Below are 230,686 nucleotides of genomic sequence, written 5' to 3'. Positions count from 1 at the left end.
ATCCGCACCTTCGCGGCGGTGCTGCTGGTCCCGTATCTCGCCTGGATCGCGTTCGCAGGCTTTCTTCTCTATCAGATCCACGAGCTCAACCCGAATGCCGGAAGCCTTGTATCCGCGCGTCCGACTGACGAAATACAGATCAAGTGATCGCGTAAGGAACACGAATATGCAGACCGACAACCGCCTGTTCGACGATTTCGTGAAGTTCGTGAACGGCGCGGCCGGCACGCTGGCCGGCGTCGCCCGTGAGACCGAAGGCGCCGCGCGCGAGCGTGCCCGCGAGTGGATCGGCGGGATGGACTTCGTTTCGCGCGAAGAATTCGAAGCCGTGAAGGCAATCGCGGTGGCCGCCCGAGACGAGAACGAATCCCTCGCCGCACGCCTGGCGGCCCTGGAATCGCAGCTCGCGGCCGCTCCCAAGGCGGCGAAATCGCCTAAAAAGACTGAGGGACAGGCATAAACACCTTGTCCACAGCTTTTGCGCAGGGTTGCGAACCCTGCGCTTGTGCGGGCCCGGTGCGATTGGCAGATTCTGGCCAAGCAATCCGGCCCCAGTGGAGAAACTGATGCTCGACGAAGCGGAATTCGACCGCGACGACGCAGCCCCTATCGACATGCTCGAAAGCTATTTCGCCGCCCATGGCTGGACCCACAGCCGCGAGGACGACGAGATCGTGGCGAAGGTCAAAGGCAGCTGGACGGAGTATGAACTTCGCGCGATCTGGCGCGAGGACGACGGCGTGCTCCAGTTCCTGGCATTCCCGGATATCCGGGTGCCGGACGAGCGCCGCATGGCGCTGTACGAGACGGTGGGCCTGGTCAACGAGCAGCTGTGGATCGGTCATTTCGAGCTCTGGTCGCAGAGCGGCATCCTGCTGTTCCGCCACGCCGCGATGATCGACGGCGACGAGCCGACGCTCAGCCTGCCCCAGGCCGAGCTGCTGGTCGAAAGCGCCGTTGACGAGTGCGAGCGCTTCTACCCCGTCTTCCAGTTCGTGCTGTGGGGCGGCAAGACCCCGGCCGAGGCACTGGCCGCCGCCCTGATCGAAACGCAGGGCGAAGCGTGAGCGCCGCTCCGCCGGCCCGCCTGTGGCTGGTCGGCTGCGGCAACATGGCCGGCGCGATGCTGCGCCGCTGGATCGAAACGGGGACGATCGACCCCACCAATGTCTTCGTCGTCAACCGCCAGGACCGCGAACTGCCCGAAGGTGTCCGCCAGGGCCGCGCATTTCCCGAAGGCCCGCTGCCCGACGCCGTGATGCTCGGCATGAAGCCGCAGCAGCTCGACCTGATCGCCGAAGCGCACGGCGCCCGTATCGCCGGCGTGCCGCTGCTGCTTTCCATCCTTGCCGGCGTCGAAGTCGCCACGCTCGCATCGCGTTTCGATGCGGGAGCGATCATCCGCGTCATGCCCAATCTGCCGGTCGCGATCGGCAAGGGCGTGGTCGCGCTGCACGGGCCCGCCAACGGGTCGGTCGAGGCGCTGATGCGGCCGCTCGGGCTGGTCGAATGGATCGCCGACGAGAAGCTGTTCGACGTGGTCACTGCGCTCGAGGGTTGCGGACCCGGCTTCGTCTATCGCTTCATCGACGCGCTGGCCTCGGCCGGCGCCGCGCTCGGGCTTCCCGAGGATCAGGCCCAGCGGCTCGCCATCGCAACGGTGGAGGGCTCGGGCCTGCTCGCGGGCGCTGCCGACGTCTCGCCGGCGGTGCTGGCGGACCGGGTGGCCAGCCCGGGCGGATCCACCCGCAAGGGGCTCGATGTGCTCGATGCCGACGATGCGCTGAAGAGGCTGCTGCTCGCCACGCTCACCGCTTCCGCCCGGCGTAACGCCGAAATGGCGGCAGAAGCCCGCGGCTAGGCTGGAACGCCGGCCGCATTCCTCCGTTGTTGCGCTGATAGCGAAACATTGGAGGCGTAGCCATGACGACCACCACCGCGACCCGCGACAGCAAGGGCCGTTTCACCGGTTCGAAGCGCACGAGCACGACGCACAATCTCGGCGTGATCGCCGGCGCCGCCGCCGGCGGCATGGCGCTGGGCATGCTGGCGCTGCTCGGCCGCAAGGCGGTGGTCCAGGCACCCACGGCGCTGGCCGGCAATTGGGACGAAGCGCTTGCCACCGAGCATGAGGCGGTCCGCAAGGTGTTCGACCAGATCGAGGCCACCGACGAGCATTCGACGACGAAGCGCAACCTGCTGCTCGCGCACCTCAAGCACGCGCTGATGAAGCATGCGGTAGAGGAGGAGAATGTCATCTACCCGGCGCTGCGCGAGGCTGGCCAGAAGCAGGCCGCCGACGAGCTGACCAAGGAACATGGCTATGTGAAGCAGTATCTCTACGAGTTGGAGAACATGCCCACCGCCTCGCCCGACTGGATCGCGAAAATCCGCCAGTTCCGCGGCGAGATCGAGGAGCATATGGCCGAAGAGGAAATGCGCCTTTTCCCGATGCTCCGCGCCCAGCTGAGCGACGAGAAGAACAAGGCACTGACGCTGACGATGAACAAGGAGGGGTTCAAGGTGGCGTGAGAGGCCTCTCGCTCCGCAGGGGCGAGGAAAGGGGCGCCACCCGGCCATACTCGTGTCGGCGCCCCAGGCGGTCATTCAGCCGATAACGAGTTGACCCGCGTCCGGCACCGGCTCACCGCACGGGCCCGCGCAACCGATGTCGCCTCTTGCAATCCTGTGAGGCGAATTTTGTGCCAACAGATTGAATTTGATGCGATTTTCTCGTCTTTTCTCGAGCGGTTCCTACGATCTTGCGATTGACCTCGGCACGGTAAACACAGTCATCTATCTGAGGGACCGCGGGATCGTCCTCAGCGAGCCCTCGGTGGTTGCGATGGAAACCACAGCTGGCATCTCGCGTGTCCGGGCGGTCGGCGCGGAAGCGAAGCTGATGCTGGGGAAGACGCCCGACAACGTCCGCACGATCCGCCCGATGCGCGATGGCGTGATCGCCGATGTCGACGTGGCCGAGCAGATGATCAAATATTTCATCGACAAGGTCCGCGGCCGTTCGGTGCGGATCGGGCGCCGACCGGAGATCGCGATCAGCATCCCGAGCAGCGCCACCCAGGTGGAACGGCGTGCCATCCAGCAAGCGGCCACCAATGCAGGCGCCGGCAAGGTCTATCTGATCGAGGAATCCATGGCAGCGGCGATCGGCGCCGGCTTGCCGATCACCGAACCGCTCGGCGCCATGGTCGTGGACATTGGTGGGGGCACGACCGAGGTTGCCGTCCTGTCCCTGAAGGGCCTGGCCTATAGCGCATCCATTCGTGTCGGCGGAGACCGGATGGACGATGCGATCGCCTCCGCGATCCGCCGCAAGCACAATCTCATGGTCGGCGAAGCGACCGCCGAGCGGATCAAGGTCGAGATCGGCACTGCCCGGCTTCCGGAGGACGGCATCGGCCAGACCACGAAAGTCAGGGGCCGGGATCTGGTTAAGGGCATGCCTTCCGAAGTGGAGGTGAACCAGGGCGAGATCGCAAATGCCCTTGCGGACCTGACCGCCCAGATCGTCGAGGCGGTGCATTCCGCACTGGAGAAAACCGAGCCGGAACTGGCCTCCGACATCTTCGATCAGGGTATCGTGATGACGGGTGGCGGCAGCCTCCTCGCGCATCTTGACGATGTGCTGTCCAAGGCAACCGGATTGCCAGTCGTGGTTGCGGAGAATGCCCTGATGTGCGTGGCTATGGGTGCGGGGCGTGCGCTTGAGGATCCGGTCTATCGGGGCGCAATGTCATCCACCTGATTGGTTGTCCCGGCCCTGTGCGGCCGGGATGCCCGTAGCCAGCCCTTCCACATAGCCGCACAGCATGTCCGCCAGCGCGTCCGACCAGCCCGCGATCTCCGCCTCCGTGCGCGGGGTCTGTGAGAAGCGCTCGCCGACGCCGCTCAGCGTCATCTTGATCAGGCCACACGCCAGCTTCCGTTCCTCCTCGGCCGTACCGGGCAGCGCCTCGCGCAGGAAGGCGTCGTAGATGCCGGCATTCTCCGCCCGGGCGTGGATCGCCTCGGGCGCGTCGCGATACAGGGGGGCGGCGTCGGTCAGCGCGGTACGGATCGCCGCTTCCTCGCATTCGGACTGGATGAAGGTGTGGACCAGCCGGCGCAGGCGGCCGAGCGGCGGGGTGCTTGCATCCTCCAGGATCGCGCGCAGCATCGCCGAGGTCTGCTGCCATTCGTCGCTCTGCAGGCGGAACAGGATCGCCGCCTTGTTGGGGAAATACTGGTAGAGCGAGCCGACGCTCACGCCCGCCCGTTCGGCGACTCGCGCGGTGGTGAAACGCTGTGCGCCTTCCTTCGTCAAAACCTGAACAGCGGCATCCAGCACGGCCTCGACCAGCTGGTTCGAGCGGGCCTGTCTAGGCTCTTTCCGCGAGGCGACGCGGGTGGTGCGGGCAGGGGGCATGCGGTGTTCCAGCCAATGCGAATAGTCAAACCTGACGAACTAGTCGTATTTTCCGGACCGGCAGGCAAGCCCCTGCCTGCACATGGAGAATCCCAAGATGACGACGCTTTCCAGCGCCCCTGTGGCGCCCCTGCTCGCGCGCCTGTTTGCCGAGGTCGATGCCAACCCGCCGGCGGCGAGCCCGCTCTTCGCCGGCACGACCAGCGAGGATCACCGCGCGATGATGCGCAGCAAGACCGAGTATCGCGATTTCTACGCGAAGCTCGCCGATTTCGCCCTGCCGGTCTCGCCTGAAGTAGGCGGGCTTCTCTACATGCTGGCGCGCGCGACGCGGGCCACCTCGATCGTCGAGTTCGGTACCTCGTTCGGCCTGTCTACCCTCCATCTCGCCGCGGCACTGCGCGACAATGGCGGCGGCCGGCTGATCACCACCGAGTTCGAACCTGCCAAGCTCGCCCGTGCCAAGGCGCATCTCGCCGAGGCCGGCCTGTCCGACCTGGTCGAGTTTCGCGAAGGCGACGCGCTGGAGACGCTCTCGACCGAGCTGCCCGAACATATCGACCTGCTGCTGCTCGACGGCGCCAAGGCGCTCTATTCGGACATTCTCGACGGGGTGGAGAGCCGGTTGCGCCGCGGTGCTATCCTGGTGGCCGACAATGCCGATTACTGCCCGGAATATCTGGAGCGCGTCGGTGATGTTGCGAGCGGATACATGTCGATGCCGTTCAGCGATGAGGTCGAGCTGTCGATCCGGCTTTGATGGCGCTCCTAAGCCCCTCCCCTTCAGGGGAGGGGTTTGGGGTGGGGCAGTATCTCATCGAGACCGAAAGTGCGCGGGCAGGCCCCACCCCAACCCCTCCCCCGAGGGGGAGGGGCTTAGCGTGTGACTACCGCCCCAGCGCCGCCACCACTGCGCGTTCCTCGTCGGGCACCAGTCCCTCGAGCACCGCCCAGAAGCCGCCCACCGCGCCCGGGCCGGCACTCGAATAGGCGGCCGCCATCTTGCCGCGCAGCGCGTCGAACAGCTCAGCTTCGAGTTTCGCCCCGGCCGGGGTCAGCCGCAACAGCCGCTGGCGGCGGTCCTTCTCGCCGGTGCGTGTCTCGACGAAGCCGCGGTCACCCAGCTCGGTCAACACGCGGCCGAGCGACTGCTTAGTGATCGAGAGGATTGCGAGCAGCTCGCTCACCGTCAGGTCCGGCTTGCGAGCGATGAAATAGAGCGCGCGGTGATGCGCGCGGCCCAGGCCCTGTTCGGCGAGGCCGGCATCGATCGAGCGGGTCAGATGAGCGTACCCGAAATAGAGCAGTTCCACGCCGCGCCGGATCTCGGGCTCGCGCAGGAACAGCGGGGAGGCAGGAATTGGGGCAGCCATGTTGACGCTTTCTGCCACCGCGCCTAACCCGCTGCAAGCCGCTCAAGGCAGAGTCGGGAAGAGTATGATGAACACCACCACCAATCTGGATTTCGAGTTCGAAGCGCACACCAACCCGGTCAGCGATGCCGACCGCGCCGTGCTCCTCGCCAATCCGGGCTTCGGCAAGGTGTTCACCGATCACATGGTGGTGATCAAATATTCGGTGGAGAAGGGCTGGCACGACGCGAAGGTCCAGCCGCGCGGGCCGATCCAGGTCGATCCGGCGATGGCCGTGCTGCATTATGCGCAGGAGATCTTCGAGGGTCTCAAGGCCTATCGCACGCCCGATGGCGCGGTCACGCTGTTCCGCGCCGACGAGAATGCCCGCCGCTTCCGCGAGTCCGCCGAGCGGATGGCGATGGCGCCGCTGCCGGAAGAGCTGTTCCTCCAGTCGATCCGCGAACTGGTGAAGATCGACGAGAAGTGGATCCCCGAGATCGAGGGCGGCTCGCTCTATCTGCGCCCCTTCATGTTCGCGAGCGAGGTGTTCCTCGGCGTGAAGCCGGCCAGCGAATATCTCTACATGGTGATCGCCTCGCCGGCGGGCGCCTATTTCAAGGGCGGCGCGCCGTCGGTCACGCTGTGGGTCTCGGAGCATTACACCCGCGCCGCGCCGGGCGGCACCGGTGCAGCCAAGTGCGGCGGCAACTATGCCGCGAGCCTGGTCGCGCAGAAGGAAGCCATCGGCCATGGCTGCGACCAGGTCGTGTTCCTCGATGCGGTGGAGAACCGCTATGTCGAGGAGCTGGGCGGCATGAACGTGATGTTCGTGATGGACGACGGCTCGATCATCACCCCGCCGCTCGGCGGCACGATCCTGCCGGGCATTACCCGCGCCTCGCTGCTCACCCTGGCGCGCGAGCAGGGGATCGAAGTGCGTGAGGAGCGCTATTCGATCGACCAGTGGAAGGCCGATGCCCAGAGCGGCAAGCTGCGCGAGGCCTTCGCCTGCGGTACCGCGGCAGTGCTCACCCCGATCGGCCAGGTGCGCGGCAACGGCTATGAATTCATGATCGGCAATGGCGGCCCGGGCATCGTCACGGAGAAGCTCCGCGCCGAGCTCGGCGGCATCCAGCGCGGCACCGTGCCGGACACGCATGGCTGGGTTGAACGGCTGGGCTAAGGCCCTATAAGCCGCCGCTCTGCTGGGGCGTCGCCAAGTGGTAAGGCAACGGTTTTTGGTACCGTCATTCGCAGGTTCGAATCCTGCCGCCCCAGCCATCCGAATCCTCGTGATTCGGTCTCAAGACTATGAAACGAATGCAGATTTCGGGATTGAGGACTGCGGTCCGTTGGACCGGATTCGCTTGCCTTCTCCTTCTTGTTTCATCGCTCAACCAGGCTCTTCACCATCCAAGCGCGCAAGTCGTTCGAGGGTGCCGCGGGGGCGATGCCACCCAGATGCCGTTGGAACATGGACTCGGCGAGGAATAGGTAGGCGCGCATCGCCATAGGATCCGAAGGCGCATGTGGCTGGTTGCGGGCGATAATGATCCCGGCAGGCGCGCCAAGCAGCTTCAGGTGCGCGGCATAGTCGATGACGCTGCGGATCGGCACGCGCTCGTCCCGGCCCGAGGCGATCAGCAGCAGGGGGGTCCGCATCGCTGCAACGCGTGCAAGCGGCGATTGCCGATGGAGTCGCTCAGCGATTGCCCGGTCGTCGGGGTTCAGCGCGAGCAGGCGCAAGCTGCGGTCGAGCGCCATGCCCTGGGTTCTGCCCAGATTGCCATGGATCGCGGCCCAGCGCGAGGTCCAGCCGAAATCGGGCGGCGGAACGATCGCGATGCCGGCGCGGTACAGCCGCGATCCGTTCGACAACGCCTGGAGCGTCGAATAGCCACCGAACGAGGCGCCCATGATCGCGGTGCGCGTGCGGTCGCCAACGCCGCGCGCGAGCAGGTAGCGCGTTCCCTCCTCAATGTCGCGCTGGACACGGCCATCGCCATAATCGCCTTGCGCCGCGAACATATAGGCGCGGCCATAACCGGTCGATCCGCGGAACTGCGGACGGAACACGGCATAGCCGCGATTGACCAGCAGCTGGGTGAGGGCGCTGTAGTCAGTGTCGTCATGCGACCAGGGGCCACCATGGACGATCGTGACCAGGGGCACGTGCGCCGGATCCAGGCCTGATGGCACGCTCAACAGCCCATGAATTGTCATGCCGTCCGAGGCCGGCCAGGTGAAGGCGGTCACCCGGGCAAGGGCATCCGGCGGAAGCCGTTTCACCCGGTCGTCGAGCAACAGGCGCATGGCGCCGCTCGCCGGATCGAGCAGGTACCAGCGATTGCCCTGCAGACGCGCATCGCGCTCGCGGACCAGCCAAGTGGCGCTGGAGGTCTCGACCATTGCGTCCGGCGCAAGCGACAGCCGGGCGAGGATCGCGGCGGTTCCAGGCAGCAGCCCGTACCGCGCCGGCCGCGTACCGCGATAGCTGGCGATCTGCGGAACGCCGCGCATGCGGTCGAGCACGATCCCGTCGATATCGACCTCGCTGGCCGGATCGGCATGGATGAGGGTTCGTTTCCCGTCGGCATCCAGCCGCAGGAGCGCGCGGCGCTCGCCGAGCAAGTCGCCCGACACGTAGACGCTTGCGTTGTCCGGCGTGACGCCGAGCAGGTCACAACGCTCCATCGCGACACAGGCGGTGATGCCATGGAAGCCGCCCTTTGGCGAACGTGCGACGATGAGGTGCCGTTCTCCGTCTACCAACTTGACGAATGCAGCTCGCCCATCGCGTCCGATCGCGGCATCGACGATCTCGCGCGCGCTATGCGCGAGCAGCCGCCGCGCCCCGCCTGGGCCGGCATGCCATAGCCGCCATCGCGCGCCTGCGCGATCGACCAGCAAGACACCGGGATGCCAGGGATTCAGGCCCAGCAGCCGCAATTCCGTTGCGCCGCCCAGGGTCGCGGCGATACCCGAGCCCGGGTCGCCGGCGGGGGAGAGCATCTGGACCTTGTCGGGCGCAATCATCACCAGCCAGCGTGAATCCCGGCTCCAGGCGATCTCGCGCGCATCGGTGCGCTGGAGGAGACGGCGCGCAGGGGCGCCCGCCGCGCTGGGCTGGAGCCAAAGGCTGTACTGGCCACCGGTGATGCGCAGGAATGCCACGCCCGAACCATCGGGGGCGAGCGTGACTGAAGTGATCAGGGGCTCGGAGACAAAGGCATCCCGGGGGAACCGGGGTGCGACCGGACGCGCCCGTTCGGCGGCGAGCATCGCCGCGAGCGGATCGGCGAGGGCCGGCATGGCGCAGGCGAGCGTCAGGAAGGCGGCTGCGGCATAGCCGAGCCGGCGAGTGCGGACGGGCATTGCAGAACTCCTGTCAGGCGGTGCGGTTTGGCCGGATCAGCCAGAAGGCGAACAGCATCGGCGGGCCAAGTGCGAGCGTCGCCAGCATCCAGGCGGCACTCGCGCGCAGGCCGAGCCGCCAGCGCCGTGCCAGCAAGGCGACGACGGCGGCCGAGAGCGCGGCGAGCAGCCCGGCGGCGATCCAGATGGAAAGGGGGATCTTCACCGGCGTACGCTGGGCCATCGGCACCGGTCCACTTCCGGCATGCTCCGCCAGGTCTCGCGCGACCTTCAGCGCGGGGGAAATCCAATAGGGCGCGAAGCGCGTGACGAAGGGAAAGTCCGGCGTGAGCGTTCGTCGCGCGACCGGACGGCTCGTGCCTGCACCCGTCACGTGCACGATCTGCTGCCAGGCATCCGCGGGGCCATCAACGCCGTCCCGCGCATAGGTGAACGAGACCAGATAGCCATCGAGCAGCTCGATCAGGTCGAGGCGCATCAGGCTCCCGACCGGCCCCGGCAGCGGCACCGTGGCGAGCGGAGCGTCGCTTCCCGCGCTCTCGTCGAGCACGCGTACATCGTATAGGCGCAGCGCGCGGTCGCTCATCACCGCGAGCGCGGTGCCCGCCGTCGAGGGGCGGGCAACGATCGTCTCGCCTGCGGGCAGGCGGATGCTGCGATGGATCATGCCGTCGTCCGCGTCGAAGCCGAGCAGGCTGCCGCCGGCGATCAGGTGGCCGCCCTCGATCGGCAGCGGCGGCGCGTCGAACCCACCGGGAACGTCCAGCGTGCCCAACGCGGCGCCATCGCTCAGCCGCACCCCGTGGAAGCGCATATCGTCGTGGCTGAAGGTCCAGCGCGTGCCGCGGCGTTCGTCGTCGAACTCCATCGGTGCGACATTGGTCAGCTCGCCGCGTACCGGGAGCCATTTCATCGTCGGGGGAACCTCGAATATCTCCGACAAGCGCACCTGCTCGCGCCAGAGGCGCGCCCGATTGTCCTGCCGGCCGGCGAGGCCGGCCTCGATCAGCGCGGCGCCATCGGCGCGGGTCGCCTCGGTCACGCCGCCGCGCGGCGGTACACCGTTGAGCGGATGGGTGCCGGTCGTGATCCACAGCGTCTGGAAGACGAGGTCACCGGCGACGACGAGCAGCAGATATGCTCCCATTGCCGCGGTGAGCGCAGTGCCCGCCAATCCCGTGATGGTGCGTGGTGGCTCGGCGAGATCCGGCTTGAAGGCGCTCGTCACCAGTAGCGCGAGTGCGACGAGGACACCGGTCTGCACCACGATCGCGGCCCATCCCACGGCCATGCTCGCCGTCGGGAGCAATGCCGGGATCAGCACCAGCCAGCCATAGCGCCGCGGGCTGAGCGCCGCATAGATGCCGCCCATCAGGCCGGTCAGCGCGATCAGCATGCCCGACAGGCCGAGCAGCCAGTGCCGTGCGTCGACGAAGCGGCTGCCGATCAGGCCGTGGCCAATGAGCAGCAGCAGGATCGGGACGAGCACAGCAGCTGCGAGCATTGTCGCGCTTCCGCCGGCGACCGCGATTAGCACGCGGCGTGGCGAGAGTGGCCGGTGGAGCAGCGCCATCCACTGGTTGATCCGGGCATAGCTGCCCGCCTGGAAGAGCCCGAGCAGGACGCCCGCTCCGGCATAGATGGCGGCGACCAGTTCATAGATCATCGCCGGCTGCTGCAGCGGATCGACCATGCGGTCGAAGAACAGGAGGATGCCGGCATGCAGCGCGCCGGCACCCAGCGCCCACCAGCGAAAACGCCGGCATTCGGCCTTGTAGAGTTCGAACATCGTGGATCCCTTCAGGCCGCGGGGCCGGCGTGATTGCGCGTCAGGAAGGCGTCGACCGCGCGGTCGAGCGGGACGGGCATGGTCTGGACCGAAGTTGCGCCATGACCACGCAGGAAATCGGCAAAGCCGGGCTCGGCGTCGAGCATCATATAGTGATGGACGCCATCGATCTTCCGGTGCTGGAGCAGTCCCGGCATCGCATCGGGTGGAGGTCCCTTGAAGGGCACGTTGGCGACCCATTGGGTGATCCGCTCGCGGAAATCGTCCGGCGCGGAAAAATTGCGCAGGCTGCCGCGCTCGAGCACCACCAGAGTGTCGGCGAGCCGCTCGACTTCCTCGATCTGGTGCGAGCAATAGATGACCGTGCGGTCCTCGGCACTGGCCCCCTCGATCAGTGCGTCGAGCAATCGCCGCCGCGCGACCACGTCGAGCCCGAGCGTCGGTTCGTCGAGGATCAGCAGTTCCGGCGCCTGGCCGAGCGCGAGTGCAAGGTTGAATCCCGCGCGCTCGCCGCGTGACAGCTGGCCGATGCGCTGGGCTGGCGAGAGGTCGAAGCTGGCGATGACGGTATCGAAGGCGCGCGCGTCCCAGCGGTCGGCATAGAGGCGGCGCTGCATCGCGAGCACGGCCGCCACGGTCGCCCATCCGGGTAGCGTATGCTCTTCATTGACGAAGCCGATCCGGCGGCGATCGTCCGGCGTGAGCGCGGCCGAGGGTCGGCCCAGCACGAACACTTCGCCGCCGCTGGGTGAAAGGAAGCCGAGCAGGATGCGGAACAGGGTCGACTTGCCCGCGCCATTGGCGCCGACGATCGCATGGATGCCGCCGCGTGGCAGTGCGAGATCGAGATTGTCGAGCGCGTGCTTGCGGCCGTGACGCCGGGTCAGCCCGCGCGTTTCGATGGCGAGACCGGACATCCTGGTCACGCCGACCTGACGAGGGTCAGTGCATCGAACGCATCAGCCACTGCGGCGACTGCTTCATCCGCCGGATAGCGGATGGCAATCACTTCGCCGACGAACCGGTCGACGGCTTCGCCCAGGCGCCGTTCGCGCTCGGCGGCGCTTAGCTGATCGCGGCGGGCCGCGACGAACAGGCCGAGGCCGGCGCGCGATTCGAGCCAGCCCTCGGCAGTGAGCTGGGCATAGGATTTGCTGACCGTGTTCGGATTGATGGCGAGCTGTTGCGCCAGTCCACGCACGCTGGGCAGCTTGTCGCCGACCGAGAGATCGCCGGTCGAGATCTGGCGCCGGATCGCATCGATGATCTGGCGTACGATCGGCCGGGAATCCCCGGTGGCGATCGTAATGGCAAGGGGCGCTGTGCGACTCATTGAACCTCCACTGAACTACTACACATAGTACAGTTGGATCAGTGTTGGTCAAGCCCGATGCTCTCTCGCCGGCGTGCCGGCGCTTGAGAGCGCCGCGAAGGCTGGTTGGGGAGCGATCGCGCTAGCCGGGAAGACCGGGCAGGCTGGATGGATAGGGCCGCGCCCGCCGCGCGCGGGATTGTCCGACCGAGGCCAATCAGCGCCGCAAGTCTGCGATCAGGGGTGCCTTGGCGGTAACGGGATCGAGATGAAGCATGGCCATCGTGACGCGTCGAACGTCGAAGCCTACTCGCGGCCCCACGTCGCGCATCAGTTGCGCGAGTCTTGCGGCGGCGGCGTCGGTTGAACAATTCCCGGCCGGATCGACCAGCAGCAACTCAAGGCGATCCCCACCCTGTTCTCCCTGCCGCAGCTGAATTTGGAATGCCTCCGCGCCGGCGGCAAGCGGTGCGAACAGAGGAAGGTCAAAATGCTGCTCGGCGAGCAGGAACGAGCGTGCATTGCGGCCGCGCAACTCGAGAAGGCGCGTGCCTTCCCCTTCGACAAGGCGACCCACGTCGCCGACGAGGTAGCGGAATACCGGAAAGCGCCTTCGATAACCGTTGGTGACCGCGAGTTCGCCAAACCCCTCGGAATCCGGGGACATCACCTCGACGACGACCTGCGGCAGGATGCGAAACAGGCCGGGCTTGCGGCTCGCGTCGGACCACGCCCAGATGCCGGTCTCGGCGCCACCGTATAGCGACCAGAAGTCACGCGTGCCGAAGCTTTGGGCGAAGCGCTCGACGGCGTTCGCGGGAAGTGGCTCGCCGGCATAGAGCAGCTGGGGAATCTCCAGGCGCGCTCCGGTGGTGCTCAGGAATTCGGCGAAGAGTTGAAGCTTTGAGGGGGTGCCGAGCAGATGGGTCGGCATGAAACGCCGCGCTGCCGCCAGGATGTCTTCGTAGCGAGCATGCGCACTCATTGGCAGCGAGGTCGCGGTGCACCGCTCTAGCAGGTCATCGAGGATCGCCGCGGTGCGATATAGATCGGCATAGCCGAACAGATTGAGCGCCACCGTCCGTGCATCGAATAGCCCTTCGGCGAGCAAGGTGCTGGCCAGTGCATGACGCTGGGCATGATTTTCGCCGATATCGACTGGAAACACCAGCGGCGTGCTCGTGCTCCCGCCCGAGCGCACCAGATAGACGCCGCGGGGCTCGGAGCCGGGTGCGAACCGGTCGAGATGCGGCTTCAGCACAGCCTTGTCGGTTGCCGGGGCTGTGCGGTGGTCGTCTACCCCGGCGAAATGATCGCGGTAGAAGGCATGCGCACGAGCCCGGGCAAAGCTGTCGTGCAGCAGCGCCTCGTCACCAGGATGAGTCACGAGACAGCCGCTTCGAAAAGGTTGCGATAATGCGCCAGGAACAATGGCCTCTGTTCCTCGGGGATGGTCGCAAGCGCATAGTCGTGCCAGCGCGCGAGGAGCATCGCCGCCATCCTGTGGTCGCAGGGATCCGCGCTGTCGCGATAGCGCAGCACCGTCGGGGGAATCTCGAGCGTGCGCCAATCATCGCGACGGCGGCGCGACAGGCTATCGGGGACGACACGGAAGTGGATCAGCGGCGCCGCGATCAGCCCGACGCGCGCGTCGGCGGCGACGACGTCCTTCAGCACGCGGTACCAGAGATCGACGCCCTCATTGAGCCGAGCGCCCGCATAGCGGTGCGCGCCAAGCCAGCGACGCCGAACGATGACGTTGCTGGCACGGCCCATCATGAACTCGGGATGCGCAACGGCTCGCGGAGGATCGACGAGAAGGAAGAGTTCATCCTCTATCGGCCTGAGCTCATCGGCGAACAGCTCAAGCTCCGGGAAAACCTCACCGGCGGGTTCGCTCGCAAAACCGACTACCGCCATTGCCAGCGCATGACGGTCCATGGCGCCGCGCATGCGCCGCAGCGCATCAGGGCGCAGCATATCGTCGGCGTCGAGGCAGAGGAGCAGCTCGCAATCGGCGCGCTCGATGCCACTGTTGCGGGCCGCGCCAGGGCCGCCATTCGTCGACCGCCGCACCAGCTCGACCCGTGTGCCGCCGAGTGCGGCGGCGTGGAGGGAAAGTGCCTGCTCCGCGGCTTCCGCGCTACCATCCGTGCTCGCGTCATCGACGATGATCAACACGTCGGGCGGAATTTCCTGGCCGGCAAGCGACGCGATTGATTCGCCGATGAACGCCCGCTTGTCGAACAGCGGGATGACGACCGCGAGGCTGGTCATTGCGCGATCACCGGGACGTAGAGCAGACCACGGTCTCCGTGGAGGTTAATCACCGACGCGCTTGAGCCTCGGAATATGCCCGGGCCGTAACTGGTTGCGTCACGACATAGCTGTAACCCGATCAGATGCGTCGCGCGGGCATCACCAGGCGCGCCGAAGTCGCGCTGCGGAAGATAGTGCTGATACATGTCCTTCGACCAGTCGCGCTCGACGCGCCTGCGCCATGTCGCCTCGCTGCACTCGCGGCGCACCAGCGCGTCGATTCCGCGACCGCCGCTGCTCCGTTTGGCGATCATGTCCTCCCCGCGCGAAAGCAGGGCTTCGCAGTCACCGGCATCGGCAATCGTCCAGGAGGGGATCAGGAAGGCACGCAACGCCTTCGCCTCGTCCGCCGGCAAGAGGTCCCGTCGGATCGCATCGTCCCACAGCACGGCGAGCACGCGCTTGTCATGCACCAGGATCAGCGTGCGGACATCGTTGAAATAATTCCCGTTGTCGATCAGGTGGCGCAGCACGTCATCGGGGATGGACGCCAGCTCGCTTCGGTCCATCTCGAGAATGACGTGGTCGATCGTTTGACCGGACCCGCGCAACCCGCCGTCTTCCAGCGCGATCGCCTCCGGCGCGAGGGACTTGAAGCCGATGCCGCGTTCGCGAAGTGCGTCGGCGAGGAGAAATATCTCCGTTCCGGCTTCCGCCGCATGCAGCATCGCCACGGTTTCGCCCGGACGATATCGGCTGCACAGCGCATCGACAAAGCCGTGCCCGGTCACCTCGCCCAGTCCTGTCGCGGCTGCGTGTGGTGCAAGTGCTTCGGCTGCCCGTTCGCTCACCATCCAGCCGTTTAGTGGATAACGGGCCCCGATCTCGCAGACTCGCGGCTGGCCATCCGCATCGTGGACAAGGTCAGGGCGGTACCAACCGACGCGGTAGGGCCTTGTGCTGGCCAGCCGCAGGATCGCTTCCATCGATTCGGGCAGCGCGTAGATGGAGCGGATCCGCGGATCGTCGAAATAATGTTCGACGATCGCGCGCAGGGCCTTGTCGAGCAACTGGTTCAGCCGATCGAGCCGGGCCAGATAGGCGGGCTTGATCAGTACCGGCATCGCCGCGAGCTGTTCGCTATTGATGATCGGCGGATCACCGAGCTGCGCCGCCAGTGCTAGGCGCGGGGCCTCGGCGAAGCTGCGCTCGGCGATCCGTAGCAGCGGCGCGCCGGCGCCCGCGTTGCTCAATGGACCGCCTCGACCTCGATCGCATCGCGCAGGCAGACATGGTCGAGCACTGCGGCCTTCTTTGCGAGATAGGTAGAGACAATTTCGTCGAGCGAATAGTCGGCGATGGTGACGCCCGTCGCCTCGGTAAAATGCTGCAGCGCGTTCAGCGCATGGAAGAAATGGTTCTTCTCGGTTGGCCCGGTGTGGACGCTGATCCAGGCGAGCGTCTGGCGGATCGCTGCGTCGGCGAAGCCATATTCCTCGGCCAGCCAGCGCCGGAACAGTGGAAGGATGAACTCGACCTCGCCGTGCGTGTAAATCTCGTGCGCCAGCGTGGTGAGCAGCGCGACCACATGGTCGCGCTCTCGCAGCGAATTATGATCCTTCCAATCCTTGAAGTCCTTCGCCGCGGGATGAAGGTAGCGTCGCGACAGCCACCGGTCATCGCCGACGATGTCGGTTGCCATACGGTAGAACATATCCGCGTGGAGTACCCTGTGTGTGACCGCGAGATCCTCATCGATGATGCGGTCGAGGCTGGTGAGCGTGCGCAGCAGCGCGCCCTCATCGCCGACATGTTGCCCGCGATGGAGCATGAGCGTCAGGCGATTGCCTATCCCCGCAACAGTCACCGCGCTGTTGTTGGTCTGTGACCAGCTGTGGAAGAAGGCGGATAGCGCTTCGGGGTCCTGCCGCTGTCGGGTCAGAACGCGAAATCCCTGCTCGATAGTGTGGAAATAATGGGAGTGTTCGGAAAAGCACCGCACCAGATCGTTCTTGATATGCGAGTCCGGTACCGTTTCAAATACAGGCAATATGATACTCTGCAGAGAACTCACCATATTCCACCCCCCTTAGCTTGCAGATACCTATCCGAAGTATGATAATTCGAATAGTTCAACATGCGCCAAAATGGATAGTTATGGCTTCGTGCTCACTGTGCTGAATAAATCGTTATCCAACCAATTAATGAAAATAGCGGATCGTGGATTTATATAATTGTCATGAATTGTTCGCAATTATCACCGTCTGAGCGAAAGGCGGCTTTCGGGATATCCGCAGGGGCAGGTGGGAGCCCAAGTCGAAAGCGGCCAACTCCGATGTCCGGCGCAGATGGGCGAGGTCGCCAGATCGCACCCCTGGGAAGCCGGACTGCAGGTGTCTTCCCAAGGGGGCGAGGTTCGAGGAGATCGAACCCGTGGACTCTCCGGCCACCGCCTCTATGGGCAGCTCACCACTGAAAGCGTAGTGAGCCGATCACCGTCCGCCCGGCGCCGTAGTAGCAGCTGTTGCTGAACGGGCAGGCGGAGATGTAGGTTTTGTCGAAGAGATTCGAAACGTTGAGGGCGAGCGAGAACCCGCGCAGTTCCGGCGTCGCTTTTCCGAGGTCATAGCCGAGCATCGCGTCGACCAGCGTGAAGTTCTCGGTCGTAAAGCGTTCGAAGGTCGTGACGTTGCTGACCACCTTGTAGGCGGTAGTGCCGTCCGAGCCCGCGACATAGCGCACGCCGAAACCGCCGCGCAGCCCGCCGAGCGGACCCGCCACCCGGCCGCTCTTGCCGAAATCATAGGACAGGAAGGTCGAGGCGGTCCATTCGGGCGTGCCGAGCTGACGCGTCCCCGTGGTGGTCGGCGTGCCGCTGTTGGTCGCGGTCGGCGCGACGGCCGGAGCCCCCTGGGTGATGATCGCGTCGGTATAGGCGGCGGCGACCACGATATCGAAGCCCGGCGTCACTTCCCCGCGGCCCTCGAACTCCACGCCCCGCACGCGGACCTCGCCGATCTGGATCTGCGCGGTCGAGGGAATGCCGTTCGTACCGGCGCGCGGATCGCCCACCGGCACCTTCTGGCGGCGCAGGTCATAGGCCGAGACGGTGAACAGCGCATTGGTGCCGTGCGGCTGGTACTTGATGCCCGCCTCATACTGGCGCCCGCTGACCGGATCGAACGGCACACCGTCCCAGGTAGCGCCCGTCTGCGGCTCGAACGATTCCGAATAGCTGACATAGGGCGAGACGCCGAAGGGCAGCTCGTACAGCGCGCCGAGCCGGCCGGTGAACGCGGTCTGGCTGAACGGCGTCATCGTACCGTTGCGCTTGTTGAGCGTCGTCTGGTCGTACCAGTCATAGCGCCCGCTCGCGATCAGCTGGAGCCGGCCGATCGCGATCTGGTCCTGCAGATAGACGCCGACCTGGTCACGCTTGCTGTAGCTGTTGGTATAGGCGCTCGACAGCTTGGTCAGGTCGAAGCTCGGCAGCGTGCCGCCATAGACCGGGTTGAACAGGCTCAGATTGGGAATGCTGGTGAGCGGGTTGCTCGACACGCCCGTGTTGAACTGCTGGAAATTCTCGCCGGCGATGTGCTGATAGTCGATGCCGGCCAGCACATTGTGCTTGAGCGGCCCGGTCTCGAACTTGGCGTTGAAGCTGTTGTCGAGCGTCAGCGTGTCGAAATCCTCGTCCGCGCCGCCGCCGCCGCGGATGATCGTCGAATAGTCGGTGTTGCGGTTCGCGCCGGTGCCCGTCGTCGCGAAGCCGGCCACATAGAGCTGGCGGTAGCTCAGCCAGTTGTTCTGGAAGCGCGCGCTCGAGCGGAACGAGAGATGCTCGTTGAAATCGTGGCGGAACAGCGCCTCGATCGACTTGGCGCGGTGATCGTAGCGCTCATAGCCGGGATCGCCGGTGTTGATGTCGCGCGGCAGCTTGCCGCCCGGATTGGGCAGGACCGAGCCATAGGCCGACACGCCCGAATAGCCGCCACCGCTCGGCGAGCGCTGATAGGAGGCGATCAGCGTCAGGCTGGTCGCGTCGTCGGGCGCGAAGGTCAGCATCGGGCTGATGTGATAGCGTTCGGAGAAGGTGCCGCGGGTAAGGCCGTCGCCCTTCTGCCAGCCGCCGACGATGCGGGCGAGCCAGCGGCCGTCGGCGTCGAGCGGCTGGTTGACATCGGCCACCGCGCGGATCGTGTCGTAGTTGCCGAGCTGCAGCTCGAAGCGGCCGGAGGCGACCTTCTCGGGCATCTTGCTGGTCAGGTTGACCAGGCCACCCGGCGTCGAGTTGCCGTAGAGCACCGATGCCGGGCCCTTGACCACGTCGATATGGTCGATGCGGTTGAAGTCGATCTGCGGGGTCGAATAGGGGCCGGCGAGCAGCCGCATGCCGTCGAGATAGACGCCTGGCGCGAAGCCGCGCAGGACGAGCTGGTCGTAGCGTGTGACCATGCCGCCGCGCTGATTGGCCGCGACACCCGCGACATAGCCGAGCGCCTGGTTGATCGACAGCGCGTTGCGGCGAACCAGCTCGTCATTGTCGATCACCGTGATGGTCTGCGGGGTTTCCATCAGCGGGGTCTCGGTCTTGGTGCCCGAGCCCGCCTGCTTCTCGCGCAGGCCGGTTACCAGGATCGTCGAATCCTGGGCCTTGTCGTCATCCGGTCCATCTTTGGCATGAGCGGGTGCCGGCAGGAGCGCCAGTGCCGGCACCAGGGCCGAATGCATCAGGAAACCACGGAACAGCGAGCGACGGAAACTACCGGTCACAAAACCCCCTTTTTGTTATTGCTAACGATTTGCAATTGCCGCTAGAGCCGATCGGCAGCAGATGCAAGACGGGAAAGGGGCAGGAATGGCGAGCGCCCAGCTTGGCGGGCAGGGATGGTCGATGGCCGGGCGCTGTCTGACTGCGCTGGTTGGCGGCTATGCCGCCGCGGCGGGGCTGGCGACGCTGCTGGCCCGGCTGTTGCCGGTCGCCCGGGTCGAGGCGACCGCCTGGGGGATGATCCTTTCCTTCCTGTTCTACGCAGCGTTCGGGCTCTGGGCATTCCATGAGCCGCGATTGGTGCGGGTTGGCGGCGTGATCTGGGGCACCGCCATCGTCGCGGGTGGCGCGGCGCTGCTGCTGGGAGTTCGTCCGTGAAGGGCAACGGCGTGCGCCAGTCGATGGCCTGGATCCATGGCTGGGTCGGCCTGCTGGCCGGCTGGATTCTCTTTGCGATGTTCCTCACCGGCACCGCGAGCTATTTCCGTCCCGAGATCACGCGGTGGATGCAGCCGGAGTACCGGCCGCATCCGGTCAGCCAGGCCGAAGCAGCCCGCAGTGCGGTCGCCTGGCTCCAGCAGAACGCGCCGCACGACGAGCAGTGGACGATCTACCTTCCCACGGAGCGCACGCTCTCGACCCGGGCCTTCACCCGCGCCCGGCCCAATCCCGATCCCAAGGCGCCGCGCCCGCCGCGGCGTCCCGAGGTCAGGCTGGATCCCGCCACCGGCGTCCCCGTCGAAGCGCGCGATACAAGGGGCGGCGAGTTCTTCTATCGCTTCCATTTCCAGCTGCAGCTGCCGCACCCCTGGGGCCGGTGGCTCGCCGGGCTGTGCGCGATGTTCATGCTCGGCGCGATCCTGTCGGGCGTGATCACCCACAAGCGCATCTTCGCCGATTTCTTCACGTTGCGCTGGAGCAAGGGGCAACGCAGCTGGCTCGACGCGCACAATGTCTCGGCGGTGCTCGCGCTGCCCTATCACGCGATGATCACCTATACCGGGCTGATCACGCTGGTCGTGATGTACATGCCCTGGCCGATCGTCGCCAACTACCCCAAGCCCACCGCCTTTGCCGAGAGCCTCTATGGCGACACCGCCAGCCAGAAGGCATCGGGCCAGCCGGGTCGGCTCGCCGATATGGGTCCGTTCGTCGAGGCCGCGTCGGCTGAATGGCAGGGCGCCAGGATTTCACGCATCATCGTGAGCAATCCCGATGATGCGTCCTCCACCGTCACGCTGCTCCGCACGGGCGAGGACAGGCTCAATGCGCGTGGCACGTCGATCACCTATGCCGGCGTGTCCGGCGAGCGGCTGGGCGCTTCGCCCGCACCGGGGCCGGCGGTGGAGACCGCGGGCGTGATGCTCGGCCTGCATCTGGGGTGGTTCGCCGGACCGTTGCTGCGCTGGGTCTGCTTCCTCCTTGGCCTCACTGGCAGCGCAATGGTCGCGACCGGGCTGGTGCTGTGGACGGTGAAGCGGCAGCGACCCGGCGCGCAGCCATTCTTGGGCCTGTCACTGGTCGAGCGTCTCAACATTGGCGCGGTCGCGTGCCTGCCTGCTGGGATGGCCGCTTTCCTGCTCGCCAACCGGCTGCTGCCGCCGATGCTGGCCGGCCGCGCCGATCTCGAAGTCTCCACGATGTTCTGGACCTGGTTCGGGTTGGCCGCACTCTCGCTCCTGCGCCCGGTCCGCCGGGCCTGGATCGAGGCGCTGGCAATCAGCGCGCTGTTGTTCGCGGCGGTGCCGATTGTCGATCTGGCCACCACGGGAACACGGGTGTTCGACGGCCTCTTCCTGGCGTTTGACGCCACCATGATTCTGGTGGCAGCGACGCTGGGCTTCGCGGCCTGGCGAATGGCGGTTGGGCCCGCCCGTGCGACCCGGCCGCGCCGACGCGCCCCCGTCGCCATGCCCGAAGTCCGGGAGGCTGTGGATGTCGCTTGAAGTTGCTCTGTTCGGCTATGCCGGTTTCGCCAATCTCGCGCGGGGAAGGGGGCGATCTGGAACGGCCCGTCCCGACCGGCTGCGTGCGCGGATATTCGGCTGGCTTCTGATCCTCTGCTCCTTCCTTGCGGCGATACACCGGTTCGGTCCCTATCAGGCAGTTCCGGCGTGGCTCGCGATCCTCTCGGTAAGTGGAGTTATCCTGGTCCTCATCCTGTCGCGCTGGCAGGCGATAGCCACGGCGCCCTGGATCGCCATAACGGCAATTGCGCTGTTGCTCTGCCTGCTCTGAACCTTGGACTGGTGGTTCGGTATGAACCGAGCCGATGTTTGGCAGGGGCCAGCAGGGCCGGGCTTCGACCCGCCACGATCGACGGCCGTGCCGCCACCCCTGGGTGGTATTCATTGTACAACTGTTTAAAATATACCGCTTGAATGGTGTGGGCGATCCGCGGCCTCCTTCTCGAAGGAGTGCTGCTGGTGTGGTGCCGCGCATCGTTGGAGCGGCGCGAAGACTGGCGCCCTTGTAGCGCTGAGGAATATGGTTTGGTGATGCCGAAGAACGTTGGATCGAGCGACCGCTTGGCGACCGACGGGGCGGTGCGAGAGCGACGACGGCCGGGATCCCCCGCGCGCGCGGCAAGGACCAAAGCCCGGATAGCCGACGCCGTCATAACCTTGCTCGCCGAATCGGGTTCGAGCCGCGTGACGCATCGCCTGGTTGCCGCGGCTGCCGGTGTGTCGCTTGCCGCGACGACCTATCACTATGCCACCAAGGGCGAGATGATCGCCGATGCTTCACGGCGCCTGCTCGATGGCTATGTCGAATCGTTCCGTCGTGCGGCCCGCCGGCAGCGCCGTGGCAAGGGCAGGGCGCCCGATCTCGCGGGCTTCGTCACCAAGCTGCTGACCAACGCTTCCGGTCGATATCGGCGGCTGGCGCTCGCGTGGTGCGAGATCATCCTTGAGGCTGCGCGCACCGCCGAAGGCCATGCGATCGCGGACGAATGGTTCGGCAAGCTGTTCGAAGCGTGGAGTGATCTGGCGCGCGCCATGTACGGCGAGTTGAGCGATGAGGCGGTCGTGTCCGGCATCGATACCGCCATCGGCCTGTTGTTCATCACGCTGCCGCTCGAGCTCAAGCCCGAGCAGGTCGCCGCGGTTTTCGCCGCGGGCGCCGATCCCGTCATCCATTGGGCGCCGCGTGTTTCGGTGCCCGAGGCCGCGCCGTCCGCGCCTGCGCGGCGAACGCCCAAGGCGCGTGAAACGCGTGAGCGCATCCTGGAAGGCGCGATTGCGCTGCTCGTGGCCAATGGCGCAGGCGCCGTCACCTACAAGGCCGTGGCGCAGGAATGCGGGCTTACCATTGCGGCGCCGGCATATCATTTCGGGTCGATCGACGGCCTGCTGAAGGCCGCGGAAGCCGAGTTGTTCGCGCGCTCCAAACACCGCTACCGCGACATGGTCGGTTCGGCTGGTGGGGCGGGGCTGACGCTCGACGGACTCGCCGACCTGACCACCGCCGTATTCGTCCGCGAAGTGACTCAGCACGGTCGCGCCGCGATCGCGATCTATTCGATCGGCGTCGAATCGGCGCGGCGGCTGGACCTGCGCTCGGCGGTGTGGAGCGTGATCGCCGACCAGGCGAAGGCATGGCGTCGCCAGCTTGAGCAGCTCAACCAGGATGTCGCCGCTTTCGACGCGATGCGGATGCAGGCGGTGTTCATCGGCAAGCAGATCCGTGCGCTGTCGACAGGCTGCCCGATCGCGCAACTCTCCGCCGCACGAAGCGCATTTCGCGACGAGATCGCCGCCGCCGGCAAAATGCCAACTCATTAACAGTACATATTTTTAAAAATATTGACGCATCGGCCCGGAGGTCGTAACCCTGAATAGTGCACACCGCCTCAAAGAAGCGGGGCACGACCGGGGTGGCGCCTTGCGCCTCTCCAACCGAAACGAGCCGGGAATCCGGCCATCGGGGAGGATGGGATGAACGGAGAAGTTGCGGGCCGCGGCACCGCGGGATTTCATTTGTTGCGCCTCGGCGTCTCGGCGGCGGCGATCGCCTGGGTGCTGGGCGCGGGCAACGTCGCATATGCGCAGGACAGCGCGCCTCCAGCGGAGCCTGTCGCACAGGCCGGCAAGCCGCAGGACGCCGCGGCGGACGGTAGCGGGGGCGGCGACATCGTGGTCACCGGGACGCTGATCCGCGGTGTTGCGCCGGTCGGGACCAATGTCATCGGCGTCGATCGCGAGGCCGTGGTGGCGACGGGCGCCGTCTCGACCAACGATCTGCTCGCGCAGATCCCGCAGGTGGGCAATTTCGGAACGGTACCGATCGGCACCGGCAGCTATGCCCTGCCGATCGTGCGCCCCAACATCCGGAATCTCGGCGCGTCGGGAGGGTCGACCACGCTGGTGCTGATGAACGGCCACCGGCTGGTAGGCGCGGGCGTACTCCAGACGTCGGTGGATCCCTCGATCATTCCGCCCGATGCGATCGAGCGGGTCGAGATCATCCCCGATGGCGGCTCGTCGATCTATGGATCGGACGCGATCGGGGGCGTGATCAATTTCATCACGCGCAAGCGCTACAACGGCATCGGCATCAATGCGCGCTACGGGATGGCGGACGACTACAAGTCGTTCGACGGCAGCGTGATCGCGGGCAAGGACTGGGGATCGGGATCGATCTTCGTCTCCTATGCCTATGCCTGGCACGACAATATCCTGGGCATCGACCGCGACTATGTGACGGCGGACAATCGCGCGGGTGGCGGCAATGACAACCGGGGCACGGCCTGCACGCCCGCCAACGTCCTGATCGGCGGCATTCCCTATGCGCTGCCGGGCAAGGTGCCGGGCACGATCAACCGCTGCGACCAGACCGACTATGCCGACATCGTCCCGCGCGAGAAGCGGCACAGCGTGTTCGCCGGGCTGACGCAGGAATTGAGCGATACGGTCCATTTCTCGCTCACCGGCTACTGGTCGCAGCGCGATACCGTGACGCGCAGCGCGCAATCGACGCAGAGCGATACGATCACGATCCTCAACCCCTATTTCTCGCGGATCGGCACCGAGCTCTCCCAGACCGTGGCGATCTCGTTCGATTCGGTGTTCGGGCCGAGCAACGTCAGCCCGGCGCGCTTCTCCTCCTATGGCATTACGCCTTCGATGGAGTTCGATCTCGGCGGGGGCTGGCAGCTGCGTACGCGCGCCAATCTGGGGCGTAGCGAGAACAAGACGACCGAGGATACGATCAATGCGAGCGCGGTGACCGCGGCGCTGGGCGGGACGAGCACGGCGACAGCGCTGAATCCCTATAATCTGTCCGCCACGTCGCCGAGCCTGCTCGCGAGGATCAACGACTTCGTCAATTACGGCGAGGCGACGCAGGAGCTCGCCGAAGGCCGGGCCGTGGTCGATGGCCCGTTGTTCGCGCTGGCGGGCGGCGAAGTCCGCCTCGCGGCGGGTGCCGAATATCATTATGAGAACATCCGGTCCTTCACCGGAAGCGGCCCCGCCACCGCGATCACGGGCGGCAGTTCCTTTGCCGAGCGCAACGTCAAGTCGGTGTTCGGCGAGTTGCTCGTGCCGCTCGTCGGCGAAGGCAATCGGTCGCCGGGACTCTACAGCCTCGAGATCTCCGGATCGGCGCGCTATGACGACTATAGCGACGTGGGTGGGACGACCAATCCCAAGATCGGCATCACCTATCGTCCGGTCCGTTCGCTGACCCTGCGCGGCAACTATGGAACCTCGTTCCATGCGCCGAGCCTTGCCGATCTCGGCAATTCGGTCGACTCGCGCGTGCAGGTGATTCCGTTCAGCCCGTTCCGTGCGGCGAACAGCTCGCCGTTCGACATCCTGCGTCCCACGATCGCGATTGCGGGCGGCAACGCCAACCTGAAGCCCGAGAAAGCCGACACCTGGTCGCTCGGCTTCGACTTCAAGCCCGACTTCGCTCCCGGGCTGGTGCTCAGCGCGACATACTTCAACGTCCGCTTCACCGATGCGATCGCAGTGCCGCCGTTCACGTCGCCGGTGCTCTTCGCCGACCCCAATTATTCAAGCTTCTACATCCTCAACCCCACGCTTGCGCAGGCGACGGCTGCGGCGGGCAGCTTGCGTATCGACGGGGTGCCGAGCCTTGCCGCGCTCTACGCCGCCAGCTCTCCCTATGTGCTGTTCCTGGCGACGCGCGCCAACCTGGGCGCGGTGCATACCGACGGGATCGACTTCAACCTCGCCTATGTCCATGCGACGTCGTTCGGTTCGCTGAACGCGAGTTTCGCGGGGACCTACACGCTCGGCCGCAAGACCCAGACGATCAAGGGCGGCCCGTTCAGCGACGATCTGAAGAATGGCACCGGACGCCTGGCCTTCACGGCGGGGCTGGGCGGCAAGGTCGGCGGATTTACCGGTCAGGCGACGCTTAACCATCGCAGCGGCTTCCCGCTGGGCGGCGTGCTTCCGCAGACGCGCGTCTCGGCGTTCGACACCGTTGACCTGTTCTTCTCTTATGATCTCGGCAACTTGATCAAGAACACGTCGCTGACGCTGAACGTCGATAATGTGTTCGATCAGGATCCGCCGTTCCTGAACAGTGCGCCGGGCTACACCAATGGTGGCACGCTGGGGCGGCTATTCGCCTTCGGCATCCGGACGAAGTTCTAGGGAGCGGAAGTTGTCGTCGATGCGCGTATCGAGTGGGGGACGTGAAGGCAGTGCGCGGTGGTGCCGCCGTCTCCTGCCGTTGCTGGCGGGACTGGTGCTCGCGATGCCGGCAACGGCGGGTCTCGGTCGCCAGGGCCCTGATCCGTGGAAGCTGAAAGTCGAATATGCCGAGGCGCCGCTGGGGCTCGACGCACCGGCGCCCCGGCTCGCCTGGCATTCGCCGGTGGCGCGCCAGACTGGCTATCGCATCCAGGTGGCAGCGTCTCCCGCCGCGCTGAAGACCGGCCCGTATGTGTGGGACAGCGGCAAGGTCGCTTCCGACGCCAATGTCCAGATCGCCTATGCCGGTCCGGGGCTCGAGGCGCGCCGGCGCTATTGGTGGCAGGTGCAGGTCTGGGACGGCAATGGCCGCGCGACGGAGTGGAGCACGCCCGGCTGGTGGGAGATGGGGCTGCTCGCCCCGGCGGACTGGAGCGCGCGCTGGATTTCCGGGCCCCATCGTCGCGACCATGACTGGAGCGACGTCACCCTCGAAGCCGACCTGACGCTCACCGGCAGCGCCGTCGACGTGCTGTTCCGCGCGCTGCCGCACGGCAAGACCTTCGGTGATGCCTATGTCTGGACCTTGCGCGAGGGCAAGGACGGGCCCGAGCTGATCGAGAGCCTGCGTACCTATCCCGGCGGAACCAGCTCGGCCGTGAAGACCGTACAGCTGAAGCGCGTGCCGCTGGCGAAGCCGCTCAAGGGTGTGCGGCACCGGCTGCGCATCCAGGCGGCGGGCACGCGCATCGTCACCAGCCTGGACGGCGTGGTCGCCGATACGCTCGACGATGCGACGCATAGCCACGGCACGATCGGGTTCAGCGCGAAGGAAGCGCGGGCCGCCGTGATCCATACCGTTGCGGTATCGGGGAGCGGCAGCCCCGCGATCTCGGCCGATTTCGCACGCAACGACAATCCCTTCACCGGCGGCGGCGTCTCGTCGCAGGGCCTGGTGGTTGCAAGCGGCGTCCCGAACATCGATCTGGTGCTGCCGATCGAAGCGCCGGCGCCCCTGGTGCGGCGTGTGTTCCGGCTGAATCCCGGCAAGAAGGCGATCCGCGCCCGGCTCTATTATGCCGCGGGCGGGATGCCGCGGATCACGCTCAACGGCGCTGCGGTGGGTTCGCCGCTGGGCGTCGGGTTTACGGCCTATGACAAGCGCGTGCTGGCGTACACCGCCGACGTCACCAGCCTCCTGCGTGCCGGGCAGAATGTGATCGGGGCCGAGCTGGGCCGTGGATGGTATGGGCTCTCCGATCCCAACGAATGGTATTTCCACGCGGCACCCTGGCATGCCGAGCCCGCGCTCAAGGCCCAACTCGAGATCGACTATGCCGATGGCTCCCGCCAGACGGTCGCCAGCGGCCCCGGCTGGCAGACGCGCTCGGGGCCGACGCTGGGCGATTCGATCCATCGCGGCGAGCGCTACGATGCGCGGTTGTTGCCTGACGGCTGGGATCGCGCCGGCACCGGGCCGGGCTGGCAGGCCGCGCGCTTGGTCGCCGGACCGGCGGGCAAGCTGGTGGCTGCGAATTCCGAGCCGATCGCGCCGGTCGAGACGATCGCACCGGTCGCGGCCACGCAGCCGACGCCGGGCGTGTGGGTCTATGACTTCGGTCGGATCGTCGCGGGCTGGCCGGTGCTCGAGGTGCGGGGCGGGCGGGGCGCAACCGTCTCGATGGTGGCGAGCGAGCGGCTCGGCGACGACGGTCAGGTGGTGCCTGCATCGGGGCTGATCGATGCCCAGCTCCAGACCGATCGTTATACGCTGGCGGGCAGGGGGCTCGAGCGTTGGGAGCCTAGTTTCGGCTATCGCGGCTTCCGGTACGTCCAGGTCGAGGGCTATCCGGGCACCCCGGGCGAAGGGGCACTCCGTGCACGCGTGGTGCATTCGAACGTCGCGCGGATCGGCAGCTTCGCCAGCGCCGACCCGTTGCTGGGCAAGATCGACGCCGCCGCCACCGCGACGATCCTCAACAATCTCCACGGCTTCCAGACCGACACGCCGACCTATGAGAAGAATGGCTGGACGGGTGACGCCCAGGCATCGGCGGGGGCCGCGGCGCGCAGCTTCGACATTGCGCGCGTGTGGACCAAATGGCTCGACGATTTCGGTGATGCCCAGTCGGACAAAGGCGAGATCCCCGAGATCGTGCCGGCCACGCCCTATTATGGCTATGAGGACACGCCGGGCTGGAACCTGATGTGGGGACCGACCACGCCCTGGGACGCCGCGGCACTGATCCTCCCCTGGGAACTCTACATCACCGACGGGGACACGCGCATCCTGGCGCGCAGCCATGCGATGCAGCGGCGGCTGGTCGATTACACCGCGACCTTCATCAAGGCGCCCGATTTCTACCGCGCCAAGGGGCTCAGCGAATGGCTGCCGCCGGGAAGCCTGGACTTCTTCAACGCGCGCGGCGGCGGCGTCGATGCGGTGACCACGGCCTATTTCTTCCATGAGGCCGACCTGCTCGCCAGGTCCTCGGTTGTGATCGGTGCCGAGGCGGATGCGGCTCGATATCGCGCGCTCGCCGATGCCATCCGGATGGCCTATAATGCCCGCTACTGGGATGCCGCGAACGGCTGGTACCGCACCATCGACGCCAAGGGTGTCGCGGGGCCGCCGCTCCAGGTGCAGAATGTGCTTGCGCTCGCCTTCGGCATGGCGCCCGAGGGGCGCGCGCAGAGCGTCGCCGATGCGATCGCCCGCGATGTCGAGAAACAGGGGCTGCGCACCGGCGTATACGGCACGCGCCACCTGCTCGACGTGCTGAGCGACCATGGCCACGCCGATCTCGCCTACCGGGTGGCGACGCGTACCGACGAGCCGAGCTGGGGTTGGTGGATCGTCAACGGCCATTCGACGATGTTCGAGAGCTGGGGGCTCGGCAGTCGTTCGCGCGACCATCATTATTTCGCGTCGATCGGTGATTGGATGCGCCAGCGGCTCGCGGGGCTGCGGCCGGGCGCACCGGGCTACAAGACGGTGCTGGTGAAGCCTGCGATCCCCGCTGGGCTGGCGAGTGCCGAGGCAGTGATGGAGACCGTTCAGGGCCGCGCAGCGTCACGCTGGCGCGTGGAGGCGGGGCGGCTGACGCTGGCCGCGGAGGTTCCCGCCAATGCGCTTGGCGAGATCTGGGTGCCGCTCGGCTTCGGCGCGATCACGGCGCCGGCGGGTGCCGAGCCGGTGCGGGATGAGAGCGGCTATGCCGTCTATCGCACCGGCGCCGGCAGCTTCGTATTTCAGACGGGAGGCAGGCGATGATCCGGATATTGGCCGCCGCGGGCGGGTTGCTGCTCGCCGCGATGCCCGCCGCGGCGCAGCAGGTGCGGACCGAGGCCGGGCCGGTGCGCGGCTTCAGCGCCGAGGGGAGCACGGCGTTTCTCGGGATCCCCTATGCCGCGCCGCCGGTCGGCGACCTGCGCTGGCGTCCGCCCGTGCCGCCCGCGCATTGGACTGCGCCCCGCGATGCGAGCCGGGCCGGCAATGATTGCATGCAGAACGCCATGCCCGGCGTCACGACTAGCGGCCAGCCGACCAGCGAGGACTGCCTGTTCCTCAACGTCTGGACGCCGAACGCCTCGGCTGGGGTGAAGCTGCCGGTGATGGTGTGGATCCATGGCGGCGGCTTCGTCAGCGGATCGGGTTCGCTTGCCGAGACTGATGGTGCACGGCTGGCGGCGCGCGGCGTCGTGGTGGTGAGCTTCAACTACCGGCTTGGCCGCTTCGGCTTCTTCGCGCACCCTGCGCTCGCCGCCGAGGGCAACGGCGGCAATTACGGCCTGATGGACCAGATCGCGGCGCTTGCATGGGTCAAGCGCAACATAGCGGGCTTTGGCGGCGACCCCGCGAAAGTCACGATCTTTGGCGAATCGGCGGGCGGGGAATCGGTGCTGCGGCTGATGGCGGCACCGGCGGCACGCGGGTTGTTCGCCCGGGCGATCAGTGCCTCGGGCGGCGGCCGCGATCATTGGCCGGTCGCGCCCGAGGCGGAGGCGAAGGGCAGCGCCTTCGCAGCGGCCGCGGGCGCCGGCGATGCGGCAAGCCTGCGCGCGTTGCCCGCATCGGTCGTGCTTGGCGGCATCAACATGCTCAACAAGGAAGATGCGCGTTATTCGGGGCCAATCACCGATGGCACTATCGTGCCCGAAGACGTCGCGCGCGTCTTTGCAGCGGGGCGTGAGGCCAGGGTGCCGCTCATCATCGGCAATAACGATGATGAGCTGGGCTTCGTCCCCACAGCATTGCTGCCGATGGTCAATGGCCCGGTGCTCGCCGCGCTCGGCAAAGGCGCCGATGCTGTCAAGGCGAGCTATGCCTCGCCCGAGAAGGCCACGCGCTATCTGGCGGGCGACGCGATGTTCACCGAGCCTGCCTTCTCGATGGCGCGTTGGCACGCGGCGACGGGCGCGCCGACCTGGCTTTATCGCTTCGGCTATGTCGCCGAGGCCAAGCGCAAGGAAGGCATCGGCGCGGGCCATGCGACCGACGTGATCTTCCAGTTCGACAATCTCGCGAAGGGCGATGCGAAGCCGAGCGCCGTCGACGCGGCGGTGGCGGCGCGGATCGCGGACTATTGGGCCGGCTTCGCGGCTAGCGGCGATCCCAACCGCAAGGGACTGCCGCGCTGGGATCGCCTGAACGGCGCCGCGCCGCGTCTGCTCGCGATCGGTGCGTCCGCGGCGATGACGGAGGCCGGCGGCCCGTCGCTCGCCGCGATCACCACCGCACGGGAGGCGAGGCAATGACCATGGCGAAGAAGTTGCGATGGGGCGCTGTGCTCGCCCTGCTGACGATGGGTTGTGCCCCGCATGTGCTGCCGCAGGACCCGGGTGCCCGGCGCATCTGGTCTGCGCCGCCGCCGCAGGCGCCGGCCCATCCCGAAGTGACCGAGACGCGTTTTCCGTTTGGAACGATCGTTCGCAATGTCAGCGATGCGACGCTCACGGTCTATCGCCCCGATCCTGCAATCGCGAACGGCACCGCAGTGATCGTCGCGCCGGGCGGTGGCTTCCACATGCTTTCGATCGAGAACGAAGGCACCGCGGTGGCGAAGTGGCTCAACGGCCTGGGCGTGACTGCCTTCGTGCTGCGCTATCGCCTGTTGCAGACCAACGATGATTTCACCGGCCAGTTCATCCGCCGATTGACGAATCTGCCCGAGCTTGCCGACGCCATCGTACCTTTGCGGCCGCTGGCGACGGCGGACGGCGAGCAGGCCGTGCGCTTCGTGCGCGCGCATGCCGCGCAATATGGCATCAAGCCGGATCGGGTCGGGCTGATGGGCTTCTCCGCCGGCGGGGCGGTGACGGTGTGGACGCTTGCCGCCGGGCACCGCGACAGCCGCCCCGATTTTGCCGCGGCGATCTACCCGGGGCTGCTCCCCGATCCGATCGCAGTGCCGGCGCACGCGCCGCCGCTCTTCGTGCTCGTCGCCGATGACGACAAGCTCTCGCGGGGCGACAGTGCCAGGCTGGACGCCGCCTGGCGTGCGGCGGGGGCCAGGTCGGAGTTCGTGACCTATCCCGATGGCAGCCATGGCTTCGGCATGGAGCGCAAGGGCAAGTCTGTCGACCAATGGACCGTGCGGATGCGCGGCTGGCTCGAATCATTGGGGGTGCTGCGCAAATGAAGCCGATCCATCTGCTCTCCGCCGGCGCGCTGGCGCTGGCCGTCACGGGCGCCGCCGAAGGCAGGAGACTGTCTCCCGCGCCCGCCCACCCGGGCGAGGGCTGCGCGGGGCTCGCCGGGCTGGCGCTGGGCAACGGCAGTGTTGTTTCCGCGACTCCCGTCGCCAAGGGGACGACGATCGATACCGAGCCCGGGAAGCCCGGGCTTCCCGCCGCAGCGCCCTTCTGCCGTGTGCAGGCGGTGCTCACGCCTGTTCCCGGCTCGTCGATCAAGGTGGAAGTGTGGCTGCCCGAGCTTGCGGCGTGGAACGGCAAGCTGCTCGGCGCGGGCAATGGCGGTTTTGGCGGCAGCCTGATGATCCCCGCGCTCACGATGCGGGGCGGTGTCGCGCGCGGCTATGCCACGGTCGGCACCGACATGGGGCATGTCGGTAGCGGCGACGTCGACGGAAAATGGGCTCTGAATGCGCCCGAGAAGATCCGCGATTTCGGCTGGCGCGCGAACCATCTGGGCGCCGAGGCGGCGAAGCGCCTGATTGCGGCCTATTACCCCCGGCCGTTGGCGGCGAGCTATTTCCACGGTTGCTCCGATGGCGGCCGGGAAGCGCTGATGGAAGCGCAGCGCTTTCCGACGGATTATGACGCGATCGTCGCCGGCGCGCCGGCGATCCCATGGACCCGGATGACGAGCGCGTTCGCCGCAGACGACCGCGTCGCCTTCGCGCGGCCCGAAGCGGTGATCCCCAACGCCAAGCTCAAGCTGCTCCAGAATGCGGCACTCGCGCAGTGCGACGCGAAGGACGGCGTGGCCGACGGAGTGATCGACGATCCGCGCACGTGCCGCTTCGATCCGGGCGCTCTGCTCTGCAAGGCCGGCGACGCACCGAGCTGCCTCACCGCACCGCAGGTCGAGACGGCGCGCGCACTCTATCGCGGCGTGCGGACGGCGGACGGCAAGCCCTTCTACCCGGGCTATATGCCCGGTGCCGAGGCGGTGCCGGGCACCTGGGATCTCTGGCTCACCGGGCCGAACGCGCAGCATGGCCGCTTCGCGACCGACTTCATGCGCTACATGGCCCATTCGGATCCGGCCTGGGACCTGACGCGCTTCGATCTGGCGCGCGATTACGCGCTGGCGAAGCGGCTTCAGGGCGCCAACCTCGATGCGGATAATCCGGATCTCCGGAGCTTCTTCGGCCGGGGCGGCAAGCTGCTGATGTATCATGGCTGGCAGGACGCGGCGATCGCTCCCGAGAATACGATCGACTATTTCACACGCGTGCAGCGGACGAACCGGGCGGCCGGCGATTCCGCGCGGCTGTTCATGATGCCGGGCGTGTCGCATTGCCTTGCCGGGCCGGGGCCCAATGTGTTCGACGCGCTCGGCACGATCGATACCTGGCGCCAGGGCGGCGCAGCCCCCGAGCGGATCGTGGCGACCAAGTTCGAAAACGACCTGTTCGGCTATCTCGGCTTCCCCGCCAAGCCGGTGCGTACCCGCCCGCTATGCGCCTATCCCAAGGTCGCGCGCTGGAACGGCACGGGATCCACCGACGACGCGGCCAACTTCATCTGCACCGCGCCGGGCAAGCCATGACCGCGCACGCGCTCAGCCATGTCACTGGGGCGGCAGCACCCGCGCTGCTCGACATCACCATCGGTGAGGCGCTGGTGCGCGCCGCGGATCGTTGGGGCGCGCGGGATGCGCTCGTGTCGGTCGCGCAGGGCGTTCGCTGGAGCTTCGCCGAGCTGCTTGCGCGCGCGGATTCACTCGCGGCGGGGCTGCTCGGGCTGGGGCTCGCGCCGGGGGACCGGATCGGCATCTGGTCCCCCAATTGCGCCGAATGGACCCTGACGCAGTTCGCTGCTGCGCGCGCGGGGCTGATCCTCGTCACGATCAACCCGGCCTATCAGCTTTCCGAAGCCGAGTTCACGATCAACCTCGTCGGGCTCAAGGCGCTGGTGGCGGCCGAGCGCTTCAAGACCAGCGCCTATCTCGAGATGATCGAGGCGCTGGCGCCCGAACTCGTGGAGAGCGAGCCGGGCCGGCTGGTCGCGGCGCGGCTGCCGACGCTGCGCGCGGCGATCCGGATCGGTGGCAGTCCGCGCCCCGGTTGGCTGGCGTTCGACGACATCGCCGCGATCCGCCCCGGGGCGCGTGCCGAGCTTGATCGGCTCGCCGCCACGCTTGATCCGGGCGATCCGATCAACATCCAGTTCACCAGCGGCACCACCGGCCTGCCCAAGGGCGCGACGCTCTCGCATCGCAACATCCTGAACAACGGCTATTTCGTCGGGCGCGGCATGGCGCTGGCGCCTGACGACCGCATCTGCATCCCGGTGCCGCTCTACCATTGTTTCGGCATGGTGATGGGCAATCTGGCCAGCATCACGCACGGCGCGGCGATGGTCTATCCCGCGGCGGCGTTCGATCCCGGCGCAGTGCTTGCCGCCGTCGAAGCCGAACGCTGCACCGCGTTGTACGGCGTGCCGACGATGTTCATCGCGGTACTCGCGCATCCCGAATTCGCCCGCTTCGACCTGACCTCGCTGCGTACCGGATGCATGGCGGGCGCGGTATGCCCCGAGCCGCTGATGCGCGACGTGATCGCGCGGCTGCACATGCGCGACGTCACGATCGGCTATGGCATGACCGAGACGAGCCCGGTGAGCTTCCAGACCGGGCTGGGCGACAGCCTCGATCGGCGCGTGGATTCGATCGGGCGCGTGTTGCCGCATCTCGAATGCAAGGTGATCGATGGCGAGGGCGCGACGCTGCCCGCCGGCCAGCCCGGCGAATTGTGCACCCGCGGCTATTCGGTGATGCTCGGTTACTGGAACGATCGTGAGCGCACCGCCGATGCGATCGACGCGGACGGCTGGATGCACAGCGGCGATCTCGCGACCATCGATGCCGAGGGCTATGGCCGGATCGTCGGCCGTATCAAGGATGTCGTGATCCGTGGTGGCGAGAACATCTATCCGCGCGAGATAGAGGATTTCCTGCTCAGCCACCCCGCGATCGAAGACGTCGCGGTGGTCGGTGTGCCGGATGCGCGGATGGGCGAGGAGCTCTGCGCCTGGATCCGGTTGCGCCTCGGCGCATCGGGCGACGAGGCAGCGGTCCGCGCCTTCTGCAAGGGGCGCATCGCGCACTACAAGATTCCGCGCCACATCCACTTCGTCGATGCCTTTCCGACGACGGTCACGGGCAAGATCCAGAAGTTTATGATCCGCGAGGCGATGGTCGCCGAACTGGGTCTGGAAACGTCGCCGCCGGCTTTCGGCGAATCCCAGGAGATACGATGATGATTATGTTTCTGGCTCTCGCCGCGGCCGCGCTGCCGCAGACTGCGCCCCAGGCCCTGCCACAGACGGCGCCTGCTGCGAGCCCGGCACCGGCTGCCGCGCCGAAATATACGCTCGACACGCCGATCGAGACGCTCGCCGCCAACGAAGCGGCGAAGGCCGTTCTCAATGCCGATCTACCTGGGCTGCTCGAGATTCCGCAATATGAGATGATCAAGGGCCTGAGCCTCACCCAGCTCCAGCCATATTCGGGCGGCAAGCTCACCGACGAGCTGCTCGCAAAGACCGCCGCCGATCTCGCGAAGATCCCCTGATGCGCGGCCTGAGTATCGCTTTCATGATGACGCTGTCGGTTCCTTCCGCCGCCGGCCTCGCGCCCGCGTTGGCGCAGGACGCGGAGCCACCGGTGTATCGCCGCGTATCCGCGCCGCTGAACGCGCGCGTTGACGATCTGATCGCGCGGATGACGCTCGACGAGAAGATCGCGTTGCTGGCCGGCGCTTCCTCGATGATGACGAACGGCGTACCGCGCCTCGGCGTGCCCGGGATCAAGATGACCGACGGGCCGACCGGCGTGCGGTCGCCCGAGGGCAAGCCCGCGACCGTGTTCCCGGTCGGCGCCGCGATCGCCGCGACCTGGAATCCGGCGCTCGCCGCGCGGGTCGGCGGTGCGATCGCCGAGGAGGCGCGCGCCGACGGTGCTTCGGTGCTGCTCGCGCCGACGGTCAACATCGTGCGCACGCCGCGCTGGGGCCGCAATTTCGAGACCTATTCCGAGGACCCTTATCTCACGGCACAGATCGCGCTCGGCTATGTCGGCGGCGTCCAGCGTGAAGGCATCGGAGTGTCGCTCAAGCATTTCGTCGCGAACAACCAGGAGACCAACCGCTTCTTCGTCGATGCCCGGGTTTCGGAGCGCGCGCTGCGCGAGCTCTATTTCCCGGCCTTCGAGACCGTGGTGAAACAGGCCGATCCCTGGTCGGTGATGGCGTCGTACAACAAGGTCAACGGCACCTATGTGTCGCAGAACCGCCTCCTGCTCACCGACGTGTTGAAGAAGGACTGGGGATTCCCCGGTGCGGTCGTTTCCGATTGGGGTGCGACGCATTCGACGGCCCCGGCCGCCAATGCCGGGCTCGATCTCGAAATGCCGGGCCCGCCCGCGCAGTTCGGCGCGAAGCTGCGCAAGGCGGTCGATGCGGGCGAAGTGGGCATTGCCCAGATCGACGACAACGCCCGGCGCGTGCTTCGGATGATCCTGCGCAGCGGCGTACTGGATCGCGCACCCTCGGCGCCGGCTCCGGCCCGCAACCATGCCGATGTCGCGCGTGCGGCGGCGGAGGAAGCGATCGTCCTGCTCAAGAACCAGGCCGTGCTGCCGCTCGGCTCCGACATCCGCACGCTCGCGGTGATCGGTCCCAATGCCGCTTCCGCACGGATGCAGGGTGGCGGGAGCTCCGAAGTCGTGCCGTTCGACGCGATCGCGTCGCCGCTCGCGGCGCTGCGCGCGGCCTATCCGGGCGTACGGATCACTTATGCCCAGGGCGTCGACAATGAGGAAACGCCCCCCGCGGCCGATGCCGCGCTGTTCAGTCCCGATGCCGGCCATGCCGAGCCCGGGCTGCACGCCAGCTATTTCTCCGCCGCCGACTTCGCGGGGGAGCCGGTGCGCAGCACCCGCGAGACCCGCTTCATCAAGCGGATCAGCGGCAATGTCGCGAGCGCCAGCGTCATCGGCTATGCCGCGATCCGCTGGGAGGGCTGGCTGTGGCCGCGCCGCAGCGGACGCCACGAGCTCAGTATCCGCGGCACGGGCTCGGCGACGCTCCTGCTCGACGGCAGGACGATCCTCGACAAGAGCGTGAAAGGTGTGCCGGACGCGCGCGACGTGATCGGCTTCCCGGTGCTCCGCCGCACCGTCGCGCTCGATCTGGAGGCCGGGCGCGGCTACCGCATCCGCCTCGACTATGCGACCGGCCAGACGCCCTATGAGGCGCTCGCCTTCGGGCTCCGCGAGCCTTCGCCGTCGCTCGACGAAGCCGTGGCTACGGCGCGGGCGGCGGACGCCGCGATCGTGCTTGTCGGTTCCTCCTCGACGACCGAGGGCGAAGGCTATGACCGGCCGACGCTCGCGCTCCCGGGCGAGCAGGACAAGCTGGTCGCCGCCGTTGCCGCCGCGAACCCGCGTACGGTGGTGGTGGTAAACAGCGGCGCCGCCGTGACGATGCCGTGGCGCGATCAGGTGCCTGCGATCCTCCAGCTCTGGTTCCCCGGCCAGGAAGGCGCACAGGCGCTTGCCGCTATCCTTGCCGGCCGGGTCAATCCCTCGGGCAAGCTCCCGGTTAGCTTTCCCGCCTCGGATGCCGACGACCGCGCCGATCTCTCCAAGATCAGCAGCGACTATTCCGAGGGGTTGCTCGTCGGCTACCGCAGATTCGACACGACGGGCACCGCGCCGCTGTTCGCGTTCGGTCACGGACTTTCCTATTCGCGCTTCGGCTATTCGGCGCTGAAGGCACCGCGTCGGCTCAAGGGCGGGGTGCCGCTCAAGGTTCAGCTCACGCTACGCAATGAGGCCGGCCCCGGGGGCAAGGAAGTCGTCCAGCTCTACGTTGCGCCCGCCGAGCGGGGCGAGGGCGAGCCGATGCGGCAATTGCGTGCCTTCGCGAAAGTCGCGCTCGCGCCGGGCGAGAGCCGCAGGGTCACGCTGACGATCGATCCGCGCGCCTTCGCGACATGGGACGAAGCCGAGCACCGCTGGCGGGTGCGCCCGGGTGCCTATGCTCTCCAGGTCGGTGGCGGTTCCGACGACATCCAGCTGCGCGGTGAGGTGATGGTCGCGGGTGGGGAGGCGTTCGTGCCCTGAAGCGCGATGGCTCCAGGGCACGAATGCTTCGACCAGGCGAGGCTGAGACATCGGCCACGCCCGGGATTGTGGATGCCAGTGTTTCCAACGCGCCGGGTGGGAAACACTGGCCGCCGCGGGTTCACTCTTTCCCGCGGTGTAACTCGTCAGCGCCCCAGCCGGCAGGCCTTGGGCGCGTTGACCGGGTTGCAGCGCGCTTCGCCACCGCCGGGCAGTCGCACGACATAGCTGGTGGCATAGGCGTTGCCCGGCTTGTAGAAGTCGGTCGAGACGATCTGCGCGCCGCTCGCAAAGGCCTGGTTGGCGCGGGTCGGGTCGTTCACCTTCGCCTCATAGGTTTCGATGTCGGCGCGGGCGCGGACCAGATAGCCCTGCTTCACGCGCTCGGGAATCTCCCTGGCGCGGACATTGGCATTGTCGAGCAGCAGGAAGGCGGCATAGCTCTGCCCCGGCGTGGCGCGCAGGAAGGCCGCGCGGCCCTCCAGATTCTCGTGCCCGGCATGATAGGCAGCCAGCGCCTGGGGATCCATCGCGGTCAGCAGCAGGAAGACGAACTTGCCGCGCGACTTCGCAAGCGTCGGCCAGTTGTGCGCGAGCACGCCGGCCTCGAGCGTGGGATAGGTGCCGCGGACCTGATCCGGTGTCACCAGCTTGTCGCGGCCGATCTCGCGGAAGATCGACTGGTCCATCTCGTCGAACGCGGCCCGATCGAAGGCGAGGGGCGGGGACGAGTTCGGGAACACCGGCAGCGCATCGCTCTTCGCTTCGACCAGGATGAAGATGGGAGCGTGATCCGGATGCGCATCGGACCAGGCGCGAAGCTGCTTCAGGCAGCGCGTGAACAGGTTGCAGCTCGATCGCACGTCGAGATCGGCGACGTGGAAGACCTTGAGGCCGGGCTTCTCCATGTCGGTAGCGTCATAGGGCAGCATCTGGCTGTCGCTGACGCCCTTGGCACGCAGCGCGGCTAGACCTGCCGGATGGGCGTAGCGCCCGCCCTGGGGATCGTTGTTGATGTCGATCTCGAGGCTGCGCATCCCGGCGTCCAGCTGGTCGGTCAGGCCGGTGTAGCGATAGCTCAGGCCTTCGCTCATGCTGGTGAAATTGGGGTGATATTCCTGCCAGTCGGCCTTCATCTTCTCGGGCATCGCCTTGGTGAAGGCGGCCAGCTTCGGGCCGAGCGTGGCATCGACCATCGCCAGCAGTTGCGGGTCGACACCCTGCGAATAGCTGTTGTGGGTCCCGATCACCTGGATCTCGTTGAGCCGCACCTCCTCGGTGCGGGGCGCTTCCTGGGCAATGGCGATCGCGGCGGCGGTGCAGGTGGCGATCAGGCCGAGGCCGATGGCGAGCTTCTTCATGTCGTGCGTCCTTGGTGCGACGGATCGCGCGCCGCCTCTCACCGAATGGCGAAGGCGGCGGCGAAGGCGCGTCAGAAGTTGATCTTGGCGAAGGCGCCGAGCGTCCGGTAGGCGTTCGGCGAGGTATAGTGCAGCAGGCCGAGCGGGCCGTAGATCTGCCAGCCGGTGGAATAATAGGTGTTCAGCAGGTTGCGGGCATAAACGCCGAACTCCACCGCGCCGTCCAGCTTGGCCAGGCTGACGCGCCCGTTGAGCAGGCCATAGCCCGGGATCCGCGAATAGGTCGAATTGGGCGTCTTGGTGCCGTCCGCGTTGCTGACCGCCGGGGCGAGGATGTCGCCGAGCATCGCGCCCGTCACCGTCTGGGTGTCGCTGCGATAGCCATAGTCGAGATGCGCCTTGAAGTTCAGGCCGGCGCCGATCTCGTCGGCATAGTCCATCGTCACGCTCGCCTGCCATTCGGGCGCATTGGTGAGGCGCGTGCCGGTATAGTTGGCGGTCGGGCTCGCGACGTAGTTGGTGAAGATGGCGTCGGTATAGGTCACCGAGCCGCCCAGCGTGATCTGCCGCGCCGGCTTGACCGTGAGCGATGCCTCGATGCCGCGCGAGCGGAGACCCGGCGCGTTGCCGATGGCCGATGCCAGGATGAACCCGCCGATGCCGGTGCTCACCGGCGTCAGGATCGTCGCCTGGAAATCGGTGAACTTCGACGAGAAGGCTGCGAGATTGAACCGCGCGCGGCGATCGAACAGCTCGCTCTTCAGGCCGATTTCCCAGCTCTTCACCGATTCCGGATTGTACGGATCGTAGCGATTGCCGACAAAGGCGACGCCGCCCGGCTTGTACCCGGTGGCGTAGCTTGCATAGACCATCACATCACGGCTGATCGTGAATTGCGGCGCGATGCGATAGGTGAAGCGGCCGCCCTTCTTCGATCCGGTGCGGAACGCTTCGGTCGGTCCCGCGCCGGTGGCGACGAAGATCGGCGAATAGCCGGTGATCGGCCTGGGATCGATATTGACGTAGCTGATCGTCTGGCTGTTCCAGTCGTAGTTGTAGCGCCCGCCAAAGGTCACGCTGAACTGGCGCGCCGGCGTGATCTTGACCTGGCCGAACGCGGCCGCCGCCTCGTTGGTGGCGTCGAACAGCACGGCGTTGCCCAGCATCGCCTTGGTGATCGGATCGAAGGCGCCGGTCACCGCATAGAGCGTCGGCGACGGCACACCGGCAGGTGACAGCAGCGGCGTGCCGAGCGTGCCCCATTGCAGCTGGGTCTGCTTGGCATTCAGCTTGTTGTAGAAGGCGCCGAGCAGATATTCGATCGTGCCGCCGGTGGGCGAGGCGAAGTGGATTTCCTCGCTGAATTTGTTCGTCTTCAGCCGGCCCGAATTGAACGGGATATAGGCATAGACGTTGCGGGGCAGCAGATCGGCAGGCGTGTCGTTGTCGAACGTCGTTTCGCGATAGGCGGTGATCGAGGTCAGCGTGTGCCGGCCCATCTCGTAGTTCACATGGAGCGAGCCGCCCTTGTTGGTCGTGGTGTTGTGGCCCAGCGATCCGTCGGCGCTGTCGGCGTTCTCCGGCCCCGGGATGACGCCAAGCGCGATCTGCGCCGCGGTCAGCGCGGCGGCGGGTGCGAAGGTCGAGCCGGCAGGGCCGCCAACGGGCACGCGGATGGCGGTGTCGATATGGTGGGTATATTCGCCGGCGAGCACCAGCTCGAGCGACGGGGCCGGCTGGAACAGCAGCTTGCCGCGCACGCCCCATTCGCTGACCAGGCCGAGATTGCGGTCGAGCACCACATAGCGGCCCTTGCCGTCCTGCCCCAGTGCGAAAGCGGAGACGCGCAGCGCGGCCTGGTCGCTGATCGGCACGTTCACGGTCGCATTGGTGTTGCGGTCGTTGCGCTCGCCATAGCTGGCATAGGCGGTGCCGGAGAACTGGCCGATCACCGGCTTGTTGGTGGTGATCGCGATCACGCCCGAGGTCGAGTTCTTGCCGAACAGCGTGCCCTGCGGGCCCATCAGCACATCGACGCGCTGGATGTCGGTGAGGCCGATCAGGCCGTTGTCGCGCTGGGCGTCCATCACGACGTCATCGACGACGACATTGACCGATTTGGCGTTGGAGAAGTCGAACGAAGTGCTGCCGACGCCGCGGATCTGGAAGGCGGCGCCCTGGGTGGGGTCATATTGAACGCCGGGCACGACATATTGCAGGTCGGTGAGCGAGGTGAAGCCGCTGTCCTCCAGCGCCTGGCCGCTGACCGAGGTGATCGAGATCGGCACCGACTGCGCCTTTTCCTGGCGGCGCTGCGCAGTGACGACGATATCGGCGAGGCCGGTGTCACCGGACGCCTCGCTCGTCTGCACCGGAGCGACGTCGGCGTTCTGCGCAAACGCTTGTTCAGTAAGGCCAAAGCCGCAGCTGAGCGTCGCTGCGCTGGCCATCAGTCCGCGAAATAGGTCGGTTCTCATCCGAAATACCCCTCGAAGTCCCACCGATTCGGCGGGATACGGGGCACCTCCTATGGCGTGTCCATGACGGCATAATTACACTTGTTCAGTAACTGTCTCGGGGGGCATGCGCATTGCTGAAGGTGCGCCGGCAGGCTCGTCCAGCGGCGAATCCGCCAGAATTATGAGTGAAACCAGCGTGATCAGCGCGGCAGCCGCGCTCGGGACGAGCAGCACCGGCGCGAACGTCTGTTCAGGCCCAAGGGCCGCGCGCGGATCGAAGCCCAGGGTGCGATAGCCGGCGAACAACAGTCCCGAAGCGATGGCGCCACATAGATTGAAGGGCAGGTGGAACCCGGCATAATGCGCGGCTGCGCGCTTCCCCGATGGTGCGCCTCCGGCATCGAGCCGCGCGCCGAGCAGCATCCGCAGGGCCATGAAGTCGATCGCGGAGGTCAGCCCGAACGGCACCGTCCACAGGATCAGCGCGACTGGCGAGCCGGCGGGCAGCAGCGGCAGGGCAAGCGCCAGGCCCAGATTGGCCCAGAGCGTCAGACGCAGCAGCGCATGCGCGCTGAGGCTGGCGCCGATCCGGATCGCCGCGAGGATGCCCATGGCGGCGCAGATGGTCTGGACGAGGATCCCGGTCGGCGCCCAGCCGCGCAGCCCCAGGCCATTGTCGACCATGTAGAAATAGCCGGTGGTGGTGATCGCCGCATGGGCGCCGTTGAGCGCGAACAGCGCCGCCAGCTGGCGGTTGCCGCGATTGGCGAACAGCAGCCGCAACGGATCGAGCAGGGAGGCGAGCCGCCACCTGTCCGGCGCGGGCGCCCGGTCGGGCAACAGGGTGACGAGCGCGGCGTGCAGCACCAGGGCACCAAAGGCGACGGTGATCATGATGACGGTGAAAGGGGAAGGCCAGCCGGCGACCTGCAGCGCGCCGATCGCCGAAAAGCCGATACCGCCAGCGATCCCGAACAGGGTCCGCGTGCCGAATATCCGTCCCCGGGACCGGCTATCGTGCGCGGCCTCGAGTGCCCAGGCGCCATGGGTGACGTTGCACAAGGCCCAGCCGACCACCAGCGCGATCAATGCGATTGCCACCGATGCGATCGATGGCGCGGTGCCCTGTCGCAGCAGTCCGGCGGTGCCGATCAGCACCAGCGCGGTACCCAGGATCATCCATAGTCGCCGTCGTCCGAGCCGGTCCGATCCGTGATCGCCCATCGATCCCGCGAGCAACTCGGCAGGAATCGACGCGAAATTGGCGAGCAGCACCAGCCAGCCGACAACACCGACCTGCAGCGCGAGTTCACCGGAAAGATACGGTGCCAGGAAAACCCGCCGGGCGAGATCATAGCCTGCAAAGGCCAGCGACGGCAGCGACAGCACGACGAGGCGCGTGCCCGACAATATTTCCCGATCCGCCATCCCGCCGCACTCCGGCCCGGCGCCTATCAGCGGGTTGTGCCGTTTCGATGACTCCGTGCGCTCAGCCGGTCGACCGGGTCCGCCAGGTCTCCAGCGCGGCGAGGGCACGGGCAAAGTGGGCGTGATCGGCAGTCTTGCGCGCCATGCCGATCATGCCCATGCCGAAGGCGGCAATCGACAGGACCTGTCCGGCCGCGCGGTCGAAACCCGCGCCGATACCAATCCCCATTGGCGCCATGTCGCTCGCGCGCCAGTTCTCGCCGCGCCTGCGCCGCATGTCGATCGCGTAGGGCAGCAGGCTGGGTTCGCGGGCGCTGGCGAGCGCGATCATCGAGGTTGCCTTGACCAGGTCCTGGATACTGGTGTCGTTGGGGGGCGTGCCATTATGGTCGATGCGGATATCACTCCGCCGGCTATGGAAGCGGGCAATGACCGCATGGAGACCGGCCACCACCAGGGCCGGTCTGGCCCCGAAATGATAGACGACCGTGGAGGCCGGCACGCCCGCCGCGAGCGCGACCGAGCGGTGCGTCACGCTTTCGATGCCTTGCGAGACGATCAGGTCGGCGGCGCTGCCTGTGATCCGCTGGCGCTTCGCATCTTCCTCCTCGGCCGCCGGCGTCACGGCAGCGTCGAGCTGGCTGATCAGCGATGCGATCACGGCGCCCTTGTCGGCATCCGCGCCGGGAAAGATGCCGCTCGCAAAGCGCTGGAGGCACAGCGAGCGCAGCAGCGCATATTTCGGATCCTCGCCGGCGCCGAGCGAGAATCCCGCCTCGTCCAGCACATAGCCAAGCGCCAGCTCGGCCAGCGCCGCGTCTCCGAAGATCAGTTCGGCCCAGAACCGCCCGGCATCGTCGAGCCAATCCTCGAGCACAGGCAGCCGATCGGGCCGTAACGCACGATCATGCACCAGCTCGATCAGGAGGATCGCCTGGCGTCGCTCCCGGGTCACCCATTCGCGCAGTGCCAGTTCCGCGATGGCGGCGCGCGAAGCGCTGTCCCCGGCACCCACATCGTTCGCAAGCGCTCCCCATTTTCCGAAGAACACCAGGTCGCGTGCATGCGCTGCCTGCGTCACGCCCTCAACCAGTTGCTCCTTGCTGCCCATGCGTGTCGAGATGACAGGCACGCTGACGCCAAGGCTGGTCGCGAGTGGCCGCAGCGTCAGCTCGGCGAGTCCCCCGGACGCAATAAGATCCAGGGCCTGGTCGACGATCGCATCGACGGAAATACCAAGGGGAAGCGTTGATCGGTTCACGGGCACGCCGGGGGTCTATCGCAATCCCTTCGCCCGGTCACGATCCGCGAAGCGTCTGCGCGGGTTCCTCTTGGGGATTGCCGCAAGGATGCCAGGTCGGGTGGAAGACGCTGCGCCGGATTGGCCGGATTTTCCCGGGCGCCCCTCCGCCGGACCGTCCAGCTTGAATTTCGTTCTCGAATGTACTAACTGGTACACAGTTGACGTCGCCGCCGCGACGGTTCCGCGATTCGACGCGTCCCATCGCCCAACCGCAGTTCGGCCTTCCCGACGATCGTTACGCAAGAAGGAGGTGCCGCATGTCGGGCACTAGACAATGGGCCAGCCTGCTTACGCGCGGCTGGCTGGTGCTTTTGGGCTTGGTACTGCTCGCGGCGGGCCTGTTCTTTGCCATCGGCGGCGCCAGGCTGATTAGCCTCGGCGGCAGTTTCTATTTCCTGCTCGCGGGTATCGCGCTGGTGGCATCCGGCGTGCTGATCGCGCGCCGTCGCCCGGCCGGCGCACTGGTCTTCGGCGCCACCTTCCTGCTGACGATCCTCTGGGCGCTATGGGAAGTCGGCTTGAGCTTCTGGCCGCTGATCTCCCGTCTGCTCGCGATGGGCGTGGGCGCGACCGTGGTGGCGCTGTCCTATCCGCTGCTCCGCCGTGCCCAGGGGCTGGCTCCGATGTGGCGCCCGGCGCTTGCGGCTGGGGCCGTGCTCGGCATTGCCTCGGCAACCGGCTTCGGCGCGATGTTCGTGCCGCACCCGACCGTGGCCTTTGCCGGCATGCCGGGGGCGCTTGTGCCCGTCGCTCCGGCACAGGTGCAGAAGGACTGGGCCGCCTATGGCAACACGCCGGGCGGCAGCCGCTTCGTCGCGCTCGACCAGATCACCCGCGACAATGTGAAGAACCTCAAGGTCGCCTGGACCTATCGCACTGGCGATGTCGCGGTGAGCGACGGCAATGGCGCCGAGGACCAGGACACGCCGCTGCAGATCGGCGACACCGTCTATATCTGCACCCCGCACAACAACGTCATCGCGCTCGACGCCGATACCGGCCGCGAGAAGTGGAAGGCGCTGATCAACGCCCATGCCTCGGTCTGGATGCGCTGCCGCGGCCTCGCCTATTTCGATGCGCGCGCACCGCTGCAGCAGCCCAACCTGCCCGGCGCAACGCCGGTCCCCTCGGCGATCGTACCGGAAGGCGCCGCCTGCCAGCGCCGCATCCTGATGAACACGATCAACGCCGAGCTGATCGCGCTCGACGCCGATACCGGCAAGTTCTGCACCGATTTCGGCCAGGGCGGCCGGGTCGATCTCAAGGCCGGCCTCGGCAACGCGCCCGACCCGCAATATCAGCTCACCGCCGCGCCGACGCTGGCCGGCACCACGGTCGTGGTCGGCGGCCGCATCGCCGATAATGTCCAGACCGACATGCCGGGCGGCGTCGTCCGCGGCTTCGACGTGATCACCGGCAAGCTGCGCTGGGCGTTCGATCCCGGCAATCCCGCGATCACCGGCACGCCCCCGGCGGGGCAGACCTATACCCGTTCGACCCCGAACGTCTGGTCGTCCATGTCCTATGACGCGGCGTCCAACACCGTGTTCATGCCGGTCGGCAGTGCCTCGGTCGATCTGTACGGCGTGCCGCGCACGGCGCTCGATCACAGATACGGCGCCTCGATCCTCGCGCTCGACGCGACCACCGGCCGCGAGAAGTGGCATTTCCAGACCGTCCACAACGATCTCTGGGACTTCGACGTGCCGATGCAGCCGAGCTTCATCGACTTCCCCATGCCCGGAGGCCCGGCCGTTCCGGCGCTGATCGTCGGCACCAAGGCCGGGCAGGTCTATGTGCTCGACCGCGCCACCGGCAAGCCGTTGACCAGGGTCGTCGAGACGCCGGTCAAGGCAGCGGACATCCCCGGCGAGCCCTATGCGCTTACCCAGCCGCGCTCGGTCGGCATGCCGCAGATCGGGGTAGGGCCGCTTGCCGAGAAGGACATGTGGGGTGCCACCCCGTTCGATCAGCTGCTCTGCCGCATCGCCTTCAAGGGCATGCGCTATGAGGGGCTGTACACCGCGCCCGGCACCGACAAGTCGCTCAGCTTCCCGGGCTCGCTCGGTGGCATGAACTGGGGCGGGGTCTCGACCGATCCCACCACCGGCACCGTCTTCGTCAACGACATGCGCCTCGGCCTGTGGGTGCGGATGGTCCCGCAGACCGCCGCGCAGGCAGGCAAGAGCGGTGCGGCGGGCGAGGCGGTCAATACCGGCATGGGCAGCGTCCCGCTGAAGGGCACGCCCTATTCGGTGGTCAAGGACCGCTTCCTCTCCGCGCTCGGCGTGCCCTGCCAGGCGCCGCCCTATGGCACGCTCACCGCGATCGACCTCAAGACGCGCAGCATCAAATGGCAGGTACCGGTCGGCACGGTGCGCGACACCGGCCCGCTCGGTATCCGCATGGGCCTGCCGATCCCGATCGGCCTGCCGACCCTGGGCGGCACGCTGGCCACGCAGGGCGGGCTGTTGTTCATCGCCGGCACGCAGGATTATTATCTGCGCGCCTTCAATTCGGCGACCGGCGCGGAGGTGTGGAAAGCGCGCCTGCCCGTCGGTAGCCAGGGCGGGCCGATGAGCTACCGCTCGCCGCGCACCGGCAAGCAATACGTCGTGATCACCGCGGGCGGCGCGCGCCAGTCTCCCGACCGGGGCGACTATGTGATCGCCTACGCACTGCCCTGATCCGATGATCGGGAGCGCGGCGCGCCGCTTCGCTCCCGCCCTTGTTCCACCCTTGATGACCCCGTGTCCGGCGACACGGGAGGGAAGGCGTTTTGGCCCGGTTCGTACCTCTGTTCGCAGCAGCATTGCTATCTGCCTCGCCCCTTTCGGCGGCGCACGCCCAGTCGGAGACTCCACCGGTGCCGGCCGAGGCCGGCCTGCTTTCTCCCGACCGGGAAACGCTGACCGGCGATTGGGGCGGCGCGCGCAGCGACCTCCGCGAGGCCGGGATCAGCGTCCGCGCCGATTATGTCTCCGAGACCTTCGCCGCCGTCGATGGCGGCCTGAAGCGCGGTACCGGCTATACCCAGCAGCTGCGCGCCGGCGTCGATGTCGATCTCGACAGGACGCTCGGCTGGTCCGGTGCGCTCTTTCACCTCACGCTCAACGACCGGCGCGGCATCGGGGTCTCGTCGGACATCGTCGGCAACCGCCTTCCGATCCAGGAGGCGGCGGGCGGCAACTTCACCAGGCTCACCGAGTTCAGCATCGAGCAGAATTTCGATCGCGGCCGGCTGAACCTGCGTCTCGGCTATTTCGCGATGGGCAACGACCTGGGCGGCATGGCGATCGGCTGCAACCTGGTGAACGCGGCCTTTTGCGCGCATCCGCTGGCATTCTCGGGCGATACGGGCTGGTACAATTACCCCAATGCCCGCTGGGGTGCCGCGCTGCGCTATCGGTTGCGTCCGGGCGTGACGCTGCGCACCGGCCTCTTCCAGGTCAATCCGCGCCTCAACGACGAGCATAATGCCTTCCGCCCCTTTGCCGGCGGCTCGACGGGCGTGCTGGTGCCGATCGAAGTCGAATATGATCCGGGCATGGGCAAGGACAGCCGCGTGCTGCCGGGCCATTACAAGCTTGGCTTCTACTACGACAGCTCCACCGCCGCGCGGCAGGGCCGGCCGGGCAGCGTCACCGGCCGCTACGGCGCCTATATCCTGGCCGACCAGATGGTGCTGCGTGGCAGCGGGGGCAGGGGGCTCTCGGTCTTCGGCCAGTTCGCCGCCAATCCCCGGGCATCGGCGCCGATCACCCGCTGGGTTGCCGCCGGCCTGGTCAAGACAGGCACGTTCCCGGGCCGCGATGCCGATACGATCGCGCTCGGCGTGATCCAGGCGCGGGTCAATCCGCGGCTGCGCGCGCTGCATGAGGCGTCCTCCGTCATGCCCGACGGCTTCGCCTCGCTGCCGGCCGGCGAGACCGCGATCGAGCTGAGCTACGGCATCCAGCTGCGCCGCTGGCTCAGCATCCGGCCCGACGTCCAGTATATCCTCGATCCGGGCACCTTCGCCTTCCGCCGCACCCGCAACGCGCTGGCCTTCGGCAGCCAGGTAAAGGTCCAGTTTTGATGGCGGCGTCAGCGATCCGCGCGGCAATAGCGCAGGACGGTGTCGATCACCTGCTCGCGCCGCTGCGCGACCGCCGCGTCGCTCTCCATGTCCGCCCCGAAGATCGTGCCGAAGGTGTAGCGATTGGCGACGAAGTAGAAGGCGAGCGCGCTGATCGTCATGTGCAGGTCGGCGGCGTCGATCCCGGCGCGGAAGCTCCCCTCCGCGACGCCGCGATCGAGCAGCGCCTGGGTGCGCGGCAGCACGACTTCGTTGCGCCCTTCCGAGATCGCGCCGACATGCGGTCCGCGCCGCATATTCTCGTCCATCACCAGCCGCACCAGCTCGGGATGGCGAAAGTGGAAATCGAAGCTGTGCGCGGTCAATCGGGCGAGCGCATCGATCGCCGGCAGCGCGTCCAGCCCGGTGTCGAGCTCGGCCGAGCGGAAGCCGCGATAGGCTTCGGTCAGCACGGCGCGGTACAGCCCGTCCTTGCTGCCGAAATGATAGTAGATCATCCGCTTCGAGGTGGCCGTGGCCGCCGCGATCTCGTCGACCCGCGCGCCCGCAAAGCCCTTGTCGGCGAAATGCCGCGTGGCGATCGCGATGATCTCCTGGCGATTGCGTTCAGTGAAATTGTCGTCGGCCACATCCTGCTTTGCGATCCGGCGCGCGGCATTGCAACGTGCAACGCGCCGGATGTGCCTCGAACGACCCAAACCGCGGAGCGAGCATGACAAGCGACAGGAAGATCCAGATCGTGATCGTCGGTGGCGGTGCCGCCGGCCTTGAACTCGCGCGCAAGCTCGGCAGCCGCTACGGTCGCAAGCGGCACGACATCATCCTGATCGATCGCAACCGCACGCATATCTGGAAGCCGTTGCTGCACGAGGTGGCGGCGGGCTCGCTCGATGCCAGCCTCGACGAGGTCGGCTATCGCAGCCACTGCCATCGCTGGGGCTATCGCTATCATTATGGCACGCTGGAGCGGATCGATCGCACCGCGCGCCGCGTGCATCTCGCGCCCGTGCTCGATCCCAAGGGGCGCGAAGTGATCGGCGCGCATACGGTGCGCTATGACTATCTGGTGCTCGCCTATGGCTCGGTCACCAATGACTTCGGCACGCCGGGCGTCGCCGAGAACTGCCTGTTCCTCGACAGCCAGGCACAAGCGGACAGCTTCCGCGACCAACTGCTCGACCATTGCCTGCGCGTATCGCGCGCCATGTCGGAGGATCCGGCATCGGATGCCCGCGTGCGCATCGCCATTGTCGGCGGCGGCGCCACCGGCGTCGAGCTCGCCGCCGAGCTCTACAATGCCGCCGACGGCCTCAGCTATTACGGGCTCGAGGTGTTCGATCGGAAGCGGCTCGACGTGACCCTGCTCGAGGCCGGGCCGCGCATCCTGCCGGCATTGCCCGAGCGCCTGGCCGATGCGGCGCGCGAGGAGCTGGAGGTGCTCGGCGTCAAGGTGATGACCGGCGTCGCCGTCACCGCCTCGACCCCGCTCGGCATGGAGACGCGTGGTGGCATTTTCGTGCCCGCCGATCTCCAGCTCTGGGCCGCCGGCGTGAAGGCCGCGCCGATCCGCGAGGGGCTGGACGGGCTGCGGCTGTCGCGCGGCGACCAGGTCATCGTGCGGCCGACGCTGCAGAGCCTGGACGACGAGCGTATCTTCGCGATCGGCGACTGCGCGTCCTACACGCCCGCCGGAAGCGATCGCCCGATCCCGCCGCGCGCGCAGGCGGCACACCAGATGGCGGACACCGCCTTCGCCAACCTCTCGCGCCTGATGGCCGGCATCCCGCTCAAGACCTTTGTCTACCACGATCACGGCTCGCTGGTGTCGCTCAGCCGCTTCTCCACCGTGGGATCGCTGATGGGCCGGCTGGTCGGCGGACGCATGGCGGTTGAAGGACGGTTGGCGCGGTTCGTCTACATGTCGCTCTACCGCATGCACCTGATGGCGGTGCATGGCAGGATTCGCGGTGCGATGCTAATTTTTGTCAGTTATATCAACAGGTTCGTTCGTCCTAGGCTCAAGCTGCACTAAGGGCTCGGCTCAGGGCGCAAAACCGTCCTTGGCCTGTACTTTGTGTACTTTCGCGGATCGCCGCCCGATCGGTGTAGGCAATCAGCGCCCGAGCAACCGGTCGAGGATCAGCCCTTCCAGCGCCGCCAGCTCGGCGTCGCCGTGGCGGCGCGGGCGGGGCACGGCGATCGGCAGGTCGAGCGCGATCCGGCCGGCTTCCATCACCACGACCCGGTCGGCCAGTGCTACCGCCTCGGCCACGTCATGGGTGACGAGCAGCGCCGAAAAGCCCTCGCTCGCCCACACGGTCTCGACCAGCGCCTGCATCTCGATCCGGGTAAGCGCGTCGAGCGCGCCCAGTGGTTCGTCGAGCGCGAGTAGTCGCGGCTGGCTGATCAGCGCGCGGGCCAGCGCGACGCGCTGGCGCTGGCCGCCCGAAAGCGCGGCGGGCCATTGCTCGGCCTTGTCGGCCAGTCCCACTTCGGCAAGCCGGGCATCGACCAGCCGGTCGCGCTCGGCGGCATCGAGCCCGGCAGGCGCGCCGACCGCGACATTCTCGCGCACGCTCGCCCAGGGCAGCAGCCGCGGCTCCTGGAAGACGAGCCGTGCCGCATCGAGGTCGACGTCGATGCTGCCGCCACCCGGCAGGATCAACCCCATGACCGCGCGCAGCAGGGTGCTCTTGCCGCAGCCCGACCGGCCGACGATCGCGACGAACTCGCCGGGCTCGATGTGCAGGCTCAGCCGGTCGAGCACCTGGTTCTGCCCGAAGGCGACCGACAGCTCGCGGACGGCCACCGGCGCGCCGCTGATCGGGCGGTCGGCCTGTTCGACAAGGCCCAACTCTACAAGGCGAAGTGCGGGAAGGTTCATGGCTCAGGCCCTTGCGTAGGCGGGGTTCCAGCGGAGCAGGCGCTGCTCCAGCGCGCGGGTCAGGCTGTCGGCGAGCTTGCCGAGCCCGGCATAGACGAAGATCGCCAGTACGATGATGTCGGTCTGGCTGAACTCGCGGGCCTGGGTGGCCATGTAGCCGATGCCCGAATTGGCGGCGATCGTCTCGGCGACGATCAGCGTCAGCCACATGATGCCAAGGCCGAAGCGCAACCCGACCAGGATCGAGGGCAGGGCGCCCGGGAAGATGATCCGGCGGAACAACTCCCAGCGCTTCATCCCATAGACTCTGCCCATCTCGATCAGCTGGGGATCGACCGAGACCACGCCGTGATAGGTGTTCAGGTAGATGGGGAAGAAGATGCCCCAGGCGACGAGCAGGATCTTGGCCTGCTCGCCGATGCCGAACCACAGGATGACCAGCGGCAGCAGCGCCAGGTGCGGGATCGTCCGCACCATCTGCAGCGTCGGGTCGAGCAGCCGCCGGGCGAAGGGCGACAGGCCGCAGACCAGCCCCAGCACGAAGCTGATCGATCCGCCCATCACCAGCCCGGTCAATGCCCGGGCGGTGCTCACGGCAAGATGGTGGACCAGCTCGCCGTCGGCGGTCAGCTCGGCCGCTGCCTTCACCACGGCCGTCGGCGCCGGCAGGATCTGCGAGGGCAGCAGTCCCGTGGTCGAGGCGAGCTGCCAGACGACCAGCAATCCCACCGGCACGATCGCCGGGACGAGCGGGCTTTCCTTCCAGCCGGCGCCCCGGGTCATGCCGGCTTCCAGCCGGTCCAGGCGGCCTTGGACGCGTCGACCCGCTTGGGCAACACCCCGGCGTCGAACAGATAGTCGGAGACCTTCTGCTGGTTCTCGATAACCTCCGGCGTCACCGGATCGACCCGGAACAGGAAGTCCTTGTAGCGCGCTAGCATGCCGTCGAGCACCTGCGGCGGCAGCCGCGTCGCCTTGGCGACCTGGTCGCGATAGAAGTTGCGGTTGGCATTGCCCCAGGCGGCCTCGGCGCGCAGCTCGTCGAGCGTGGCGCGCAGCACATCGGTGCGGTTCCGGGTGAAGTCGCCCGAGGCGATGTAGAAGGCGGTGGTGTTGAGCCCCGAAGCGGGCAGCGGCACTTCGCGCGCGCCGCCGCGGATCTGGGCGAGGGTGAAGAAGGGATCCCAGATCACCCAGCCATCGACCGACCCGTTGGCCAGCGCGGTCTGCGCATCGCCGGGGGAGAGATTGGCGGCCTGGATATCCTTGAGGCCGAGCCCGACCTGCTTGAGTCCGGCCGCCAGCGCGAACTCGGCCGCCGAGCCCTTGGTATAGGCGATGCGCTTGCCCTTGAGCTGGGCGAGGCTGGTCACGCTTGATTTGGCCGGCACCAGCAGCCCACTGCCGACCAGCCCGGGGAAGCTCTGCGCGGCGACGAAGTTGAGGTCGGTTCCCGCTGCCTGGGCGTAGGCGACCGGGGTGTCACCGACCAGGCCGATATCGACGGCACCGGCGCGGATCGCCTCGATCAGCGGCGGGCCCGAGGCGAACTCGACCCATTTCACCGGCCCTAGCCCGCGCTTCTCCAGCCGCTTGGCGAATTCGCCGCGCGTCTCGGCGAGGAAGGGTACGCCGTTCTTCTGGGTGGCGAAGATCACGTCCTTGCGCTCGGGGCCGGCCTTGCGGCCGCACCCGGCAAGGGCCAGCCCGGCGGCAGTGCCGCCGAGCAGGATGAGCGACTGGCGGCGCGAGATCATTCCGCTGCCTCCAGCAGCGCTTCGGGTGCGGGCAGGATCGCGCGGCTCGACTGGCCATCGACGCCGATCGGCACATCGCCCGCCAGCGTCACACGGCGGACGACGCGGTGCTGGTCGCCATAATCGTCGATCGCGTAATGCTGGGTGGCGCGATTGTCCCAGATCGCCACGTCGCCTTCGCTCCACCGCCAGCGCACGCTGTTCTCCAGCCGGGTCACATAGCTCTGCAGCCGGTCGTAGAGTGCCTTCGAGTCCGCCTGGGGCAACCCGACGAATTGCTTGACGAAGCCGCCGAGCAGCAGGGTGCGTTCGCCGCTCTCGGGATGGACGCGGACCACCGGATGCTCGGTCTCATAGACCACGCGGGCGAACACCGCCGCGAAGCGCTTGCGCTGCTCCTCGGTCGCGTCGGGGCGCTCGGCGGCATAGTCATAGGCGTTGGTGTGGATCGCCCGCAGCCCGTCGGCCAGCTCGCGCAGCGGCTCGGGCAGGTCCTGATAGGCGGCGACGGTATTCGCCCAGACCGTATCGCCGCCCGCCGGCGGGATCGTCACGCCGCGCAGGATCGAGGCGAAGGGATAGGCGGGCACGAAGGTGATGTCGGTGTGCCAGTGATTGGCGCGGGCGCCGTGGTGCGAGTCCAGCTCGAACAGGAAATTGCCGCGTGACGGCACGGTCGGGTGCTCGAACGGCGTGCCGAATGCCTGGCCGAACGCTTCCTGCCCGGCATCGTCGAGATGATGCTGGCCGCGGAAGAACAGCACCTTGTGGCGGACCAGCGCGGCGCGGATCGCTGCCAGTGTTTCGGGCGGGAGATCGGCGGAGAGCGCGACCCCGCGCACTTCGGCGCCGATGCGCCCGCCGACCGGCACCACGTCGAGGGGGATCCCGGGGTCGGGCGTGTTCAGATAGGCACTGCGGGTAGAGACGGTCATGGCAGGTCTCCTTCGTTGGGTTACTCGGCCGCGGCGGCCAGCGCCGGGGTTTGGGGAAAGGGCAGGCCCAGATGGTCGCGCAATGTCCGGCCGGTATATTCGGTGCGGAAAAGTCCGCGGCGCTGCAGCTCGGGCACGACCATTTCCGCGAACGCCTCGAGCCCCTGCGGCAGGATCGGTGGCATGATGTTGAAGCCGTCCGCCGCGCCGGCCGCGAACCAGTCCTCGAGCAGGTCGGCGATCTCGGTCGGCGTGCCGATCACGGTCTTGTGCCCACGTGCGGTGATGATCCGGGCGATCAGCTGGCGGATGCTCAGCCCCTCGGCCCGCGCGGTATCGACCAGCAGCTTCTGGCGACTCTGCCAGCCCTGGGTGGAGGCGGGCTCGGGCAGCGGGCCGTCGAGCGGATGTTGCGACAGGTCGGTATCCATCAGCCCGGAGACGAAGCCGATGCCGAGCCGCGGATCGACCAGCGCGAGCAGCTCGTCATGCAGCCGCTGCGCTTCCTCGCGTGTCTCGGCGACGAACGGCATGATCCCCGGCAGCACGAGCAGTTCATCCGGGTCGCGGCCATTTGCCGATGCGGCCGCGCGCAGCCGGGTGCGAAAGGCGATCGCGTCCTCGCGCGATTGCTGCGCGGTGAAGACCAGCTCGGCGGTCGCGGCTGCGAGCGCGATGCCGTCGTCGGACGAGCCCGCCTGGACGATCACCGGATGGCCCTGCGGCGTGCGATCGAGCTGGAGCGGTCCGGCGACCTTGAAGAACGGGCCCTCATGGTCGATCCGGTGGATGCGGGTGGGGTCGTAGAAGCGCCGCGCCTGCTGATCGGCGATCAGCGCGCCGTCCTCCCAGCTGTTCCACAGCGCCTTGACCACATCGACATATTCGCCGGCCCGGGCATAGCGATGGGCGTGCTCATATTGGTGATCGAGCCCGAAATTATGCGCCTCGGCATCCGAGCCCGAAGTCACGCAGTTCCAGCCGGCCCGCCCGCCGCTCAGATGATCGAGCGAGGCGAACTTCCGGGCGAGGTGATAGGGCGGGAGATAGGTCGCGGAGGCCGTGGCGACGAGCCCGATCCGCTCGGTCTGCGGCGCGATCGCCGCGAGCAGCGACAGCGGCTCGAAATAATAGGGCAGGGCGGCCAGCGCACCCAGCTCGGAGGGCGGTCCCAGCATCGCGACATTGTCCGCGAAGAAGATCGCGTCGAACTTCGCCGCCTCCGCCACCTGTGCCTGATGCACATAATGGCCGAGCCGGGTGAGCGCGCGCGGATCGACCGAGGGATGCAGCCACGCCGCAGCGTGGTGGCCAACTCCCATCAGGAAGGCGCCGAGCCGCATCTGCCGATCGCGCGCCATCGTCAGAACCGCGCCCGCGCGGTGGTGCCGAAGGTACGCGTCTCGCCGAGCACCTTGATGAACGGCGTGATCGCGGTCGCCTGACCGATGCCGACGGCATAGCGCTTGTCGAACAGGTTGCGGCTCCAGAACTGCAGCGAATAGCGGCCGTCGGCGCTGCGGATGCCGATACCGGCATTGGTGAGGCCATAGCCTTCCTGCTTGCCGTACACGGAAACGGCGCTCAGCAGGTTGGTCTCGCTGCGATAGGTCTGGTTGACATAGCCGAACAGGCCGAGCGTCTCGGAGACGTTGTCGTCATAGTTCAGGCTGAGCTGGCCGCTCCACTTGGACGAGCCCGGAATGCGCGTGCCCGACAGATTGACCGAAGGCGCGACATTGCTCAGCTCCACCGGCGGCGGCGCATTGGTGTAGGAGCGGAAGGTCGCATCGTTGAACGACCCGCTCGCCGAGGCGCTGAACCCGCCGCCGAGCTTGGCCGACGCCTCCAGCTCGACGCCGCGCAGCCGCGCCCGGGCGGCATTGCCGAGGAAATAGCCGAGCGCCACCCGGTTCGGGTCATATTGCGTGGCCTGGAAGTCCTTGATGTCGTTCCAGTAGAAATTGACGTTGAACGTTGCCTTGCCGCCGGCCAGCGTCGTCTTGATGCCGGCTTCGTAAGCGGTCGACTTCTCCGGATCGATGATCACCGGCTTGCCCGGTGTTGCGCCCAGATTGGCCGCGCCCGACTTCTCGCCATAGCTGACCGAGGCATAGAGCAGCACATCGTCCGAGAGCTTGAAGGACGGGTTGACCAGCCAGGACCAACTGCTCGTCGTCTTCTCGTCGGCAACCGCGAAGACCCCGCCGAACGCGTTGACGATCGCCGTGCGTGCCGGGGCAAGGGTGGCCGGCAGTGCGGAACCCCCAAAGACCGTCGCGGTGTTCGACGCCTTCTTGTTCTCGCGGGTGAAGCGCAGGCCGCCGGTCAGCGCCAGCCGGTCGCTCGCATGCCAGGTCAGCTGGCCGAACGCCGCGCCGCTGGTGACCTGGAGCTTGCCATATTGGTCATACTCCACGCCATCGAGGATCGCCGGGAGCAGCGCGGCCGCAGGTAGCGCCCCGGTGAGGAAATACTTCGTCGAGTCCGCCTGGAAGATCGAGCGGTTGTTGCTGACCAGGTCCTCGCGCAGGAAATAGCCGCCGAACTGATATTCGATCGGATTGCCGGTGGCCGAGGCGATCCGGATCTCCTGCGAATATTGATCGACATCCACGTCATAGCCGGCGCGCAGGATCGAGAAGGGCGAGAGATCGCTGTCGTTGTGCGGGCGGAAGCGCAACTGCCGCCAGGCGCTCACCGCGGTCAGGGTGGGGCCGCCCAGGTCGATCGTCAGCTCGTTCGACAGGCCGTTGACCCGGGAGTCGATCCGCTCCTGGGTGTTGAGATTGGCGTTCTGGCCGATCCGGTAGCTGGGCGTGTAGCCGAAGATGGACTTGAGCTTGTTCTCCCAGGCGCCCGAGCGGACCGCGCCATTGGCGAAGGTCGTCGCGTCGGCGAAGCCGGGATAGTAATTGTTGTACTCGCTGGTCTCGTAATGCTCGCCGATCAGGCGGCTGGTAACCGGGCCGCTCTGGAAGAGCAGCTGCCCGCGTGCCGCCCAGCGGTTCACGTCGAGATACTTCTGGCCGTCCTGGGCATTCTTCGCCCAGCCGTCCGAGCGATCGACATAGAAGGTCGCGCGATAGGCGAGGGTGTCGCCGATCAGCGGGCCGGTGGCGTTGGCGCGGATCTGGAAGCGGTTCTGGTTGCCATAGCCCGCCTCGAGATTGAGCTCGGGCGTGAAGCTCGGCCGCTTGGTCGTGACGATCAGCGCGCCGATCGTGGTGTTCTTGCCGAGCAGCGTGCCCTGTGGCCCGCGCACCAGCTCGACATGGTCGAGATCGACGAAATCGAGCCAGCTGAAGCCGACATGGGTGAAGAACACATTGTCGACGATCAGGCCCACGCCCGATTCCGCGCCGTCATTGCTGGCATTGCCGCCAAGCCCGCGGACATAGAGGCCGGATACGCGGGTGTTCTGCTGGACAGCGGCGAAATTGGGCAGCTTCGCCGCGAAATCCCCGACGCGGTAGATATGCTGGTCGGCCAGCTCGCTGCCCGAGACCGCGCTGATCGCGACGGGCACGTCCTGCAGTCTCTCCTCACGCCGCCGCGCGGTCACCAGGATCTCCTGGCCGGTGGCGTGCTGCGCGTCCTCGTCGGCGACGGGATCGTCGGCGGTCGCCGCGATGGGCTTGGGCTTGTCGTCATCGGCAGCCCAGGCCGACGCGGAAGCGACCAGGGTGAGAGCGGTGGCGGCCAGTGCGAGAACCCGGATCTTCCTGTTGTGCATGTTCGTGCCTCCCTTATCTCTATCATTCTAGTAGAGATTAAATGGGGCAACCGGAGTTCGGCTTCACCGCGGTGAGCTAAAACTATCAGGACCGCGTCGCGCTGAGCTGGCTTATTATCCATCAATCTAGTAGGATATAAATCCGGCCCTGAGAAGAGGGAGGCGCGCGTGAGGGCGAGCAGCATTCTCGAGACGATCGGCAACACGCCGCATATCCGTGCGTCGCGGTTGTTCCCGGATGCGAAGGTCTGGATCAAGGCCGAGCGATCGAATCCCGGTGGGTCGATCAAGGACCGCATCGCGCTGGCGATGATCGAGACAGCCGAGCGCAAGGGGCTGCTTCGTCCGGGCGGCACGATCATCGAGCCGACCAGCGGCAATACGGGCATCGGGCTCGCGCTGGTCGCGGCGGTGAAGGGCTACCGGCTGATCCTGGTGATGCCCGAGAGCATGAGCGTGGAGCGCCGCCGGCTGATGCTGGCCTATGGCGCCAGCTTCGATCTCACTCCGCGCGCGCAGGGAATGGCCGGCGCGATCGACCGGGCACATGCGCTGGTGCGCGCGACGCCGGGCGCGTGGATGCCGCAGCAATTCGACAATCCCGCCAATATCGATGCGCATGTCCGCACTACCGCCCAGGAGATACTGGCGGACTTCCGCAGCGATCCGATCGACGCGATCATCACCGGCGTCGGCACCGGCGGGCACATCACTGCGCTGGCGGAGACGCTCAAGATGGAATGGCCGACGCTCCAGGTCTTCGCGGTCGAGCCCGAACTTTCGCCGGTGCTTTCCGGTGGCGCGCCGGGACCGCACCCGATCCAGGGCATCGGTGCCGGGTTCATCCCGGCCAATCTCCATGCCGACATGCTCGATGGCGTGATCCAGGTCAGTGCCGACGAAGCGCGGGGCTTTGCTCGCCGCGCGGCATGCGAGGAGGGGCTGCTCGTCGGCCTCAGCTCCGGCGCGACCCTTGCGGCGATTGCCCGCAAGCTGCCTGCGCTGCCCGGCGCGAACATCCTCGGCTTCGCCTATGACACGGGCGAGCGCTATCTCTCGGTGCCCGATTTCCTTCCGGAAGAAGCGGCGCCGGAATTCACCCTGGCCGGCGTCCGCGCCCATTGACCGGAGAAGTTTCCATGTCGCTCGATCCCGATTTCTTCAACGAGCGCGATGACCAGATGTGGGCCGATTTGTTGTCGCCCGGGCGTCGCGCGCTATTGGGAGGGGGCGCGGCGGCACTGGCCGCAATCGGCCTTGCACGAGGAGCGGCGGCGCAGACGGCACCCGCGCCGGCCAGGCCGCTCGCGCCGCGGGCCACCGGGCGCAGCCCCTGGGGCTATGAGACCTACAAGGAGGCGACACCCCGCCCGAAATCGGTGCGCCCCGGCGAAGCCGTGCTGCCGTCGAGCCCGCGCGCCTATACCGATATCAAGAGCTACCACGCGCACATCTATTTCGACGAGGACAGCTACGAGAAGGCGGCGCTGGTCCGCAAATGGGCGGCCGAGCGATTCTCCGTCGAACTCGGCAACTGGAACCTCGAGCCGCGCGGGCCGCATGTCACGCCGTCCTTCTATTTCGGCTTCACCAACGACCTGCTGCCGGTGATCGTCCCCTGGCTGCAGCTCAACAGCCTCGGCCTGACGATCCTGCTGCATCCGAACACCGAGGATCCCCGCGCGGACCATCTCCATTACGCGCTGTGGGTGAACCGGTCCCAGCCGGTGAACGCGTACGGAATGCATGCGCCCGGGCCCGGCGAGCCGAAGGTGGAGCAGATCTACCCGAACACGCGCCCGAGCGTTCGTCTCGAGGCCTGAACGAAAAAGTGGCCGCGCCCTGCGGGATGGGGCGCGGCCTAGACCTGAGCTTGGGGGGAATGAACCTCGCTCGGGGAAGCGATGAAACCGGACGAGAGCGGCTGCCGGCTTCATCGGCACGGCGATAATTCCTACCGATATGATATGAATTGAAAAGCAAGTTCGGCTTTCGCGGCCTAAAGCTCATCTCTTTTATCTCTACTAATTAAGTAGAGTAACGTCGATTTCCGACTGGAGGGGCCCATGACCATATTCCGCCGTACGCTGTTGCTGTTGTCCGCATCGAGTGTTTCCCTGGCCGCGCCGCTGGCGGCCCAGGCGCAGACCGCGCCAGGTGGAAGCGAGGGATTCACCGGCAGGATCGCGGTGAAGCGGGCGGACTCGGTGCCGGCCTTTCCTCGGCGCCCAGAGGCACCGAAAGGCGCGCCCAATGTCGTGGTGATCCTGCTCGACGATGTCGGTTTCGGCGCGACTTCGACCTTTGGCGGCCTGGCCCGCACGCCCAATCTCGATGCGCTGGCCAGGGACGGGGTGCGCTACAATCGCTTCAACACGACGGCGATCTGCTCGCCCACCCGCGCGGCGCTGCTCACCGGGCGCAACCAGCACCAGGTCGGCTTCGGTAACCTGCAGGACATCGCTGCCGGCTTCCCCGCCTATAACTCGATCTGGAAGAAGGAAACCGCGTCGATCGCGCGGATCCTGCATGACAATGGCTACAGCACAGCGGCGGTCGGCAAGTGGCACAACACGCCGCAATGGGAAATCTCGTCCGCGGGGCCGTTCGATCGCTGGCCGACCGGGCTCGGCTTCGATCATTTCTACGGCTTCATGTCGGGCGAGGACGACCAGTGGGAGCCGCATCTCTACGACAACACCACGCCGGTGGAATCGCCGCAAAAGGCGGCGCCCGGCTATCATCTGACCAGCGACCTGGTCGATCATGCGCTGCGCTGGGTCGACGAGCATGACGCGCTGGCGGCCGCCAAGCCCTATTTCCTCTATTTCGCCACCGGCGCGGCCCACCAGCCGCACAATGCCCCGGCCGACTGGATCACCCGCAACAAGGGGCGGTTCGATGGCGGTTGGGACAAGTATCGCGAGGAGGCCTTCGCGCGGCAGAAGCGGCTCGGCGTCATTCCCGCCAATGCCCAGCTCACTCCGCGCCCCGAGGGCCTGCCCGCCTGGGACAGCCTGAGCGCCGACCAGAAGAAGCTCTATGCCCGCCAGATGGAAGTATATTCGGCCTTCGTCGAGCATACCGATGCCGAGGTCGGCCGGCTGATCAAGGAGATCCGCAGCCGCCCCGGCGGCCAGAACACGCTGATCTTCTACATCGTCGGTGACAATGGCGGCAGCGCCGAGGGCGGGCTCGACGGCTCGATCGCCAACGAGGCTGCCTCGGGCACCGGGGGGCAGGCGAGCGCGGCGACCCAGCTGGCTCAGCTCGACAAGTTTGGCGGCCCCGATGTTGCCAATCACTATGCCGCGGGCTGGGCCTGGGCGACGACCACGCCGTTCCAGTGGATGAAGCAGGTCGCCTCGCATTTCGGCGGGACGCGCAATCCGCTGATTGTCTCCTGGCCCGGGCATACCGATGTGCCCGGTACGGTGCGTGGCCAGTTCGGCCATGTGAACGACATCGCGCCGACCATCCTCGATGCGGCGGGCATCGCCTTTCCCGAAAGCGTCGACGGCGTGAAGCAGATCCCGTTCGAGGGGCGCAGCCTCGTCCCGACCTTCAAGGATCCCAAGGCACCCGAAGCGCATCGCGAGCAGTATTTCGAGATCTTCGGCAACCGTGCCCTCTATCGCGACGGCTGGGTGGCGGCTGCGCGGCGGCCCTATCTGCCCTGGAAGCTGATCGAGTCCGGCCTCAGCGTCTACACCAGCGACCCCGCCACCGATCGTTGGGAGCTGTACCATGTCGACCAGGATTTCAGCGAGGCGAACGACCTGGCGGACAAGGAACCCGCAAAGCTTGCCGAGCTGAAGGCCGAGTTCGAGAAGGAAGGCCTGCGCAACGGCGTCTTCCCGCTGCTGCCGGCGCCTATCGGGGCGCCGAGCCTCTATGACAAGGCGGCTACCCGCTTCGCCTGGCAGGCGGGCATAGGCCAGCTGCCGCGCAACGCGCTGCCCGACCTTTCGGGCCGCGCACACCGCTTCGAAGTGGACATCAGGGGCGATGCCGCGACGGGCAGTGGCGTGCTGCTCGCCGAAGGCGGGCGCCTCGGCGGCTTCGCGCTCTATGTGAAGCAGGGCAGGCTGGTGTTCGAGAACAATGCCTATGGCCAGTCTCACCAGACGGTGATCTCGGGCGAGGTATTGCCTGCGGGGTCGCTTACCGTCGCCTATGAATATGTGCCCGACCAGGCCACCGCCAAGGGCACGCTGTTCAATCCCTCGGTGCCGGGCACGGTCACGCTCTACGTCAACGGCAGGCAGGTCGCCTCGGGGCCGATCGGCAAGTTCCTGACTGCCGTTGGCGCGTATTCGGAAGGCTTCGATATCGGCCTGGACCGCGGCTCGCTGGTCAGTGCCGATCCGGCCGGACAGGCGCATTACACCCAGGCGCTGGGCGAAGTGCGGCTCCTGCTGAAATAGCGCAAGCAAGGGCCGGTTTCGGCCGGCCCCTGCCTTGTTGCGATCAGGCTTCGATGACCACCTGGTGCTGCTCGCCCAGGCCGGCGATCCCGAGCGCGATCCGGTCGCCCTTGTGGAGCCACACATTGGGGTTCTGGCCGAGCCCGACGCCCGGCGGCGTGCCGGTGGTGACGATGTCGCCCGGCTGCAGGCTCATGAAGCGGCTGAGATAGGACAGGATGAAGCCCGGCCGGAAGATCATCGTCGAGGTCGATCCGTCCTGGTAGCGCTTGCCGTTGACCTCGAGCCACATGTGCAGGTCGCTGGTGTCGCCCACCTCGTCCGCGGTCACCAGCCAGGGGCCGATCGGGCCGAAGCTGTCGCAGCCCTTGCCCTTGTCCCAGGTGCCGCCGCGCTCGAGCTGGAAGGCACGCTCGGAAACGTCGTTGCAGACGAAATAGCCGGCGATCGCCGCTTCGGCCTGCGCCTCGTCGACATAGCGGCATTCGGTGCCGACCACGAAGGCCAGCTCGACTTCCCAATCGAGCTTGGTCGAATCGCGCGGCTTCACGATCGGGTCATTGGGCCCGGAAAGCGCGCTCGTCGCCTTCATGAACAGGATCGGCTCGTCCGGGATCGCGGCGCCGGTCTCGGCGGCGTGATCGGCATAATTGAGGCCGATGCAGATGAACTTGCCCGGCCGCGCGACGCAGGCGCCGAGCCGCGGCTCGCCCTCGACCAGCGGCAGGCTCGCCGGATCGATCGCGCGAAGCCGCTCCAGGCTTTCCGGCGTGATCGTGCCGCCGTCGATATCGGCGACCACGCCGGTCAGGTCGCGGATCTTGCCGTCGGCGTCGAGCAGGCCCGGCTTCTCCTGGCCGTTCGGGCCAAAGCGCAGCAATTTCATGTACGGAACTCCTTCAATCGCAGGATCAGTTGGTCCAGCCGCCGTCGATCACATGGATCTGGCCGGTCGTGAATGCAGCGTCGTCGGACGCGAGATAGAGGGCGAGCGCGGCGACTTCGGACGCCTGGCCCAGCCGGCCCATCGGCTGGCGCGCGACGAAGGCGGCGAGCGCGCCTTCATAATCCCCGGTCGCGCGCAGCCGCTCGCGCAGCGACGGCGTCTCGATCGTGCCCGGGCAGATCGCGTTGCAGCGGATGCCCTGGCCGACGAAATCGGCGGCCACCGCCTTGGTCAGCCCGATGACGCCCGCCTTGGTGACGCCATAGGCGAAGCGGTTGGGCACGCCCTTGATCGAGCTGGCGACCGAGGACATGTTGACGATGCTCCCGCCGCCCCGCGCGATCATGTCCGGCAGCGCCGCGCGGATGATCCGGTACATGCTCGTCAGGTTGAGGTCATAGGCGAGCGACCAGTCCTCGGGCGAGCAATCCAGGATCGTCCCGCCCGGCACCGCGCCGGCGCAGTTGAACAGCACGTCGAGCGGCCCGGAAAGCGCCAGCGCCTCCGCGATCGAGGCCTCGTCGCGCACGTCCATCCGCGCGACCTGGCACCCGGCCAGGCCCGACAGCCCGTCCAGGTTGATGTCGGTCGCCCATACGGTTGCGCCTTCCGCGGCGAAGAGCTCGGCGGTCGCCCGCCCGATCCCCTGCGCCGCCGCGGTCACCAGCGCGGTCTTGCCCGCCAGCCGGCCAGCTTTCGTCATCTCATGTCTCCGTCAGGGCTGTTGGTCGGGTGCCGCATCGGCACCGATAAAGGTCATGCGCATCTACCGATCCGTCGGAAGGGGAGCGTCCGGGGCGATCAGTCCCGCATCGCGGAGCCCCTGCCAGAATTCCGCCGGGATCTCGAAGCCGTGCAGCCGGATCGTATCCTCGACCTGTCCTGGCGAGCCCAGGCCGAGCAGCACGCTGGCGACCGCGGGATGGGCAAGCGGGAACTGGAGCGCGGCGGCAGCCAGCGGCACCTGATATTCCCGGCAATGCGCTTCCAGCCGGGCGACGCGCGCCACGATATCGGCCGGTGCCTCGCCATAGTCGTAGCGCGGCGCATGGCCCGGCGCGGTGCCGGTGGCGAGAATGCCCGAATTATAGGCGCCGCCGATGATGACCGAGACTTGCCGCGAGAGGCAGAGCGGCAGGAACTGTTCCAGCGCGCCCTGCTCGAGCAACGTATAGCGGCCGGCGAGCAGCATGACGTCGCAGTCCGCATGCTGCAGCACCTCGACGCCCACCTGCCATTCGTTGGCGCCGACGCCGAAACCGGCAATCGCGCCTTCATCGCGCAGTCGCTCCAGCGCCTTGAGGCCGCCGCCCTGAGTCAGCTGATCGAAATACCGCCCATTGTCCGCGCCGTGCGTGCGCACGCCGATGTCATGGACATAGAGCAGGTCGATCCTGGCCAGGCCCAGCCGCTGCAGGCTGTCCTCATGGGAACGCAGGACGCCGTCATAGCTATAGTCGAAATGCCGCTCGAAGGGCAGCGGCGAGCGAAAGCCCTGCCGCTCGGCATCGCCGCGAAGCGCCGGGTCGGCGCGCAACAGGCGCCCCACCTTGGTCGACAACACGATCCCCTGCCGTTCGCGCAGCCCGTCGCCGACGCGCCGCTCGCTCAGGCCATGGCCGTAGTGCGGGGCGGTATCGACATAGTTCATCCCCGCGGCCAGCGCGCGCTCCAGCGTCGCGCGGGCCTCCATGTCGGTCACGGGCTGATAGAGGTTTCCGAGGGGCGCCGCCCCAAATCCAATCTCGCTGACTTCGATCTTCGCGCGGGGAACCGTACGGAATGGGATCATGATGCGGGATGCTCGTCGAGCGCGAAGATCCGCGTCATCGGCAGCCATTTGGGACCGCCGGCCGCGATCGGGCGCTGATAGGCGTCCATCGTGGCTTCCCATTCGGCAACGACGGTCTCGAGCGCGGGGTCGGAGGGAGCGAGCCCTTCTTCGGGAACCTCGGCCAGCATGACCAGCCGATCGGCGACGCGCCAGATCTCCATCGCGCTAAAGCCGCGCTGGCGGATGTCGTGTAGCACCTCGGGCCACACCGATCCGGGGGCATGGCGCGCCTCATAGGCGGCGATCAGTTCCGGATCGTCTTTCAGGTCGAGCGCAAACAGGGCACGTGTCACTTGGCAGGTCCTTCCCGAAGCCGCAGCACGGCAAAGGCCAGCACGCCGGCAAAGGCAAGCATCGGCACGAGCATCATGTGGTGCACGCCGCCGATCCGCTCGGAAACGATCCCCATCAGCGGGGGGAACACCGCGCCGCCGATGATCGCCATGATCAGGAAGGCCGAACCGCTCTCGGTCTCTTCGCCCAGCCCCTCGACGCCAAGCGCGAAGATCGTCGGGAACATGATCGACATGAAGAAGCTGGTCAGCCAGAGCGCGCCTACCGCCGGCATGCCCGATGCCAGCGCCGCGAAGCCGCAGAGCAGCGCGCCGGCCGCGGCATAGAGGGCGAGCAGCTTCGCCGGGGCGATCCGCCGCTGCAGGAAGGCGCCGCTGAAGCGGCCGATCATCAGCATCGCCAGGCTGGCGGAAAGCAGGAACGCGGTCGTGCGTTCGCTCAGTTGCGGGGCCTGGGACTTGGTGAAGTCGATGAAGAAGCTCCACACGCCGACCTGGGCGCCGACATAGAGGAATTGCGCGATGACCGCCGCGCGCAGCCAGCGATGGCGCAGCACCGCGAACAACGGGCGGCGCGGACCCTCGGCCGCCTTGGCATGCGCGATGACCGGGAAGCGGGTGAAGGCGATGAGCAGGCCGATCAGGCAGACCACCAGGCCGATCGCGATATAAGGGCCCTGCACCGCGGTCGCCGCGGCGGTCCGCCAGGCGGCGCGTTCGGCCGGGGCCATCGCCAGGATCTGCGCCTGGGTGCGCTCGTTCGAGGAGAAGATGAACAGCCCGCCGACGATCGGCCCGAGGATCGCGCCGACGCCATAGAAGGACTGGGCCAGGTTCAGCCGGGCGGACGCCGTCTCGGGCGCGCCGAGGATCGTCACATAGGGGTTCGACGCTGTCTCGAGGAAGGCGAGGCCGATCGCGATCACGTACAGCGCGACCAGGAACAGGCTATATTGTTCCGCTGCCGCCGCCGGATAGAAGAGGAAGGCGCCGCCAGCATAGCAGGCCAGGCCGATCAGGATCGTGTTCTTGTATCCAAGCCGCCGGATCAGCAGGCCGGCCGGGATCGCGGCGCAGAAATAGCCCACATAGAAGGCGAACTGGATCAGGCTCGCTTCGGTGCGGGTCAGGTCCAGCGCCTTCTGGAACTGCCGGATCAGCACATCATTGAGCGCGGCCGCCAATGCCCAGGAGAAGAAGAGCGACGTGACGAGCGCGAAGGCGACCGCATAGCGGCGCTCGACGATCGGCGGTGCGGCAACGGATGCGCGGCTGGCCATTCTCGGATTTCCTCCCCCCGGCGATGCGGGATGTAGTTTTTTATAATTGCGTATTTAAAATACAAGTTCATAGGAAAAAACAATATCTCGGCCCAGTGATTGCGGCCTCCCCTTGGAATTTCCTGTCGTCGTGGGAGCGATTGCTCCGGCCTGATCCTTGTCGCGTGCAGGGCAGGGACGGGTTGATGTTGCAGCGCAACTGGCCCGCTCCGCAAGCCCGGCGATGCGCCAGGCCGCGGACGCAGTTTATCCATGTAGGGCGGAGCAAGGGCCCCGCCGCGCATTCAGGCTGCCTGCCCGCGATCCGGCTGGTGCCGATAGCGGGTAAGCGTCTCCGGCTTCATCTCGATCGAGAAGCCCGGCCGTTCGGGCGGCATATAGGCGGCCGAGCGGATCACGCAGGGATCGAGGAAATGCTCGTGCAGATGGTCGACATATTCGATCACCCGGCCGTCGCGCGTCCCGGCGAAGCAGAGATAGTCGATCATCGCGAGATGCTGGACATATTCGCACAGGCCGACGCCGCCGGCATGCGGCCAGACGGGCAGATCGTATTTCGCGGCCATCAGCAGCACTGCCAGCACTTCGTTGACGCCGCCCAGGCGGCAGGCGTCGATCTGCACGACGTCGATCGCCGAGCCCATGATGAACTGCTTGAACAGGATACGGTTCTGGCACATCTCGCCGGTCGCGACCTTCACCGGCGCGATGCCGGCGCGGATGCTGGCATGGCCCAGCACATCGTCGGGGCTGGTCGGCTCCTCGATGAAGAAGGGCTTGGCGAAGGCGAGGGCGTTGACCCAGTCGATCGCCTGGCCGACTTCCCACACCTGGTTGGCGTCGATCATCAGCGTGCGGTCGGGGCCCAGCACTTCGCGGGCGATCGCGACGCGCCGCTTGTCGTCCTCCAGGTCGACGCCGACCTTGAGCTTGATGTGGCGGAAGCCGGCATCGACGGCTTCCTGGGCCAGGCGGCGCAGCTTGTCGTCGTCATAGCCGAGCCAGCCTGCCGAGGTGGTGTAGCAGGGATAGCCCTCGGCGCGGAGCAGCGCGATCCGCTCTTCCTTGCCGGCGGCACGCGCCTCGAGAAGGGTGAGGGCCTCCTCCGGGGTGATGCAATCGGTGATGTAGCGGAAGTCGATCGCGCGAACGAGTTCGGCCGGCGACATCTCGGCGACCAGGCGCCACACCGGCTTGCCATCGGCCTTTGCCCAGAGGTCCCATACCGCATTCACGATCGCGCCGGTGGCGAGATGGATGGCGCCCTTGTCTGGGCCGATCCAGCGCAGCTGGCTGTCGCCGGTGATGTGGCGCCAGAAAGCTGCAGGCTCGGCGCGGATCGTGTCGAGCGACTGGCCGACGACCAGCGGGCGGAGCGCCTCGATCGCCGCGACGCAAACCTCGTTGCCGCGCCCGATCGTGAAGGTCAGGCCATGGCCGCTGAGACCCGGCGTATCGGTCTCCAGGATCACATAGGCGGCTGAATAGTCCGGATCCGGATTCATTGCATCCGAGCCGTCCAGCGATAGGCTGGTGGGAAATCTGATATCCAGCACGCGCAGGCCGGTGATCACGGTCATTGGCGGTTTTTTCTCTGTGACAGGGGAAAGCAAGTGTCGGGCACTAAACGAGGCCTTCCATATTGCGTTGGCAGTATTTTGTATATGGAAATATTGTTTCCAGATGAAACCTGATACCGTCGAGATGGACACATTTCGCGCATGGCTTCGGTTCCGATCAAGCGTGCTCGATCGGGTTGGGCCGGCGTCGGGAGGGGGTTGTCGTCGGCCGCGCCGTTAGCTGGCCTTGCGGCTCCGGCGTGGACGTTTCGGCTCGGGCACGGAAAGGGTGGGGACCACGGGTGCTTCCTCGCGGTCGTACCAGCCGAGGATCGTCGAGATGTCGAAGGCGGCGACCTTCAGCAGCGCCAGCGTCTCCTCGAGTGACAGATGCGGTGCATCGTCGATCACGGCCAGATACGGGATGGTGAGCGCCGCGACCACCTGGCCGCTGAACCCGAAGATCGGGCAGGAAAGATCGGACACGCCCGCCAGCCGCGAGCTCTCGATCGATTCATAGCCCTGGGCACGCACCTCGGCCAGGCGCTCGGCGAGCGGGCGGGAAGGGGGCGTGCCCAGCACTTCCAGTCGGCGCGCCTCTTCCATGAACGCCAGCAGCACATGGCCCGAGCAGCTGGTCTCCAGCACGATCTCGGTGCCCAGCCGAACGGCGAAGCCGGTGGGGCCGGAGCTCTCCTGGCGCGCGACGATCAGGCCGCGGCTGCCGTTGACCACGGCGAGGTGGCAGGACTGCATCGTTTCCGCGGCCAGGCTGTGCATCCGCGCCGCAGCGACATAGGTGAGCTCCTGCGCCGGTGTCGCGCGGTGCGCGAGCTCGAGCAGCTTGTAGGTCACCCGGTACCGGTCGTTGGTCGCATCCTTGTGCAGCCATCCCCGGCGATCCAGCGCGACCACCACGCGGAAGAGCTCGCTCACCGAGCGGCCCAGCCGCTGCGCGATCTCGGTGATGGTGAGGCCGAACGGCTCGTTGCCGAGCAGCTCGATCACGTCGATGCCCTTCTCCAGGGCGGGCGCGCTGTAGTTGGGCGCGGCGGACTTGTCGTCCGGCTTCGCCTGCTTGCTGGCAGGCTTGTTCTGCGATGCGGGCTTTGGGGGCATCAGGCGACGCTAGCGCAGCAGGATCGCGTTGTCATGCCGGCACTGATGGGAGGTCCGTGAGTTCCGCGACGAAGTCATAGGCGTCGCCGCGATAATAGGATTGGGTATATTCCACCGGCCGTCCGTCGCCGAGGAAGCCGCACCGTTCGATCAGCAGCCCCGGCGTGCCGGCATCGACATCGAGCAGCCGCGCCTGGGCCGCGGTGAAGGGCACCGCGCGCAGGCGCTGCAGCGCGCGGACCGGCCGGTGGTCGGTGCGGGCCAGCGCCGCATAGAGCGATCCCGAGACTTCGTGGATCCCGTCCAGGCAGAAGCTGGGCACGGTCGAGAATTCGAGCGCCATCGGGGCGTCGTCGGCGATGCGGATGCGGTGGAACCGCAGCACCGGCGCGCCGGGGGACAGGTTGAGGTGCATCGCCTCGGCCGGCGTGACCGTCCCCTCCGCGCGCAGGATCCAGCTGCTGCGCGCCAGCTGCCGCCGGGCCGCCACTTCCTCGGAGAAGGAGCTGATCCGCGAGAAATTCTGCTCGATCCGCCGGGTGACCGTGGTGCCGGCGCCCTGCCGCCGCGTGAGCAGCCCGTCTTCCGCCAGCTCCGCGAACGCCTTGCGGATGGTGATCCGCGACACGCAATATTCGGCGGCGAGGTCGCGTTCAGGCGGCAGCGTCGCGCCGGGTTTGAGCCGCCCCTCGGCGATCGCCCTGCGCAGCAGCCGGGCGAACTGGGCGTAGAGCGGCTTGCGATCCCGCAGCACCAGCATGCCCAGCGAGGCCTCGGCGTACTCCGCCGCCGCCGGGGCAAGCACCGCGCGCGGTTGCGGGCCGAGCAGCGGAATGCTCGCGGTCATGCCGCGACTCGCGCGGCGACGAGACCAATTGCATCCCCGGCATAGCCTCTCCGCTGCCCGCGAGGCCGCGCCGCGCCTACGCCCCGATCGTCCATTCCGTCCCCTCATCCGCCGCTGGTTTTCAGGCGCAACATCAAGATCAATCTGACAAATGTCACGCTTAATTTTCATATGCAAAATTAGTTTCCAAAAAACCATTGCGTGATTGGTTCGTTCGTGGTTACACACTGGTCCCTAGGCGCCCCGAAGCTCGGATTCGCAGAATCGGTCGGGAGAGGCGCTGCAGAACAATTCTGTATCCGCAGGAAATGCCGGGCTGGCGGTGCCAGTCCTGCGATGCAAGCGAGGGGGGTTAAACGAATGAATCTACGGCTTAAGTTCCTGGTCGGTACGGCGCTCACCTGCGCCGCGGTTCCGGCCTATGCGCAGGATTCCGTTCCTTCGCGCGACGACGGCGAGATCGTCGTCACCGGCATCCGCAAGAGCCTTCAGGACGCGATCGAGACCAAGAAGCGCGCCAATTCGATCGTCGATGTGATCAGCGCCGAGGATGTCGGCAAGCTCGCCGACAGCAACGTCGCGGAATCGCTGTCGCGCCTGCCCGGCGTCACGGTCGACCACCAGTTCGGCGAGGGCGAGCAGCTCTCGATCGCCGGTGTCGAGCCTGCGCTGAACCGCCTGACCATCGACGGCCACTCGGTCGCCTCGGCCGACTGGGGCGGCAACCCCTCGGATCGCTCGAGCCGTTCGTTCAACTACTCGCTGCTCTCGCCGACGATCATCAGCCAGGCGGTGGTCTACAAGACCCCCGAGGCACGCCTCCAGGAAGGCGCGATCGGCGCGAGCGTCGACATCGTCACCCGCAAGCCGCTCGACCTGAAGCCCAACACCGTCGCGCTCACCGGCGGCGGCGAGTATAACAGCCGTGCCAAGCGCGGCAGCTTCCGCGGTTCGGCGCTGTACAGCTGGCACAATGCCGATGAAACGATCGGCTTCCTCGGCGCGGTCAACTACGACAAGGAACAGCTCAGCCGCGCCGGCTCGGCGGTCTATTGGTATCGTACCGGTGACGCGCTGCTCGATCGCTACCCGAAGGACGCCAACGGCAACATCATCTACGGTGCGGACGGTCGCGTCACCAGCGGCCCGACGCTGAACGGCCAGCTGCCCAACGCGGCGATGATCGCCGAGTTCAGCAAGGCCCGCGTCGCCTCGTTCCTCGCCCGCGAGTTCTTCAAGCAGGAGCGCGAGCGCATCGGCTTCTCGGGCGCGATCCAGGTTCGCCCGGCCGACAACCTCACGCTCACCGGCACCGCGCTGGTGATCCGCGGCAACTACGACAATCTGTCGAACTCCGAATATACCTATGGCTATGAGGGCTCGCTCCTCCAGAGCGCGACCTATGCCGACGGCATGGTCACCTCGGCGACCTTCGCGGGCATCACCAGCGGCAATGGCGCCACCGGGCAGCTCGACACCAACTTCCGTCGCACCCGCGTCAAGAACGACTCGCTCACCTTGATGTTCGACTGGAAGCCGGGCGACTGGGTCGTCACCGGCAACTTCGGCGGCACCCGCGCCTCGGGCGGCAAGGATCCGGAATATCTCCTCGATTTCCGCACCAAGCAGGGCTTCACCTCGGGCACCAACGGCCAGAGCACCTATGTCAACTGGCAGTATCCGGCGAGCGACGCTTCGCGCTGGCTGAGCAACTACACGGCGCTCGGCGGCGAGAACCAGACCGAGGCGGCGGTGCGCGCGGCCAATGGCGGCAACCCGTTCTTCGGGCGCCAGATCGGCGGCATCACCTACGCCGAAAAGACCCGCGACAACGAGCTGTTCGGCCAGGCGGACGTCAGCCGCAAGGTCAATCTCGGCCCGATCACCGAGATCCTGTTCGGTGCGCGCTTCGCCAGCCACACCAACAGCAACACCACCGTTGGCGGCGCGACGTTCACCAACCAGAACTTCACGCTCGCCGATCTCAACCCCTATGTCCTCGACAGCAATCTGTATGATGGCCTGGGTGTGAGCGGCAACGGCACGCCCTATGCCACGCTCGATGCCGATGCGATCCGCGCGACGCTCGAGAAGTACGGCAATATCAGCGTGAGCCGCGGCCTCTCGAAGGATCAGTATTTCCACGTCAAGGAAACGATCGTCTCGGGCTATCTGCAGGCCAATTTCGAGGCCGGCCGGTTCCGCGGTAACGTCGGCGGTCGCTACGTCTTCACCCGCGACCAGTCGCAATTCTACGTGCAGAGCGGCGGCGTCTTCGCACCGACCCAGGTGAACACCGACGACAACCGCTTCCTGCCGGCCGCGAACCTGATCTTCCAGGCGGGCGAGAATGTGGTGCTGCGTGCCTCGGCGGCGAAGGTGATGGCGCGTGCGCGCTACTCCGATCTCGCCGGCTCACTCTCGCTCGACGACACCACCCGCTCGGGCAGCGGCGGCAACCCGGACCTGAAGCCCTATGCGGCGACCAATTTCGGCCTCTCCGCCGAATGGTATTTCGCCCCGGCGAGCTACATCTCGGGTGAAGTCTTCTACCGCGACGTGTCGAACTATATCGGCAACGCGGTGCAGGACGGCGTCAGCCTCACCAACACGGTGACCGGCCGCACGCTGGAATACTCGATCTCGCGCCCGGTGAACGGCGGCAAGGCAAAGGTCACCGGCTTCTCGCTGACGGCCAACGCCAATTTGTTCTGGGGCTTCGGCATCCAGTCCAACTACACCTTCACCGATGCCGACACCGGCTCGCCCACCGGCCTGCCATTCCTGTCGCGCGACACCTTCACGCTCGTGCCCTATTTCGAAAAGGGTCCGTTCCAGGCGCGTGTCAGCTTCAACCGTCGCTCGAAGTATTTCTATCGCTTCGGCCGCCAGCAGTCGCAGGACTATACCGACGGCTACAGCCAGCTCGACGCGTCGATCTCGTACAACCTGACCGACAAGCTGCAGGTCAGCGCCTCGGCGTCGAACCTGCTCGACGAGACCTACTACCAGTACAGCTCGGATCCGAAGTTCCCGACTTCGGTCTACAAGAACGGTCGCGTCTACTCGCTGAGCGCTTCGTTCCGCATGTAAGTGTGCCCCGGGCGCGGCGGCGTTCTCGCCGCGCCCACCCTTCCCAAGTCCCTTTGCGATGCCGGTGTCTCCAAGTCTGGCATCCGACACTAGCCGCCCCTAGCTCTGCTAAGGGCGGCATTTTTCTGTGTGCGGCTCGTGCAGGCGGGGTGGGGGGACCTTCTCGCAGTTCCAGGGTGGGCCGAAGGACCAAAACCTCGTCACCCCGGCCTTGTGCCGGGGTCCACCAGGCGGCGAGGGCAGAATTCGAGAGTTCCGGTTCAGCGCGCGCGGCACCGTGGAACGCGGCACAAGGCCGGGGTGACGGCGGGAGGCAGGCGATGACGATCTTTACATGGCAGAGGCTGGGTGGGAGCTGCCTATCCGCTCCATAGGCACGACTTGGATAGCGGACAGATCGCATGTTACCTTTGGAAATGCTCGCTGTCGTTCTCATCGCTGCATTGCAGACCTTCGAGGCGCCACCGGAGCCGCTGAAGGGCGAACTCCAATCGGCCATTTGGGTGGATCTGCAGAGGAATGCGATGATCGGTAACGGCGCTCGCCTGGCCTCGCTTTGGTATCAGGCGGGAAGTGATACCGCTCCGAACCTCCACATCCAGGCGCTGGCATGTGCGAAGACACGTTCCGGTCAGCGGTGCTCGTTTGCCCTGTATCGTGACGGTGGTGCGGTCAGGGTAATGGATGAGATGGCTCCGGATACCTTGGCTTGTGTCGCTGACTTTGTTCAAGCGGACGGGGCATGGAGTGTCGTTCACACGCGTCCCCCTCGAAGAGGGGGCCACACCAGGACTTCCGTGCGATGTAAGACCTGAACGTCATAAGCGACTGCTTTGGACCCTGTTCAGCTCCAGCGCGGACGATCGACTTTGGGGCGTGAGCTGCCGTTCGAAGATGTCTCGCACCGACGGCAGCTATGGCGTGGTGGCGTCCAAAAGCGGATTGGCAGCTAACGGTCCACTCCGGGCCTGATCTGCACAATGACGGCAATCTCGCCGCTGGCGCACCGGGTCAGGGCACGAATTCGGGTGCCAGCTTCCCGACGACGCCGTTCTCGTCGCCCTTCTCGCGCCGGGCGCTTGTCGGCGTGCCGCTGCAAAGCGGCAGGAGCGCCGCGTAGACGCTGTTGTCCAGCCCGTATTGCGTGCCGGTATTGCCGTCGAAATTGCTGACCTCTTCGCGGATCAACCGGAGGCCGTCGAGGCGCCCTTGTGCGATCGTCACGTCGTAATAGGCGGTGCGATCGGAATTCATGATGTTCTTGCCGCACCGCATCACGGCAGCGGCCTGCAGCATGTCCGCGCCGGAACCGGTCCGCGGGAAGACGAAAATGCCGACGCGGAGCTCATCGCCGCTGCGTTCCAGCGTGTTGAGGTCGGCAACCACCACCGTGCGATACCCCGGCGAGTTCAGCACCACGAAGTCATCGGCGCGCGCCTGCGACGCAGAAAGCAGGGCCACAAACGATGCCGAGACCGCACTCATCGTCCCCAATTTCATCTTGCCTGCCCCTGGTCCCAAGCCCGTCAATCGATCCTGCCAGCGAACGAAAGGCGTCACAAGCGCTCGATATCCGGGCGTGAGCGACCGGTCCGCTTCTATGGGCCTACGTCGTGGTGGGCAGCAGGGCGCCGCCCGCGCGTCATGGCCAGGCGGAAAACCACCCCCACCACCAGCCAGCCGCCCAGCAGCGCATAGGGTCGCCAGTCCGCTTCGAAGCCGACCAGGATCAGCGCCAGCGCGCAGAGCGTACCGGCATAGGAAACCAGCCGCATCGGGCCCGGGGCCAGCTTGAACGCTGCGGCCGCGTATAGTTCGGGATGGCGCTCGGTCACGCGCGCGGCGGACAGGCAGATGCTCGCATATTTGAGCAGGTTCGGGATGTTCACCGCCAGGAACAGGAAGGTCAGCTCCATCGGCAGGAACAGCCCGACACAGCCGATCGCGAACACGGCGATCAGCGCGACATACGGTGTCTTCCAGCGCGGATGGACCCGGGCAAAGGCGGCGGGCAGCATGCCGGCGGTGCCCATCGCATAGAGGCTGCGGCTGAACATCGCGAACATCGCGTTGAGCGACTTGCCGATCGAAAGCACCGCGGCGAGCACGATCAGCGGCGTCGCCACCGGTCCCATGAACTGTTTGGCGGCGTCGAGGATCGGCGCCTGGCTCGCCCCCAATGCCGGCGCGCCGAGCACGCCCAGCGCGACGAAGCCGACCGCGAGATACAGCAGGGTGGCCGATCCGATCGACAGCGCGATGCCCAGCGGAATGGTCCGCCGGCTGTTGGCGACTTCGGCGCCGGCCTCGGTCGCCGCCTCGATGCCGAAGAACAGGCCCATCAGCAGCGGGGTGGCGGCGATCATGCCCTGCCAGCCCTGCGGGAACATCGGCTCGAAATGGTCGAAATTCACCGCGGTCGCGCCGCCCCAGGCCACGAAGATCGCGAACAGGATCAGCATGCCGGTCAGCAGGATCTTCTGCGCGCGGGTGGCGATATGGACGCCGAACAGGTTGAGCAGCAGCGCCAGCAGCAGCGCCAGGAACATGGTCGGCTTCACCGGCAGCGGCACCAGCATCGAAGCGTAGCGGACGAGCACCAGCGACAGCACCACCATCGCGCCCATGTTCGCGATGATCCGCGCCCAGGCGATGTAGAAGCCCCAGCTCGGGCTCAGGAAGCGCGCCGGCCAGGCGAAGGACGCGCCCGACACCGGCAGCGCCGAGCCGAGAAAGGCGTAGCTCACCGCGATCAGGTACATCGGCAGCGCGGCGATCAATGCCGAGAGCAGCATCGCCGGCCCGGCGATCGCGGCGGCCGGGGCGATCGCCGAGAAGATCGACACGCCCACGGCGGTGCCGAGCCCCATGGCGATCACGCCGCCAAGGTCGATGCCCTTGGCCAGCTTCTCGTCGCCCGCGCCCTCGCTCACTGGGCGGCGCCCGCGATCAGGAAGGCGCGGATATCGGCGACCAGCTTCTGCCAGCTCGCGTCATCCGAATAGGCGACATGGCCGGCGGGATAGCGCGCGTTCCTGTAGCGCTCGGCGGGAAGCGCGGACTGGGCGAACAGATAATCGGCCGCGCCCACGGTGGTGGTCAGGTCGAACAGCCCGGTGCCGACGAACAGGCGCATCTTCGGATTGGCGACCATGTTCTTCTCGAGCTGCGCCATGAACGGCCAGTCGTTGAACGGCGAGTCTCCGGCGCCATAGGCCCAGTCGCCGGGGAAGCGCGCGATCACCTTGTAGACCGATGGGTCGGCGACGCCGATGCGCTTGAGCTCGCCCAGCACCGCCTTGCCGTACAGGTCGGAGACCGCCGAGAAAGCATCGGGGCCGACGATCTCGCCGGCATTGGCGGGGCGCGGCGCGGTGTAGCGCGCGTCGTAGCGGCCGAGCACCTTGCCCTCGGCGCGCAGCAGCTCGGTGCGGAACTGCTCCTTGGAGATGCGCAGGTCGTGCGCCAGATAGTAAGCGCTGGGGATGCCTGTCAGCTCTTCCAGCTTCGCGGCAATCTCGGCGCGGGTGGCGGCGTCGAGCGCCGCGCCGCGGAACAGCGCGTTGAGATAGACAGGTCCGAACGCGGTCGCCTCGGCGGCGCTCTTGGCGGGATCGCACGCGGCGGGGCGCTTGTGGTGGTAACAGGCGATCGCCGCCAGCGTCGGCAGCGAGATCGGATAGGTGATGACGTTATCCGGGCGCTGCGACGTCTCGATCATGTTGAGCGCCTGGCCGAGCAGCAGCACGCCGCGCACCTGCAGGGCGGGGTCGCGCAGGCGTAGCGCCTCGACCATCGCCGCGGCGCGGATCGTGCCATAGCTTTCGCCCAGGATGTAGAGCGGCGCGCCGGTGCGGCCGTGCGCGGCCAGCCAGGCCTGGGCGAGCTGCGCTACGGCGTCGGCATCGCCCTTCACCGACTGGTAGACGCCGCGATCGGCATCCTCGGCGAAGCTCGAGAAGCCGGTGCCCGGCGGATCGAGGAAGACGAGATCGGCAAGGTCGAGCAGCGTCGCCGGATTGGCCGAGACACTGGCTTCGGCGGGCAGCGGCGCGGCAGGGTCCTGCGGTACCTGCGCGCGCATCGGGCCGAGCGCGCCCATGTTGAGATAGGCCGAGGCGGCACCCGGGCCGCCGTTGAAGATGAAGATCACCGGCCGGTCGGCGCGGGCTGGTCCGGTATAGGAGATGTATCCGGCGGTCGCGTCCTGCTTGCCCGGCTTGCTGGCGACGGGCACCAGCCCGACCTCGGCCTCGACCTTCACGGTCTTCCCGGCGACCTTCACCGCCTGCTCGCTGCGGGCCTGCACCTGCGCCAGCGCCGCGTTGCTGCCTAGCAGGGCGGTGGCGGCAAGCGCGGTTCCGGCCAGCAGCCGCCTGATATTCCCCCGCATGCTCATCCTCCCTGTTGTTCCCGGTAGCGGATCAGGCCTTCGGTCAGGGCCTGCAGGCCATAGTCCACTTCCGCGGGCGCGCGGGCGAAGCCGATCCGGATATGCCCCGGCGCGCCGAAATACTCGCCAGGTGCTACGATCACGCCGCAGCGGTCCGCCAGCCATTCGGAAAAGGCGATGCTGTCCTCGATGCCGACCAGCCGGGGGAAGGCGATGCAGCCGAAGTCGGGCAGGGCGCCTTCGAACAGCCCCTCTTCGAGCCAGTGGCGGTGATAGGATTCGATGATCGGCCGCGCGCGCGACATGATCCGGCTGCGATAGCCATCGAACATCTTGGGCTGCTCGAGCACCAGCGCGGCGAAGGCGTGGGCGAGGTTGGAGACGCCGAAGTCGATCTCCTCGGCCAGCGCGCGGATCCGCGCCATCCGGCCGGGCTCGCCGACGATCCAGCCGCAGCGCAAGGTGCTTAGCCCGTGCGACTTGGTGAGGCTGCTCACGCTGATCAGCGCGGGCGACAGGCTGGCGGCGGGCAGCGGGCGCAGCGCCGCGTCGACATAGTCGCCATAGACCTCGTCGACGATCACGCTGATCCCCCGCGCCTCGGCGATATTGCCGATCGCGATGAGGGTCTCGCGGTCCAGCGCCATGCCGGAGGGGTTGTGCAGGTCGGACAGCACGATCAGCCTGGTCCGCGGGCCGATCCGCGCGGCGAGCTCGTCGGGATCGATCGTGAACCGGTCCCCGCGCCGCTCGAAGCGGTCGACGCCGAAGCCGTGGGTCTCGGCGATCTTGTGGAACAGGTCGAAGCCGGGATTCTCCACCAGCACCCGGTCGCCCGGGGCCAGCATCGCGCGGTAGATCAGCGACAGCGCACCGGTCGCCCCCGTGGTACACAGCACCTGCTCCGCCGGCACCTGGTAGCGGTGGGCGAGTTGCTCCACCACATAGGGATTCCCGCTGGCGAAGGCGCTGGTGTAGCGCGAGGTGATCGGTTCCGAGAATCCTTCGAGGATGATCTGGCGCAGCAGGTCGAAGGGTTCCGGCACGGAACTGTCGAACAGGCTCACCAGCAAATTGCGCTCCGAACGGACGGCGCGGATCACCCGGCGCACCCAATGCGAATAGGATTCCCCAACCGGCGCCCCGGCGCCAGGGATATCCGCTTCGCCCAGGGCCGCGGGAGAGAGGTCGGTAAATTCCGGCCGGTTCATGTTCTGGTTCGTTTTCCGTCCGTGCCTGGGGTCAAGCCTGTGGGGTGCCGCCCGGCAAGGTGCCGGGCGGCCGAGGGATCACTTGAGCTTGATGGTAGCGCCGACGAAGAAGCGCCGCCCGAGGATGTCGCCATAGGCGATCTGCGGGTAGGACGGTGCCTTGTCGGTGAAGTTGTCCACGCCGGCGCGCAGCGCGAAATTGCCGAGGTCATACTGGGTCGAGATGCTGTGGACCACATTGGCGCTCAGCATCGGCGTCGGCGTCGTCTCGATCGTCGCGTTCGCCGCCGAGCGGGTGCGCCCGCGATAATCGAGCTGATAGGTCAGCCGGAACGGCCCCTTGTCATAGACCGCGTTGAACTGCCCCACCCATTTCGGGCTGAGATAGGTGTCGTCGGTCCGCGTGAAGGTCGTGCCGGTCACCGACCGCGTCAGCAGCGCATTGTGCGTCGCCACCGCGCGCAGCCCGAGCTTGCCGATATCGCCGCCGCCGAACACATCGGCCAGCGCGAAGCGATAGTCGATCATGTAGCTCTCGCCGCGATACTTGATCACGCCGGCGTTGAAGGTGGTGGTGGTGCCGGTCAGCACCGATCCGCCGATCGCCGTCGCGCTCGGATTGGCGATGCGCGAGAAGGCGCTGCACACCGCCGCGTCCGGAGTCGCCTCGTCATAGCAGGCCGCCATGAAGTCCTCGGTCGTGAAGGGCGACAGGCCGTCCTTCAGGTCGATCTGGACGCGGTCGGCGCTCACCGTCAGCCCGGGCACGAAGCGCGGCTGGAACACGAAGCCATAGGTCAGCGTGTCCGAGATCTCGTTGCGCAGGCCGCGATTGCCGCCGCTGGTGATCGTCGCGATGCTGAAATTCTCGGCCGGGTCCTGGAAGCGGGCAAGCCGCTGGGCGGCGCTCAGCCCCGCGCCGGTGCCGTCGGGATCGACGCCATAGCCGGGGTTGGCCGCGAACAGCGCAAGGCAGTTGGCCCGGCGGTTCGCCGGATTGGGCCCGCTGTTGATCCGGTCGGCATCGCACGGGTCGAAGCCCACCGAGCCGAGCCCGCTCGAGGTCGGCGCGAGCAGCTGGGTCAGCGTCGGCGCGCGGAAGTTGCGGCTGCGCGAGCCGCGCAGGGTCAGCCCGCTGGTCACTTCCCAGCGCAGCCCGACGTCCCACACATTCTCGCTGCCGGCGAGCGAGTTGTCGACATAGCGGAACGCGCCCTTGAGCTCGAGCGCCTTGACCAGCGGCAGGGTGAAGTCCTTGCCGACCAGCGGGATCGAAAGCTCGGCCGAAAGCTCGTCGGTGTTATAGCCGCCGGACTGGGCGATCTGGGTCGAACCGTCGCCGAAGGTCCCCTGCAAATTGGCGGCGAGCGGCGAGAAGCGCGCCTTCTCGTCGCGATGCTCATAGGCGGTGCTGAACGCGACATCGCCCATCGGCAGGCTGAACAGCGAGCCGCCCAGCGTCGCGAGCAGGTCGACCTGCTCGTTGGTCCAGTCCATGCCCGCGCGGGTGCTCACATAGTCGCGCGCCGCCTGGCTGACATTGCCGCGGCCGAACGGATTGATCGGGGCGCAGCTCGCATCGTCGTTGGTGGTGACGGCATCGGCGTTGATCGCGCAGACCACCTTGCCGCCGCTCAGCACCGCGTTGATCGCGTTGTTGTAGCGGCTGTTGATCACTTCCCAGGTGCGCTGCTTGCCCTCGACCCGGCCATAGCTGCCCGAGACCGACCAGTAGAAGTTGCGCGCGCCGATATCGAAGTCGCCGTCGAGCGTGACGAGCGCGCGATAGGTATCGGTGGTGGTGGTGCGGGTGGCGTCCGGCACCAGGTCGTAGAAATATTTCGACAGGTACATCGGCGCGCCGGCGGCGAAGGTCGGCGAGATCGCGCTCAGCGCCGCCTTGGCCTGGGCGGTCAGGAAGCCGTTGTTGATCGTGAAGGCGATCGGCCCGGCATAGGTGCCGGCGTTCAGCGTGGTGCGGCTGTTGCCCTGCGGGATCTCGCTGCCGGTGGTGCGTGCGAACAGCAGCTCGGTCGAGATCTTCATGCGATCGGTCAGGTCGTAATGGCCGATCAGGTTGGCGGTATAGCGCTCCACGCCGGTGCGCAGGCCGGCCAGCTCCTGATAGGCGAAGCCGTCGCCGCCCGAGGCGAAGGGAATGCCCTGGATCGTGCCGGTGTTGTAGGCGACGACATTGCCCGCGGAATCGAACTGCAGCGCGCTGCCGCTGGCGTTGCGCGCCAGGAAGTTGGGCGGCGGCGCCGGGCGGGTGAAGATCACGCCATTGCCGTTGAACGGCCAGAAGGCGGCGTTGAAGATCTCCTTCACCGAAGGGATGCCGTCGCTCGGGCCGGTATCGGCCGAGTTGCTCACGGTCAGGCGGCCGAGATTGGAGAGCGGGCGATCCGAGAAGCGCAGGATCGGCGACTTGGACCAGCCCACATCGATCGCGACATTGCCGCGGCCGCCGGCGAAGTTCGTGCCCGCGGTGCCGCGCAGGCTGTAGGTGGCATAGTCGCCGCGGCCGGAGATGCCGGTCTGCCCGTCGAGCACCAGCCCGGTGAAGTCGCTCTTGAGGATATAGTTGACCACGCCCGCGATCGCGTCCGAGCCGTACACGGCGGCGCCGCCGCCCTGATAGACTTCGACGCGCTCGAGCAGGCCGAGCGGGATGATGTTGGAATCGACCTGCGCGTCGCCCACGCCGCCGGGATCGCCGATGCCCGAGCTGCTGGTGACCATGCGGCGGCCATTGACCAGGGTCAGCGTGCGCCCGGCGCCCAGGCCGAACAGGTTCGGCGCCTGGATGCCCGATCCGCTCGCCTCGCCCGATCCGTCGGCCTGGTTGAGCACCGGAACGTTGGAGGGCAGGTCGTTCAGCGCGTCGGCGGCGCTGGTATAGCCGCGATCGATCACGGCCTGCTGGCCGATCACCGATACCGGCGCGGCGTTATCCGATTCCGGGCGGCGGATGCGCGAGCCGGTGACGATGATCGGCTCGCCGGCCTCGTTCGCGCCGGTGTCCTGCGGCGCGGCCTGCTGTGCCAGTGCCGGCATCGCGGCCATGGCGGTGAACAGCGCCGTCGATGCCATCAGCCGGCGCGCGATGCGGGTATGTGTGTTTGTCATGCTACCCCTTGCTCCCTGAAATGCGTTCCGGTGGCCTGTGCGGCTCTTTCCCGGATCGGCATCAGAATAGGCGGGCGGCGCGGAATTTTTTGCCGAAGCCGCGCCCGGGAGCGAAAAATATGAAACAAATTCGCAATGTCTGGGCCAGCGAGCGCAAGATTTATGCTCAGGGTCGCAGGAAGGCCGCGAGATCCTTGCCGAAACGCAGCGTCTCGCGCGGATCCTCATACATCATGTGCCCGCCGGCATAGCAGCGCAGGGTGAAGCGGGCGGAGACGCTCTTCGGCAGTCCGGCCGCCACCGCTTCGTTGCCGGCACAGCTGTTCAGCGAGTCATACAGGCCGGTCGCCACCCAGGCGCGCAGGCGCGGGGCCTTCTCCATTGCGCGCAGCGTCCAGGGCTGGGAGGGGCTGGGCGGCCCTTCGCCGGCACGGGCGCGGGCGAGCGAGTCCGGGGTGATCGGCGCCTGGTCATATTGCCACTGGCTGCCGGCATCGCTCTCCGGCGCATCGATCCCGGCATAGCTGCCGGCGCGATAGTTCAGCGCGGTGCGATAATAATCGAGCACGGTCCGGCCATCGGCGCTCTCGTCCTCGGGCGCGCCGGTCTTGCGCATGTCGAACAGGCCCAGCGTGTCGCCGGCGATCAGCCCGGTGCGGAAGGCGCGGGGCGACACCCAAAGCGTCTTGGCGTCGATCGTCGCGGGATCGAGCCCCTGGAAGCGGGCGAGGCCGGCGATCACCCTGGCGCGGTCATCGGCGGAAAGCGCATCGGGTGCGGCAAGGGCAGGGGCATAGACCTGCTCGGCCCAGCGCCTCGCCTCGGCCAGTGCGCGCGGCTGGTCGGCCTGCAGCTCGGGCGCAAGCTTGCCCAGCGCATGCGCGGTGGCGGTGCGGTTGACCAGCGACAGCGCGCGCAGCCGGTTGCGGTCGGGCAGGTCGCCCAGCGGGATGCCGCCCGAGATCAGCGCGATGCCGGCCACCGGCACCTTGGCGTCGATCAGCCGCTCGGCCACGCCGGCGGCGCGCCACGTCCCGAAGCTCTCGCCCGCCAGATAGAGCGCCGAGCCGGTGCGGCGATAGGCAGTGCGGAAATCGGTGACGAAGCCGGCGACCGAGGCGATGTCGGCATTGGTGCCGTAGAAGTCGGCCGCATGGGCGGGATCGTCCGCCTTGCTGAACCCGGTGCCGACCGGATCGACAAAGACGAGATCGCTCACGCCGAGCGGGCTCGCTGCATTGTCGACCAGCTTGCCCTGCTCGAGGATGCGCGGGCCGACTGCGTGGAACTGCAGTGTGCGCGAATCCGCGCCGGGGCCGCCATTCCAGACGAAGGTGAGCGGGCGCGCCCTGGCGCCGGGCACCAGATAGGCGGTGTAGAAGATCTTGCCGCGCACCTCGCCGCGCAGGTTGCGCACCGGCAGCGTGCCGGCACAGGCGATGTAGCGCAGCGCCTTGCCGCCGATCCGGGCGCTGTGCTGCGTCTCCACCGCGTCGCCGGTACAGGTTCTGGCGCTCGCCGCGATCGGCAACAGCGATCCACCGGCCAGCAGCATCGCGCAAGTCAGTGCTCGAACCTTCATCGGCTTCACTCCCTTTGCCGAACCCACGACGTGGCGGACACACCTGCCGTCATCGCTCTCTTCTTCCGTCATCCCCGCCCCTCCTCCGTCATCCCCGCGAAGGCGGGGATCCAGGGTCACAAGCCCTGTCGCCCTTGGCTCTGGATCCCCGCCTTCGCGGGGATGACGAAGAGAAGTTCGATCCATCCTATCCGGGCTCGCGGGGAATTTTTATGCGCAAGGGACGGGTGCCTTGGAAAGGCGGTGGCGCCGCTGCAGGGCAATCGCCGACGAAAATCGGCAAAAACTATTCGCGCAACCGGCGCTAAGCTGATCGGCAATTCGGATAAGGGAAGGGCGGGGCATGCGATCGGGCGTCACACGGCGCGAAATCCTGGCAGGGGCGGGCGCCGCGCCGCTGGCGTTGCAGGCCGCCTCCGCCACGGTGGCTTCCGTGCCGCTGCCCGACAAGGCGAGCTTCGCGCCGATGCCCGGGCCCTATCTGGATTCGGGGACGATGCACCCGATCCCGCTCGGCGCCCGCGACGCGGTGCGCGCCTATCTCGATCAGCGCGCCACCACCGATGGCCATTATCCCACCGACGCGGTCGAGACCCGGGTCAAGGCCAGCTTCGCCAAGCTGATCAACGCCGCGCCCGAAGAGATCGCCTTCGTCCAGAGCACCACGGCCGGCGAGCAGCTCGTCATCGATGCGCTCGATTTCCCGCGCGCCGGCGGGCGGATCGTCACCGACACGCTGCACTTCTTCGGCTCCTTCTATCTCTATCAGGAGCTGGCGAAGCAGGGCGTCGACGTCGCCTGGGTGAAGCCCATCGACAATCGCATCTCGGTCGAGGCGATGGAAAAGGCGATTACCCCGGGCACGCGGCTGGTCGCGCTGTCGCTGGTGTCGACGTACAATGGCTTCGAGCACGACTTGAAGCGTGTGTGCGAGATCGCCCATGCCCGCGGCGCGCTGGTCTATGCCGACATCATCCACGCCGCCGGCACGATCCCGATCGACGTGCGCGCCACCAATGTCGATTTCGCGTCCACCGCCAGCTACAAATGGCTGATGGGCGATTTCGGGCTGGGCTTCCTCTATGCCCGCGCCGATCTGCACGACCGGCTCAAGCGCACCCGCTATGGCTATTACCAGCTCGCGAAGTTCGCGCCGCACGTCTATCCCTTCGATCCGCCGGGCGAGACGATCGCCGATGTCGCGCCCCGTCCGGACATGGAGGGGCTGTTCGCCGGCGGCACCCATTCGCACACCGTGGTCGCGCAGCTCGACTGGTCGCTCGACTATATCCTCAAGCTCGGCGTCGATCGCATCGCCGCGCATCGTCAGCCGCTGATGGCGCGGCTGCGCAAGGGGCTGGCCGAGCGCGGCTATACGATCGTCACGCCCGCGGGCAGCCGCACCCCGTTGCTCACCTGCGCGCTGGAGGGTGCCTATGCGAAGCTCTCCGATCCGCTGAAGGCGGCGAAGGTGCAGATTACCTTGTCGCGCAACCGTTTCCGTGTCTGCCCGTCCGTCTTCAACGACCTGGACGATATCGAGCGGCTGCTTGCCGCGCTTCCCCGCATTTCCTGAAAGGCCCCCTGATGCGCCGTGCTTTGTCTGTCGCCCTGCTGCTCGCTGCCGTCAGCCCCGTTGCCGTTCATGCGCAGGACGGCAATGCGCCGATGCCGCCGGCCTTCATGCGGGCGATGGAGCCGATGGTCCCGCGCGATGCCGCCAGCGATCGCGTGGTGACCACCCAGCATGTCGCGATGATCGGCGGCAAGAAGCTCTCCTATCGCGCCGTCGTCACCGAGCTGCCGATGCCGGGGCCGGACGGCGCGCCGGTCGCGGTGGCGGTGAGCTATGGCTATCTCGCCGAGGTGAAGGGCGATGCCACGAAGCGGCCGGTGCTGTTCGTGTTCAACGGCGGCCCGGGCGCCTCGTCCTCGCCGCTCCACATGCAGGCGCTGGGCCCGCGCCGGATCGTCGGCAAGGGCGATGCCGCGCATCTCGAGGACAATCGGTTCAGCCTGCTCGACACCGCCGACCTCGTCTTCATCGATCCGGTGGGCACGGGCGCGAGCATGCCGCTCAAGGACAGGGATGCCTCCAGCTATTGGGGCGTCGGGGGCGATGCGCGCGGGGTGGCGCTGATGATCGAGCGCTGGCTGGCGGCGAACGGCCGCACCGGTTCGCCGGTGGTGCTGGTCGGCGAAAGCTATGGAACTTCGCGGGCGCTTGCGGTGTTGAACGAGACCGGCAAGGCGAAGAAGCCCTTGCCGGACGGCGTGGCGCTGTTGTCGCTGGCGATCGGCGACAGTGACGGTCCGGTGATCTCGGACGTGGTCAAGCTGCCGACCCTGGCTGCGGTGGCCTGGTATCACCAGGCGATCGACCGCGGCGGTCGCAGCGTCGAGCAGTTCTATGCGGAGGCGCTGGCCTTCGCGCAGGGGGATTATGCACTGGCCCTCCTCAAGGGTTCGAATCTCTCCCCTGCGGCGCGCCGGCAGGTTTCCGAGCGAATGGCGGCCCTGACGGGCCTGCCGGTTTCGCTGCTGGAGGAGAAGAACCTGAGGCTCGACAATTACGACTTCATGCTGAATTTGCTGGCGTCAAAGGGCCTCCGCACCGGCCAGCTCGACGGCCGCGCCACAAGGGCGATCGCGGAATCCAAGCTCCGCCCCCCCTTCGACGATCCCTCGATGACGCTCGGCGCCAGTTCGGCGCAGCTGATCGAGACCTATCTCAAGACCGAGCTCGGCTACACGCTGCCCAGCCCCTATCGCAGCCTTAACCTGGGCATCAACTTCAAGTGGAACTGGGACAAGGAATATGGCGGCAGCTACCGCGCCATGTCCTTCGCGCCCTATCTGAAGGCAGCAATGGACGCCAAGCCAAGCCTGCGCGGCTTCACTGGCGGCGGCTATTACGACATCACCACCCCGGTCTATGCCGGGCAGTTCGCGCTGGAGCAGGCGGGTGTGGCGATGGACCGCGTCGCGGCGCATCACTATGCCGCCGGGCATTCGGTGTTCGAGGACGAGGAAGGGCTGGCGGCGCTAAGCGCGGACCTGCACGCCTTTGTCGCGCAGGTCGTTGCCGCCAAGCCGTAGTTACCGGGCGGGGAAGTTCGCCTTCCAGCGTTCGTCCAGCTTCGCCGCCGCGTTCTTGCCCTTCGCGGCGGCGATGAAGGAAATGCCGCGCAGCGTTACCGTGTGACCGCCGAGCAGCTTGCCCGAGATCGTGTAGCCGACATCGTAGAGCGCGCTGTCCGAATGCGGCTCGCCATTGACCAGGAACTGGGTGGTGACCAGCACCGGCAGCCGCTCGTCGCCCCGGCTGTTGTCGGGCAACTTCGCCGCGTTGCGCGCCTTCTTCAACGCCTCGTCGAACCATTTCACATCGATCCGCGGCTCGCCGGTGGTCTCGACCGCGGCGATGCCCAGCGGCGAGGGGAAGGAGATCTTCTGGCTCTGCACGGTCTGGTCGGCCGAAGACGGCTTGAGCGCCAGCACACGCTCCCCGGAATCGGCGGCGACCAGCACGAGCGTACCGGCGCGGGCGGAGGCGCGCTCGGCGCTCGCGCTCTCCGCAGCCTTGCTGTCGCTGCGCTCGCTCCAGTTGTTCCACAGGGTCAACGCGGAGATGATGACGGCAACCACCGCCAGCACTTCGCCCAGGGTGATCCAGCGGCGGCGGATCGCGGCGGCCTCCGCCGCGCGTTCCTCACTCTTCTGGTCCACGGGCGCTTCGGGTTCGGGGGAATCGCTACTCACGCCGGCCGTTCGATCATCCCGCGCGCGGGGCGTCAAGCTGCTCCGGTCAGAACAGGAACTCGTCCGCCACGTCATGCGACGGGCCGCTGCCCGCAGCCTTGGGCGCTGCCGCCTGCCGCACGATCTTCGGCGCCTCCGCGAACGGCTTCACCCCGAAGGCCGGGTAGATCTCCGAGGGGAAATAGATCGTCCCGCCCTTCACCACCATCGCGATGCGGTGCAGCTCGCGCAGGTCCTTCGTCGGATCGCCCGGGAGCAGCAGGAAGTCGGCGCGCTTGCCGCGGGCGATCGAGCCCAGTTCCTGGTCGCGGCCCATATAGACTTCGGGCGTCAGCGTGCCGAGGCGCAGCACCTCGGGGATTGGGATGCCCGCTTCGCCATAGATTTCCAGCTCGCGGTGCACCGAAAGCCCGGTCGCGTCGTCGGTGCCCGGCAGCAGCGTGATGCCGCGATCGTGGAGCAGCTTGAGCAACTGCTTCACCTTGACCATCGCGCCGTCATAGGCGGCGGCATCCTCCGGGCCGGCGATCGGCGCGATCGCCTGGCGCCGGCGACGCTGCAGCCCGATCGGCAGGTGATCGATATAGCTGGCGACCGAGGGGCTGGGCGCGCCGTTGCGACTGAGCATCAGCAGCTCGAGCGTTACCGCCGTCGGATCATGCGCGACATGCCCGGCGACCATGGCGTCCACCGTCTTGCTCACCTTGGCCGAGGCAAGGTCGAGCCCTGCGGTTCGCCGCATCGCGGTCAGGCGCAGCGGAGTGCGGGTATCCTCCTTGGGGTCGAGCACCCAGCCGAGCATCAGCTGGTTGATATGGGTGACTTCGTTATAGCCCGCCGCGATCATCGCATCGGCATTGGTGAAGGCGGGGATGTGCCCGGTCACGCCCATGCCTAGCCGATGCGCTTCCTGCGCGATGGCGGGCACCCAGGCGGGGTTCATGCTGTTGTAGATCTTCACCTGCCAATAGCCGCGTGCGGCATACCAGCGCACCGCGTCGATCGCCGCGTTCTCGCTGTCGGCAACCACGCCCAGCCGCGCCGAATAGGGGCTGCGGCCCTCCAGGAAGCCATTGGGGACGATGCGCGGCCCGGCGACTTCGCCCGCGTCGATCTGGCGGATCAGCTGGGGCAGGAAGACATTGTCATTGCCCATGTCGCGCACCGACGTGACCCCGGCGGCGATATAGAGCATCGCCGATTCCAGCCCGATATGCGCATGCATGTCGTGCAGGCCGGGCAGCAGCGTGCCGCCATTGCCCTCGATCGTCGCTTCGCCGGGCGAGGCGGGGGCATCGAGCGGCTGGATGCCGGTGATCCGCCCCTCGGCGAACAGCACCGAGACCGGATCGCCGAGCTTGCCCGAGGCTGGATCGAAGACGCGGACGTTGCGGATGCGGACCGGCGCGTCGATCTTGTGGGCGAAGCGCTGCTGGAGCGCGGCATAGCGCTTCGCGGTCAGCTCGGTCGCGAGCCTGGCCAGCGCGGGCACTTCCGCCTCATGGCCTTCGCGCACCACCGCGCCGCCGGTATCGAGCACCGCGAACAGCCGCTGCTGGCCGTCGAGCAGGATCATCTCGGGCGACAGGTCGATGCCGCTGATCGCATAGGCCTGATAGGTCGCGGTGCCGATCTTCGCCGGCCCAAGTTTCTCGATGCGCAGCTGCCCGCCGGGCATCGCGGCCAGCGTCCCGTCGGCGCGCTTGAGCAGCGCCCGGGCATAAAGGCCCAGCGCCCAGGGGCTGGCATTCTGCCCGATATAGAGGCCCGCGCCGGAGACCGGGGCGCTGCGCTCGCCCATGGAATCGGTCCAGCGCGCGGTGCCGCCCTCGCGCGTGAAGCTTTCATGGACATCGCCGCCAAAGGTCGACTTGCCGTCGAGTGCCCAGCGCACCGGCAGGCCGTCGGCGCCCAGCGCGATCGTCTCCGCCATGGTTGGGCCGCGGCCATTGTTCTTCACGTCATATTTGATCGTGACGTTGCTGCCCTGCTGGTCCGCATCGACGAAGCCGACCTTCTCGCCATTGGCGATCACGCTCAGCCGCTCATGCTGGGCCAGCGCGGGCATGGCGGTGAACAGGGTGGAAGCGAGCAGAGCGGTACGCAGAAGGACGGGCGACATCAGACGAGCGAGCTCCGGTAGAGATGGGCGGCGACGGCCAGGTCCTGCACGGCATGGCCCAGCGACTTGTAGAGGGTGATCTCGGTGTCGTTTTGGCGACCGGGAATGCGGCCGAGCAGCACTTCGCCGATCTCCGCGACGATATGGTCATTCGTCACCAGGCCGGCCTGCTTCGCCACGAGGAACTCAGCGGCGGCGTCGAGCGCGGAGGCGCGGCTGTCGGCGATGTAGCGGCTCATCGCGACCAGCGCATTGTCGGCCTCGACCGGACCGGGGCCGCTTGAGCCGACCAGATTGACATGCGTGCCCGGGCGCAGCCAGGCGCCGAGGATCACCGGCTCGGCCGAAGTGGTGAGCGTGCAGATCACGTCGGCCCGGCTGGTGGCGGCTTCGAGGTCGGAGACCGCTTCGGCGCCGATCGTGGCGAATTCGGAAGCGAGGCTCTGTGCCTTGTCGAACGAGCGACCCCAGATGTGCACGCGGTCGAAGTCGCGGACCAAGGGCAGCGCGCGCAAATGGGTGCGCGCCTGGCCGCCGGTGCCGATAATCAGCAGCGTGCGGGCATCCTTGCGGGCGAGCGCATCGGTGGCGACCGCGGTGGCCGCCGCGGTGCGGATATGGGTGATCTCCTCGGCATCGGCGATCGCGACCGGCTCGCCCTCGTCGGGCTCGAACAACAGCACGACACCGCGATGCCGGCGGAGGCCCGGCGAGCTGGGATCGGCGAAGACGCTTATCATCTTTGCACCGAACATCTCGCGCTCGCCGAGCGCTCCGGGCATTTGGGCAAAGGTGCGACCCGAGCCCAGGGGGATCATCGTGCGGAGGAGCTGGCGGGTGGTGCCCGCGGACAGCGCCTCCATCGCGTCGCGGACGACGCGGATGCAGTCGGGATAGCTCAGGTGATCGCGAACATACTGGCCGTCGAAGATCGCCAGCTGCTCGCGCTTCATCCCTTGCCTCCCGTTGGAACCGTGCAGGCAGGATAAGTCGGCGGCCCCGCAAACGCTTGCCTGTCATCGCAGTGTAATTTAGCGTTCGCGAAAATATGATCCAATTTTCGCCGGGGAGGCGCATAAATATGGCCGACACTCTCGACCGGATGGACATCAAGATCCTCGAGCGGCTGCAGATCGACGCCTCCGAATCCTCCAGCGAGATCGCCGAGCGGGTGGGCCTGTCCCAATCGCCCTGCTGGCGCCGGATCCAGCGGCTGCGCGAGGAAGGCTATATCAAGGCGCAGGTGGCGATCCTCGACCGCGAGAAGTTCGGCGAGAGCATGTATATCTTCGCCCAGCTCAAGATGGGCCGGCTGAGCGACGAGGGTCGCGAGCGCTTCATGCGCGCGGTCGAGGAAATCCCCGAGATAACCGAGGCGTACACGCTGTTTGGTGAGATGGACGTGATGCTGAAGGTGCTGGCGCCGAGCATGGCCTGGTACCAGAATTTCACCTTCCGCACGCTGCTGCGCCTGCCGGGTGTCGAGGACATCCGATCGGTGGCGACGCTATCCGAGATGAAGTGCAGCCACCGCCTACCGCTGCCGTCGCGCTGACAGGGCGAAGCCGGCGCCGACCAGCGCGAAGCCGGTCAGCTCCACCGCGCCGATGCTCTCGTGGAGGAAAGCGGCGGCGAAGATCGTGCCGAACACCGGCATCAGGTAGAAGAACAGCCCCGCCCGCGCCGATCCGACCAGCGCCACGCCGCGATTGAACAGGAAGAAGGCGAGGATCGAGGGACCGAGCGCGAGGTAGAGCAGCGCGGCGAACCCACCCGCGTCCTCGAGGGGCAGCGGCGTCCCCGTCGCAAGCTGGAAGGGCAGCATCAGCAGCGCGGCGCCCGCAAAGGTCAGGAGCAGGAAGCTCGCCGGATGCACGCGCGGGCGCTTGCGGAGCAGCGTCGCGTAGAGCGACTGGGACAGCATCGCCGCGCAGGCGAGCAGGGTGCCCATGTTGAGGCTGCCCGAGGTGCCGGGCTTACCGAGGATTACGCAGAGCACCCCGGCCAGTGCGAACGCCATCGCGCCGAGCTGGCCTGCCGCGGGACGCTCGCCGAAGAACAGCAAGCCCAGGCCGATGATCGCGATCGGAATCGCCGATTGCACCAGCAGCGCTGGGGTCGCCCCGGTCATCCGCACTGCGTAATAGGCCAGCGTGTTGCTGCCGGCGAGGCCCAGCCCGGCGAGTAGCAGCAGCATCGGCCAGCCCCGCCGGATCAGCGGCCAGTCGCGCGCCAGATAGGGGAAGGCGAAGGGCAGGGTGAAGGGCACCGCCAGCGTCCAGCGCCAGAAGGAGATGCTAACCGGCGCCATGCCGTGCGGGATCGCCCGGCCGAGCACGAAGTTGCTCGCCCAGAGCGATGCCGCCAGCGTGAGCAGCAGATAGGGGCTGTTCCATATCGACCAGCGGGTGCCGGACGATTGCGTGCCGGCGCCCGTGGTCAGGTTCGAACTGGTCATGCCACGCCGGCTCGGTCCAATGCACGCAGCGCGTCGCAGAAGCGGGCGATGGTGGAGAGGGTGAAGCCGGCGATGTTGATCCGGCCGGAGCCCGCCAGATAGATCGCATGCTCGTCGCGCAGCCAGTCGATCTGGGTGCGGCTGAGCGGCAGCGTGGCGAACATGCCCTTGCCGCGGGCGATCTGGGTCAGGTCGACCTTGCCGATCCGCCCCTCGGAGGCCAGCGCCCGCCGCAGTCCGGCCAGCCGCTCGCGCACCATATCCAGCTCCTCGCGCCAGATGCGGGTGAGCTCGGCGTCCTCCAGGATCACGCGGACGACGGCAGCGCCGTGATCGGGCGGCATCGACCAGTTGGCGCGGGCGAGCGAGAGCAGGTTGGAATGAGCGATCGCACCCTGCTCGGCATCCGGCGCGGTAACCCACAGTGCGCCGACGCGCTCGCGGTAGAGGCCGAAATTCTTGTCGCAGGAATAGGCGAGCAGGCCGAATGGCGCCGCAGCCAGCAATATGCGGGTGCCGAGCGAGTCTTCGCAGAAACCTTCGCCCAGGCCCTGATAGGCGAGGTCGACCAGCGGCAACAGGCCGCGGCGCACCACGACTTCGGTGATTGCCTGCCAACCGAGCGGGCCGGGATCGATGCCCATCGGGTTGTGGCAGCAGCCGTGCAACAGCACCGCGTCGCCGGGCGTGGCGCCGTCCAGCGCCTCGAGGAAATGGGCCAGGTCGAGATGCTGTGCGGCGATGTTGAAGCACTCGACGAAGCGCGGCTCGATCCCGGCTGCGAGGAACACCGGGGCGTGGTTCGCCCAGCTCGGCGCGGCGACCCAGATGCGGCGCACCCCGGCCTTGGCGAGCAGTTCGGCGGCAAGGCGCAGCGCGCCCGTGCCCCCCGGCGTCTGCAGCCCGTGTCGGCGCTCGACGGGCACGGCATTGCCCAGCACCTTGTCGGCCAGCCGCTCGACGAAGCCGATATCGCCTTCGGGGCCCAGATAGGACTTGCTCTGCTGCTCGCGCAGCAGCTTCTCCTCGGCCAGCTTCACCGCGCGCATCACCGGCGTGTTGCCGTCCTCGTCGCGGAACACGCCGACGCCCAGATCGATCTTGTCGGTGCGGGTATCGCGGCGGAACGCGCCGATGATCTTGAGCAGCGGATCTGCGGGCTGGAGCGCAAGCGTATCGAACGACATGGTGAGACCCCTTTGTTATTGCACTGCAAAATACCGGGGTGACACGCCAAAGTGCGTGCGAAATGGCCGTTCTTTTGGCTGATATTGCATCATCGATGTATAGATATGGCGGTTCGCGCAAATTTGATGCAGGATCGCCGAATGGCGCGCGAACTCGACAGCTTCGATCTCCGTATCCTCGAGCAATGGCAGGTGCAGGGCGATATCGGCCCGGTTGAGATGAGCGAGCGCGTGCATCTCTCCGCCTCGCAATGTTCGCGCCGGATGCATCAGCTGCGCGAGGCCGGATATCTGGCACGGGTGGCGGGCGTGCTCGACGCCGAGAAGCTGGGGATCGGCGTCAGCGCCTATGTGCTGCTGAGCCTGCGCTCGCACGAGGCCGGATGGCTGGAGACCTTCCACCAGCGCATCATCGCGATGGACGAAGTGCTCGAATGCCAGGCGCTGACCGGCGAGGCGGACATCATCCTCAAGGTGGCGACGCGCGACCTGGCGAGCTTCAACAGTTTCCTCGTCAGCGAGCTGCTGGTCGCCCCCGAAGTGGCGACGGCCCGCTCCAGCATCGTGCTGGAAAACCTAAAGAGCAGCACCGCGCTGCCGGTGCGGTTCGCGCGGCAATCGGTCGGGCAGAGCGCCGACCACGCATAAATCATGTGCAAGACCGGTTCTGCGGCGGGAGATCGCAGAAATTTTCGCGGCTCCAGCCGATAGGATCGGGGCAGCGGAGGAGAATGCATGACCAAGCTTGCCCGAAACACTGTCCTGGCCATGGCCATTGCTCTGGTGCCGGTTTCGGCAAGCAATGGCGGAACCGCCGAGCCGGCACCCGAACTGGCGATCACGATCGCGCCCTCGGCGCCCGATGCCGCACACAACATTCCCTATGTCGATGTGACGGTGGTCACGCAGGGCGTGCATCGCAAGGCCGGGGAAGAGCTGTTCAAGCTCGCTTTGGTCGCCAACACCGTGGTGACCAGCGGCAAGGACCTGCAGGGCCTGGCGATCACCGACGCCAGTGGCACGATCGCGGCCACGGTGAAGGATGTCGAGGAAGACGGCTCCAACCGCACGCGCATCTGGCAGGCGCCGCGCGCGATCGATGGCGCGGTCACGATCCGCTACCGCGTGCCGATCGATGCCGCCGCGCCGCCACTCGCGCTGCCGCAATATGAGATGCGCACCGAGCTGGACGGCTTCTCGGCCGCCGCCAACGCGTTCGTGATCCTCCCCGCCGACGAGACCGCGCGCCGTGCGAAGATCCATTGGGACTTCGCCGCCTATGGCCCGGGCGGGGTCGGCGTCTCCAGCTTCGGCGTGGGCGACATCACCAGCAGCGAACCGCTGCCCGCATCGCGTCTCTCCTCGGTCTACTACATGGCCGGCAAGCCCGGCGTGTTCCAGGCGGGCGGCGACGGCTTCTTCGCCGCCTGGCAGGGCACGCCGCCCTTCGCGATGGACCCGCTGATGCACTGGGCGGGCGATCTTCACCGCTTCTACGGCAAGTTCTTCGGCTATATGCCGCCCAGCTTCGGGGTGTTCGGGCGCACCAATGTCCGCAACCCCGGCAGCGGCATCGGCCTGACCGACAGCTTCGCCTTCACCTTCAACCACATCTCCAAGCCCGACGACCTCAAGTCGCTGCTCGCGCACGAGATGCTGCACAGCTGGGTACGCTCGCTCGATGAATCGATGGACTCAGCGGGCGGGCTCGACCGGTCCTGGTTCGGGGAGGGGCTGGCCGTGCACTACCAGCGCATGCTGCCCTATCGCGCCGGCATGATCACCGCCGACGAGTTCCTGGCGGACCTCAACGAGACCGCCGCGCGCTACTATACCAATATCAAGATCAACGTGCCGAACTCGGAGATCCCGGGCGGCTTCTGGAAGGACACCCGCATCCGCGTGCTGCCCTATGATCGCGGCTCGCTCTATTTCGCCGCGCTCGACGCCGCGGTGCGCAAAGCTTCGGCCGGCAAGCACAGCCTCGACGATATGGTCCGGACGATGCTGGCGGCGCGCCAGGCGGGCAAGCCGATGAACGAGGCGCTGTGGCGTTCGCTGCTCAGCCAGCAGCTCGGCGCCAAGGGTGTCGCCGATCTCGACGCGATGCTCGCCGGCGGCACGGTCACCCCGCCGTCCGACGCGTTCGGCCCCGGCTTCCGCCGCGTCTCGCGCCAGCTGCGCCGGTTCGACCTCGGCTTCGATCCCGCATCGCTGACCGTGCGCCCCAAGCTGGTGAAGGGGCTGATCGCCGGCTCGGAAGCGGAGAAGGCCGGGCTGCGGAACGGCGACGAGATCCTCAACACCTTCTCGCAGGACGGCCTGCAGGGCGACCAGACCCGGATGCTGACGCTCGAAGTGAAGCGCGGCACCGAGACGCTGTCGATCCGCTACCTGCCGCGCGGCGAGACCGTCGCCGCCTGGCAATGGGAGCGCGTCGCCGGCAAGTGAGGCCGGCTATTCCCAGCCTCCGCCGAGGCTGAGGAAGATCGCCAACTGGTCGTCGAGCAATTGCGCCCGCGCCGCCGCGCTGGTCACTTCGGCGCCGGCATAGCTGCGCTGGGCATCGAGCAGCGACAGGAAGTCGCCTCGGCCGAAGCGGAACAGCTTGCCCGCCTGCGCCGCCGATTGCGCCGCGCTGCCGCTTGCCCGGGCAAGGGCATCGGCGCGCTGTGCGTCGCGGCGATAGGTCTCGAGCGCGGTCTCGGTCTGGCGCAGCGCTTCGAGCACGGAGCCGTCGAATCCGGCGAGATCGGCCTGCACCTGCGCGTCGGCCTGGGCGATCCGTGCCTTGACCACCGGCCGGTTGGGGAAGGACCAGCTGAGCAGCGGCCCCAGGCTGAACCCGAAGGACGTGCCGCCGCCAATGTCCTTGAGCGGCCCGGACAGGCCCAGCGACCCGCCGATGCTGATCTGCGGATAGAGCGCAGCGGTGGCGACGCCCAGCCGCGCGGTGTCGCCGGCGATCTTGCGCTCGGCCTGGCGGATATCGGGCCGGCGGCGGATCAGCGCGGCGCCATCGCCGGTCGGCAGCGGGCTGCGCAGGCTCGGCAGCACAGCGCAATCGGCGACTTCGCGCGGATAGTCGGCGGGCGGTTTTCCGAGCAGCGTGGCGAGCAGGTAGAGCGCGGACTGGCGCTGCCCTTCGAAGGCGGGGAGTGCCGCTTCGCTGGTCTCCACCGCGACCTGGGCGCGGCTGACGTCGAACGCGGTGCCGCGCCCGCCGCGGAACAGTCGCCGGGTCGCGGTCAGCGTGTCGCGCTGGAGCGCCACGACCTTGCGGTTGACCCCGAGCAGGTAATTGGCGGCGCAGACCCGGCCATAGGCGCGCGCGGTGGCGGCGGCGACGCTGACGCGGACATAGTCGCGCGCCGCGGTCACCGCCTCGACATCGGCCTGGCTCGCCTCGATCGCGCGGCGCAGCCGGCCGTTGAGGTCGATCGGATAGGAGGCGCTGACCCCGAAATTATAGGCGACGTTGCCCGGCAGGTCGGTGCCGGTGCCCGAGGGGCGGGCGAGCGTGGTGCCGCCGCTGATCCCGGTGGTGACGTCGCGGCCGGCATCGGCCTCGCGCAGCACCGCCTCGGCGCGCACCAGATTGGCCTGGGCGACGCGCAGGTCGGTATTGGCGGACAGCGCCTGCTCGATCAGCCCGTCGAGCTGCGGGTCCTGGTAGAGCCGCCACCAGTGATCGGGCAGCGGAGCGCTGCCATCGATCCCCGGGCCGGTGGCCGAGAGGAACGGACCCGTGGCGCCGGGCGCGGTGGCGGCCGAGGTCTCGGGCGGATGATAGTCCGGCCCGGCGGTAGCGCAGCCGGTCAGCGCCAGCGCGATCAGCGATGCGGTGAGCGGCTTACGCATGGTGGCAGGCCACCGGCTGCTTGGCATTGGGGTCGGCGGGCTGGACGGTAACGGTGGCGGTGCGCCCGGCGATCAGCCGCATGTCCGCCGGCACCTTGTCGAGCCGCACCCGCACCGGGATGCGCTGGGCGAGGCGGACCCAGGAGAAGGTCGGCTGGACGGTGGGCAGCAGGTTGCCGCTGTCGCTGCGGGTGGAATCGTTGATGCCATAGGCGATGCTGTCGACATGGCCGGTCAGGTCGGCGCTCTCGCCCATCAGCCGGACATGGACAGGCGCGCCGATGCAGACGAGCGGCAGCTTGGTCTCCTCGAAATAGCCTTCGATCCGCAGGCTGTCGCGGTCGATCAGGGCCATCGCCTGCTTGCCCGCGCCCAGATAGTCGCCCGGGTGGAGGTCGAGATTGGTGACGACGCCGTTGACCGAGGCGTGGACGCGGGTGCGCTTCAGGTCGAGCGCGGCGGCATCGCGGGCACCGATCGCCTGGGCCAGCGCGGCCTCGGCGGTGGCGACGGCGGCGAGGTTCTGCTCATGCGCTTCGGCGGCGACGAGGTCGCCCAGCGCCAGGTCGCGCCGTGCGGTGCGGCGGGCCTGGCCGAGCGTGGCCTGCGCGCTCGCCACCCGGGCATTGGCCTGTTGCAGCGCCAGGGCGTAGCGGGGCGTGTCGATCACGAAGAGCAGGTCGCCGGCCTTTACCGGCTGGTTGTCGTGCACCGCCACCGAGGTGACGAGGCCACCGATATCGGGCGTCACGCGCACGACATCGGCGCGCACCCGCCCGTCGCGCGTCCAGGGGCTGCGCTCATAATGGTTCCACATCCACACCGCCACGGCGATCGCGGCGAGGACGATGACGAGGGTGGCGGCGCTGCGCGCCAGCGGGAGGGCGAGACGTTTCATAGACGCAATCCAAAGAACGGGACGAGGAAGGCGAGCAGGCCGAGGCTCAGCACGAACAGGCTGAGGTCGACCGCCGCGCGATAGGCGACGAAGCGATAGAGGCCGAAGGCACCGATCAGCCGGGTGAGCACGAAGCTCAGCGCCAGTGCGCCGAGCGCGAGGACGAACAGCGTCGGCAGGTAGACGCCGTCCAGCGAGACTTCGCCGATCATGCGGCCCTCCGGTAACTGGCTGCTTCAGGGAAAAGGTTGCGGCGCAGGCTGACCAGACCGAGCGTGCCTTCGCGGCGGAAGGCGGGCTGGGGATAGTCGGCGGTCGCGGCGATGGCGCCGTCGATTCGGTCGAGCAGCGTAGGATCGGAGGGGGGCGGCAGGTCGGGATCGAGGCCGCGATAATAGTCGGCCACGCCCGAGAGCACCTCGGTCAGCGCGTCGCCTTGCCCGGGCGGCAGATCCAGCCGCAGCTGGCGCAGCTCGCCGATCGCCACGCCGGTGCGCAGGTCGCGCAGCGCGTCGTAGAGCGGGCGGCCGCTGTCCTCGCCGATCGCGGCAAGCCGGGGCGCGAGCAGTCCGATCCGGTCGAGCATCCGGTTGATCCAGCCGCGCACGTCCGGCGCGCGCATCAAATTGGCGCGCTGGGCGATATCGGCCCAGCCGGCGCGGATCGTCCGCCGGATCGCATGGTGTGCGCCGGCTGCCTGCATCAGCGCGGTCATCACGATCGCGAACCAGGTGCCGACCAGCTGGGCGATCGAGCCATTGGCATAACTGGCGAAGTCGCTGCTGTAGGTCGCGGCGAGCAGCGCCGGGCTGCCCATGCCCATCATCGCTGGCAGCGCGATGCCGCCATAGCGCGGGGATGACATCAGCGCGCCGCCGACCAGCAGCACCGGGGCGAGCGCCAGCGCGAGCATCCAGAAGCCATCGAGCATGGGGAGGATGGCGAAGCCGTAGATCGCGCCGAGCACGGTTGCGATCAGCGTGCCGATCATGAAGCCCTTGAGCGGTGCCAGTGCGTTGTCGAAGGCGGAGAACAGCGCGAGGAACACGCCGGCGAGCATCACCGCGGTCGATCCGTCCGCCCAGCCGCTGCCGATCCACAGCGCGCAGCCGAGCAGGATGGTGACGAAGGCGCCGAACGCGCCGCGCGCCGCGCCGGCATAGTCGCGGTGCAGCTCGCGGTTGCGACGCCCGCCGAGCAGCTCGGCGACGCGCGGGGTAACGGGCTGGCGGCGATGGGTGATGAGCTGGTCGCGCAGGTCGCGGCAGTCGCGGTGCACCGCGATCAGCGCGCCGAGCCGGGCGAGCAGGCTCAGGCGGAGCATCTCGGTCCAGCTGGTCTCGGGGCCGGCCTCGGGCTCCAGCGCCGTGCAACGTGCGATCAGGGCTTCGGCGCTTGTATGGCGCTCGGCGGGGTCGGCCTCGGGCGCTGCGAGCCAGGCGCGGCAATCGTCGATCAGCGCGGTGACTTCCGGCGAGACGGTGCCGCCTGCGCTCTGGAAGTTCTCGAGCCGGTCCTGCACGGCGGCGCCGAGTGGGAGGAGCATCGAGAGCTGGTCCTGCAGCGCGCGCACGGTACGCACGCGTGGGGCGAGGCGCGAGGGGTCGAAGGGGAGGTGGATCGAGAGCTGGTGGAGCTCGGTCACGTCGAGCGCAAGGCGGCGGCGCTCGGCCTCGAGCTCGGGCACCGGCGTGGTGGCGATCGCGTCGCGCGACCAGCGCTCGGCATCGCCCAGCATCGCATCGACGCGCGACAGCAGCAGCCGGGTGATCGATCCGGGCATCACCACGCCATGCACCAGGCTGCTGCACAATATGCCGATGCCGATCTCCTGCACGCGCAGGATCGCGACGGTGAAGATCTCGCCGGGCGCATCGACGCTCGGCAGCGCGATGATGCAGGCGCTGTAGCCGGCCAGCACGAACATGTATGCGCGCGGCGTGCGGTCGAGCAGCGAGACGAACACGCAGATCGCCAGCCAGCTCGCGATCGCCAGCGTGAGCAGTTCCGGCGCATTGACCAAGGGCGGCACCATCGCGACGGCGGCGACCCCGCCGACAAAGGTGCCGATCAGCCGGAACAGCGCCTTGGAGATCACCGCGCCGGCGAGCGGCTGGGCAACGATGAACGAGGTCAGGAAGGCCCAATAGGGCCGCTCAAGCCCGATGCTCAGCGAAATATACAGCGCGAGCATCGCCGCGACATAGCATTTGACCGCGAACAGCGCGGTGGGAAGCCCGAATCCCTGCCCCATGGCTCAGCCTCGCCGCTCCGCTATCCGGGCGTTGAGCAGCTCGAGGAGATGCAGCATCGTCGCGATCTCCGCCTCGGGCACGCCGTTGAACAGCTCGCGGCGCAGCTGGGCGAAGCGGGCCTCGATCTTGTCGACCAGCGCCGCGCCGGCTTCGGTCAGCACCAGGCGGTTCGATCTTTTGTCCTCGGGGTTGGGCACGCGCTCGACCAGTCCGGCCTGTTCGAGCTGGTTGAGCACCGAGACGGTGGAGGGGCCGGTGATCCCGATCTCCTGCGCCAGGTCGGTCTGGCGCGCCTCGGGTCCGAGCCGGTGGAGGTGGATCAGGCACCAGCCCATCGAATTGGAAACGCGGAGTTCGGCGAGCGCGGCATCGGCGAGCTGGCGCCAGCCACGGCTCACCTGCGGCATGGTGCGCGCAACATCGCGTCGAAGATTGGCTCGAGTCATATTAGATAGATAGCTATCTAATCAAATATACTCAAGAGGCGCCAAAGGATGCGCACTCAGACTTTGGTATGGGGAGGGCTGGCGCGGTCGATCTGCCGCAGGCCGGACCCGACCTAGTCGAGCACGACCTTGTCGGCGTGGCGCGGTTCGAAGCCGCGGGCGCGACGCTCATATTCCTGCGCCATGCCCATATGCGCGCGGAAGCTGGCCATGCCCTTGGCACGCAGCGCAGCGTCGCGTTCCTCGTCGGCACGCTGTGCGAAATAGGCGCTGTCGGTCATTTCTGCTCCGTCATTCATCCATTTCGGAAATATTCAATCATGAAGCGGACCGCATTCCGTACAAACGCGTAGGGTCGGTCGAGCCGTGCCGATCCTGCGTCGGGGCGGTGAACGGCAAACGGCCGGCCGGATGAACCGGGCCGGCCGCCGAGGATTGCCTGAATCGGCGCTTAGCGCAGCTTGTGTCCTTCCGCGTCCCACACCTCGACCGGGCCGAGCTTGAGCGCGCGGACCTTCTCCTCGATCTTCGAAAGATCGCCGACGACGACCCAGGTCATCGCGTCCGGATGGAGCAGCTGCGCGGTATTGGTGATCGTGTCGGTGCGCAGCGCCGCATATTGCGCGGGCAGGGTCGTGATCCAGTCATAGGACCGGCCGAAGCGGTTCACGTACTGGAGATAGCCGACCATCGCATTGTTGGTCTCGAACCGGCCGGGCAGACCGAGCACTTCGCCCTTGGTCAGGAGGTCGAGCTCGGCCTGGGTGGCGGGCTTGTCCTTGCGGATGCCGTGCAGTTCCTTGTCGATCTCCCCCAGCGCTTCCGAAGTCTTGTCGGTCTGCACGCTGGTCGCCACGCCGAACACCTGCGGCCCGCGCGCTTCCGCGACATAGGAACTGGCGCCATAGGTCCAGCCCTTGTCCTCGCGCAGGTTCATGTTGAGCCGCGCGGTGAAGTTGCCGCCGAGCACGTCGTTCATCGCGCCGATCTCGAACCCGCGCGGATCATCGCCCTTCGGCATGATCTGGCCGACCCGGATAACCGACTGGATCGCGCCTGGCTTGTCGACCAGCACGACGCGCGGGGCGGTGATGTCCGCGACGGGCGCGATAGTCTTCTCGCCCTTCGCCTGGACCGGTGCCTTCCAGTCGCCGAACGCCTTTTCGAGCGCGGCGGTCAGCGTTGCGAGATCGGTGCCGCCGGCGGCGTAGATCACCGCATTGTCGGGCCGCAGCCAGGCGTCGTGGAAAGCGACTAAATCCTCGCGGGTGATCGACTTCAGCGTCTCTGCCCGGCCGGCGAGCGGCACGCCATAAGCATGGTCGGCGCCATAGATCAGGTTGGTGAAGGTCCGCTGGGCGATCTCGTCGGGTGAGGCGAGCGACTGGGCCAGGCCCGAGAGGTGGAGCTGGCGGTCGCGTTCGAGGTCGGCGGCGCGGAAGCCGGGGTTGCGGATATAGTCGGCCCAGAGCGCTACCGTCTCAGGCAGCGAACGCGTCATCGACGAGACCATGAAGTCGGTCGTGTCGACGCTCGACGTGGCATAGAGGCGCGCGCCGAGCAGCGCCTGGCGCTCGGCGAACTGGGTGCCGCTGAGCGTGGTGGTGCCTTCGTCCATCATGCCCAGCGTGAAGCCGCCGATGCCGTGCTTGAGCTTCTGCTCGGCAGCCTGGCCGGCATCGAACACCATGGTCATGTCGACGGTCGGCGTGCCCGGGCGCTCGGCCAGCACCACGCGGATGCCATTGCTGAGCTTCGCCTCGCGCAGCTCCGGAAGCTTGAGCGCGGGCGAGGGGCCAAGCGGCGGCAGCTTGGTACGGTCGGCGCCATCGGCGATGACCTTCGGGCTGCCGAAGGGCAGTACGGTCAGCTTGTAGTTGGGCTTGCCGAGCCAGGTGGTGGCGGCACCGCGCACCTGCGCCGCGGTCAGCGCCTGGAAGCGCTTGTCCTCCACCGCATAATTGCCCGGGTTGCCCGCGAAGACCGCACCGTCGGAGAGCGCCATCGCCTTGACGTAGATCGACTCCATCGCGCGGGCATTGTCGGCATAGGCGCTGGCCTTGACCCGGGCGAGTTCGGCCGGGGTCGGGCCCTTTGCGAGGAACTCGTCGAGCACCTGCTTCACCGCCGCTTCGGCCACCGCGCGATCGACGCCCGGCTTCAGCCGCAGATCGACCGAGAAGATGCCGGCGATGGCATAGCCCGCATATTGGGCCGAGGCATAGGTGGCGAGCTGCTTCTCCTGGACCAGCACCTGGTAGAGGCGCGAGGTCTTGCCGCGGCCGAGCGCCTGGGCGGCAAGCTGGAGCGCCGAGGCCTCGGGCGTGCCGCGGCCGGGCACCGCCCAGTTCCAGGCGATCGCGGTCTGCGGCACCGCGTCCTGCATCACTTCGCCCTTGTCGCGCTCCAGCGTCGGCACCCAGGCTGTGGTGCGGCTGACCGGCTGGCCGGCGGGGACGCTGCCGAAATACTTGGTGACCAGCGTCTTGGCCTGTTCGAGCGTGACGTCGCCCGACAGCGTGACCACGGCGTTGGTCGCGCCATAATATTGGGCGAACCAGCCCTTCACGTCGTCGAGCGAAGCCGCGCTCAGGTCCTCCATCGAGCCGATCGTCGGGTGGTGATAGGGGTGGCCCACCGGGAACAGCGCCGCCGCCTCGCGCTGGTCCATCAGCGCATAGGGGGTGTTCTCGCGGGTGCGCTTCTCGTTCTGGACGACCTTGCGCTGCTCATCGAGCTTGGCCTGGCTGATCGCGCCGGCAAGATAGCCCATGCGATCCGATTCCAGCCAGAGCACGCGCTCGAGTCCGCCGGTCGGGACGATCTCGTAATAATAGGTCTGGTCGAGCGAGGTGGCGCCGTTGACGCCCGAGACGCCGATCTCCTGGAGCGGCGGCATATATTCCTTGTCGTGATGCTCCGATCCGTTGAACATCAGGTGCTCGAACAGGTGCGCGAAGCCGGACTTGCCGTCGGGCTCGTTCATTGATCCGACGTGATACCAGACCGCGACCGCCACCTTCGGCGTCTTGTGGTCCTCGTGCACCACGACGCGCAGGCCGTTGGGAAGCGTGAACTGCTGGTACGGAACAAGCTCCTGCGCACTGGCGGGCAGTGCGGCGGCGATGGCGAAGCTCGCCGCGGCTAGGAGCAACCTGGTGGCCTTCATGGGAATATCCTCAAGCAAAAAAGAGCCGGCTCCCTGCGCACAGGGGAGCCGGCAGGTGCGTGCAGTGCCTCAGAAGATCGCGGCGGCGCCGATCTTGAACTTGCGCCCGCCGAGATAGGTCGCGCGGGTGTAGTAACCGGCGATGAGCTGCTGGACGTCGGGCGTCTCGGTGCCCTTGAGCAGGTCCGAACCCTCGACATAGATCCGGTATTTCCGGCCGCGATCGATGTAGTATTCGCCGCGCAGGTCGAGCGTCTGGACGTCCTGGTTGTAGACCGACAGCCCGCGCGGGTAGAAATTGTCGAGCGTCTTCGACTGGAAGCTATAGGCCAGCGTGCCGTCGAAGCCGTACTTCTGATAGGTCAGCGCGAGCGTGCCGCTGTGCTTGGGCTGCTGGTTGAACGGCAGGCCCGAGAACTCATAGACGTTGCTCTGGCCGGCCGGCGCATAGGCCCAGCTATACTGCTGGTAGCGGCTGCTCTTGGTGTAGGTGTAGTTGGCGATCACGCCGAGCCCGGCCAGCGCGCCCGGCAGGAAGTCGAACTGCCGCTCGAACCGGCCTTCCACGCCCCAGATGGTGGCGGGATGCTTGCTGTTGATCGGCGAGCCGCCGTTGATGAAGTAATTCTCCGGATGCGCCGGGTCGAAATAGGGCGCGCCCTGGAAATAGGGGCTGTTGGGCAGCGTGATGTTGGCCAGGTTGGCCGGGCCGTTGGTCTGGTTGGCCTGGAGCAGGTTGTTGATCCGCTTGTAGAAGCCGCTCAGCTTGATGATGCCGATCTTGTGGTAATATTCGGCGCTCAGGTCGAAATTATGCGTGGTCGCCTGCTTCAGGTTCGGGTTGCCCGAATTGATCTGCAGGATCGGCTTGACGCCGTCCGGGCCCGGGATCGGGATGTTGATGAAGCTGATCCGGGTCTGCTGCGACAGGTCGTTGATCTGCGGCCGCGCGACCGACAGGAAATAGCCGCCGCGGAAGATCAGATTATCGCTCTGGCGGAAATTGAACAGCACGCGCGGCAGGAAATCCTCCGACTCCGCCGTCTCGGTCACCAGCTTGCTGAACTGGTTCTGGAAGAGGATGTCGCTGCCGAAGCCGCCGCCATTGGCGGGCAGGATCGGGCCGATATAGGTCGGGAACACCAGGTTCGAGGCCGACAGTTCGGTGCGGTTGTAGCGCACGCCGCCGACGATCTCGAGCTTGCCGAACTGCAGCCGGCTCTGGACATAGGCGGCGTAATTGTCCTCGCGCGTCTTCTGCTTGTCCTGGCCGATGGCCGGCGCGATCGGCGAGAGCACGACCTGCGGATAATTGCCGAGATTGTCGAGGAAGCGGATCACCGTCCCCTCGCTCATCGCGGTGAAGTTGGCGCCGGTCACGCCCACCCGGGTGAGGTCGGTCGGCGAGAAGGGCAGGCCGAGCGACGCGATCGAGGCGTTGCCGGCGAACTGGGTGCGGGTCAGGTCATGCTTGAACTCGGCCCGCTCGAAGCGCCCGCCGACCTGGACGTACTTCAGGAAGCCCCAGTCCATGTCCCAGCGCAGGCTCGCCTCGCCGGTATAGCGGTTGTTGCTGCCGGTGGTCTTGTCGATGCCGCCGGTGCCGTTGGTGATCGTGTAGCGCGAGGAATCGTTGATCAGCGCCCAGCCGGCGGTGCTGAGCAGCGGGATCGGGATTGCGTCGCCGCTGCGCCGGGCGAACGGGGTGATGATGTAGCCGAGCGTGGAGTCGGTCGCGCCGGGTTGGAAATAAGCCGCGGTCGCATCGATGCCGCTCACCCGCATGTCCAGCGTGGTGTTGCGGTCATGCTTCTCGCTGCCATGCGCATAGCCGGCGAGATAGTTGAAGGTCAGCTTGCCCGCGGTGCTCTTGCCCGAAAAGCTGTAGGTATCGGTGATCGTCTTGGCGTCGGGATCGTAGCTGTACGCCTGCTCCCGCCCCAGCGCGGCATTGCCGGGCGTCAGGTCGAGGTGCAGCGCCGAGATCGCCTGGCCGCCGGGCACGTCCGAATATTTGCTGGTAGCGGTGAAGATGTCGGTCATCGCGTAATAGGTGCGGTTGACCTCCGCATGCTGGAAATCGAACTTCCAGTTGCTGTGGTTGCCGATGTTCCACTCGGCCGAGACCGTCGCCGCCAGGGTCGATTGCTTCACATGGTTGAAGCTGGTCTCGAGCTGGGTGATGTAGGCGCCGTCATCCCCGGGCACGAAGGGAAACATCGCGTTCGGGTTGACCGCGTCCCCCGCGGTCAGCGTCGGGGTGCCGTTGGCGGCATTGGGCAGGAACGCGCCGAACTTGGTCACCGTGTTGTACGACACGTTGCGCACCGAGTTGCGGCGATACTGGACCGACGCGCTCAGGCCGAAATTGTCCTGCGCGCCGAAGCGGCCGGCAACGGTGCCGGAGACCAGGAAGTCCTTGCTGAAGTCCTTGCCGCTCAGGCCGCCCTCGACCTGGAGGTTGGCGTAGCGGTGCGGGCGGTTGAGCGGGGACAGCGTCTCGATCTCGATCAGGCCGCCAGTGCCGGCACTGTCCTGGCTGGGGAGCAGGCTCTTGCTGATCGTGATCTTGCCGACCGAGTCCGCGAGCAGGTTGCTCAGGTCGGCCGAGCGGCCGGTGCCGTTGCCGACGGGCAGCTGCAGGCCGTTGAGCTTGACGTTGTTCATGTCCGGATCGAGGCCGCGGACGATCACGTTGGTGCCGTCGCCGGTCACGCTGTCGCGCTGGAACGAGACGCCGGCGGTGCGGCGCAGCGCGTCGGAAAAGGTGGTGCCGGTGAAATTGCCCAGGTCGTCGGCCGAGACGACTTCGGTGTTGTTCTCGGCCGCGCGCTGCAGGTTGAGCGCGTTGGCGCGGGCGCTGCGGGTACCGTAGACGACGATCGGTACGCCCTCCTCAACCCCTTCGTTCATCGCCAGGTCGATGGTCGAGGCGTTTCCCGATCCCACCACGATCGGCTGGGTGCGGGTGCCGAAGCCGAGAAAGGAAATCTCCAGCGTATACTGGCCCGGTGCGACATCGGGAAAGCTGAAGTCGCCATTCTTGTCAGCGGTGGTGCTGTCGCCGGTCTCGGCGATCCGGACCAACGCGCCGGCAAGCGCGCGGCCGCCCTGCTCGCGGGTCAGGTGGCCGGTGATCGCGCCCTTCTCGCCGCTGGTGCGGTTCTGCCCGGCGGGCGCGGAAACGATGTACGAACCGCCCTGGGTCGCGTTGAGCGAGAGCCCCGATCCCTGCAGTAGCGCCTGGAATGCGCCCTGCGCCGTATACTCGCCATGCAGCGCCGGCGCGGTCCGCCCCCGGATTACCGCGCTGTCGAAGATGATGTTCGTCGAAGTGCGCGTCGCCACCGAGCGGAGCGCGGCCTCGAGCGGCTGCGCCGCCATGTCGAAGCTGTAGCGCGTCTGCGCCTGGGCGACCGGAATGACGAAGAGGCAGCAACTTGCAGCGAGCGTGGACAGCGTGAGCTTGGACGGCATGATTTTCCCCCGGGGGAGTGCGACCTTTTCTCACTCCCTCACAGGTCTAGACGATGCTGCGTTGCGAAACCGACATGGCAAAGAAACAAAAATGTCACCGCGCCTGAAATCAGCGCACAATGTGCATAGTCTGGCCGGTCTGCTCGATGCGCAGCCCGTGCAGCGCGGCCACGGCACGGGCGAACTCGCCGGTGTCGTTGGTAGCGAACACACCGGACACGCGCAGGGTGGCAAGCCGGGGATCGTCAACGACGAGGCGCGGGCCGCCATAGCGGTTCAGCTCGGCAACCGCGTCGATCAGCGGCGTGTCCGAGAACATCGCCTGGCCGCGGCGCCAGGCGGTGGCGATCTCAGCTGGCTGCGCATCGACCCGCACGGCGCCTTCGGGCTGCGCGCGCAGCCGTTCGCCAGGGGTGAGATAGGTGGGGGCGATCCGCTTCACCGCTGGGCGGATGTCGGTCACCACCACCTTGCCCTGCAGCAGGATGACGGTCACTTCCTTGTCCTCGCGCCGCACCACGAAGCTGGTGCCGACCGCGCGGACCTGCTTGTCGCCGGCGCGGACGATGAAGGGGCGGGCGGTATTGTGCGCGACTTCGAACATCGCCTCGCCATGTTCGAGCTCGACGAGCCGCTGGGCCGGATCATAGCGCACCTCGACGCTGCTGTCGGTGTTGAGCGCGATGCGGCTGCCATCCTCCAGCGTCGCGACCTTCTGCTCGCCGATCGCGGTGGAATAGATGGAGGGCCGGCTCAGCCAGAGGAAGCTGCCGATGCCGACCGCGATGAGCAGCGATGCCGCGAGTGCCAGCTGGTGGAGCGGCAGCCGCCACCGCGCGCGGGCTTCCGCTATCGGCGTTGGCGCGGTGCTTGCCGCGCGGACCGGTGGCTCGTCGAGCAGCAGCGCGGCGCCGGGCAGGTCCGCCCAGATATCGGTCGCGCGCTCGAACGCGCTTTGATGCGCGGGATCGGCGCGCAGCCAATCCTGGAAGGCGGCCTCGCGCGCGGGCGTGCGAGCGTCGCCCTGGAGACGGGCAAGCCAGGCGGCGGCTTCGGCCGATGCGCGGGAATAGGGCTGGCTCACCACCCCTCCATCCATTGCATCAGCTGGAGCGTCGCCCGCGCCACCTGCTTCTCCACCGCCGCCACGCTCATCCCCTCATCGGCCGCAATTTCGGCATAGCTGGCATTTTCCAGCCTTCGCCGCAGCAGGATACGGCGGGTTCGTTCCGGCAGTGTTTCCAGCCCTGCCTTGGCATGTTCAAGCCGTCGTTGCTGTTCCATGATCTGCGCGGGATCGGGTGTCGAGTCCGCGATATTGTGCAGGTCGGGCGTCTCGGCGAACGGCGCGCGCGCATCGCGACGCTTGCGATCGATCGAGAGATTGACCGCTGCCGTCACCAGCAGCGCCTCGCGCGAGCGGGCGGTCCGGTCGCGCTCGTAGCGCTCGATCCTCAGGAAAGCCTCCTGCACCAGCTCATCCGCATCCTGTTCGGCGACGCCGCGCCGTACTACCGCGCGCTTTGCCTTGGCGAGCATGTTCGCAAGGTCCCGCAACGTCGCTTCCGCTAGCTAGACGAGCGAGCGGCGCAAACCCGACAAGATGGATCGGGAACGGTGCAAGAATCGATCATTGCACAATGTCTGGACTGTCCCGGGTTCCTTGCCAAGTGGTAACGCTATCACCGGCCGGAGATGAGCTGGTGCTCGCGAAGCCAGGCAAGAAACAGCTCTGGCCACTGCGCCACCAGCGTGCCCGGCTTGCCGGCGCCCCAGCTATGGCCGCCCTTCTCGAACACATGCATCTCCACCGGCCGCCCGGCAGCCTTCATTGCGCCGAACATGCGCAGCGTATGCTCGACATTGGCGATCGGATCGTCGGCGGCGTGTGCCAGGAACACCGGCGGAGTCGTCGGCCCCACCTGCGCTTCCACGGAGTAGAAGTCGCGATAGTCGGGCAGCACCGACAGCTTCTTCCGGGTCTGGGTGGTGTCGATCGGCGGCCGCATCGAGACGACCGGGTAGATCATGCCGGCAAAGGCCGGCGCGGCGCTCAGCTTGTCGGCATCGTCGATCGGGGCATAGAAATCATGATCGCTGCGTGTCGCCATCATGCCGGCCAGGTGCCCGCCGGCCGACATGCCGACCACGCCGATCCGCGCCGGATCGAGACCCCAGCGCTTGGCGCCGGCCTTGAGCAGGCGAAGCGTACGCTGCGCGTCCTGGAAGGGAGCATCGGCATTCCAGCCGTCGCCCGGCAGGCGGTAATAGAGGATGATCGGCGTGATGCCGGCGGCGGCGAGCTTCGCCGCCACGTCCTTGGCCGAGCCGATCTGGATGCGGAAGTAACCGCCGCCACCCAGCAGCAGTGCCGCTGCGCCATTGGGGTGGGTGGGGCGGTAGACTTCGTAGCGCGGCTCCGAGATGTTCGACCAGGAGCCGGTCTGCCCTCCCTCGTTGCCCACCTTTTCCGGGCCCGTCGGCTTGCCGTGGCCGGGCGGGTTGCCCGGCCACACGGCATAGACTTCGGGCTTACCCAGCTTGTCCTGGGCGAAGGCGGGGCTGGCCGCGATGAACATCGTGGCCAGGAGGGAGAGGAGAAAGCGCATCAGAACCTCGTACCGAGCGTCACGTACCAATAGCGGCCATAGGGGCTGTAGAGCGAGCCCAGATAGCCGTCGGCGGTGATCGGGGGCTGCTTGTCGAACAGGTTGCGCACGCCGACGCGAAGCCGCGTATCGTCGCCCAGCCCGCCCTTGAAGCGATATTGGGTGTAGAGGTTGAACGTCACCTGGCCCTCGAGCTTGTACGGGTTGCCGTTCGCGTCGAGGAAGTTGGTGTCGTAGACCGTGCCGATATAATTGGCGAAGGCACCGACCTGGAAGCCGCTCTTCGACCAGGTGAGCGAGCCGGTGACTCGCCACTTGGGCTTGCCCCGATCCTGGATCAGGTCGCTCGCATCGGTGAGCGGGGTGGCGGCGTTGATCTGCCCGGCTTCGCGTGCGTCGAACAGCGCCTGCACCGCCGGCGGGGTATCGCGCGAGAACTTGGTCAGCCGTGCGCCGTTGATCGCCAGGTCGAACTTACCGATGCCGGTGCGGACATTGTAGAGCAGCGCGACGTCGATGCCCTGCACCGTCTGCGGCAGCAGGTTGACGAACTGGTCGTTGATCCGGGTCACCGCGCCCGCCGGGGCCAGGCCGGTGCCGGCGAAGACCGGGGTGTCGTCCGCGGTCGGCGCGGCGCGGATCACGTTCGGGTTGCTCGATCCCTGCAGGCGCAGGAGATAATCGAGCACCAGCGCGTTCTGCGCGCCGAACTGGCCGACGATGCCGGTCTGCTTGATCGACCAGAAATCGGCGGTCAGCGTCAGCCGTCCGGCGCTCTCCGGAATGAACTTGGGCTGGAGCACGGTGCCGATGGTCCAGCTGGTGCTGCTCTCCGGCTTCAGGTTCGGATTGCCGCTGACGAAGATCGAGTAGCTGATGCCGCGCGAGCAGGCGCCGTAGCTGGCGATGCGGCCGGCGCGCAAATCGGCCTCGCAGCGATAATAGTCGGTGTTCGAATTGAGGCGTGAATAGGCGACGGTGTTGGTCTGCTCGAGGTTCGGTGCGCGGAAGCCCTGCGACCAGGAACCGCGGATGCGCAGGCCGTCGACCAGGTCCCAGGCCGCGGCGATCTTGGGCTTCGCCACCGATCCGAAGTCGCTGTAATGCTCGTAGCGTCCGGCGAGCTGTACATCGAGGCGATGGATCAGCGGCACGTGCATCTCGGGCGAGACCACCGGCACGGCGAGTTCGGCGAAGGCCGAGAAGACGGTGCGGGCGCCCCTGGTGCTCGGCGTCGGGCTGACGGCGGCGACGTTGGAGAGGTTGGTCTCGCCGGTCACCATGTCGACGAAGCCGATCGAGCCGTTGAGGTTGGGATCGCGGTCGTCGCGCTGCGTCTCGCGGCGGCCCTCGATGCCGAACGCCGCGCCCAGGTTTCCGCCCGGCAGGGCGAGCAGGCGCCCGTTCGACACCTTGAAATCAGCCAGTGCGAGCGTGGTCTTGGACCGGCGCTTCAGGTCGAACTGGAACGAGTCGATCGTGGTGCCCGAGGCGGGCGAGCAGTCGCCGACGCTCGGCGTCGCCGCGCAGCCGCCGCTGAAGGGGTTGTACGCCTCGGGTGTGGAGAGGGCGAGGTTGCGCTGGAGCGCGGTCATGTTGATCGCGTTCGAGACGTCGGTCGCCTCGGCTTCCGAATAGAGGATCGCGCTGTCGAAATCGAAGCTGCCGATCTGGCCCTTCACGCCGCCCAGGAAGCGCGACTGCCAGTTGGTGACATCGACTTCCTGCTGTCCGGCATCGACGAAGCGATAGGTGGACAGGCGCACCGCCAGGCCGGCGGCGGGCACGTTGGTCAGGCCGGCGATGCGGTTCGGGTTGGCGACGCCGTTGAAGGTGGTCGGGCCGAACGGGTTCCAATAGTTGGAAGCCGGGATCACGATCGCGTTGAGGTTGATCGTCGGCGGCTGGATGCGGTGCGTCTCCGCGTAATAGAAACCCGCCTCGCCATAGACGGTGACGCTGTCCGAGATGTCGTAATGCGCGCTGGCGAAGCTGTTATAGCGCTCGATCGTCGGCGAAACCGTGGTCCCCGGCCGCGTATCGAATCGCTCCGAACGCAGCGTCGTAGCCGTGGCACGGGTGCCGGTGCCGAAGCAGGTATCGGCGCTGATCGTCACCAGGCAGCCGGCATTGGCGGTCGACTGGGTGTGGAAGGCGCCGGCCGAGGAGGTCAGCGCCTGGTTGCCCGGGTTGCGGCGGATGGTGCCGGGCCCGTTGACCACGGCGAGATTGGCCCAGGGCGACTGGGTGGCGCGACCGTCGGCGGTCAGGTTGCCGGCATAGGCGGGATCATTGGCGAAATAGGACATGAGGTTGTCCGTCGCCGTATAGGGCTGGTCCTCGGCCAGCTGCGCCGTGCGGTGGGTATAGTCGACATAGAGCGAGATGTTGCCACGCCCTTCCGCGAAGTTGCTGCCGACGGTGCCGGTCACCTGGAATTCGCGGCGATGCGTGCCCTCGGCCCCGCCATAGCGGATGTCGAGCGAGCCGCCGTCGATATTGTTCCTGGTGACCGTGTTGACCACGCCCGCCACCGCGTCCGAGCCATAGATGGCGGCGGCGCCGTCGCGCAGGATCTCGAGCCGCTGGATGCCGGCGACCGGCAGCGAATTGGCGTTGTAGCCGAGCACAGGCACATTGCCGTCGCCGGCCTGGCTGGTCGGGTGGCTCACCAGGCGGCGGCCGTTGAGCAGCACCAGCGTGTTGCCTACGCCCAGGTTGCGCAGGTTGATCGAATTGACGTCGCCGCGCGCCGCGTTGCTGGTCTGCGGGTTGTTCGACTCGTTGAAGCTCACATCGCCGGCCTGCGGGATCGAGCGGAACAGCTCGTCGCCCGAAAGCGCGCCGGTGGCGTCGATCTGGTTGGCGTCGAGCACCGAGACGGGCAGCGCCGCGGTGGTGCTGGCGCCGCGGATCTGGGTGCCGACCACGACGATCTCGTCGGTCTTCTCATTGCCTTCCTGCGCGGCCGGCGCCTCCTGGCTGGCCAGCGCCGCCGCGTCCTGCGCATGCGCCGCCTGTGCGAGCATCAGCACGCCCAGCGCGCTGCCCGCGGTCAAGGCGATACGCCCATATCCCTTCTTCATGCCCTCTCTCCCTGTTCCATTTGTTCTAGGTCTTCTGATTTTGAAATGCTGCGACCCGAGAGGGCGGCGTCGAGCGCCTCCCGATCGAGCTTGTTTTCCCAGCGCGCGACGACGATCGCCGCCACCGCGTTGCCGACGAAATTGGTGAGGCTGCGGCACTCGCTCATGAAGCGGTCCACGCCCAGGATCAGCGTCATGCCCGCCACCGGCACGCTCGGCACGATCGACAGCGTCGCCGCCAGCGTGATGAACCCGGCGCCGGTCACGCCCGCAGCACCCTTCGAGCTGAGCATCGAGACGAGGACCAGCAGGATCTGCTCGCCCCAGCTAAGGTGCACGCCGCAGGCCTGCGCGATGAACAGCGCGGCGAGCGTCATGTAGATGTTGGTGCCGTCGAGGTTGAACGAATAGCCGGTGGGCACGACCAGCCCGACTACGCCCTTCTCGCAGCCCGCACCTTCCAGCTTGGCGATCAGGCTGGGCAGGGCTGCTTCCGACGAGGAGGTACCGAGCACCAGCAGCAGCTCGGCCTTGAGGAAGCGCAGCAGCTTGAAGATCGAGAAGCCGTTGAACCAGCAGACCGCGCCGAGCACGACCAGCACGAAGAACAGCGAGGTCGCGTAGAAGGTGCCGACCAGCCAGGCGAGGTTGCCCAGCGACTCGACGCCGTACTTGCCGATCGTGAAAGCCATCGCGCCGAACGCGCCGAACGGCGCCAGCCGCATCAGCATGCCGACGATGCGGAACACGATCAGCGCGATCCGCTCGACCAGGTCGAGCACCGGCTCGGCCGGCTTGCCGACCAGCACCATCGCGATGCCGAACAGCACCGCGACGAACAGCGTCTGGAGGATCGAGCCTTCGGTCAGCGCCGATGCCAGGGTGGTCGGGATGATCGACATCAGGAAGCCGATCACGGTCGTCTCATGCGCCTGGTGCGCATAGCCGGCGACCGCGCTGCCATCGAGGGTGCGCGGATCGATGTTCATCCCCGCACCGGGCTGGACGACATTGGCGACGACCAGGCCGATGATCAGCGCCAGCGTCGAGAAGAACAGGAAATAGCCGAAAGCCTTGGCCGCGACCCGGCCGACCGAGCCCAGCTCGCGCATGCCGGCGATGCCGCTCACCACGGTGAGGAAGATCACCGGAGCGATCACCATCTTCACCAGCTTGATGAAGCCGTCGCCCAGCGGCTTGAACGATTCGCCCACCGACGGCCAGAAATGGCCGAGCGTCACGCCCAGCGCGATCGCCACCAACACCTGGAAATAGAGGTGATGATAGAATGGCTTGCGAGCAGCCATGGGCTGCCCGTCGGGGATCGACTGGATGATCATACTCTCCTCTGTCCGCGCCTGGATGGCGCGCAGCCTCTTGTGTCGGGGCCTTGGTCGTGCACCTTATCCTTCCCGTTGCGGCTCTCCAGCACTTCGGAATCTGCGGGATAAGTATTTGAATTATCTGGATTCAGCTGTCGGTCACCGTTGTCGCTTTGCACGGAAATGTGCGAAATTCCGCGCGGAGTCCCGCTGAAATGTGCGACAATCCGCACAAATGAGTCCCGCAGCCCTTCTCCGCCGCCGCAACCTGGCGCTTGCCGGCATCACGCTCGCGGCGATCCTGCTGCTCGCCTGGGCGGGCAGCCGCTGGGCGAACGGGCAGGCGCGCGGCTCGGCCGACGCCGTCGCCCAGCAGACCGCACGCGCGCATGTCGGGCTGCTCAATTCCGAGCTGCAGAAGTTCCGCCTCCTGCCGCTGGTGCTCAGCGAGAATCCCGAGATCGCCCCGGCGCTGCGCGGCGGCGATCCCGATGCCGAGCGCCGGCTGAACGAGACGCTCGAGCTGCTTGCGGCGCGCACCGATGCCGCCGCCATCTACGCGATCGATCGCAAGGGGCGCACGGTGGCGGCGAGCAACTGGCGGCTGCCGACCAGCTTTGTCGGCCAGCAATATGGCTTCCGCCCCTATTTCCGCGACGCGATGGAGCGCGGCGCCTCGGAACTGTTCGCGCTCGGCACGATCAGCGGCCGCCCCGGCCTTTACCTCGCGCGCCGGGTAGACCGGAACGGACAGGCGCTCGGCGTAGTGGTGGTCAAGGTCGAGTTCGACGATGTCGAGGCGGCCTGGGCGCGCGCGCCCGGCATCACCGTCGTCACCGACGCGCACGGCGTGATCCTGGTCACTTCGATCCGCGACTGGCGCTTCAAGGCGACCCAGGCGCTCGACGCCGCGACTCTGGCCGATGCGCGTCGCACGCTTCAGTTCGGCGCCGGCCCGCCCCGGCGCGCACCGCTGACGATCGACGGTGCCAATGCGCGCGTCGAGGCCAGCGGCAAGGCACAACGCTATCGCGCCGCCGCCGAGCCGGCGCAGCTTGCCGGGGCGCATCTCGTCCATCTTGCGCCGCTGGATCCGCCGCTCGCCGCCGCGCGCACCCAGGCGCTGCTGATCGCGCTGGCGATCCTGCTCGCCGCCGGCATGCTCGCCGGCTTCGCATTGCGCTCAGCCGAGAAGCGCCGCCTCCAGCGCCACCACCAGGCCCGGCTCGAAGCCGAGGTCGAGCGCCGTACCGTCGAGCTGCGCGAGGCCAATGCGCAGCTGATCGTCGAGTCCGAGGAGCGCGCCGAGGCCGATCGCCGTTATCGTGCCGCGCGGGAGGAACTGGCCCAGGCCAGCCGGCTCGGTTCGCTCGGCCAGATCACCGCCGGCGTGGCGCATGAGATCAACCAGCCGGTAGCGGCGATCCGCAGCTTCGCCGAGAATGCCGAGACCTTCCTCGATCGTTCGGCGGTCGACAAGGCCCGCGCCAATCTCAAGCAGATCGTCTCGCTCACCGAGCGGATCGGCACGATAACCTCGGAACTGCGCGCCTTTGCCCGTCGCAAGACGCCGGTCGAGGGCAGCGCCGAGCTGGGCTCGGTGCTCGACGGCACGCTGCTGCTGCTCGGCGAGCGCGCCCGCGGCGTGGTAACGGTCAAGGTTTCCAAGGCTCAGCGCCAGCTGGCGGTGCGGGGTGACCGCATCCGGCTCGAGCAGATCCTGATCAACTTGCTCCAGAACGCCCTCGATGCCGTGCAGGGGAGCCGCGAAGCCAGGATCCTGGTCGAGGGCGCGCGCGACGGCGATGTCGCCCGGCTTTCGGTGATCGACAACGGTCCAGGGGTCGCGCCGGAGATCGCGGATACGCTGTTCTCCCCCTTCACTTCGGCGAAGGAGGGCGGGCTTGGGCTCGGCCTCGCCATCGCCCGCGATATCGCCCGCGAGTTCGGCGGCGATATCGTCTATGCGCCCGGCCCGGATGGGGGCGCCACTTTCCATCTCCTGCTCAGGGTCCTGTGATGCTCGCGCCCGACAATGCCCTGGTGATGTTCGTCGAGGATGACGAGCCGCTGCGCCTCGCCACGGTGCAGACGCTGGAGCTGGCCGGACTCGAGGTGCTGCCCTTCGATCGTGCTGCCACGGCACTCGCGCAGCTGACGGCGGACTTCCCCGGCGTGGTCGTCTCCGACATCCGCATGCCGGGGATGGACGGGCTCGAGCTGCTGCAGCGGGTGCGGGCGATCGACAGCGACATTCCGGTGGTGCTGGTCACCGGGCATGGCGATGTGCCGATGGCGGTATCTGCGCTGCAGGACGGCGCGTTCGATTTCATTCCCAAGCCCTTCGCCAAGGAAAGGCTGCTCGCGGCAGTGCGCCGCGCGCTCGACCGGCGGGCGCTGATCATGGACAATCGCCGCCTGCGTGCCGCGGCCAGCGCGGCGGCGCAGGAGGAGAGCCCGCTGATTGGTGACAGCCCGGCCATGGCCCGGCTGCGCGCGATGATCGGCCAGCTCGGCGAGACCGATGTCGATATCCTGATCGAGGGCGAGACCGGTACCGGCAAGGAACTGGTCGCGCGGATGCTGCATCGGAGCGGGCGGCGGCGCGGCAAGCCCTTCATCGCTGTCAACTGTGCCGCCCTGCCCGAGGGGATCGCCGAGATCGAACTCTTCGGCCATGCGGCGGACAGCGTATCCCACACCAGGCTTTCGCGCGTCGGGCGGATCGCCTCGTCGAGCGGCGGCACGCTCCTGCTCGACGAGATCGATTCGATGCCGCTTCAGATGCAGGCACGGCTGCTGCGGGTGCTTGAGGAGCGCGAAGTCCAGCCGATCGGCGCCGAGCGGCCCGAGCCGGTCGACCTGCGGGTGATCGCCACGGCGAAGGAGGATGTTGCCGTCGCGGTGGCCGAGGGCCGCTTCCGGGCGGATCTCTATTACCGGCTGGCGGCGATGCGCATCCGCGTGCCGGCGCTGCGCGAGCGGGGCGGGGATGTGTTCCTGCTGTTCGCGGCCTTTTTCGAGGAAGCCAAGCAGAAGCTCGGCGCAAACGACGCGGTGCTGGGCCCGGCGGTGCACGCGCAGCTCGCCCGCCACCAATGGCCGGGCAATGTCCGTGAGTTGCGCAACTTCGCCTTCGAAGTCGCGGCGGGGCGCAGCTTCGCCGAGGTGGAGGAAGTGGATCGCGCCGATCTGCCGACGCGCCTGGCGAAGTTCGAGGAAAGCCTGATCCGTGACGCGCTGGTCCGCAATGGTGGCCGGGTATCGCAAGCGCTGATCGAGCTCGGGGTGCCGCGCAAGACTTTGTACGACAAGATCACCCGGCTGGGCATCGACCTGGCCGAGATCAAGCGGGTCCGGTGAGAAAGACCGGCCGACGCCGGGAGCGCCGGCCGGCAGGTTGTGGATACTCCGTCGGGTCGCAGAAACGGAGTTCCGGTAATCGGGCGATGCCGGTCAGTGCATCGGATAGTCGTTCGAGACCTGGTCGGCGCCGCTGTTGCGGATGCGCAGCGTCACCGGGTTGAGGTCCTTCGATTCCGGGAATAGCAGGCGGAAGCGCGCGGTGTCGCGGCGCTGCATGCCGTTGGTACCCGGATCGCGCTCCAGGCCGGCGGCGGTGCCCGTGACCTTGTCGTCATAGAGATTGCCGTCGTCGCGGATCGACTGGCCGTCGGCATCGATCAGGAACGCATCGATTTCCGAGGCGCGCATGCCGACATGGTCTGTCTCGGCGCGGACGGAGACGATCGCCTGCCAATGGCCGTCCGGCCCCTGGGCCAGCTCGTCCACCTTGAACGACCAGATGCCGTAACGCTGCCAACTGCTCGCACCGGCAGGCACGCCCGGTCCGGCCGAGGCGGTCGGACTGGAGTTCTCCGAACCCTTGGCGCTGGAAGCGAGGTCGATCAGCGTCTCGGCAACGCGCTCGACGGTGCCGTCGCGGCTCTCGCCGCCGATGACGGTGGCAGCGGTGCTCTTCACCAGCTTCTTGAGGAAGGACTGGGCGTGTGCGGGCTCGGCTGCGGTCAGCAGCAGGACCGCGGCAATGACGTACTTCATGGGATGACCTTTTCGTCTGCGGGCTCAGCGCATCGCGAAGTCGCGCGAGACCGGGCGATAGCCGGTGTCGGCGATGCGCAGCCTGGTGGGGTGGAGATCCTTTGATTCTTCGAAGAGCAGGCGGACGCGGATCGTGTCGCCCTTCTGCATCCATTGCGTCCCGATGATCGGCTCGAGAGACTTGGCGGGGCCAGTCACCGAGGGGCGATAGAGGCGGCCGGCCTGGCGGATCACTTCGCCGTCATTGTTGATCAGCGACATCTCGATCTGGGCGGAGGCCATGCCGATGCGATTGGCTTCGGCGCGGACGGAGAGGATCGCCTGCCAGTTGCCGTCTGGGCCCTGCCGGACCTCGTCGACCTTGAAGGACCAGAGGCTGCCATAGAGCTGCCAGTTGCCGGCACCCGCGGGAACGCTTGCGCCACCCGGGCCCGGAGCGGGAACCGGGGTGGGGGCGGGCGACGGCGCGGGTGCCGGCGGTGGCGCCGGAGCTGGTGTCGGGGGGGATGGCTCCGGCGTTGGCTGTGGCGTGGGTTGGGGCTTGGGTTCGGGGGCGGAAAGCGGCGACATCCAGGACGCGATCACGCTGTCGCTGGTGGCGAGCTCAAGCACGCTGGCCGCGAAGGGCACCGATCCGAACGGGATGGTATAGGTCTGGGTCTCGCAGATGTTGATCGCGCGTCGACCGAGCATGGTCTCGCCGCCCGCGCTGCGCGCCCTGGACGCCATCGCCTTCTGGCCATTGGTGCCGCGCAATGTGCCGGTCATCGCCGAGAAGTCGAGCAGTTGCGCCTGGTCGGAAACATTCTGGAACTCGACCACCGCCACGGCACCTTCGCCGTCGCGGGCAAGCGATACGCGGCTACTCCACAGCCAGCCGCCCGAATGGCGCGACATCGGGGTCTTGCCGGTGACGCGGCAGGCGAAATAGGGCGCCGGGGCCAAGCCGGGGCGCGTGATCGTCCCGCGGATGCTGTTGTCGTCGAAGCCGAACTCGGCCGCGCCATTCTCCATCAGGCTGGAGCCCGCATAGGCCTGGAAGGTACCGGCCACGTGCCCGGCACGGTCGAGCTGGCCGCCAATGTCCTGGGTGATCGCGCTGCCGTCGGGCGCAAAGGTCTGGAGCGACAGGGTGATACCGGTGCGGTGCGCCTGGCCCTGGAACCCCTGGTTGGAGCGCCAGGTCGTGTTGTCGATCACGCGCATCGTGTTCAGGTCGGTCGCGCTAGGCGCATAGTCCTGGGCCGCGGCGGGCATGGCGAGGGCGATGCCGGCAAGGGCAATGCCGGCGGATAGCAGGGGCTTGGACATGGTGGCTCTCTCGGAAATCAGGCGGCGAGATGCGCCATGCGGGCGGCGGCGAGCATCGAGGCCCAGCCCTTCACCGTCATCGAGGCGCGATAGGCGTCCTGCATCTCGGCGGTGAGGATCTCGAGCATCAGCGCGTTGTCGACCCAGACCTCGATCACATCGAACACGCCGCCGCGGCTGACCGTCTCGACATGCCAGGATTCGCGCCGGGCGACGGCATGCACCGCCGCTTCGTCGAGCGGGGTGGCGACCGCGGCGTGGAACGGGCTGAACCGGTTGGAGTGGATCGCGAAGCGTTCGCGCACGCCGTTGCCGCTGAAGCTCGGTTCGAGCTGCCAGCCCCGGGCATAGACTTCGATCGCGGTGCCGTTCTCGTCGCCGGCAAAGGCGATCCAGCTATCGTTGCCGATCGGCGGGAAGGGCATGGCAACGCCGCCCATGATTTCTGCGAGCGCAAAGGCGGTGGCCGCCGGCGCGTCTGAGGAGATCGAAATGTGGAACAGCATGGTCTTCACTCATCTGCTTGGGATGAGCATGAACTAGGAGACCGCTGTTTCGCCCTGACCTCGTTCCCGGCCCTATCGGGTTTCAATTGTTTCGCCGGCGGATGCTTCGGCGAGCATCGCCTCGACCGCGGCGCGGATCTCGGCGGGGTCGAAGGGCTTCTCGATCACCGGCCGGCCGATCTCGGCGGCGCGGCGGCTGGTGTCGCCCGCCAGGATGTCGCCGGTAAGGAACAGGAAGCGCGCGCCCTGGCCCGACCGTGCAGCCGTGGCACGCCGCCAGGTCTCGAACCCGTCCATCCCCGCCATGCGGACGTCGCACACCACCACGTCGAACCAGCCGGCGGCGATCTCGGCCAGCGCCGCCTCGCCGCCGTGCACCACCCGGATCGCGGCGCCGAGCGGGCGCAGGCACTCCTCGATCAGCTCGGCGACATCGGCTTCGTCGTCAACGATCAGGATGCGGCCCCGGCTGCCGCCCGTCGCCGGGCGCGGCGCCTGGCGGCTACGCACCGGCGCGACCGGCTCGACCGGCAGGGTGATGCGGAACGCCGCGCCGTCGCCTGCCCCGGATACCAGCTCGAGCGACCCCTCATGCGCCTCGACGATGCCGCGCGACACCGAAAGGCCCATGCCGGTGCCTTCGCCCACCGGCTTGGTGGTGAAGAAGGGCTCGAAGATCCGGCGGCGGACGGCATCGGCGACGCCGGGGCCGGTATCGCGCACCGTCAGCAGGATATGGCCGGCGGCGTCCCGCGCCGTCTCGATCCGCACCTGGCGCGGGGCGCCGTCTGGCAGCGTGGCCAGCGCGTGCTGGGCGTTGATCAGCAGGTTGATCACCACCTGGACGAGCTGGTCGCCATCGGCGCTGGTGCGCGGCAGGCCAGCATCGAGGTCGAGCACCAGCTCGATGCCGGCGGTACGCAGGCCATAGCCAGTGATCTCGAGCGCGTCGTTGACCAGCGCGTTGATGTCGACCGCGCTGCGCTCGGGCGCGCTGCGCCGGGCCATGGCGAGGAAGGTCCGCACGATCCGCCCGCACCGGTCCGCCGCCGAGCGCAGCTTCTGCAACGCGCTTTCGTGCGGCGTGCCGGCGAGCTGCTCGGCCAGCACGGTCGAGCGCCCGAGCACCACCGCCAGCGGGTTGTTGAGCTCATGGCTCACGCCCGCAAGCAGCGAGCCCAGCGCGGTCATCTTCTCGCTCTGGTGCAGCGCCTCGCGCTGGCTGGCGACTTCGGCCTCGATCCGGCGACGCTCGGTGATGTCGCGGATGAACACCACGATCAGCGCGCGGCCGCCCTGCTGCAGCCGGCGTGCCTGCAACTCGGCGGGGAAGCGCCGGCCGCGCACGCTGCGCGCTTCGAAGGGCCAGGCATCGGCCATGCTCTCGCCGTCGAAGCGCAACGCGTCGCCGATCGGCTCGGCTTCCTCGGCCGGCGCGATCAGCTCGGGCAGGGGGCGGCCGATACTGGCGACGCCCGTGGGCGCGAACATCCGGGTAAAGGCCATGTTGGCGCTGACCACTCGCAGATCGGCATCGGCCAGCACCACCGCGTCGAACGCCGCGTCGAGCACCGCCGAGGTGGTGGCATGCGCTTCCTCGAGCCGCGCGACCGCGCCGCGCTGGGCGGCGAAAGCCGCGTCGATCGCGGTCAGCGTCGGGCGCCAAAGCCGCGAGACTTCGGGCGGGGTGCCGGTCCCTGAGCGCTCGATATGCTCGGCCAGGCGGAAGGCGGGGGCGAGCACCCGGCGCAGCACGTACCAGGCGACCAGGCAGAGCAGCGCGTACAGCCCCAGCATCACCGCGAGCAGCGCGCCGAGCCGGAACAGCACCTGGCGGGTGACATTGCCCATGTCGGCGATCGCGATCACCCGCAACGGGGTGTCGCCGATCGCCTGGGCGCGCACCACGCGCTTGCCCGTGAGCACGCCGCGCGGCGGCTCGCCATCGGGATCGAAGCCCAGGAAATCGCGGACCTCGGTCCCGGCGGTTTTCGCCTTGCTGAATGGCCCGGCGGCAAGCGGAATGTCCGCCGCGCGCGAGGTGGCGATCACATGCTCATTGCCATCGACCAGCGTCAGCTCGACACCCGGCACCGGCTGATTGCGCAGGATCTCGCGCAGGTCATTGGCCCATACGTCGATCCCCACCATCATCCGGTACTGGCCATCGACCCAGACCGGGGCGAGCAGCGAGACCAGGCGTCCGTCGCCCCGGATCGCCCGGCCGGCGCGGCTGCGGCCGGTATAATTGTCGCGGTAGACGGCGGTCCATAGCGGCGGCGCCGCCTCCGGCCGGTGCGCGACCGACTGGATGAACTGGTGGGTGGCGGGATCGAACACCTTCTGCGCCATCGCCCGGGCCATGGCGAGATGCTCGGTGTCGGGCAGCCGGGGGTAGTTGGCGGCGAAGCCGGTCCGCGCCGACATCACATAGCTGAGCGCGATGTCGGGCGCGGCGGCATGGACGCCGGCGAGGGTGAGCCACAATTCCTCCACCACCGCGCGATCGGTGGCGAGGTCGGCCGGCGTGCCACTGATCGAGCCGCGATAGCCCAGCGTGTTGCCGCGCACGCCCTGTGTCGGCACCGCGCCGCCGCGCTCGATCGCCTGATAGGCATATTGGGCGCTCGCGCGCAGTGTCAGCACGCGCTGATTGGCGGCGGTCACCAGCGCGGCGATCTGGTTCTCGGTGGCGCGCGCGCCGGTCGCGGCGACGCGCAGCTGGCGATCATATTCGGATTTCACCACCCAGGTCGCCACCGCGACGAGCAGCAGCCCGATCGACACCACCGCGGCGACCAGCGCCTGGGTGGTGCGCCTGCCGCGAGGGGCGGCTTCGCTCATTCGCCTTCGGGCACCAGCATATAGCCTTCGCCGCGCACCGTGCGCAGGATGCGGGGGAAGGCGGGGTCCACTTCGATCTTCTTGCGCAGCCGGGCGACGCGGATGTCGATCGATCGGTCGAACGGATCCCAGCGGCGGTGATGCGCCAGTTCGAGCAGCTGGTCGCGGTTCAGCGCGCGGCGCGCATGGGTGATGAACACATAGAGCAGGTCGAACTCCATGGCGGTGAGCGGCACTTGCTCGCCCTCATCGTCGAACATCTGGCGCGTCTCGACGTCGAGCACGCATTTGCCGATCCGCATCCGCGCCGGCGGACGGCCCTGGCGGTTGACCGGTGCCATCGTCCGCCGCAGCACCGCCTTTACCCGCGAGCGCAGCTCGGCCGGATCGAACGGCTTGGCGAGATAATCGTCCGCGCCCATCTCCAGCCCGACGATCCGGTCGGTGGTCGATCCCATCGCGGTGAGCATCAGCACCGCAGCGCTGCTCTCGGCGCGCAGCCAGCGCGTGAGCGACAGCCCGTCCTCGCCGGGCATGGTGATGTCGCAGACGACCAGGTCGGGGCGGAAACTCGGCACCAGCTTGCGCAGCTCGGCGCCGTTCGCGGCGGACTCCACCTGGTATCCGCACCCGGCCAGGAACTCGCTGACCATGTCGAGCACGTCGGGATCGTCATCGCAAACGATGATCCGCGCCGCCACGCCCGCCTGAGGTTCGCCGTCCTTCACAGGGCCACGATACCCAATTCCGGCAGGAGCCGCACCGGGCAGTTTTGTTTCAATTGTACCGCGTGCGGGCGACCGGTTCCCGGTCGCCCGCCGGTGCGGCGTTCAGTCCTTCAGGTTCCCCGGCGAAGGCCGGGGCCCAGGCTCGGCCAACCATCGACGGCGCCGGAGCCTCACGAACGACATTGCAACTGGGCCCTGGCCTTCGCCGGGGAACAGCTGGCACCACATTCGAGAAGCAGGCTCAGACCAGCTCGCCCAATGCCGAACGGTCAAACCCCTTCAGGCTGCCCGTATCGCCCGTGCGGATCTTCTCCGCCCAGTTCGGGTCGCTGATCAGCGCGCGGCCGACCGCGATCAGGTCGAACTCGTCGCGCTCCATCCGCTTGACCAGCTTCTCGATGCCCGTGCTGGTCGAGGCCTCACCGCCGAACGCGGCAATGAACTCGCCCGACAGGCCGACCGAGCCGACGCTGATCGTGGTGGCGCCGGTGAGCTTCTTGGCCCAGCCCGCGAAGTTCAGCCCTTCCTCGCCGTCGATCTCGGGGAATTCGGGTTCCCAGAAGCGGCGCTGCGAGCAGTGGAGGATGTCGACGCCGGCATCGATCAGCGGCTGCAGCCAGTCTTCCATCAGCTGCGGAGTCTCGGCCAGGCGGGCGGCGAAGTCCTGCTGCTTCCACTGGCTGACGCGCAGCGCGAGCGGATAGTCAGGGCCGACGGCGGCGCGGACGGCGGCGATCACTTCGCCGGCGAAGCGGGCGCGCTCCTTGATCGAGGCGCCGCCATAGCGGTCCTCGCGCTCATTGGTGCCGCCCCAGAAGAACTGGTCGATCAGATAGCCATGCGCGCCGTGCAGTTCGACCAGGTCGAAGCCCAGGCGCTTGGCGTCGGCCGATGCGCTGGCAAAGGCGGCGACGGTGTCGGCGATCGCTTCCTCGGTCATCACGTCGCCGCGCGGCGCGCCGGGTGCGAGCAGGCCCGACGGGCTCTCGACCGGGCTCTCCGGCTCCCAGCCGCCCTGGCTCTTGGTCGATCCGGTGTGCCAGATCTGCGGGCCCATCTTGCCGCCGGCGCCGTGCACCGCGTCGATCACGCCCTTCCAGCCGGCCAGCGCCTGCTCGCCATGGAAGAAGGGGATGCCGCCTTCGTTGCGCGATGCCGGGCGGTTGATCACCGTGCCTTCCGACAGGATCAGGCCGACGCCGCCTTCGGCCCGGCGGCGATAATAGGCCGCGTTCGGCTCGCCCGGAATGCCCTCGGGCGCGAAGCTGCGGGTCATGGGAGCCATGACGATGCGGTTCTTGAGGCTGAGGTTGCCGCGCTCGAAGGATCGGAAGAGGATATCGCTGTCGGGCATAGGGAATGAAATCCGTGTTGGTTGGACGCGACTAGGTATATCATGTAAACTTGGGTGCAAGAACGCACCTGCTGTCGACCAGGTATATCGGAGGAAACCTTGGACCATTGCGACCCCCGGCATTTCTCGGCCGGCTGCCCCAGCCGCGAGCTGATCGACCAGATCGCCGATAAATGGTCGATGATGGTACTGGCCGTGCTCGATGGCGGGCCGCTGCGCTTCAATGCGATCAAGCGGCTTCTGGAAGGGGTGACGCAAAAGGCGCTCACCCAGTGCCTGCGCCGGCTCGAGCGCAACGGCATCATCCTGCGCCGCGTGCTGCCGCTGTCGCCGGTGGCGGTGGAATATGAGATCACCCCGCTCGGCCGCTCGCTCCAGCCGCCGTTCAAGGCGCTGTACCGCTGGACCTTCGAGAATCTCGGGGTCGTCGAGGAAGCGCGCCAGGCATTCGACGCGCGGGCGATGGGCTGACTTCTATCCCATTCAGAATTCCCCTCCCTTGCGGGAAGGCTGTCCTACCCAACCTTCGGCCGTCGGCAGAACGGCACCAGCACCAGCGCCGCCAGGAACAGATAGGCCATCACCCGGAACACGTCGTTGAACGCCAGCGTCATCGCCTGGCGCTGCACGATATGTCCCGCCACGCCCTGCGCCATCAGCAGCGCCTCGGCGCGGTCGGGCGTGTAGCTGCTCGCATAGGCGGCAAGGTTCTCGATCAGTTCGCTGCCGGTGCGCCCGGCCACGCCCAGCGCCTCGCCCAGCCGCAGCATGTGGAGCCGCGCATTGTCCTGCAGCCAGGTGTTGACCAGCGCGATGCCGATCGCCCCGCCCAAATTGCGCATCAGGTTGAACAGGCCGGAGGCGTAGCGCAGTTCGGGGCCCTCGAACCCGGCCAGCGCCAGGTTCACGCTCGGCACGATGCACAGCATGATCGCGAAGCTGCGCACCGCCTGCGGCCATAGCAGCGCGTGGAAGCCCCATTCGGGCGTCATGAAGCTGAACAGCCATAGCCCGGCGGCGAACAGGCTCAGGCCGAAGGTTATCATGATCCGCGGATCAAGGCGTTGGGAGAGGCCGGCCGCGATCGGCACGCCGAGCATCTGGACCACGCCGGCGATGAACACGGTCGTACCGATCTCCGACGCGTTGTAGCCCCGCACCGAGCCGAGGAAGACCGGGACCAGATAGGTCGCCGAATAGATGCCGAAGCCGATCACCAGGTTGAACACGCAGGCGAAGACGAAGGTCGGCTTGCGGAAGGGAGAAAGGTTCACGATCGGGTTCTCGGAGCGGAAGGAGCGCTCGAGGAACAGCAGCAGCGCGACGAAGCTCAGCCAGGCGCCGGTGGCGATGGCGTGATCCTGGAACCAGTCGTTCCGCGGGCCTTCCTCCAGCACATATTCGAGGCCGCCCAGGAAGATGGCCATCGCGATCAAGTGTACCCAATCAATCCGTTTGAGCATCGAAAGATTGGACTGGTCGACCCGGATGAACAGCAGCGAGAGCGTCGCTACCACCGCGCCAGGGAGGATGTTGACGTAGAAGATCCAGCGCCAGCCCATAGCGTCTGTTATCCATCCGCCCAGAGTAGGCCCCAAAGTTGGCGCCAGTACGGAAACCATGCCGAGGATCGCCGGGATCATCGCGCGCTGCTTGCCGGTGAACATCGCGAAACCGGTTGCAAACACCGTGGGGACCATCGCGCCGCCGATGAATCCCTGCAGCGCGCGGAAGGCGATCATCGATTCGATGCTCCAGGCAAGGCCGCACAGCGCGCTCGCCAGGGTGAACAATCCGGCCGAGAGTGCGAACAACCAGCGCGTGGAGACTGCTTGTGCGAGGAACGCGGCGAAGGGGATCATCACCAGCTCGGCCATCAGATAGGCGGTCTGCACCCAGCTGATCTCGTCCGAGCTGGCCGAGAGCCCGGCGCGCACTTCGTTGAGCGATGCGGCGACGATCTGGATGTCGATCAGCGCCATGAACTGGCCGAACGCCATCACGCCGAAGATCAGGAACTTGCGGCGGTCTGGCAGCGCCTGCGGGTCGATCGTCTGCGCCATCCGGGCCTCTTGAACGGGTGCGATGATGATTATATGATGCATGTCATATAAAACAAGGATGGCCCCCGAAATGCGCTATGGGCGTGAACATCGCGAACTTACGCGTCTGAAGATTCTGAAGGAGGCAGCCGCTGCGATCCGGGCCAAGGGGCCGGAGGGCGTCGGCGTGTCGGCCCTGATGAAGCAGGCGGGCCTCACCCATGGCGGCTTCTACGCCCATTTCGCCTCGAAGGACGCGCTCGTCGCCGAGGCGATCGGGGTGATGTTCGAGGAAGCGCGCAGTCGCTTCGACTGGGCGCTGGCCGAGGCCGATCCGCGGGCGGCGCTCGACAAATATGTCGGCTTCTACCTCTCGCCCCTCCACCGCGATGCGCGCGGCCGGGGCTGCCCGGTGGCGGCGCTGTCAGGCGACATGGCACGGCTCGAACCCGCCGCCCGCGAACGCTTCGGCCAGGGCAGCACCGCACTCGCGCACCGGCTGGGCGAGGCGCTGGCGCGGCACGGCATCGCCAATGCTCCGGCAGCGGGCCGCTCGATGCTGGCCGAGCTGGTCGGCGCGCTGCTGCTCTCGCGAACCGTCACCGATCCGGCCGAATCCGACGCGATCCTCGCCGATTCCGCCTCGGCCATCCGCGCGCGCTATCAATTGGAGATACAGGCATGAACGGGCTCGAACAGGTGCAGGCGCTGCTCGCCGCCGGCAAGCAACCGCCGATCGGCGAGACGCTCGCCTTCTCGCTGGTCGAAGTGGCCAGGGGACATGCGGTGTTCGAGGGCGTGCCCGATCGGCGGGCCTATAATCCCCTCGGCACGATCCATGGCGGCTATGCCGCGACCCTGCTCGATTCCGCCTGCGGCATCGCCACGCACAGCGCCCTGCAGGAGGGGCAGAGCTACACCACGCTCGAGCTCAAGGTCGCCTATCACCGGGCGATGACCGAGCAGACCGGGCTGGTCCGCGCGGTCGGCACGGTGATCTCGATCGGCCGCCGCGTCGCGTTCGCCGAGGCGAAGCTGACCGATGCCGAGGGACGGTTGCTCGCCTCGGCAACTTCCACGCTGCTGGTGATCAGCCAGTGAGCGAGCAGATCGAATCCAAGCCGCGGCGCAAGCTGCCCAAGGTCGCCGTGGCCGGAGGTGCCGCAGTGCTGCTGGCCGGTGCCGGGGCGTTGTGGATCGCCAGCCCTGCCTCCAGCGAAACCACCGACAATGCCTATCTCCGGGCCGACAGCACGATCGTGTCGGCACGGATCAACGGGCAGATCGCGCAGGTGCTGGTCCGCGACAACCAGGAAGTGAAGGCCGGCGAGCCGCTCGTCCGGATCGAGGATCACGAGTTCGCCGCCAGGCTCGATTCGGCCCGCGCCGCGGTGCGCGATGCCGACGCCGATGTCGCTGCAGCCCTGGCGGCGATCAAGTCGCATGGGGTCGAGACGCAGCTGGCTGGGGCGAATGTTGCGGTGGTGCGGACCGGTATTGCGTCGGCCAATGCCGAGCTGCAGCGGGCCGAGGCGGATGATTTTCGGTATCAGGCCTTGCTAGCGGAGGGATTCGCAACGCGGAGGGACGCCGAGCGGATCCGGGCCGTCCTGATCGATGCGCGGGCCAAGGCGCGGCAAAGCGGCGCGAGCCTGGCCGCTTCGCAGGACAGCGCCGGCGTGACCCTTGCGCGCAAGGACAGCCTGCTCGCCGAGCTGGAAAAGGCCCGAGCCGGCGCCGAGCGCGCCCGCGCCGCGCTGAGGCTGGCCGAGCAGGACGAAGGCTATACCCTGATCCGCGCGCCGATCGGCGGCGTGATCGGCAACCGCCGCGCCCAGGCCGGCGACCTGGTCCAGCCAGGCACCCGGCTGCTGACCCTGGTGCCGAGCCGCCAGCTCTATGTCGTCGCCAATTTCAAGGAGACCCAGACCGCCCGCATGCTCGCCGGCCAGCCGGCCAAGGTGCATGTCGACGCGCTGGGCGGCGACCCGCTGAGCGGCCGCGTCGAGAGCTTCGCGCCGGGCTCCGGCTCCGAATTCACCCTGCTGCCGTTCGAGCCGGGATCGGGCAACTTCACCAAGATCGTCCAGCGTGTGCCGGTGCGCATCGCGCTCGACCCGGACCAGCCGGCGCTGGCGCGGCTGCGGCCGGGCCTGTCGACCACGGTGACGGTGAAGCTGGCGCGCTGAGGCGTTCCCCACGGACTCAAAGAGCGGCCGGGCACCAGGCCCGGTCGCGAGAGCCAAACAGACGAAACCCTACATTGCAAGCAGACCAGGCGGCGGGGCCGCCCCGGGCAAGCCGACCAGGCGGCGAGACCGCCACAGGGCGCAGGGAGATCGCGCCCTGTGGCGGGCAGCCCTATTTCAGCAGGTACCAGGCGCCGATCGCGGCGGCGACGGTGTTGAACGGCTGAAACAGGTTGTTTCCCCAATCATTGTCGATCGTGCCCGAATTGGTGGCCGTGCTCACGATATACGGATCCTGCCGGGCCGGATTGCCGAAAGAGGGATCGGCGCGGCAGGTACGCATCACATAGCGCCAGAAAATGCCCGAACCCGAACCATAGTCGTTCGAGTCCCTGCTGATCGGCGAGTTTCCCTGGGGATCCAGGTAGGGCCCGACCATATTGGGATGGCCCCAGCTGAACGCCGGCATGTTGTAGAAGACGCCCTGCAGCAGTTCGGAGGGATAGCTGTCGGCGTCCGGCACATTGGCGCCGGGCAGCTGCGCATATTGGGCGAGCGCGCCCATGATGAGCCCTTGATCCCCGCCCCAATAGGCATTGGCGAAATAGCCCTCGACCGGCGGGAGGCCGCCCGCATCGAACGGCGCGTAGGTGGGCGTGCGCTCATGCACCAGCTTGCCATGCGCGAACTCGGTCGCCAGCGAATCGCTGCCGGGCAGGTTCAGCCAGCTCGCCAGGAAGGCGGCCACCTCGTCCGCCTTCTGGCGATAGGCCTCGACCGATTGCAGCCGGTCCCAGGCGCCGCCGCTCAGGCCCTCAGCCGCCTTGCGATTGGCGGCGGCGATCAGGCTGCAGCAGAAGGAGAGGTAGAGCCCCGACATCAGCGTGACCTGGAACACGCCGAGCGTATTGTATGCCGGGTTCGGGTTGCTCGCGTCGGGTCCGTCATCGACCGGGAAGGGCAGGGTGGAGAAATCATATTGCCAGCAGCCGCCCGGGAAGCGCGGCACGGCCCAATCGCCGACGGTCTGGGTGGTGAAGGTCGCATAGTCCGCATTCTGGCGCGGCGTGCCGCCGTCCTGGGCGCCGCGCTCGATCAGCGCCCAGCTGTTGCGCGTGCCGATATGGAGCTCGCCGCGCGCGCTGAGGATTTCCCTGGTGAACTTGACCCGGTTGCTCTGGAGCGCGCTGTTCGCCCAGATCGCGTCCGGGATGCGGTTCGCGATCGTCGTGAAGTCGCCGTCATCGACCAGGCCCCATAGATCGATCGCCGCCGTCTGGAAGAACTCCAGCTTGTCGCCGAAAATCCCGCTGTATTCAGGGTCGAACGCCTTGGACGCCGCGATCCCCCACCAGGACCAGTCGTCATACCAGGCCGCCGTCAGGCCGACGATGCCATATTGATAGCCATGGACAGCCTTGTTCACCAGCGCTTCCATCAGCGTCGCGCTGTCGAGGTCCAGCTCGCCTGCTTCCTTCAGCGCGAGGAAATAGTCGAGGACAGTGTCGAACACGCAGCCGACCTGCCAGAAATTGGGATATTCCAGCTCGGGAACGAACAGGCCGGCCTGGCTCGCGAAGGCATAGGCGAGGCCCTTTTCGTCGTCGAGCGTGCCCATTGCGTTCTTCGCGGAATCGATGAACTGCGAAACTTCGAGTTTCGGATCAGCAAGAACCATGGTCTTTGCTCCCATCAGACGATTGGCTGGAAAATCGACAGGTCGATATTTTCAAATGGTCGCATCGATCATTTGGGCTGTCCATTGACTCATCGGTCCGTAATGACTGGATCGACTGCAGGCTGCTGTATTCAAGGCAAGAAAAAACCCGCACGGCATCGCCGCGCGGGTCTTTTGTTCGGACGGCTGTTGGCCGAAGCGGCTCAGCGTGCCTTTTGCGCGACCTGCACCGCGCACTTGGTGCGCACCGGCAGGGCCGACTTGCCCGCCTGGTGATGGGTCTGGGCCTGGGGGCAGGCCGGCTTGTCGCGCATCCGCCAATGAGTGGCCGTGGACTTGCCCGAGGGCGCCCAGACCAGCTGATGGGTCTCGTGCAGCGACTGGGCCTGGGCGGCCGGCGCGAAGGCGAGGACGGAAGCCGCAACGGCGGCGAGAGCGAGTTTCATGCTATCTCCTTCAGATCTTCGCAGAGATAGCGCCGGCGCCGATACCGTGTTTTGCGCGCCTGTAAGGAAGGTTTTCCCGTACGTTACGAAGCGCTGCCGGTCCGTGACAAAGCATTGCCGTAAAGCCCCCATCTTGAGGAGAAGGGGCATCAGGCCTAGATCGCGTCCATGAATTTTCTCGAGACCATGGCATGAGCGCGCCCGTCATCGTTCTGGTTGAAGACGATCCCGCGCTGCGAACCCTCACCGCACGGGCGCTCCAGGAAAACGGCTATTCGGTGCGCCAGGCGGCAACCGCGCCGGAGATGTGGCTGGCGTTCGACAACGGTCCCGTCGACCTGGTCCTGCTCGACATCATGCTGCCGGGCACCAGCGGCATCGACTTGTGCCGCGAAGTGCGGCGCAAGAGCGACGTGCCGATCATCTTCATCAGCGCCAAGGGCAATGAGCATGATCGCGTGCTCGGGCTCGAGCTGGGCGCCGACGATTATCTCGCCAAGCCGTTCAGCACCCGCGAGCTGATCGCCCGCATCCGCGCGGTGCTTCGCCGCGGCGGGCTGGAGCGCATGGCGGGCGGCGACCGCGAGACCCAGGCGCATTTCGACGGCTGGACGGTCAATTTCCCGCGCCGCGAAGTGAAGTCGCCGAGCGGCGCCGTGGTCGAGCTGACCGGTGCCGAGTTCGACCTGCTCGCCGCGTTCCTCAGCCAGCCCCAGCGCGTGATCGCGCGCGAGCGGCTGGTGGAGCTTTCGCGCGTCCGGCTGGGCGACAGCTCGGATCGCAGCGTCGACGTGCTGGTCAGCCGGTTGCGCCGCAAGATCTCGGCCGCCGGCCATGAGCCGCCGATCGGCACGGTGCGCGGCATCGGCTATATCTTCCGCGCAGAGGTCACCCGGTCCTGAGCCTGCTCCCGCGCCACCCGCTGGGGCTGCTCGGCAGGATCCTGCTCATCCTGCTGCTCACCGTCGCGGTCGAGTTCGGGGCGAGCACCTTCCTCTATGAGCGGTCCTCGCGCTACTCGATCGAGGAAAGCGACGCGCACCGGCTCGCCGAGCATCTGGTGATCGCCGAGAAGCTGCTGTCCGAACGGCCGGTGGCCGAGCGGCCGACCGCCGCGCAGGAACTTACCACCGATCGCTATATCGTCCGCTGGTCGCCGACGATCCCGCAGCGTCCCGCCTTCCCGCCGCGCCAGAAGCGGATGGAAGCGCAGGTGACCAATTGGGAGAAGGACCTGGCGGAATCGCATCTCCAGCTTCGCCTGGTGCCGAGCGCGCACGGCCAGGTGGTGGGCGGCGAGATGCGCATGCCCGACGGCAGCTGGATCGTGTTCAAGACGCGCGAGGCGGTGCAGGTCTGGCAGTTCGCGATCGAGCGCACCCTGGTCGCGCTGGTGCCGGCGCTGCTGCTGCTGACGCTGGGCGCGCTGCTGATCCGCGGCACGCTGCTGCCGCTGCGCAAGCTGATCCACGCGATCGGCCATGTCGGATCGGGCAAGCGGGTGACGGTGGAAGAGGAAGGCACCGCCGAGATCCGCGGGCTGATCCACGCCTTCAACGGCATGCAGCGCCGCATCCACGAGCTGATCGAGAATCGCACCCAGGCGCTGGCCGCGGTGGGGCATGACCTGCGCACGCCGCTCGCCCGGCTGCAGCTGCGGCTGGAAGGGGTGGGCGACGAGGATAGCCGCCGCGCGATGCAGGACGATATCGGCGAGATGGACGACATGATCGCCTCGCTGCTCACCTTCCTCAAGGGCGAGGACGATCCCGAGCCGGCGGTGGCGGTGGACATCGCGGTGATGGCGGCGACGTTGGTGGAGGACGCCACCGATCGCGGACGCGACGCGACCTATTCGGGGCCGCAGCATCTCGACTGGATGGTGCGGCCCTCGATGCTGCGCCGGGCGCTGAGCAACCTGATCGAAAACGCGCTGCACTACGGCAAATCGGTGCAGGTCTCGGTGCGCGAGGAAGAAGGCGAACTGGTGCTGTGCGTGGCCGATGACGGGCCCGGCATCCCGCCCGACAAGATCGAGGAAGCGCTGCAGCCCTTCGTCCGCCTCGATGTCGAGCGGGGCCGCAATACCAAGGGCATGGGGCTTGGCCTTGCCATCGTCCAGCAGGCGGTGGCGCTGGAGAAGGGGCGGCTGATGCTCAGCAATGCAAGCCCCCCGAAGACGGGACTCATCGCGGAAATCCGTCTTCCCGGCTGACGGCAACACTTCTTCACAGTCCCGCTGCGCTGCGGCAAGATTGACTCCTTAGGTTGCACTCCGAGTTAATAGGAGTGTTCAACGTGAACGAGTTGATTGGCCGGGTCTTCAGCTTCGAGAAGACCGTCTTCCCGAACCAGAGCGACCTCTACGGCAAGCTCGCTACCCAGGGCCAGAGCCCCAAGGCACTGATGATCTCCTGCGCCGATTCGCGCGTGGTGCCCGAGCACATCATGCAGGCGCAGCCCGGTGACCTGTTCGTCTGCCGCAACGCCGGCAACATCGTGCCGCCGTTCGCCCAGAAGATCGGCGGCGTTTCCGCCACCGTCGAATATGCCGTGATGGCGCTCGGCGTGCGCGACATCATCGTCTGCGGCCATTCGGACTGCGGCGCGATGAAGGCAGTCGCCCATCCCGAGATGGTTGCGAAGATGCCGAACGTCGCGGTGTGGCTCAACCATTCGGACGCCGCGCAGCAGGTGGTCGCCGATGCCTATCCGGGCCTCGACGACGCAGCCCGCGTCCGCGCCATCAGCCTGGAGAATGTCGTGGCGCAGATCGCGCATCTCCGCACCCACCCCTCGGTCGCATCGGGGATCGCGCGTGGCGAGATCGCGCTGCACGGCTGGTTCGTCGACATCCATGCCGGCCAGATCCTGGCGCTGGACGGCGAGACCGACCGCTTCGTCGTCGTGCGTGACGATACCCCGCTGCCCGTCGCGGTGAAGCCGGCCCGTCGCCGCGCCGCCGACTTCGAGCTGGTGGAAGCCGCCGAATGACCTCCGCGCTTCCCAAGGGCTGGGTCGTCCGTGATTTCACGGGTTCGATCGTGGTCTTCCTCGTCGCGATGCCCCTCTGCATGGGCATCGCGGTCGCATCGGGCATGCCGCCCGAAAAGGGCCTGCTGACCGGCATCATCGGCGGTCTCGTCGTCGGCCTGATCGCCGGTTCGCCGCTCCAGGTGAGCGGCCCGGCGGCCGGCCTCGCGGTCATCGTGTTCGAGCTGCTGCGCGAGCACGGCCTGGCCGCGCTCGGCGCGATCCTCGTGCTGGCGGGCGTCCTCCAGGTGCTGGCCGGCGTCGCCAAGGTCGGCGGCTGGTTCCGCGCGATCTCGCCGGCGGTGGTGCACGGCATGCTCGCCGGCATCGGCGCGCTGATCGTGGTCGGCCAGTTCCACACGCTGTTCGACGCCAAGCCGCTGTCGAGCGGTGTCGACAACCTGGCGGCGCTCCCCGGCCGCCTGCTCGGCATCGATCCGACCAACGTCACCGGCACCGAAATGGCGCTGGGCCTCGGCGTGCTGACGATCGTGCTGATGCTCGGCTGGGACAAGCTCAAGCCCAAGGCGCTGCGCCTGATCCCGGGCGCGCTGGTCGGCGTGGTCGGCGCGACCCTGGTCGCCTTCGGCTTCGGTCTCGAGGTGGTTCGCGTCGCGGTGCCGGATTCGCTGGTCTCGGCGGTGACGCTGCCGGGCGAGGGCTTCCTGAACTCGTTCCTCAGCCCGACGATCATCATCGCCGCGATTGCGGTTGCGTTCATCGCCAGCGCCGAGACGCTGCTTTCGGCCGCCGCGGTCGACCGCATGCATGACGGCGTGCGCACCGACTACAACAAGGAACTGCGCGCGCAGGGCGTGGGCAACCTGCTCTGCGGTCTCGCGGGCGCGCTGCCGATGACCGGCGTGATCGTCCGCAGCTCGGCCAACGTCCAGGCGGGTGCGATCACCCGCATGTCGGCGGTGCTGCACGGCGCCTGGCTGCTCGGCTTCGCCGCGCTGCTGCCCTGGCTGCTGCGCGAGATCCCGATGGCGGCGCTGGGCGGCGTCCTCGTCGTCACCGGCTGGAAGCTGGTGAGCGTCAGCCATGTCCGTCACCTGTTCCAGCATTACGGCCTGCTCCCGGCCGCGATCTGGGCAGTCACCTTCGTGCTGGTCGTTGCAACCGACCTGCTGACCGGCGTGCTGATCGGTCTGGGACTGTCGGTGCTGGAGCTGCTGCCGCACTTCCGGCGCCTGCGCCTGAAGGTGGACGCGGAACATGGCGAGGATGCGCACCGCATCAACCTGGACGGCGCCGCGACCTTCGTGATGCTGCCCCGGCTGAACAGCGCGCTCGACGCGGTGCCGGCCGACCAGCCGGTGCACCTCGACTTCGGCAAGGTGCCGGCGATCGACCACACCAGCGCGGAGACGCTGCGCGACTGGGTGCAGCGCCGCCGGGCGCGGGGCCTGCGGGTGGACCTGAGCGGTCACCCCGACCAGCTCCGCAAGGTGCAGCCGGCCTGAGGCCGTAGCGACCTCGACACGCCACGGGAGGGGCAGGGGAGCGGACCGAGAGGGTCGCTTGCCTGCCCTTTCGGCGTTTCCGGCAAGGGTTCTTCGCGGAGTGTGTGCGAATGGCCACACCCGGCGAGAGCAACAGTTTATTACAATCAGGAAACCCGCGGACATGATTTCCCCGGCATTTTGAAGATCGGATAGCAGCGGCCCCCGTCCCACACCCTTCCGGGATGAGAGGGCCGCGCTTTTCGGCGCAGGCGGGAACATTCTCAGGCTATTGGGGAATGCCCGCATGAAGAAGTATCTGATCGCGGCCGTGCTGAGCTGCACGGCCTTTCCGGCTTACGCGCAGGAAGAAGCGCCGCCCAAGCCGATCACCGTTTCCGGCAATGTCGCGCTCGTATCCGACTATCGCTTCCGCGGCGTCTCGCAGAGCGACAAGGGCGCGGCCATCCAGGGCGGCATCACCGTTTCCCACGAAAGCGGCGTCTATGTCGGCACCTGGGGCTCGAACCTGGCCGGCTGGGGCACCTTCGGCGGCTCGAACATGGAGCTCGACCTGATCGCGGGCTACAAGAAGGACCTGGGCGACGGCCTGGCGCTCGACGTCGGCGTGACCTGGTACATGTACCCCTCGGGCGCCGACAAGACCGACTTCGCCGAGCCCTATGTCAAGCTCAGCAGCTCGCTCGGCCCGGTCTCGGTGCTCGCTGGCGTCGCCTATGCCCCGGCGCAGGAAGCGCTCGGCAACTGGAGCAACACGCCCGAGAGCGCGGCCGGCGACAAGGAGGACAATCTGTACCTCTGGGCCGATGTCAGCGGCGGCATCCCGAACACCCCGATCACGCTCAAGACGCATCTCGGCGGCTCGAAGGGCAATCCCGGCCTGGGCCCGAACGGCACCAGCGTGACGCCGACCGGCTCCTATCTCGACTGGATGCTCGGCGCCGATGCGGCGGTGGGGCCGCTGGTGTTCGGCGTCGCCTATGTCGATACCAACATCAAGAAGTCGGAGACGACCTACATCCAGCCGAACTTCTCGCGGGTGAAGGACGGCTCGTCCATCGCCGACGGGCGGGTGGTGTTCTCGGTCAGCGCGGCTTTCTGAGTTCAGGGGGCGGGGAGCCGGCGGGGGCGCCGGTTCCCCATGCCCTTTGCTAAACTGCGGTCAGTGTTGATATGCCGGGCCATCTATTGATGGAAGGAACCCCGTGTCCGAAGCCGGCGCGCCGCAGATCGGCCCCTATATCCAGACCTATCGCAAGGCGCGTTCGCTCACGCTCGATGATCTCGCCCGGCTCTCCGGCGTGTCGCGATCGATGCTGTCGCAGATCGAGCGGGGCCAGGCCAACCCGTCGCTCGCCACCGTCTGGTCGCTCGCCAACGCGCTCGGCGTCGATATATCGGAATTGATCGCCGGCAAGGTGACCGAGCATGAGGTCCGGATCGAGATCTCGTCGGCCTCGTTCACGCCCGAGATCAAGACCGAGGACGGATCCTGCACGCTCCGCATCCTCAGCCCGCCCGACCATGCCGAGCAATATGAATGGTATGAACTGCTGTTCCAGCAGGGCGGGGCGCTGGTCTCCGATCCCCATCCCAAGGGCACGCGCGAGCATCTGACCGTGCTCGAGGGCGCGGTGGAAGTCGTTGCCGGCGATGACCGGGTGATGGTCCCGGCAGGCGCCACCGCACGCTATCCCGCCGACGTGCCGCACAGCCTGCGGGCACGCGACGGCGCGGCGCGGGCACTGCTCGTCATGACCAGCTGATTTTCTTGTTTCCGGGATACTGGACGGGAATTCCACTATGATGTAGCCCATCGGCCTCACGAGGAGGACCGATGGACTCGCAATTCTATTCCCGCGTCGCCGAGACGCTCACCGGGCTCGAGCGCGACGGCCTGATGAAGCCCGAGCGCGTGCTGGGCTCGGCCCAGGGCGGCGAAGTGACGATCGGCGGCAAGCCGGTCATCAACCTGTGCGCCAACAACTATCTCGGCCTCGCCAGCGATCCGCGCGTCGTCGAGGGCGCGATCGAAGCCACGCGCCGCTGGGGCGCCGGGCTTGCGTCGGTGCGGTTCATCTGCGGCACCCAGGAGATCCACAAGGAACTTGAACGCTCGATCGCCGACTATCTCGGTTTCGAGGATTCGATCCTGTTCGCTGCCGCGTTCGACGCCAATGGCGGCGTGTTCGAGCCGCTGCTCGGCGAGGAGGACGCGATCGTCTCCGACACGCTCAACCACGCCTCGATCATCGACGGCGTCCGCCTCTCCAAGGCCAAGCGCTATCGCTACGCCACCAACGACATGGACGATCTGGAGCGCGTGCTGCAGCAGGCCCGCGCCGACGGCGCGCGCACGATCCTGGTCGTCACCGACGGCGTTTTCTCGATGGACGGCACGATCGCCCAGCTCGACGTGATCGCGCAGCTGGCCGAGAAGTACGAAGCGCTGACCATGGTCGATGACTGTCATGCGACCGGCTTCATCGGCGAGCAGGGTCGCGGCACCCCGGCGCTGCGCGGCGTCGAGGGCAAGATCGACATCGTCACCGGCACGTTCGGCAAGGCACTGGGCGGCGCGATGGGCGGCTTCATCGCCGCGCGCCAGCCCGTGATCGACCTGCTGCGCCAGCGCGCGCGGCCCTATCTGTTCTCCAACGCGCTCACCCCGGCGGTGTGCGGCGCCAGCCTGGCGGCGATCGAGATCGCCCGCTCGGCCGACGGCGATGCCCGCCGCGCGCAGATCCAGGCCAATGCCAGCGTGTTCCGCACCCGCATGGCCGCCGCCGGCTTCGACCTGGTTCCCGGCGAGCACGCGATCATCCCGGTGATGCTCTACGAGGCGGCGCTCGCCCAGCGCTTCTCGGCGCGGCTGCTCGAGGCGGGCGTGCTCGCCACCGGCTTCTCCTTCCCCGTCGTGCCGCAGGGCAAGGCGCGCATCCGCACCCAGATGTCCGCCGCGCTCAGCACCGCCCAGGTCGAGCGGGTTGCCGACATCTTTGCCGAAATCGGCCGTGAACTGAGGATTATCTGATGCTGGACGTGAAGATCGAGACCCGCGCCGAGGCCGCCACCGGCACGATGCAGGCGCTCGCCAAGCTCGAGCCGCGCGAAGGCATCTGGAGCACCACCGCCCCGATCCCCGAGATCGGCCCGGACGAGGTGCTGATCCGCGTGCGCAAGACCGCGATCTGCGGCACCGACATCCATATCTACAACTGGGACGAATGGGCCGCGAAGACGATTCCGGTGCCGATGATCGTCGGGCATGAATTCGCCGGCGAGATCGTCGAGATCGGCAAGGGCGTGACGCGCGACCTGCACATCGGCCAGCGCGTGTCGGGCGAGGGCCATGTCATCGATTTCAACAGCGATGCCGCGCGCGCCGGGCGCTTCCACCTCGATCCCAACACGGTGGGCGTGGGCGTCAATCGCCAGGGCGCCTTCGCCGAATATCTCGCGATCCCGGCGTTCAACGTCGTGCCGCTGCCCGAGGACGTCAGCGACGAAGTCGGCTCGCTGCTCGATCCGTTCGGCAACGCGGTGCACACCGCCCAGCAGTTCGACCTGATGGGCGAGGACGTGCTGGTCACCGGCGCCGGCCCGATCGGGATCATGGCCGCTGCCGTTGCGCGCCGTGCCGGTGCCCGCTCGGTCGTCATCACCGACGTCAACCGCTTCCGGCTCGATCTCGCTGCGCGCATCGCCGATGTCCGCCCGGTCGACGTCAGCCGCGAGGACCTGCGCGACGTGATGGCGCAGGAAGGCATCACCAGCGGCTTCGCCACCGCGCTTGAAGTGTCGGGCGCGATCCCGGCGATTCGCCAGGCGATGGACGTGCTGATGATGGGCGGAAACCTGGCGATGCTCGGCATTCCCGGCCAGTCGATGGACGTCGCCTGGGGCGACATCATCCTCAAGGCGCTCAACATTCGCGGCGTCTATGGCCGCGAGATGTTCGGCACCTGGCGCAAGATGTTCGGCCTGATCCGCAACGGTCTGGACCTTGAGCCGTTGATCACCCACCGCTTCGCCGCCGAGGACTTCCAGCAGGGCTTCGACGCGATGCGATCGGGCCAGTCCGGCAAGGTCGTGCTGAGCTGGTAAAACCGGGCGAGGGGCCTTCGGGCCCCTCGAACCGTTGCGGATATGCGACGGAACGGCGCGGCCGTGCGACTGTTGCTTTCGCGAAACCTTCGCAATTGCTCAACGTTACCTAGAATAACCTGCAGAGGCGGGATCTGGGTCGATGAACAAGCAGCACGACTATTATCAGGCCCGCGCAGCGGGCCAGCGAGAGATTGCGGAGCAGCTCAACGGCGCCGCGCGCCAGCAGCATCTGACCCTGGCCGCCATGTATGAAGCGCTCGCGACGGAGGCGAAGCCCAAGGGCGTCGCGCCTTCGAGCAAGGCCCGCCATCTGCCGGATGAACCCGAGACCGAGCGCGCCTATCTCGAGCGCCGCGCCCGCGAGGAGCGCGCCCGCGCCGCCGACAGCGATGATCCCACCGTCCGCCGCATCCGCTTCGCGATGGCGGACGAGTATCTGCGCCGGGCGGACGAGCAGGACTAGGCGAGAAGCCGAGCGTCATACCTCGTCATTTCCAACTCCATCGTCATCCCCGCGAAGGCGGGGATCCAGAGTCACAGGCAGGGTGCGTGCCGCGAGCTTCCGCAGCTCCGGTGGCCGGGTGCGCTATTGCGCCGACGCTCCGCATTACCCTGGATCCCCGCCTTCGCGGGGATGACGAAGAGGGCAGGGGAGGCGCCAAGACGTAGCGGTTCCTCGGCAAAAGCCGGGGAACCGGGAAGTGATCGCCGAACCGTCAGCTCGTCTTGCGGACGATCAGCCGGGGCGGGAGCAGGCGGATTTCCGCGCTGTGGTTGCCGATCTCGCCGATCAGCGTGTCGACCAGCGCCTCGCCGGCGGCGTTATAGTCCTGCGCGATGGTCGTCAGCGGCGGATGGGTGAGGCTGGCGGCGGGGATGTCGTCGAAGCCGACCACCGATACGTCGCCGGGCACGGACTTGCCGGCTTCCTGCAGCGCCCGCAGCGCGCCGATCGCGATCAGGTCCGATGCGGCGAAGATCGCGTCGAACGGCACCTTGTTGGCGAGCAGCTGGCGTGCCGCCTCGAACCCAGATTCCTCGATCGACAGCGCGCCGATCTGCAGGCGCGGATCGGGCTCGATCCCGGCTTCGAGCTGGGTGTCGCAAAAGCCGTGATAGCGATCACGGAACTCGGGATAATGGCTGCTCGCCTCGCCGATGAACGCCAGGCGGCGCCGGCCCCGGGACAGCAGGTGCTCGGCGGCGAGCCGGCCGCCCAGCATGTTGTCGCAGCCGATCGTGGTGCCGAGCCCGTCGAGTTCGACCGATCCCCAGCGGACGAAATGGGTGCGCTGGCGGACCAGGTCCTGCAGCCGGGCGCGGTAGAGCTCGTAATCGCCATAGCCGAGCAGGATCAGCCCGTCGGCCTTGCGCGTGTCCTCATAATCCTTGTGCCAGTCGGACGAGAGCTGCTGGAACGAGGTCAGCAGGTCATAGCCGCGCTTGGCGCAGGTGCGCAGGATCGAGCCGAGCATCGCCAGGAAGAAAGGGTTGATCGCGGTACCGTCCGGCAGCGGATCCTCGAAGAACAGCAGGGCGAGCGTGCTGCTCTGGCCACGGCGGAGCGACGAGGCGTTCTTGTCGACCTTGTAGCCGATCTGGGTGGCGATCGCCTCGATCCGCTTGCGCGTGCCTTCATTGACGGTGGGATCGCCGCGCAGGGCACGGCTTACCGTCGGCTGCGAGACTCCTGCCAGGGCCGCGATGTCGAATGATGTCGGCTTGTCCGGCGAGGCCATGCCGTTTCCTGCTCCCGAAGCGCGAAGTTGTCGCGCGCCCTATCCAAGTAGCGCGCCCGGGCCGGAATCGGAAGCAGCGCTGAATACGTATGCGTTTGCCTTCACTTGGCGGCCCGCTCGGACGATTGGGGAAGACGTTAGAAAAACCGTCGCCAGTGAAGGCGGCGATGATCTTGGGGAGGAATGAAGATGGCTTTGTCCAATCACGCCGCGATTCTGCGCACGCTTTCGCTGAGCGCCAGCACCCGCACGCTCGGTGCTGCCCTGCTGCTGCTGGGCGCGACCCCGGCCTTCGCACAGGACACCAATCCCGCTCCGGCGCCCGCCGACCAGTCGACCGGCGATGAAGCCGCGCTGGTCGTCACCGGCATCCGCGCCTCGCTGACCTCGTCGGCGAACATCAAGCGCAACAACGTCACGATCGTCGACTCGGTCTCCTCCGAAGACATCGGCAAGCTGCCGGACGTCTCGATCGCCGACTCGCTCGCCCGCATCCCGGGCGTCACCGCGCAGCGCCTTGAGGGCCGCGACCAGCGCCTGTCGATCCGCGGCCTTGGCCCCGACTTCTCGACCACGCTGCTCAACGGCCGCGAGCAGGTCACCGTCGGCGACAATCGCGGCGTCGAGTATGACCAGTATCCCTCGGAATTCTTCAAGAACGTCAACGTCTACAAGTCGGCCGACGCCTCGCTGATCGCGGCCGGCATCGCCGGCACCGTCGACCTGCGCATGCTGCGCCCGCTCGACCAGAAGAAGGACACGTTTGTCGTCTCGGCCCGCGGCCAGATGAACGAGAAGGACAAGCTCAATCCGGACGGTACCCGCTACGGCTACAAGGCGTCGGCCACCTATGTCGGCAAGTTCGCCAACGACACGCTGGGCATCGCGCTGGGCGTCTCGGCGCAGAGCACGCCGACCCAGATCGAGCGCTATGCCGCCTGGGGCTTCCCGAGCGAGCCGGCGGCGGGCGGCAACCTGTTCCTCGGCGGCGCCAAGCCGTACGTCCAGTCGAACCTGCTGAAGCGCTATGGCGGCGTCGCCACGGTGGAATGGGCGCCGAGCGACAATTTCCACTCGACCCTCGACGTGCTCTATTCGAACTTCAAGGAAACCCAGCACCTGCGCGGCATCGAGTTCGGCACCGCGCCGACCTGGGGCTCGAACGGCGTGATCGCGCCGGGCTACAAGGTCGAGAACGGCCTGGTCACCGACGCGACGATCAGCAACCTGGTCAACGTCCAGCGCAACGACCTCAACGAGCGCAAGGCCGAGAACATCTCGATCGGCTGGAACAACGACTTCAAGCTGAGCGACACGATCCATTTCAACGTCGACGCCAGCTGGAGCCGTGCGACCCGCACTGACTTCCTGCTCGAGACCTATTCGGGCACCGGCTACAACTCGACCGGCGCGAAGGACACGGTCCACATCACCCAGAACAGCGACGGCACCTATGACATCGTGCCGACGCTCGACTATTCGAACACCAGCGTGATCCGCCTGACCGATCCGCGCGGCTGGGGCTATAACGGCACCACCGCGGTGGTGCAGGCCGGCTTCCTCAACCGTCCGGACTTCACCGACGACCTCAAGTCGCTGCGCGCCAGCTTCAAGGGCGAGATCGCCGGCAGCGTGCTGAGCGGCTGGGAAGTGGGCGGCAACTACAGCCGCCGCGAGAAGCAGAGCAAGTACACCAGCTACTTCCTCTGCCCCAAGGGCGGCGGCACCAACTGCACCGTCGCCAGCGGCACGCCGACCAGCGTCGCGGTGCCGGCCGATGCGGTGCTCAGCGAGAGCGTGAGCCTCGACTATCTGGGCGTGCCCAAGATGCTGACCGTCGATCCGATGAAGATCTACGGCCTGCTCAACTCGGTGTTCGACAACCGCCCGGACTCGCTGGTGCGCGACAACACGGTCACCGAGGACGTGATCACCGGCTATGCCAAGCTGACCGTCGACGGGGACGTGGGCGGCAAGGCGCTCAAGGGCTCGCTCGGCCTGCAGGTGGTGCACACCAAGCAGGGCGGTGATGGCCAGATCGCCAGCCTGCTGAACGGCGTGGTGACGATATCGCCGGTGAGCGCCTCGACCAGCTACACCAACTTCCTGCCCTCGGCCTCGTTCAGCCTCGAGCTGGAGCCGAACTTCTACATCAAGCTGGGTGCCGCCCAGACCATGGTGCGCCCGCGCCTCGACCAGGAGCGCGTGACCCAGGCGGTGTCGATCGACATCTCGAAGATCGGCATGGGCAGCCTGCCGCAGAACAGCCCGTTCAGCTCGAACGGCGGCAATGCCAACCTGCGCCCGTACCAGTCGACCAACATCGACATCTCGTTCGAGAAGTATCTGGGCAACAGCGGCGGCTATCTGGCGCTGACCGGCTTCTTCAAGCACCTGACCGACTTCGTCGATCCGAACAACTCGGTGCTGTACGACTTCACCCCGCTGCTCGCGGCGCTGACGCCGGCGCAGCAGGCGATCGTCCGCGGCCAGAACGCGCAGTTCGGCCTGGTCAGCTCGCCCGCCAACACCGGCAATGGCGACATCCTGGGTGTCGAGGCGACCGCGTCGCTGCCGTTCACCGTGTTCAGCTCGGCGCTTGACGGCTTCGGCGTCTTCGCCAGCGGCACCTATGTCGACAGCAAGATCCGCTATGGCAACAGCGCCACGCCGATCACGCTGCCCGGCCAGTCCAAGTGGGTCGCCACCGCCACCGCCTATTACGAGAAGGGCGGCTTCCAGGCCCGCGCCACCTATCGCTGGCGCGACAGCTTCCTGGCCGAGCTCGCCGGCCTCTCGGCGAACCCGGAATATCGCCTGGGTCGTGCGGAAGGCGTGCTCGACGCGCAGATCGGCTATGAGTTCAAGAGCGGACCGCTCGCCGGCCTCTCGATCCTCGCCCAGGCGAAGAACATCACCGACCAGCCCTTCGTCACCACCGAGGCGACCGACAAGCGCCTGGTGCGCGAGTATCAGCGCTATGGCCGCGACTATTATCTCGGCCTGACCTACAAGTTCTGATCCCCCCGAGCTGTGGCCCGGCTTCCCCGCCGGGCCACCTGTTTTTTGTCGAGGCGCCGACGTGCAGACTGAGCAGCCGATCCGCATCGTGATCGCCGGTGGCGGCACCGCGGGCTGGATGGCCGCGGCGGCCTTCGCCCGGTTCCTCGACAAGCGTTTCCGCATCATCCTGGTCGAGTCCGAGGCGATCGGCACGATCGGCGTGGGCGAAGCGACGATCCCGCAGATCCGGCTGTTCAACGCCAGCCTGGGGATCGACGAGAACCAGTTCATTGCCGCCACCCAGGCCAGCTTCAAGCTCGCGATCGAGTTCGTCGGCTGGACGAAGGGCGGTCGCTACATGCACGCGTTTGGCGATGTCGGCCGCGAGAATGGCCTGCTCGCCTTCCAGCACAGCTGGCTGCGCGGGAAGGCCGAAGGCGTCGCCAAGCCGCTCGCACCCTATGCGCTCAACAATGCGGCGGCGCTGGCCAACAAGTTCCAGCGCGGACCGGCACGGACGGCGAAGCTGCTGCCCGAAATGCCCTATGCCTTCCATTTCGACGCCGGCCTCTATGCCCGCTTCCTGCGCGGCCTGGCCGAGAGTGGCGGCGTCGAGCGCATCGAAGGCCGGATCGTCTCGGTCGCGCGTGACGGCGAGAATGGCGACGTCACTGCGCTCAAGCTCGACGGCGAGCGCGAGGTGGCGGGCGACCTGTTCCTGGACTGCACCGGTTTCCGCGCGCTGCTGCTCGGCGAGACGCTGGGCGCCGGGTTCGAGGCGTGGAGCGAGCTGCTGCCCTGCGATCGCGCGATGGCGGTGCCGTCCGAGCGCGCCCGCGACTTCACCCCCTATACCCGTGCCACCGCGCACGGTGCCGGCTGGCAGTGGCGCATCCCGCTCCAGCACCGCACCGGCAACGGCATCGTCTATTCGAGCGCGCATCTCTCCGACGACGAGGCAGCAGCGCGGCTGCTCGCCGGGCTGGACGAGAAGCCGCTCGATGATCCCCGGCCGCTGCGCTTCACCGCCGGCAAGCGGACCAGCTTCTGGAAGCATAATGTCATCGCGCTCGGCCTCGCCGGCGGCTTCCTCGAGCCGCTGGAATCGACCAGCATCCACATGATCCAGTCGGCGATCGAGCGGGTGCTCAAGCTGCTGCCGGGCAAGCGGGTCGGCCAGGTCCAGCGCGACGAATATGATCGCCAGACCCACCTGGAATATGACCGCATCCGCGATTTCCTGGTGCTGCACTATTGGGCGAACGACCGTGACGAGCCTTTCTGGATCGACCGGCGGGAGGCGGCGCTGCCCGACAGCCTCCGGCACAAGATCGAGCTATGGCGCGCCTCGGGCCAGATCGTGCGCGGCGAGGCGGACCTGTTCAGCGAAGTCGCCTGGCTCCAGGTGCTGGCGGGGCAGGGGATTGCCGCGACCGGATACCACCCGCTCGCCGATGCGCCCTCGCATGACGAGATCGCCGAATATCTCGAGCTGATCGAGCTGCTCAATGCGCGTGAGGTGGGGCAGATGCAGGATCACGCCGCGTTCGTGGCGCAGCATTGTGCGGGGAAGGCCTGATGCGCGGCATGTTCAACCCGTTCCGCTCCCCGGCGAAAGCCGGGGCTCAGAGTCACAAGCGACACGGCAGAGAAACCCTGGGCCCCGGCTTTCGCCGGGGAGCGGCTATGTTGCTCGCATTTCTGGCTGCCACGCCTGCGCTGGCACAGGACTATCGCGCCCGGCTGCCCCAGGACGAAGTGATCTACTTCGTCCTCCCCGATCGCTTCGCCAATGGCGATCCCGCCAACGACCGCGGCGGCCTCAAGGGCGATCGCAGCACCACCGGTTTCGACCCGGCCGACGCGCGCTATTATCATGGCGGCGACCTCAAGGGGCTCGCGAGCAAGCTTCCCTATCTCCAGAAGCTGGGCATCACCGCGATCTGGGTCGCGCCGATCTTCGTCAACAAGCCCGTCCAGGGTGGGCCGGGCCAGCAAAGCGCGGGCTATCACGGCTATTGGATCACCGACTTCACCCATGTCGATCCGCATTTCGGCACCGATGCCGAGTTCAAGGCACTGATTGATGCGGCTCATGCCCGTGGCATGAAGGTCTATATGGACATCGTCGCCAACCATACGGCCGACGTGATCCAGTATCGCGAGTGCGTCGGCGCCAATGCCTGCCCCTATCGCGGCAAGGCCGACTATCCCTATCAGCGCCGCGGCGGGGTGAACGGAGCGCCGATCAACCCGGGCTTCGTTGGCGATGCGGTCCAGACGGGGGAGAATTTCGCGAAGCTGACCGACCCGGGCTACGCCTATACGCCCTTCGTCCCCGCGGCGGAGAAGAACGCCAAGTTCCCCGCCTGGCTCAACGATCCGATCTACTATCACAACCGGGGTGACTCGACCTTCGCCGGCGAGAGCTCGACCATGGGCGATTTCGTCGGACTCGACGACCTGATGACCGAGAACCCGCGCGTCGTCGCGGGGATGATCGACATCTATGGCAGCTGGATCGACCGGTTCGGCGTCGATGGTTTCCGCATCGATACCGCGCGCCATGTGAACCCGGAATTCTGGCAGGCCTTTGTCCCCGCCATGCTCGACCGCGCGCATGCCAAGGGCATCCCGAACTTCCACATCTTCGGCGAGGTCGCCGATCCCGCCGCCCAGGCCGCGCACACGATCACCGCGAAATTCCCCTCGGTGCTCGACTTCGCTTTCCGGCAGGCGCTGCTCGACAGCGTTGCGGGCACCAAGGGCACCGATGTGTTCGAGAAGCTGTTCGACGGCGACGTGCTCTACGCGCATGGCTTCGACACCGCGATCACGCTGCCGACCTTCAGCGGCAATCACGACAATGGCCGCTTCGCCTGGTTCGTCCGCAAGGCGTTTCCAGAAGCGAGCGAAGCCGAGGTGCTGCAGCGCGTGCTGCTCTCCAACGCCCTGCTGCTCACCCTGCGCGGCGTGCCGACCATCTATGCCGGCGACGAGCAGGGCTTTGCCGGCGGATCGAACGATGTCGATGCGCGCGAGGACCAGTTCGGCTCCAGGGTGGCGCAATATAACGCCCGCAAGCTGGTCGGCAGCGATGGGACCACGGCCACACCCAGCTTCGACGAGACCAGTCCGATCTTCCGCGAGATCGCCGGTCTTGCCCGGCTGCGTATCGCCCATCCGGCGCTCACTCGCGGCCGCCAGTTGCTGCGCGCCCGCGAGGACAAGCCCGGGCTGCTCGCCTTCTCGCGCTTCGATCCCGTAACCGGCGCCGAACTGGTGCTCGCCTTCAACACATCGACTGCCGCGATCACGCGCCAGGTTGAAGTCGAGACTGGTTCGCTGCGCTTCCACCCGCTCGCGGGCAACTGCGCCGCCACGGCCAGTGCCCCGGGCTCCCTGACCATCACCCTGCCGCCGCTCGGGTATGCGGTGTGCGCGGCGGAGACGAAACAGTGACCCAGCTTGCCGCGAAAGCGGAACTTCAACACGCCCAGCCCTGGTGGAAGGGCGCCGTCATCTACCAGATCTATCCGCGCAGCTTCTTCGATTCGAACGGCGACGGCATCGGCGACCTGCCCGGCATCACCGCGCGGCTGGACCATATCGCCAGCCTGGGCGTCGACGCGATCTGGCTGTCGCCCTTCTTCAAGTCGCCCATGGCCGATTTCGGCTATGACGTGGCCGACTATCGCGACGTCGATCCGATCTTCGGCACGCTCGCTGATTTCGACGCGCTGATCGCCCGTGCCCATGCGCTCGGCCTGCGCGTGCTGATCGACCAGGTCTGGGCGCACACTTCGGACGAGCATCCCTGGTTCGTCGAGAGCCGCGCCAGCCGCGACAATCCCAAGGCCAACTGGTACGTCTGGCACGACGCGAAGCCGGAAGGTTCGCCACCGACCAACTGGCAGTCCGTCTTCGGCGGCCCGGCCTGGACCTGGGACGCGCGGCGCGGCCAGTACTACATGCACAATTTCCTGAAGGAGCAGCCCCAGCTCAACTGCCACCTTCCGCAAGTGCAGGAAGAGCTGCTGGCGATCACCCGCTTCTGGCTGGATCGGGGCGTCGACGGCTTCCGCATCGATGCGATCAACTTCTCGATGCACGACCTGGAATTCCGCGACAACCCGCCGGCCCCGGATTCGAACACGCCGCGCACCCGCCCGTTCGACTTCCAGCTCCACATCTACAACCAGAGCCACGCCGACATCCCGCCGTTCCTCGAGCGGCTGCGCGGCGTGTTCGACGAATATCCCGATCGCTTCACCGTCGCCGAAGTCGGCGGTGCGGATGCGGACCGGGAGATGAAGCTGTTCACCGCCGGCAACAACCGGCTCAACACCGCCTATGGCTTCGATTTCCTCTACGCCTCGCAGCTGACCGCATCGGCGGTACGCGAAGCGCTGGAGAACTGGCCGGCGGATAGCAGCTGGCCGAGCTGGGCATTCGAGAACCATGACGCACCCCGCGCCGTCTCGCGCTGGGCCGCGCCCGAGCAGGCCGATGCGTTCGCCCGGATGAAGATGCTGCTGCTCGCCGCGCTGCGCGGCAACATCTTCCTTTACTATGGCGAGGAGCTGGGGCTCGATCAGGTCGAGATCGCGTTCGAGGATCTCCAGGATCCCGAGGCGATCGCCAACTGGCCGCGCACCTTGTCGCGCGACGGCGCGCGTACGCCGATGCCGTGGGAGGCAGCCGCGCCGGAGCTCGGCTTCACCAGCGGCAAGCCCTGGCTGCCGGTCGGCCCCAACCATGCCAGGCTGGCGATCGACGTGCAGAACGCCGATACCGGCTCGCTGCTCGCCTGGACCCGCAAGGTGCTCGCGCTCCGCAATGGATCGCCCGCGCTCCGGACCGGCGGGATCGCCTTCCTCGATGCGCCCAGCGAACTGCTCGCCTTCGAGCGCGAGGCGGAGGGCGAGCGCTTGCTCTGCATCTTCAACCTGGGCGATGCTGCGCAGCAATTCGTGCCCGGCGATGCATCGCGCTGGCGCCCGCTGCTTTCGACCGGCAGCATCGCCGACTGGACCTTTGCCCCCTATTCCGGGTTGATCGCCCGCATCGAAGCCTGAGGAGTATCCATGAAGTTCGTCCCCCTCGCGCTGGCCTTCGCCGCCTTTTCCTTCTCCGCCCCGGCGCTGGCGCAGGACGACCTGTCGCAGAAGACCGACGGCAATGTCGTCGCCCGCGCGGCCTCGCCCGACGGCAAGCTCACCGTGACGATCAGCCTCGATAACGAGGGTCGGGCAAGCTACGCCGTGCAGCGCGCCGGCAAGCCGCTGCTCACCGACAGCCGGCTCGGCTTCCTGTTCACCGACGCGCCCAAGCTCGACCGGGGCATGAGCGTGGTCGAAGTGAAGCGCGACAAGTCGGACACGAGCTGGAACCAGCCCTTCGGCGAATGGTCGACGATCCGCGACAATCACACCGAGATGACGGTGCGCCTGCGCGAGAAGGCCGATCTCAAGCGCGAGATGGACGTCACGTTCCGGATCTTCGATGACGGTATCGGCTTCCGCTACACGCTCCCCACCCAGGCCAATCTCAAGCACGCCAATATCGCCGACGAGCTGACCGAGTTCGCCTTTGCCGGGCCGGGCACTGCCTGGTGGAAGCCGGCCTATCTGTGGAACCGCGAGGAATATCTCTACAACAAGACCCCGCTCGATGCGGTCGGCACCGCGCAGACGGTGATGACGGTCAAGCTCGCCGACGGCACCCATGTCGCGCTGCACGAGGCGGCGCTGGTCGACTATGCCGCGATGAACCTGCAGCGTGCCGAGGGGAACACCTTCAAGGCCTCGCTCACGCCGGGTGCGGGGGCTCCGAAGGTGTCGCGCGACGCCGGCTTCTCGACCCCGTGGCGCACGATCGCGGTCGCCGATGACGCGGCCGGCCTCTACGCCGCCAGCCGGATGACGCTGAACCTCAACGAGCCGAACAAGCTCGGCGACGTCTCCTGGATCAAGCCGGGCAAGTTCGTTGGCGTGTGGTGGAACATGATCAAGGGCGAATGGACCTGGTCGCGCGGGCCGAAGCACGGCGCCACCACCGCGCATGTGAAGCAGTATATCGACTTCGCCGCGGCCAACCATATCCCCGGCGTGCTCGTCGAGGGCTGGAATGTCGGCTGGGACGGCAACTGGTTCGGCAATGGCAAGGACATGAACTTCGACCAGCCGACCGAGGATTTCGACGCCGCCGAGCTGGCGCGCTATGCCAAGGCGAAGGGCGTATACCTGATCGGCCATAACGAGACCGGCGGCTCGGCCAGCCATTATGACAGCCAGCTCGACCGCGCGTTCAAATACGCGCAGGACCACGGCATCCCGGTGGTCAAGACCGGCTATGTCACCGATGCCGGCCAGATCGAGCGCGTCGATCCGGACGGCTCGCAGCACCGCGAATGGCATGAGAGCCAGTGGATGGTGAACCATCATCTCCGTGTCGTGGAGACGGCGGCCAAGTACCACGTCTCGATCGACAGCCATGAGCCGGTCAAGGACACGGGCCTGCGCCGCACCTACCCGAACTGGGTGGCGCGCGAGGGCGGCCGCGGCATGGAATATAACGCCTGGGAAGGTGGCAAGAACCCGCCCGAGCATGAGGCCAACATGGTCTTCACCCAGCTGCTCGGCGGCCCGATGGACTTCACCCCGGGCGTGCTCAGCCTGAGCGGATCGAACGGTTCGGCGATCAAGTCGACCATCGCCAAGCAATTGGCCCTGTACGTCGTGCTCTACTCGCCGGTGGTGATGGCCGCCGACACGCCGGAGAACTACGCCAAGTACCCGCGTGAGATGAAGTTCATCCGCGACGTGCCGACCGACTGGAGCGACACCCGCGTGCTGAACGGCGAGGTCGGCGACTATGCGACGATCGTCCGCAAGGCCAAGGGCAGCGACGACTGGTATCTCGGTGCGGTCGGCGACGAGGAAGCGCGCAGCTCGACCGTGACGCTCGATTTCCTCGATGCCGGCAAGATCTACACCGCCGAGATCTATCGCGACGGCCCGGGTGCCGACTACCGCACCGATGCCCGCCATTCGATCACGATCGAGACGCGCCAGGTGAAGAAGGGCGACACGCTGACCATCGCGCTCGCGCCGGGCGGTGGCGAGGCGATCCGCTTCGTCGCGCCGGGCAAGAAGGCGCGCCGCCGGTGAGCAAGGCAGGGGGGCGGCCGCGCCAGGGATTTGCCGGGCTGTGGAACATCAGCTTCGGCTTCCTGGGCATCCAGATCGGCTTCGCGCTGCAGAACGCGAACATGAGCCGCGTCTTCCAGTCGCTGGGTGAGAGCATCGACAATCTCCCGTTGCTGTGGATCGCCGCCCCCCTGACCGGCCTGCTCGTCCAGCCGGTCATCGGCCATTATTCGGACCGGACCTGGGGTAGGTTCGGCCGCCGTCGTCCTTATTTCCTCGCCGGCGCGGTGCTGGCGACGCTGGCGCTGTTCGGCATGCCCAATGCGCCGGTGCTGCTCGTCGCGGCGCTGCTGCTCTGGGTGCTCGATGCTTCGCTCAACGTGTCGATGGAGCCGTTCCGCGCGTTCGTCGGCGACATGCTCGACAAGGAGCAGCACACCGCCGGCTATGCGATCCAGACCGCCTTCATCGGCGCGGGCGCGGTGATCGGATCGGCGACGCCGTTCCTGCTCGATCATTTCGGCGTGTCGAACGTCGCACCGGGCGGGGGCCTGCCTGATACCGTGCGCTGGAGCTTCTACCTTGGCGGCGCGGCGCTGCTGCTCGCGGTGCTGTGGACGGTGTTCACCACCCGCGAATATTCACCGGAGGAGATCGCGGCGTTCGATGGTCCGGCGCCGGAGCCGCAGGCGCCCCCACCCGCCTCGGCCGGCGCCGGCGTGCCCTGGCTGGCTGCCGGTGCCGCGCTCGGCGTCGCGGTATTCGCGCTCGGGCTGGAGAAGGAGCTGTACCTGCTCGCCGGCCTGCTCGCCGCCTATGGTGCGGCGCGGATCGTCACGGCGGTGACGCGGGGCGGGGGACTGCTCGGCGACCTGATGGCCGATTTCTCCGGGATGCCGCCGGTGATGAAGCGCCTCGCGGTGGTCCAGTTCTTCAGCTGGTCGGCGCTGTTCATCATGTGGATCTACACCACCCCGGTGGTGGCCCAGTACGTCTTCCACGCGCCCGATCCCGCCAGCGAGGGCTATAACGACGCAGGCAACTGGGTCGGCATCCTGTTCGCCGCGTACAATGCCGTCGCCACGCTCGCCGCGCTGTTCCTCCTGCGCCCGCTCGCCCGCCGCTTCGGCAAGACGCGCACGCATGCGATTGCGCTCGGCCTCGGCGCGCTCGGCTATGCGAGCTTCCTGGTGATCCGGGATGCGAACACGCTGCTGCTCGCCGAGATCGGCATCGGCATCGCCTGGGCGTCGATCCTGGCGATGCCCTATGCCATCCTCGCCTCGTCGCTGCCCCAGGCCAAGCTCGGCGTCTATATGGGCCTGTTCAACGTCTTCATCGTCATCCCGCAGCTCCTCGTTGCCACGGTGATCGGCACGGTGATGCGGCACCTGTTCCCCGGCCAGCCGATCTGGACGATGGCGATCGCGGCGGTTGTGATGGGCCTCGCCGCCCTGGCGACGCTGCGGGTGCGGGAGGCCTGAGGCGGCCTCCCTTCCCATCGTCACCCTGAAACAAGTTCAGGGTGACGATGGGAAGGGCAAGGCCTCAGGCCGCCTTCTGCGGATGGGTGAACTGGATCGCCACCGCCACCGCGGCGAACGCAGCGCCGAGCAGCGACACCGCCGTCCAGCCGCCGATCGACCATGCCCAGGTCGCCGCGCCCGATCCGGTCGCACCGCCGACGAACATCGCGCCCATGAAGATCGTGTTGAGCCGTGCCCGTGCCTCGGGCCGCAGCGCGAACACGACATGCTGGTGCGAGACGAGCGCGCCCTGCACGCCGAAATCGAGGAGGATCACGCCGATCACCATGCCCGCGATCGAGGCCCAGAGCCCGGTGAACGCCCAGCCGATCAGCACGCAGACCGCGCCGAGCAGGATCACCGGCCGCGGCCCCTTCCGGTCGGCAATGCGTCCGGCGATCGGGGCGGCAAGCACGCCTACCGCGCCGATCACGCCGAACAGGCCCGCCACTTCCGAGCCCATCCCGAAGGCCGGCTCCTGCAGCCGCAGCGCCAGGATCGTCCAGAAGCCGCTGAACGCCGCGAACAACAGGCCCTGGGTGATGGCGGCATGGCGCAGCGCGCCGAACTCGCGCCACAGCCCACCGAGGGAGCGGAGCAGCTGGGGGTAGCGCAGGTCCGAATCCGGCGCGCTGTGCGGCAAGGCCAGCGCCATCACGCCGCCAGCCGCCAGGGCGAGGGGTACGCCGAGCCAGAACATCTCGCGCCAGCCGGTATGGGCGGCGACGAAGCCCGCCAGCGTCCGGCTGAGCAGGATGCCGCAGAGCAATCCGGCCATGACGGTGCCCACCACCGCGCCGCGCTTCTCGGGCGGTGCCAGGTGCGCGGCGAGCGGCACCACCTGCTGCGCCACCGTGGCCGCAAAGCCCACCGCCACCGACGCTGCGATGATCATCGCAGCGCTCGGCGCGATGGCGGCCAGCGCCAGCGCGCCGGCGAGCACGACGAACTGGATCGCGATCAGTCGCTTGCGCTCGACCAAGTCGCCCAGCGGCACCAGCAGGAACAGCCCGAGCGCATAGCCGATCTGCGTCGCCGTCGGCACCAGCACGGTCAGCGCGCCCGGCAGGTCGCGCTGCATCACGCCCAGCATCGGCTGGCAGTAATAGATATTGGCGACGGCGATGCCCGCCGCGGCGGCCATGGCGAAGATCAGTGGACGGCCGAGCGCGTCCGGTGCCGCGGGAGCGGCCTGGGGGGCGGTGCTGCTCATGATTGTCTCCGAAGGGATCAGTAGAAGCGGGGGATCGGCCCCAGCTGGGGTGTCTGGTCGGGCAGATCAACCTCGATCTCGTCGACATAGCACCAGCCCCAGCCTTCGGGCGGGTCATAGCCTTCGATGATCGGATGGCGGGTCGCGTTGAAATGGGCGCGGGCGTGGCGATGCGGGCTCTGGTCGCAGCAGCCGACATGGCCGCAGGCGCGGCACAGGCGGAGATGCACCCAGGGGCTGCCGATCTTCAGGCATTCCTCGCAGCCGCGCGCGCTGGGCGTGACTTCGTTCACGGTCATCACATGCCGGCATTCCATGGGTGCGCCCTTTCCACTGTTCGGCTCCGCCTCGCATGGAATGGGGCGGCCGGCCAATCATACGAAGATGTTGCCCGGCGGTCGCCCTCTTCCGGGTAGGCCGGGGCCACACCTTGGTTTGGGTTGGCGAGGCAGGGCACGAGGACGATCTGCGCTCCCGTCTGGCGCACCCCCTGCGCCGCGCTCCAGGAGAAACCGATGACGCTCATCATGCCCGCCCAGCGCAAGCTCGGCACACCCACCGACCTCGGCGAAAGCGCCACCCGCGACATTTCGGGCGGCCTCAAGGCGCTGCTCGCCGATGTGTTCGCGCTCTACCTCAAGACCAAGAACTTCCACTGGCACATGAGCGGCCCGAACTTCCGCGACTATCACCTGATGCTCGACGAGCAGGGCGATCAGATCTTCGCGATGACCGATGTGATCGCCGAGCGTGCCCGCAAGATCGGCGGCACCACGATCCGCTCGATCTCGGACATCGCCGGCAAGCAGCGCCTGCTCGACAACAACGAGGACTATGTCGATCCGCAGGACATGCTCGCCGAGCTGCATGGCGACAACAAGCAGCTGGTCGCCGCGCTGCGCCGCGTGCACGAGCTGTGCGACGCCTATTCGGATGTCGCCACTGCCAGCCTGATCGAAGTGTGGATCGACGAAGGCGAGCGCCGTGCCTGGTTCCTCTACGAGGCCTGCCGCACGCCCGAGATGGTGTGATCCCCGCCGCCCGCGATGGGCGGCAACCCGCAAGCCGGAATGGCCGCTGGAGACGGATTGCGCTCCGGCGGCCTTTGGTCCAGCATCGCTGGATGCGGGCAATTCTCTGCCTTGGGCTGATCGCGGCAAGCGTGCCGGCCGGACCCTCCCAGCCGGAGATGCGGGCCTATGGGCCATGGCATGTCGTGAGCATCTCCAGCATGTCCGGCGCGGGCAACGACGATGCTTCCGTGATCCTTGTCCAGGGCGACCAGCCCGATGTCATGCAAGTCAGCTGGGATCAGGGCGGCCCGGTCTGGGTCTCGATCGACATCGACAAATGCGCCGGCGAGGAGGATTTCGAGGCCTCCTATTCCGTTCCCGTCCAGGACTGGATGCGCCAGTCGCGCCGCGAGGTCCAAAGCCGCTTGCGGGGCGACATGGCCGGCTGGCTCCGGCAGGCGCGGGTGAAGTGCGGCAACGCCGCTTCGGTCAAGGCCTTCCGGCTGACGCACCTCGGCGAGGCGGCTGCCGACTTTCACGATCGGCTGCGCTATTATGCGGGCGGCGAAACGGGCCGTTAAGCGCCGGAACCGCTCAGAGCGGCTTGCCGTCCTTATCGAGTATCTCCATCCGATAGGAGCAGCCATAGAGCGTCTTGCCCGGATGGCTGGTCGCGTTGGAGATGCTGCGCGCCACGGTCATGCGGCTGCCGAAGGACTCCGCGTCCGCCGCGGGCTCGGTCTTCTCCGCGACGATCTTCTCGCCCAGGAACTTGCGGAACTTCATCCCAGCCGCGACCTCGGCATAGCTCTTGCCGCTCGAGCGGGCGAGATCGGCGATCATCGGATCGGGGTCCATCGCGTTGGGCACGCCCAGGCCGCGCGCGACTTCCGCCGGATCGGCGACGTCGAGGATCGCCAGCATCGCATTGGCGGAGAAGGCGATCCGGGTAGTGCGGTAGCCGCCGGCCACGGTGATCGGCTGCGACAGCTCATATTCGCTGAGGAAGGGATTGGCGGAATCGATCTTCTTCCACCCCCGCGCCTGGCCGATGCCGTCCGCTTCGCTCACCGACAGGGCGAAGCCGGTATAGTCCGGCACCGACAGCCGGCACTCGATCGCGTCGACTTCGCTGATCCGCGAAGGGTCCGGCGCATTCTGGTGCGGCGCGGCGATCGGGGCGAGGGCGACAAGCGCGAGCAAGCGGTACATGCCGCCGGCATAGCAGCGATCATGGCGCCGGATAAGCAAAAGGGCCCGTCCCGCAGGACGAGCCCTTCCACGTGCAGGCCGGGAGCTCAGGCCTTCACGAATGCCAGCAGATCGGCGTTGATCACATCGCCGTGCGTGGTCAGCATGCCGTGCGGATAGCCTGCATAGATCTTGAGCTCGGCGTTCGGGATCAGCTTTGCCTGAAGCTCGGCCGCTTCCTTGTAGGGCACGACCTGGTCGTCATCGCCCTGCAGCACCAGCGTCGGTACGGTGATCGCCTTGAGGTCCTCGGTCTGGTCGGTCTCGGAGAAGGCCTTGATGCCGAGATAATGGGCCTGCGCGCTGCCCATCATACCCTGGCGCCACCAGTTGCGGATCACGCCTTCCGAGACTTCCGCGCCCGGGCGGTTGAAGCCGTAGAAGGGACCCGAGGCGAAATCGAGGAAGAACTGGGCGCGGTTGGCGGCCAGGCCCGCGCGGATCCCGTCGAACACTTCGATCGGCAGGCCGTTCGGATAGGCTTCGGTCTTGAGCATGATCGGCGGCACGGCGCTGACCAGCACGGCCTTGGCGACGCGGCCCTGGGGCTGGCCGTAGCGGGCGACATAGGCCGCGACTTCGCCACCGCCGGTCGAATGGCCGATATGCACGGCGTTACGCAGGTCGAGATGTTCGGCGACGGCCGAGGCGTCGGCGGCATAATGCGCCATGTCATGGCCTTCGCTCACCTGGGCCGAACGGCCATGGCCGCGGCGATCATGCGCGACGACGCGGAAGCCGTTGTTCAGGAAGAACAGCATCTGGCCGTCCCAGTCGTCCGACGACAGCGGCCAGCCATGGTGGAAGACGATCGGCTGGGCATCCTTGGGCCCCCAGTCCTTGTAGAAGATCTCGGTGCCGTCCTGGGTGGTGATCGTAGCCATGTCGAATACTCCAGCGTCTTGGTTGAGGGCGGCCGGAGCGGGGGAACCCCGGCTGCTGGGATCGATATCGGGCACCCGATTTGTGACCGCCATCATACAGGAGTTTGGGGCGTGCGACCGGCGGATACGAAAGCGCGCCGGAAGCCCATGGGCCGCCGGCGCGCCGTGCGTTCCGCCTGTGCGTCAGGTCACTGGCGCTGGCGGCAATTGTCCTCGCGGCCCGGCTTGCAAGCCGGATAGGCCTTGAGCGGCGCCGGCGCCGGATAGGCCTGGCTGGGGGTGAGTGTCTGCGGCACGAACACCACCTGGGTCGTCGGAGTAACCGGACCGGAGAAGGACGAACTGGCCGGCTGGTAGCCGCCCGGGGTCTCCTCGGCGCGGAAGCCGCTGGCGTCGGTGAAGATGCGGGCATCCTGGGGGACGTCCTGCGCCTGGGCAATGCCGGTTCCGAAGGCGATCAGGGCGGCGGCGATCATCATCTTCTTCATGAGTCATCTCCTTGCGTCGGGGGGTAGTGGCAGGAGCGAAGATAAGGGGGCGGCAGCCCGGGGGTCAGAATACAAAGGTTTGCATAAACCTTGGTATCGCAAGGGCTTCCGGCGTGCCTGCAGCCGTGGCGGGTCATACATGGGTAGGGGTGGGCGCGGCGGCCTGATGCCCCAATTCCCCGGTTCCGGTCGCGCGCGATGCGCGGCCGTTTCGCAGGAGGAAAGACCATGGCCGCATCCCGGCACGTACGTTCGCTGCTCCACGCCGAGCCCGTCTATCAGGGCGAACTCGGCTCGGTGCGCAGGATCACCGCGGACGAGTTTCCGATGCTCCGCCGCATGGCGATCAAGCGGCTGGTGCTCGCCCCCGGCGCGATCCGCGAGCCGCACTGGCACGCCAATGCCGATGAGCTGGCCTATTGCCTGTCGGGCGAGCTGCTCGTCTCGGTGCTCGACACCGCCGATGTCTTCGGCCGCTTCACCATCTCCGCCGGCGAGATGTTCCACATCGCCACCGGCTCGCTCCACACGATCGAGAATGTCGGCGACAGCGACGCCGAGCTGATCATCCTGTTCAGCAACGAGCGGCCCGAGGATTTCACGCTCCAGGCCGCGTTCGGCGCGATGAGCGATGCGGTGCTCGGCAATACCTTCACCCTGCCGGCCGGGGATTTCGCGCCGATCCGCCGCGATACGTCGAGCGCGCGCTATCTGGTGAAGCGCAGCGGCCCGGCCGAAGTGCCAGCATCGGCCGCCTTTCCCGATCCGCACAAGTTCAGCATCGCCGGGCAGACGCCGCCGATCGACTTCCCCTATGGCACTGCCCAGCTCGCTCGCGCGCAGTTCTGGCCGGCGCTGCGGCACCTCTCGATGTACTCGATCGACGTGCGCGAGAACGGCATGCGCGAGCCGCACTGGCATCCCGATACGGCGGAGATGGGCTATGTCCACAAGGGCCGCGCCCGCATGTCGATCCTCGATCCGGACGGCAGCGTCGACACCTATCTGCTCGAGCCGGGCGATACCTATTTCATCCCGCGCTCCTATCCGCACCAGATCGAGGTGCTGAGCGAGGAGGATATCCATTTCCTGGTGTTCTTCGACCAGCCGATGCCCGAGGATGTCGGCTATCGCGCGGCGACGTCATCCTTCTCGAAGGAAGTGCTGGCGGCGACCTTCGGCGTCGCGCCGGATGCGGTGCCGCCGCTGCCGCTGACCCCGGTCGATCCGCTGATCGTACCGCGGGTCAATGATCTCGATCCGGTGAAGTGAGGTTCGGGGCGGGGGCAGCAATGTCCTCGCCCTTATCGCCGGGGCGACGCTATCCGACTTAAGCCGCGCCCTCGATCGCATCCAGCAGCAGGTCCGGATCGATCGGCTTGGTGAGGAACGCCCGGGCGCCGGCGCCGAGCGCCTGGGCCTGCGAGGCGGGGGTGGGGAAGGCAGTCATCACGATCATCGCGCAATCGCAGCCCAGCCGGCCGATTTCGGCCTGCAGCTCGAGCCCGGTCATCCCCGGCATGTGCAGATCGGTGACGATCCAGTCGAAGCGCGCGGGATCGCCCGCGAGCAGCGCCTCGGCGCTGTCGAACAATTCGCTGGCAAGGCCCGCCGAGCGCAGCAGGCTGTTCAGGCTTCCCCGGATGCCGGGGTCGTCATCGACGATCGCGACGCGTGGGGAGGGAGGCAATTCGGTCACTCTGGTTACTCGGATAGCGATCTAGACTACCCATTTGGGCTAGTCGGCCCGCGGGCACCATCATACTCAGATGTTAAACCGGTGCGCGCTCTCGTCGCGCACGCCGAGCTGCTCGGCCATGCGCACCAGGTCGGCGAGCGACTGGGCTTCCATCTTGCGCATCACATTGCCGCGGTGGATCTTCACGGTGATCTCCGAAAGCTCCATCTTCGCCGCGACCTGCTTGTTCATCAGCCCGGCGACGACCAGCCCCAGCACCTCGCGTTCGCGGGGCGTGAGCCGGGCATAGCATTCGTTGAGCCTGGCATCGCTCTCGGCGCCCGCCTGGCGCGCGCGGTCGCGCTCCAGCGCGGTGGCCACGGCGGCGAGCATCTGCTCGTCGCTGAACGGCTTGGGCAGGAAGTCGACCGCGCCCATCTTCATGCCGCGCACCGTCATCGGGATGTCGCCATGCCCGGTGATCAGGATGACCGGGATGCCCATGCCCTGCGCCGCCAGCGTCTCCTGGAAGTCGAGCCCGTTGATCCCCGGCAGGCGCACGTCGAGCACCAGGCAGGCCGGGCCCTTGGGCAGGCCGGCCTTCAGGAACGCATCGGGGCTGTCATGCAGCGCCACCGCCAGCCCGGCCGAGCGGAACAGGCTGCCCAGCGACCCGCGGATCCCGTCATCGTCATCGACCACGCACACGCAGCCACCGTCGAACATCTCACTCATGCCGCACTCTCCATCGCGCCCGCCACCGGCAGGCGGAAGCTGAACACCGCGCCCCCATCGGGGTGATTTTCCGCGCCCAGCGTACCGCCATGGCTCTCGATGATCGAGCGGCAGATCGACAGGCCCATGCCCATGCCTTCGGACTTGGTGGTGAAGAAGGGGCTGAACAGGCTCTCCGGCTCCACCGCGATACCGCCGCCGCTGTCGCGGACATGCACCGCGACGCTGTCCGGCTCGGCCACCACCTCGACGCACATCACCCGGGCGCCCGGCGCCACCTGCGCCATCGCCTGTTCGGCGTTGAGCATCAGGTTCATCAGCACCTGCTGCATCTGTACCCGGTCGCCAACCAGCGGCGGCAAACCCTCGGGCATCGTCACCTCGACCGTGACGTCATGCGTGTTGAGGTCGCGGCGCAGCAGCTCGATCGTCTCGTCGACCAGCGAGGCGAGGTCGATCGCGTCCTGGCGCGGATCGGCACGCCTGGCGAGCGCGCGGATACGGGCGATCACGTCCGCCGCGCGCGTGCCGTTCGAGACGACATGGTCCAGGCAATCCGAAACCTCGGCCGCGTCCGGCGCCTCGCGCGCCAGCCAGCGCTTGCCCGACTTGGCATAGGTGATCAGCGCCGAGAGCGGCTGGTTCACTTCATGCGCGATCGACGCGGCGAGCTGGCCGAGCGTGGTGATCCGCGAGACATGGGTAAGCTGTGCCTGTGCCTGCGCGAGCCGCACATTGGTCTGGTTCCGCTCGGTCACGTCCAGGCCCATGATCAGCACCTGCCGCCATTCCTTCTGCTGGGGCGGGATGGTCACGCGCAGCAGCACGTCGACCGGTTCGCCCCTGGCGTCGATGAAGCGGGTCTCCTCCTCGATCGTGGTCTCGCCGGCGATCATCGCCTGGAGGATGCGGCCCAGCGTTGCCTCGGCGGCCGGCGTGTGGAAGCGGACCAGCGTGCCGCCGACCAGCTCCTCGCGCCGCTCCAGGCCGAACAGCGCGGCCGCGGCGTGGTTGGCGTCGCAGATCGTCGCGGTGCGCGCGGCGATATCGATCGCCTCGGCATCGGGCGCCTGCTTGCCGCGCAGCAGCCTGAACGCCTCGGACCAGTCGCCTTCCCAGATCGGAAAGCCGGCCGCGTTGAAGATCGCCCGGTAGCGCCGGTCGGCAATGCGGCGATGCTCGGCCGCGGCCATGTGGCGCACCGAAAGCAGCGTGGTCACCCCGATCGCGACCAGCGCGACCGACAGCCGCACCGCCGCCGATCCCAGCGCCTCATGGTCATGGCTGATGAAATAGCCTGCGATCGCCAGCAGTGCGCAGACGAAGCCGGCGGTTAGCGTCAGCCCGCGCGCATTAGCCCGCGTCGTCAGCAGCACGACGATCGTGTAGAGCACGGCCACCGCACCCTGCAGCGGGCTCAGCACGTCGAGCGCGAAGATGCCCAGTGCCAGCGCGACCGTCGCCACGCCCTGCACCTGCGCGGCCAGCCTGCGCTTCTTCTCGGCTTCGTGCGCCATCTCACCCTCATGCAATGGTCCGTCGGAATCGGACCAATACAGCAGGCCTAGCGCTTCACGAATGGGTCGCAACATGGGGTTCAGCGGCCACCCACAAAGAGTAGGAAGCGGGTACCCGGTTGAGCGTCGCGATAGCTGCCCTCGGCGCCCAGCCGCGCGGCCATCAGCTCGATCAGCCGGCTGCCGAAGCCGCTGCCCTGGATCACTTCGGCGACCCGGCCCCGGCCGCGATCGGAGACTTCGATCATGTAGCCGCCCAGCGGCAGGTTGCGCAGCATCACCCGCACATTGCCGGGCGCACCCGGGGCATAGGCATATTTGAAGGCGTTGGTGACCAGTTCGGAGACGATGATGCCGATCGCGGTCGCATCCTCCGAACGGACGGAGACCGTCGCCGCATCGACCAGCACCGGCCGTCCGGTCGCGCCGGCCTGCAGATCGGCGGCCAGGCTCTCCAGATAGGCGCGCAGGTCTACGCTGGTGCTCTCATGCGCCTGGTAGAGCTGGCGGTGGACGCTGGCGACGGCGGCGATGCGCCGCTGGGTCACGTCGAGCGCGGCCTGTGCCACCGGATCGGCGATCCCGCGTGCCTCGACCGAGACCATTGCCGAGAGCAGCTGCAGGCTGTTGGCGATGCGGTGGTTCATCTCGTCGGCATCGCTCACCCGCGTGGCGGGCAGGATTTCGATCGTCGTGCCGGTATCGGCAACGGTGTTCGCCATGTCGAGCATCGGGGCCGTCCTTCCTCGGGAACTTCTGTCGGCAGAAATCCCGCATCGGGCGGTCCGGGGGTATCATACGCTGGTTTAGGGTGAGGGCGGACAAGGGTGTCGGGAGGGCGAACGGATATTCGCCCTCCCGATGGGGCAGATAGTTACGGCGCCGGCGTCCAGCCGACATTGCCGTTCCACTGGGCGAACACCTTGGCGCGGGTGTTGAGGCCGGTCAGGTTGGCGGTGCTGCTGCCATAGGTGGTGTTGCGCCCGGTCATCGACAGCGCCGTGCCGGTCGGCGTCAGCGAGCCGCTCTCACGCCAGCCCTCGGTCGCGCTCGGCAGCAGGTTCGGGATCGGGTTGATCCACCAGCCGGCGGCGGCGACGTGGCTGTCCATCTTCACGCCGATGAACGCCAGGTTGTCGCAATATTGCGTGGCGTTGCTCGCCGATGCGCCCAGCACCTGCATCGTGGTGCAGTATCCGCCCGCCTGGTTCACGCCGCCCGAGCGCGCCAGATAGGTCGATCCGCTCGGCACGCCATTGGCATAGGTCAGCGATCCGCCCAGCACGACGAAGCCCGGATAGCCCTTGGCCGAGCGCGCCTGGAAGATATAGCCGCCCGAAGTCGGCGCGGAGGGGTCGGCGACCGTCCGCAGTTCCGAATTCTCGATCGCCATCGCGAAGGGATAGCCCCAGATGAAGTCGACGTCGCCGGCGATCAGGCTGTTGTAGATCCACACCCAGCCCTTCATCTGCAGCGTGTCCTGCGTGCCGATGAAGTTCATGTCGGTGCCGATGAAGCGCGATCCGTTGAGGTTGGCGGAGTTGTAGTAGATCACCTCCGCCTGGCTGTTCTGCGTCGCATCCTTCACATGTGTGTTCTGCATGGTGAAGTTGTTGACCTTGATCTGGTCTCCGCCCTCGATCAGCAGCACCGCGCGGCCGCCGCCGAGCGTCAGCCGGTTGCCCAGTGCCGTGTTGCCGCCGATATTGGTCAACGTGGTGTTCGGCGTCGCGCGGCTGCCGCCCACGCCGGGGTTGAACGCTTCCCAATTGTTGTTCTGGACGACGGTGCCCGCGCGGCTTTCGCCGTTGATCGTCAGGTTGTTGACGTTGCGGAGGAACAGCTGCTCGTCATAGGTGCCGTTCTTGATCGTGATCGTCTTGGCCGCGGTGTTGCCGGCCCCGCACGATGCGCAGCCCACCGTCATCATGTAGTTGAGCGCGCCCTGCACCGAACGGAAATCGGCCGCGCCGTCATCGTCCACGGTCACCGCGGTGGTCGAGGTCGGCGCCGCCTTGGTCTTGAACGTCCAGCCGGTCGTGCCGCTGATGCCGGGGAAGCTGTTGAACCCGGCGATCGGGCCGTTGAACACCGACTGGTCGATCTGGACGTAATAGGACGTGTCATAGGCCAGCACATTGTCGTGCAGCTTGATCGTCGCGGTGTTCCCGCTGATCCGGATCGGGCGGTAATAGGTGAAGCGATACTGGGTCAGGGTGGAGACGCCGCCGCCGATCTTGTCGATCTCGGTATTGCCGTTGCCCAGCGCGGTCTGCGTCTCGCCGCCGGCGACAGTGACGCCGCCCGTGGTATCGATCGTGTCGACCAGCGTGCCGTCGCTCTTGTAGACGCGGATCTGGCCGCTGCCGGTCGCCACCGGCGGTCCGTTGAAGGTCAGCTTGAGCAGCGTGTCCTTATAGGCGGCGGTTTCGCCCGATGCGGGCAGCAATGCGGAAGTGATCGATACCCCAGGCGTCGGTGTCGAGGCGGGTGTCGGGGTGGGCGACACCACCGATCCGCTATCGTTACTGTTGCATCCGGCAAGGATCATGACGAGCGCAAGGCTCGCCGACGCAGCGCGCAGCTTCATATTTGCCTCTCCCCTTTGGGTCGTCAGCTTTTCCAGCTGATCGACTAACCCAGTGTTCATCTTGATACCGGTGTCAGCGATAGTCAAGGCGAAGATTTGCGCGTGTAACTTGGATCAAGTTACTGAGATCAATTGCAAATATGAGTCCCGCTCTTCGTGGCAATGCGGCTCCGGTCCGAGACTCGCCGGTATGGGCTCTATGCCACCGGTATCCCTTCGGCAGCTTTCGAACCGGATCTGTGCGTATTATCTTGCTAACACACAGAGGTTCATGCACAACCTGCCGTCACGGTGCCAGCCAGGTGCCGGAAGGGGGATCAGAGTGTCCACAAGCGAACTCAGCGGGATGCCCGCGCTGGAATTGCGCGCGCTCGGCAAGACCTATGGCCGCGGGGCCGGGGCCAAGCGCGCGGTCGATGATGTGTCGCTCACCGTGCGCGGTGGCGAAGTCTATGGCTTTCTCGGCCCGAACGGCGCCGGCAAGAGCACCACGATCCGCATGGCGCTGGGGCTGATCCGCCCGAGCGACGGCGAGGTCTCGCTGTTCGGCCGCCCGGTCTCGGACCGCGCGGCGCTGCGCCGGGTCGGCTCGCTGGTCGATGGCGGCACCTTCTATCCCTTCCTCTCCGGCCGCGACAATCTGCGCGTCCTCGCCCGCACCCAGGGGCATGACGGGCGCACGTATCGACGCGGTGCTCGAGCGGGTCGAGCTCAGCCGCGACGCGAAGCGCAAGGTGAAGGGCTATTCCACCGGCATGAAGCAGCGCCTCGGCGTTGCCGCCGCGCTGCTCGACGACCCCGACCTGGTGATCCTCGACGAGCCGGCCAACGGCCTCGATGCCGCCGGCATCCAGGACATGCGCACCCTGCTGCGCGGCCTGGCGGCGGAGGGCAAGGCGGTGTTCCTCTCCAGCCATCTCCTCCACGAAGTCGAGCAGATCTGCGACCGGGTGGCGGTGGTCCACAAGGGCAGGCTGCTGCGCGAGGCGACGATCCGCGAACTGCTCGACCAGGGCGAGGCGCTGCGCGTCGAGGCCGAGCCGCTCGACAAGGCAGCGGCCGCGCTCGAAGGCAGCTGGCCGTGCGAGATCGCCGATGGCGGGCTCACCGTCCAGGCCGGCCGCGCCGAGACGCCGGCGATCGTCCGCAAGCTGGTCGAGGCCGGCGCCGATGTGTTCCGCGTGGGGCCTGACGAGCAGAGCCTCGAGGAAATCTTCCTGACCATGACGAGGGATTCCGATGCTTGATGCCGTCCGCGCCGAGGCGCTGAAGCTCCGCCGCCATCGGGCCACCTGGATGATGGTCTGGCTCTATCCGATCGTCACCACGCTGCTCGTGGTCGGCATCCTGATCTACGGCGCCTTCTCGGCGCACACGACCGGCGAGGAGCGCTCCGCCGCCAAGTGGATCGCCGACAGCGCGCTCTTGTGGAAGGTGCCGGGCTCCGGCCCCGGCCGCTTCCTGATCGCCGGCTTCTCGGCGGTGGTGTTCGCCGGCGAATATGGCTGGAACACCTGGAAGCTGATCATCCCGGCGCGGGCGCGCTGGCAACTGATCGCGGCGAAATGGGTGGTCGCCTTCGGCTTCGTGATGATCGCCTTCATCGCCGCCGACCTGATCCTGCTGTTCGGCGAATGGCTGGGCTCGTTCCAGGGCGACAAGATCCCGGCCGGCGTCACCCTGGGCGCTGTCGCCAAGGCGCATTGGCAGGCGGCGGGCAACGCGCTGGTGCCGATCCTCTTCACCATCGCCTTCGCCGCGCTGTTCGCGATCCTCACCCAGTCGATCCTCGCCACAGTGATCCTGTCGATCGCGATCGTGGTGATCGAGGGACTGTTCCCCTTCATCGCGCTCTGGGCGCACCAATATGCGGCGGGACTCGTCACCGCGCTCGTGAAGTTCCTGCCCTTCTACCACATGACCAATCTCGCCAACTGGGCGAAGGGCACAGGGCTTACCCTGCCGCTCGGCCCGGGCGACGTGGTCGCGTTCAACTGGGGTGCTTCGCTCTGGATCGTCACCGCCTGGATCCTCGCGGCGGGTGCGCTTACCCAGTTCCGCTTCCTGCGGCAGGACCTGAACTGACGCCCAGATTTATATCCCGTCATCCCCGCGAAGGCGGGGATCCAGGGTAGTTCGGGTTGCAGAAGCAATTGAGGCCGTATATGCCGGACGCGGCAGGGCGAGCCTCGCGCGCACCGTCCTTGGCTCTGGATCCCCGCCTTCGCGGGGATGACGGGTTCAGGGGGCAAGGCCGGCGGGGCCCGTGTGTTCCCGCCGGCCCGTGGTTCAGTCGATCGTCACGCCGACCACGCGCCAGGCGCCGCCCTCGCGCTCGAGCGTGACCGTCTCCACCGCTTCGGCCTTGTTGGCGAAACTGGTGCGGAACTTGACCACCTCATAGCCATAGGGCGGGGCGGGCAAATTCTCCTGGCCGATCAGGGTGCGCGAGACGACGGCGCCGAGCGGCGTGCGCACCTTCTCCGATACCGTTCGCCAGACCGCCGCGGTGTTCAGCTTGCGGAACGCGGCGCCGGTCGCCTGGTAGCTTTCGTCCCAGCGCCCCTGGTCGCCGAGGACAAGGAACTGCCGCGCCGTGTCGACCACCTCGGGGTTGGGCGCGACCTGCGAAGCCGCGTGCGTCGTGGTAGGGGCGGAGGGGAGCAGGGCCAGCGCCAGCAGGCCAAGGGCAAAGGTCATGAGAAGCACTCCAGGAATGATCCAGGGCCGGCGATATGCCCGCCCGGCGCCGTCGACCGGCGTGGCTTCCTGATCGATCCCGGCCCCCGCCGGGTCTTCCCCGATTCCCGTGTCCCCGAACAATTCGGGGCCGCCTTCGGCTGCCAGCAACAGCCGCGCCGCCTCTCGGCTGCTCGACACCGCCATCTTGCGCCGCGCATCGCGCAGCCGCTCGTTGATCGTGTGGACGGAGAGGTCCAGGCTGCGCGCGATCGACTTGGCGTCATGCCCGCGGACGATCAGGCGCAGCGTCTGCTTCTCCTTCTCGGTCAGCGCCCAGCCCGCTTCTGTCACCCGCATGTCCATAGCTGCCAGGGCCTAGGTCAGCCGCAATGCCGCAGCCACCCCAAAAAATTCGTACTCCCGGCCGGTAGTCCGCTGGCTTGGTCGCATGGCTTCGGTTCCCGGTCGCAAAGCGGTCGCGGTCGCGCGCGTGTCCTCGAGAAATTTGTGGCTCTGGCGGCGCTTAGGCGTCAACAAGCGGCAGGAGAGGTGTATATGCGTGACAAGCGCACAGGTCCTCGCGTGCCTATCGGTGGAGCTTCGTCATGAGCCACAACAATCTTCCGTCCGCTCCGCGCTTTCCGACCCGCTTTTCGCGCCGTCGCGCGCTGGCGATGCTGTCGTCCACCGCAGTGGTCGCAGCCTGCAGCAGCGGCGGCGGCGGCGGTTCACCCGCCCCGTCGCCCACGCCGACTCCGACGCCCACCGCCACGCCCACCCCGGTCTCCGGCCCCGCCTGGTTCGGCTATGGTCGCAATGCCCAGCACACTGCCGTGAGCGCGATCGCCACCCAGGATCTCGGCCGCATCGCCTGGACCACTCCGATGGACCTGGCGCCGCAATATACCGCCTCGGGCGCGCTGCTCACCCATTATGGCTCGCCGGTCGTCACCACCAACAATACGATCGTCCTCCCGGTGAAGACCGCCGCCACCGGCAGCTACCGGATCGAGGGCCGGTCCGGCGCGACCGGTACGCTCCTCTGGTCGGCGACCACCGACTATGTCACGCCGCCGCGCAACTGGCTGCCGCCCTATAATCTGCTCCTAACCGCGCAGGGCCGCCTCTATGCACCGGGCGCCGGCGGCAAGCTGCTGATGCGCGCCGACGCGGACGCCACCACCGGCACGCTCGCGACGCAGATCTTCTATGGCGCGGCCGCCTATAACGCCAATCCGGCTGCCTATGACGGCACGGTCTTCATCAACACTCCGATCACCGCCGATGCGCTGGGCAACCTGTTCTTCGGCTTCGTCGTCACTGGCGCCAACCCGGCCGGGCTGGTCAGCGGCGTGGCGCGGGTCGCGGCCGACGGCACCGGCAGCTGGGTCGGCGTCGCCACGGCGGCGGGCGACACGTCGATCGTCAAGCCCGCGATGAACTGCGCGCCGGCGCTCTCGAATGACGGCGCCACCGTCTATATCGCGGTCAATCGCGGATCGACGACCGCGACCCAGACCGGCTTCCTGCTCGCGCTCGACAGCACCACGCTCGCCACCCGGGGCAAGGCCGCGCTGATCGATCCCAGTGCGCTCACGCCCGCGCGGATCAGCGACGACGGCACGGCTTCGCCCGTGGTCGGGCCGGATGGCCGGGTGTTCTACGGCGTGCTCGAAAGCCAGTTCGGCACGCACAATGCGCGCGGCTGGCTGCTCCAGTTCGACGCCTTGCTCAATCCGGTGGGCGTGCCGGGCAGCTTCGGCTGGGATGTGTCGCCCAGCGTGATTCCGGCGACGATGGTGCCGTCCTACACCGGCATCTCCACCTATCTGCTCGCGCAGAAGTACAACAACTATGCCGGGGTAGGGACCGGCGACGGGCTCAACCGGATCGCCGTGCTCGATCCCAGGACAAGCCAGGCCGATACGATCCTGCCCGCGATCCAGGTGATGCGCGAGGTGATCACCATCGTCGGCCCGACGCGGGACGGCACCACGGCCAATTCGCGGCGCGAATGGTGCATCAACACGATGCTCGCCGATCCGCTGCGCGGCTCGATCCTCGCCAATAACGAGGACGGCATCCTCTATCGCTGGGACCTGGCGACCAACACGCTGTCGCAGAACATCCGCCTCAACACCGGGCTCGGTCAGGCCTATACGCCGACCCTGGCGGGCGCGGACGGCGCGGTCTACGCGATCAGCAACGCCACGCTATACGCGATCCGCGCCTAGGGCCGGATCGCCCCACCTTCTTGTCCCCCGGCGAAGGCCGGGGCCCAGTTTCGGCGCAGCTGGTTGGGGTGGTCTAACCTCTCGGGCGACATTGCAACTGGCCCCGGCCTTCGCCGGGGATCAGGGAAGGTTTGCAGGAAGCATTTCGCCCTCACCGCCGGAACGGATCGCTGAACTTCGGATCGGTCGTCAGCTTCGGGTCGCTCAGCGTCATCAGGAAGGCGACCAGCGCCGCGCGGTCCTGCGCGCTCAGGTTCAGCCGTTGCGGTGTCTTGCCCCGGCGCAGGCGGGGATCGAGCGCGGGCCCGTCCTGTATGCCATGGTCGTAGAAGTCGATCACCTCGGCCAGCGTGGCGAAGCGGCCGTCATGCATATAGGGGCCGGCCAGGGCGACATTGCGTAGCGACGGCGCCTTGAACAGCCGCGTCTCGCCGGCGTCGAGCCCGTTGCTGTGCGCGTCCGCCGACAGCGCGAAGGTCGGCGGCAGATGGCAGGCGGAACAACCCGCGCCGCCCCGGCTCGCATCGGCCATGAACAGATGCCGTCCGCGATTCTCCTGTGGCGTGAAGCCCGGCAGGTCGACATCGAGCGCGCGATCGGGCGCAGCGGCCGAGAAGACCCGGGCATAGCCCGTGTCCCACCGGCTGCTGCTCGCGATCATCGCACGGGTGAACCGGGCCAGCGCCAGCTGGATCCGCGCCTCGCTGATCGCGGGATCGCCGAACGCCCAGGCGAACAGCTCGGGATAATAGCCGATCCCGGCCATCTTCCGGGTCAGTGCGCCGAAGCCGCCCATATTCTCGCCCCAGCCCATCTCGACCAGGCTGTGGAACGGGTGGCTGGCCTGTGCCTCCACGCTCGCCGCGCGACGGTCCCAGAAGGTGGTTCCGGGCTGCCAGTAGCGCAGATTGCCCAGCCGCATCGCGTGGAAATCGGTGGTGCCGGCGGTGCTGATCCCGTTGCTGAACCGCATCGCATCGGTGAAGCCGATCGCCTGCTGGTGGCAGGAAGCGCAGGAAGCGCGGTCGTTGGTGCTGAGCCGCAGGTCGTAGAACAGCACCCGGCCCAGCGTCGCCACCCGGTCGTCGTTCGCATTGGAAGCCGGGCTGTTGTCCAGCGATCGCACCGTGCCGTCGAAATAGGCGGGCAGCTTCGGCCTGGAGTAATTGGCGACCCTGGAGAAATCGATCGTGGTCCGCTCGGCGACGGCGTTCGGCGTGACGGCGCCCGGCGCCTTGCCGAGCCCTCCGCACGCCGCCAATGCCAGCGTCAACGCGCTCGCAACCAGTCCCACCATTCCCCAGCGCATCGCACCTCCTTCGCCCGACGCGACATCGTATCGCGCTTTTCCAAAGGGGGCGATGGCTTTCCCCGCCCGAGTTCAGGGGAGGCTGAACGACGGGATCCGGTTCGCCGGCATGATTGCACCCAGCCGGAGCGTATCGCTTATCGCACTGCCGCCGCGACCGGCGCCTTGCCCGTGGCGGCGGCCACTTCGCGCTCGGCCTGGGTGAAGCCATAGGCGGGAACGATCTCGCCGGTCCGGTCGGTCACCTCCGCCCAGCCGGCGACCACCTGCTCGCCGGCATCGACGGCGCGGCCCAGCTGGATGCCGTCGGTCAGCGTGACATGCGCGGCGGCGAAATGCCCGGCGCCGGCGCACAGGATCGCGCGGGTGGGGGCGTCCTCGCCGACCAGCGCGAGCAGGCCGGGGCTGACCAACTCGGGCGCCAGCATCTCAAGGCTCTTCGCCGAGAGCACGCCCTCGGTCATGCCCGTCGCGGCGGTAGGGGCCAGGCTGTTGACCCGGATGCCGTATTTCTCGCCTTCGATCGCCAGCGTCTGCATCAGGCCCACGAGCGCGAGCTTGGCGGCGCCGTAATTCGCCTGGCCGAAATTGCCGTACAGGCCGGAGGAGGACGTGGTCATCACGATCCGCCCGTAATTCTGCGCGCGCATCGTTTCCCACACTGCCTTGCAGCAGATCGCCGCGCCGATCAGATGGACGTCCACCACCAGGCGGAAATCGTCGATGCTCATCTTGGCGAAGCTCTTGTCGCGCAGGATGCCGGCATTGTTGACCAGGATGTCGACCCTGCCGAACCGCTCGACGGTCTCGGCGACCATCGTCGCGACGCGCAGCTCGTCGGTCACCGATGCGGCGAAGGCGATTGCCTCGCCCCCGGCCGCGCGGATCTCGGCGGCAACGGCGTCGGCGGCGGGCTGGGATAGGTCGTTGACGACGATCTTCGCGCCCCGGCTCGCCAGGTACAGCGCATGCGCACGCCCCAGTCCCCCGCCCGAACCCGTTACAATTGCTACACGACCCGCCAGCGACATCCCGCTCTCCGTTCTGATTTGACGGAGGGCTTCGTAGCGTTGCAATCATTCACTAGCAAGAGAGCGAGTTTGCGGAGTTATTTCCCGCGCTTGCAGATCTCGAGGAAGCCGGCGGCCATGAACGATGCCATCCGCTCCTTCACCGCGGCGAAGTCGTCCGAATGGCACAGGCCGTGCGAGAGCTTGTCGATGCGGCCGGTGCGGGCGAGGGTGAGCATCAGCGCGCCGGTGACGAAGTGATAGCCCCAGAAGATGTCCTCCTCGGCGCAGTCGGGCAGGGCCTGTTTGAGCAGCCCGATCAGGCGGAGCACCACCGGGTCGAAATGCGCGTCCATCAGGTCGGCGCCCCAGGCCGGGGTGTTGGCCACCTGCGCGCCGAGCTTGGCGTAGTTCTTCCAGCCCTCGCCACCCTCGATATAGGTGTCGAGATCGGTATCGAGGAACGCCCGCAGCGCACCCTCGACGGTCGGCTTGCCCTTGGCTTCCGCCTCATAGGCATCGAGCGCCTGCATCCGCCGCTCGCTGGTGACGACGGCGCGCCGGGCGAAGACGGCATCGAACAGCGCCTTCTTGTCGTCGAAATAGTAATTGAGCAGCGTGTGGTGGACGCCGACCTTCTTGGCGACGTCCTTCAGCGTGACGCCATAGAGCCCGTGCTGCGAGAACAGCTCCTCGGCAGCGTCGTAGATCTGCTCCATCGTCTCGGCGCGCTGCTCGGCCTTGCGCGAGCGGCGAACGGGCTTGGCTGTCTCGGTCACCTCCCGTCCATCCGGTCTGGCGCGGCCATCGTCAAGCCCATGCGCAGATATTCACACGCGTGATAGTGTGTGTTGACAGCGTCGCGGCCTTGCCCGCATGATGCGGGAAAGGCGGAGAAAACCGCCACGGGAGAGAGACGCGTGGAAACTCAGGCAGGTGGCAGCCGCCGCTGGATCGTGCTCGTCACGCTCACTTTCGTCTATGTGCTCAATTTCCTCGACCGCCAGCTGCTCGGCATCCTCGCCAAGCCGATCCAGGACTCGCTCCACGTCACCGACAGCCAGCTCGGCCTGATCGGCGGGCTCTATTTCGCGATGTTCTACTGCTTCATCGCGATCCCCGTCGGCTGGCTGGCCGACCGCACCAGCCGCGTCACCATCCTCTCGCTCGCCTGTGCGATCTGGAGCGGCGCGACGATCGCCTGCGGGCTCGCCACCAGCTATACCCAGCTCGTCATCGCCCGGATGACCGTCGGCTTCGGCGAGGCGGGCGGGGTGCCCCCGTCCTACGCCATCATCACCGACACCTTCCGGCCCGGCGAGCGCGGCACCGCCTTCGGCATCTTCAACCTGGGGCCGCCGATCGGCGCGGCGCTCGGCATCGCGTTCGGCGCCTCGATCGCGGCGCTGCTCGACTGGCGGATCGCCTTCATCGCGATCGGCGCGATCGGCGTGGTCACCGCGATCCTCGTGCCGATCCTCGTGCGCGAGCCGAAGCGCGGCGCCACCGACCTCAACCCCGTCGCCACGCCCCCCGCCGCCAAGGCGCCCTTCTGGGGCACTTGCGCGATGTTCTTCCGTCACCCGGTGCTGATGCTCGCCGCGCTCGGAAGCGGCGCGACCCAGTTCGTCACCTATGGCCTCGGCCAGTTCGCGGTGCTGTTCCTGATCCGCGAAAAGGGCATGACCCTGCCCGAGATCGCGATCTGGTACGCGCTGGTCGTCGGTATCGGGATGAGCGCCGCGATGCTGATCTCGGGCCGCATCATCGACCGGCTGAGCCGCCGCGGCCGCATCGTCTATGCGCTCGGCCCGGCGATCTCGCTCGCCATCGCCATGCCCTTCTACGTGGCATTCGTCTGGGCCCCCGCCTGGCCGCTCGCGCTGCTGCTGCTGACCGTCGTCAACTGCTTCAACTATTTCTACCTCTCCGCCTCGGTCGCGCTGGTGCAGGAAGAGGTCCGCCCCGACCAGCGCGTGCTCTCCGGCGCGCTGCTGCTGCTGGTGATGAACTTCATCGGCCTCGGCCTCGGCCCGACCTGGGTCGGCGCCGCCAGCGACTGGTTCAAGGCGCATGGCTGGGACCACGGCCTCCAGCTCGCCCTCTACACCCTCTCGCCCTTCTACCTGATCGCGATCGCGCTCTTCCTCACGCTCGCCCGCGTCCTGCGCGCCGAGCAAGCCGCAAAGGTGCCCGCATGAAGCCGTTCCGCCACGCCGCCATCGCCACCGCGCTGCTGCTCTCGGGTACCGCGCTAGCGCAGGAGCCCGTCGTCAACGCGCCTTCGGGCGGCGTCAGCGGCACGCTCGAGGGGAGCATCCGCAGCTTCAAGGGCATTCCCTATGCGGTGCCCCCGGTCGGCGGCATGCGCTGGCGCCCGCCCGCGCCGATGCAGCCCTGGACCGGTATCCGCGCCGCCAGGGACTTCGGCCCCGCCTGCGTCCAACCCCAGGCCAAGGCACCGACCAACGTCTATGCCCCCGCCCAGCCGATGCCGGTCAGCGAGGACTGCCTGACGCTCAACATCTGGGCGCCGGCCAATGCGAAAAAGGCCCCCGTCTTCTTCTGGATCCATGGCGGCGCGCTGTCGGGCGGCTCCAGCCGCGAGCCGATGTATGACGGCCGCAAGCTCGCCGAGCAGGGCGTCATCGTCGTCTCGATCAACTACCGTCTCGGCGTGCTCGGCTGGCTCGCCCATCCGGCGCTCTCCGCCGAGTCCCCGCAAAAGGTCTCGGGCAATTACGGCCTGCTCGACCAGATGGCCGCGCTCGCCTGGGTGAAGCACAATATCGCGGCGTTCGGCGGCGACCCCGCCAAGGTGACGATAGCGGGCGAATCCGCCGGTGGCCTCAGCGTGATGTTCCTGATGGAATCGCCGCTCGCCCGCGGCACCTTCTCCCAGGCGATCGCCCAGAGCGCCTACATGGTCGCGATGCCCGCGCTGAAGAAACAGGCATATGGCGCGCCCTCGGCCGAGGCGGTCGGCACGATGCTCTCGGCGGGCCTCCAGGCGCCCGACCTCGCCGCGCTGCGCGGCATGGATGCCCAGGCGATCACCGATGGCGCGGCGAAGCTCGGCTTCTTCCCCTTCGGCGTGGTCGACGGGCTCGTCCTGCCGAGCCAGATGGCCGAGGCGTTCGATCAGGGCAGGCAGGCCCCGGTGCCGATACTCACCGGCTTCAACCAGGGCGAGATCCGCTCGCTCCGCGTCCTCGCCCCGAAGGCGCCGGCCACCGCCGAGGAGTATGAGAAGGCCATCCGCGAGAAGTACGGCGAATTCGCCGACGCTTTCCTCAAGCTCTATCCGGCCGCGACCTACAAGGAGAGCATCCTCGCGACCACGCGCGACACGCTCTATGGCTGGACCAGCGAGCGGCTCGCCCGCAAGCAGGCCGCGCTCGGCAAGCCGGCGTATGTCTATCTGTGGGATCACGGCTATCCGGCGATGGACGATAGGGACCTCCACGCTTTCCACGCCAGCGAGTTGCCCTATGTCTTCGGCAACCTGACCCCGCTGCCCCCACTCTGGCCGGCGATCCCCGAGAACGAGCGGCCCTTGTCCGACGCGATGCTCGGCTATTGGGCAAGCTTCACCAGGACCGGCAACCCGGGCACCGCCTGGCCCGCCTTCGGCAAGGCGCGTAACTACCTCCATATCACCGACGCCCCCCGGGCCTCGGCGGACCTGATGCCCGGCATGTACGACCATTATGAGGCGGTCGTCTGCCGCCGCCGCGCGGCCGGGATTGCCTGGAACTGGAATGTCGGCCTGGCCTCGCCCAAGCTCCCGACCAAGGCCAAGGGCTGCGATTGAGCCTCTCCAATTCCCCTCCCTGCAAGGGAGGGGCTAGGGGTGGGTTAGAAAAGGCCGGGCTCGACGCCCGGCCTTTTCTTTCCTTCGCAACGTGTCGCTGAGCTCGCTGCGCTCGCAACCCACCCCCGACCCCTCCCTTGCAGGGAGGGGAGTAGAAGGGGCAGGGAACTACCGCCCCACCTTCCGCCCCGCGATCCGCCCCTCGGCATAGTCATCGCGCAGCCTTTTCTTGTCGATCTTCCCCGAGGCCGCCAGCGGCATCGCCGGCACCTCGGCGACCTCGCCCGGGATCCACCAGTCGGCCACCTTGCCGCGCAGCATCTCGAGCAGCGCGCGCGGGTCCTCGCCCTGGCTGTCGACGATCAGCACCGGCCGCTCGCCCCATTTGGCGTCCGCCCGCGCGATCACCGCGACATGGCGCACCGCCGGGTGCGTGCCAATGATCGCTTCTATTTCGTTCGGATTGATCCACTCGCCGCCCGACTTGATCAGATCCTTGGCCCGCCCGCAGATCGTCAGGTTGCCGGCATTGTCGAGCATCGCCAGGTCACCGGTGTCGAAATAGCCCTCTTCGTCCAGCGCGCTTTCCTGGCTGCGGAAATAGCGCTCGATCACGCTATGCCCCTTCACCTTGAGATGCCCGAGCATGTTCCGCTGCGGCACCAGGGTGTTGCCCTCCGCATCGGTGAGCTTGAGGTCCAGCCCCATGACCGGCCGCCCCGAAGCGGGCGCCGCATCCGCGGGCAGATCCCTTGGCGCAATCGCGCCCACCGGGGAAAGCTCGGTCATCCCCCAGCTCGTCTGCACCCGCGCGCCGAGCTTCTCCTCCAGCCGCCTCAGCAGCGCATCGGGGCAGCTCGATCCGCCGATCAGCACCCGCTCCAGCGTCGGGAAGGCCTCGCCGCTCGCCTCGGCCTGGTCGGCCAGCGTCAACCAGACGGTCTGTACGCCGACAGCCACAGTCACGCCTTCGTCGCGGATCAGCCGCGCCAGGCTCGCCCCGTCGAGCGTCCGCCCGGGCAGCACCAGCCGGGCCCCCACCGCCGGCGCGGCAAAGGGCATGCCCCAGCCATTGGCATGGAACATCGGCACGCCGAGCAGCAGCGTGTCGCGCGCAGTGATCGCCACCGCGTCCGCCTGCAGGGCGCGCAGCGTGTGGAGGTAGTTCGAGCGGTGGGTGTAGACCACGCCCTTGGGGCTGCCCGTCGTCCCGCTGGTATAGCAGAGCCCGGCGGGGGCGTTCTCGTCGAACGCCCCCCAGGTCACCGCGGCGCCATGCGCTTCCAGCAAGGCGTCATGGCGCCAGACCTGCACCCGGTGCGACCCGAGGGTGCCAAGTTCCGCGTCCGATGCGTCCAGAAGGATCACATGCTCGATGCTCGGGCAGTGCGGGATGAGCTCGGCGGCGAGCGGTGCCAGATCCGCCGCCACCGCGAGCACCCGGTTCTCCGCCTCGTTGATCATCGCGGCGAGGTGCGCCGCGGTCAGCCGCGGGTTGAGCGTGTGGCACACCAGCCCCATGCCCATCGCGGCATAATAGATCTCGAAATGGTGGATCGTGTTCCAGCCGAGCGTGCCGACCACCTCGCCCTGGCGCAGCCCGAGCGCGGCGAGCGCGCCCGACAGGCGGTTGCTGCGTTCGCGCAGTGCCGCATAGGTCGAGCGCTTCACAACCGTGCCCGCCTCGGCCTCGACCACCTCGCAGTCCTGGAACCACTTGGCGGCATGATCGAGGAATTTGTCGATGGTCAGACCGTAGGGCTGCATGAAACCTTGGCGCTTTGAGAAAGGAAAGGCCGCCGGAGAGGGAGCGCCGGCGGCCAGGCAGGAAATCAGAACGTCTTCAGCAGCTTGATGCCGTACTGGCGGGGCGGGCCCGCGAAGTAGAGGCCCGAGTTCAGCGCTGCCGGGTAATGCTGGTCGGTCAGGTTGGTGCCGTACAAGGTCACCGTCCAGGTCTTGTGCTGGAAGGCGAGCTGCGCGTTCAGGATGTTGCGCGCCTCCAGGTGATCGCCGCGCGCCGGGTTCTCGAACAACGTCGCCCACTGGTCGCCGACATGGCCGAAATTCACCCGCGGGGTGATCTTGTCCCCGCTCTTCAGTTCCAGCTCATATTGCGCGCCCAGGTTGAAGGTCAGGTTGGGCGCATAGGTCTGGCGGCGGCCTTTCAGCGCGATGCAGCTGGCGCTGGCCGGCCCGGTGTTCGGGTTGCAGGCCACGGTGCTTGCGCCGCGCGGGTCGGTCGCGAAGAAGGTGCCCAGCTCGCTGTGCAGAACGTTGATGCCGGCATCGAGCGTCAGCCCGCCGCTGCGGAACTCGGCCTCGGCCTCGAACCCGTAGATCTTGGTCTTGTCGGGCACGTTCAGCTCGATCCCGAAGGTCGGGAAGGTCGGATAGCCGATGATGACCTGGAAGTTCTTGTAGTCGTTGTAGAAGCCGGTGATCGTCGTGCGCAGCTTGCCGCCGGCCCAATTGCCCTTCCAGCCCGCTTCGTACGAGGTCACTTCCTCGGGCTTGAACGGCGCGGGCAGGCCCAGGCCCACCGGCACGTTCAGCCCGCCCGGGCGGAAACCGGTGGCGACGAAGCCATAGAGATACTGGTCCTTGCTCGCCTTCCAGCCCAGCGTGACCTTGTACGAGAAGTTCTTCGAGCTGGTTTCCTGGTCGGCGATGATCGGGGTGCCGTATTGCCGCACGTCGACATCGTTGATCGATCGGCTCTCGGTATAGCGGCCGCCCGCCTCGATCTTCAGGCTCGGGGTGATGTTGAAGCCGATCTGGCCGAACGCCGCGAGCGAGCGCGTCATGTTGTTGCCCTGCAGCTTGTACGTCGCCGCCGGCAGGTCGAGCGGATAGGCCACGTCGATGATGAACTGGTACGGCCGCTTGAAGTGGTAGTCGTTCCACACGCCGAACGCGCCGAGCAGCCAGGTGAAGCGCTGGTTGTCGGCCGAGATCAGGTTGAACTCCTGAGTGACCTGCTGTTCGTCGACGCTGTCGTAGAAATAGCTGTTGCCGGTGGCGGTGCCGTCCAGGTCCGCCTTGTACATCGTGTTGGCCCATTGGTAGCTCGAGACCGAGCGGAACTTGGTGCCGCCGGCGAACTCATATTCGGCCTTCAGGATCGAGCGGACGAAATTGTCGCGCGCCGCCTGGGGCGCATTGTACTGCACGTCGAACAGGTCGCGGTGGTTCGGGTTGGGCGTGCTCGTGCCCGGCAGCGTCTTGAAATAATTGGCGAAGGGCGAGGCGGGATAGGCGCCGAAGTCGAGCCAGTCGAAATCGGTCTTCGACAGGATCGAGAAATTGTCGCTCGGTTTCCAGAGCAGGCTGATCCGTCCGGCCATCAGCCCCACCTTGCCCTTTTCATAGGGATAGGGTGCGCCGCCGGCGCCGGTGATGTTGTAGAAGCTGTCGCGGCGCTGGGTGAACAGCGCCACCCGGGCGGCAAAGGTGTCGCTCACCGGCAGGTTCACCGCGCCCTGGAAGCCGGCGTCGTTGTAGTTGCCGTAATGGACGTTGAAATAGCCGTGCGTGCCGCCGCCGATGATCGGATCATTGGTGTTGACGAACACCGCGCCGCCGGTGGCGTTCTGGCCGACGATCGTGCCCTGCGGTCCCCTCAGGACCTGGATGTTGGCAACGTCGAAATACGGCTCGCCCTGCACATAGCCGGGGAAGCTCGGAACCCCGTCCCGGTACGTGATCACGCCGGTCGTGGTCTGGGTGTTGTGCTCGGCCTTGCCGATGCCGCGTACGTTGAAGTCATTGCCCTGGCCGAAATTATTGACGACGATCGAGGGCATCGCGAACTGCAGCGCGTCGACATTGGCGACGCCCTTGTTGTCCAGCTGGCTGCCCGAAAGCACCGAGGCAGAGACCGCGGTGGTCATCAGATTCTCGTTGCGGCGCTGCGCGGTGACGACGATCTCGTCCTCTTCCGCGTCCGAAGCGGATGCAGCCGCAACCGGCCTGGCCTGTGTCTCGGGGCTGGTGGTCTGCGCCGCGGCGGTGCCGCTCCAGGTCAGGGCAAGCGCGGACGCGCCGGCCAGCAACGGGCGATAGTTCATTCGGGTCCCTCCCACATCCATCTCCAGACGCGATCTTCGTCGCGATGGCGGGAAAGATGCCGCAAAGCCGATGGGCTTGCAACACTAATTCACTCATGAGTGAATGTTGTGACCGGGAAAGGCCGACCCGCGCAACCTTTGGTCACTTCGGGGAATGGAAGGGGATGGGAGAGGGCGTGCCCCAACTAGCGCGTCACCCCGGCCTTGAGCCGGGGTCCCGGGGCAAGCCCGGGGTGACGCAAGGCTAGAAAATCCGCCGCACCGAAAGCAGCAGTGTCCGCCCTTCGGGATCGAGATAGGCCCCCTGATACGCAAGCGGGGTTGCCCCGCTGGCGTCGGTCACTTTCTGTCGCGTGTTCAGCAGGTTGGCGATCGACAGGCTCACCCTTGTCCCGCGCGCCCAGTCCTTGCCGCGGAAGCGGTTGGCCAGGTTGGCGAAGACCCGAAGCTCGAAAGTCGCCAGCGCCCCGAAGCGCAAATCCCCGGCCGGTGACGTGCCGGTCACCTCGGCCGCGCTCTTCCAGCTCCCCGACAGGCGCACGCCCACGCCATTGTCGATCACACCGGTGTTGAGTTGCACATTGTGCCGCGCCCGCGGGGTGCCGCCCAGCGTCCCGCCGTCCATCAGGTCGATCGGCGCAAGTCCCTCGCGCAGCACGATTTCATCCTTCAGGATCACGCTGTGGTAGAGCGAGAATTGCAGCCGTGCGCCATTGTCGCTGCCTCCGCCGCCAGGCCCTCCCGGCCCACCGCGGAAACCGCCCGGCGGTGGCGGCCCGAACCCGCCCGGTCCGCCCGGGGGAGGCGGTCCGAAGCCTTCGGGCGGCGGACCTCCCGGGGGCGGACCGAATCCGTCCGGCGGCCCGTCGAACCCGCCCGGCCGGCCGGGCCCGCTGGGGTCGCGCAGTTCGCGGCCATTGACCACGATGTCGCCGTCCTCGCCGGGCGGCGGGCCATCGCGATGCTCGGGATCGGTGCCCTCGGGCGGACGGTCGTAGCGGGTTTCCCCGTTCGGCCGTCCGCCCTCGGGCCGGTCGCGCATCCATGGCGGCCGGAAGCCCGGAGGAGGCGTCGGTCGCTTGGGTGCGCGCAGCACCTGGGTGAAGTTGATGCCCCAGCGCAGCTGCTCGCGATCTTCGCGGGCGATGTTGACTGCGCGGGTGTCGATACTGGTCAGCTGGCCGGCGGCATCCCGTTCGAAATGCTCGGGAAATGCCTCTTCCAGCGCCGCCGAGCCGTCGGCGATGCTGAGGATAGCATTCTCGGTACGGCTGTTGTTGTAGTTGGCGGTGAAGGTCAGATTGAGCTTGGTCCAGGGCTTGGCGGTCAGTCCCAGCTTGACCACGTGGCGGTCATCGGCCTTGAGCAGCGGGTTGCCGCCCGAGATCCGGCTGACCGTCACCGTCTGGCCGGTGGCATAGTCATAGGCGCGGACATTGTCGGTGATCACCACCGCGTCGCCGCGCTGGGCGAGGGTGGGGGCCACGCGGTCCTCGTTCACCGCCGCGATCAGGCTCAACCCTGTGACCGGGGTCCAGTTCAGCCCATAGCCGAAGGTACCGAGCGTGCCGTAATCGGAGACCTGCGTGACCCCGCCGTTGAGATTGGCGGTCAGCTTGCCGAGGAACGGCAGCACGCCCTTGGCGCGGCTGGCCAGCGGCAGGTCCAGGCTGATCTGCCCGCCGCCATTGGTCCTGCTGCTGTCGCCCGATGTCGCCGCCCAGCCCAACGTGCTGCGGGTGCTGAGCGTACTGAAATCGCCACCCAATCTCAGGCTGATAGCCGCATCGCCGGCGGGCAGCGCGAGCAGCTTGCCGTTGACCAGCAGGCTGGCATTGCCGCTGTCGGTCAGCGAGCTGGCCCGGTCGGTGCCGATCAGGCCGGCATCAGCGCGGTCGGTATCGCGCCGCGTGTCGGCATGGCTGTAGCTCGCCACCGCCGACAGCCGCCAGCGCTTGTTGAGGTCGTGGTTGAGCGTCACCCCGCCACCCACGGTCGTGGTTCGGCTGTCCTGGCGCAGGGGATCGTCCGAGAGGAAGTTCGAGGTGCCAAGCGGCAGGCCGTTCAGCCCGTCGCTGGTGCTGTAATCCCCGCGCAGGTTCACCGACAGGTTGGTCTTTGTGCCCAGCTGATGCGCAACATTGGCGTTGAGCCCATAGCTCCGCGTCGCCGGCTTGAGCGTGCGATACTCCCGGTCGTCGGCGCCGTTGGCCGCTATGGCCGCCGGCACCAGGTCGCGCTCGCTCTCCAGCAGCGAGGCGGTCGATTTGGCCCGCCCGGCGATGTTGACCCGGTCATTGTCGCGGATGCGGGTATAGGTGAAGTCGCCGCTCCCATTCTCGCCCTGGCTCTCGGTCGCGAGCCCGCCGGCCAGGTTGGCGACGCGCCCTTCGAAGCGGCGGCGCAGGATGATGTTCACCACCTTGCGCTGTGCGTCATAGCCATATTTGAGCGCGACTTCCTCGGGCAGGATATCGACGCGGACGATCGATTCCGTCGGCAGATCCGAGACTTCGTTGACGCCCGAGATACGCTTGCCGTTGACCAGCACCACTGGGCCCTCGTCGTCGCGGCCCTGCGCGCTCGCAGTCTGCTCGGCGATCGCGTCGAGCAACTCGCTCACCGTGCCCACGCCATAGGCGGCGATATCGGCCTGGCCGAGCCGGTTCTCCGGCGGAATGTCGCCGATCACCGATCCCGGCGGGGCCTTGCCGGTGACGACGATGTCGTCCTCGCCCTGCTTGGGAGCGGGGTTGTCCTGCCTGGGCGGTGCCTGGGTCTGGGCGTGCGCCGCCGGGGCGAGCACGGCCAGCGCCGCGCCCGCGAGCAGCTTCATCCTGGTCTGCGTCATGACGGGCTCATTCTTCTCCGCGCGGCGGACGGCCCATCGGGCCGCCAAAACCGCCGGGTCCACCCGGACCGCCCGGTCCGTCACGGTCGCGCGGCTCGAGGCTGCGCAGCTCCTCCATCGTCAGCGCGCCGTCATGATCGGCATCGGCCGCGTCGAACTTCTTGCGCTCATAGGCGAGAAGTTCGTCGAGCGAGACGCCATTGTCGTAATTGGTGTTGGCGTTGACGATCACCATTGCGTTGAGCGGCTCGACCAGCCGGCGCAGCGCCATGTCATCCTCGTCCAGGTCCGGCATGATGCTCTCGGAGACCGGCCCGCCAATCTCGGCGACCGGCTGATGCTCGGCCGAGGCGACCGAGCCCATGTCGTGCTGCCAGGCGAAGAACTCGGCGGCGCTCAGCGATCCGTTATGATCGGTGTCGATCCGCTCGAACCGCGCCTTGATCCGCGCGTCGCGCCGCGCCTCGATCACGGTCTTGAGCTCTTCGAAGGTGAGCAGCCCGTCGCCATTCTTGTCGGCGGTCCTGAACATTTCGGTGACGACCTTGTCGAGCTTCTCGCGCTTGACCGGCTTCATCATTTTGGGACGCCCGCCACCCGGACCACCGCCGGGAGGGCCGCCACGGCCGCCGGGTCCGCCCGGCCCGCCGCCGCCGGGAAAGCCGCCACCGCCGCCGCCGGGGCCCATCTGGGCATAGGCCGGCGCCGCCACGGCCAGCGCCGCACCCAATAGGAGGGTGCGCACCACGCCTTGTTTAGATCCTTGCATCACGTCCCCCGTGCAAACCGTCTCGCAACCGCTTTCGGCCGCCCGGTGCACGCGGGAATTTCGATTTGTTGCAACGCGGAGAAACTGGCGCTGCGTCAGTTCCTGGAAGCTGAACGGATCAGTTTCGCGGCACCTGGTGAGCGGAAGGCATCGGCGACCAGCAGCCTCGCCAGCGGCCTGCTGATCGGCAGCAAGGCCGCCCCGCGCCGCACCCGGCCTGCTCCCGTCGCGGCCATATCGCGGCTTGGTCGCGTCCAAGCGGATGCCGGTCGCAGAATCGTTCCGCGCGGGGGCGGTGGCGCGCACCTCTGCCTGGCGCGGCCCTGCGTGTCCTCCGTCTCCCCTGGTGGCTCCTCGCACGTCCGCCCTGTTCAAGGAGACGATGTGATGAGGAAGATGATCGCGGCCGCGTCCTGCGTGGCGATGCTGCTCGCGGTGCCGGCCCAGGCCGGTATCCAGGACGTGCCCCAGACCCAGCAGGCCGCTCCGGCCGAAGCCGCGCCGGCGGTGCCCGAGTGCAAGCCGAAGAAAAAGAAGAGGGGCCTTGGTCTTGGCGGGCTGCTGCGCGCCGCCCGCAATTCGGGCCTGGTCGGCGGCCTGGCCGGCAAGGTGGGCGGCAATTCCTATATCGCCAATGCGGCGGCCAGCACGGCGATCGACGTTGCGGCCAGCCAGCCGAGCGGTTCGTCCGACGCGGTGGAGACCCCGCAGTGCTGAAGACGGGTTTCCTTCGGGTCGCGCTGGTGCTGCCCTGGCTGCTGGGTGCTTGTGGCGGGCAGGGCGTCGCCAATACCGCCACCGGCGCGGAGCAGCGGGGGCAGGGGGCGACGGGCTCGCTGCGTTCGGGGCTCTACAAGATCGTCCAGACCGGCGACGGCGGGGGCGAGGAAGAGCGCTGCATCACCAATGAGATCATCGCCGCGGGCCAGTATATCGCGGTCAAGGACCTGCAGCCTGGCTGGAAGATCGTGCGCAACCGCGCCTCGGGTGGCACGGTGGATCTTGAGGCAACGGGCCCGTCCAAGGGCAGGATCGTGTACAGCGGCAGCTACACTGCGACGAGCTTCACCGTCGATGCCGTGATGACCTTCGAGCACAATGGCGAGATGATGACGATGAAGAACCGCGAGACGGGCACGTTCGTATCGGCCGATTGCGGGAAGGGCGAAGGGTGAGCTGAGGCTTGCCGATCCTCCCCTTCCGGGGATGCGACACAAAAAAGAGCCGGCGACCCCTGGGGTTGCCGGCTCCTTTTTTGTCCGCTGACCGGATCGATCAGTCGATGTTCTTGGCGAGCTCGCGGTTGAACCAGAGCGCCACCAGGGTGCCGATCGCGCCCGAGAGGAGATAGGCACCGGCGGCGAGCAGGCCGAACTGGGCGCCAAGCCAGAGCGCGATCAGCGGCGCGAAAGCGGCGCCGAACAGCCAGGCGAGGTCCGAGGTGAGCGACGAGCCCGTATAGCGGTGCGACTTGGTGAACATCGACGAGAGCGCGCCCGACGACTGGCCGAACGAGATGCCGAGCAGCGCGAAGCCGAACAGCATGAATACGATCTCGCCGGCTTCACCCGAGGACAGGAGCTGCGGGGCGAAGCCGCTGAACACCGCGATCGCGACGGCCGAGCTGCCGAGCAGGGTACGGCGGCCGACGCGGTCGGCCAGGCTGCCCGAGATGACGATCGCGATGGTGCCGACGATCGCGGCGACTGCTTCGATCACCAGGAAGTCGACCGGGCTGTTCTCGGTGTAGAGGAACACCCAGGAGAGCGGGAACACGGTGACCATGTGGAACATCGCGAAGCTGGCGAGCGGGGCGAAGGCGCCCATCACGATGATCCGCCAGTCGGCGCTGACCGTCTCGGAGATCGGCGCGGGCTCGAGCTCGCGGTCTTCGAACAGGCGGGCATATTCCGGCGTCACCACGATACGCAGGCGGGCGAACAGCGCCACCACGTTGATCGCGAAGGCGACGAAGAAGGGATAGCGCCAGCCCCAGGCCAGGAAGTCCTCGGCGGGCAGGGCGGCGATGAAGAAGGCGAAGAGCAGGCTGGCCACGAACAGGCCGAGCGGCGCGCCGAGCTGCGGGATCATCGCATACCAGCCGCGCTTGTCGCTCGGCGCGTTGATCGCGAGCAGCGAGGCAAGGCCGTCCCAGGTGCCGCCCAGCGCCACGCCCTGGCCCATGCGGAACAGCGCGAGGAGGAGCGGCGCGGCGAGGCCGACCTCGGCATAGCCGGGCAGGAAGGCGATCGAGGCGGTCGAGCCACCGAGCAGGAACAGCGCGATCGTCAGCTTGGCGCCGCGGCCATAGGCGCGGTCGACGGCGGTGAAGATCAGCGTGCCGACCGGGCGGGTGATGAAGGCGAGCGCGAAGATCGCGAACGACCAGAGCGTGCCCTGCAGCGGATCGAGGAACGGGAAGATCAGCTTCGGGAAGACCAGCACCGAGGCGATGGCATAGACGAAGAAATCGAAGAACTCGGACGTGCGGCCGATGATCACGCCGATCGCGATCTCGCCGGGATGAATGGCATGGCCGTCGCTGTGCAGCGCGCGGGCATCCCGCTCGGCGGTAAGGGTGGGGACGGGGTCACCGCTCATCGAGTTCGAACTTTCCTGCAACACGCGCAGCGCAAGCGCGTTTCATAATGCCATCAAGGGGGCTAAGATAGCCCCGGCGCGGCGCTCTTGCGCCATAGCAGACAACGCAGGGATTGGACAAAATGTCCTATGTGCGGTGCAACATCGGGGGCCTAGGCGCCCGCCATGCCTAGATCTCGTCCGCTCTCCGCACGCCTCCGTGCGCTGCTGACCCTGCCGGCTTTCGCGCTGTTGTGCGGATGCGACATGGTCGTGCTCAACCCCGCCGGCGATGTCGCCCGTCAACAGGGTGACCTGGTGATCGTGTCGACGCTGCTGATGCTGCTGATCATCATTCCGGTGATGGCGCTCGTCGTCCTGTTCGCGTGGCGCTACCGCGAGTCGAACAAGGAAGCGCATTACGAGCCGGACTGGGATCACTCGACCGGCCTGGAGCTGGTGATCTGGTCGGCCCCGCTGCTGATCATCATCTGCCTGGGCGCGATCACCTGGGTGAGCACCCACCTGCTCGATCCGTACCGCCCGCTGGCGCGCACGGGCCCGAACCAGCCGGTGGCGGCCAATGTGAAGCCGCTCGAGGTCCAGGTCGTCGCGCTCGACTGGAAGTGGCTGTTCATCTATCCCGAGCAGGGCATCGCCACGGTCAACGAGATGGCCGCTCCGGTGGGCCGCCCGATCCGCTTCCGGATCTCGGCCTCGTCGGTGATGAACTCCTTCTACATCCCCGCGCTGGCCGGCCAGATCTACGCCATGCCGGCGATGGAGACCCCGCTGAACGCCGTGTTCGACAAGACCGGCGTGTTCCAGGGCTTCTCGGCAAACTATAGCGGCCATGGCTTCTCGAAGATGCGCTTCAAGGCGCACAGCGTGGACCAGGCCGGGTTCGACGCCTGGGTGGCCGAGGCCAGGAAGGCCGGCGGCAACCTGGACCGCGCGGCCTATCTCCAGCTTGAGCGCCCGAGCGAGGGCGATCCGGTGCGCCGCTTCGCCGCGGTGGAGACCGGGCTGTTCGACCGGGTGACCAACCTGTGCGTGCAGCCGGGCAAGATGTGCATGCACCAGATGATGGCGCTCGATGCCGAGGGCGGCATGGGCAAGGCCGGGCTGCACAATGTCCGCCACGTCGAGGACAAGACCAGCGCCACCGGCACCCATATGCATGGCGGCAAGAGCTTTGTCGGCGAAATCTGCGCCGACAAGATGGACGTCGCCGTCCGCGCCCAGCCCAAGCCGGTCCGGCAGGCACCGCTCGCCGGTGCCGGCCTGAAGCAGCCTTCGGGCGCGCCGACCCCGACCGCTCCCAGCGTTGCGTCCGAAACCCGGCCGCGTCCTCTTTCCTGATCGCGAAGCAGAGTATGATCCCGCAACCCGCACCCGTTAGCCCTATCCTGGGCAAGCTGTCGCTCGACGCGCTGCCGCTGCACGAGCCGATCGTCGTGGCGACCTTCTGTGGCGTCGCCCTTGGCGGCATCGGCCTCGTCGCCGCGCTCACCTATTTCAAGCTCTGGGGCTATCTGTGGAAGAACTGGTTCACCAGTGTCGACCACAAGAAGATCGGGATCATGTACATGATCCTGGGCCTCGTGATGTTCCTGCGCGGCTTTGCCGACGCGCTGATGATGCGCCTCCAGCAGGCGCTCGCGTTCAACGGGTCCGAGGGCTATCTGAACGCGCACCACTTCGACCAGGTGTTCACCGCCCACGGCGTGATCATGATCTTCTTCGTGGCGATGCCGTTCGTCACCGGCCTGATGAACTACATCGTGCCGCTGCAGATCGGTGCGCGCGACGTGTCGTTCCCGTTCCTGAATAACTTCAGCTTCTGGATGACGACCGGCGGCGCGGTGCTGGTGATGGCCTCGCTGTTCGTCGGCGAGTTTGCCCAGACCGGCTGGCTGGCCTATCCGCCGCTTTCGGGAATCCTCTACAGCCCCGGGGTCGGCGTCGACTATTATCTATGGGCGCTGCAGGTCGCGGGCGTGGGCACGACACTTTCAGGCATCAACCTGATCGTGACGATCCTCAAGCTCCGCGCGCCCGGCATGACCCTGATGAAGATGCCGGTGTTCACCTGGACCTCGCTCTGCACTAACGTGCTGATCGTCGCCTCCTTCCCGGTGCTGACCGCGGTGCTCGCGCTGCTCGGCCTTGATCGCTACGCCCACACCAACTTCTTCACGAACGACTTCGGCGGCAGCGCCATGATGTACGTGAACCTGATCTGGATCTGGGGTCACCCGGAGGTCTACATCCTGATCCTGCCGCTGTTCGGCGTGTTCTCGGAAGTCACCTCGACCTTCTCGGGCAAGAAGCTGTTCGGCTATTCGTCGATGGTCTACGCCACGATCGTCATCACGATCCTGTCGTACCTCGTCTGGCTGCACCACTTCTTCACCATGGGCTCGGGCGCCAGCGTCAACAGCTTCTTCGGCATCACGACGATGGTCATCTCGATCCCGACGGGCGCCAAGATCTTCAACTGGCTGTTCACCATGTATCGCGGCCGCATCCGCTTCGAGCTGCCGATGATGTGGACCGTCGCGTTCATGCTGACCTTCGCGATCGGCGGCATGACCGGCGTGATGCTCGCCATCCCGCCTGCCGACTTCGTGCTGCACAATTCGCTGTTCCTGATCGCCCACTTCCACAACGTGATCATCGGCGGCGTGCTGTTCGGCCTGTTCGCCGCGATCAACTTCTGGTGGCCCAAGGCCTTCGGCTTCAAGCTCAACGTCTTCTGGGGCAAGGTGAGCTTCTGGTGCTGGGTCCCCGGCTTCTGGCTCGCCTTCCTGCCGCTCTACATCATGGGCCTGATGGGCGTGACCCGCCGCATGCGGGTGTTCGATGATCCCAGCCTGCAGATCTTCTTTGTCGTCGCGGCGCTTGGCGCTGCCCTGATCGCCGCCGGCATCGGCGCGATGCTGGTCCAGTTCGCGGTGAGCATCTGGAAGCGCGAGGAGCTGAAGGACGTGACCGGCGACCCGTGGAACGGCCGTACGCTGGAGTGGGCGACCTCGTCGCCGCCGCCGGAGTACAACTTCGCGTTCACCCCGGTCATCCACGACCTGGATGCCTGGTACGACATGAAGAGCCGCGGCTGCGAGCGTCCGCTCACCGGCTTCAAGGACATCCACATGCCGAGCAACACCGGCGCGGGCGTGATCCTTGCCGGCATCAGCACCCTGATCGGCTTCGCGCTGATCTGGCACATCTGGTGGCTGGTCGGCCTGAGTTTCGTCGCGCTGATCGGCGGAGCGATCTTCCACACCTTCAACTACAACCGCGATTTCGACATTCCCGCCGAAACCGTGGCCGAGACCGAGGCGGCGCGCACGCGCCAGCTCGCCGCCGGAGCCTGATCGATGAGCACCACCACGCTTCCCGCTACGGACGAACCCGTCCGCTTCTTCGACTTCGACGAGCATCCGCACCCGGAAGGCTACAGCACGATGCTGGGCTTCTGGATCTACCTGATGAGCGACTGCCTCATCTTCGCGATCCTGTTCGCGTGCTACGCCGTGCTCGGCGGAAACTTCGCCGGCGGCCCGGGGCCGAAGGACCTGTTCGACCTGCCGCTGGTCGCGCTGAACACGGCGATGCTGCTGTTCTCGTCGATCACCTATGGCTTCGCGATGCTCGGCATGGCGAAGGGCAACAAGACGCAGGTGCTCGTGTGGCTGGCGATCACCCTGGTGTTCGGCGGCTGCTTCCTCGGCATCGAGCTCTACGAGTTCAGCGAGCTGATCCATGAGGGCGCGGGCCCGTGGCGCAGCGCGTTCCTGTCGAGCTTCTTCACCCTGGTCGGCACGCACGGCCTGCACGTCACTTTCGGCTCGATCTGGCTGATCACGCTGATGGTGCAGGTGAGCCGCTTCGGCCTGACCGCCGCCAACCAGCGCCGCCTGGCCTGCCTGAGCCTGTTCTGGCACTTCCTCGACGTCATCTGGATCGGCGTCTTCACCTTTGTCTATCTGATGGGAATGCTGCGATGAGCCACGATCCGCACGCGCACGACGCGCACGCACACGGGGATCATGGCGATCACGGCCATGGCGTCGAGATCCCGCACGGCTCGATGCGCGACTATGTCATCGGTTTCGTGCTGTCGGTGATCCTGACCGCGATTCCCTTCTACCTCGTCATGGAGCGCCCGTTCTCGAACGGCGTCACCGCCGCGGCGATCATGGCGTTCGCGATGGTCCAGATCGTGGTCCACATGGTCTATTTCCTCCACCTCAAGCCCAAGGCCGAGGGTGGCTGGACGATGACCGCTTTGCTGTTCACGATCATCGTCGTGGTGATCATGCTCTCGGGCTCGCTGTGGGTGATGTACCACCTCAACGCGAACATGATGCCGATGGTCGATCCGAGCCAGCTTCCGTGAACGAAGAACCCCGGCCCCGCGTCAGATGGGGCATCGCGGTTGCGATGCTCGTCTGCGCGGGGCTGCTGGCGGGGCTGGGCATCTGGCAGCTCGAGCGCCGCGTCTGGAAGCATGAGCTGATCGCCGCGGTCGAGAGCCGCGCGCACGGTACGCCCGCAGCGGCACCCGGGTCCGGCGCCTGGGGCGCGATCACCGCCAGGACCGACGCCTATCGCCGCGTCACCGCCACCGGCACCCTCCTCAACGACCGCGCCACACTGGTGAAGGCGGTGACCGAGCGCGGCTCGGGCTATTGGGTGATGACTCCGCTCAAGACCCGCGACTTCACCCTGCTGGTGAATCGCGGCTTCATCCCCGACGCGATGCGCGACAAGGTCCCCGTCGGGCCTGGCTATCTGCAGGTGACCGGGCTGCTGCGCGTCACCGAGCCGGGCGGCGGATTCCTGCGCAGCAACGATCCCAAGGCCAATCGCTGGTATTCGCGCGACGTCGCGGCTATCGCCGAGGCCCATGGGCTCGGACAGGTCGCACCCTATTTCATCGACGCGGACGCCACGCCGAACCCGGGCGGGTACCCGGTGGGCGGGCTGACCGTGGTCAAGTTCTCGGACAACCACCTGGTCTACGCCCTGACTTGGTTCGGGCTGTGCGCGATGGCGCTGTGGGGCGCCTGGTTCATCGGCTGGCGGCGGGGAAGCGCTCAGTGATCCACGCCCGGGGGCAGGAGGATACCGACCCCGGCCGGCGCAACATGTGGCTGCTCGTCCAGCTGCGCTGGATCGCCGTCGGCGGGCAGCTGGGCACGATCGGCTTCGTCCATTTCGTGATGGGCGTGCACCTGCCGCTCGTCCCGCTGTTCATCGCCCCGCTGGTGCTGATCGGCATCAACCTGGCGACCTATCCGCTGCTCGACCGACGTGCGGCGATCACCAACTGGGAGCTGACCCTGGCGATGCTGGCGGACGTCGCCGCGCTCGCCTGGCAGCTCCACTTCACCGGCGGGCTCGCCAACCCCTTCGCCTCGCTGTTCCTGCTTCAGGTCGTCACGGGCGCGATGCTGCTCCAGCCGGGATCGAGCTGGCTGATCGTCGGCGCGACCAGCCTGGCGGTGTTCGGCATCGCGATAAATCCGGTGCCGCTCGACCTGCCGACCGGCGTCAACGATCCCTTCCGGCTCTATCTGGCGGGCAGCCTGATCTGCTTCGCGCTGATCGCGGTGCTGCTGGTCTCGCTGATCACCCGCATCGCCCGCAACCTGCGCGACGGCGATGCCGAGCGCGCGGAGATCCGCCAGCGCGCCGCCGAGGAGGACCATATCGTCCGCATGGGTCTGCTCGCCACCGGGGCGGCGCATGAACTGGGCACGCCGCTCTCCTCGCTCTCGGTGATCCTGGGCGACTGGCAGCGCATGCCGCGCATTGCCGGCGACAGGGACCTGGCGCAGGACGTGGCCGACATGCAGGCCGAGGTGGCGCGCTGCAAGACGATCGTCAGCGGCATCCTGGCCTCGGCGGGCGAGGCGCGCGGGCTTTCCTCCGAATTCACCACCGTGCGGCAGTTCCTCGACTCGCTGGTCGCCGACTGGCGGGCGAGCCGGCTGACCGGCACGCTCGACTATGCCGATCACTTCGAGCCGGACGTGGCGATCGTTTCCGATCCGGGGCTTCGCCAGGTGCTGAGCAACGTGATCGACAATGCAGCGGAAGTCTCGGACTGGATCGGCATCACCGCGCTGCGCGACCATGACGATCTGGTGATCGACATCGCCGACGAGGGACCGGGCTTCGCGCCCGAGATGCTCGCCGGCTTTGGCCAGCCCTATCGATCGAGCAAGGGCAAGCCGGGCGGCGGGCTGGGGCTGTTCCTGCTCGTCAACGTGCTGCGCAAGCTGGGGGGCACGGCGAGCGCGGAGAATCTGCCGGGCAGCGGCGCGGTGGTGCGCATCCGCCTGCCGCTTGACGCGATCGCCCGCCCCGGGGAGGAACAGGCATGAGCGCAATCCGCAAGCTGCTGATCGTCGAGGATGACGAGGCCTTTGCCCGGACGCTGCGACGCTCGTTCGAACGGCGTGGCTATATTGTCGAAGCAGCGGCGAGCCATGAGGATTTGACCGCGCTGCTGGAGAATTTCCACCCCGGTTATGCGGTGGTCGATCTCAAGCTGGGCGGGGCTTCGGGCCTGGCCTGCGTCCAGAGCCTGCGCGCCACCGATGCCGGGATGAAGATCGTCGTGCTGACCGGCTTCGCCAGCATCGCCACCGCGGTGGAGGCGATCAAGCTGGGTGCCTCCTATTATCTCGCCAAGCCTTCCAACACCGACGACATCGAGGCTGCGTTCGGCCGCGAGGAAGGCGATCCCGATGCGCAGATCGCCAGCCGGCCGAGCTCGATCAAAACGGTGGAATGGGAGCATATCCACCAGACTTTGGTGGAGACCGACTTCAACATCTCCGAGACCGCCCGGCGGCTGGGGATGCATCGGCGGACGCTGGCGCGGAAGCTGGAGAAGCGGCAGCTTCGATAGGGCTTTTGATGACGTGCAACCCAAGTGTCCCCCGGCGAAGGCCGGGGCCCAATGTCTCTCCTGGCTGTGTCGCGGAAGGAGAGTTGGATGCTGAAACAAGTTCAGCGTGACAGGAGGGGAGAGACGGGCGGCTTCCCATCCATTGCAAGCGGGCGCAGAGGTGGGGCTCCGGGAGGGGCCATTTGAAGATTCGTGCCGATATCGTCGCCGGCCTCGCGGTTGCCGGGCTGATGCTGCCCGAGGCGGTGGCCTATGCCGGGATCGCCGGTGTGGCGCCGGGGCATGCGATCCTGGCCGCACTGGTCGGCACTTTGGTCTATGCGCTGGCCGGGCGGAGCCGGTTCGCGATCGTATCGGCGACTTCCTCCTCCGCGGCGATCCTTGCCGCCTCGCTTGCCAATGTGCCGGGCGGGGAGGGGATGCGCATGCTGTTCCTGATGATGGCGGTGGCGCTGGCTGGGCTGCTGTTCCTGCTTGCATGGGCGTTCCGGCTGGGCGGACTGACCGGATTCATCTCGCATCCGGTGCTTCGCGGCTTCGCCTTCGGACTGGCGATCACGATCAGCATCAAGCAGCTGCCGGTGCTCGCGGGCGTGCCCGCGCCGGGCGGAACGCTGTTCGACACCGGCTTGGCAGTGCTGCGGGCGGTACCGCACTGGCATGTGCCGAGCCTGACGGTGGGGCTGGCCGCGCTGGCGACGCTGCTGGTGCTGCGGCGCTGGCCCGGCGTACCGGCGGCGCTGATCGTGCTGGTCTCGGGCGTCGCGGCTTCCGGACTGCTCGAACTCCAGGCACACGGCGTGGCGACGGTGGGGCACATCGCGCTGATGCCGGAGAGGGCGACGATACCGGCCTACTCACCGGCGATGCTGCTGGAAGCGGCGCAGGTCGCGGTGCCGCTGGCGCTGATCCTGCTGGCCGAGAGCTGGGGGACGATGCGGACGCTGGCACTGCGCCACGGCGACCTGCTCGATTCCGGCCGCGAGCTGCGCGCGCTGGGGCTGGCCAATCTCGCGTCGGCGCTGGTGCAGGGCATGCCGGTGGGGGCGGGGCTCTCCGCCAGCGCGGCGAACGAGGCGTCGGGCGCACGCTCGCGACTGGCCGGCACGGCGGCGGCGCTGGCGCTGGGCGCGCTGGTGCTGTTCGCGATGCCGCTAGTCGCGCTGCTGCCCCAGCCGGTGCTGGCGGCGGTGGTGATCGCGGCGCTGACCCATTCGCTCGATCCGCGACCGATCCTGCGGCTCTGGGGACTCAACCGCGACCAGTATATCGCGCTCGCCGCCGCGCTGGGCGTGCTGGTGCTCGGCGTGCTCGACGGCATGCTCTGCGCGATCCTGCTCTCGCTCGCGGCGCTGGTGCAGCGCTTCGGCAATGCCCGCCTGGCGCGACTGGGGCGGCTGGGGGAGAGCCATGACTTCGTCGATGCCTATCGCCACCACAACGCGGTGATGCCCGGCGGAATCGCGATCTGGCGGCCGGCGGCGCCTTTGTTCTTCGCCAATGCCGAGCGGATGTTCGCCGAGGTGGCCCGGCGGACGCTGGCCGAGCCGGACCTGCACGCGGTGGTGATCAGCCTGGAGGAGAGCATCGATATCGACAGCACGGCGCTCGACGCGCTGCTCGAGTTCGACCGGGCGATGGCGGCAAAGGGGCTGCGCGTCCATTATGCGCGGGTGCATGACCGGGTGCGCGACCTGCTGCATGCAGCGGGCGCGCCGGAGGTGGTGGAGCGGAGCGACTACAGCGTTGCCGATGCGGTGCGGCGGCTGGAGCAATGATACCGATTGCGACACAAAATCGCCCGGCGAGCCGATGACCCGGATGCGGATCGTGCTTATATGCTCCGTCATCGGATCATGGGGGCTCGAAAGGACAGTGCCATGAACAGGATTTCGATCAAGCTTCTCGGCGCCGCCTTGCTGGCCGGGCTGGCCATGCCGGCCGCCGCGGCCGGGCAGAGGGACGGCGAGGCCGAGATCGCCAAGGCGGTCGCCGGGCGTACTGCCGGCAAGCCGGTGGATTGCATCAACCTGCGCGACATCCGCTCGTCGAAGATCATCGACGGGACCGCGATCATCTACGAGATGAACAACGGCGTGAAATATGTGAACCGCCCCCGGAGCGGTGCGCAGACGCTCGACTGGACCGACGTGCTGGTCACCGAGACGACGCTGAGCCAGCTCTGCCGGATCGACACGGTGCGGCTGTACGACACCGGCCTGCGCTCGGTTACCGGCTGGGTGGGGCTGGGCGATTTCGTGCCCTATCCCAAGCCGCCGCGCAGCTGAGGGTGGACTAGCTGTTCCCCGGCGAAAGCCGGGGGCCAGGGTAACAAGCGGCACGGCAGAGAAACCCTGGGCCCCGGCTTTCGCCGGGGAGCGAAGCGCTGAAGGCAATCCCTCCTGGCTTGTCCGCGGAAGGGAGGCCTGTATTCCGTCGCCCCGGAGTGCCGTTTGGTCGCGTTGCCTTGCGGGATCGGCGCCGTAGCTCCGTCTCGACCTGAACCCAGTTTTCAGGTTGAGTATGCAGCATTTCCCAGCCCGCACCCTGCTCGACGCGCCTCGCCACCGGCCACTCCGGCTGGTTGAGCCCGGGCATCTGCCCTGGACGGCGCGGGTGGCGGCGGCGACGCGGGTATGGGCGAGCAACCCGGCCTTGCTGGCCGCGCTGCTGCTGGTCGTCGCGATCGCCGCGCGGGCGGCGCAGTTCGGCAATCCCGTCGTCCAGGTCGATGACGAATTCTACCTGCTGACCGGCGACCGGATGCTCCATGGGGCGCTGCCCTATGTCGATATCTGGGACCGCAAGCCGATCGGGCTGTTCCTGATCTATGCCGCGATCCGCCTGCTCGGCGGGGAAGGCGTGCTGGCATACCAGCTGGTGGCGACGCTGTTCGCGGTGGCCACGGCCTTCGTCATCGCGCGGATCGCCCGCAACCTGGCCGGGCCGCACGGCGCGGCGGCGGCGGGCGTGGTCTATATCCTCTATCTCGGCATCTTCGGCGGCGAAGGCGGCCAGTCGCCGGTCTTCTACAATCTGTTCGTCGCGCTCGCGGCCTGGGCGATGACCGGTATCGTGCGTCGCCCAGGCTTCGACTGGCTGGGCTTCGCCGGTGGGCTGGGCGTGATGCTGCTGATCGGCGCGGCGATGCAGGTGAAGTACACCGCCCTGTTCGAAGGCGTGTTCTTTGGGCTGGCGTTGCTGTGGTTCGCCGGGCAGCGCGGGGCCGGGCGCGGGGCGCTGGTGGCGATGGGCGCGGCCTGGATCGCCGCGGCGCTGCTGCCGACGCTGGCTGCATGGGGCTGGTATGCCGCGATCGGACAGGGCGACGCGTTCGTGCAGGCGAATTTCCTGTCGATCCTCGAGCGCAGCTCGGACGGCACCGGCATCGTGCTCAAGCGGCTGGGCTGGATGGCGCTGTTGCTCGCGCCGCTCGGGATTGCGGCGTGGCTGGGGCGCGGCATGGCGCGGCCGGTGAGCGAGGATGTGCGCAAGCTGCTCGACGGCTGGGCGATCGCGGCGATCGGCGGCGTGCTGCTCTTCGGCACCTTCTTCGACCATTATGCGCTGCCGCTGGTCGCGCCGCTCTGCGTGCTGGCCGCCGCCTGGTTTGGCGACGGCGCGGCGGGGCTGGTGCTCGCATCGGGGCGGACGCGCTGGCGGATCCCGGCGGGCGTGGCGATGATGGCGCTGATCGCCACGATCTCGCTCAACATCGTCAACGACAATCGCCGCGACCGGGGCTGGGGCCCGCAGGTCGAGCGGATGGCGGACTATATCCGGCCGCAGCTGCGCGATTGCCTGTACGTGTTCGACGGCGAGCCGGCGCTCTACCGGCTGACCGGCAGCTGCCTGCCGACGCGCTGGCCGTTCCCGAGTCATCTGAGCCTCACCCGCGAATCGCGCGCGATCGGCGTGGATCCCATGGCCGAAGTGAAGCGGATCATGGCGGCGCGGCCCGAATTCGTCGTCGCCAGCACCCGGCCCGACCGCGACCTGAGCCCCGAAGTGCTCGATTACATGACCGGGCTGCTGGCGCGCGACTATGCGCCGGCGCTGGAAGTGCCGGTGGGGAGCCGCAGCCGCATCGTCTATCGGCGGCGGGCGGGTGCCTGAGCTCCTCCTTTCCGCTGCCGCAATTGCGCCATCTCGCAGCCAAGGCTTGGCAAGAGAAGCGCGCAATGCTTTGGCTTCGGGCATGACTGCCACTTCGTCGATCAGCGGCTTGCAGCGCGTGCTCGAGGACGAGCGGCCGCGGCTGCTGCGCTTCCTCGCCGCGCGCGGGGCGGGCGACGATGCCGAGGATGTGCTGCAGGACCTGTGGCACAAGATCTCGGGCACCGAGGCGCGCCCGGTCTCCGATCCGATCTCCTATCTGTTCCGCGCCGCCGAGAATGTGCTGCGCGATCGCCAGCGCGCCAACCTGAGTCGCGGCCGGCGCCAGCACGAATGGCAGGACCTCGCGGCCAGCGATCACGCGCCGCAGGGCGAGCGCGTGCTGATCGCGCGCGAGCGATTGCGCGAGGCGGAGACGACGCTGCTTGCACTTGGGCCGCGAGTCGATCAGGTTTTCCGTCGCTACCGGCTGGAGGGGCTTGGCCAGGCAGCGATCGCTCGGGAATTGGGGATAAGCTTGAGCTCGGTGGAAAAGGATCTGCAGAAGGCGTACCGCGCCCTCGCCCAGCTGAAGGACCGGTTCGATGCGGAATGATCGCATCGACTCCGTCCTCGGGTTGAGGTGGGCATGAACGGGCAGGTTTCGGAACTTCTTGCAGAGGACGCCCGGGGGTGGGTGATCCGGCTGCAGGACTCGGCTTTCGCCGATTGGGACGCTTTCGCCGATTGGCTGGAGCGCGATCCCGCGCATCTGCAGGCCTATAACCAGGCACTCGACGCCGATGAGGCGATGGCGGGGCTGTTCCAGCTCGCGCCCGCGCCGGTGGTGGTGCCCGAGGCCGAGCCGGTGGCGCCCCGCGCCCCGCGGCGGCTGTTCCTGATTTCGGGCGGTGCGGTCGCCGCTGCGTTGGCGGTGGTGGTCGGCTGGTCCAGCCTGGGCAGCGGCCCCGGCGGGCATGAATATGCCACGCGCGCCGGCGAGCGCCGCGAAGTCGCGCTGGCGGACGGATCGAGGATGGTGCTGAACGGCGCCACCCGCGTGGCGGTGCTCGACAAGCGCAGCGCCGAACTGATCGAGGGCGAGGCACTGTTCGAAGTGCGCCACGACGCCGCCAACCCGTTCATCGTCAAGACCGGCGGCGTCACGCTGCAGGATGCCGGCACCGTGTTCAATGTGGTGCGCGACGAGACCGGGTTGCGCGTCTCGGTGGCCGAGGGCGCGGTGATCTACCAGCCCCAGGCCGAAGCGGTGCGGCTGAGCCCAGGCGACTCGCTGAGCGTTGCCGGCAGCGGCCGCCCCGAAGTCAGCCGGACCATCGTCACCGATATCGGGGCGTGGCGCGGCGGACAGCTCGTTTATCGCAATGCGACGCTCGAGCGCGTCGCCGCCGATCTCTCCCGCAACCTGGGCGTCAAGGTGCGGGTGGGGAAGGGAACGGAAGCCATTCCGTTCACGGGCACGATCTCTACCCAGGGCGGTCCGGGAGCCGTGGTCGAGCGCATCGCCGCGCTGACCGGTACCCGGGCGACCCGCGCGGGCAATGGATGGATGCTGGACGCGATCGACGGTGCACCGCACTAAGCTGATCCTCCCGATCGCTTTGCTGGCGGCTTCGCCTGCGCTTGCGCAGGAGAAGCGGCATAGCGTCTCCGTGCCTGCCGGACGGCTCGATGCCGCGGTGTTCACGCTCGGCAAGCAGACTGGCAGCAGCATCGGCCTGCGCGAGCCCGCATTGGGCGGCATCACGGTGCGGCCGATCAAGGGCAAGCACAGTGTCGACGGTGCGCTGGCCGAGATGCTGCGCGGCACCGGCGCGCGTGCGCGCCGCGTCGCCCCCGGCACCTGGCTGATCGAACGCGCCCCGCCGGTGCGGCATCGTCCGGCGCCGCCGCCACCGCCGCGCGAGGAGCCCGATGCGCCGCCGGCCGAGATCCTGGTCACCGGCAGCAAGCGCGACGTGCCGCTCAAGGCCTATCCCGGCGGCGTGCAGATCGTCGAGGGCGAGGATATTCCGGTCTCCGAAGGCGGCAAGGGCAGCGATGTCATCGCCAACCGCGTCGCCAGCCTCGCTTCCACCCATCTCGGGCCGGGGCGCAACAAGCTGTTCATCCGCGGCATCGCCGATTCCAGCTTCGTCGGCCCGACCCAGGCGACGGTTGGCCAATATTGGGGCAACAGCCGGATCACCTACAGTGCGCCCGATCCCGACCTGAAGCTGTACGACATCGGCCGGGTCGAAGTGCTCGAGGGGCCGCAGGGCACGCTCTATGGCGCGGGATCGCTGGGCGGCGTGGTCCGTGTGGTGCCGCGCGCGCCGGACTTCTGGGCAACCGGCGGCCAGGTCTGGGGCGGCGGCTCGCTCACCCAGCATGGCGATCCGAGCTGGGACGTGGGCGGCATCGTCAACATGCCGATCAAGGAAGGCGAGCTGGCCTTCCGCGCGCTCGCGTTCAGTTCGCGCGACGGCGGCTATATCGACGACCGCGAGCGCGGGCTGGCCGACGTCAACAGCGTGCGCACCACCGGTGGCCGCGCGGCCTTGCGCTGGGAAGTCGATGGCTGGACGATCGACGTGGGCGGCGTCGGCCAGAGCATCAAGGGCAATGACGCGCAATATTCGGACGGCAAGGGCGATGGCCTGAGCCGGAGGAGCCCGATCGCCCAGCCGTTCCAGAATGACTTCTGGCTGGCCGAGCTGGTCGCTCGCAAGCGCTGGGGCGATATCGAGTTGAGCACGGCCGGTGCCTATGCCCGGCAATATGTCTCCGAAGTCTTTGCCGGTGCCTCGGTCGACGACGTCAACCAGGGTTTCCCATTGCCCGCGCTGAACTCGCCGCTGATCGGCTATCAGCAGATCAACCGGGTGAGCATGATCACCTCGGAGACGCGGCTGTCGCGGCGCGGCCCGCGCGGTACCGGATGGCTGATCGGGGTCAGTTTCCTCGAGAATCGCGGCCGGGTGAACCGCAGCTATGGGTCGATGCGCGCGGCGCTGACCGGCGTGCGCAACACCGTGGACGAGGCGACGCTCTACGGCGAGGGCACGGTGGAGCCGGTGCGCGGGGTGACGATCACCGCGGGCGGGCGGCTGACGCGCTCGCACCTGACCGGCAATGCGCAGGACGCGGACCGTTTCTTCGCCTTCCGCGCCGATCCACGCGCGAAGGCGGCGCGCACCGAGACGCGGCTGCTGCCCTCGGCCGCGATCGCCTATCGTCCGTTCGACGGGCTCACCGTGTTCGGCCGCTTCGAGCAGGGCTTCCGCCCCGGCGGCCTGGCGGTGCGGCGCGACCTGATCCAGCGTTTCCAGGGCGACCGGCTTTCCACGGTCGAGGCGGGCACGCGCTACACCGCCAATGGGCTGAGCGTATCGACCAGCGCATCGATGACCTGGTGGACCAGTATCCAGGCGGACCTGATCGACGGCTATGGTTTCCCGACCACGTCGAACATCGGCGACGGGCGGGTGCTGTCGCTGGGGATGGCGGTGCGCTGGCGGCCGCTGCCGGGGCTGGACCTGGACGGTTCGCTCTATCTGAACGCTTCGAAGGTGACCGATCCGTCGGCTGCGGTGTTCCCGCTCGCCGAGGGCCCGTCCGACTTCAACCGGCTGCCCAATGTCGCCGATGCGAGCGGGCGGCTGGGTGCCGCCTATCGCACCGCGCTGGGCGGCGAGACCGAATTCTCGGCGAGCGGCTATCTGCGCTATGTCGGGCGCTCGACGCTGGGCATCGGCCCGGTGCTGGGCAAGCCGCAGGGCGACTATGTCGATACCGGCATGGAGCTGCGGCTGGAGCGCGGACGGCGGGCGATCACCCTGTCGGCGACCAATCTGCTCGATACCCGCGGCAACCGCTTCGCGCTGGGATCGCCGCTGCTGATCCGCGACGAGAAGCAGATCACCCCGCTGCGCCCGCGCACCGTGCGGCTGGGGGTTGAGCTGGGGTTCTAGGCGCTCGGCTGGTCCCCGGCTTTCGCCAGGGAATTAATTTTCGATTTCCCGGAATTTTTCCCGAAAGCGTTGCGGGATCGCGACAGGGGCTCCGTCTCAACCATGCCCCCGAGGCAGGAATGCTTAGTCGTCCCCCGGCACCGCATTCGCTGTCTCGAACCCCCGGGAGGGCGCGCCATTGCGTATCTGTGCCCCGGCGCGCCCCTCCCGGGGCCCAATTCAAGGGCCCAGAAAAGGGATCGCATGAAGCTCTTCCTCGACGGCGAGATCGCGCGTTTCGCGCGCATCGCACCCGGCGCCGATCTCGAACTTGCCGTGGTCATCCCCACCTTCAACGAGCGCGCCAATGTGCCGCTGCTCATCGACAAGCTCGCCGCGGCGCTGAAAGGGCGGAGCTGGGAAGCGATCTTCGTCGACGACAACAGCCCGGACGGTACCGCCGATGCGGCCCGTGCGCTCGGCCGCAAGGACATGCGGGTGCGGGTGATCCAGCGGATCGGCCGGCGCGGGCTCTCCTCGGCCTGTATCGAGGGCATGTGCGCCACTTCGGCGCCCTTCGTCGCGGTGATCGACGGCGACCTGCAGCATGACGAGACGCTGCTGCCCAAGATGCTCGATGCGCTGGAGCGTGACCAGAACCTCGACGTGGCGATCGGTTCGCGCTTCGTCGATGGCGGCGGCACCGGCGAGTGGGATGAGGACCGGGTCGCCAAGTCGGCCTTCGCGACCAGGCTCTCCCGCAAGGTGCTCAAGGCCGATCTCTCCGATCCGATGAGCGGCTTCTTCATGATCCGCGCCGGCGTGGTACGCGACCTGGTGCCCAGGCTCTCGGCGATCGGCTTCAAGATCCTGCTCGACATCATGACCGCCTCGCCGCGGCCGTTGAAGTTCGTCGAGCTGCCCTATGTGTTCCGTACCCGCGCGCTGGGCGAGTCCAAGCTCGATCATGTCGTGGCGATGGAGTACCTCATCGCGCTCTATGACCGGATGTTCGGCAAGGTCGTGCCGGTGCGCTTCGCAATGTTCTCCGGCATCGGCGCGCTGGGTGCGGCGGTGCATTTCGCGGTGCTGTCTGCACTGTTCTGCGGGATCGGCTTGTCGTTCGTCGGCGCGACGATGTTCGCGGTGCTGGGCGCTATGACGTTCAACTTCTTCCTCAACAATGCGCTGACCTATCGCGAGCAGCGGCTGAAGGGTGCGGCGAAGCTGCTGCGCGGCTGGGCCAGCTTTTGCGTCGTGTGCGGCGCGGGCGCGGCGGCCAACGTCGGCGTCGCGGCGTTCCTCCACAATGTCCAGCATGGCGACTGGCGGCTGTCGGCGCTGGCCGGAATCGGCGTGGCGGCGGTTTGGAACTTCGCGCTGTCGTCGCGTTTCGTGTGGGGGCGGTACTGAACTTGTTCCCCTCCCTGGAAGGGAGGGGCTAGGGGTGGGTGGTGTCCTGGCGATACTGCTGCCCCAGTCGGTGGCCGTGTCGTAACGCGTATATCGACCCACCCCCGACCCCTCCCTTTCAGGGAGGGGAGTGACGCTTAGGCCACCAGCCGCAGCCGCCGCTTTCTCGCCGCGCTGCGCGAGCTGCCGCCGATCAGCGTCTGCAGGTCGATCATTCCGCGCGCCAGGCCCAGGCCCGGAGGTGCCGCGATATAGCGGGCGGTCCAGACCGGCGAGAACTTGTCCTTGTAGGCGCGCAGGCCCTCGAAGCCGTAGAATGCGTCGCCGTGCCGGTATAGCAGTGCCCCGATGCGCGCCCACATCGGGGCGAGGCGGCGGGATTCGATGCCGGACAGTGGCGCCATGCCGAGGTTGAACCAGCGATAGCCCTGGTCTCGGCCCCAGATCATCAGCTGGACGAACAGGAAGTCCATCGTGCCGTAGGGCATCTCGTTGAGATGGCGCATCAGATCGACCGACAGCTCCTCGCGATTCTCGGTGGCCCAGACATTGGCGAAGGCGACGATCCTGCCGTGCTGGCGGACCAGCGCGCAATCGAAACGGGCGATATAGGCGGGATCGAAGCGGCCGACCGAAAAAGCCTTCTCGCCATGCCCCTTGTCGGCGAGCCAGGCATCGGAGACGGCGCGCAGCTCGGGCATCAAGGCAGGGACCTGCGCGGCGGGCACGATCTCGAAGACCGCGCCTTCGCGGGCGGCGCGGCGATCGGAATGGCGGAGCGAGCGCTTTTCCGAACCATCCATCGAGAAGCCGGGAAGCGGCACACGGGCTTCCTCGCCATATTTCACCAGCTGGAGGCCGAGATCGATCGCGATCGGCAGCGTGTCGGTCGAGATCTGGTAGAGCAGCAGGCGGCCCTGGGCGGCATCGGCGATCTCGCGGATCTGCCAGAGCAGGTCGCCCCATTCCTCCTTCGGGCCGACGGGATCGCCCATCACGATCCAGCTCTGGCCCTGGACCTGGTACATCAGCAGCGTCTCGCCGCTTGCCGAGCGCAGAAAGCGCTTGTCGCCGGCATAGGCGAGCAGCGCGTCGGTGCGATTGGCATGGACCAGGGCGAGGCGCGGGAGCTCGGTGTCCGGCGTATGCTCCTCGCGTCTGGGCTGGGCATAGCCGAACCACTGGGTGACGGCGACGCAGGTGAGCGCCACGGCAGTGGCGAAGCTGGCGCGCAGGAAGCGCGAGGCATCGCCCTTCCAGGCGAATTCCCACCAGAGATTGTCCTGATAGGGCACGTGCTTGAAGGCGAAGAAGCCGATCCAGGTGGCAAGCGCGACGGCGACCGCGACGGACAGGAGCGCGCGGCCGGTGAGCGCGCTGGTAAGCGCGGTCTTGCGATAGAAGGCGGTCCGCGACAGCTGGAGCAGGCCGGCGATGATCAGCAGGATCACCGCTTCCTCATAATCGACGCCCTTCATCAACGAGAACAGCGCGCCGGCGAGCAGCAGCGTGCGGCAGAGCAGGAAGGCGGCGTCGAGGCGGCGGTAGAGCGCGGGGGCGATCAGCAGCAGCGCGGTGCCGGCGAGGCTGGCCGCGATGTGCGACGCCTCGACAAAGGGCAGGGGGACAAAGGCGTGGAGGTCACGCAGGCGCGCGGGGATGGCGGGGAGCGATCCCGAGACCAGCAGCACGATGCCGCCGACGAAGACCAGTGCCGCGAGGAAGGTGGGGGCGAGGCCGTGCATCGCCAGGCCGACCGCGCGGATTGCGGCGAGGGGCTTCCTGAGCTGGCGGCGCTCATGCACCGCGAGCAGGGCGGCGGCGACCAGCAGCGGCAGGACGTAATAGATCAGCCGGTAGAGGATCAGCGCGGCGAGGATGCGCGACGGATCGGCGCCGGGCAGCACCGCGAGCATCACCGCCTCGAACACGCCGACGCCGCCGGGGACATGGGTGACCAGCGCGGCGATGATCGCCAGCGCATAGCCGAGGAAGAAGGCCGGGAAGGCGTGGAGACCAGCGCCGGGAACAAGGATCAGCAGGGCGGCGCTGGCGAGGGCGAGGTCGATGGCCGAGGTGGCGATCATGCCGAGCGCCTGCATCCGGCTGGGGAGCGGGGCGTGCCAGCGCCCCAGCCGCAGGTCGCGGGGGTTTGCGCGCAGCACGGCCAGCACACCGAGCGTGGTCGCGAGGATGGCGATGCCGATCACGCGCTGGACGCCGGCAGAGATGGTGAAGCCCGCCAGTTCCAGGCCGCTGCCGTGCAGCGCGAGCGCGGCACCGGCCATGACGATTACGCCCGACCAGAAGGTGAGGCTCGCGGTGGCGATCATCTTGAGCACATCGGCGGTGTCGAGCCCGGCCGCGTGATAGACACGATAGCGTGCCGAACCGCCGGTGAGCAGCGCGAAGCCAAGGTTGTGGCTCAGCGTATAGCTAGTGAACGAGGCAAGCGCGGCGGTGCGATAGGGGAGCGGACGGCCGATGATGCGCAGCGCCAGCACGTCGTACAGCGTCAGCATCAGGTAGCTGCCGACGGTCAGCGCCAGCGCGCCGGCAACCTGCCAGGGGCCGATCGCGTGGAAGGCGTGGCGCACGTCGCGCCAGCGGACCTCGTGGAGCAGCCCGTGCAGCGCCGCGAAGGCGAGCGCGACGATGCCGATGACGGCGCCGATCTGGAGCGCGGTTTTGTGGGCGGGGCGCATCGCGTCGGCCCTCAGCCGCGCTGCCAGACCTGCGACTTGCAGATCCAGCCGCCCAGGATGCATCCGCTGATCTTCAGGCTGTTCGGGCCCTGCTGCTCGATCTTCGAGTAGAAGGTCTGGCCCATGTCGGGGACATAGACCCGGCCCTGCCACTTGCCGTTGCCGGTGGGGTGATAGTCCTGGAGCAGTTCGGTGCCGATCAGCTTGTCGATGCCGCTGTCCTTGGCGTCTTTCTGCGCCTCGGCATTGGCCCAGACCACCCAGCCGCACAATTTGTCGCCGCACGCGCCGGTCTGCACCTTCACCGTGCCGCGCGGATTGACCCAGGTGCCCATCACGCCGGTCGCGGCGGCGACCGGGGCCTGGGCGGAGGCCTGCATCGTGCCGAGCACCGTCGCGGCGAGGCCGAGGCCGGCCAGGATCTTGCCGAAGCGCATGTCGAATGTCCCTCTGTTGGTCCGTTGTCGCGGCCCGCTCTAGGTAGGCGCGGCTGTCCGCCGCGTGATCCCAAACCTAAATATTGGTAATGTTGGCGATGCCGGCGTGGAGCGCCGTGAACAGCGCGGCCGGATCGTGGTGGAGCATGTGCCCGCCCGGCAGCACGATGCGGCGGACATTGGGCTGGGTCAGCTTCGGGCAGAGGCTGTCAGTCTCTTCCACGCCTTGTACGCAGAGCGTCGGCACCCAGGTGAGCCGGCGGCCGGTGGGCAGCGCCATCGCATCGGGCTTGGCCCAGTTGAACAGCTCGTTGGGCGAGGCGCGGAAGAAGACCGTGTCGGTCGGCACTACCAGCGACACCACCTTCACCCTGGCGCGCAGGTCGGCGGGCAGACCGGTCAGGCCGACATGCATCATGTCCGCGCCGAAGGACTGGCCGATCATCACCAGCCGCTCCGCGTGCCCGAAGGCGAGCGCGCGGCGCGCGGCGGCGGCGATCAGCGCCTGGACCTCGGCAGGGCTGCGCTGCTGGCGGAAATAGGCGAGCGAGCTGACGCCCACCACCGGCACGCCCTCCGCGGCGAAGCGCCTGGCGATCTCCGGGCCCATGCCGATCTTGAAGCCCATGTCGCCCGAGACCAGCACCACCGCCAGACCGCGCGCTTGCGGGGGCGTGGGTTTGGTGGGTGCGATGTCATAGAAGACCGGGCCGCCGAAATAGCCGATATAGGTCAGGAAGCCGGTGAATCCGGCGAGTACCAGCGCCAGGGCGACCAGTGCGATCTTCAACTTGCGGCGGCTACGGCGCATGCGCGAACTCCTTGAAACTGCTCGCCGTGTAGCCTGCCGCAGTTCGCGCAGGAGTGGCCGGATCATGACCAAAGCTTAACGTGACTTGCCGACCGGTGGCGGGCATCCCGATGCTCGAAATGACCACCAATGAAATCCGGGAAGACGCCAGAACCGCCGGCCGCGCGATGCGCGGGACCGACGGGTTCGTGCTGATCCTCGTCCTCTCTTTCGCGCTCAGCGCCATGGTGATCCTGGGCTGGGCCTGGCGATCGGGAATCAACCACGTCTTCGCCGCGCAGACCGGCGCCAACATGTTCCCCGGCTTCACCGCCGAGACCCCCAGCGGCGCCGCGCACGGACTGGTCGTCACCAGCCTGCGTTCGGGCAGCGAGGCGGCGCAGGACGGGATGGAAGTGGGCGACGCGATCGTCGCGATCGACGGCCGCGGGATCGACACGCTCGATCAGGCGCGGCGCTACCTGCGTGACGACCGTCATCCAGAGGTATATCTCGACTTGGTCCACCAAAAGCAGCTACGCCATCTCAAGCTCTTGCGAAGTGCGAGTGGAGAGAATGGGGCACAAGCTGCTGCTGGTGGAGGATGACGAGGCCACCGCCGCGTACATCGTCAAAGGAATGACCGAAGAGGGGTTCACGGTCGACCGCGCCGACAACGGGCGCGACGGTCTGTTCCTCGCCAGTGACGGCAGCTACGACGCCATCGTGCTCGATCGCATGCTGCCGGGCATGGACGGCATGGCCGTGCTCGGCGCGCTGCGCGCCGCGAAGATCGAGACCCCGGTCATCATCCTCTCCGCGCTCGGCACGCCTGACGACCGGGTCGGCGGGCTCACCTCGGGCGCCGACGACTATCTCGTGAAGCCCTTCGCCTTTGCTGAACTCCTCGCCCGCGTGCGCCTGCTGCTGCGCAAGCGCGGGGCGGCCGAGGGCGCGGTGACCAAGCTCAATTCCGGCGACCTCGAGATGGACCTGCTGTCGCGGCGGGTGAAGCGGGGCGCGCGGGTGATCGACCTGCAGCCGCGCGAATTCCGCCTGCTCGAATATTTCCTGCGCCACCCGGACCAGGTGATTACCCGCACCATGCTGCTCGAAGGCGTGTGGGACTATCATTTCGATCCGGGGACCAACGTGATCGACGTCCATATCAGCCGGCTCCGGAAGAAGCTGGACGATGGCGGCGAGCCGATCCTGCACACGATCCGCGGCGCCGGCTATCGGCTCGGCCCGGCGGCCTGAGATGACGCTCCGCCTGGGGCAGCTGGCGCGCTCGGTGACGGCGCGCTTCGTGATCGTCGCCTTCCTCGTCCAGCTCATCGTCACCGGCGGCATCCTGCTGTTCGTCCAGCAGGCGAGCGAGCGCGCGCTGGCGGCGGAGCAGAAGACGCTGGTCGCCGAATTGCGCGACGACCTGGTCTCGGCCTGGCGTGCCGGCGGGGACGAGGGGCTGCGCCGGCTGATCGATGCCCGGCTGGAACAGGCGCATGCCAGTCCGCCGGTGATATTGCTCGCCACCGCCAGGCAGGACCCGATCCGCGGCAATCTGGGCGACTGGCCGACGGTGATCCCGGCGCGGACCGACTGGCAGGCGATCGAGCTCTACCGCACCGGCAGCGACCGGGCGGAGCTGATGGGGGTATCCTCCGCCACGCTTCCCAACGGCGAATTGCTGCTGGCCGGGCACGTCATCAGTTCCAGCGTGCGCCTGGCGCGGGTGAACGAGGAAGCGATCACCGCGGCGCTGGTGATCGGCGTGATCTTCGCGCTGCTCAGCGCGCTGCTGATCGGCAGGGTGCTCTCCAACCAGATCCAGGGCGTGGTGATCACCGCGCGCGAAGTGGGCGAGGGGCGGCTGGGCCGGCGCGTGCCGATAGACGGCAGCGGCGACGCGTTCGACGCGCTCGGCCAATCGGTCAATGCGATGCTCGACCGGATCGAGGCGCTGGTATCGCAGCTGCGGATGATGACCGACGGGCTGGCGCACGACCTGAAATCGCCGGTCACCCGGATCAAGGTGGCGTTGGAGCGCGCGATCATCGAGACCGAGGACGAGACCGCGCTGGCGGCGCTGGAACGTGTCTCGGGCGAGGCGGAGACCTTGCTCGGCATGCTTTCCACCGCGCTGCTGATCAGCCGGGCCGAAGCGGGGATCGGGCGCGACCGCTTCGTCGATACCGACATCGCCGCGCTGCTCGAGGACCTGGCGGAGGTCTATGGCCCGCTGGCCGAGGATCGCGGCTTCGAGATCGCGGTCGAGGCGGAGCCGGGGTTGCACATGGCACTGCACCGCGAGCTGGTGGGGCAGGCGCTGGGCAATCTGATCGAGAATGCCACCAAATATGCCGAGGGCGGGCACCGGATCACGGTGCGAGCCGCGCGCGAGGGCAGCGGGGTCTCGCTCTCGGTAGCCGATGACGGGCCGGGCATTCCCGAGGCGCGCCGGGCCGAGGCACTGAGCCGCTTCGGACGGCTCGATCCGGCGCGGCATATCGTCGGGTCGGGCCTGGGACTGTCGCTGGTCGAGGCGGTGGCGCGGTTGCACCAGGGAAGCTTCGCGCTGGAGAATGCCGGGCCGGGGCTGCGGGCGGTGCTGCGGTTCTAAGCTCCCTCTCCCTCAAGCGGTAGAGGGGAAGGAAGGTCAAACCGCCAGCGCGTAGGTGATCACCAGTGCCGCTACCGTCATCAGCGACATGGCCGCGATGAAGGTCACATCGGCGATCCGCTCCAGCTCATGCAGGCGCTTGGCCGGCCCGTGGCGGATCGCGAAATAGCTGGTCAGCGTCGCGATCAGGAACAGCACCGAATCGAGCGCCAGCATGTCGTCGGCCAGCGTGTTGGCCTTGCGCACCGCGATCACCACCCGGAGGATGCCGATCGCCGTGAGGCATACGCCGACCATCGCGGCGGCGATCGGGCAGATCATCCGGCAGGCACGCTCGTCGAGCATGTACTGGCTGTGATGCTCCTGCGGCGGCCCCTTCACTCGGCGGCAACCGGGGTCCGGGTTTCCACCTTGGCTTCCGGCTCGGCCACGGCCTGGGCTTCCACCCGGCCGCTGCGCTCCAGCTTTCCCCAGCCGACCCAGGGGCCGCGCAGCGCATTGGCGACCGCGCGGATCACCACCCAGTACATCAGCTGGCGATAGACGAAGCGCTGGGCGAGCAGCAGCAGGCCCGGATAGCGCTTCTCGCGCCTTTCCATCCGGTACGCGATCCAGCCGCACAGATAGTCGATCGCCATGAACGACACCCAGTAGATCCCCATGCGGATCACGTCGCTCTCGGTCTGCGCCCAGCCATGCTGGTAGACGCGCAGCGCGGTACCGAGGATCGAGACGAGCAGTGCGGCGTCGATCAGCGGCGAGATCAGCGCGAAGGCGATCTGGAATACCCAGGCCTGGGGAATGCCGACCAGCGCGAGGCCCGCGGGCTTGCGGGTGCGCAGGATGGCGCGGTGCTTCCACAGGCACTGGAGCGTGCCGAACGCCCAGCGGAAGCGCTGCTTGGCGAGTGCGCCGAAGCTCTCGGGCGCCTCGGTCCAGGCGACCGCGTCGATGTCATAGCCGACGCGCCAGCCCTTGCGCTGGATCGCGATGGTCAGGTCCTGGTCCTCGGCCAGCGTGTCGACCGGATAGCCGCCGACATCGTCCAGCGCCGCCTTGCGCCACGCGCCGACCGCGCCGGGGACGACCATGATCGCATCGAGGCTGGCCAGCGCGCGCCGTTCGAGATTCTGCGAGGTGACATATTCGACAGCCTGCCAGCGGGTGACCAGGTTGATCCGGTTGCCAACCTTGGCATTGCCGGCGATCGCGCCGATCTCGTCATCCTCGAACCAGCGGGCGAGGCGGGCGATGGTCAGCGGCTCGAACTGGGTATCGGCATCGAGCGCGATGACGATGTCGCCGCGGGCGATCTCCAGCCCCTTGTTGAGCGCGCGGGCCTTGCCGCCATTCTCCAGGGTAAGCAGCTTGACGCGCGGCTCGGCGGAGAAGGCGTTGCGGACCACATCGCTGGTGCCGTCCTTCGAGCCGTCGTCGAGCACGATGACCTCGACATTGACCTGTTCGCTGGCGAGCACGCGGCGGATCGAATTCTCGATCACCTTGGCCTCGTTGTATGCCGGGATCAGCACCGAGACGAAGCGGCCTTGATCGATCGCGGGAGCGACCGGCCGGTTCTTCCTGCGGTTGCCGTTCACCGCCAGCGCGGCGAGGACCAGGGCGCGGGCGATGCCGAGCGCGATCGCGACGAAGAACAGCCATTTCAGCGCGAAGCCGATGATCGCGGCGACGAGGAAGATGCCGACATCGGTACGCACCGCGGCAAGATCGGCGCCCTTCACTTCGGGCATCACCTGGTCGCGGGTGAGGCCGGCGAGCTGCGAGACGGGGACGAACTGATAGCCCTTCGCCCGGAGCGCATCGATGATGCGGGGCAGCGCGGCGATGGTCTGCGAGCGATCACCGCCGCCGTCGTGCAGCAGGATGATCTGGCCGGACTGCTCGTAATTGCCGGCCTCCACTTCGCGCAGCACGGTGTTGACGATCTCGTCGGTGCCCGGGCGCTGCCAGTCGTTCGGGTCCACATGCAGGCCGACATTGGTATAGCCGGCGCGCTGCGCGGTGAGCGCGGGGATCAGTTCGTCCGCGGTGGTCGGCTCGGCGTCGCCGAAATAGGGCGCGCGGAACAGGCGGACCGAGCGGCCGGTATAGGCTTCGAGCAGGCGCTGGGTGGCGTTGAGCTCGATCCTTGTGCCGCGCGCCGAGGCGAGCGCCAGGTTCGGGTGGGTGAAGGTGTGGCTGCCGATCTCATTGCCTTCGTCGACGACGCGGCGGACGAGGAAGGGCTCGGCCATCGCATTCTCGCCGATCATGAAGAAGGTGCCGGTAACCTGCTTGGCCTTCAGGATGTCGAGGATCTTCGGCGTCCAGTCGGGATCGGGGCCGTCGTCGAAGGTCAGCGCGACCTTGCCGGGCATATAGCCGGTGCGGGTGACGACATAGGGCGTGGGCAGCGACTGGAAACTCTCGTCGACGATCAGGCCGTTCGGGTTCTGGACGATGGTGCGGGCACCCACGCTGGGCGTGCTGGTGATGCGCAGTATCTCGCCCGAGCCCTCGACGTCGACATCGCCGACCGCCTCGATCCGGCGCAGATCGGGAATCTTGCCCGAATGCGCGGCGGCAAGGGCGGGCCAGAAGTTCGAGTCTTCCGAGCCCAGGCGCCACAGCGCGACACCGCCGACGCCCTTGATGTTGGCGGCGCGCAGCTGGTTCCAGGCGGTGGTGGCGTCGGCCATCCACACCGTGTGCTCGGTGCCGTTCTCCTCATAGGCGAAGCTCTGGTTGCCGCTTGCCTTGTCGAAGGTGACGGTGGCGTCGCTGTCATGCGCGATCAGCCAGGCCTCTTCGATCGAGATCGGATCGGCCTTGCCGGGGGCGGTCCAGTTATAGCCATAGTTGGCGATGCCGACGATCAGCTTGTCGGCCGGGACCTGGGTGAGCGCGGCGTTCATCTGGTTGACGAACCAGGCCTGGCTGGCGATCGGGCCGGGCGCGGTGACGGGCGCGTGCTCGTCATAGTCCATCAGGATCAGCTTGTCGGTGGCGGCGGCATAGGCCTTCATGTTCCAGTCGTCGTCCTGGGCGGGGACGGTGACCGAGACGCTCATCTTCGCGGCGGCGAAGCGGGCATGCGCGTCGTGCAGCAGGGCGAGGTAGCCGGGCTGGGCGGCGGTGGGCAGCTCCTCGAAGTCGAACACGGCGCCGTCTGCCTTGCGGGCGACCAGGGTGCGCTGGAGGCTGTCGAGGAAGGCGGCGCGCGCCTTGGGATCGCGCAGCAGCGCGGCGGCGCCGGCGCTGTCCCAATTGTCGCCGGTGGCGTTCTGCACCATCGGCAGGACCTTGGGGCGTTTGGTGGCGCCGGCGATGATCGTGTCGAACTGCGGGTCGGGGGTGACGGCGATGGCGTGCTGCCCGCCGGTGACGCTGTAGAGCGACGGCACGACCCAATCGAGATCGTTGACATGGCGCCGCAGCGAGGCGCGGCTGGCATCGTCCCAAGGCACATAGAAGCCGACCGAGAGCGGCGCGCTCGAGGCATGCGCCTTGCCGCGCGGCAGCCAGGAAGCGAAGCTGTGGCGCAGGTGATTGGCCTGCTGCTTCAGCGAACGAGGCTGGGGATGCTCCATCGCCATGGCAAGCGGCCCCGGGGTGGGCACGCGGACCACGGTCATCGCGAAGGCGCCGGCGGCCAGCACGATGACCAGCAGGAGCGCGAAGAAGGCGCGCATCGTCCAGCGGTTTCGCTTGCCGCTTGCGTCGAAGAAGATCGGACGTTCCATCGCCTCTGTGCCCTGGTTGCAATGTCTGGTGGTGCGACGCCCGGCCCGAGGAGTGCAGGAGGGCCGGGCGCCGCTGGTTTGCCGGCCATGAACGCGGATATGGCCGACGCTGTCTGGTTAACCCCGCCAGTCCTTCCCGGACCTGCCCGCGGCATTAACTTCCTGTCATGTGAGCGGTTTGGACAAGCAAAACGGCCGGCGTGCAGGGGAAGCACGCCGGCCGTTCAGAGGTGCGGGTGCGGGGTAAAGAGGGTACCCGCACCCGCTGACATCGCCCGGAACAGGGTAAGCTCGGGCGATGCCGGAGCTGTTCGATCAGCGTCCTGTTGCGACCCTCGGGGTCTGGTGCGACAGCCGGGCGTCGGCGGTCGACCATGCAGCCGAGCCGGAGACGAGCGTGGCCAGCGCCAGAAGCGCGATTGCGATGCGGGGATTGGACATCTTCAGGCCTCCTGTTTCACCGGTCGCTCGTCGACCGTGAGACAGGCTTTGCCCGAGCGCACGTGTCCCGGCGGTGTCGGGAAGGTTACAAGTTGGAGAGGCGGCGCAGGCCGAGCCAGCGGGCGGTCCGCGGGGCGACTCGCCGTGCGGCCTGGTCGAAGGCGGCGGCGAGGGCGAGGGTGATGCCGAACAGGGGCATCAGCACGCCGAGCAGGATCGCGAGCCCTACCAGCGCCCAGCTGTGCCGCAGCGGATCCTTGGGAGTGGGGGCGCCCAGCACTCCCTGGGGGCGTCTGCGCCACCACAGCACGGCACTCGACACTGCCAGCAGCACCAGCCCGATCAGCACGAGCAGGTTCACGAGCTGGTTGAGCAGCCCCAGCCACGCACCTTCGTGCACCGCGACCCCGAAGCCGACCGCGCGATCGATCCAGTGGCGGTCGCCAAAGCCCTGCGATCCTATCACCGCGCCGTCGTCGCCGATTTCGACGGAGACTCGGCGGGTGCGGTCTTCCGCCTGGGACTGGACCAGCCAGCGGCCTCCCGCCTTGGTGGGCGGGCTGACTTCGGCGGGGGTGGCCAGCCCCAGCGTCTTGGCCTTGGCCACGACGCGATCGAGCGCGGGGCCCTTGGGCGCGACATGCACCATGGTCATGCCGTGATGCTCGGCATGCTCGTCGAGCATCGCGCGGACGCCCTTGTCGAGATCGGCACGTGCCGCCGCATCGGCCTCGGAGCCGGCGGACCAGTCCTGGCGGACGACGGCGGTGCCGGTCGCGATGCGCACCTGCTTGAGATAGTCGCCCCAGTTCTTTGCCCAGGGCAGGCCGGAGACGATCAGGAAGATCGCGCCGATCGACACCCACAGCCCGATCACCGCGTGCAGATCACGCCAGAAGATGCGCCTGCCGGCCCTGAGGCGCGGCCAGAGGATGCCGCCCAGCCCCTTGCCCTTGCGGCCACGCGGCCACCAGAGAAACAGGCCGGTGAGGAGCAGCACGATCGTCCAGCAGGCGGCGATCTCGACCAGCGCCGATCCCCATTTCCCGGCAAGCAGCTCGCCGTGCAGGCGGAAGATCACGCGCATGAAGCGGTCTTCCTCGGATACGGTCTTGAGCACCTTTCCGGTCTGGGGATGCACCCAGACGCGCGTTTCCTCCGCACCGGAGCCGACGAGCAGCTGGACGGCGTCGTCCGGAGCTTCGGGCAGGATGTATTTGTGTAGCACCGCGCCCGGCACCGCAGCCGTGCCGGTCGCGACGATCTGCTCGGGCGCGAGCATCGAGCGGCCGGGCGTCGCGACATGGGTGTAGGGCGCGTAGAGCCAGCCTTCGATCTGCGGCTTGAAGAGATAGATGCCCCCGGTGACCGACAGCCACAGGATGAAGGGCAGGCAGAACAGCCCGGCATAGAAATGCCAGCGCCACACCGCGCGGAACCAGCGTTCGTGGCGGACGGTCCCCTCGCTCACAGCGTCCACCCCGCTTCGACCAGGACGCTGCGCTGCGGATAGGGATGGTACACCCACGCCTTGTTGTTGGTGATGTTGTCCACGCCTGCGCTCAGCCGGAAATTGTCGGTCATCTTCCAGTTCACCTTGGCATCGAGCGCGAACAGCTCCGAGGTATAGCCGAACGTATCGCCGCGCTGGGTGCCGAACAGGTCGGTATTGGGCCGGGTGGCATAGCGCATGCCGATCGAGGCCAGCACGCGCGGGCTGATCTCGTAGCGGATATTGGCGTTGAGCCGCCAGCGCGGGATGCGGGGGAACTGCACGCCCTCGGCCGCCGGCGCGCTGTCGTTACGCACGGTCTTCGAGTCGATCCAAGCGGCGTTGGCGTCGATATCCAGGCCGGCCACGCCGACATCGCGCGCCTCGGCGATCAGCTCGAGCCCGACCTGGCGGGTCGTGTCGATATTCTTGAAGCTGGAGGTTGTGATCCCGTTCTGGTTGAAGCCGGTGAACGCGAAGATCGTGTCCTCCACCCGCTGCCAGAAGGCCGATCCGGTGAGCTTCAGCCCGCCGAAGTCATGCGCGACGAGCAGATTGGCGTCGCGCGAGCGCTCGGGCCTGAGGTTGGGATCGAAGCTGTTCGGGTTGAAGCTGCCATCGCCGTTGAGGCTGCCCTGGAACAGCTCGCCCACCGTCGGGAAGCGCGTCGCCTCGGCCAGGCTGAGCTGCACGCTGGTCGTCTGCCCATGCCATTCCACCGAGAATTTCGGATCGAACGCGGTATTGCCGCGCGCGGCATAGCGATTGGTGACCGGGGTGCCGCCCGTTCCGAGCCGCCCGAGCCCGCCGTCGAACGCCCGCCAGCTCTCCAGCCGCGCGCCGAGCGTGAAGACCAGCGCATCCGCCCGCAGCCGCCCCTCGGCCCAGCCGGCGAGCAGCCGGGTCTTGCCATGGGTGCGGGTGGAGAAGGCGCGCCCGCCATCGCCGCGCCACACCGGCAACGTGTAGTTGATCTGGTCGGTCTGGTAGAGATTGGCGCTGGCCCCGCCCGCAAGCTCGAACGCGCCGGTGCGGCCGTCGATCGAGAGCTCGGCGGTGTACCAGCCGGTCGGCCCCTGGCGCGCCAGCGTGCCCGCGCCATTGTTTGCCCCCGCCGTCCAGCTTGCCGAGGTGAAGCCGTCCGAGCGAGCGATCTGGTAGGTCGAGACGTTGAGCTTCGCGGTCACCTCCGGCGCGACCGGGACGGCAACCTTGCCGCCAACCAGGAACTCGTCGCGCACCGTGCGCGACCAGCGCGCGCCGGACGCCGTCCAGCTCTGGCCGAGCGTGGTCACCCTGCCTTCGCAGACCTTGTTGCCAGCGGCGTCGCGCAGATAGCAGTCGGGCGCATATTGCGCGTCGACATTGTGCCACCAGGCCAGCAGCGCCTCGCCGGTGATGCCCGAGGTGCCGTCATAGCCGATGCGCAGCTTGGCCTGGTCCTGCGTCGTCCGCGCCGGGCTCTGCGCCGCGAAGATCGGGCTGGTCGGCCGGCCGGGCGAATTGGGGATCGCCTGGCCCGTATCGACGATCGCGCCGGTCACCACGGTGCCGGGCGTGCCGGTTGCCGGGGTGAGGCCATACCAGCTCATCGGCTGGCCATCGTTCCTGAAGTGCCGCCCGGAAAGCCGTGCCGACCACGGCCCGTCCTTCTGGCGCCAGCCAAGCCCCGCCTCGCCCGACCAGCCCCAATAGGTCGCGTGGGTGCCGTACTGGTCATAGGGCTCGGCCAGTCCCTGTACGGTCGCGAAGGCTTCGGTCTTTTCCGGCGAGCGGGTGGTGATGTTGACGATGCCGCCCATCGAATTGCCGCTGTAGCGCGCCGAATAGGGGCCGTAGACAATGTCGAACTGCTCGACCTCGCCCGGGCCGACCACGCCCCATTTGGGCGCGAAGGCGAAGCTGTTGCCGAGGAAGTTCGACACCACGAAACCATCGACCATCACCAGCGTGCGGGCGCTCTGCATCGAATGGGTGCCGCGAAAGCCCGGCACGCCGTTCGAGTCCCCGGCATAGCGTTTGCGCACGAAGAAATCGGGCGCGTATTTCATCAGGTCCTCGACATTCTGGGCGTTGACGCCGGCGAACTGCGCCTCGCCCAGGCTCACCGAGAGCCCGCGCGGATCGATGCTGATCGGCGCGTCCTTCTGGCCGACCACGAGGATGGAAGGTTCGTCCTGCGCCTCCTGGGCGAGCGCGGGAACGGCAATGCAGAACAGCGGCAGCGCGGCAATGCGCGCGCGACGACAAGAAGACATGAAAACTCACCTGAACGAGGAAGGGCCAAGGGTTCAGGCGAGCGAGGGCGGTCCTTGCGAAGGCGGTTGGGCAAAGGCGCGGCGGCCCGGTGCCGGAGTGGTGGCGGGTGCGAAGCCGAGCGCGAGCAGGAAGGCGAGCGCGGCGAGCAGCAGCACCGGGTCGGTGCCACCGAGCATGGCATGGCCGAGCCCCGACCAGGCGCAGTCCTGCTTGCCGCTGTCACTGGGCTTGGCGTGATCGGGGTCCATCGGGATGTCGACGGTCATGGTTGCGGGCCCGCTGCCGTCGCAGATCACCATGGTCAGCGTCTTGCCGCCGGTTTCGCCGAGCATATAGCCGGCGGGCACGAGCGCCTTCGCCGCCAGCGCCGTGGCGATCAGCCACAATGCCAGCCAGCGATGCTCCTTCAGGAAGACGCGCCATGCCCCCATGGAAGACCGGGCTATTCGCTTCGCCGCCGCCTGTCACGTCAGGAATGCGTCGAAGGGGATGGGCATTTTGTCCAACCGTGCAGGTTTCCCCGAGAGGCGAACCGGCGTAAGGGGCCGCGCATGACCCAGCAGCCCATTCTCGTGCTCACCACTGGCGGCACTATCGACAAGCAATATTTCGACGCCTCGAGCCAGTATACGATCGTTGGCACGATGGTGACCCGGCTGTTCGAGCTGGGCCGGGTGCTGCATCCCTTCGAGATCGACGAAGTGATGCGCAAGGACAGCCTGGAGATGGACGATGCCGACCGCGCGGCGATCGCCGCCCGTGTCGCCGCTTCGGATGCGGAGCGCATCGTCATCACGCACGGCACCGACACGATGACCGAGACCGCCAAGGCGCTGGCCGGCATCCCGGGCAAGACGATCGTGTTGGTCGGCGCGCTGGCGCCGGCGCGCTTCGCGGAGAGCGATGCCACCTTCAACCTGGGCATGGCCTTCGCCACGGTCCAGGTCGCGCAGCCGGGCGTCTATATCACGATGAACGGCACCGTGTTCGAAGCGGGCAAGGTGGTGAAGGACCGCGAAGCCGGGCGTTTCGTGGAAATTTGAGGGCTAACCCTGCCGTTCCATCGTCACCCTGAACTTGTTTCAGGGTCCAATGCTCCACCGGCGATATCCTCGCGGTTCCTTGGATGCTGAAATGGGTTCAGCATGACGGGGTTGCCAGAGGCGGACCTTGGTTGCAGCATGGCCCGCCTCCAGTCTCTCCGTTTCCGGAAAGAAGGACTGCCTACAAGATACCGGGCAGTTTGAGCCTCTTCTCACGCGCACAGTCCAAAGCCTCGACGTAGCCGGCGTCCGCATGCCGCATCACCCCGGTCGCGGGGTCGTTCCACAGCACGCGCTCGAGCCGGGCCGCGGCCTCTGGCGTTCCGTCCGCTACGATCACCATGCCGGCATGCTGCGAATAGCCCATGCCAACGCCGCCGCCGTGGTGGAGCGACACCCAGGTCGCGCCTGATGCGGTGTTGAGCAGGGCGTTGAGCAGCGGCCAGTCCGAGACGGCGTCCGATCCGTCCTGCATCGCCTCGGTCTCGCGATTGGGGCTGGCGACCGATCCGCTGTCGAGATGATCGCGGCCGATCACGATCGGGGCCTTCAGTTCACCGCTGGCCACCATCTCGTTGAAGGCAAGGCCGAGCCGGTGGCGGTCGCCCAGGCCAACCCAGCAGATCCGCGCGGGCAGGCCCTGGAAGTGGATGCGCTCGGCGGCCATGTCGAGCCAGTTGTGGAGATGCGCATTGTCGGGCAGCAGCTCCTTCACCTTGGCATCGGTCTTCGCGATATCCTCGGGATCGCCCGAGAGCGCCGCCCAGCGGAACGGGCCGATCCCGCGGCAGAAGAGCGGGCGGATATAGGCGGGGACGAAGCCGGGGAAGTCGAAGGCATTGGCCACGCCCTCGTCCAGCGCGACCTGGCGGATATTGTTGCCGTAATCGACCGTCGGCACGCCGGCGGCGTGGAAATCGAGCATCGCGCGGACGTGCTGCGCCATCGATGCCTTGGCGGCCTTTGCCGTGGCTTCGGGATCGCGCTCGCGTTTCTCGATCCATTCGGCGACGGTCCAGCCGATCGGCAAATAGCCGTTGATCGGATCGTGCGCGCTGGTCTGGTCCGTGAGCAGGTCGGGGCGGATGCCGCGCGCGAACATCTCGGGCAGCAGTTCCGCCGCATTGCCGAGCAGGCCGACCGAGATCGGCTTGTCGGCGCTTTTGATGATCTCCAGCGCCTCGTCGATGCTCTCGGCGGCGCGATCGAGATAGCCGGTGCGCAGGCGCATCTCGATCCGGCTCGGCTGGCATTCGATGGCGAGGCAGGAGGCACCGGCCATCACCGCCGCCAGCGGCTGCGCGCCGCCCATGCCGCCCAGGCCCGCGGTGAGCAGCCAGCGGCCCTTCAGGTCGCCGCCATAATGCTGGCGGCCCATCTCGGCGAAGGTCTCGTACGTGCCCTGCACGATGCCCTGGGTGCCGATATAGATCCACGAGCCGGCGGTCATCTGGCCGTACATCGCCAGGCCCTTGCGATCGAGCTCGTTGAAATGCTCCCAGGTCGCCCAATGCGGCACCAGGTTGGAGTTGGCGAGGAGGACGCGCGGAGCGTTCTCATGGGTGCGGAACACGCCGACCGGCTTGCCCGACTGGATCAGCAGCGTCTCGTCGGCCTCGAGATCGCGCAGCGCGGCGACGATCCGGTCATAGCTCTCCCAGTCGCGCGCTGCCCGGCCGATGCCGCCATAGACGACCAACTCCTCGGGCCGCTCGGCGACATCGGGGTGGAGGTTGTTCATCAACATGCGCAGCGGCGCTTCGGTGAGCCAGCTCTTGGCGGTCCGTTCGGTGCCGGTGGCGGGCTTGATGATGCGGCTGTTGTCGAGGCGAGTCATTCCGGGGCTCCGGCAAATTCGAGGCAGGCGGTGAGGATGCGGGTCAGCGCGGCGCGCATCGGGGCGGCACGAGCTTCGGTGTAGGGCGTCGGCCAATGGGCTTCGTCGCAGACCTCGGGCTCGTCGATATAGCCGCGGCAGGCCAGCTCCATCTGGATGGCGTGAACGCCCTGTTCGGGCCGGCCATAATGGCGGGTGGTCCAGCCCCCGCGAAAGCGGCCGTCGGTCACCTGGCTCCACGGTGTTGCCGCGCATGCGGCTTCGACCGCAGGGGCGAGCGCGGGCGCACAGGTGGTGCCGCCGTTGGTGCCGATGTTGAACTGGGGCAGCTCGCCGTCGAACAGGCGCGGCACATGGCTGCGGATCGAATGGGCGTCGTAGAGGACGATCCCGGAGTGGATCGCGCGGAGGCGGGCGATCTCCGCTTCGATAGCGGCATGATAGGGATCGAAATACGCGACGCGGCGCCGGGCGATCTCGTCCGCGCCGGGATTGCCGTCCCGATAGAGCGGTTCGTTGTCGAAGGTCGTGGTGGGGCAAAGCTCGGTCGTCGCCATGCCCGGATAGAGCGAGGCGCCCGAGGGATCGCGGTTCACGTCGATCACGCTGCGGGAGAGGGCGGTGCGGATTGTCGTCGCACCCAGCCCGGCGGCGAAGTCATAGAGCTGGTCGATCCACCAATCCGCGTCCTTGCGCGCCAGCCAGGGCGAGACGAACTGCGCCTCGACATCGGCAAGGTCCGTGCCGGTGTGCGGGAAGGCGACGATCAGCGGCGCCTCGCCGCGATGGATCTCCAGCCAGCTCATGCGACCCCCGGCAGCGCGATCGCCGCCGCCTTGGCCACCGCGCCTGCACGGACCAAGGCGGTCGCGGCTTCGATATCGGGGTGGAAATGCCGGTCATGGTCGAGCGTCGGCACATCCTGGCGAAGGCGGGCGCGGACCCGCTCCAGCGCTTCCGACGAAGTGAGCCCGGCATGGAAGTCGCAGCCCTGCGCGGCGGCGAGCAGCTCGATGCCGATCACCCCGGCGCAGTTCGCCGCCATGTCGAGCAGGCGGCGGGCGCCGTGCGCGGCCATCGAGACATGGTCTTCCTGATTGGCCGAGGTCGGGATCGAATCGACGCTCGCCGGGGTGGCGCGCTGCTTGTTCTCGGAGACCAGTGCGGCGGCGGTCACCTGCGGGATCATGAAGCCCGAATTGAGCCCCGGCTGCGGAGTGAGGAAGGCGGGCAGGTTGGACAGGGCGGGATCGACCAGCATCGCGATCCGGCGCTCTGCGATCGAACCGATCTCGCAGATCGCCAGCGCGATCATGTCCGCCGCGAAGGCGACGGGCTCGGCGTGGAAATTGCCGCCCGACAGCGCCTCGTCGGTCTCCGGGAAGATCAGCGGATTGTCGCTGACGCCGTTCGCTTCGGTCTCCAGCGTCGTGCCGGCCTGGCGCAGCAGATCGAGCACCGCGCCCATCACCTGGGGCTGGCAGCGCAGGCAATAGGGATCCTGCACGCGCGGATCGTCGTCGCGGTGCGAGGCGCGGATCGCGGAGCCGGCCATCAGCGTGCGCAGCGTCGCGCCGACGACGATCTGGCCGGGATGGCGGCGCAGCTGGTGAATGCGCGGATCGAAGGGTGCGTCAGTGCCCTTGGCTGCCTCGGTCGACAGCGCGCCGGTGACCAGCGCTGCCTGGAACAGCGTCTCGGTCTCGAACAGGCCGGCAAGGGCATTGGCGGTGGAGAATTGGGTGCCGTTGAGCAGGGCGAGGCCCTCCTTGGGCCCGAGCGTCACCGGGGCGAGGCCGGCTTCGGCCAATGCCTGTTCGGCGGGCAGCACGCGGCCATCGATTTCGATCGAGCCGACGCCGATCATCGTCGCGGCCATGTGCGAAAGCGGGGCAAGGTCGCCGCTGGCGCCGACCGATCCCTGGCTGGGCACCACCGGCGTGAGGCCCTTGGCGAGCATCGCCTCGAGCAGCGCGACGGTGGCGGGCTGCACGCCCGAGGCGCCCTGGGCGAGGCTGGCGAGTTTGAGCGCCATCATCAGTCGGACGACCGGGGCGGGCGAGGGCGCGCCGATGCCGGCGGCGTGGCTCAGCACGATGTTGCGCTGGAGCGTCGCGAGGTCCTCCGCCTCGATCTTGACGCTGGCAAGCTTCCCGAAGCCGGTGTTGATCCCATAGACCGGCGCGCCATGCGCGAGGATGCGGGCGACCGCGGCCGCGCTCTCGGCGATGCGCGGGGCGCTGGCGGGGTCGAGCCTGGGCACTGCGCCGCGCCAGATCGCGCGCCACTCGGCCAGCGGCACGTCGCCGGGGATCAGGAGAATCTCGGTCATACGCCCTTCCAAATACGGGCATGGAGCGGGTTCAGCCCCATGCGATAGACAAGCTCGGCCGGCCGCTCGATGTCCCAGATCGCGAGGTCACAGGACTTGCCGGGTTCGATTGTGCCGATTTCGGTTTGCAGCCCCAGCGCGCGCGCCGCCTCGCGGGTTACACCGGCCAGGCATTCCTCGACGGTGAGGCGAAACAGCGTCGCGCCCATGTTCATGACGAGCAGCAGGCTGGTGAGCGGCGAGGTGCCGGGGTTGCAGTCGGTCGCCAGCGCGATCGGAACGCCGGCGTCGCGCAGCGCCTGGATCGGCGGCAGTTTCGTCTCGCGGACGAAGTAATAGGCGCCCGGGAGCAGGGTCGCGACCGTGCCGGCTTTGGCCATTGCCGCGATGCCCGCGTCATCGAGATATTCGAGATGGTCCGCCGACAGTGCATCGTACGAAGCCGCCAGCGCCGCACCATGCTGGTTGGAGAGCTGCTCGGCGTGGAGCTTCACGCGCAGGCCATGCGCCCTTGCAGCCTCGAACACGCGCCGGGTCTCGTCGGGGGTGAAGCCGATCCCTTCGCAGAACGCATCGACCGCGTCGGCCAGGCCGCCCAGCGCCGGGATCATCTCGTCGCAGACCAGATCGACATAGCCGGTGCGGTCGTCGGCATATTCGGGCGGCAGGGCATGCGTGCCGAGGAAGGTTGTCGCGATCCGCACCGGGCGTTCATCGCCCAGCGCCCGGGCCGCGCGCAGCATCTTCAGCTCGCCGTCGAGCGACAGGCCATAGCCCGACTTCACCTCGACCGTGGTCGCGCCCTCGGCGATCAGCGCGTCGAGCCGGGGCAGGGCACTGGCGACGAGATCGGCCTCGCCGGCTTCGCGCGTGGCGCGCATCGTCGAGACGATCCCGCCGCCGGCACGCGCAATTGCCTCATAGCTGGCGCCCTGCAACCGCAGTTCGAATTCCTGCGCGCGGTCGCCGCCATGGACCAGGTGGGTGTGGCAATCGACCAGGCCGGGGGTGATCCAGCGGCCTTCGCAGTCGATCGTCTCTGCAGCCGTGGGCGCCTCACTTGCGGGCCCGACCCAGGCGATCCGCCCGTCCCGGGCCGCCACCGCACCCCGCTCGATCATGCCGAGGCCAGGCCCCGCCATCGTCGCGATCCGTGCGTTGGTCCAGAGTCGATCCATGCGCGCATCCTTGCCTGTGGCTTGAGTTATGTCTAGACATAATGCGCAGGAGGCCTTGCATGTATCTCTGGTTCGAAACCGCGTTGCTCCCCGCCGGCTGGGCCGAGCGCGTCACCCTGTGCATCGCCGATGGGCGCATCGCCGAAGTCCTTCCCGGCAGCGATCCCGCGCCCGACGCCGAGCGCCACCGCGTCGCGATCCCGGGCCTCGGCAATGTCCACAGCCATGGCTTCCAGCGCGGCATGGCGGGGCTCAGCGAGCGCCGCGGCCGGCCGGACGATGATTTCTGGAGCTGGCGCGAGATCATGTACCGGTTCCTCGATCGGCTCACCCCCGACGATATCGCCGCGATCACCGCCCAGGCCTATGTCGAGATGCTCGAGACCGGCTACACCCGCGTCGGCGAATTCCATTATCTCCACAATGACGTCGACGGCGGCCGCTATGCCGATCCGGCCGAGACCGCCGGCGCAATCATTAACGCCGCCGAGCAGACCGGTATCGGCCTGACCCTGCTCCCGGTCTTCTACGCGCACAGCGATTTCGGCGGGCGACTGCCCAAGCCCGGTCAGCGGCGTTTCCTTTCGGACATCGACAGCTTCGCCCGGCTGGTCGAGGCGAGCCGCGCCAGGCTGCCCGCCGATGCCGTGCTCGGCGTCGCGCCGCATTCGCTGCGCGCGGTCACGCCCGAGGAACTCGCCGCGGTCACCGCGCTGACCGACGGCCCGATCCACATCCACGCCGCCGAGCAGGTCAAGGAAGTCGAGGCGTGCGAGCAATGGAGCGGCGCGCGCCCGGTCGAATGGCTGCTCCACAATGCCGGGGTCGATGCGCGCTGGACGCTGATCCACGCCACGCACCTCAATGACTCCGAGACCGATCGCCTCGCGCGCTCCGGCGCGGTCGCCGGCCTGTGCCCGGTCACCGAAGCCAATCTCGGCGACGGCATCTTCCCGGCCGAACGCTATCTGGCGGCCGGCGGGCGGATCGCCACCGGCACCGATTCCAACATCCAGATCGACGCGGCGCATGAACTCCGTTCGATCGAATATTCGCAGCGCCTGTCGCTCCGCCGCCGCGCGATCCTCTCGCCCGAAGGCGCTTCGGTCGGCGAAACCCTGTTCGACGCGGCGCTAACCGGCGCCGGCCAGGCGCTGGGCGTCGCAACCGGGATTGCGCCCGGCGCGCCTGCCGATATCCTGAGCCTGAACATGGACCATCCGAGCTTCGCCGGCGCTACTGCCGGCACCTTCCTCGATCGCTGGATCTTCGCCGGCCGCGCCGGCGCGATCGACTGCGTCTGGCGCGCCGGCCAGTTGCAAGTCGTTCGCGGCAGGCACCGCGCGGCGGAGGTTATTGCTAATCATTATCACAAAACCCTGGAGCGCCTGCTCGGGTGACGCTCCAGGAACGCATCCGCTCGGACATCGAGGATCGCATCCGCTCGGGCGAGTTGCGCCCCGGCGATCGCATCCCGTTCGAACATGAGCTGGTCGCGCAATATGGCTGCGCCCGCGCCACGGTGAGCAAGGCGCTGGAGCGGCTCGCCCATGCCGGGCTGATCGAGCGCCGCCGCAAGGTCGGCTCGTTCGTCGCCCAGCCCAAGGTCCATGCCGCGGTGCTCGAGGTGCCCGACCTCGCCCAGCTGATCGAAGCGCGCGGCGAGGCCTATGGCTGGGAGCTCGACACCTGCCGCGTGGTCAACCGCGATCCGGACATCGAAGTCTCCGGCATCCCGGCGCCGGCCCTGCTGATCGAGGGCGTGCATTTCGCCGGTGGCCAGCCCTTCGCGCTCGAGCGCCGGCTGATCGCGCTCGACACGGTACCGGTGCCCCGCGCCGACACGTTCGAGACCGAGGCGCCGGGCTCCTGGTTGCTCCACCACGTCCCCTGGACCGACGCACGCCACCGCATCCGCGCTGTGTCCGCGGGCGGCGCGCTGGCCAAGCGGCTCAAGCTCGATACGCATAGCGCCTGCCTGCAGGTCGAGCGCTGGACCTGGCGCACGGGCAGGGCGGTGACCTTCGTCCGCCAGACCTTCCCGGGCGATCGCTACGATCTGGTCGCGGAGTTCACGCCGGGGGGCTGAAATTCCCCTCCCTGGAAGGGAGGGGAGACAGCGGGGCCTTTCCCTTTTTCCAAACCACTATAGTTTGCGCGCAATGAACTTGCGCCACATCGAGATCTTTCACGCGGTATATGTCAACGGCTCGGTGAGCGGCGCGGCGCGTGCGCTCAACGTCTCGCAGCCTTCGGTGTCGAAGATGCTGCGCCATGCCGAGAGCCTGCTCGGCTTCCAGCTTTTCCACCGCACCAATGGCCGGCTCGTCCCCACCGAGGACGCGCATACGCTGTTCACCGAAGTCTCGGAGATCCAGGACCGCGTCTATGCGCTGCGTGAAGCGGGGCGGAACCTGAAGCGCGGTGCCGGCGGCATGCTCAAGGTCTCGGCCCTGCCCAGCCTGGCGCTCAACGCGCTGCCCACCGCCGTCGCGCGCTTCATGCGTGGGCATGAAGGCGTGCGCTTCGACCTGCAGACCGTCCATCACGACGATCTGCTGCGCAAGCTCTACGAGCGCGAGACCGATGTCGCGATCGCGTACGAAGTGCCGCATGCCGCGCCGATCGGCCATCGCTGGCTGGGCGAGGGCGAGCTGGTGGTGCTCTATCGCGAGGAGGACATGCCCGATGCGCCGCCGCGCATCGAGCTGGAGCGGCTCCGGGGCCGCCCGTTCATCAGCCTCGCCAATTCGGGCCCGATCGGCCAGCTGTTCAGCCAGGAATGCGCGCGGCTGGAACTCGATCTCGACGAAGTGATCTCGGCGCGGACCTTCTACATCGCCACCGCCCTGGTCGCGCAGGGCGTGGGCATGACGGTGGTGGACAGCTTCACGGCGCAGGCCTCGCTCGTCCCGGGCCTGTCGATGCGGCCGCTCAAGCCGCAGCTCACCTTCGACGTCCATGCGATGTTCCTGCTCAACCGCCCGCCGACGGCGCTGGCCACCGATTTCCTCAAGACGCTGGCCAAGGTGATCGACGCCTAAGGGCAAGCCCTTAGGCTGCCATAACGGCTGGCTATGCCGAGGCGCCGACTCGCTATGCGCGGTGCCGGATGCGGAGCGATAGCGTTATCACCCAATGATACCGGCACCTTACCTCCTTTACCTCGGTCACAGCACCGACTTCGTAGGCATCAAGACCTCGCGCGGCCTCGCCGAATTCCGGCGGCACGATTGCGTGGGTGAGTTCCGCCACGACGATTCCACCCTCACGCTCGGCCTGCCGCGCATGACCATCGAGGAAGGCGCTGCGGCGGGCGCGAAGACGCTCGTGCTCGGCATTGCCAATTCGGGCGGCGTCATGGGCGGTGACCTGGTCCGCGATGCGATGGCCGCGCTCAATGCGGGCATGAACATCGCCGCCGGTCTCCACCAGCGGCTGCGCGACGTGCCCGAGCTGGCCGCACTGGCCCGGGAGAAGAACCTGCAGCTGTTCGACGTGCGCGATCCGCCGGCGGACATGAAGGTGGGCAATGGCTATGCGCGCGCCGGCCGCCGCATCCTCACCGTCGGCACCGATTGCTCGGTCGGCAAGATGTACACCACGATCGCCATCGCCGATGCGCTCAAGGCGCGGGGCGAGAAGGCCGATTTCCGCGCGACGGGCCAGACCGGCATCCTGATCGCGGGATCGGGTGTGCCGATCGATGCGGTCGTCGCCGATTTCATATCGGGCGGGATCGAGGCGCTTGCGCCCGAGCGCACCGATGGCGGCTGGGATGTGATCGAGGGTCAGGGCTCGCTGTTCCACCCGAGCTTCGCCGGGGTCTCGACCGGCCTGCTTCACGGCGCCCAGCCCGAGGCGCTGATCCTCTGCCACGATCCGAGCCGCAGCCATATGCGCGGCATTCCGGGCCGTGCGCTGCCGGGGCTGAAGGAATGCCTGGAGGCCAATCTCCAGACCGCACGCCTTACCAGCCCGAACGTTCGCGCCGTTGGCGTCTGCCTCAATACCTCCCGCATGGAGAAGGCTGAGGCCGAGGCCTTGTGCCGGCGGATCGAGGCCGAGCTTGGACTTCCCTGCACCGATCCGATCGCCTTCGGGGTCGAGGCGATCATCGACGAATTGCTATGCACCGAAGTCTCGCGGCCCGTCACGACCGCTTCCTCCTGACCAGGCCTTTCCGCATCTCGCGCGGGGTGAAGACCGAGGCCGATTTGGTCACGGTCACGATCCGCGCGGGGGCGCTGGAAGGGCGGGGCGAGGGCGTGCCCTATGCCCGCTATGGGGAAAGCGTCGAGAGCTCGTTGGAGGCGATCGAGGGCATCCGCCCGGCGATCGAGGCCGGCGCCGGGCGCGAGGAATTGCTGTCGCTGCTGCCGGCGGGTGCGGCTCGCAACGCAGTCGACTGTGCACTGTGGGATCTTGAGGCGCGGGAGGCGGGCAGGAGCGTCGCCGAGCTGATCGGCGCGCCCGAGCCGGGGCCGCTCGCCAGCGCGCTCACCATCGTGATCGACACGCCGATGATGATGGGCGTCGCCGCGCGCCGTGCCGCCGCAGCGCCCTTGCTCAAGGTGAAGGTCGATGGGCGCCTGCCCGATGCGCAGATCCGCGCGGTCCGCAATGCCGCGCCGGATTCCAGGCTGATCGTCGATCCCAATGAGAGCTGGGACGCGCGGCTGGTCGAGGCGATGCAGCCGGTGTTGGCGGAGCTGCGGGTCGATCTGCTCGAGCAGCCTGTCTCGGCCGAGATCGATGCCTGCCTCGAGGCGTTCGAGCACCGCGTGCCGATTGCCGCGGACGAGTCCATCCACACCAGCGCGGAGCTGGACGTGGTCGCGCGCCGCTACGAGGTGGTGAACGTCAAGCTCGACAAGGCGGGCGGGCTCACCGAGGGGCTGCGCCTCGCCAACGCCGCCCGAGCGCGCGGGCTGGGGCTGATGACCGGCTGCATGGTCAGCTCGTCGCTGTCGATCGCGGCCGCGCTGCACATCGCCCGCATGTCCGATTTCGCCGACCTTGACGGTCCCCTCTGGCTCGCCAAGGATCATCCGGGCGGTGTCGAGGACCGGGACGGCACGCTGTATCCGCCCATCAAAGGATTTTGGGGAACGCCATGAAGGTCGCGCTGCTGCTGGGGATTGCCGCTGTCTCACTGGGAGCCGCCGCCGCGCCGCTCCCGCCGCAGAAGGTGGACCTGCTGATCCGGGGCGGCACGATCTACACCGGCTCGGATGCGCCGTTCGTCGGGGACGTGGCGATCCGGGGTGATGAGATCGTCTCGGTCAGCAAGCGCGCGAACGTCACCGCTGCGCGGATCATCGATGCCAAGGGCATGATCGTCGCGCCCGGCTTCATCGATCCGCACACCCATATGGGCGGCGATCTTGCCTCGGACGACCAGGCCAAGCGGCTGGTCCCGGCCTTCCTGATGCAGGGCGTCACCACTGCGTTCATCGGCAATGATGGCGGCGGCGATCCCGACGTCGCCAAGGTGCTCGGCAGTGCTGCGACCAAGCCGGTGGGCATCAACTATGCCGCCTGGGTCGGCTTCGGGGCGATCCGCGAGAAGGTGGTTGGCGAGGACAATCGCGCGCCGACGCCGGAAGAGCTGGCCAGGATGAAGGGGCTGGTCGCCTCGGCGATGTGCCAGGGTGCGCTCGGCCTCTCGACCGGTCTTTTCTACGCGCCGCAGAGCTTCGCGAAGACCGAGGAGGTCATCGAGCTGGCCAAGGAAGCCGGCAAGCGCGGCGGCAGCTATGACAGCCATATCCGCGACGAGAGCAGCTACACCGTCGGTCTGGTGGCGGCGATCGACGAGGCGATCCGCATCGGCCGCGAGGGCGGGCTGCCCGCGCATATCAGCCATATCAAGGCGCTCGGCGTCGATGTGCAGGGCGAAGCGCCCAAGATCATCGCGACGATCAACGCCGCGCGTGCCCGCGGCGAGAAGGTGACCGCCAACCAATATCCCTGGTCGGCATCGGGCACGAGCCTGGTCGCCTCGCTGGTGCCCCTCTGGGCGCAGGATGGCGGGCGTCCGGCCCTGCTCAAGCGCTTCGACGATCCGTCGCTTGCCGAGAAGATGCATGCCGGCATGGTCGAGAACCTGCGCAAGCGCGGCGGGGCGGACAAGCTGCTGATCGTCGAGGGCAAGTACAAGAACCGCTATCTCGATGCCGTCGCCAAGGAAATGAACCTGTCGCCGGTCGATGCCGCGATCGCGGTGATCCGCATCGGCGATCCCGGCACCGTGTCGTTCAACCAGAGCGAGGCCGATATCGCCGCCTTCATGCAGCAGCCCTGGGTGATGACCGGGTCGGACGCCTCGGGCGGCCATCCGCGCGTCTATGGCTCGTTCGCGCGCAAGTATGACAAGTACGTCAAGACCGACCATGTCATCACGCTGCGCCAGTTCATCGAGCGCAGCTCGTCGCTGACCGCCGACACCTTCGGGCTGACCGGGCGAGGGCATCTGCGCAGTGGCGCCTATGCCGATGTCGTGGTGTTCGATCCCAGGACCTATGCCTCGCGTGCCACCTATGAGCAGCCCGCGCTGCTCGCGGCCGGTGTGCAGACCGTGGTGGTCAACGGCGTGATCGCGGTCGACAAGGGGGCGATGACCGGCAAGGCGGCGGGCCGCGCCATTTCTCACATGCCGATCGCGGGGAGGTGCAACTGATGGCCTGGTGGTTCGGCACGGCGCTGTGGAAGCGCGTCCTCGCCTTTCTCGTCCTCGGCGTGGTCTTCGCGCTGGTGCTGCCGCAGGGGGCTCCCTATCTCCAGTTCATTGGCGACCTGTTCGTCCGGGCGATCCGCATGCTGGTCGCGCCGATCGTGCTGGTCACCATCGCCTCGGGCATCACTTCGCTCGCCGATCCGAAGCGGCTGGGGAGCCTGGGCGGGCGGACGGTGGGCATGTTCGCGCTGACGACCTTCATCGCCGTCTCGGTCGGCACGCTGGTCGCCGCGATCGTCCAGCCGGGGGCGGGCGCGCCGCTCGGTACGGCCGAGGCACATGTGCTCGGCAAGCCGGTTACGCCCTATGAGCAGCTGATCAACATCATCCCCACCAACATCTTCGACGCGCTGGCCAAGGGTGACATGCTGGCGCTGATCTTCACATCGATCCTGATCGGCTGCGGCACGGTGGTGGCCGGCGAGGCGGGCAAGCCCTTCGCCAACCTGCTGCAATCGACCTCGGCGGTGCTGCTCCGCGTCGTCGGCATCGTCATGGAAGCGACGCCCTTCGGCGTGTTCGCGCTGATCGCCAATGCGGTGGCGGCCAATGGCGCTGCGGTGTTCGTCCATGTCGGCTGGCTGGCGCTGGCGGTGGTGCTCGGCTCGCTGATCCAGATGCTGGTGGTGCACAGCCTGTTGCTGCGCTTCATCGCCAAGCTGCCGCTGCTGCCCTTCTTCCGCGGCATCGTCGATGCGCTGGCGGTGGCATTCTCGACCGCATCGA

Annotated in this window: 183 protein-coding genes, 1 tRNA gene and 1 pseudogene (2 of these 185 running past the window's edge); 89 read left to right on the top strand and 96 right to left on the bottom strand. The window is 67.5% G+C overall.

The features are described from left to right. The 6 genes from HNP52_RS17280 to HNP52_RS17255 all read left to right on the top strand — a co-directional run. Nucleotides 1-147: the 3' end of a TspO/MBR family protein gene (locus HNP52_RS17280; protein ID WP_184168853.1), read on the top strand. The gene continues 411 nt to the left of window position 1, outside the view; 147 of the gene's 558 nt are visible here — the last part of the coding sequence; its start codon lies off the left edge, out of view; the stop codon is at nucleotides 145-147. Between the two features lie 19 nt (nucleotides 148-166). Continuing rightward, nucleotides 167-460, top strand: coding sequence for an accessory factor UbiK family protein (locus HNP52_RS17275; protein ID WP_184168852.1), 294 nt, complete (start codon nucleotides 167-169; stop codon nucleotides 458-460). A gap of 106 nt (nucleotides 461-566) precedes the next feature. Further along, entirely contained in the window at nucleotides 567-1,067 is a 501-nt protein-coding gene (locus tag HNP52_RS17270; RefSeq protein WP_184168851.1) for a YbjN domain-containing protein, read from the top strand. Continuing rightward, nucleotides 1,064-1,861, top strand: a complete 798-nt coding sequence (locus tag HNP52_RS17265) for a pyrroline-5-carboxylate reductase family protein (RefSeq protein WP_409372645.1) — start codon at nucleotides 1,064-1,066, stop codon at nucleotides 1,859-1,861. Before HNP52_RS17270 ends, HNP52_RS17265 begins: the two co-directional genes overlap by 4 nt. A gap of 62 nt (nucleotides 1,862-1,923) precedes the next feature. Beyond that, on the top strand, nucleotides 1,924-2,532 hold the full coding sequence (locus tag HNP52_RS17260; RefSeq protein ID WP_184168850.1) for a hemerythrin domain-containing protein: 609 nt from the start codon (nucleotides 1,924-1,926) through the stop codon (nucleotides 2,530-2,532). 190 nt (nucleotides 2,533-2,722) lie between these two features. After that, complete coding sequence (locus tag HNP52_RS17255) at nucleotides 2,723-3,766, top strand: rod shape-determining protein (protein ID WP_184169274.1); 1,044 nt, start codon at nucleotides 2,723-2,725, stop codon at nucleotides 3,764-3,766. On the opposite strand, the gene HNP52_RS17250 is transcribed toward HNP52_RS17255, so the two are convergent. Continuing rightward, entirely contained in the window at nucleotides 3,755-4,426 is a 672-nt protein-coding gene (locus HNP52_RS17250) for a TetR family transcriptional regulator (RefSeq protein ID WP_184168849.1), read from the bottom strand. The genes HNP52_RS17255 and HNP52_RS17250 overlap by 12 nt on opposite strands. Nucleotides 4,427-4,523: 97 nt before the next feature. On the opposite strand from HNP52_RS17250, the gene HNP52_RS17245 reads away from it, so the two are divergent. After that, nucleotides 4,524-5,186: an O-methyltransferase gene (locus HNP52_RS17245; RefSeq protein ID WP_184168848.1), complete on the top strand. Its 663-nt coding sequence runs from the start codon at nucleotides 4,524-4,526 to the stop codon at nucleotides 5,184-5,186. A gap of 127 nt (nucleotides 5,187-5,313) precedes the next feature. On the opposite strand, the gene HNP52_RS17240 is transcribed toward HNP52_RS17245, so the two are convergent. Further along, on the bottom strand, nucleotides 5,314-5,799 hold the full coding sequence (locus HNP52_RS17240; protein ID WP_184168847.1) for a MarR family winged helix-turn-helix transcriptional regulator: 486 nt from the start codon (nucleotides 5,797-5,799) through the stop codon (nucleotides 5,314-5,316). 67 nt (nucleotides 5,800-5,866) lie between these two features. Between HNP52_RS17240 and HNP52_RS17235 the strand changes: the two genes are divergently transcribed. Continuing rightward, a complete protein-coding gene (locus tag HNP52_RS17235; RefSeq protein ID WP_184168846.1) occupies nucleotides 5,867-6,964 on the top strand; it encodes a branched-chain amino acid aminotransferase in 1,098 nt (365 codons plus the stop codon). Nucleotides 6,965-6,987: 23 nt separating this feature from the next. Beyond that, nucleotides 6,988-7,062 (top strand) — tRNA-Gln (locus tag HNP52_RS17230). Between the two features lie 105 nt (nucleotides 7,063-7,167). On the opposite strand, the gene HNP52_RS17225 is transcribed toward HNP52_RS17230, so the two are convergent. The 9 genes from HNP52_RS17225 to HNP52_RS17185 all read right to left on the bottom strand — a co-directional run bounded on the left by HNP52_RS17225 (nucleotide 7,168) and on the right by HNP52_RS17185 (nucleotide 19,289). After that, complete coding sequence (locus HNP52_RS17225) at nucleotides 7,168-9,156, bottom strand: prolyl oligopeptidase family serine peptidase (protein WP_184168845.1); 1,989 nt, start codon at nucleotides 9,154-9,156, stop codon at nucleotides 7,168-7,170. A gap of 13 nt (nucleotides 9,157-9,169) precedes the next feature. After that, nucleotides 9,170-10,945 carry a hypothetical protein gene (locus tag HNP52_RS17220; RefSeq protein ID WP_184168844.1) on the bottom strand — a complete coding sequence of 592 codons (1,776 nt, stop codon included), beginning with the start codon at nucleotides 10,943-10,945 and terminating at the stop codon, nucleotides 9,170-9,172. A gap of 11 nt (nucleotides 10,946-10,956) precedes the next feature. Beyond that, a complete protein-coding gene (locus HNP52_RS17215; protein ID WP_184168843.1) occupies nucleotides 10,957-11,862 on the bottom strand; it encodes an ABC transporter ATP-binding protein in 906 nt (301 codons plus the stop codon). 5 nt (nucleotides 11,863-11,867) lie between these two features. Continuing rightward, nucleotides 11,868-12,278, bottom strand: coding sequence for a GntR family transcriptional regulator (locus tag HNP52_RS17210; protein WP_184168842.1), 411 nt, complete (start codon nucleotides 12,276-12,278; stop codon nucleotides 11,868-11,870). Nucleotides 12,279-12,474: 196 nt separating this feature from the next. After that, complete coding sequence (locus HNP52_RS17205) at nucleotides 12,475-13,644, bottom strand: AMP-binding protein (RefSeq protein WP_184168841.1); 1,170 nt, start codon at nucleotides 13,642-13,644, stop codon at nucleotides 12,475-12,477. Continuing rightward, a complete protein-coding gene (locus HNP52_RS17200) occupies nucleotides 13,641-14,534 on the bottom strand; it encodes a glycosyltransferase family 2 protein (protein ID WP_184168840.1) in 894 nt (297 codons plus the stop codon). Before HNP52_RS17200 ends, HNP52_RS17205 begins: the two co-directional genes overlap by 4 nt. Then, on the bottom strand, nucleotides 14,531-15,769 hold the full coding sequence (locus HNP52_RS17195) for a hypothetical protein (RefSeq protein WP_184168839.1): 1,239 nt from the start codon (nucleotides 15,767-15,769) through the stop codon (nucleotides 14,531-14,533). The genes HNP52_RS17200 and HNP52_RS17195 overlap by 4 nt, the downstream gene beginning before the upstream one ends. After that, entirely contained in the window at nucleotides 15,766-16,593 is an 828-nt protein-coding gene (locus HNP52_RS17190) for a hypothetical protein (protein ID WP_184168838.1), read from the bottom strand. The genes HNP52_RS17195 and HNP52_RS17190 overlap by 4 nt, the downstream gene beginning before the upstream one ends. 389 nt (nucleotides 16,594-16,982) lie before the next feature. Continuing rightward, nucleotides 16,983-19,289 carry a TonB-dependent siderophore receptor gene (locus HNP52_RS17185; RefSeq protein ID WP_184168837.1) on the bottom strand — a complete coding sequence of 769 codons (2,307 nt, stop codon included), beginning with the start codon at nucleotides 19,287-19,289 and terminating at the stop codon, nucleotides 16,983-16,985. A gap of 85 nt (nucleotides 19,290-19,374) precedes the next feature. On the opposite strand from HNP52_RS17185, the gene HNP52_RS17180 reads away from it, so the two are divergent. The 12 genes from HNP52_RS17180 (at nucleotide 19,375) to HNP52_RS17125 (ending at nucleotide 37,770) form a co-directional block, all read left to right on the top strand. Continuing rightward, nucleotides 19,375-19,665: an iron transporter gene (locus HNP52_RS17180; RefSeq protein WP_184168836.1), complete on the top strand. Its 291-nt coding sequence runs from the start codon at nucleotides 19,375-19,377 to the stop codon at nucleotides 19,663-19,665. Beyond that, complete coding sequence (locus HNP52_RS17175; RefSeq protein ID WP_184168835.1) at nucleotides 19,662-21,233, top strand: PepSY domain-containing protein; 1,572 nt, start codon at nucleotides 19,662-19,664, stop codon at nucleotides 21,231-21,233. The genes HNP52_RS17180 and HNP52_RS17175 overlap by 4 nt, the downstream gene beginning before the upstream one ends. After that, entirely contained in the window at nucleotides 21,223-21,525 is a 303-nt protein-coding gene (locus HNP52_RS17170) for a DUF3325 family protein (RefSeq protein WP_184168834.1), read from the top strand. The genes HNP52_RS17175 and HNP52_RS17170 overlap by 11 nt, the downstream gene beginning before the upstream one ends. Nucleotides 21,526-21,668: 143 nt before the next feature. After that, the gene (locus HNP52_RS17165; protein ID WP_184168833.1) at nucleotides 21,669-23,072 is read left to right on the top strand and encodes a TetR/AcrR family transcriptional regulator; all 1,404 of its coding nucleotides are present in this window, start codon (nucleotides 21,669-21,671) and stop codon (nucleotides 23,070-23,072) included. A 153-nt stretch (nucleotides 23,073-23,225) separates the two neighbouring features. After that, complete coding sequence (locus HNP52_RS17160; RefSeq protein WP_184168832.1) at nucleotides 23,226-25,916, top strand: TonB-dependent receptor domain-containing protein; 2,691 nt, start codon at nucleotides 23,226-23,228, stop codon at nucleotides 25,914-25,916. A 19-nt stretch (nucleotides 25,917-25,935) separates the two neighbouring features. Continuing rightward, nucleotides 25,936-29,229 (top strand): alpha-L-rhamnosidase, encoded by a 3,294-nt coding sequence (locus HNP52_RS17155; RefSeq protein ID WP_260396254.1) that lies wholly within the window; start codon nucleotides 25,936-25,938, stop codon nucleotides 29,227-29,229. Next, the gene (locus HNP52_RS17150) at nucleotides 29,226-30,713 is read left to right on the top strand and encodes a carboxylesterase/lipase family protein (RefSeq protein ID WP_184168830.1); all 1,488 of its coding nucleotides are present in this window, start codon (nucleotides 29,226-29,228) and stop codon (nucleotides 30,711-30,713) included. Before HNP52_RS17155 ends, HNP52_RS17150 begins: the two co-directional genes overlap by 4 nt. Next, on the top strand, nucleotides 30,710-31,597 hold the full coding sequence (locus HNP52_RS17145; protein WP_184168829.1) for an alpha/beta hydrolase: 888 nt from the start codon (nucleotides 30,710-30,712) through the stop codon (nucleotides 31,595-31,597). The genes HNP52_RS17150 and HNP52_RS17145 overlap by 4 nt, the downstream gene beginning before the upstream one ends. After that, entirely contained in the window at nucleotides 31,594-33,192 is a 1,599-nt protein-coding gene (locus HNP52_RS17140) for a tannase/feruloyl esterase family alpha/beta hydrolase (RefSeq protein ID WP_184168828.1), read from the top strand. The genes HNP52_RS17145 and HNP52_RS17140 overlap by 4 nt, the downstream gene beginning before the upstream one ends. Next, a complete protein-coding gene (locus HNP52_RS17135; protein ID WP_184168827.1) occupies nucleotides 33,189-34,904 on the top strand; it encodes an AMP-binding protein in 1,716 nt (571 codons plus the stop codon). Before HNP52_RS17140 ends, HNP52_RS17135 begins: the two co-directional genes overlap by 4 nt. Then, nucleotides 34,904-35,218 carry a hypothetical protein gene (locus tag HNP52_RS17130; protein WP_260396201.1) on the top strand — a complete coding sequence of 105 codons (315 nt, stop codon included), beginning with the start codon at nucleotides 34,904-34,906 and terminating at the stop codon, nucleotides 35,216-35,218. Before HNP52_RS17135 ends, HNP52_RS17130 begins: the two co-directional genes overlap by 1 nt. Beyond that, nucleotides 35,218-37,770 carry a glycoside hydrolase family 3 C-terminal domain-containing protein gene (locus HNP52_RS17125; protein WP_184168826.1) on the top strand — a complete coding sequence of 851 codons (2,553 nt, stop codon included), beginning with the start codon at nucleotides 35,218-35,220 and terminating at the stop codon, nucleotides 37,768-37,770. The genes HNP52_RS17130 and HNP52_RS17125 overlap by 1 nt, the downstream gene beginning before the upstream one ends. A gap of 146 nt (nucleotides 37,771-37,916) precedes the next feature. Here the strand turns inward: HNP52_RS17125 and HNP52_RS17120 are convergent, their stop codons facing one another. The 4 genes from HNP52_RS17120 to HNP52_RS17105 all read right to left on the bottom strand — a co-directional run bounded on the left by HNP52_RS17120 (nucleotide 37,917) and on the right by HNP52_RS17105 (nucleotide 44,285). Then, the gene (locus HNP52_RS17120; protein WP_184168825.1) at nucleotides 37,917-39,131 is read right to left on the bottom strand and encodes a Ca2+-dependent phosphoinositide-specific phospholipase C; all 1,215 of its coding nucleotides are present in this window, start codon (nucleotides 39,129-39,131) and stop codon (nucleotides 37,917-37,919) included. A 71-nt stretch (nucleotides 39,132-39,202) separates the two neighbouring features. Continuing rightward, complete coding sequence (locus tag HNP52_RS17115; protein WP_184168824.1) at nucleotides 39,203-41,581, bottom strand: TonB-dependent receptor; 2,379 nt, start codon at nucleotides 41,579-41,581, stop codon at nucleotides 39,203-39,205. A 102-nt stretch (nucleotides 41,582-41,683) separates the two neighbouring features. After that, nucleotides 41,684-43,018, bottom strand: coding sequence for an MFS transporter (locus tag HNP52_RS17110; protein WP_184168823.1), 1,335 nt, complete (start codon nucleotides 43,016-43,018; stop codon nucleotides 41,684-41,686). A gap of 61 nt (nucleotides 43,019-43,079) precedes the next feature. Next, on the bottom strand, nucleotides 43,080-44,285 hold the full coding sequence (locus tag HNP52_RS17105; RefSeq protein ID WP_184168822.1) for a TetR family transcriptional regulator: 1,206 nt from the start codon (nucleotides 44,283-44,285) through the stop codon (nucleotides 43,080-43,082). A 293-nt stretch (nucleotides 44,286-44,578) separates the two neighbouring features. Here HNP52_RS17105 and HNP52_RS17100 point away from each other — a divergent pair, with 293 nt between their 5' ends. Together HNP52_RS17100 and HNP52_RS17095 are read left to right on the top strand one after the other, a co-directional pair. Further along, nucleotides 44,579-47,008 (top strand): glucose/quinate/shikimate family membrane-bound PQQ-dependent dehydrogenase, encoded by a 2,430-nt coding sequence (locus tag HNP52_RS17100; protein ID WP_184168821.1) that lies wholly within the window; start codon nucleotides 44,579-44,581, stop codon nucleotides 47,006-47,008. A 179-nt stretch (nucleotides 47,009-47,187) separates the two neighbouring features. Beyond that, nucleotides 47,188-48,399: a carbohydrate porin gene (locus tag HNP52_RS17095; protein ID WP_311768507.1), complete on the top strand. Its 1,212-nt coding sequence runs from the start codon at nucleotides 47,188-47,190 to the stop codon at nucleotides 48,397-48,399. A gap of 8 nt (nucleotides 48,400-48,407) precedes the next feature. Here HNP52_RS17095 and HNP52_RS17090 read toward each other — a convergent pair whose 3' ends face one another. Beyond that, nucleotides 48,408-49,028: a TetR family transcriptional regulator gene (locus tag HNP52_RS17090; RefSeq protein ID WP_184168819.1), complete on the bottom strand. Its 621-nt coding sequence runs from the start codon at nucleotides 49,026-49,028 to the stop codon at nucleotides 48,408-48,410. Between the two features lie 83 nt (nucleotides 49,029-49,111). Between HNP52_RS17090 and HNP52_RS17085 the strand changes: the two genes are divergently transcribed. Beyond that, on the top strand, nucleotides 49,112-50,431 hold the full coding sequence (locus HNP52_RS17085) for an NAD(P)/FAD-dependent oxidoreductase (RefSeq protein ID WP_184168818.1): 1,320 nt from the start codon (nucleotides 49,112-49,114) through the stop codon (nucleotides 50,429-50,431). Nucleotides 50,432-50,512: 81 nt separating this feature from the next. Here the strand turns inward: HNP52_RS17085 and HNP52_RS17080 are convergent, their stop codons facing one another. Genes HNP52_RS17080 through HNP52_RS17055 form a run of 6 tightly spaced genes read right to left on the bottom strand, consistent with a single transcriptional unit; the run spans nucleotide 50,513 to nucleotide 57,711 of the window. Next, nucleotides 50,513-51,283 (bottom strand): ABC transporter ATP-binding protein, encoded by a 771-nt coding sequence (locus HNP52_RS17080; RefSeq protein ID WP_184168817.1) that lies wholly within the window; start codon nucleotides 51,281-51,283, stop codon nucleotides 50,513-50,515. A gap of 3 nt (nucleotides 51,284-51,286) precedes the next feature. Beyond that, nucleotides 51,287-52,066, bottom strand: a complete 780-nt coding sequence (locus tag HNP52_RS17075; RefSeq protein WP_184168816.1) for an ABC transporter permease subunit — start codon at nucleotides 52,064-52,066, stop codon at nucleotides 51,287-51,289. Next, complete coding sequence (locus HNP52_RS17070; protein WP_184168815.1) at nucleotides 52,063-53,040, bottom strand: aliphatic sulfonate ABC transporter substrate-binding protein; 978 nt, start codon at nucleotides 53,038-53,040, stop codon at nucleotides 52,063-52,065. The genes HNP52_RS17075 and HNP52_RS17070 overlap by 4 nt, the downstream gene beginning before the upstream one ends. Next, complete coding sequence (locus HNP52_RS17065) at nucleotides 53,037-53,975, bottom strand: TauD/TfdA family dioxygenase (protein WP_184168814.1); 939 nt, start codon at nucleotides 53,973-53,975, stop codon at nucleotides 53,037-53,039. The genes HNP52_RS17070 and HNP52_RS17065 overlap by 4 nt, the downstream gene beginning before the upstream one ends. A gap of 20 nt (nucleotides 53,976-53,995) precedes the next feature. Next, nucleotides 53,996-55,336, bottom strand: coding sequence for an LLM class flavin-dependent oxidoreductase (locus HNP52_RS17060; RefSeq protein WP_221416469.1), 1,341 nt, complete (start codon nucleotides 55,334-55,336; stop codon nucleotides 53,996-53,998). Nucleotides 55,337-55,338: 2 nt separating this feature from the next. Beyond that, on the bottom strand, nucleotides 55,339-57,711 hold the full coding sequence (locus HNP52_RS17055) for a TonB-dependent receptor (protein ID WP_184168813.1): 2,373 nt from the start codon (nucleotides 57,709-57,711) through the stop codon (nucleotides 55,339-55,341). Between the two features lie 168 nt (nucleotides 57,712-57,879). On the opposite strand from HNP52_RS17055, the gene cysK reads away from it, so the two are divergent. From cysK to HNP52_RS17040, 3 genes are all read left to right on the top strand, one after another. After that, complete coding sequence (cysK, locus tag HNP52_RS17050) at nucleotides 57,880-58,836, top strand: cysteine synthase A (protein ID WP_184168812.1); 957 nt, start codon at nucleotides 57,880-57,882, stop codon at nucleotides 58,834-58,836. Between the two features lie 14 nt (nucleotides 58,837-58,850). Beyond that, nucleotides 58,851-59,534 (top strand): DOPA 4,5-dioxygenase family protein, encoded by a 684-nt coding sequence (locus HNP52_RS17045; RefSeq protein ID WP_184168811.1) that lies wholly within the window; start codon nucleotides 58,851-58,853, stop codon nucleotides 59,532-59,534. A gap of 243 nt (nucleotides 59,535-59,777) precedes the next feature. Beyond that, nucleotides 59,778-62,138, top strand: coding sequence for an arylsulfatase (locus tag HNP52_RS17040; RefSeq protein WP_184168810.1), 2,361 nt, complete (start codon nucleotides 59,778-59,780; stop codon nucleotides 62,136-62,138). 43 nt (nucleotides 62,139-62,181) lie between these two features. Here HNP52_RS17040 and HNP52_RS17035 read toward each other — a convergent pair whose 3' ends face one another. From HNP52_RS17035 to HNP52_RS17000, 8 genes are all read right to left on the bottom strand, one after another. Further along, nucleotides 62,182-63,024: a fumarylacetoacetate hydrolase family protein gene (locus HNP52_RS17035; protein ID WP_184168809.1), complete on the bottom strand. Its 843-nt coding sequence runs from the start codon at nucleotides 63,022-63,024 to the stop codon at nucleotides 62,182-62,184. A gap of 25 nt (nucleotides 63,025-63,049) precedes the next feature. Then, the gene (locus HNP52_RS17030; protein WP_184168808.1) at nucleotides 63,050-63,787 is read right to left on the bottom strand and encodes an SDR family oxidoreductase; all 738 of its coding nucleotides are present in this window, start codon (nucleotides 63,785-63,787) and stop codon (nucleotides 63,050-63,052) included. Between the two features lie 63 nt (nucleotides 63,788-63,850). Beyond that, complete coding sequence (locus HNP52_RS17025) at nucleotides 63,851-64,876, bottom strand: aldo/keto reductase (RefSeq protein ID WP_184168807.1); 1,026 nt, start codon at nucleotides 64,874-64,876, stop codon at nucleotides 63,851-63,853. Beyond that, nucleotides 64,873-65,211 carry an L-rhamnose mutarotase gene (locus tag HNP52_RS17020; RefSeq protein WP_184168806.1) on the bottom strand — a complete coding sequence of 113 codons (339 nt, stop codon included), beginning with the start codon at nucleotides 65,209-65,211 and terminating at the stop codon, nucleotides 64,873-64,875. Before HNP52_RS17020 ends, HNP52_RS17025 begins: the two co-directional genes overlap by 4 nt. After that, on the bottom strand, nucleotides 65,208-66,491 hold the full coding sequence (gene fucP, locus HNP52_RS17015; protein WP_184168805.1) for an L-fucose:H+ symporter permease: 1,284 nt from the start codon (nucleotides 66,489-66,491) through the stop codon (nucleotides 65,208-65,210). Before fucP ends, HNP52_RS17020 begins: the two co-directional genes overlap by 4 nt. Before the next feature lie 284 nt (nucleotides 66,492-66,775). Next, entirely contained in the window at nucleotides 66,776-68,071 is a 1,296-nt protein-coding gene (locus HNP52_RS17010; protein WP_184168804.1) for an L-fuconate dehydratase, read from the bottom strand. A 216-nt stretch (nucleotides 68,072-68,287) separates the two neighbouring features. Then, entirely contained in the window at nucleotides 68,288-69,169 is an 882-nt protein-coding gene (locus HNP52_RS17005; RefSeq protein WP_184168803.1) for an IclR family transcriptional regulator, read from the bottom strand. Nucleotides 69,170-69,200: 31 nt separating this feature from the next. Further along, entirely contained in the window at nucleotides 69,201-69,929 is a 729-nt protein-coding gene (locus tag HNP52_RS17000; RefSeq protein WP_184169268.1) for a GntR family transcriptional regulator, read from the bottom strand. 447 nt (nucleotides 69,930-70,376) lie between these two features. Between HNP52_RS17000 and HNP52_RS16995 the strand changes: the two genes are divergently transcribed. Next, nucleotides 70,377-73,109, top strand: a complete 2,733-nt coding sequence (locus HNP52_RS16995; RefSeq protein WP_184168802.1) for a TonB-dependent receptor — start codon at nucleotides 70,377-70,379, stop codon at nucleotides 73,107-73,109. Nucleotides 73,110-74,120: 1,011 nt separating this feature from the next. Here the strand turns inward: HNP52_RS16995 and HNP52_RS16990 are convergent. The 6 genes from HNP52_RS16990 to HNP52_RS16965 form a co-directional block, all read right to left on the bottom strand. Further along, on the bottom strand, nucleotides 74,121-74,594 hold the full coding sequence (locus HNP52_RS16990) for a hypothetical protein (protein WP_184168801.1): 474 nt from the start codon (nucleotides 74,592-74,594) through the stop codon (nucleotides 74,121-74,123). 113 nt (nucleotides 74,595-74,707) lie between these two features. Then, the gene (locus HNP52_RS16985; protein ID WP_311768506.1) at nucleotides 74,708-76,042 is read right to left on the bottom strand and encodes an APC family permease; all 1,335 of its coding nucleotides are present in this window, start codon (nucleotides 76,040-76,042) and stop codon (nucleotides 74,708-74,710) included. Continuing rightward, nucleotides 76,039-77,502: a S10 family serine carboxypeptidase-like protein gene (locus HNP52_RS16980; protein ID WP_184168800.1), complete on the bottom strand. Its 1,464-nt coding sequence runs from the start codon at nucleotides 77,500-77,502 to the stop codon at nucleotides 76,039-76,041. The genes HNP52_RS16985 and HNP52_RS16980 overlap by 4 nt, the downstream gene beginning before the upstream one ends. Before the next feature lie 2 nt (nucleotides 77,503-77,504). Further along, nucleotides 77,505-78,713, bottom strand: a complete 1,209-nt coding sequence (locus tag HNP52_RS16975) for a pyridoxal phosphate-dependent aminotransferase (RefSeq protein WP_184168799.1) — start codon at nucleotides 78,711-78,713, stop codon at nucleotides 77,505-77,507. 78 nt (nucleotides 78,714-78,791) lie between these two features. After that, nucleotides 78,792-81,842 carry a TonB-dependent receptor gene (locus tag HNP52_RS16970; protein ID WP_184168798.1) on the bottom strand — a complete coding sequence of 1,017 codons (3,051 nt, stop codon included), beginning with the start codon at nucleotides 81,840-81,842 and terminating at the stop codon, nucleotides 78,792-78,794. 166 nt (nucleotides 81,843-82,008) lie between these two features. After that, the gene (locus HNP52_RS16965; RefSeq protein WP_184168797.1) at nucleotides 82,009-83,496 is read right to left on the bottom strand and encodes a S10 family serine carboxypeptidase-like protein; all 1,488 of its coding nucleotides are present in this window, start codon (nucleotides 83,494-83,496) and stop codon (nucleotides 82,009-82,011) included. Between the two features lie 271 nt (nucleotides 83,497-83,767). Here HNP52_RS16965 and HNP52_RS16960 point away from each other — a divergent pair, with 271 nt between their 5' ends. Both HNP52_RS16960 and HNP52_RS16955 read left to right on the top strand, forming a co-directional pair. Further along, nucleotides 83,768-85,000, top strand: coding sequence for an aminotransferase class V-fold PLP-dependent enzyme (locus HNP52_RS16960; protein WP_184168796.1), 1,233 nt, complete (start codon nucleotides 83,768-83,770; stop codon nucleotides 84,998-85,000). 11 nt (nucleotides 85,001-85,011) lie between these two features. Beyond that, a complete protein-coding gene (locus HNP52_RS16955; RefSeq protein ID WP_260396196.1) occupies nucleotides 85,012-86,523 on the top strand; it encodes a S10 family serine carboxypeptidase-like protein in 1,512 nt (503 codons plus the stop codon). Here the strand turns inward: HNP52_RS16955 and HNP52_RS16950 are convergent, their stop codons facing one another. The 3 genes from HNP52_RS16950 to HNP52_RS16940 are packed head-to-tail and all read right to left on the bottom strand — an operon-like array spanning nucleotide 86,524 to nucleotide 90,261. Then, nucleotides 86,524-87,186, bottom strand: a complete 663-nt coding sequence (locus tag HNP52_RS16950; RefSeq protein ID WP_311768505.1) for a hypothetical protein — start codon at nucleotides 87,184-87,186, stop codon at nucleotides 86,524-86,526. A gap of 46 nt (nucleotides 87,187-87,232) precedes the next feature. Then, nucleotides 87,233-89,308, bottom strand: coding sequence for an amidohydrolase family protein (locus HNP52_RS16945; RefSeq protein WP_184168795.1), 2,076 nt, complete (start codon nucleotides 89,306-89,308; stop codon nucleotides 87,233-87,235). Then, nucleotides 89,308-90,261, bottom strand: a complete 954-nt coding sequence (locus HNP52_RS16940; protein WP_184168794.1) for an ornithine cyclodeaminase family protein — start codon at nucleotides 90,259-90,261, stop codon at nucleotides 89,308-89,310. Before HNP52_RS16940 ends, HNP52_RS16945 begins: the two co-directional genes overlap by 1 nt. Nucleotides 90,262-90,389: 128 nt before the next feature. On the opposite strand from HNP52_RS16940, the gene HNP52_RS16935 reads away from it, so the two are divergent. Beyond that, on the top strand, nucleotides 90,390-90,863 hold the full coding sequence (locus tag HNP52_RS16935) for an Lrp/AsnC family transcriptional regulator (protein ID WP_184168793.1): 474 nt from the start codon (nucleotides 90,390-90,392) through the stop codon (nucleotides 90,861-90,863). On the opposite strand, the gene HNP52_RS16930 is transcribed toward HNP52_RS16935, so the two are convergent. After that, entirely contained in the window at nucleotides 90,843-91,766 is a 924-nt protein-coding gene (locus tag HNP52_RS16930) for a DMT family transporter (RefSeq protein WP_184168792.1), read from the bottom strand. The genes HNP52_RS16935 and HNP52_RS16930 overlap by 21 nt on opposite strands. Beyond that, complete coding sequence (locus HNP52_RS16925; RefSeq protein WP_184168791.1) at nucleotides 91,763-92,953, bottom strand: aromatic amino acid transaminase; 1,191 nt, start codon at nucleotides 92,951-92,953, stop codon at nucleotides 91,763-91,765. The genes HNP52_RS16930 and HNP52_RS16925 overlap by 4 nt, the downstream gene beginning before the upstream one ends. A gap of 141 nt (nucleotides 92,954-93,094) precedes the next feature. Here HNP52_RS16925 and HNP52_RS16920 point away from each other — a divergent pair, with 141 nt between their 5' ends. Together HNP52_RS16920 and HNP52_RS16915 are read left to right on the top strand one after the other, a co-directional pair. Further along, on the top strand, nucleotides 93,095-93,601 hold the full coding sequence (locus HNP52_RS16920; RefSeq protein WP_184168790.1) for an Lrp/AsnC family transcriptional regulator: 507 nt from the start codon (nucleotides 93,095-93,097) through the stop codon (nucleotides 93,599-93,601). A gap of 87 nt (nucleotides 93,602-93,688) precedes the next feature. Continuing rightward, entirely contained in the window at nucleotides 93,689-95,404 is a 1,716-nt protein-coding gene (locus HNP52_RS16915; protein WP_184168789.1) for a peptidase M61, read from the top strand. Nucleotides 95,405-95,410: 6 nt separating this feature from the next. Here the strand turns inward: HNP52_RS16915 and HNP52_RS16910 are convergent, their stop codons facing one another. The 13 genes from HNP52_RS16910 to HNP52_RS16850 form a co-directional block, all read right to left on the bottom strand. Continuing rightward, nucleotides 95,411-96,814, bottom strand: a complete 1,404-nt coding sequence (locus HNP52_RS16910) for an efflux transporter outer membrane subunit (RefSeq protein WP_184168788.1) — start codon at nucleotides 96,812-96,814, stop codon at nucleotides 95,411-95,413. Next, nucleotides 96,807-97,712: an efflux RND transporter periplasmic adaptor subunit gene (locus tag HNP52_RS16905; RefSeq protein ID WP_184168787.1), complete on the bottom strand. Its 906-nt coding sequence runs from the start codon at nucleotides 97,710-97,712 to the stop codon at nucleotides 96,807-96,809. Before HNP52_RS16905 ends, HNP52_RS16910 begins: the two co-directional genes overlap by 8 nt. Then, entirely contained in the window at nucleotides 97,709-97,924 is a 216-nt protein-coding gene (locus tag HNP52_RS16900) for a DUF1656 domain-containing protein (RefSeq protein ID WP_184168786.1), read from the bottom strand. The genes HNP52_RS16905 and HNP52_RS16900 overlap by 4 nt, the downstream gene beginning before the upstream one ends. Continuing rightward, nucleotides 97,921-99,966 carry an FUSC family protein gene (locus tag HNP52_RS16895; RefSeq protein ID WP_184168785.1) on the bottom strand — a complete coding sequence of 682 codons (2,046 nt, stop codon included), beginning with the start codon at nucleotides 99,964-99,966 and terminating at the stop codon, nucleotides 97,921-97,923. The genes HNP52_RS16900 and HNP52_RS16895 overlap by 4 nt, the downstream gene beginning before the upstream one ends. 3 nt (nucleotides 99,967-99,969) lie before the next feature. Beyond that, a complete protein-coding gene (locus HNP52_RS16890) occupies nucleotides 99,970-100,413 on the bottom strand; it encodes a MarR family winged helix-turn-helix transcriptional regulator (RefSeq protein WP_184168784.1) in 444 nt (147 codons plus the stop codon). A gap of 113 nt (nucleotides 100,414-100,526) precedes the next feature. After that, complete coding sequence (locus tag HNP52_RS16885; protein ID WP_184168783.1) at nucleotides 100,527-100,694, bottom strand: hypothetical protein; 168 nt, start codon at nucleotides 100,692-100,694, stop codon at nucleotides 100,527-100,529. 170 nt (nucleotides 100,695-100,864) lie between these two features. After that, complete coding sequence (locus tag HNP52_RS16880; RefSeq protein ID WP_184168782.1) at nucleotides 100,865-103,582, bottom strand: pitrilysin family protein; 2,718 nt, start codon at nucleotides 103,580-103,582, stop codon at nucleotides 100,865-100,867. Nucleotides 103,583-103,651: 69 nt separating this feature from the next. Continuing rightward, nucleotides 103,652-107,059, bottom strand: coding sequence for a TonB-dependent receptor (locus HNP52_RS16875; RefSeq protein ID WP_184168781.1), 3,408 nt, complete (start codon nucleotides 107,057-107,059; stop codon nucleotides 103,652-103,654). A gap of 109 nt (nucleotides 107,060-107,168) precedes the next feature. After that, complete coding sequence (locus HNP52_RS16870; protein ID WP_184168780.1) at nucleotides 107,169-108,143, bottom strand: FecR family protein; 975 nt, start codon at nucleotides 108,141-108,143, stop codon at nucleotides 107,169-107,171. Continuing rightward, nucleotides 108,140-108,598 carry an RNA polymerase sigma factor gene (locus HNP52_RS16865; protein WP_184168779.1) on the bottom strand — a complete coding sequence of 153 codons (459 nt, stop codon included), beginning with the start codon at nucleotides 108,596-108,598 and terminating at the stop codon, nucleotides 108,140-108,142. The genes HNP52_RS16870 and HNP52_RS16865 overlap by 4 nt, the downstream gene beginning before the upstream one ends. A 143-nt stretch (nucleotides 108,599-108,741) precedes the next feature. After that, nucleotides 108,742-109,668, bottom strand: coding sequence for an alpha/beta hydrolase (locus HNP52_RS16860; RefSeq protein WP_184168778.1), 927 nt, complete (start codon nucleotides 109,666-109,668; stop codon nucleotides 108,742-108,744). Beyond that, a complete protein-coding gene (locus HNP52_RS16855) occupies nucleotides 109,668-112,754 on the bottom strand; it encodes a TonB-dependent receptor domain-containing protein (RefSeq protein WP_184168777.1) in 3,087 nt (1,028 codons plus the stop codon). Before HNP52_RS16855 ends, HNP52_RS16860 begins: the two co-directional genes overlap by 1 nt. Beyond that, entirely contained in the window at nucleotides 112,751-114,094 is a 1,344-nt protein-coding gene (locus HNP52_RS16850; RefSeq protein WP_311768504.1) for a dicarboxylate/amino acid:cation symporter, read from the bottom strand. Before HNP52_RS16850 ends, HNP52_RS16855 begins: the two co-directional genes overlap by 4 nt. A gap of 217 nt (nucleotides 114,095-114,311) precedes the next feature. On the opposite strand from HNP52_RS16850, the gene HNP52_RS16845 reads away from it, so the two are divergent. Together HNP52_RS16845 and HNP52_RS16840 are read left to right on the top strand one after the other, a co-directional pair. Beyond that, a complete protein-coding gene (locus HNP52_RS16845) occupies nucleotides 114,312-116,096 on the top strand; it encodes an ATP-binding protein (RefSeq protein ID WP_184168776.1) in 1,785 nt (594 codons plus the stop codon). Continuing rightward, complete coding sequence (locus HNP52_RS16840; protein WP_184168775.1) at nucleotides 116,096-117,439, top strand: sigma-54 dependent transcriptional regulator; 1,344 nt, start codon at nucleotides 116,096-116,098, stop codon at nucleotides 117,437-117,439. Before HNP52_RS16845 ends, HNP52_RS16840 begins: the two co-directional genes overlap by 1 nt. A 93-nt stretch (nucleotides 117,440-117,532) precedes the next feature. Here the strand turns inward: HNP52_RS16840 and HNP52_RS16835 are convergent, their stop codons facing one another. The 6 genes from HNP52_RS16835 to HNP52_RS16810 all read right to left on the bottom strand — a co-directional run bounded on the left by HNP52_RS16835 (nucleotide 117,533) and on the right by HNP52_RS16810 (nucleotide 124,881). After that, nucleotides 117,533-118,138, bottom strand: coding sequence for a hypothetical protein (locus HNP52_RS16835; protein ID WP_184168774.1), 606 nt, complete (start codon nucleotides 118,136-118,138; stop codon nucleotides 117,533-117,535). A gap of 24 nt (nucleotides 118,139-118,162) precedes the next feature. Continuing rightward, the gene (locus tag HNP52_RS16830; RefSeq protein ID WP_184168773.1) at nucleotides 118,163-119,449 is read right to left on the bottom strand and encodes a hypothetical protein; all 1,287 of its coding nucleotides are present in this window, start codon (nucleotides 119,447-119,449) and stop codon (nucleotides 118,163-118,165) included. A gap of 17 nt (nucleotides 119,450-119,466) precedes the next feature. Further along, on the bottom strand, nucleotides 119,467-119,955 hold the full coding sequence (locus HNP52_RS16825; RefSeq protein ID WP_184168772.1) for a hypothetical protein: 489 nt from the start codon (nucleotides 119,953-119,955) through the stop codon (nucleotides 119,467-119,469). A gap of 72 nt (nucleotides 119,956-120,027) precedes the next feature. Next, nucleotides 120,028-122,799: an ATP-binding protein gene (locus tag HNP52_RS16820; protein ID WP_184168771.1), complete on the bottom strand. Its 2,772-nt coding sequence runs from the start codon at nucleotides 122,797-122,799 to the stop codon at nucleotides 120,028-120,030. After that, the gene (locus tag HNP52_RS16815) at nucleotides 122,796-123,527 is read right to left on the bottom strand and encodes a response regulator (RefSeq protein WP_311768503.1); all 732 of its coding nucleotides are present in this window, start codon (nucleotides 123,525-123,527) and stop codon (nucleotides 122,796-122,798) included. The genes HNP52_RS16820 and HNP52_RS16815 overlap by 4 nt, the downstream gene beginning before the upstream one ends. Before the next feature lie 241 nt (nucleotides 123,528-123,768). Next, complete coding sequence (locus HNP52_RS16810) at nucleotides 123,769-124,881, bottom strand: NADH:flavin oxidoreductase (protein WP_184168770.1); 1,113 nt, start codon at nucleotides 124,879-124,881, stop codon at nucleotides 123,769-123,771. 99 nt (nucleotides 124,882-124,980) lie between these two features. Here HNP52_RS16810 and HNP52_RS16805 point away from each other — a divergent pair, with 99 nt between their 5' ends. Beyond that, entirely contained in the window at nucleotides 124,981-125,352 is a 372-nt protein-coding gene (locus HNP52_RS16805; RefSeq protein WP_184168769.1) for a helix-turn-helix domain-containing protein, read from the top strand. Between the two features lie 44 nt (nucleotides 125,353-125,396). Here the strand turns inward: HNP52_RS16805 and HNP52_RS16800 are convergent, their stop codons facing one another. After that, a complete protein-coding gene (locus HNP52_RS16800; protein WP_260396194.1) occupies nucleotides 125,397-126,986 on the bottom strand; it encodes a DHA2 family efflux MFS transporter permease subunit in 1,590 nt (529 codons plus the stop codon). Between the two features lie 28 nt (nucleotides 126,987-127,014). Between HNP52_RS16800 and HNP52_RS16795 the strand changes: the two genes are divergently transcribed. Genes HNP52_RS16795 through HNP52_RS16785 form a run of 3 tightly spaced genes read left to right on the top strand, consistent with a single transcriptional unit; the run spans nucleotide 127,015 to nucleotide 129,112 of the window. Next, nucleotides 127,015-127,608 carry a TetR/AcrR family transcriptional regulator gene (locus HNP52_RS16795; RefSeq protein ID WP_184168768.1) on the top strand — a complete coding sequence of 198 codons (594 nt, stop codon included), beginning with the start codon at nucleotides 127,015-127,017 and terminating at the stop codon, nucleotides 127,606-127,608. Next, the gene (locus HNP52_RS16790) at nucleotides 127,605-128,024 is read left to right on the top strand and encodes a PaaI family thioesterase (RefSeq protein ID WP_184168767.1); all 420 of its coding nucleotides are present in this window, start codon (nucleotides 127,605-127,607) and stop codon (nucleotides 128,022-128,024) included. The genes HNP52_RS16795 and HNP52_RS16790 overlap by 4 nt, the downstream gene beginning before the upstream one ends. Continuing rightward, nucleotides 128,021-129,112 carry an HlyD family secretion protein gene (locus tag HNP52_RS16785; RefSeq protein WP_184168766.1) on the top strand — a complete coding sequence of 364 codons (1,092 nt, stop codon included), beginning with the start codon at nucleotides 128,021-128,023 and terminating at the stop codon, nucleotides 129,110-129,112. Before HNP52_RS16790 ends, HNP52_RS16785 begins: the two co-directional genes overlap by 4 nt. 172 nt (nucleotides 129,113-129,284) lie before the next feature. On the opposite strand, the gene HNP52_RS16780 is transcribed toward HNP52_RS16785, so the two are convergent. After that, on the bottom strand, nucleotides 129,285-130,790 hold the full coding sequence (locus HNP52_RS16780) for a hypothetical protein (RefSeq protein WP_184168765.1): 1,506 nt from the start codon (nucleotides 130,788-130,790) through the stop codon (nucleotides 129,285-129,287). A gap of 203 nt (nucleotides 130,791-130,993) precedes the next feature. Beyond that, the gene (locus tag HNP52_RS16775) at nucleotides 130,994-131,236 is read right to left on the bottom strand and encodes a hypothetical protein (protein ID WP_184168764.1); all 243 of its coding nucleotides are present in this window, start codon (nucleotides 131,234-131,236) and stop codon (nucleotides 130,994-130,996) included. Nucleotides 131,237-131,427: 191 nt separating this feature from the next. Between HNP52_RS16775 and HNP52_RS16770 the strand changes: the two genes are divergently transcribed. The 9 genes from HNP52_RS16770 (at nucleotide 131,428) to HNP52_RS16730 (ending at nucleotide 140,308) form a co-directional block, all read left to right on the top strand. Continuing rightward, a complete protein-coding gene (locus tag HNP52_RS16770; RefSeq protein WP_184168763.1) occupies nucleotides 131,428-132,138 on the top strand; it encodes a response regulator transcription factor in 711 nt (236 codons plus the stop codon). Then, nucleotides 132,135-133,451 carry an ATP-binding protein gene (locus tag HNP52_RS16765; protein WP_409372653.1) on the top strand — a complete coding sequence of 439 codons (1,317 nt, stop codon included), beginning with the start codon at nucleotides 132,135-132,137 and terminating at the stop codon, nucleotides 133,449-133,451. The genes HNP52_RS16770 and HNP52_RS16765 overlap by 4 nt, the downstream gene beginning before the upstream one ends. Before the next feature lie 83 nt (nucleotides 133,452-133,534). Continuing rightward, the gene (locus HNP52_RS16760) at nucleotides 133,535-134,230 is read left to right on the top strand and encodes a carbonic anhydrase (RefSeq protein WP_184168762.1); all 696 of its coding nucleotides are present in this window, start codon (nucleotides 133,535-133,537) and stop codon (nucleotides 134,228-134,230) included. Continuing rightward, on the top strand, nucleotides 134,227-135,735 hold the full coding sequence (locus HNP52_RS16755; RefSeq protein WP_184168761.1) for a SulP family inorganic anion transporter: 1,509 nt from the start codon (nucleotides 134,227-134,229) through the stop codon (nucleotides 135,733-135,735). The genes HNP52_RS16760 and HNP52_RS16755 overlap by 4 nt, the downstream gene beginning before the upstream one ends. A 286-nt stretch (nucleotides 135,736-136,021) precedes the next feature. Next, a complete protein-coding gene (locus tag HNP52_RS16750) occupies nucleotides 136,022-136,837 on the top strand; it encodes a TorF family putative porin (RefSeq protein ID WP_184168760.1) in 816 nt (271 codons plus the stop codon). Between the two features lie 103 nt (nucleotides 136,838-136,940). Further along, nucleotides 136,941-137,501 carry a helix-turn-helix domain-containing protein gene (locus HNP52_RS23305; RefSeq protein WP_184168759.1) on the top strand — a complete coding sequence of 187 codons (561 nt, stop codon included), beginning with the start codon at nucleotides 136,941-136,943 and terminating at the stop codon, nucleotides 137,499-137,501. A gap of 71 nt (nucleotides 137,502-137,572) precedes the next feature. Beyond that, entirely contained in the window at nucleotides 137,573-138,769 is a 1,197-nt protein-coding gene (locus HNP52_RS16740; protein WP_184168758.1) for a glycine C-acetyltransferase, read from the top strand. Then, nucleotides 138,769-139,842: an L-threonine 3-dehydrogenase gene (gene tdh / locus HNP52_RS16735; RefSeq protein ID WP_221416467.1), complete on the top strand. Its 1,074-nt coding sequence runs from the start codon at nucleotides 138,769-138,771 to the stop codon at nucleotides 139,840-139,842. The genes HNP52_RS16740 and tdh overlap by 1 nt, the downstream gene beginning before the upstream one ends. 142 nt (nucleotides 139,843-139,984) lie before the next feature. Beyond that, nucleotides 139,985-140,308, top strand: a complete 324-nt coding sequence (locus HNP52_RS16730) for a hypothetical protein (RefSeq protein WP_184168757.1) — start codon at nucleotides 139,985-139,987, stop codon at nucleotides 140,306-140,308. A gap of 253 nt (nucleotides 140,309-140,561) precedes the next feature. Here HNP52_RS16730 and HNP52_RS16725 read toward each other — a convergent pair whose 3' ends face one another. Continuing rightward, a complete protein-coding gene (locus HNP52_RS16725; protein ID WP_184168756.1) occupies nucleotides 140,562-141,584 on the bottom strand; it encodes a LacI family DNA-binding transcriptional regulator in 1,023 nt (340 codons plus the stop codon). A 189-nt stretch (nucleotides 141,585-141,773) separates the two neighbouring features. On the opposite strand from HNP52_RS16725, the gene HNP52_RS16720 reads away from it, so the two are divergent. The 6 genes from HNP52_RS16720 to HNP52_RS16695 all read left to right on the top strand — a co-directional run bounded on the left by HNP52_RS16720 (nucleotide 141,774) and on the right by HNP52_RS16695 (nucleotide 153,222). Next, nucleotides 141,774-144,605, top strand: a complete 2,832-nt coding sequence (locus HNP52_RS16720; protein ID WP_184168755.1) for a TonB-dependent receptor — start codon at nucleotides 141,774-141,776, stop codon at nucleotides 144,603-144,605. A 61-nt stretch (nucleotides 144,606-144,666) separates the two neighbouring features. Next, nucleotides 144,667-146,166, top strand: a complete 1,500-nt coding sequence (locus tag HNP52_RS16715; protein WP_184168754.1) for a tryptophan halogenase family protein — start codon at nucleotides 144,667-144,669, stop codon at nucleotides 146,164-146,166. A 107-nt stretch (nucleotides 146,167-146,273) separates the two neighbouring features. Further along, entirely contained in the window at nucleotides 146,274-148,049 is a 1,776-nt protein-coding gene (locus tag HNP52_RS16710) for an alpha-amylase family glycosyl hydrolase (RefSeq protein ID WP_184168753.1), read from the top strand. Beyond that, nucleotides 148,046-149,665: an alpha-glucosidase gene (locus HNP52_RS16705; RefSeq protein WP_184168752.1), complete on the top strand. Its 1,620-nt coding sequence runs from the start codon at nucleotides 148,046-148,048 to the stop codon at nucleotides 149,663-149,665. The genes HNP52_RS16710 and HNP52_RS16705 overlap by 4 nt, the downstream gene beginning before the upstream one ends. A gap of 9 nt (nucleotides 149,666-149,674) precedes the next feature. Then, the gene (locus HNP52_RS16700; RefSeq protein WP_184168751.1) at nucleotides 149,675-151,759 is read left to right on the top strand and encodes a glycoside hydrolase family 97 protein; all 2,085 of its coding nucleotides are present in this window, start codon (nucleotides 149,675-149,677) and stop codon (nucleotides 151,757-151,759) included. Then, complete coding sequence (locus HNP52_RS16695) at nucleotides 151,756-153,222, top strand: MFS transporter (RefSeq protein WP_184168750.1); 1,467 nt, start codon at nucleotides 151,756-151,758, stop codon at nucleotides 153,220-153,222. Before HNP52_RS16700 ends, HNP52_RS16695 begins: the two co-directional genes overlap by 4 nt. Before the next feature lie 64 nt (nucleotides 153,223-153,286). Here HNP52_RS16695 and HNP52_RS16690 read toward each other — a convergent pair whose 3' ends face one another. After that, nucleotides 153,287-154,477 (bottom strand): MFS transporter, encoded by a 1,191-nt coding sequence (locus tag HNP52_RS16690; protein WP_184168749.1) that lies wholly within the window; start codon nucleotides 154,475-154,477, stop codon nucleotides 153,287-153,289. Nucleotides 154,478-154,494: 17 nt separating this feature from the next. Then, the gene (locus HNP52_RS16685) at nucleotides 154,495-154,776 is read right to left on the bottom strand and encodes a UBP-type zinc finger domain-containing protein (protein ID WP_260396193.1); all 282 of its coding nucleotides are present in this window, start codon (nucleotides 154,774-154,776) and stop codon (nucleotides 154,495-154,497) included. A gap of 216 nt (nucleotides 154,777-154,992) precedes the next feature. On the opposite strand from HNP52_RS16685, the gene HNP52_RS16680 reads away from it, so the two are divergent. Next, nucleotides 154,993-155,508 (top strand): Dps family protein, encoded by a 516-nt coding sequence (locus HNP52_RS16680; RefSeq protein ID WP_184168747.1) that lies wholly within the window; start codon nucleotides 154,993-154,995, stop codon nucleotides 155,506-155,508. Between the two features lie 92 nt (nucleotides 155,509-155,600). Continuing rightward, nucleotides 155,601-156,071: a hypothetical protein gene (locus HNP52_RS16675; protein WP_184168746.1), complete on the top strand. Its 471-nt coding sequence runs from the start codon at nucleotides 155,601-155,603 to the stop codon at nucleotides 156,069-156,071. A 13-nt stretch (nucleotides 156,072-156,084) separates the two neighbouring features. On the opposite strand, the gene HNP52_RS16670 is transcribed toward HNP52_RS16675, so the two are convergent. From HNP52_RS16670 to HNP52_RS16660, 3 genes are all read right to left on the bottom strand, one after another. Next, on the bottom strand, nucleotides 156,085-156,702 hold the full coding sequence (locus tag HNP52_RS16670; RefSeq protein ID WP_184168745.1) for a hypothetical protein: 618 nt from the start codon (nucleotides 156,700-156,702) through the stop codon (nucleotides 156,085-156,087). 86 nt (nucleotides 156,703-156,788) lie between these two features. After that, entirely contained in the window at nucleotides 156,789-157,625 is an 837-nt protein-coding gene (locus HNP52_RS16665; RefSeq protein ID WP_184168744.1) for an alpha/beta fold hydrolase, read from the bottom strand. Nucleotides 157,626-157,813: 188 nt separating this feature from the next. Then, nucleotides 157,814-158,113, bottom strand: a complete 300-nt coding sequence (locus HNP52_RS16660; RefSeq protein WP_184168743.1) for a hypothetical protein — start codon at nucleotides 158,111-158,113, stop codon at nucleotides 157,814-157,816. Between the two features lie 228 nt (nucleotides 158,114-158,341). Here HNP52_RS16660 and HNP52_RS16655 point away from each other — a divergent pair, with 228 nt between their 5' ends. Continuing rightward, nucleotides 158,342-159,385 (top strand): cupin domain-containing protein, encoded by a 1,044-nt coding sequence (locus HNP52_RS16655; protein WP_184168742.1) that lies wholly within the window; start codon nucleotides 158,342-158,344, stop codon nucleotides 159,383-159,385. A gap of 58 nt (nucleotides 159,386-159,443) precedes the next feature. Here HNP52_RS16655 and HNP52_RS16650 read toward each other — a convergent pair whose 3' ends face one another. The 5 genes from HNP52_RS16650 to HNP52_RS16630 form a co-directional block, all read right to left on the bottom strand. Beyond that, nucleotides 159,444-159,812, bottom strand: a complete 369-nt coding sequence (locus tag HNP52_RS16650; RefSeq protein WP_184168741.1) for a response regulator transcription factor — start codon at nucleotides 159,810-159,812, stop codon at nucleotides 159,444-159,446. 66 nt (nucleotides 159,813-159,878) lie between these two features. After that, nucleotides 159,879-160,526, bottom strand: a complete 648-nt coding sequence (locus HNP52_RS16645) for a response regulator transcription factor (RefSeq protein WP_311768502.1) — start codon at nucleotides 160,524-160,526, stop codon at nucleotides 159,879-159,881. After that, on the bottom strand, nucleotides 160,523-162,043 hold the full coding sequence (locus tag HNP52_RS16640) for a sensor histidine kinase (RefSeq protein ID WP_184168740.1): 1,521 nt from the start codon (nucleotides 162,041-162,043) through the stop codon (nucleotides 160,523-160,525). Before HNP52_RS16640 ends, HNP52_RS16645 begins: the two co-directional genes overlap by 4 nt. Nucleotides 162,044-162,123: 80 nt before the next feature. Then, nucleotides 162,124-162,774, bottom strand: coding sequence for a sensor histidine kinase (locus tag HNP52_RS16635; protein WP_184168739.1), 651 nt, complete (start codon nucleotides 162,772-162,774; stop codon nucleotides 162,124-162,126). A 143-nt stretch (nucleotides 162,775-162,917) separates the two neighbouring features. After that, the gene (locus HNP52_RS16630; RefSeq protein ID WP_221416465.1) at nucleotides 162,918-164,633 is read right to left on the bottom strand and encodes a hypothetical protein; all 1,716 of its coding nucleotides are present in this window, start codon (nucleotides 164,631-164,633) and stop codon (nucleotides 162,918-162,920) included. 190 nt (nucleotides 164,634-164,823) lie between these two features. On the opposite strand from HNP52_RS16630, the pseudogene HNP52_RS23365 reads away from it, so the two are divergent. After that, nucleotides 164,824-165,880 (top strand): annotated as a pseudogene (locus HNP52_RS23365) (ABC transporter ATP-binding protein). Beyond that, on the top strand, nucleotides 165,873-166,718 hold the full coding sequence (locus tag HNP52_RS16620) for an ABC transporter permease (protein ID WP_184168738.1): 846 nt from the start codon (nucleotides 165,873-165,875) through the stop codon (nucleotides 166,716-166,718). Before HNP52_RS23365 ends, HNP52_RS16620 begins: the two are co-directional and overlap by 8 nt. A 204-nt stretch (nucleotides 166,719-166,922) precedes the next feature. Here the strand turns inward: HNP52_RS16620 and HNP52_RS16615 are convergent, their stop codons facing one another. Further along, complete coding sequence (locus tag HNP52_RS16615; RefSeq protein ID WP_184168737.1) at nucleotides 166,923-167,678, bottom strand: DUF4019 domain-containing protein; 756 nt, start codon at nucleotides 167,676-167,678, stop codon at nucleotides 166,923-166,925. 311 nt (nucleotides 167,679-167,989) lie between these two features. Here HNP52_RS16615 and HNP52_RS16610 point away from each other — a divergent pair, with 311 nt between their 5' ends. Then, a complete protein-coding gene (locus HNP52_RS16610) occupies nucleotides 167,990-169,549 on the top strand; it encodes a hypothetical protein (RefSeq protein ID WP_184168736.1) in 1,560 nt (519 codons plus the stop codon). A 151-nt stretch (nucleotides 169,550-169,700) separates the two neighbouring features. Here HNP52_RS16610 and HNP52_RS16605 read toward each other — a convergent pair whose 3' ends face one another. The 3 genes from HNP52_RS16605 to HNP52_RS16595 all read right to left on the bottom strand — a co-directional run bounded on the left by HNP52_RS16605 (nucleotide 169,701) and on the right by HNP52_RS16595 (nucleotide 172,647). After that, complete coding sequence (locus HNP52_RS16605) at nucleotides 169,701-170,858, bottom strand: cytochrome-c peroxidase (RefSeq protein ID WP_184168735.1); 1,158 nt, start codon at nucleotides 170,856-170,858, stop codon at nucleotides 169,701-169,703. Nucleotides 170,859-170,995: 137 nt separating this feature from the next. After that, nucleotides 170,996-171,889 (bottom strand): SDR family NAD(P)-dependent oxidoreductase, encoded by an 894-nt coding sequence (locus tag HNP52_RS16600; protein WP_184168734.1) that lies wholly within the window; start codon nucleotides 171,887-171,889, stop codon nucleotides 170,996-170,998. A 77-nt stretch (nucleotides 171,890-171,966) separates the two neighbouring features. After that, nucleotides 171,967-172,647, bottom strand: a complete 681-nt coding sequence (locus HNP52_RS16595; protein ID WP_311768501.1) for a TetR/AcrR family transcriptional regulator — start codon at nucleotides 172,645-172,647, stop codon at nucleotides 171,967-171,969. A 141-nt stretch (nucleotides 172,648-172,788) separates the two neighbouring features. Between HNP52_RS16595 and HNP52_RS16590 the strand changes: the two genes are divergently transcribed. Further along, nucleotides 172,789-174,069 carry an MFS transporter gene (locus HNP52_RS16590; RefSeq protein ID WP_311768500.1) on the top strand — a complete coding sequence of 427 codons (1,281 nt, stop codon included), beginning with the start codon at nucleotides 172,789-172,791 and terminating at the stop codon, nucleotides 174,067-174,069. Next, entirely contained in the window at nucleotides 174,066-175,682 is a 1,617-nt protein-coding gene (locus HNP52_RS16585) for a carboxylesterase/lipase family protein (protein WP_184168733.1), read from the top strand. The genes HNP52_RS16590 and HNP52_RS16585 overlap by 4 nt, the downstream gene beginning before the upstream one ends. Before the next feature lie 168 nt (nucleotides 175,683-175,850). Here the strand turns inward: HNP52_RS16585 and HNP52_RS16580 are convergent, their stop codons facing one another. From HNP52_RS16580 to HNP52_RS16565, 4 genes are all read right to left on the bottom strand, one after another. Next, nucleotides 175,851-177,449, bottom strand: coding sequence for an AMP-binding protein (locus HNP52_RS16580; protein ID WP_184168732.1), 1,599 nt, complete (start codon nucleotides 177,447-177,449; stop codon nucleotides 175,851-175,853). A gap of 65 nt (nucleotides 177,450-177,514) precedes the next feature. Continuing rightward, nucleotides 177,515-179,752, bottom strand: coding sequence for a TonB-dependent receptor (locus HNP52_RS16575; RefSeq protein WP_184168731.1), 2,238 nt, complete (start codon nucleotides 179,750-179,752; stop codon nucleotides 177,515-177,517). Nucleotides 179,753-179,996: 244 nt separating this feature from the next. Then, nucleotides 179,997-182,603, bottom strand: coding sequence for a TonB-dependent siderophore receptor (locus tag HNP52_RS16570; RefSeq protein ID WP_184168730.1), 2,607 nt, complete (start codon nucleotides 182,601-182,603; stop codon nucleotides 179,997-179,999). A 7-nt stretch (nucleotides 182,604-182,610) separates the two neighbouring features. Beyond that, a complete protein-coding gene (locus HNP52_RS16565) occupies nucleotides 182,611-183,351 on the bottom strand; it encodes an EF-hand domain-containing protein (RefSeq protein WP_311768499.1) in 741 nt (246 codons plus the stop codon). 408 nt (nucleotides 183,352-183,759) lie between these two features. Between HNP52_RS16565 and HNP52_RS16560 the strand changes: the two genes are divergently transcribed. Together HNP52_RS16560 and HNP52_RS16555 are read left to right on the top strand one after the other, a co-directional pair. Continuing rightward, complete coding sequence (locus tag HNP52_RS16560) at nucleotides 183,760-184,089, top strand: hypothetical protein (RefSeq protein WP_184168729.1); 330 nt, start codon at nucleotides 183,760-183,762, stop codon at nucleotides 184,087-184,089. After that, nucleotides 184,083-184,547, top strand: a complete 465-nt coding sequence (locus tag HNP52_RS16555; protein ID WP_184168728.1) for a DUF3617 family protein — start codon at nucleotides 184,083-184,085, stop codon at nucleotides 184,545-184,547. Before HNP52_RS16560 ends, HNP52_RS16555 begins: the two co-directional genes overlap by 7 nt. Nucleotides 184,548-184,647: 100 nt before the next feature. Here the strand turns inward: HNP52_RS16555 and HNP52_RS16550 are convergent, their stop codons facing one another. Further along, a complete protein-coding gene (locus tag HNP52_RS16550; RefSeq protein ID WP_184168727.1) occupies nucleotides 184,648-185,973 on the bottom strand; it encodes an MFS transporter in 1,326 nt (441 codons plus the stop codon). 165 nt (nucleotides 185,974-186,138) lie between these two features. Here HNP52_RS16550 and cyoA point away from each other — a divergent pair, with 165 nt between their 5' ends. The 14 genes from cyoA to HNP52_RS16480 all read left to right on the top strand — a co-directional run bounded on the left by cyoA (nucleotide 186,139) and on the right by HNP52_RS16480 (nucleotide 202,341). Continuing rightward, nucleotides 186,139-187,314 (top strand): ubiquinol oxidase subunit II, encoded by a 1,176-nt coding sequence (gene cyoA / locus HNP52_RS16545; RefSeq protein ID WP_184168726.1) that lies wholly within the window; start codon nucleotides 186,139-186,141, stop codon nucleotides 187,312-187,314. 14 nt (nucleotides 187,315-187,328) lie between these two features. After that, nucleotides 187,329-189,332, top strand: coding sequence for a cytochrome o ubiquinol oxidase subunit I (gene cyoB, locus HNP52_RS16540; protein ID WP_184168725.1), 2,004 nt, complete (start codon nucleotides 187,329-187,331; stop codon nucleotides 189,330-189,332). A gap of 3 nt (nucleotides 189,333-189,335) precedes the next feature. Beyond that, nucleotides 189,336-189,965 (top strand): cytochrome o ubiquinol oxidase subunit III, encoded by a 630-nt coding sequence (gene cyoC, locus HNP52_RS16535; RefSeq protein WP_184168724.1) that lies wholly within the window; start codon nucleotides 189,336-189,338, stop codon nucleotides 189,963-189,965. Further along, nucleotides 189,962-190,357: a cytochrome o ubiquinol oxidase subunit IV gene (gene cyoD / locus HNP52_RS16530; RefSeq protein WP_184168723.1), complete on the top strand. Its 396-nt coding sequence runs from the start codon at nucleotides 189,962-189,964 to the stop codon at nucleotides 190,355-190,357. Before cyoC ends, cyoD begins: the two co-directional genes overlap by 4 nt. A 44-nt stretch (nucleotides 190,358-190,401) precedes the next feature. Then, nucleotides 190,402-191,064, top strand: coding sequence for an SURF1 family protein (locus tag HNP52_RS16525; RefSeq protein ID WP_184169240.1), 663 nt, complete (start codon nucleotides 190,402-190,404; stop codon nucleotides 191,062-191,064). Then, entirely contained in the window at nucleotides 191,061-192,350 is a 1,290-nt protein-coding gene (locus HNP52_RS16520; protein ID WP_311768498.1) for an ATP-binding protein, read from the top strand. The genes HNP52_RS16525 and HNP52_RS16520 overlap by 4 nt, the downstream gene beginning before the upstream one ends. Beyond that, complete coding sequence (locus tag HNP52_RS16515) at nucleotides 192,347-192,880, top strand: response regulator transcription factor (RefSeq protein WP_184168722.1); 534 nt, start codon at nucleotides 192,347-192,349, stop codon at nucleotides 192,878-192,880. Before HNP52_RS16520 ends, HNP52_RS16515 begins: the two co-directional genes overlap by 4 nt. Before the next feature lie 182 nt (nucleotides 192,881-193,062). Next, on the top strand, nucleotides 193,063-194,658 hold the full coding sequence (locus tag HNP52_RS16510; protein ID WP_260396191.1) for a SulP family inorganic anion transporter: 1,596 nt from the start codon (nucleotides 193,063-193,065) through the stop codon (nucleotides 194,656-194,658). A 102-nt stretch (nucleotides 194,659-194,760) separates the two neighbouring features. Next, nucleotides 194,761-195,168 carry a hypothetical protein gene (locus HNP52_RS16505; protein ID WP_184168721.1) on the top strand — a complete coding sequence of 136 codons (408 nt, stop codon included), beginning with the start codon at nucleotides 194,761-194,763 and terminating at the stop codon, nucleotides 195,166-195,168. Between the two features lie 235 nt (nucleotides 195,169-195,403). Continuing rightward, the gene (locus tag HNP52_RS16500; RefSeq protein ID WP_184168720.1) at nucleotides 195,404-196,996 is read left to right on the top strand and encodes a glycosyltransferase family 39 protein; all 1,593 of its coding nucleotides are present in this window, start codon (nucleotides 195,404-195,406) and stop codon (nucleotides 196,994-196,996) included. A gap of 82 nt (nucleotides 196,997-197,078) precedes the next feature. Beyond that, on the top strand, nucleotides 197,079-197,591 hold the full coding sequence (locus HNP52_RS16495) for an RNA polymerase sigma factor (RefSeq protein WP_184168719.1): 513 nt from the start codon (nucleotides 197,079-197,081) through the stop codon (nucleotides 197,589-197,591). A 33-nt stretch (nucleotides 197,592-197,624) separates the two neighbouring features. Further along, the gene (locus HNP52_RS16490; RefSeq protein ID WP_260396190.1) at nucleotides 197,625-198,578 is read left to right on the top strand and encodes a FecR family protein; all 954 of its coding nucleotides are present in this window, start codon (nucleotides 197,625-197,627) and stop codon (nucleotides 198,576-198,578) included. After that, nucleotides 198,565-200,949: a TonB-dependent receptor domain-containing protein gene (locus HNP52_RS16485; protein WP_184168717.1), complete on the top strand. Its 2,385-nt coding sequence runs from the start codon at nucleotides 198,565-198,567 to the stop codon at nucleotides 200,947-200,949. Before HNP52_RS16490 ends, HNP52_RS16485 begins: the two co-directional genes overlap by 14 nt. A 243-nt stretch (nucleotides 200,950-201,192) precedes the next feature. Beyond that, nucleotides 201,193-202,341 carry a glycosyltransferase family 2 protein gene (locus tag HNP52_RS16480; protein WP_184168716.1) on the top strand — a complete coding sequence of 383 codons (1,149 nt, stop codon included), beginning with the start codon at nucleotides 201,193-201,195 and terminating at the stop codon, nucleotides 202,339-202,341. A 137-nt stretch (nucleotides 202,342-202,478) separates the two neighbouring features. On the opposite strand, the gene mprF is transcribed toward HNP52_RS16480, so the two are convergent. The 3 genes from mprF to HNP52_RS16465 form a co-directional block, all read right to left on the bottom strand. Continuing rightward, nucleotides 202,479-205,046, bottom strand: coding sequence for a bifunctional lysylphosphatidylglycerol flippase/synthetase MprF (mprF, locus tag HNP52_RS16475; protein WP_184168715.1), 2,568 nt, complete (start codon nucleotides 205,044-205,046; stop codon nucleotides 202,479-202,481). 11 nt (nucleotides 205,047-205,057) lie between these two features. Next, on the bottom strand, nucleotides 205,058-205,483 hold the full coding sequence (locus HNP52_RS16470) for a DUF2147 domain-containing protein (protein ID WP_184168714.1): 426 nt from the start codon (nucleotides 205,481-205,483) through the stop codon (nucleotides 205,058-205,060). 76 nt (nucleotides 205,484-205,559) lie between these two features. Further along, entirely contained in the window at nucleotides 205,560-206,294 is a 735-nt protein-coding gene (locus tag HNP52_RS16465; RefSeq protein ID WP_184168713.1) for an AcvB/VirJ family lysyl-phosphatidylglycerol hydrolase, read from the bottom strand. 119 nt (nucleotides 206,295-206,413) lie between these two features. Between HNP52_RS16465 and HNP52_RS16460 the strand changes: the two genes are divergently transcribed. The 3 genes from HNP52_RS16460 to HNP52_RS16450 are packed head-to-tail and all read left to right on the top strand — an operon-like array spanning nucleotide 206,414 to nucleotide 208,896. After that, a complete protein-coding gene (locus tag HNP52_RS16460) occupies nucleotides 206,414-206,881 on the top strand; it encodes a PDZ domain-containing protein (protein ID WP_184168712.1) in 468 nt (155 codons plus the stop codon). Further along, on the top strand, nucleotides 206,850-207,533 hold the full coding sequence (locus HNP52_RS16455; protein WP_184168711.1) for a response regulator transcription factor: 684 nt from the start codon (nucleotides 206,850-206,852) through the stop codon (nucleotides 207,531-207,533). Before HNP52_RS16460 ends, HNP52_RS16455 begins: the two co-directional genes overlap by 32 nt. A 1-nt stretch (nucleotide 207,534) precedes the next feature. Further along, on the top strand, nucleotides 207,535-208,896 hold the full coding sequence (locus HNP52_RS16450) for a HAMP domain-containing sensor histidine kinase (RefSeq protein WP_184168710.1): 1,362 nt from the start codon (nucleotides 207,535-207,537) through the stop codon (nucleotides 208,894-208,896). 36 nt (nucleotides 208,897-208,932) lie between these two features. Here HNP52_RS16450 and HNP52_RS16445 read toward each other — a convergent pair whose 3' ends face one another. The 6 genes from HNP52_RS16445 to HNP52_RS16425 form a co-directional block, all read right to left on the bottom strand. Then, entirely contained in the window at nucleotides 208,933-209,277 is a 345-nt protein-coding gene (locus HNP52_RS16445) for a hypothetical protein (RefSeq protein ID WP_311768497.1), read from the bottom strand. Further along, complete coding sequence (locus HNP52_RS16440) at nucleotides 209,274-212,639, bottom strand: glycosyltransferase (protein WP_184168709.1); 3,366 nt, start codon at nucleotides 212,637-212,639, stop codon at nucleotides 209,274-209,276. Before HNP52_RS16440 ends, HNP52_RS16445 begins: the two co-directional genes overlap by 4 nt. Before the next feature lie 315 nt (nucleotides 212,640-212,954). Then, nucleotides 212,955-213,080: a hypothetical protein gene (locus HNP52_RS23125; protein WP_260396189.1), complete on the bottom strand. Its 126-nt coding sequence runs from the start codon at nucleotides 213,078-213,080 to the stop codon at nucleotides 212,955-212,957. Between the two features lie 85 nt (nucleotides 213,081-213,165). Next, nucleotides 213,166-214,551 carry a PepSY domain-containing protein gene (locus tag HNP52_RS16435; RefSeq protein WP_311768496.1) on the bottom strand — a complete coding sequence of 462 codons (1,386 nt, stop codon included), beginning with the start codon at nucleotides 214,549-214,551 and terminating at the stop codon, nucleotides 213,166-213,168. Beyond that, a complete protein-coding gene (locus tag HNP52_RS16430) occupies nucleotides 214,548-216,830 on the bottom strand; it encodes a TonB-dependent receptor (protein WP_184168708.1) in 2,283 nt (760 codons plus the stop codon). Before HNP52_RS16430 ends, HNP52_RS16435 begins: the two co-directional genes overlap by 4 nt. A gap of 33 nt (nucleotides 216,831-216,863) precedes the next feature. Continuing rightward, nucleotides 216,864-217,262: a DUF2946 family protein gene (locus tag HNP52_RS16425; protein WP_184168707.1), complete on the bottom strand. Its 399-nt coding sequence runs from the start codon at nucleotides 217,260-217,262 to the stop codon at nucleotides 216,864-216,866. Between the two features lie 120 nt (nucleotides 217,263-217,382). On the opposite strand from HNP52_RS16425, the gene HNP52_RS16420 reads away from it, so the two are divergent. Then, a complete protein-coding gene (locus tag HNP52_RS16420) occupies nucleotides 217,383-217,874 on the top strand; it encodes an asparaginase domain-containing protein (RefSeq protein ID WP_184168706.1) in 492 nt (163 codons plus the stop codon). Nucleotides 217,875-218,055: 181 nt separating this feature from the next. Here HNP52_RS16420 and hutU read toward each other — a convergent pair whose 3' ends face one another. The 4 genes from hutU to hutI are packed head-to-tail and all read right to left on the bottom strand — an operon-like array spanning nucleotide 218,056 to nucleotide 223,221. Next, on the bottom strand, nucleotides 218,056-219,711 hold the full coding sequence (hutU, locus tag HNP52_RS16415) for a urocanate hydratase (RefSeq protein WP_184168705.1): 1,656 nt from the start codon (nucleotides 219,709-219,711) through the stop codon (nucleotides 218,056-218,058). After that, entirely contained in the window at nucleotides 219,708-220,517 is an 810-nt protein-coding gene (gene hutG / locus HNP52_RS16410; RefSeq protein ID WP_184168704.1) for an N-formylglutamate deformylase, read from the bottom strand. The genes hutU and hutG overlap by 4 nt, the downstream gene beginning before the upstream one ends. Next, complete coding sequence (gene hutH / locus HNP52_RS16405) at nucleotides 220,514-222,043, bottom strand: histidine ammonia-lyase (RefSeq protein WP_184168703.1); 1,530 nt, start codon at nucleotides 222,041-222,043, stop codon at nucleotides 220,514-220,516. The genes hutG and hutH overlap by 4 nt, the downstream gene beginning before the upstream one ends. Continuing rightward, nucleotides 222,040-223,221 carry an imidazolonepropionase gene (gene hutI, locus HNP52_RS16400; protein WP_184168702.1) on the bottom strand — a complete coding sequence of 394 codons (1,182 nt, stop codon included), beginning with the start codon at nucleotides 223,219-223,221 and terminating at the stop codon, nucleotides 222,040-222,042. The genes hutH and hutI overlap by 4 nt, the downstream gene beginning before the upstream one ends. A gap of 59 nt (nucleotides 223,222-223,280) precedes the next feature. Between hutI and HNP52_RS16395 the strand changes: the two genes are divergently transcribed. The 7 genes from HNP52_RS16395 to HNP52_RS16365 form a co-directional block, all read left to right on the top strand. After that, nucleotides 223,281-224,621 (top strand): formimidoylglutamate deiminase, encoded by a 1,341-nt coding sequence (locus HNP52_RS16395; RefSeq protein ID WP_184168701.1) that lies wholly within the window; start codon nucleotides 223,281-223,283, stop codon nucleotides 224,619-224,621. Continuing rightward, nucleotides 224,618-225,310 (top strand): UTRA domain-containing protein, encoded by a 693-nt coding sequence (locus tag HNP52_RS16390; protein WP_184168700.1) that lies wholly within the window; start codon nucleotides 224,618-224,620, stop codon nucleotides 225,308-225,310. The genes HNP52_RS16395 and HNP52_RS16390 overlap by 4 nt, the downstream gene beginning before the upstream one ends. 73 nt (nucleotides 225,311-225,383) lie before the next feature. Beyond that, nucleotides 225,384-226,265: a LysR family transcriptional regulator gene (locus HNP52_RS16385; RefSeq protein WP_184168699.1), complete on the top strand. Its 882-nt coding sequence runs from the start codon at nucleotides 225,384-225,386 to the stop codon at nucleotides 226,263-226,265. A gap of 94 nt (nucleotides 226,266-226,359) precedes the next feature. After that, nucleotides 226,360-227,394: an N-acetyltransferase DgcN gene (dgcN, locus tag HNP52_RS16380; protein ID WP_184168698.1), complete on the top strand. Its 1,035-nt coding sequence runs from the start codon at nucleotides 226,360-226,362 to the stop codon at nucleotides 227,392-227,394. Then, nucleotides 227,352-228,341 (top strand): N-acetyl-D-Glu racemase DgcA, encoded by a 990-nt coding sequence (dgcA, locus tag HNP52_RS16375; RefSeq protein ID WP_184168697.1) that lies wholly within the window; start codon nucleotides 227,352-227,354, stop codon nucleotides 228,339-228,341. The genes dgcN and dgcA overlap by 43 nt, the downstream gene beginning before the upstream one ends. Continuing rightward, complete coding sequence (locus HNP52_RS16370) at nucleotides 228,338-229,903, top strand: amidohydrolase family protein (protein WP_184168696.1); 1,566 nt, start codon at nucleotides 228,338-228,340, stop codon at nucleotides 229,901-229,903. The genes dgcA and HNP52_RS16370 overlap by 4 nt, the downstream gene beginning before the upstream one ends. Continuing rightward, a protein-coding gene (locus HNP52_RS16365) for a dicarboxylate/amino acid:cation symporter (RefSeq protein ID WP_221416460.1) crosses the window boundary here: on the top strand, nucleotides 229,903-230,686 show its 5' portion. It continues 458 nt past the right edge of the window; only the first 784 of its 1,242 coding nucleotides appear in the window; the start codon lies at nucleotides 229,903-229,905; the stop codon falls past the right edge of the window. The genes HNP52_RS16370 and HNP52_RS16365 overlap by 1 nt, the downstream gene beginning before the upstream one ends.

The sequence above is a fragment of the Sphingomonas kyeonggiensis genome, from assembly GCF_014204495.1.
In the GTDB taxonomy this organism is placed as follows: Bacteria; Pseudomonadota; Alphaproteobacteria; order Sphingomonadales; family Sphingomonadaceae; genus Sphingomonas; species Sphingomonas kyeonggiensis_A.
Note: the sequence above shows the minus strand (reverse complement) of the source record. Positions and strands in the feature narration are given on the sequence as shown.

What these genes read in the sequence shown, in the direction of transcription:
- HNP52_RS16835 (WP_184168774.1), bottom strand. Translation starts at nt 118,138, where the DNA reads ATGAAGTACGTCATTGCCGCGGTCCTGCTGCTGACCGCAGCCGAGCCC.
- HNP52_RS16680 (WP_184168747.1), top strand. Translation starts at nt 154,993, where the DNA reads ATGACGCTCATCATGCCCGCCCAGCGCAAGCTCGGCACACCCACCGAC.
- HNP52_RS16395 (WP_184168701.1), top strand. Translation starts at nt 223,281, where the DNA reads ATGTATCTCTGGTTCGAAACCGCGTTGCTCCCCGCCGGCTGGGCCGAG.
- HNP52_RS16675 (WP_184168746.1), top strand. Translation starts at nt 155,601, where the DNA reads ATGCGGGCAATTCTCTGCCTTGGGCTGATCGCGGCAAGCGTGCCGGCC.
- HNP52_RS17150 (WP_184168830.1), top strand. Translation starts at nt 29,226, where the DNA reads ATGATCCGGATATTGGCCGCCGCGGGCGGGTTGCTGCTCGCCGCGATG.
- HNP52_RS16725 (WP_184168756.1), bottom strand. Translation starts at nt 141,584, where the DNA reads ATGGCCTCGCCGGACAAGCCGACATCATTCGACATCGCGGCCCTGGCA.
- HNP52_RS17275 (WP_184168852.1), top strand. Translation starts at nt 167, where the DNA reads ATGCAGACCGACAACCGCCTGTTCGACGATTTCGTGAAGTTCGTGAAC.
- HNP52_RS16880 (WP_184168782.1), bottom strand. Translation starts at nt 103,582, where the DNA reads ATGAAGGCCACCAGGTTGCTCCTAGCCGCGGCGAGCTTCGCCATCGCC.
- cyoD (WP_184168723.1), top strand. Translation starts at nt 189,962, where the DNA reads ATGAGCCACGATCCGCACGCGCACGACGCGCACGCACACGGGGATCAT.
- HNP52_RS16820 (WP_184168771.1), bottom strand. Translation starts at nt 122,799, where the DNA reads ATGAGCGAAGCCGCCCCTCGCGGCAGGCGCACCACCCAGGCGCTGGTC.
- HNP52_RS16905 (WP_184168787.1), bottom strand. Translation starts at nt 97,712, where the DNA reads ATGAAACGTCTCGCCCTCCCGCTGGCGCGCAGCGCCGCCACCCTCGTC.
- HNP52_RS17200 (WP_184168840.1), bottom strand. Translation starts at nt 14,534, where the DNA reads ATGACCAGCCTCGCGGTCGTCATCCCGCTGTTCGACAAGCGGGCGTTC.
- HNP52_RS16940 (WP_184168794.1), bottom strand. Translation starts at nt 90,261, where the DNA reads ATGAAGCGCGAGCAGCTGGCGATCTTCGACGGCCAGTATGTTCGCGAT.
- HNP52_RS17110 (WP_184168823.1), bottom strand. Translation starts at nt 43,018, where the DNA reads ATGGCGGATCGGGAAATATTGTCGGGCACGCGCCTCGTCGTGCTGTCG.
- HNP52_RS16775 (WP_184168764.1), bottom strand. Translation starts at nt 131,236, where the DNA reads ATGAAACTCGCTCTCGCCGCCGTTGCGGCTTCCGTCCTCGCCTTCGCG.
- HNP52_RS16995 (WP_184168802.1), top strand. Translation starts at nt 70,377, where the DNA reads ATGAATCTACGGCTTAAGTTCCTGGTCGGTACGGCGCTCACCTGCGCC.
- HNP52_RS16795 (WP_184168768.1), top strand. Translation starts at nt 127,015, where the DNA reads ATGCGCTATGGGCGTGAACATCGCGAACTTACGCGTCTGAAGATTCTG.
- HNP52_RS16920 (WP_184168790.1), top strand. Translation starts at nt 93,095, where the DNA reads ATGGCGCGCGAACTCGACAGCTTCGATCTCCGTATCCTCGAGCAATGG.
- HNP52_RS17040 (WP_184168810.1), top strand. Translation starts at nt 59,778, where the DNA reads ATGACCATATTCCGCCGTACGCTGTTGCTGTTGTCCGCATCGAGTGTT.
- HNP52_RS16800 (WP_260396194.1), bottom strand. Translation starts at nt 126,986, where the DNA reads ATGCATCATATAATCATCATCGCACCCGTTCAAGAGGCCCGGATGGCG.
- HNP52_RS16615 (WP_184168737.1), bottom strand. Translation starts at nt 167,678, where the DNA reads ATGGACATGCGGGTGACAGAAGCGGGCTGGGCGCTGACCGAGAAGGAG.
- HNP52_RS16900 (WP_184168786.1), bottom strand. Translation starts at nt 97,924, where the DNA reads ATGATCGGCGAAGTCTCGCTGGACGGCGTCTACCTGCCGACGCTGTTC.
- HNP52_RS17170 (WP_184168834.1), top strand. Translation starts at nt 21,223, where the DNA reads ATGTCGCTTGAAGTTGCTCTGTTCGGCTATGCCGGTTTCGCCAATCTC.
- HNP52_RS16425 (WP_184168707.1), bottom strand. Translation starts at nt 217,262, where the DNA reads ATGGGGGCATGGCGCGTCTTCCTGAAGGAGCATCGCTGGCTGGCATTG.
- HNP52_RS17215 (WP_184168843.1), bottom strand. Translation starts at nt 11,862, where the DNA reads ATGTCCGGTCTCGCCATCGAAACGCGCGGGCTGACCCGGCGTCACGGC.
- fucP (WP_184168805.1), bottom strand. Translation starts at nt 66,491, where the DNA reads ATGGCCAGCCGCGCATCCGTTGCCGCACCGCCGATCGTCGAGCGCCGC.
- HNP52_RS16965 (WP_184168797.1), bottom strand. Translation starts at nt 83,496, where the DNA reads ATGACGGAAGAAGAGAGCGATGACGGCAGGTGTGTCCGCCACGTCGTG.
- HNP52_RS17065 (WP_184168814.1), bottom strand. Translation starts at nt 53,975, where the DNA reads ATGACCGTCTCTACCCGCAGTGCCTATCTGAACACGCCCGACCCCGGG.
- dgcN (WP_184168698.1), top strand. Translation starts at nt 226,360, where the DNA reads ATGATACCGGCACCTTACCTCCTTTACCTCGGTCACAGCACCGACTTC.
- dgcA (WP_184168697.1), top strand. Translation starts at nt 227,352, where the DNA reads ATGCACCGAAGTCTCGCGGCCCGTCACGACCGCTTCCTCCTGACCAGG.
- HNP52_RS17085 (WP_184168818.1), top strand. Translation starts at nt 49,112, where the DNA reads ATGACAAGCGACAGGAAGATCCAGATCGTGATCGTCGGTGGCGGTGCC.
- mprF (WP_184168715.1), bottom strand. Translation starts at nt 205,046, where the DNA reads ATGCGCCCCGCCCACAAAACCGCGCTCCAGATCGGCGCCGTCATCGGC.
- HNP52_RS16975 (WP_184168799.1), bottom strand. Translation starts at nt 78,713, where the DNA reads ATGAACCGGCCGGAATTTACCGACCTCTCTCCCGCGGCCCTGGGCGAA.
- HNP52_RS17140 (WP_184168828.1), top strand. Translation starts at nt 31,594, where the DNA reads ATGAAGCCGATCCATCTGCTCTCCGCCGGCGCGCTGGCGCTGGCCGTC.
- HNP52_RS16710 (WP_184168753.1), top strand. Translation starts at nt 146,274, where the DNA reads ATGTTGCTCGCATTTCTGGCTGCCACGCCTGCGCTGGCACAGGACTAT.
- HNP52_RS16575 (WP_184168731.1), bottom strand. Translation starts at nt 179,752, where the DNA reads ATGAACTATCGCCCGTTGCTGGCCGGCGCGTCCGCGCTTGCCCTGACC.
- HNP52_RS16875 (WP_184168781.1), bottom strand. Translation starts at nt 107,059, where the DNA reads ATGCCGTCCAAGCTCACGCTGTCCACGCTCGCTGCAAGTTGCTGCCTC.
- HNP52_RS16505 (WP_184168721.1), top strand. Translation starts at nt 194,761, where the DNA reads ATGAACAGGATTTCGATCAAGCTTCTCGGCGCCGCCTTGCTGGCCGGG.
- HNP52_RS16480 (WP_184168716.1), top strand. Translation starts at nt 201,193, where the DNA reads ATGAAGCTCTTCCTCGACGGCGAGATCGCGCGTTTCGCGCGCATCGCA.
- HNP52_RS16960 (WP_184168796.1), top strand. Translation starts at nt 83,768, where the DNA reads ATGCGATCGGGCGTCACACGGCGCGAAATCCTGGCAGGGGCGGGCGCC.
- HNP52_RS23125 (WP_260396189.1), bottom strand. Translation starts at nt 213,080, where the DNA reads ATGTCCAATCCCCGCATCGCAATCGCGCTTCTGGCGCTGGCCACGCTC.
- HNP52_RS17080 (WP_184168817.1), bottom strand. Translation starts at nt 51,283, where the DNA reads ATGAACCTTCCCGCACTTCGCCTTGTAGAGTTGGGCCTTGTCGAACAG.
- HNP52_RS16980 (WP_184168800.1), bottom strand. Translation starts at nt 77,502, where the DNA reads ATGCGGGGGAATATCAGGCGGCTGCTGGCCGGAACCGCGCTTGCCGCC.
- HNP52_RS17155 (WP_260396254.1), top strand. Translation starts at nt 25,936, where the DNA reads ATGCGCGTATCGAGTGGGGGACGTGAAGGCAGTGCGCGGTGGTGCCGC.
- HNP52_RS16740 (WP_184168758.1), top strand. Translation starts at nt 137,573, where the DNA reads ATGGACTCGCAATTCTATTCCCGCGTCGCCGAGACGCTCACCGGGCTC.
- HNP52_RS16570 (WP_184168730.1), bottom strand. Translation starts at nt 182,603, where the DNA reads ATGACGCAGACCAGGATGAAGCTGCTCGCGGGCGCGGCGCTGGCCGTG.
- HNP52_RS17135 (WP_184168827.1), top strand. Translation starts at nt 33,189, where the DNA reads ATGACCGCGCACGCGCTCAGCCATGTCACTGGGGCGGCAGCACCCGCG.
- HNP52_RS17220 (WP_184168844.1), bottom strand. Translation starts at nt 10,945, where the DNA reads ATGTTCGAACTCTACAAGGCCGAATGCCGGCGTTTTCGCTGGTGGGCG.
- HNP52_RS16885 (WP_184168783.1), bottom strand. Translation starts at nt 100,694, where the DNA reads ATGACCGACAGCGCCTATTTCGCACAGCGTGCCGACGAGGAACGCGAC.
- cyoC (WP_184168724.1), top strand. Translation starts at nt 189,336, where the DNA reads ATGAGCACCACCACGCTTCCCGCTACGGACGAACCCGTCCGCTTCTTC.
- HNP52_RS16460 (WP_184168712.1), top strand. Translation starts at nt 206,414, where the DNA reads ATGACCACCAATGAAATCCGGGAAGACGCCAGAACCGCCGGCCGCGCG.
- HNP52_RS16455 (WP_184168711.1), top strand. Translation starts at nt 206,850, where the DNA reads ATGGGGCACAAGCTGCTGCTGGTGGAGGATGACGAGGCCACCGCCGCG.
- HNP52_RS17255 (WP_184169274.1), top strand. Translation starts at nt 2,723, where the DNA reads ATGCGATTTTCTCGTCTTTTCTCGAGCGGTTCCTACGATCTTGCGATT.
- HNP52_RS17165 (WP_184168833.1), top strand. Translation starts at nt 21,669, where the DNA reads ATGGTGTGGGCGATCCGCGGCCTCCTTCTCGAAGGAGTGCTGCTGGTG.
- HNP52_RS16915 (WP_184168789.1), top strand. Translation starts at nt 93,689, where the DNA reads ATGACCAAGCTTGCCCGAAACACTGTCCTGGCCATGGCCATTGCTCTG.
- HNP52_RS16925 (WP_184168791.1), bottom strand. Translation starts at nt 92,953, where the DNA reads ATGTCGTTCGATACGCTTGCGCTCCAGCCCGCAGATCCGCTGCTCAAG.
- HNP52_RS17055 (WP_184168813.1), bottom strand. Translation starts at nt 57,711, where the DNA reads ATGCACAACAGGAAGATCCGGGTTCTCGCACTGGCCGCCACCGCTCTC.
- cyoA (WP_184168726.1), top strand. Translation starts at nt 186,139, where the DNA reads ATGCCTAGATCTCGTCCGCTCTCCGCACGCCTCCGTGCGCTGCTGACC.
- HNP52_RS16865 (WP_184168779.1), bottom strand. Translation starts at nt 108,598, where the DNA reads ATGCTCGCCAAGGCAAAGCGCGCGGTAGTACGGCGCGGCGTCGCCGAA.
- HNP52_RS16855 (WP_184168777.1), bottom strand. Translation starts at nt 112,754, where the DNA reads ATGAAGAAGGGATATGGGCGTATCGCCTTGACCGCGGGCAGCGCGCTG.
- cyoB (WP_184168725.1), top strand. Translation starts at nt 187,329, where the DNA reads ATGATCCCGCAACCCGCACCCGTTAGCCCTATCCTGGGCAAGCTGTCG.
- HNP52_RS16585 (WP_184168733.1), top strand. Translation starts at nt 174,066, where the DNA reads ATGAAGCCGTTCCGCCACGCCGCCATCGCCACCGCGCTGCTGCTCTCG.
- HNP52_RS17025 (WP_184168807.1), bottom strand. Translation starts at nt 64,876, where the DNA reads ATGATCCCATTCCGTACGGTTCCCCGCGCGAAGATCGAAGTCAGCGAG.
- HNP52_RS16990 (WP_184168801.1), bottom strand. Translation starts at nt 74,594, where the DNA reads ATGAGTGCGGTCTCGGCATCGTTTGTGGCCCTGCTTTCTGCGTCGCAG.
- HNP52_RS16685 (WP_260396193.1), bottom strand. Translation starts at nt 154,776, where the DNA reads ATGACCGTGAACGAAGTCACGCCCAGCGCGCGCGGCTGCGAGGAATGC.
- HNP52_RS17145 (WP_184168829.1), top strand. Translation starts at nt 30,710, where the DNA reads ATGACCATGGCGAAGAAGTTGCGATGGGGCGCTGTGCTCGCCCTGCTG.
- HNP52_RS16370 (WP_184168696.1), top strand. Translation starts at nt 228,338, where the DNA reads ATGAAGGTCGCGCTGCTGCTGGGGATTGCCGCTGTCTCACTGGGAGCC.
- tdh (WP_221416467.1), top strand. Translation starts at nt 138,769, where the DNA reads ATGCTGGACGTGAAGATCGAGACCCGCGCCGAGGCCGCCACCGGCACG.
- HNP52_RS16600 (WP_184168734.1), bottom strand. Translation starts at nt 171,889, where the DNA reads ATGTCGCTGGCGGGTCGTGTAGCAATTGTAACGGGTTCGGGCGGGGGA.
- HNP52_RS17240 (WP_184168847.1), bottom strand. Translation starts at nt 5,799, where the DNA reads ATGGCTGCCCCAATTCCTGCCTCCCCGCTGTTCCTGCGCGAGCCCGAG.
- HNP52_RS16605 (WP_184168735.1), bottom strand. Translation starts at nt 170,858, where the DNA reads ATGCGCTGGGGAATGGTGGGACTGGTTGCGAGCGCGTTGACGCTGGCA.
- HNP52_RS16955 (WP_260396196.1), top strand. Translation starts at nt 85,012, where the DNA reads ATGCGCCGTGCTTTGTCTGTCGCCCTGCTGCTCGCTGCCGTCAGCCCC.
- HNP52_RS16660 (WP_184168743.1), bottom strand. Translation starts at nt 158,113, where the DNA reads ATGAAGAAGATGATGATCGCCGCCGCCCTGATCGCCTTCGGAACCGGC.
- HNP52_RS17100 (WP_184168821.1), top strand. Translation starts at nt 44,579, where the DNA reads ATGTCGGGCACTAGACAATGGGCCAGCCTGCTTACGCGCGGCTGGCTG.
- HNP52_RS16845 (WP_184168776.1), top strand. Translation starts at nt 114,312, where the DNA reads ATGAGTCCCGCAGCCCTTCTCCGCCGCCGCAACCTGGCGCTTGCCGGC.
- HNP52_RS16750 (WP_184168760.1), top strand. Translation starts at nt 136,022, where the DNA reads ATGAAGAAGTATCTGATCGCGGCCGTGCTGAGCTGCACGGCCTTTCCG.
- HNP52_RS16420 (WP_184168706.1), top strand. Translation starts at nt 217,383, where the DNA reads ATGACCCAGCAGCCCATTCTCGTGCTCACCACTGGCGGCACTATCGAC.
- HNP52_RS16810 (WP_184168770.1), bottom strand. Translation starts at nt 124,881, where the DNA reads ATGCCCGACAGCGATATCCTCTTCCGATCCTTCGAGCGCGGCAACCTC.
- HNP52_RS17125 (WP_184168826.1), top strand. Translation starts at nt 35,218, where the DNA reads ATGCGCGGCCTGAGTATCGCTTTCATGATGACGCTGTCGGTTCCTTCC.
- HNP52_RS16610 (WP_184168736.1), top strand. Translation starts at nt 167,990, where the DNA reads ATGCTGTCGTCCACCGCAGTGGTCGCAGCCTGCAGCAGCGGCGGCGGC.
- HNP52_RS16620 (WP_184168738.1), top strand. Translation starts at nt 165,873, where the DNA reads ATGCTTGATGCCGTCCGCGCCGAGGCGCTGAAGCTCCGCCGCCATCGG.
- HNP52_RS16430 (WP_184168708.1), bottom strand. Translation starts at nt 216,830, where the DNA reads ATGTCTTCTTGTCGTCGCGCGCGCATTGCCGCGCTGCCGCTGTTCTGC.
- HNP52_RS17245 (WP_184168848.1), top strand. Translation starts at nt 4,524, where the DNA reads ATGACGACGCTTTCCAGCGCCCCTGTGGCGCCCCTGCTCGCGCGCCTG.
- HNP52_RS16635 (WP_184168739.1), bottom strand. Translation starts at nt 162,774, where the DNA reads ATGCTCGACATGGCGAACACCGTTGCCGATACCGGCACGACGATCGAA.
- HNP52_RS17045 (WP_184168811.1), top strand. Translation starts at nt 58,851, where the DNA reads ATGTCGCTCGATCCCGATTTCTTCAACGAGCGCGATGACCAGATGTGG.
- HNP52_RS16720 (WP_184168755.1), top strand. Translation starts at nt 141,774, where the DNA reads ATGGCTTTGTCCAATCACGCCGCGATTCTGCGCACGCTTTCGCTGAGC.
- HNP52_RS16755 (WP_184168761.1), top strand. Translation starts at nt 134,227, where the DNA reads ATGACCTCCGCGCTTCCCAAGGGCTGGGTCGTCCGTGATTTCACGGGT.
- HNP52_RS17235 (WP_184168846.1), top strand. Translation starts at nt 5,867, where the DNA reads ATGAACACCACCACCAATCTGGATTTCGAGTTCGAAGCGCACACCAAC.
- HNP52_RS16690 (WP_184168749.1), bottom strand. Translation starts at nt 154,477, where the DNA reads ATGAGCAGCACCGCCCCCCAGGCCGCTCCCGCGGCACCGGACGCGCTC.
- HNP52_RS17270 (WP_184168851.1), top strand. Translation starts at nt 567, where the DNA reads ATGCTCGACGAAGCGGAATTCGACCGCGACGACGCAGCCCCTATCGAC.
- HNP52_RS16465 (WP_184168713.1), bottom strand. Translation starts at nt 206,294, where the DNA reads ATGCGCCGTAGCCGCCGCAAGTTGAAGATCGCACTGGTCGCCCTGGCG.
- HNP52_RS16655 (WP_184168742.1), top strand. Translation starts at nt 158,342, where the DNA reads ATGGCCGCATCCCGGCACGTACGTTCGCTGCTCCACGCCGAGCCCGTC.
- HNP52_RS17250 (WP_184168849.1), bottom strand. Translation starts at nt 4,426, where the DNA reads ATGCCCCCTGCCCGCACCACCCGCGTCGCCTCGCGGAAAGAGCCTAGA.
- HNP52_RS17000 (WP_184169268.1), bottom strand. Translation starts at nt 69,929, where the DNA reads ATGCTGGTGCTGCGGGATCGCAAGCCGCTCTACGCCCAGTTCGCCCGG.
- HNP52_RS16500 (WP_184168720.1), top strand. Translation starts at nt 195,404, where the DNA reads ATGCAGCATTTCCCAGCCCGCACCCTGCTCGACGCGCCTCGCCACCGG.
- HNP52_RS16840 (WP_184168775.1), top strand. Translation starts at nt 116,096, where the DNA reads ATGCTCGCGCCCGACAATGCCCTGGTGATGTTCGTCGAGGATGACGAG.
- HNP52_RS16560 (WP_184168729.1), top strand. Translation starts at nt 183,760, where the DNA reads ATGAGGAAGATGATCGCGGCCGCGTCCTGCGTGGCGATGCTGCTCGCG.
- HNP52_RS16910 (WP_184168788.1), bottom strand. Translation starts at nt 96,814, where the DNA reads ATGCGTAAGCCGCTCACCGCATCGCTGATCGCGCTGGCGCTGACCGGC.
- HNP52_RS17130 (WP_260396201.1), top strand. Translation starts at nt 34,904, where the DNA reads ATGATTATGTTTCTGGCTCTCGCCGCGGCCGCGCTGCCGCAGACTGCG.
- HNP52_RS16930 (WP_184168792.1), bottom strand. Translation starts at nt 91,766, where the DNA reads ATGACCAGTTCGAACCTGACCACGGGCGCCGGCACGCAATCGTCCGGC.
- hutU (WP_184168705.1), bottom strand. Translation starts at nt 219,711, where the DNA reads ATGACTCGCCTCGACAACAGCCGCATCATCAAGCCCGCCACCGGCACC.
- HNP52_RS16700 (WP_184168751.1), top strand. Translation starts at nt 149,675, where the DNA reads ATGAAGTTCGTCCCCCTCGCGCTGGCCTTCGCCGCCTTTTCCTTCTCC.
- HNP52_RS17115 (WP_184168824.1), bottom strand. Translation starts at nt 41,581, where the DNA reads ATGGCCAGCGCAGCGACGCTCAGCTGCGGCTTTGGCCTTACTGAACAA.
- hutI (WP_184168702.1), bottom strand. Translation starts at nt 223,221, where the DNA reads ATGGATCGACTCTGGACCAACGCACGGATCGCGACGATGGCGGGGCCT.
- HNP52_RS17035 (WP_184168809.1), bottom strand. Translation starts at nt 63,024, where the DNA reads ATGAAATTGCTGCGCTTTGGCCCGAACGGCCAGGAGAAGCCGGGCCTG.
- HNP52_RS16665 (WP_184168744.1), bottom strand. Translation starts at nt 157,625, where the DNA reads ATGGCTACGATCACCACCCAGGACGGCACCGAGATCTTCTACAAGGAC.
- HNP52_RS17180 (WP_184168836.1), top strand. Translation starts at nt 19,375, where the DNA reads ATGGCGAGCGCCCAGCTTGGCGGGCAGGGATGGTCGATGGCCGGGCGC.
- HNP52_RS16895 (WP_184168785.1), bottom strand. Translation starts at nt 99,966, where the DNA reads ATGGGGCAGGGATTCGGGCTTCCCACCGCGCTGTTCGCGGTCAAATGC.
- HNP52_RS16825 (WP_184168772.1), bottom strand. Translation starts at nt 119,955, where the DNA reads ATGCTGTTCCACATTTCGATCTCCTCAGACGCGCCGGCGGCCACCGCC.
- hutG (WP_184168704.1), bottom strand. Translation starts at nt 220,517, where the DNA reads ATGAGCTGGCTGGAGATCCATCGCGGCGAGGCGCCGCTGATCGTCGCC.
- HNP52_RS16890 (WP_184168784.1), bottom strand. Translation starts at nt 100,413, where the DNA reads ATGACTCGAGCCAATCTTCGACGCGATGTTGCGCGCACCATGCCGCAG.
- HNP52_RS16550 (WP_184168727.1), bottom strand. Translation starts at nt 185,973, where the DNA reads ATGAGCGGTGACCCCGTCCCCACCCTTACCGCCGAGCGGGATGCCCGC.
- HNP52_RS16790 (WP_184168767.1), top strand. Translation starts at nt 127,605, where the DNA reads ATGAACGGGCTCGAACAGGTGCAGGCGCTGCTCGCCGCCGGCAAGCAA.
- HNP52_RS16630 (WP_221416465.1), bottom strand. Translation starts at nt 164,633, where the DNA reads ATGAAGCTGCGCGCTGCGTCGGCGAGCCTTGCGCTCGTCATGATCCTT.
- HNP52_RS17120 (WP_184168825.1), bottom strand. Translation starts at nt 39,131, where the DNA reads ATGAAGAAGCTCGCCATCGGCCTCGGCCTGATCGCCACCTGCACCGCC.
- HNP52_RS17075 (WP_184168816.1), bottom strand. Translation starts at nt 52,066, where the DNA reads ATGACCCGGGGCGCCGGCTGGAAGGAAAGCCCGCTCGTCCCGGCGATC.
- HNP52_RS16780 (WP_184168765.1), bottom strand. Translation starts at nt 130,790, where the DNA reads ATGGTTCTTGCTGATCCGAAACTCGAAGTTTCGCAGTTCATCGATTCC.
- HNP52_RS17160 (WP_184168832.1), top strand. Translation starts at nt 23,226, where the DNA reads ATGAACGGAGAAGTTGCGGGCCGCGGCACCGCGGGATTTCATTTGTTG.
- HNP52_RS16580 (WP_184168732.1), bottom strand. Translation starts at nt 177,449, where the DNA reads ATGCAGCCCTACGGTCTGACCATCGACAAATTCCTCGATCATGCCGCC.
- HNP52_RS16830 (WP_184168773.1), bottom strand. Translation starts at nt 119,449, where the DNA reads ATGTCCAAGCCCCTGCTATCCGCCGGCATTGCCCTTGCCGGCATCGCC.
- HNP52_RS16450 (WP_184168710.1), top strand. Translation starts at nt 207,535, where the DNA reads ATGACGCTCCGCCTGGGGCAGCTGGCGCGCTCGGTGACGGCGCGCTTC.
- HNP52_RS16495 (WP_184168719.1), top strand. Translation starts at nt 197,079, where the DNA reads ATGACTGCCACTTCGTCGATCAGCGGCTTGCAGCGCGTGCTCGAGGAC.
- HNP52_RS16525 (WP_184169240.1), top strand. Translation starts at nt 190,402, where the DNA reads ATGCTCGTCTGCGCGGGGCTGCTGGCGGGGCTGGGCATCTGGCAGCTC.
- HNP52_RS16440 (WP_184168709.1), bottom strand. Translation starts at nt 212,639, where the DNA reads ATGGAACGTCCGATCTTCTTCGACGCAAGCGGCAAGCGAAACCGCTGG.
- HNP52_RS17030 (WP_184168808.1), bottom strand. Translation starts at nt 63,787, where the DNA reads ATGACGAAAGCTGGCCGGCTGGCGGGCAAGACCGCGCTGGTGACCGCG.
- HNP52_RS16640 (WP_184168740.1), bottom strand. Translation starts at nt 162,043, where the DNA reads ATGGCGCACGAAGCCGAGAAGAAGCGCAGGCTGGCCGCGCAGGTGCAG.
- HNP52_RS17225 (WP_184168845.1), bottom strand. Translation starts at nt 9,156, where the DNA reads ATGCCCGTCCGCACTCGCCGGCTCGGCTATGCCGCAGCCGCCTTCCTG.
- HNP52_RS16670 (WP_184168745.1), bottom strand. Translation starts at nt 156,702, where the DNA reads ATGTACCGCTTGCTCGCGCTTGTCGCCCTCGCCCCGATCGCCGCGCCG.
- HNP52_RS16385 (WP_184168699.1), top strand. Translation starts at nt 225,384, where the DNA reads ATGAACTTGCGCCACATCGAGATCTTTCACGCGGTATATGTCAACGGC.
- HNP52_RS17190 (WP_184168838.1), bottom strand. Translation starts at nt 16,593, where the DNA reads ATGGTGAGTTCTCTGCAGAGTATCATATTGCCTGTATTTGAAACGGTA.
- HNP52_RS16730 (WP_184168757.1), top strand. Translation starts at nt 139,985, where the DNA reads ATGAACAAGCAGCACGACTATTATCAGGCCCGCGCAGCGGGCCAGCGA.
- HNP52_RS16970 (WP_184168798.1), bottom strand. Translation starts at nt 81,842, where the DNA reads ATGACAAACACACATACCCGCATCGCGCGCCGGCTGATGGCATCGACG.
- hutH (WP_184168703.1), bottom strand. Translation starts at nt 222,043, where the DNA reads ATGACCGAGATTCTCCTGATCCCCGGCGACGTGCCGCTGGCCGAGTGG.
- HNP52_RS17070 (WP_184168815.1), bottom strand. Translation starts at nt 53,040, where the DNA reads ATGATCTCGCGCCGCCAGTCGCTCATCCTGCTCGGCGGCACTGCCGCC.
- HNP52_RS16860 (WP_184168778.1), bottom strand. Translation starts at nt 109,668, where the DNA reads ATGCGCTTTCTCCTCTCCCTCCTGGCCACGATGTTCATCGCGGCCAGC.
- HNP52_RS17060 (WP_221416469.1), bottom strand. Translation starts at nt 55,336, where the DNA reads ATGGCGCGCGATCGGCAGATGCGGCTCGGCGCCTTCCTGATGGGAGTT.
- HNP52_RS17260 (WP_184168850.1), top strand. Translation starts at nt 1,924, where the DNA reads ATGACGACCACCACCGCGACCCGCGACAGCAAGGGCCGTTTCACCGGT.
- HNP52_RS16515 (WP_184168722.1), top strand. Translation starts at nt 192,347, where the DNA reads ATGAGCGCAATCCGCAAGCTGCTGATCGTCGAGGATGACGAGGCCTTT.
- HNP52_RS16945 (WP_184168795.1), bottom strand. Translation starts at nt 89,308, where the DNA reads ATGTCGCCCGTCCTTCTGCGTACCGCTCTGCTCGCTTCCACCCTGTTC.
- HNP52_RS16645 (WP_311768502.1), bottom strand. Translation starts at nt 160,526, where the DNA reads ATGAGTGAGATGTTCGACGGTGGCTGCGTGTGCGTGGTCGATGACGAT.
- HNP52_RS17010 (WP_184168804.1), bottom strand. Translation starts at nt 68,071, where the DNA reads ATGACCGTGATCACCGGCCTGCGCGTGCTGGATATCAGATTTCCCACC.
- HNP52_RS16770 (WP_184168763.1), top strand. Translation starts at nt 131,428, where the DNA reads ATGAGCGCGCCCGTCATCGTTCTGGTTGAAGACGATCCCGCGCTGCGA.
- HNP52_RS16490 (WP_260396190.1), top strand. Translation starts at nt 197,625, where the DNA reads ATGAACGGGCAGGTTTCGGAACTTCTTGCAGAGGACGCCCGGGGGTGG.
- HNP52_RS17210 (WP_184168842.1), bottom strand. Translation starts at nt 12,278, where the DNA reads ATGAGTCGCACAGCGCCCCTTGCCATTACGATCGCCACCGGGGATTCC.
- HNP52_RS16470 (WP_184168714.1), bottom strand. Translation starts at nt 205,483, where the DNA reads ATGCGCTTCGGCAAGATCCTGGCCGGCCTCGGCCTCGCCGCGACGGTG.
- HNP52_RS16935 (WP_184168793.1), top strand. Translation starts at nt 90,390, where the DNA reads ATGGCCGACACTCTCGACCGGATGGACATCAAGATCCTCGAGCGGCTG.
- HNP52_RS16850 (WP_311768504.1), bottom strand. Translation starts at nt 114,094, where the DNA reads ATGATCATCCAGTCGATCCCCGACGGGCAGCCCATGGCTGCTCGCAAG.
- HNP52_RS17005 (WP_184168803.1), bottom strand. Translation starts at nt 69,169, where the DNA reads ATGCCCCCAAAGCCCGCATCGCAGAACAAGCCTGCCAGCAAGCAGGCG.